Annotated in this window: 221 protein-coding genes, 1 tRNA gene and 2 pseudogenes (2 of these 224 only partly in view); 96 read left to right on the top strand and 128 right to left on the bottom strand. The window is 71.8% G+C overall.

Annotation, left to right across the window (positions count from 1 at the left end; genetic code table 11):
* A protein-coding gene (locus tag N7925_RS20255) for a M23 family metallopeptidase (RefSeq protein ID WP_265600940.1) crosses the window boundary here: on the bottom strand, window positions 1-503 show its 5' portion. It extends 199 nt beyond the left edge of the window; 503 of the gene's 702 nt are visible here — the first part of the coding sequence; its start codon is at window positions 501-503; its stop codon lies beyond the left edge, outside the window.
* Window positions 504-960: 457 nt separating this feature from the next.
* Here N7925_RS20255 and N7925_RS20250 point away from each other — a divergent pair, with 457 nt between their 5' ends.
* Together N7925_RS20250 and N7925_RS20245 are read left to right on the top strand one after the other, a co-directional pair.
* Window positions 961-1,392, top strand: a complete 432-nt coding sequence (locus N7925_RS20250) for a trypco2 family protein (RefSeq protein ID WP_274344699.1) — start codon at window positions 961-963, stop codon at window positions 1,390-1,392.
* Window positions 1,389-4,697 carry a serine protease gene (locus tag N7925_RS20245; protein ID WP_274344698.1) on the top strand — a complete coding sequence of 1,103 codons (3,309 nt, stop codon included), beginning with the start codon at window positions 1,389-1,391 and terminating at the stop codon, window positions 4,695-4,697. Before N7925_RS20250 ends, N7925_RS20245 begins: the two co-directional genes overlap by 4 nt.
* 91 nt (window positions 4,698-4,788) lie before the next feature.
* Here the strand turns inward: N7925_RS20245 and N7925_RS20240 are convergent, their stop codons facing one another.
* Window positions 4,789-7,317 (bottom strand): ATP-dependent Clp protease ATP-binding subunit, encoded by a 2,529-nt coding sequence (locus tag N7925_RS20240; protein WP_265600937.1) that lies wholly within the window; start codon window positions 7,315-7,317, stop codon window positions 4,789-4,791.
* A 450-nt stretch (window positions 7,318-7,767) separates the two neighbouring features.
* Between N7925_RS20240 and N7925_RS20235 the strand changes: the two genes are divergently transcribed.
* Window positions 7,768-8,370: an SCO3374 family protein gene (locus N7925_RS20235; RefSeq protein WP_265600936.1), complete on the top strand. Its 603-nt coding sequence runs from the start codon at window positions 7,768-7,770 to the stop codon at window positions 8,368-8,370.
* On the opposite strand, the gene N7925_RS20230 is transcribed toward N7925_RS20235, so the two are convergent.
* The 10 genes from N7925_RS20230 to N7925_RS20185 form a co-directional block, all read right to left on the bottom strand.
* Window positions 8,349-8,684 (bottom strand): histone-like nucleoid-structuring protein Lsr2, encoded by a 336-nt coding sequence (locus N7925_RS20230; RefSeq protein WP_097869371.1) that lies wholly within the window; start codon window positions 8,682-8,684, stop codon window positions 8,349-8,351. The two genes, N7925_RS20235 and N7925_RS20230, sit on opposite strands and share 22 nt — an antisense overlap.
* A 144-nt stretch (window positions 8,685-8,828) precedes the next feature.
* Entirely contained in the window at window positions 8,829-9,398 is a 570-nt protein-coding gene (locus N7925_RS20225) for an amino-acid N-acetyltransferase (protein ID WP_265600935.1), read from the bottom strand.
* Between the two features lie 9 nt (window positions 9,399-9,407).
* On the bottom strand, window positions 9,408-9,905 hold the full coding sequence (locus tag N7925_RS20220; RefSeq protein WP_274344697.1) for a BlaI/MecI/CopY family transcriptional regulator: 498 nt from the start codon (window positions 9,903-9,905) through the stop codon (window positions 9,408-9,410).
* 132 nt (window positions 9,906-10,037) lie between these two features.
* On the bottom strand, window positions 10,038-10,217 hold the full coding sequence (locus tag N7925_RS20215; RefSeq protein WP_265600933.1) for a hypothetical protein: 180 nt from the start codon (window positions 10,215-10,217) through the stop codon (window positions 10,038-10,040).
* Between the two features lie 82 nt (window positions 10,218-10,299).
* Complete coding sequence (locus N7925_RS20210) at window positions 10,300-10,884, bottom strand: hypothetical protein (RefSeq protein WP_265603940.1); 585 nt, start codon at window positions 10,882-10,884, stop codon at window positions 10,300-10,302.
* 161 nt (window positions 10,885-11,045) lie between these two features.
* Window positions 11,046-11,843, bottom strand: coding sequence for a type III pantothenate kinase (locus tag N7925_RS20205; RefSeq protein ID WP_097915092.1), 798 nt, complete (start codon window positions 11,841-11,843; stop codon window positions 11,046-11,048).
* The gene (gene nadC, locus N7925_RS20200) at window positions 11,843-12,889 is read right to left on the bottom strand and encodes a carboxylating nicotinate-nucleotide diphosphorylase (RefSeq protein WP_416222994.1); all 1,047 of its coding nucleotides are present in this window, start codon (window positions 12,887-12,889) and stop codon (window positions 11,843-11,845) included. Before nadC ends, N7925_RS20205 begins: the two co-directional genes overlap by 1 nt.
* A gap of 148 nt (window positions 12,890-13,037) precedes the next feature.
* Window positions 13,038-14,729, bottom strand: a complete 1,692-nt coding sequence (locus N7925_RS20195) for an L-aspartate oxidase (protein ID WP_274344694.1) — start codon at window positions 14,727-14,729, stop codon at window positions 13,038-13,040.
* A complete protein-coding gene (gene panC, locus N7925_RS20190; protein ID WP_274344693.1) occupies window positions 14,726-15,745 on the bottom strand; it encodes a pantoate--beta-alanine ligase in 1,020 nt (339 codons plus the stop codon). The genes N7925_RS20195 and panC overlap by 4 nt, the downstream gene beginning before the upstream one ends.
* A 37-nt stretch (window positions 15,746-15,782) precedes the next feature.
* Window positions 15,783-16,736, bottom strand: coding sequence for a Rossmann-like and DUF2520 domain-containing protein (locus N7925_RS20185; RefSeq protein WP_274344692.1), 954 nt, complete (start codon window positions 16,734-16,736; stop codon window positions 15,783-15,785).
* A 203-nt stretch (window positions 16,737-16,939) separates the two neighbouring features.
* On the opposite strand from N7925_RS20185, the gene N7925_RS20180 reads away from it, so the two are divergent.
* Window positions 16,940-18,103 carry a threonine aldolase family protein gene (locus tag N7925_RS20180; protein ID WP_274344691.1) on the top strand — a complete coding sequence of 388 codons (1,164 nt, stop codon included), beginning with the start codon at window positions 16,940-16,942 and terminating at the stop codon, window positions 18,101-18,103.
* Between the two features lie 65 nt (window positions 18,104-18,168).
* On the opposite strand, the gene N7925_RS20175 is transcribed toward N7925_RS20180, so the two are convergent.
* On the bottom strand, window positions 18,169-18,369 hold the full coding sequence (locus N7925_RS20175; RefSeq protein WP_443032216.1) for a hypothetical protein: 201 nt from the start codon (window positions 18,367-18,369) through the stop codon (window positions 18,169-18,171).
* A 95-nt stretch (window positions 18,370-18,464) separates the two neighbouring features.
* Here N7925_RS20175 and N7925_RS20170 point away from each other — a divergent pair, with 95 nt between their 5' ends.
* A complete protein-coding gene (locus tag N7925_RS20170; RefSeq protein ID WP_274346505.1) occupies window positions 18,465-19,577 on the top strand; it encodes a DUF5937 family protein in 1,113 nt (370 codons plus the stop codon).
* Between the two features lie 14 nt (window positions 19,578-19,591).
* Here the strand turns inward: N7925_RS20170 and N7925_RS20165 are convergent, their stop codons facing one another.
* Window positions 19,592-20,272 (bottom strand): response regulator transcription factor, encoded by a 681-nt coding sequence (locus N7925_RS20165; protein ID WP_274344689.1) that lies wholly within the window; start codon window positions 20,270-20,272, stop codon window positions 19,592-19,594.
* Between N7925_RS20165 and N7925_RS20160 the strand changes: the two genes are divergently transcribed.
* Window positions 20,259-20,408, top strand: a complete 150-nt coding sequence (locus tag N7925_RS20160) for a hypothetical protein (RefSeq protein WP_274344688.1) — start codon at window positions 20,259-20,261, stop codon at window positions 20,406-20,408. The genes N7925_RS20165 and N7925_RS20160 overlap by 14 nt on opposite strands.
* Here the strand turns inward: N7925_RS20160 and N7925_RS20155 are convergent.
* Entirely contained in the window at window positions 20,392-21,594 is a 1,203-nt protein-coding gene (locus tag N7925_RS20155; protein ID WP_274344687.1) for a sensor histidine kinase, read from the bottom strand. The two genes, N7925_RS20160 and N7925_RS20155, sit on opposite strands and share 17 nt — an antisense overlap.
* 96 nt (window positions 21,595-21,690) lie before the next feature.
* Between N7925_RS20155 and N7925_RS20150 the strand changes: the two genes are divergently transcribed.
* Together N7925_RS20150 and N7925_RS20145 are read left to right on the top strand one after the other, a co-directional pair.
* Window positions 21,691-22,713 carry an SAM-dependent methyltransferase gene (locus N7925_RS20150; protein ID WP_274344686.1) on the top strand — a complete coding sequence of 341 codons (1,023 nt, stop codon included), beginning with the start codon at window positions 21,691-21,693 and terminating at the stop codon, window positions 22,711-22,713.
* Window positions 22,714-22,750: 37 nt separating this feature from the next.
* Window positions 22,751-23,893 carry an NADH-quinone oxidoreductase subunit D gene (locus N7925_RS20145; RefSeq protein WP_265600922.1) on the top strand — a complete coding sequence of 381 codons (1,143 nt, stop codon included), beginning with the start codon at window positions 22,751-22,753 and terminating at the stop codon, window positions 23,891-23,893.
* A 30-nt stretch (window positions 23,894-23,923) separates the two neighbouring features.
* Here N7925_RS20145 and N7925_RS20140 read toward each other — a convergent pair whose 3' ends face one another.
* The 4 genes from N7925_RS20140 to N7925_RS20125 form a co-directional block, all read right to left on the bottom strand.
* Window positions 23,924-24,991, bottom strand: a complete 1,068-nt coding sequence (locus N7925_RS20140) for a hypothetical protein (RefSeq protein ID WP_265600921.1) — start codon at window positions 24,989-24,991, stop codon at window positions 23,924-23,926.
* 101 nt (window positions 24,992-25,092) lie between these two features.
* On the bottom strand, window positions 25,093-26,064 hold the full coding sequence (locus tag N7925_RS20135; RefSeq protein WP_265600920.1) for an ABC transporter substrate-binding protein: 972 nt from the start codon (window positions 26,062-26,064) through the stop codon (window positions 25,093-25,095).
* A 64-nt stretch (window positions 26,065-26,128) separates the two neighbouring features.
* On the bottom strand, window positions 26,129-26,803 hold the full coding sequence (locus N7925_RS20130) for an ABC transporter permease (protein WP_265600919.1): 675 nt from the start codon (window positions 26,801-26,803) through the stop codon (window positions 26,129-26,131).
* Window positions 26,804-26,806: 3 nt separating this feature from the next.
* On the bottom strand, window positions 26,807-27,622 hold the full coding sequence (locus N7925_RS20125; protein WP_274344685.1) for an ABC transporter permease: 816 nt from the start codon (window positions 27,620-27,622) through the stop codon (window positions 26,807-26,809).
* A 214-nt stretch (window positions 27,623-27,836) separates the two neighbouring features.
* On the opposite strand from N7925_RS20125, the gene N7925_RS20120 reads away from it, so the two are divergent.
* On the top strand, window positions 27,837-29,051 hold the full coding sequence (locus N7925_RS20120; protein WP_274344684.1) for an ABC transporter ATP-binding protein: 1,215 nt from the start codon (window positions 27,837-27,839) through the stop codon (window positions 29,049-29,051).
* Window positions 29,052-29,062: 11 nt separating this feature from the next.
* On the opposite strand, the gene N7925_RS20115 is transcribed toward N7925_RS20120, so the two are convergent.
* A complete protein-coding gene (locus N7925_RS20115; protein ID WP_265600916.1) occupies window positions 29,063-30,184 on the bottom strand; it encodes an alpha/beta hydrolase in 1,122 nt (373 codons plus the stop codon).
* A 160-nt stretch (window positions 30,185-30,344) separates the two neighbouring features.
* Between N7925_RS20115 and N7925_RS20110 the strand changes: the two genes are divergently transcribed.
* The 6 genes from N7925_RS20110 (at window position 30,345) to N7925_RS20085 (ending at window position 35,456) form a co-directional block, all read left to right on the top strand.
* Entirely contained in the window at window positions 30,345-32,174 is a 1,830-nt protein-coding gene (locus N7925_RS20110; RefSeq protein ID WP_274344683.1) for a phosphatidylglycerol lysyltransferase domain-containing protein, read from the top strand.
* Between the two features lie 29 nt (window positions 32,175-32,203).
* Window positions 32,204-33,064, top strand: coding sequence for a dihydropteroate synthase (gene folP, locus N7925_RS20105; protein ID WP_443032214.1), 861 nt, complete (start codon window positions 32,204-32,206; stop codon window positions 33,062-33,064).
* Window positions 33,061-33,534, top strand: a complete 474-nt coding sequence (locus N7925_RS20100) for a nuclear transport factor 2 family protein (protein WP_265600914.1) — start codon at window positions 33,061-33,063, stop codon at window positions 33,532-33,534. Before folP ends, N7925_RS20100 begins: the two co-directional genes overlap by 4 nt.
* Before the next feature lie 190 nt (window positions 33,535-33,724).
* Entirely contained in the window at window positions 33,725-34,084 is a 360-nt protein-coding gene (gene folB, locus N7925_RS20095) for a dihydroneopterin aldolase (RefSeq protein ID WP_018959729.1), read from the top strand.
* The gene (gene folK / locus N7925_RS20090) at window positions 34,081-34,692 is read left to right on the top strand and encodes a 2-amino-4-hydroxy-6-hydroxymethyldihydropteridine diphosphokinase (protein WP_265600913.1); all 612 of its coding nucleotides are present in this window, start codon (window positions 34,081-34,083) and stop codon (window positions 34,690-34,692) included. The genes folB and folK overlap by 4 nt, the downstream gene beginning before the upstream one ends.
* A 275-nt stretch (window positions 34,693-34,967) precedes the next feature.
* Window positions 34,968-35,456, top strand: a complete 489-nt coding sequence (locus N7925_RS20085) for a DUF3180 domain-containing protein (protein ID WP_274344682.1) — start codon at window positions 34,968-34,970, stop codon at window positions 35,454-35,456.
* 37 nt (window positions 35,457-35,493) lie between these two features.
* On the opposite strand, the gene folE is transcribed toward N7925_RS20085, so the two are convergent.
* The 6 genes from folE to dacB form a co-directional block, all read right to left on the bottom strand.
* Window positions 35,494-36,099 (bottom strand): GTP cyclohydrolase I FolE, encoded by a 606-nt coding sequence (gene folE, locus N7925_RS20080; RefSeq protein WP_265600911.1) that lies wholly within the window; start codon window positions 36,097-36,099, stop codon window positions 35,494-35,496.
* A 161-nt stretch (window positions 36,100-36,260) separates the two neighbouring features.
* Complete coding sequence (gene ftsH, locus N7925_RS20075; RefSeq protein WP_274344681.1) at window positions 36,261-38,321, bottom strand: ATP-dependent zinc metalloprotease FtsH; 2,061 nt, start codon at window positions 38,319-38,321, stop codon at window positions 36,261-36,263.
* A 182-nt stretch (window positions 38,322-38,503) separates the two neighbouring features.
* Window positions 38,504-39,043 (bottom strand): hypoxanthine phosphoribosyltransferase, encoded by a 540-nt coding sequence (hpt, locus tag N7925_RS20070; RefSeq protein ID WP_032752963.1) that lies wholly within the window; start codon window positions 39,041-39,043, stop codon window positions 38,504-38,506.
* A gap of 98 nt (window positions 39,044-39,141) precedes the next feature.
* Window positions 39,142-40,266: a tRNA lysidine(34) synthetase TilS gene (tilS, locus tag N7925_RS20065; RefSeq protein ID WP_274344680.1), complete on the bottom strand. Its 1,125-nt coding sequence runs from the start codon at window positions 40,264-40,266 to the stop codon at window positions 39,142-39,144.
* A gap of 186 nt (window positions 40,267-40,452) precedes the next feature.
* The gene (locus tag N7925_RS20060) at window positions 40,453-41,589 is read right to left on the bottom strand and encodes a zinc-dependent metalloprotease (RefSeq protein ID WP_274344679.1); all 1,137 of its coding nucleotides are present in this window, start codon (window positions 41,587-41,589) and stop codon (window positions 40,453-40,455) included.
* Between the two features lie 101 nt (window positions 41,590-41,690).
* The gene (gene dacB, locus N7925_RS20055; protein WP_274344678.1) at window positions 41,691-43,178 is read right to left on the bottom strand and encodes a D-alanyl-D-alanine carboxypeptidase/D-alanyl-D-alanine endopeptidase; all 1,488 of its coding nucleotides are present in this window, start codon (window positions 43,176-43,178) and stop codon (window positions 41,691-41,693) included.
* A gap of 113 nt (window positions 43,179-43,291) precedes the next feature.
* Between dacB and N7925_RS20050 the strand changes: the two genes are divergently transcribed.
* Both N7925_RS20050 and N7925_RS20045 read left to right on the top strand, forming a co-directional pair.
* The gene (locus N7925_RS20050; protein WP_018959738.1) at window positions 43,292-43,786 is read left to right on the top strand and encodes an inorganic diphosphatase; all 495 of its coding nucleotides are present in this window, start codon (window positions 43,292-43,294) and stop codon (window positions 43,784-43,786) included.
* Window positions 43,787-43,974: 188 nt separating this feature from the next.
* Window positions 43,975-45,678: a threonine/serine ThrE exporter family protein gene (locus tag N7925_RS20045; RefSeq protein ID WP_265600906.1), complete on the top strand. Its 1,704-nt coding sequence runs from the start codon at window positions 43,975-43,977 to the stop codon at window positions 45,676-45,678.
* Between the two features lie 187 nt (window positions 45,679-45,865).
* On the opposite strand, the gene N7925_RS20040 is transcribed toward N7925_RS20045, so the two are convergent.
* Window positions 45,866-46,591 carry a DedA family protein gene (locus N7925_RS20040; protein ID WP_265600905.1) on the bottom strand — a complete coding sequence of 242 codons (726 nt, stop codon included), beginning with the start codon at window positions 46,589-46,591 and terminating at the stop codon, window positions 45,866-45,868.
* A 150-nt stretch (window positions 46,592-46,741) separates the two neighbouring features.
* Here N7925_RS20040 and N7925_RS20035 point away from each other — a divergent pair, with 150 nt between their 5' ends.
* From N7925_RS20035 to N7925_RS20020, 4 genes are all read left to right on the top strand, one after another.
* A complete protein-coding gene (locus N7925_RS20035; RefSeq protein WP_265600904.1) occupies window positions 46,742-47,107 on the top strand; it encodes a YbjQ family protein in 366 nt (121 codons plus the stop codon).
* A 151-nt stretch (window positions 47,108-47,258) separates the two neighbouring features.
* Entirely contained in the window at window positions 47,259-48,569 is a 1,311-nt protein-coding gene (locus N7925_RS20030; RefSeq protein ID WP_274344677.1) for an ion channel protein, read from the top strand.
* A 127-nt stretch (window positions 48,570-48,696) separates the two neighbouring features.
* Window positions 48,697-49,320 (top strand): NAD(P)H:quinone oxidoreductase, encoded by a 624-nt coding sequence (gene wrbA, locus N7925_RS20025; protein WP_265600902.1) that lies wholly within the window; start codon window positions 48,697-48,699, stop codon window positions 49,318-49,320.
* A 60-nt stretch (window positions 49,321-49,380) separates the two neighbouring features.
* Window positions 49,381-50,808, top strand: coding sequence for a glutamate decarboxylase (locus tag N7925_RS20020; RefSeq protein ID WP_274344676.1), 1,428 nt, complete (start codon window positions 49,381-49,383; stop codon window positions 50,806-50,808).
* 30 nt (window positions 50,809-50,838) lie between these two features.
* Here N7925_RS20020 and N7925_RS20015 read toward each other — a convergent pair whose 3' ends face one another.
* The 4 genes from N7925_RS20015 to N7925_RS20000 all read right to left on the bottom strand — a co-directional run bounded on the left by N7925_RS20015 (window position 50,839) and on the right by N7925_RS20000 (window position 54,739).
* Window positions 50,839-51,666: an ABC transporter permease gene (locus N7925_RS20015; RefSeq protein WP_274344675.1), complete on the bottom strand. Its 828-nt coding sequence runs from the start codon at window positions 51,664-51,666 to the stop codon at window positions 50,839-50,841.
* Entirely contained in the window at window positions 51,663-52,670 is a 1,008-nt protein-coding gene (locus N7925_RS20010; protein ID WP_274344674.1) for an ATP-binding cassette domain-containing protein, read from the bottom strand. Before N7925_RS20010 ends, N7925_RS20015 begins: the two co-directional genes overlap by 4 nt.
* Window positions 52,671-52,747: 77 nt before the next feature.
* Window positions 52,748-53,389, bottom strand: coding sequence for a PadR family transcriptional regulator (locus tag N7925_RS20005; RefSeq protein ID WP_274344673.1), 642 nt, complete (start codon window positions 53,387-53,389; stop codon window positions 52,748-52,750).
* Window positions 53,390-53,413: 24 nt separating this feature from the next.
* The gene (locus tag N7925_RS20000) at window positions 53,414-54,739 is read right to left on the bottom strand and encodes an MFS transporter (RefSeq protein ID WP_274344672.1); all 1,326 of its coding nucleotides are present in this window, start codon (window positions 54,737-54,739) and stop codon (window positions 53,414-53,416) included.
* A 64-nt stretch (window positions 54,740-54,803) separates the two neighbouring features.
* Here N7925_RS20000 and N7925_RS19995 point away from each other — a divergent pair, with 64 nt between their 5' ends.
* Entirely contained in the window at window positions 54,804-55,805 is a 1,002-nt protein-coding gene (locus tag N7925_RS19995; protein ID WP_274344671.1) for a GlxA family transcriptional regulator, read from the top strand.
* A gap of 58 nt (window positions 55,806-55,863) precedes the next feature.
* On the opposite strand, the gene N7925_RS19990 is transcribed toward N7925_RS19995, so the two are convergent.
* Both N7925_RS19990 and N7925_RS19985 read right to left on the bottom strand, forming a co-directional pair.
* Window positions 55,864-57,321, bottom strand: coding sequence for an aldehyde dehydrogenase family protein (locus N7925_RS19990; protein WP_274344670.1), 1,458 nt, complete (start codon window positions 57,319-57,321; stop codon window positions 55,864-55,866).
* A 58-nt stretch (window positions 57,322-57,379) separates the two neighbouring features.
* Window positions 57,380-58,243 (bottom strand): helix-turn-helix domain-containing protein, encoded by an 864-nt coding sequence (locus N7925_RS19985; RefSeq protein ID WP_003968244.1) that lies wholly within the window; start codon window positions 58,241-58,243, stop codon window positions 57,380-57,382.
* Between the two features lie 357 nt (window positions 58,244-58,600).
* Between N7925_RS19985 and N7925_RS19980 the strand changes: the two genes are divergently transcribed.
* Window positions 58,601-59,113, top strand: coding sequence for an ATP-binding protein (locus N7925_RS19980; RefSeq protein ID WP_265600895.1), 513 nt, complete (start codon window positions 58,601-58,603; stop codon window positions 59,111-59,113).
* Between the two features lie 36 nt (window positions 59,114-59,149).
* Here N7925_RS19980 and N7925_RS19975 read toward each other — a convergent pair whose 3' ends face one another.
* Window positions 59,150-59,392 (bottom strand): DUF397 domain-containing protein, encoded by a 243-nt coding sequence (locus N7925_RS19975; protein ID WP_003968242.1) that lies wholly within the window; start codon window positions 59,390-59,392, stop codon window positions 59,150-59,152.
* Between the two features lie 255 nt (window positions 59,393-59,647).
* On the opposite strand from N7925_RS19975, the gene N7925_RS19970 reads away from it, so the two are divergent.
* Complete coding sequence (locus N7925_RS19970) at window positions 59,648-60,184, top strand: hypothetical protein (protein WP_274344669.1); 537 nt, start codon at window positions 59,648-59,650, stop codon at window positions 60,182-60,184.
* 46 nt (window positions 60,185-60,230) lie between these two features.
* Here N7925_RS19970 and N7925_RS19965 read toward each other — a convergent pair whose 3' ends face one another.
* Window positions 60,231-62,357: an FUSC family protein gene (locus tag N7925_RS19965; protein WP_274344668.1), complete on the bottom strand. Its 2,127-nt coding sequence runs from the start codon at window positions 62,355-62,357 to the stop codon at window positions 60,231-60,233.
* Window positions 62,358-62,395: 38 nt separating this feature from the next.
* On the bottom strand, window positions 62,396-63,568 hold the full coding sequence (locus N7925_RS19960) for a DUF2786 domain-containing protein (RefSeq protein WP_274344667.1): 1,173 nt from the start codon (window positions 63,566-63,568) through the stop codon (window positions 62,396-62,398).
* Window positions 63,569-63,744: 176 nt separating this feature from the next.
* Here N7925_RS19960 and N7925_RS19955 point away from each other — a divergent pair, with 176 nt between their 5' ends.
* Window positions 63,745-65,421, top strand: coding sequence for a bifunctional 3'-5' exonuclease/DNA polymerase (locus N7925_RS19955; RefSeq protein ID WP_274344666.1), 1,677 nt, complete (start codon window positions 63,745-63,747; stop codon window positions 65,419-65,421).
* A 58-nt stretch (window positions 65,422-65,479) separates the two neighbouring features.
* Here N7925_RS19955 and N7925_RS19950 read toward each other — a convergent pair whose 3' ends face one another.
* The 3 genes from N7925_RS19950 to N7925_RS19940 all read right to left on the bottom strand — a co-directional run bounded on the left by N7925_RS19950 (window position 65,480) and on the right by N7925_RS19940 (window position 68,196).
* A complete protein-coding gene (locus N7925_RS19950) occupies window positions 65,480-65,764 on the bottom strand; it encodes a hypothetical protein (protein WP_416222915.1) in 285 nt (94 codons plus the stop codon).
* Between the two features lie 54 nt (window positions 65,765-65,818).
* Window positions 65,819-66,682, bottom strand: coding sequence for a carbohydrate-binding protein (locus N7925_RS19945; protein WP_265603936.1), 864 nt, complete (start codon window positions 66,680-66,682; stop codon window positions 65,819-65,821).
* A gap of 134 nt (window positions 66,683-66,816) precedes the next feature.
* Window positions 66,817-68,196, bottom strand: a complete 1,380-nt coding sequence (locus tag N7925_RS19940) for an alpha-lytic protease prodomain-containing protein (protein ID WP_274344665.1) — start codon at window positions 68,194-68,196, stop codon at window positions 66,817-66,819.
* A gap of 252 nt (window positions 68,197-68,448) precedes the next feature.
* Here N7925_RS19940 and N7925_RS19935 point away from each other — a divergent pair, with 252 nt between their 5' ends.
* Window positions 68,449-69,132: a phosphotransferase gene (locus N7925_RS19935; protein WP_274344664.1), complete on the top strand. Its 684-nt coding sequence runs from the start codon at window positions 68,449-68,451 to the stop codon at window positions 69,130-69,132.
* A 109-nt stretch (window positions 69,133-69,241) separates the two neighbouring features.
* Here the strand turns inward: N7925_RS19935 and N7925_RS19930 are convergent, their stop codons facing one another.
* Together N7925_RS19930 and N7925_RS19925 are read right to left on the bottom strand one after the other, a co-directional pair.
* A complete protein-coding gene (locus tag N7925_RS19930; protein ID WP_265600888.1) occupies window positions 69,242-69,523 on the bottom strand; it encodes a DUF3263 domain-containing protein in 282 nt (93 codons plus the stop codon).
* A 44-nt stretch (window positions 69,524-69,567) separates the two neighbouring features.
* On the bottom strand, window positions 69,568-70,845 hold the full coding sequence (locus N7925_RS19925) for an extracellular solute-binding protein (protein WP_265600887.1): 1,278 nt from the start codon (window positions 70,843-70,845) through the stop codon (window positions 69,568-69,570).
* A gap of 433 nt (window positions 70,846-71,278) precedes the next feature.
* Between N7925_RS19925 and N7925_RS19920 the strand changes: the two genes are divergently transcribed.
* The 3 genes from N7925_RS19920 to N7925_RS19910 all read left to right on the top strand — a co-directional run bounded on the left by N7925_RS19920 (window position 71,279) and on the right by N7925_RS19910 (window position 74,401).
* Window positions 71,279-72,169 carry an ROK family protein gene (locus N7925_RS19920; protein WP_416222993.1) on the top strand — a complete coding sequence of 297 codons (891 nt, stop codon included), beginning with the start codon at window positions 71,279-71,281 and terminating at the stop codon, window positions 72,167-72,169.
* Window positions 72,169-73,326 carry an N-acetylglucosamine-6-phosphate deacetylase gene (gene nagA, locus N7925_RS19915; RefSeq protein ID WP_265600885.1) on the top strand — a complete coding sequence of 386 codons (1,158 nt, stop codon included), beginning with the start codon at window positions 72,169-72,171 and terminating at the stop codon, window positions 73,324-73,326. Before N7925_RS19920 ends, nagA begins: the two co-directional genes overlap by 1 nt.
* A 148-nt stretch (window positions 73,327-73,474) precedes the next feature.
* Window positions 73,475-74,401: a 1-phosphofructokinase family hexose kinase gene (locus N7925_RS19910; protein WP_274344663.1), complete on the top strand. Its 927-nt coding sequence runs from the start codon at window positions 73,475-73,477 to the stop codon at window positions 74,399-74,401.
* A gap of 41 nt (window positions 74,402-74,442) precedes the next feature.
* Here the strand turns inward: N7925_RS19910 and N7925_RS19905 are convergent, their stop codons facing one another.
* Together N7925_RS19905 and cdgB are read right to left on the bottom strand one after the other, a co-directional pair.
* Entirely contained in the window at window positions 74,443-75,435 is a 993-nt protein-coding gene (locus N7925_RS19905; RefSeq protein ID WP_274344662.1) for a carbohydrate-binding protein, read from the bottom strand.
* A 143-nt stretch (window positions 75,436-75,578) separates the two neighbouring features.
* Window positions 75,579-77,267 (bottom strand): diguanylate cyclase CdgB, encoded by a 1,689-nt coding sequence (gene cdgB / locus N7925_RS19900; protein WP_265600882.1) that lies wholly within the window; start codon window positions 77,265-77,267, stop codon window positions 75,579-75,581.
* 407 nt (window positions 77,268-77,674) lie between these two features.
* Here cdgB and N7925_RS19895 point away from each other — a divergent pair, with 407 nt between their 5' ends.
* Complete coding sequence (locus N7925_RS19895) at window positions 77,675-78,181, top strand: flavin reductase family protein (RefSeq protein ID WP_265600881.1); 507 nt, start codon at window positions 77,675-77,677, stop codon at window positions 78,179-78,181.
* A gap of 84 nt (window positions 78,182-78,265) precedes the next feature.
* Here the strand turns inward: N7925_RS19895 and arfB are convergent, their stop codons facing one another.
* Window positions 78,266-78,700, bottom strand: a complete 435-nt coding sequence (gene arfB / locus N7925_RS19890; RefSeq protein ID WP_274344661.1) for an alternative ribosome rescue aminoacyl-tRNA hydrolase ArfB — start codon at window positions 78,698-78,700, stop codon at window positions 78,266-78,268.
* A 260-nt stretch (window positions 78,701-78,960) separates the two neighbouring features.
* Here arfB and N7925_RS19885 point away from each other — a divergent pair, with 260 nt between their 5' ends.
* Window positions 78,961-79,536: a TerD family protein gene (locus N7925_RS19885; protein ID WP_018959769.1), complete on the top strand. Its 576-nt coding sequence runs from the start codon at window positions 78,961-78,963 to the stop codon at window positions 79,534-79,536.
* A 108-nt stretch (window positions 79,537-79,644) separates the two neighbouring features.
* Here N7925_RS19885 and N7925_RS19880 read toward each other — a convergent pair whose 3' ends face one another.
* The 4 genes from N7925_RS19880 to N7925_RS19865 all read right to left on the bottom strand — a co-directional run bounded on the left by N7925_RS19880 (window position 79,645) and on the right by N7925_RS19865 (window position 83,600).
* On the bottom strand, window positions 79,645-81,051 hold the full coding sequence (locus N7925_RS19880) for a M1 family metallopeptidase (protein WP_274344660.1): 1,407 nt from the start codon (window positions 81,049-81,051) through the stop codon (window positions 79,645-79,647).
* Window positions 81,052-81,127: 76 nt separating this feature from the next.
* Complete coding sequence (locus tag N7925_RS19875; protein WP_274344659.1) at window positions 81,128-82,393, bottom strand: YncE family protein; 1,266 nt, start codon at window positions 82,391-82,393, stop codon at window positions 81,128-81,130.
* Window positions 82,390-82,986, bottom strand: coding sequence for an ankyrin repeat domain-containing protein (locus tag N7925_RS19870; protein ID WP_274344658.1), 597 nt, complete (start codon window positions 82,984-82,986; stop codon window positions 82,390-82,392). Before N7925_RS19870 ends, N7925_RS19875 begins: the two co-directional genes overlap by 4 nt.
* Window positions 82,987-83,042: 56 nt before the next feature.
* Entirely contained in the window at window positions 83,043-83,600 is a 558-nt protein-coding gene (locus N7925_RS19865; RefSeq protein ID WP_274344657.1) for a GlcG/HbpS family heme-binding protein, read from the bottom strand.
* 303 nt (window positions 83,601-83,903) lie between these two features.
* Here N7925_RS19865 and N7925_RS19860 point away from each other — a divergent pair, with 303 nt between their 5' ends.
* The 4 genes from N7925_RS19860 (at window position 83,904) to N7925_RS19845 (ending at window position 88,016) form a co-directional block, all read left to right on the top strand.
* Window positions 83,904-85,301: a sensor histidine kinase gene (locus N7925_RS19860; RefSeq protein ID WP_274344656.1), complete on the top strand. Its 1,398-nt coding sequence runs from the start codon at window positions 83,904-83,906 to the stop codon at window positions 85,299-85,301.
* Entirely contained in the window at window positions 85,298-85,942 is a 645-nt protein-coding gene (locus tag N7925_RS19855; RefSeq protein ID WP_265600877.1) for a response regulator, read from the top strand. The genes N7925_RS19860 and N7925_RS19855 overlap by 4 nt, the downstream gene beginning before the upstream one ends.
* A 109-nt stretch (window positions 85,943-86,051) precedes the next feature.
* Window positions 86,052-86,879 (top strand): AraC family transcriptional regulator, encoded by an 828-nt coding sequence (locus N7925_RS19850; RefSeq protein ID WP_274344655.1) that lies wholly within the window; start codon window positions 86,052-86,054, stop codon window positions 86,877-86,879.
* Between the two features lie 57 nt (window positions 86,880-86,936).
* Entirely contained in the window at window positions 86,937-88,016 is a 1,080-nt protein-coding gene (locus N7925_RS19845; RefSeq protein WP_274344654.1) for a methyltransferase, read from the top strand.
* A gap of 87 nt (window positions 88,017-88,103) precedes the next feature.
* On the opposite strand, the gene N7925_RS19840 is transcribed toward N7925_RS19845, so the two are convergent.
* Window positions 88,104-88,508, bottom strand: coding sequence for a hypothetical protein (locus N7925_RS19840; protein WP_274344653.1), 405 nt, complete (start codon window positions 88,506-88,508; stop codon window positions 88,104-88,106).
* Window positions 88,509-88,626: 118 nt separating this feature from the next.
* On the opposite strand from N7925_RS19840, the gene N7925_RS19835 reads away from it, so the two are divergent.
* Window positions 88,627-89,124 (top strand): hypothetical protein, encoded by a 498-nt coding sequence (locus tag N7925_RS19835; protein ID WP_030590408.1) that lies wholly within the window; start codon window positions 88,627-88,629, stop codon window positions 89,122-89,124.
* Between the two features lie 54 nt (window positions 89,125-89,178).
* Here N7925_RS19835 and N7925_RS19830 read toward each other — a convergent pair whose 3' ends face one another.
* Window positions 89,179-89,916, bottom strand: coding sequence for a pentapeptide repeat-containing protein (locus N7925_RS19830; protein WP_274344652.1), 738 nt, complete (start codon window positions 89,914-89,916; stop codon window positions 89,179-89,181).
* A 103-nt stretch (window positions 89,917-90,019) separates the two neighbouring features.
* Between N7925_RS19830 and N7925_RS19825 the strand changes: the two genes are divergently transcribed.
* The gene (locus N7925_RS19825) at window positions 90,020-91,210 is read left to right on the top strand and encodes an NAD(P)-binding protein (protein WP_274344651.1); all 1,191 of its coding nucleotides are present in this window, start codon (window positions 90,020-90,022) and stop codon (window positions 91,208-91,210) included.
* A gap of 81 nt (window positions 91,211-91,291) precedes the next feature.
* Window positions 91,292-92,293, top strand: a complete 1,002-nt coding sequence (locus N7925_RS19820) for a zinc-binding dehydrogenase (protein WP_274344650.1) — start codon at window positions 91,292-91,294, stop codon at window positions 92,291-92,293.
* Here N7925_RS19820 and N7925_RS19815 read toward each other — a convergent pair whose 3' ends face one another.
* Together N7925_RS19815 and N7925_RS19810 are read right to left on the bottom strand one after the other, a co-directional pair.
* The gene (locus tag N7925_RS19815) at window positions 92,294-92,785 is read right to left on the bottom strand and encodes a GNAT family N-acetyltransferase (protein ID WP_274344649.1); all 492 of its coding nucleotides are present in this window, start codon (window positions 92,783-92,785) and stop codon (window positions 92,294-92,296) included. It lies immediately after the preceding gene.
* A 121-nt stretch (window positions 92,786-92,906) separates the two neighbouring features.
* A complete protein-coding gene (locus N7925_RS19810) occupies window positions 92,907-93,851 on the bottom strand; it encodes an aminoglycoside phosphotransferase family protein (RefSeq protein WP_443032209.1) in 945 nt (314 codons plus the stop codon).
* 84 nt (window positions 93,852-93,935) lie between these two features.
* Between N7925_RS19810 and N7925_RS19805 the strand changes: the two genes are divergently transcribed.
* The gene (locus N7925_RS19805; RefSeq protein ID WP_274344647.1) at window positions 93,936-95,336 is read left to right on the top strand and encodes an NAD(P)/FAD-dependent oxidoreductase; all 1,401 of its coding nucleotides are present in this window, start codon (window positions 93,936-93,938) and stop codon (window positions 95,334-95,336) included.
* Between the two features lie 28 nt (window positions 95,337-95,364).
* Here N7925_RS19805 and N7925_RS19800 read toward each other — a convergent pair whose 3' ends face one another.
* The gene (locus N7925_RS19800) at window positions 95,365-95,811 is read right to left on the bottom strand and encodes a MarR family winged helix-turn-helix transcriptional regulator (protein ID WP_265600867.1); all 447 of its coding nucleotides are present in this window, start codon (window positions 95,809-95,811) and stop codon (window positions 95,365-95,367) included.
* A gap of 198 nt (window positions 95,812-96,009) precedes the next feature.
* On the opposite strand from N7925_RS19800, the gene N7925_RS19795 reads away from it, so the two are divergent.
* On the top strand, window positions 96,010-97,479 hold the full coding sequence (locus N7925_RS19795) for an MFS transporter (RefSeq protein ID WP_274344646.1): 1,470 nt from the start codon (window positions 96,010-96,012) through the stop codon (window positions 97,477-97,479).
* A 140-nt stretch (window positions 97,480-97,619) separates the two neighbouring features.
* Here N7925_RS19795 and N7925_RS19790 read toward each other — a convergent pair whose 3' ends face one another.
* From N7925_RS19790 to N7925_RS19750, 9 genes are all read right to left on the bottom strand, one after another.
* Entirely contained in the window at window positions 97,620-99,296 is a 1,677-nt protein-coding gene (locus N7925_RS19790) for an FAD-dependent oxidoreductase (RefSeq protein WP_274344645.1), read from the bottom strand.
* Between the two features lie 9 nt (window positions 99,297-99,305).
* The gene (locus N7925_RS19785) at window positions 99,306-100,220 is read right to left on the bottom strand and encodes an AurF N-oxygenase family protein (protein ID WP_265600864.1); all 915 of its coding nucleotides are present in this window, start codon (window positions 100,218-100,220) and stop codon (window positions 99,306-99,308) included.
* Between the two features lie 311 nt (window positions 100,221-100,531).
* Window positions 100,532-101,857 carry a cytochrome P450 gene (locus N7925_RS19780; RefSeq protein WP_274344644.1) on the bottom strand — a complete coding sequence of 442 codons (1,326 nt, stop codon included), beginning with the start codon at window positions 101,855-101,857 and terminating at the stop codon, window positions 100,532-100,534.
* 116 nt (window positions 101,858-101,973) lie between these two features.
* The gene (locus tag N7925_RS19775) at window positions 101,974-102,759 is read right to left on the bottom strand and encodes an ABC transporter permease (RefSeq protein ID WP_274344643.1); all 786 of its coding nucleotides are present in this window, start codon (window positions 102,757-102,759) and stop codon (window positions 101,974-101,976) included.
* The gene (locus N7925_RS19770; RefSeq protein ID WP_274344642.1) at window positions 102,756-103,763 is read right to left on the bottom strand and encodes an ATP-binding cassette domain-containing protein; all 1,008 of its coding nucleotides are present in this window, start codon (window positions 103,761-103,763) and stop codon (window positions 102,756-102,758) included. Before N7925_RS19770 ends, N7925_RS19775 begins: the two co-directional genes overlap by 4 nt.
* A gap of 79 nt (window positions 103,764-103,842) precedes the next feature.
* Window positions 103,843-104,733 (bottom strand): DUF4097 family beta strand repeat-containing protein, encoded by an 891-nt coding sequence (locus tag N7925_RS19765; protein ID WP_265600860.1) that lies wholly within the window; start codon window positions 104,731-104,733, stop codon window positions 103,843-103,845.
* 135 nt (window positions 104,734-104,868) lie between these two features.
* Window positions 104,869-105,393 carry a toxin-antitoxin system HicB family antitoxin gene (locus N7925_RS19760; RefSeq protein WP_265600859.1) on the bottom strand — a complete coding sequence of 175 codons (525 nt, stop codon included), beginning with the start codon at window positions 105,391-105,393 and terminating at the stop codon, window positions 104,869-104,871.
* 338 nt (window positions 105,394-105,731) lie between these two features.
* The gene (locus tag N7925_RS19755) at window positions 105,732-106,757 is read right to left on the bottom strand and encodes a MarR family transcriptional regulator (RefSeq protein ID WP_274344641.1); all 1,026 of its coding nucleotides are present in this window, start codon (window positions 106,755-106,757) and stop codon (window positions 105,732-105,734) included.
* A gap of 141 nt (window positions 106,758-106,898) precedes the next feature.
* Window positions 106,899-106,972: transfer RNA gene (locus N7925_RS19750), tRNA-Thr, on the bottom strand.
* A gap of 178 nt (window positions 106,973-107,150) precedes the next feature.
* On the opposite strand from N7925_RS19750, the gene N7925_RS19745 reads away from it, so the two are divergent.
* The 3 genes from N7925_RS19745 to N7925_RS19735 all read left to right on the top strand — a co-directional run bounded on the left by N7925_RS19745 (window position 107,151) and on the right by N7925_RS19735 (window position 109,720).
* Window positions 107,151-108,287 (top strand): ABC transporter ATP-binding protein, encoded by a 1,137-nt coding sequence (locus N7925_RS19745; protein WP_265600856.1) that lies wholly within the window; start codon window positions 107,151-107,153, stop codon window positions 108,285-108,287.
* A gap of 238 nt (window positions 108,288-108,525) precedes the next feature.
* The gene (locus N7925_RS19740; protein WP_018959799.1) at window positions 108,526-108,939 is read left to right on the top strand and encodes a hypothetical protein; all 414 of its coding nucleotides are present in this window, start codon (window positions 108,526-108,528) and stop codon (window positions 108,937-108,939) included.
* A gap of 64 nt (window positions 108,940-109,003) precedes the next feature.
* On the top strand, window positions 109,004-109,720 hold the full coding sequence (locus N7925_RS19735) for a nucleotidyltransferase family protein (RefSeq protein WP_265600854.1): 717 nt from the start codon (window positions 109,004-109,006) through the stop codon (window positions 109,718-109,720).
* 182 nt (window positions 109,721-109,902) lie between these two features.
* On the opposite strand, the gene N7925_RS19730 is transcribed toward N7925_RS19735, so the two are convergent.
* From N7925_RS19730 to N7925_RS19680, 11 genes are all read right to left on the bottom strand, one after another.
* Window positions 109,903-111,561 carry a DoxX family membrane protein gene (locus N7925_RS19730; RefSeq protein WP_274344640.1) on the bottom strand — a complete coding sequence of 553 codons (1,659 nt, stop codon included), beginning with the start codon at window positions 111,559-111,561 and terminating at the stop codon, window positions 109,903-109,905.
* A 326-nt stretch (window positions 111,562-111,887) separates the two neighbouring features.
* Window positions 111,888-112,844, bottom strand: a complete 957-nt coding sequence (gene rlmB, locus N7925_RS19725) for a 23S rRNA (guanosine(2251)-2'-O)-methyltransferase RlmB (protein WP_097867448.1) — start codon at window positions 112,842-112,844, stop codon at window positions 111,888-111,890.
* Between the two features lie 98 nt (window positions 112,845-112,942).
* A complete protein-coding gene (gene cysS, locus N7925_RS19720; RefSeq protein WP_274344639.1) occupies window positions 112,943-114,343 on the bottom strand; it encodes a cysteine--tRNA ligase in 1,401 nt (466 codons plus the stop codon).
* Window positions 114,344-114,474: 131 nt separating this feature from the next.
* Window positions 114,475-114,879, bottom strand: a complete 405-nt coding sequence (locus tag N7925_RS19715; protein ID WP_265600851.1) for a PPOX class F420-dependent oxidoreductase — start codon at window positions 114,877-114,879, stop codon at window positions 114,475-114,477.
* 50 nt (window positions 114,880-114,929) lie between these two features.
* Complete coding sequence (locus N7925_RS19710; RefSeq protein ID WP_274344638.1) at window positions 114,930-116,309, bottom strand: MDR family MFS transporter; 1,380 nt, start codon at window positions 116,307-116,309, stop codon at window positions 114,930-114,932.
* Window positions 116,306-118,027: an ABC transporter permease subunit gene (locus N7925_RS19705; RefSeq protein WP_274344637.1), complete on the bottom strand. Its 1,722-nt coding sequence runs from the start codon at window positions 118,025-118,027 to the stop codon at window positions 116,306-116,308. Before N7925_RS19705 ends, N7925_RS19710 begins: the two co-directional genes overlap by 4 nt.
* Window positions 118,028-118,031: 4 nt before the next feature.
* On the bottom strand, window positions 118,032-119,570 hold the full coding sequence (locus tag N7925_RS19700) for an ABC transporter substrate-binding protein (protein WP_274344636.1): 1,539 nt from the start codon (window positions 119,568-119,570) through the stop codon (window positions 118,032-118,034).
* A gap of 31 nt (window positions 119,571-119,601) precedes the next feature.
* Window positions 119,602-120,246 carry a GNAT family N-acetyltransferase gene (locus N7925_RS19695; RefSeq protein WP_416222992.1) on the bottom strand — a complete coding sequence of 215 codons (645 nt, stop codon included), beginning with the start codon at window positions 120,244-120,246 and terminating at the stop codon, window positions 119,602-119,604.
* Window positions 120,247-120,363: 117 nt separating this feature from the next.
* On the bottom strand, window positions 120,364-120,939 hold the full coding sequence (gene ispF / locus N7925_RS19690) for a 2-C-methyl-D-erythritol 2,4-cyclodiphosphate synthase (RefSeq protein ID WP_274344635.1): 576 nt from the start codon (window positions 120,937-120,939) through the stop codon (window positions 120,364-120,366).
* The gene (gene ispD, locus N7925_RS19685; protein WP_274344634.1) at window positions 120,929-121,696 is read right to left on the bottom strand and encodes a 2-C-methyl-D-erythritol 4-phosphate cytidylyltransferase; all 768 of its coding nucleotides are present in this window, start codon (window positions 121,694-121,696) and stop codon (window positions 120,929-120,931) included. Before ispD ends, ispF begins: the two co-directional genes overlap by 11 nt.
* A 364-nt stretch (window positions 121,697-122,060) precedes the next feature.
* Entirely contained in the window at window positions 122,061-122,543 is a 483-nt protein-coding gene (locus N7925_RS19680; RefSeq protein WP_003953493.1) for a CarD family transcriptional regulator, read from the bottom strand.
* Window positions 122,544-123,351: 808 nt separating this feature from the next.
* Here N7925_RS19680 and N7925_RS19675 point away from each other — a divergent pair.
* A complete protein-coding gene (locus N7925_RS19675) occupies window positions 123,352-124,083 on the top strand; it encodes a DUF461 domain-containing protein (protein WP_274344633.1) in 732 nt (243 codons plus the stop codon).
* 117 nt (window positions 124,084-124,200) lie between these two features.
* Here the strand turns inward: N7925_RS19675 and N7925_RS19670 are convergent, their stop codons facing one another.
* Together N7925_RS19670 and N7925_RS19665 are read right to left on the bottom strand one after the other, a co-directional pair.
* A complete protein-coding gene (locus N7925_RS19670) occupies window positions 124,201-124,881 on the bottom strand; it encodes a response regulator transcription factor (RefSeq protein ID WP_003968183.1) in 681 nt (226 codons plus the stop codon).
* A complete protein-coding gene (locus N7925_RS19665; protein ID WP_265600843.1) occupies window positions 124,878-126,140 on the bottom strand; it encodes a sensor histidine kinase in 1,263 nt (420 codons plus the stop codon). The genes N7925_RS19670 and N7925_RS19665 overlap by 4 nt, the downstream gene beginning before the upstream one ends.
* A 195-nt stretch (window positions 126,141-126,335) precedes the next feature.
* On the opposite strand from N7925_RS19665, the gene phoU reads away from it, so the two are divergent.
* The gene (phoU, locus tag N7925_RS19660; RefSeq protein WP_265600842.1) at window positions 126,336-127,013 is read left to right on the top strand and encodes a phosphate signaling complex protein PhoU; all 678 of its coding nucleotides are present in this window, start codon (window positions 126,336-126,338) and stop codon (window positions 127,011-127,013) included.
* Window positions 127,014-127,270: 257 nt separating this feature from the next.
* Complete coding sequence (locus N7925_RS19655) at window positions 127,271-127,420, top strand: hypothetical protein (protein ID WP_274344632.1); 150 nt, start codon at window positions 127,271-127,273, stop codon at window positions 127,418-127,420.
* An 83-nt stretch (window positions 127,421-127,503) separates the two neighbouring features.
* Here N7925_RS19655 and N7925_RS19650 read toward each other — a convergent pair whose 3' ends face one another.
* A complete protein-coding gene (locus tag N7925_RS19650; RefSeq protein WP_265603935.1) occupies window positions 127,504-128,832 on the bottom strand; it encodes an MDR family MFS transporter in 1,329 nt (442 codons plus the stop codon).
* 206 nt (window positions 128,833-129,038) lie between these two features.
* Here N7925_RS19650 and N7925_RS19645 point away from each other — a divergent pair, with 206 nt between their 5' ends.
* Window positions 129,039-129,800, top strand: coding sequence for a phosphoglyceromutase (locus tag N7925_RS19645; protein WP_050356805.1), 762 nt, complete (start codon window positions 129,039-129,041; stop codon window positions 129,798-129,800).
* A 78-nt stretch (window positions 129,801-129,878) separates the two neighbouring features.
* Here N7925_RS19645 and N7925_RS19640 read toward each other — a convergent pair whose 3' ends face one another.
* A complete protein-coding gene (locus tag N7925_RS19640; RefSeq protein WP_274344631.1) occupies window positions 129,879-131,111 on the bottom strand; it encodes a tyrosine-type recombinase/integrase in 1,233 nt (410 codons plus the stop codon).
* Window positions 131,112-131,227: 116 nt separating this feature from the next.
* Window positions 131,228-131,584, bottom strand: a pseudogene (locus N7925_RS19635) (UTRA domain-containing protein); the annotation flags it as partial.
* Here N7925_RS19635 and N7925_RS19630 point away from each other — a divergent pair.
* On the top strand, window positions 131,535-132,104 hold the full coding sequence (locus N7925_RS19630) for a GNAT family N-acetyltransferase (protein WP_274344630.1): 570 nt from the start codon (window positions 131,535-131,537) through the stop codon (window positions 132,102-132,104). The pseudogene N7925_RS19635 and the gene N7925_RS19630 sit on opposite strands and share 50 nt — an antisense overlap.
* 377 nt (window positions 132,105-132,481) lie before the next feature.
* Here the strand turns inward: N7925_RS19630 and N7925_RS19625 are convergent, their stop codons facing one another.
* From N7925_RS19625 to N7925_RS19610, 4 genes are all read right to left on the bottom strand, one after another.
* Window positions 132,482-132,910 carry a hypothetical protein gene (locus tag N7925_RS19625; RefSeq protein WP_274344629.1) on the bottom strand — a complete coding sequence of 143 codons (429 nt, stop codon included), beginning with the start codon at window positions 132,908-132,910 and terminating at the stop codon, window positions 132,482-132,484.
* Window positions 132,897-133,808 carry a hypothetical protein gene (locus N7925_RS19620; RefSeq protein ID WP_274344628.1) on the bottom strand — a complete coding sequence of 304 codons (912 nt, stop codon included), beginning with the start codon at window positions 133,806-133,808 and terminating at the stop codon, window positions 132,897-132,899. The genes N7925_RS19625 and N7925_RS19620 overlap by 14 nt, the downstream gene beginning before the upstream one ends.
* 947 nt (window positions 133,809-134,755) lie before the next feature.
* Complete coding sequence (locus N7925_RS19615; protein WP_274344627.1) at window positions 134,756-135,496, bottom strand: class I SAM-dependent DNA methyltransferase; 741 nt, start codon at window positions 135,494-135,496, stop codon at window positions 134,756-134,758.
* A 190-nt stretch (window positions 135,497-135,686) separates the two neighbouring features.
* Window positions 135,687-136,106, bottom strand: coding sequence for a hypothetical protein (locus N7925_RS19610; protein WP_274344626.1), 420 nt, complete (start codon window positions 136,104-136,106; stop codon window positions 135,687-135,689).
* Between the two features lie 50 nt (window positions 136,107-136,156).
* On the opposite strand from N7925_RS19610, the gene N7925_RS19605 reads away from it, so the two are divergent.
* The 3 genes from N7925_RS19605 to N7925_RS19595 all read left to right on the top strand — a co-directional run bounded on the left by N7925_RS19605 (window position 136,157) and on the right by N7925_RS19595 (window position 137,352).
* Entirely contained in the window at window positions 136,157-136,546 is a 390-nt protein-coding gene (locus N7925_RS19605) for a YunG family protein (RefSeq protein WP_274344625.1), read from the top strand.
* Between the two features lie 318 nt (window positions 136,547-136,864).
* Window positions 136,865-137,113, top strand: coding sequence for a hypothetical protein (locus N7925_RS19600; protein ID WP_265600837.1), 249 nt, complete (start codon window positions 136,865-136,867; stop codon window positions 137,111-137,113).
* Window positions 137,110-137,352: a hypothetical protein gene (locus tag N7925_RS19595; protein ID WP_018959818.1), complete on the top strand. Its 243-nt coding sequence runs from the start codon at window positions 137,110-137,112 to the stop codon at window positions 137,350-137,352. The genes N7925_RS19600 and N7925_RS19595 overlap by 4 nt, the downstream gene beginning before the upstream one ends.
* A gap of 60 nt (window positions 137,353-137,412) precedes the next feature.
* Here the strand turns inward: N7925_RS19595 and N7925_RS19590 are convergent, their stop codons facing one another.
* Entirely contained in the window at window positions 137,413-138,222 is an 810-nt protein-coding gene (locus N7925_RS19590) for a hypothetical protein (protein WP_274344624.1), read from the bottom strand.
* A gap of 287 nt (window positions 138,223-138,509) precedes the next feature.
* On the opposite strand from N7925_RS19590, the gene N7925_RS19585 reads away from it, so the two are divergent.
* Window positions 138,510-138,698 (top strand): hypothetical protein, encoded by a 189-nt coding sequence (locus N7925_RS19585; RefSeq protein ID WP_274344623.1) that lies wholly within the window; start codon window positions 138,510-138,512, stop codon window positions 138,696-138,698.
* Between the two features lie 349 nt (window positions 138,699-139,047).
* Here the strand turns inward: N7925_RS19585 and N7925_RS19580 are convergent, their stop codons facing one another.
* Both N7925_RS19580 and mshA read right to left on the bottom strand, forming a co-directional pair.
* The gene (locus N7925_RS19580; protein ID WP_274344622.1) at window positions 139,048-139,560 is read right to left on the bottom strand and encodes a YbjN domain-containing protein; all 513 of its coding nucleotides are present in this window, start codon (window positions 139,558-139,560) and stop codon (window positions 139,048-139,050) included.
* 42 nt (window positions 139,561-139,602) lie between these two features.
* Window positions 139,603-140,994, bottom strand: coding sequence for a D-inositol-3-phosphate glycosyltransferase (gene mshA / locus N7925_RS19575; protein ID WP_274344621.1), 1,392 nt, complete (start codon window positions 140,992-140,994; stop codon window positions 139,603-139,605).
* A 223-nt stretch (window positions 140,995-141,217) separates the two neighbouring features.
* On the opposite strand from mshA, the gene N7925_RS19570 reads away from it, so the two are divergent.
* The 3 genes from N7925_RS19570 (at window position 141,218) to N7925_RS19560 (ending at window position 145,258) form a co-directional block, all read left to right on the top strand.
* A complete protein-coding gene (locus N7925_RS19570) occupies window positions 141,218-142,003 on the top strand; it encodes a class I SAM-dependent methyltransferase (RefSeq protein ID WP_265600833.1) in 786 nt (261 codons plus the stop codon).
* A 334-nt stretch (window positions 142,004-142,337) separates the two neighbouring features.
* Window positions 142,338-143,420 (top strand): C40 family peptidase, encoded by a 1,083-nt coding sequence (locus tag N7925_RS19565; protein ID WP_274344620.1) that lies wholly within the window; start codon window positions 142,338-142,340, stop codon window positions 143,418-143,420.
* 401 nt (window positions 143,421-143,821) lie between these two features.
* Complete coding sequence (locus N7925_RS19560; protein WP_274344619.1) at window positions 143,822-145,258, top strand: PP2C family protein-serine/threonine phosphatase; 1,437 nt, start codon at window positions 143,822-143,824, stop codon at window positions 145,256-145,258.
* Here the strand turns inward: N7925_RS19560 and N7925_RS19555 are convergent.
* From N7925_RS19555 to N7925_RS19545, 3 genes are all read right to left on the bottom strand, one after another.
* On the bottom strand, window positions 145,240-145,584 hold the full coding sequence (locus N7925_RS19555) for a DUF2516 family protein (RefSeq protein ID WP_265600830.1): 345 nt from the start codon (window positions 145,582-145,584) through the stop codon (window positions 145,240-145,242). The genes N7925_RS19560 and N7925_RS19555 overlap by 19 nt on opposite strands.
* A 148-nt stretch (window positions 145,585-145,732) precedes the next feature.
* The gene (locus N7925_RS19550; protein WP_274344618.1) at window positions 145,733-146,449 is read right to left on the bottom strand and encodes a hypothetical protein; all 717 of its coding nucleotides are present in this window, start codon (window positions 146,447-146,449) and stop codon (window positions 145,733-145,735) included.
* A gap of 35 nt (window positions 146,450-146,484) precedes the next feature.
* Complete coding sequence (locus N7925_RS19545) at window positions 146,485-146,958, bottom strand: helix-turn-helix domain-containing protein (protein WP_265600828.1); 474 nt, start codon at window positions 146,956-146,958, stop codon at window positions 146,485-146,487.
* Between the two features lie 154 nt (window positions 146,959-147,112).
* On the opposite strand from N7925_RS19545, the gene N7925_RS19540 reads away from it, so the two are divergent.
* The 4 genes from N7925_RS19540 to N7925_RS19525 all read left to right on the top strand — a co-directional run bounded on the left by N7925_RS19540 (window position 147,113) and on the right by N7925_RS19525 (window position 151,573).
* On the top strand, window positions 147,113-148,210 hold the full coding sequence (locus N7925_RS19540; protein WP_443032350.1) for a barstar family protein: 1,098 nt from the start codon (window positions 147,113-147,115) through the stop codon (window positions 148,208-148,210).
* A 548-nt stretch (window positions 148,211-148,758) separates the two neighbouring features.
* Window positions 148,759-149,613, top strand: coding sequence for an alpha/beta fold hydrolase (locus N7925_RS19535; RefSeq protein WP_274344616.1), 855 nt, complete (start codon window positions 148,759-148,761; stop codon window positions 149,611-149,613).
* 461 nt (window positions 149,614-150,074) lie between these two features.
* A complete protein-coding gene (locus N7925_RS19530; RefSeq protein ID WP_274344615.1) occupies window positions 150,075-150,773 on the top strand; it encodes an HAD family hydrolase in 699 nt (232 codons plus the stop codon).
* Window positions 150,770-151,573, top strand: coding sequence for a phosphotransferase (locus N7925_RS19525; RefSeq protein ID WP_265600824.1), 804 nt, complete (start codon window positions 150,770-150,772; stop codon window positions 151,571-151,573). The genes N7925_RS19530 and N7925_RS19525 overlap by 4 nt, the downstream gene beginning before the upstream one ends.
* A 67-nt stretch (window positions 151,574-151,640) precedes the next feature.
* Here the strand turns inward: N7925_RS19525 and N7925_RS19520 are convergent, their stop codons facing one another.
* Together N7925_RS19520 and N7925_RS19515 are read right to left on the bottom strand one after the other, a co-directional pair.
* The gene (locus N7925_RS19520) at window positions 151,641-152,345 is read right to left on the bottom strand and encodes a TetR family transcriptional regulator (RefSeq protein WP_274344614.1); all 705 of its coding nucleotides are present in this window, start codon (window positions 152,343-152,345) and stop codon (window positions 151,641-151,643) included.
* Between the two features lie 19 nt (window positions 152,346-152,364).
* Window positions 152,365-153,168 (bottom strand): TetR/AcrR family transcriptional regulator, encoded by an 804-nt coding sequence (locus N7925_RS19515; protein WP_274344613.1) that lies wholly within the window; start codon window positions 153,166-153,168, stop codon window positions 152,365-152,367.
* Window positions 153,169-153,362: 194 nt separating this feature from the next.
* On the opposite strand from N7925_RS19515, the gene N7925_RS19510 reads away from it, so the two are divergent.
* Together N7925_RS19510 and N7925_RS19505 are read left to right on the top strand one after the other, a co-directional pair.
* Complete coding sequence (locus tag N7925_RS19510; RefSeq protein WP_274344612.1) at window positions 153,363-154,424, top strand: ATP-binding cassette domain-containing protein; 1,062 nt, start codon at window positions 153,363-153,365, stop codon at window positions 154,422-154,424.
* Window positions 154,417-155,259 carry an ABC transporter permease gene (locus N7925_RS19505; protein ID WP_265600820.1) on the top strand — a complete coding sequence of 281 codons (843 nt, stop codon included), beginning with the start codon at window positions 154,417-154,419 and terminating at the stop codon, window positions 155,257-155,259. Before N7925_RS19510 ends, N7925_RS19505 begins: the two co-directional genes overlap by 8 nt.
* A gap of 126 nt (window positions 155,260-155,385) precedes the next feature.
* Here the strand turns inward: N7925_RS19505 and N7925_RS19500 are convergent, their stop codons facing one another.
* From N7925_RS19500 to N7925_RS19490, 3 genes are read right to left on the bottom strand one after another with little or no spacing between them, the layout of a single operon-like run.
* Window positions 155,386-156,639, bottom strand: coding sequence for a GNAT family N-acetyltransferase (locus N7925_RS19500; protein ID WP_274344611.1), 1,254 nt, complete (start codon window positions 156,637-156,639; stop codon window positions 155,386-155,388).
* A 24-nt stretch (window positions 156,640-156,663) separates the two neighbouring features.
* Window positions 156,664-157,650, bottom strand: a complete 987-nt coding sequence (locus tag N7925_RS19495) for an asparaginase (RefSeq protein WP_274344610.1) — start codon at window positions 157,648-157,650, stop codon at window positions 156,664-156,666.
* Window positions 157,651-157,700: 50 nt separating this feature from the next.
* A complete protein-coding gene (locus N7925_RS19490; protein ID WP_274344609.1) occupies window positions 157,701-158,357 on the bottom strand; it encodes an RsiG family protein in 657 nt (218 codons plus the stop codon).
* Window positions 158,358-158,472: 115 nt separating this feature from the next.
* Here N7925_RS19490 and dtd point away from each other — a divergent pair, with 115 nt between their 5' ends.
* On the top strand, window positions 158,473-158,922 hold the full coding sequence (gene dtd, locus N7925_RS19485) for a D-aminoacyl-tRNA deacylase (RefSeq protein ID WP_265600816.1): 450 nt from the start codon (window positions 158,473-158,475) through the stop codon (window positions 158,920-158,922).
* A gap of 27 nt (window positions 158,923-158,949) precedes the next feature.
* Here the strand turns inward: dtd and ygfZ are convergent, their stop codons facing one another.
* The 6 genes from ygfZ to N7925_RS19455 all read right to left on the bottom strand — a co-directional run bounded on the left by ygfZ (window position 158,950) and on the right by N7925_RS19455 (window position 164,004).
* Complete coding sequence (ygfZ, locus tag N7925_RS19480; RefSeq protein WP_265600815.1) at window positions 158,950-159,915, bottom strand: CAF17-like 4Fe-4S cluster assembly/insertion protein YgfZ; 966 nt, start codon at window positions 159,913-159,915, stop codon at window positions 158,950-158,952.
* A gap of 9 nt (window positions 159,916-159,924) precedes the next feature.
* Entirely contained in the window at window positions 159,925-160,473 is a 549-nt protein-coding gene (locus N7925_RS19475; RefSeq protein ID WP_274344608.1) for a Fur family transcriptional regulator, read from the bottom strand.
* A gap of 134 nt (window positions 160,474-160,607) precedes the next feature.
* Window positions 160,608-161,180 (bottom strand): FABP family protein, encoded by a 573-nt coding sequence (locus N7925_RS19470; protein WP_274344607.1) that lies wholly within the window; start codon window positions 161,178-161,180, stop codon window positions 160,608-160,610.
* Window positions 161,181-161,459: 279 nt separating this feature from the next.
* Window positions 161,460-162,353, bottom strand: a complete 894-nt coding sequence (locus N7925_RS19465) for a hypothetical protein (RefSeq protein ID WP_265600812.1) — start codon at window positions 162,351-162,353, stop codon at window positions 161,460-161,462.
* Complete coding sequence (locus N7925_RS19460; RefSeq protein ID WP_274344606.1) at window positions 162,350-163,201, bottom strand: hypothetical protein; 852 nt, start codon at window positions 163,199-163,201, stop codon at window positions 162,350-162,352. The genes N7925_RS19465 and N7925_RS19460 overlap by 4 nt, the downstream gene beginning before the upstream one ends.
* Window positions 163,198-164,004: a hypothetical protein gene (locus tag N7925_RS19455; protein ID WP_443032205.1), complete on the bottom strand. Its 807-nt coding sequence runs from the start codon at window positions 164,002-164,004 to the stop codon at window positions 163,198-163,200. The genes N7925_RS19460 and N7925_RS19455 overlap by 4 nt, the downstream gene beginning before the upstream one ends.
* Before the next feature lie 153 nt (window positions 164,005-164,157).
* Here N7925_RS19455 and N7925_RS19450 point away from each other — a divergent pair, with 153 nt between their 5' ends.
* Entirely contained in the window at window positions 164,158-164,520 is a 363-nt protein-coding gene (locus tag N7925_RS19450; protein WP_012380275.1) for a DsrE family protein, read from the top strand.
* 29 nt (window positions 164,521-164,549) lie between these two features.
* On the opposite strand, the gene N7925_RS19445 is transcribed toward N7925_RS19450, so the two are convergent.
* The 8 genes from N7925_RS19445 to N7925_RS19415 all read right to left on the bottom strand — a co-directional run bounded on the left by N7925_RS19445 (window position 164,550) and on the right by N7925_RS19415 (window position 170,170).
* The gene (locus N7925_RS19445; protein WP_274344605.1) at window positions 164,550-164,807 is read right to left on the bottom strand and encodes a DUF3099 domain-containing protein; all 258 of its coding nucleotides are present in this window, start codon (window positions 164,805-164,807) and stop codon (window positions 164,550-164,552) included.
* Window positions 164,808-165,026: 219 nt separating this feature from the next.
* Complete coding sequence (locus tag N7925_RS19440) at window positions 165,027-165,314, bottom strand: DUF1416 domain-containing protein (protein WP_003968135.1); 288 nt, start codon at window positions 165,312-165,314, stop codon at window positions 165,027-165,029.
* Between the two features lie 51 nt (window positions 165,315-165,365).
* Entirely contained in the window at window positions 165,366-166,205 is an 840-nt protein-coding gene (locus tag N7925_RS19435) for a sulfurtransferase (protein WP_274344604.1), read from the bottom strand.
* A gap of 156 nt (window positions 166,206-166,361) precedes the next feature.
* Window positions 166,362-166,442, bottom strand: coding sequence for a putative leader peptide (locus N7925_RS36190; RefSeq protein ID WP_350310325.1), 81 nt, complete (start codon window positions 166,440-166,442; stop codon window positions 166,362-166,364).
* Between the two features lie 249 nt (window positions 166,443-166,691).
* Complete coding sequence (locus tag N7925_RS19430) at window positions 166,692-167,381, bottom strand: LmeA family phospholipid-binding protein (protein ID WP_274344603.1); 690 nt, start codon at window positions 167,379-167,381, stop codon at window positions 166,692-166,694.
* Window positions 167,382-167,533: 152 nt separating this feature from the next.
* Window positions 167,534-168,985 carry a hypothetical protein gene (locus N7925_RS19425; protein ID WP_274344602.1) on the bottom strand — a complete coding sequence of 484 codons (1,452 nt, stop codon included), beginning with the start codon at window positions 168,983-168,985 and terminating at the stop codon, window positions 167,534-167,536.
* Window positions 168,986-168,995: 10 nt separating this feature from the next.
* The gene (locus tag N7925_RS19420) at window positions 168,996-169,250 is read right to left on the bottom strand and encodes a MoaD/ThiS family protein (RefSeq protein WP_265600806.1); all 255 of its coding nucleotides are present in this window, start codon (window positions 169,248-169,250) and stop codon (window positions 168,996-168,998) included.
* A gap of 59 nt (window positions 169,251-169,309) precedes the next feature.
* A complete protein-coding gene (locus N7925_RS19415; RefSeq protein WP_274344601.1) occupies window positions 169,310-170,170 on the bottom strand; it encodes an alpha/beta hydrolase family protein in 861 nt (286 codons plus the stop codon).
* A gap of 382 nt (window positions 170,171-170,552) precedes the next feature.
* On the opposite strand from N7925_RS19415, the gene N7925_RS19410 reads away from it, so the two are divergent.
* From N7925_RS19410 to N7925_RS19390, 5 genes are all read left to right on the top strand, one after another.
* Window positions 170,553-171,371, top strand: coding sequence for a response regulator transcription factor (locus N7925_RS19410; RefSeq protein WP_265600804.1), 819 nt, complete (start codon window positions 170,553-170,555; stop codon window positions 171,369-171,371).
* 24 nt (window positions 171,372-171,395) lie between these two features.
* The gene (locus tag N7925_RS19405) at window positions 171,396-172,436 is read left to right on the top strand and encodes a LacI family DNA-binding transcriptional regulator (protein WP_097868102.1); all 1,041 of its coding nucleotides are present in this window, start codon (window positions 171,396-171,398) and stop codon (window positions 172,434-172,436) included.
* 204 nt (window positions 172,437-172,640) lie between these two features.
* Entirely contained in the window at window positions 172,641-173,693 is a 1,053-nt protein-coding gene (locus N7925_RS19400) for a S1C family serine protease (protein ID WP_274344600.1), read from the top strand.
* Between the two features lie 74 nt (window positions 173,694-173,767).
* Window positions 173,768-174,502, top strand: a complete 735-nt coding sequence (locus N7925_RS19395) for a response regulator transcription factor (protein WP_265600802.1) — start codon at window positions 173,768-173,770, stop codon at window positions 174,500-174,502.
* Window positions 174,503-174,543: 41 nt separating this feature from the next.
* The gene (locus tag N7925_RS19390; protein WP_274346502.1) at window positions 174,544-175,968 is read left to right on the top strand and encodes a HAMP domain-containing sensor histidine kinase; all 1,425 of its coding nucleotides are present in this window, start codon (window positions 174,544-174,546) and stop codon (window positions 175,966-175,968) included.
* Window positions 175,969-175,989: 21 nt separating this feature from the next.
* Here N7925_RS19390 and N7925_RS19385 read toward each other — a convergent pair whose 3' ends face one another.
* The gene (locus N7925_RS19385) at window positions 175,990-176,964 is read right to left on the bottom strand and encodes a phosphatidylinositol-specific phospholipase C (RefSeq protein ID WP_274344599.1); all 975 of its coding nucleotides are present in this window, start codon (window positions 176,962-176,964) and stop codon (window positions 175,990-175,992) included.
* A gap of 147 nt (window positions 176,965-177,111) precedes the next feature.
* Window positions 177,112-178,188 carry an alkene reductase gene (locus N7925_RS19380; RefSeq protein WP_274344598.1) on the bottom strand — a complete coding sequence of 359 codons (1,077 nt, stop codon included), beginning with the start codon at window positions 178,186-178,188 and terminating at the stop codon, window positions 177,112-177,114.
* A gap of 133 nt (window positions 178,189-178,321) precedes the next feature.
* On the opposite strand from N7925_RS19380, the gene N7925_RS19375 reads away from it, so the two are divergent.
* Both N7925_RS19375 and N7925_RS19370 read left to right on the top strand, forming a co-directional pair.
* A complete protein-coding gene (locus N7925_RS19375; protein WP_274344597.1) occupies window positions 178,322-178,732 on the top strand; it encodes a MerR family transcriptional regulator in 411 nt (136 codons plus the stop codon).
* 222 nt (window positions 178,733-178,954) lie between these two features.
* Window positions 178,955-179,650 carry a fascin domain-containing protein gene (locus tag N7925_RS19370; RefSeq protein ID WP_274344596.1) on the top strand — a complete coding sequence of 232 codons (696 nt, stop codon included), beginning with the start codon at window positions 178,955-178,957 and terminating at the stop codon, window positions 179,648-179,650.
* A gap of 760 nt (window positions 179,651-180,410) precedes the next feature.
* Here N7925_RS19370 and N7925_RS19365 read toward each other — a convergent pair.
* A complete protein-coding gene (locus N7925_RS19365) occupies window positions 180,411-180,605 on the bottom strand; it encodes a DUF397 domain-containing protein (protein ID WP_265600797.1) in 195 nt (64 codons plus the stop codon).
* Between the two features lie 13 nt (window positions 180,606-180,618).
* Window positions 180,619-181,470: a DUF5753 domain-containing protein gene (locus N7925_RS19360; protein ID WP_274344595.1), complete on the bottom strand. Its 852-nt coding sequence runs from the start codon at window positions 181,468-181,470 to the stop codon at window positions 180,619-180,621.
* 250 nt (window positions 181,471-181,720) lie between these two features.
* Between N7925_RS19360 and N7925_RS19355 the strand changes: the two genes are divergently transcribed.
* Both N7925_RS19355 and N7925_RS19350 read left to right on the top strand, forming a co-directional pair.
* Window positions 181,721-182,173 (top strand): ATP-binding protein, encoded by a 453-nt coding sequence (locus tag N7925_RS19355; RefSeq protein WP_274344594.1) that lies wholly within the window; start codon window positions 181,721-181,723, stop codon window positions 182,171-182,173.
* Window positions 182,170-182,358, top strand: a complete 189-nt coding sequence (locus N7925_RS19350) for a hypothetical protein (protein ID WP_274344593.1) — start codon at window positions 182,170-182,172, stop codon at window positions 182,356-182,358. Before N7925_RS19355 ends, N7925_RS19350 begins: the two co-directional genes overlap by 4 nt.
* Before the next feature lie 170 nt (window positions 182,359-182,528).
* On the opposite strand, the gene N7925_RS19345 is transcribed toward N7925_RS19350, so the two are convergent.
* Window positions 182,529-182,840 carry a hypothetical protein gene (locus N7925_RS19345; RefSeq protein WP_274344592.1) on the bottom strand — a complete coding sequence of 104 codons (312 nt, stop codon included), beginning with the start codon at window positions 182,838-182,840 and terminating at the stop codon, window positions 182,529-182,531.
* Complete coding sequence (locus tag N7925_RS19340; RefSeq protein WP_265599385.1) at window positions 182,812-183,390, bottom strand: RNA polymerase sigma factor; 579 nt, start codon at window positions 183,388-183,390, stop codon at window positions 182,812-182,814. The genes N7925_RS19345 and N7925_RS19340 overlap by 29 nt, the downstream gene beginning before the upstream one ends.
* Window positions 183,391-183,818: 428 nt before the next feature.
* Here N7925_RS19340 and N7925_RS19335 point away from each other — a divergent pair, with 428 nt between their 5' ends.
* The 3 genes from N7925_RS19335 to N7925_RS19325 all read left to right on the top strand — a co-directional run bounded on the left by N7925_RS19335 (window position 183,819) and on the right by N7925_RS19325 (window position 187,683).
* A complete protein-coding gene (locus N7925_RS19335; protein WP_443032201.1) occupies window positions 183,819-184,295 on the top strand; it encodes a hypothetical protein in 477 nt (158 codons plus the stop codon).
* Window positions 184,296-185,019: 724 nt separating this feature from the next.
* Window positions 185,020-186,105 (top strand): hypothetical protein, encoded by a 1,086-nt coding sequence (locus tag N7925_RS19330; protein WP_274344590.1) that lies wholly within the window; start codon window positions 185,020-185,022, stop codon window positions 186,103-186,105.
* Between the two features lie 258 nt (window positions 186,106-186,363).
* The gene (locus N7925_RS19325) at window positions 186,364-187,683 is read left to right on the top strand and encodes an LPXTG cell wall anchor domain-containing protein (RefSeq protein ID WP_274344589.1); all 1,320 of its coding nucleotides are present in this window, start codon (window positions 186,364-186,366) and stop codon (window positions 187,681-187,683) included.
* A gap of 301 nt (window positions 187,684-187,984) precedes the next feature.
* Here the strand turns inward: N7925_RS19325 and N7925_RS19320 are convergent, their stop codons facing one another.
* Window positions 187,985-188,980 carry a GlxA family transcriptional regulator gene (locus N7925_RS19320; RefSeq protein ID WP_274344588.1) on the bottom strand — a complete coding sequence of 332 codons (996 nt, stop codon included), beginning with the start codon at window positions 188,978-188,980 and terminating at the stop codon, window positions 187,985-187,987.
* Window positions 188,981-189,197: 217 nt separating this feature from the next.
* On the opposite strand from N7925_RS19320, the gene N7925_RS19315 reads away from it, so the two are divergent.
* The 7 genes from N7925_RS19315 (at window position 189,198) to N7925_RS19285 (ending at window position 193,950) form a co-directional block, all read left to right on the top strand.
* On the top strand, window positions 189,198-189,782 hold the full coding sequence (locus N7925_RS19315; RefSeq protein ID WP_274344587.1) for an isochorismatase family protein: 585 nt from the start codon (window positions 189,198-189,200) through the stop codon (window positions 189,780-189,782).
* A 92-nt stretch (window positions 189,783-189,874) separates the two neighbouring features.
* Window positions 189,875-190,378, top strand: coding sequence for a GNAT family N-acetyltransferase (locus tag N7925_RS19310; RefSeq protein WP_265600787.1), 504 nt, complete (start codon window positions 189,875-189,877; stop codon window positions 190,376-190,378).
* 125 nt (window positions 190,379-190,503) lie between these two features.
* Window positions 190,504-191,022, top strand: coding sequence for a SigE family RNA polymerase sigma factor (locus tag N7925_RS19305; protein ID WP_265600786.1), 519 nt, complete (start codon window positions 190,504-190,506; stop codon window positions 191,020-191,022).
* A complete protein-coding gene (locus tag N7925_RS19300) occupies window positions 191,015-191,611 on the top strand; it encodes a hypothetical protein (protein WP_274344586.1) in 597 nt (198 codons plus the stop codon). Before N7925_RS19305 ends, N7925_RS19300 begins: the two co-directional genes overlap by 8 nt.
* 148 nt (window positions 191,612-191,759) lie before the next feature.
* Window positions 191,760-192,311 carry a hypothetical protein gene (locus N7925_RS19295; protein WP_274344585.1) on the top strand — a complete coding sequence of 184 codons (552 nt, stop codon included), beginning with the start codon at window positions 191,760-191,762 and terminating at the stop codon, window positions 192,309-192,311.
* A gap of 62 nt (window positions 192,312-192,373) precedes the next feature.
* Entirely contained in the window at window positions 192,374-192,970 is a 597-nt protein-coding gene (locus N7925_RS19290; RefSeq protein ID WP_274344584.1) for a hypothetical protein, read from the top strand.
* 254 nt (window positions 192,971-193,224) lie between these two features.
* Window positions 193,225-193,950 carry a hypothetical protein gene (locus N7925_RS19285; RefSeq protein ID WP_274344583.1) on the top strand — a complete coding sequence of 242 codons (726 nt, stop codon included), beginning with the start codon at window positions 193,225-193,227 and terminating at the stop codon, window positions 193,948-193,950.
* Between the two features lie 291 nt (window positions 193,951-194,241).
* Here N7925_RS19285 and N7925_RS19280 read toward each other — a convergent pair.
* From N7925_RS19280 to N7925_RS19265, 4 genes and pseudogenes are all read right to left on the bottom strand, one after another.
* Window positions 194,242-194,349: pseudogene (locus N7925_RS19280) on the bottom strand (TetR/AcrR family transcriptional regulator); the annotation flags it as partial.
* Window positions 194,350-194,370: 21 nt separating this feature from the next.
* Window positions 194,371-194,730 carry a hypothetical protein gene (locus tag N7925_RS19275; RefSeq protein WP_265600781.1) on the bottom strand — a complete coding sequence of 120 codons (360 nt, stop codon included), beginning with the start codon at window positions 194,728-194,730 and terminating at the stop codon, window positions 194,371-194,373.
* Window positions 194,731-194,773: 43 nt separating this feature from the next.
* The gene (locus tag N7925_RS19270; RefSeq protein ID WP_265600780.1) at window positions 194,774-195,454 is read right to left on the bottom strand and encodes a hypothetical protein; all 681 of its coding nucleotides are present in this window, start codon (window positions 195,452-195,454) and stop codon (window positions 194,774-194,776) included.
* A gap of 118 nt (window positions 195,455-195,572) precedes the next feature.
* Window positions 195,573-197,384, bottom strand: coding sequence for a bifunctional metallophosphatase/5'-nucleotidase (locus tag N7925_RS19265; protein ID WP_265600779.1), 1,812 nt, complete (start codon window positions 197,382-197,384; stop codon window positions 195,573-195,575).
* 256 nt (window positions 197,385-197,640) lie between these two features.
* Between N7925_RS19265 and N7925_RS19260 the strand changes: the two genes are divergently transcribed.
* From N7925_RS19260 to pstB, 12 genes are all read left to right on the top strand, one after another.
* Complete coding sequence (locus N7925_RS19260) at window positions 197,641-198,741, top strand: PDDEXK nuclease domain-containing protein (RefSeq protein WP_265600778.1); 1,101 nt, start codon at window positions 197,641-197,643, stop codon at window positions 198,739-198,741.
* Window positions 198,742-198,850: 109 nt separating this feature from the next.
* Complete coding sequence (gene mshD, locus N7925_RS19255; protein WP_265600777.1) at window positions 198,851-199,774, top strand: mycothiol synthase; 924 nt, start codon at window positions 198,851-198,853, stop codon at window positions 199,772-199,774.
* 96 nt (window positions 199,775-199,870) lie between these two features.
* A complete protein-coding gene (locus N7925_RS19250; RefSeq protein ID WP_265600776.1) occupies window positions 199,871-200,308 on the top strand; it encodes a GntR family transcriptional regulator in 438 nt (145 codons plus the stop codon).
* Window positions 200,305-201,222 carry an ABC transporter ATP-binding protein gene (locus tag N7925_RS19245; protein ID WP_265600775.1) on the top strand — a complete coding sequence of 306 codons (918 nt, stop codon included), beginning with the start codon at window positions 200,305-200,307 and terminating at the stop codon, window positions 201,220-201,222. Before N7925_RS19250 ends, N7925_RS19245 begins: the two co-directional genes overlap by 4 nt.
* Window positions 201,219-202,229 (top strand): ABC transporter permease, encoded by a 1,011-nt coding sequence (locus tag N7925_RS19240; RefSeq protein WP_274344582.1) that lies wholly within the window; start codon window positions 201,219-201,221, stop codon window positions 202,227-202,229. The genes N7925_RS19245 and N7925_RS19240 overlap by 4 nt, the downstream gene beginning before the upstream one ends.
* Window positions 202,230-202,620: 391 nt before the next feature.
* Complete coding sequence (locus N7925_RS19235; RefSeq protein ID WP_265600773.1) at window positions 202,621-204,870, top strand: RNA degradosome polyphosphate kinase; 2,250 nt, start codon at window positions 202,621-202,623, stop codon at window positions 204,868-204,870.
* A complete protein-coding gene (locus N7925_RS19230) occupies window positions 204,857-206,080 on the top strand; it encodes a CHAD domain-containing protein (protein ID WP_274344581.1) in 1,224 nt (407 codons plus the stop codon). Before N7925_RS19235 ends, N7925_RS19230 begins: the two co-directional genes overlap by 14 nt.
* Window positions 206,077-206,526, top strand: coding sequence for an NUDIX hydrolase (locus N7925_RS19225; RefSeq protein WP_274344580.1), 450 nt, complete (start codon window positions 206,077-206,079; stop codon window positions 206,524-206,526). The genes N7925_RS19230 and N7925_RS19225 overlap by 4 nt, the downstream gene beginning before the upstream one ends.
* A 267-nt stretch (window positions 206,527-206,793) precedes the next feature.
* Window positions 206,794-207,930 (top strand): phosphate ABC transporter substrate-binding protein PstS, encoded by a 1,137-nt coding sequence (gene pstS, locus N7925_RS19220; RefSeq protein ID WP_265600770.1) that lies wholly within the window; start codon window positions 206,794-206,796, stop codon window positions 207,928-207,930.
* A 201-nt stretch (window positions 207,931-208,131) separates the two neighbouring features.
* A complete protein-coding gene (pstC, locus tag N7925_RS19215) occupies window positions 208,132-209,124 on the top strand; it encodes a phosphate ABC transporter permease subunit PstC (RefSeq protein WP_265600769.1) in 993 nt (330 codons plus the stop codon).
* The gene (pstA, locus tag N7925_RS19210; RefSeq protein ID WP_265600768.1) at window positions 209,121-210,203 is read left to right on the top strand and encodes a phosphate ABC transporter permease PstA; all 1,083 of its coding nucleotides are present in this window, start codon (window positions 209,121-209,123) and stop codon (window positions 210,201-210,203) included. The genes pstC and pstA overlap by 4 nt, the downstream gene beginning before the upstream one ends.
* Window positions 210,204-210,242: 39 nt before the next feature.
* On the top strand, window positions 210,243-211,019 hold the full coding sequence (gene pstB / locus N7925_RS19205) for a phosphate ABC transporter ATP-binding protein PstB (protein WP_274344579.1): 777 nt from the start codon (window positions 210,243-210,245) through the stop codon (window positions 211,017-211,019).
* Between the two features lie 164 nt (window positions 211,020-211,183).
* Here the strand turns inward: pstB and N7925_RS19200 are convergent, their stop codons facing one another.
* Window positions 211,184-212,182, bottom strand: a complete 999-nt coding sequence (locus tag N7925_RS19200; RefSeq protein WP_265600766.1) for an inorganic phosphate transporter — start codon at window positions 212,180-212,182, stop codon at window positions 211,184-211,186.
* Window positions 212,183-212,187: 5 nt separating this feature from the next.
* Window positions 212,188-212,808 carry a DUF47 domain-containing protein gene (locus N7925_RS19195; RefSeq protein WP_026290881.1) on the bottom strand — a complete coding sequence of 207 codons (621 nt, stop codon included), beginning with the start codon at window positions 212,806-212,808 and terminating at the stop codon, window positions 212,188-212,190.
* A 331-nt stretch (window positions 212,809-213,139) separates the two neighbouring features.
* Here N7925_RS19195 and N7925_RS19190 point away from each other — a divergent pair, with 331 nt between their 5' ends.
* Window positions 213,140-213,523, top strand: coding sequence for a metal-sensitive transcriptional regulator (locus N7925_RS19190; RefSeq protein ID WP_274344578.1), 384 nt, complete (start codon window positions 213,140-213,142; stop codon window positions 213,521-213,523).
* A gap of 45 nt (window positions 213,524-213,568) precedes the next feature.
* On the opposite strand, the gene N7925_RS19185 is transcribed toward N7925_RS19190, so the two are convergent.
* Both N7925_RS19185 and N7925_RS19180 read right to left on the bottom strand, forming a co-directional pair.
* Complete coding sequence (locus N7925_RS19185; protein WP_215107999.1) at window positions 213,569-213,772, bottom strand: hypothetical protein; 204 nt, start codon at window positions 213,770-213,772, stop codon at window positions 213,569-213,571.
* 260 nt (window positions 213,773-214,032) lie between these two features.
* Entirely contained in the window at window positions 214,033-214,893 is an 861-nt protein-coding gene (locus N7925_RS19180) for a hypothetical protein (RefSeq protein WP_265600764.1), read from the bottom strand.
* A gap of 201 nt (window positions 214,894-215,094) precedes the next feature.
* Here N7925_RS19180 and N7925_RS19175 point away from each other — a divergent pair, with 201 nt between their 5' ends.
* Window positions 215,095-215,385, top strand: a complete 291-nt coding sequence (locus N7925_RS19175) for a hypothetical protein (RefSeq protein WP_274346610.1) — start codon at window positions 215,095-215,097, stop codon at window positions 215,383-215,385.
* Window positions 215,386-215,576: 191 nt separating this feature from the next.
* Here N7925_RS19175 and N7925_RS19170 read toward each other — a convergent pair whose 3' ends face one another.
* From N7925_RS19170 to N7925_RS19145, 6 genes are all read right to left on the bottom strand, one after another.
* Complete coding sequence (locus N7925_RS19170; protein ID WP_265600763.1) at window positions 215,577-216,308, bottom strand: phosphatase PAP2 family protein; 732 nt, start codon at window positions 216,306-216,308, stop codon at window positions 215,577-215,579.
* A gap of 432 nt (window positions 216,309-216,740) precedes the next feature.
* A complete protein-coding gene (locus N7925_RS19165) occupies window positions 216,741-217,736 on the bottom strand; it encodes a C40 family peptidase (RefSeq protein ID WP_443032349.1) in 996 nt (331 codons plus the stop codon).
* 149 nt (window positions 217,737-217,885) lie between these two features.
* A complete protein-coding gene (locus N7925_RS19160; protein ID WP_265600762.1) occupies window positions 217,886-218,470 on the bottom strand; it encodes a hypothetical protein in 585 nt (194 codons plus the stop codon).
* Window positions 218,467-220,905, bottom strand: a complete 2,439-nt coding sequence (locus N7925_RS19155) for an alpha/beta hydrolase (protein ID WP_274344576.1) — start codon at window positions 220,903-220,905, stop codon at window positions 218,467-218,469. The genes N7925_RS19160 and N7925_RS19155 overlap by 4 nt, the downstream gene beginning before the upstream one ends.
* Before the next feature lie 230 nt (window positions 220,906-221,135).
* Window positions 221,136-221,399, bottom strand: coding sequence for a hypothetical protein (locus N7925_RS19150; protein ID WP_274344575.1), 264 nt, complete (start codon window positions 221,397-221,399; stop codon window positions 221,136-221,138).
* A 293-nt stretch (window positions 221,400-221,692) separates the two neighbouring features.
* Window positions 221,693-222,514: the final stretch of an alpha/beta hydrolase gene (locus tag N7925_RS19145; RefSeq protein ID WP_274344574.1), read on the bottom strand. 999 nt of this gene lie beyond the right edge of the window; only the last 822 of its 1,821 coding nucleotides appear in the window; its start codon lies beyond the right edge, outside the window; the stop codon is at window positions 221,693-221,695.

Below are 222,514 nucleotides of genomic sequence, written 5' to 3'. Positions count from 1 at the left end.
TTGCCGTTGGAGTGCTTGATCACGACAGCGTTGCCGTACGCGGGGCCGTCGCCGGCGCCGTTCGGGCCGGCCTTCACGACGGTGCCCTTGTGGACGGCCGTGACCGTGGTGCCGATCGGCACGGCGAAGTCCTGGCCCGAGTGCTTGGAGGCCCAGCGGGCGCCGCCGGTGCCGTAGCTGGCGCTCAGCGTGTACTTCTTGACCGGGGTCTTCCAGGAGGCGGCGTTCTTCTTCGCGGCCTTCTTCTTGTCCTCGGCCTTCTTCTTCGCGTCGGAGGCCTTCTTCGCGGCGGCCTCGGCAGCCTTGCCCTGCGCGGTCGCCTGCGCGGCGACGGAGTTGGCGGTCGTGCCCGCGGCCAGGGGAGCGGCGGCCTCGGTGCCGCCGGAGGCGAACGCCGTTCCGGCACCCAGCACCACGGACGCTCCCAGGCCGGCGGCCAGGACGGCGCCACGGACGCGGAAGGCGGACGGGCGGACGGTGTGCTGGTTCGTTGCGCGCTTCATACGAGGAAGTCCTCCGAAGGTGAGTGGACCCGGCGTGCTGTCCGGGCTTGCTCCACCTTGGTAACCCGCACCCCCGCCGGTGCTCAAACACCCCATCTACGATGAAAAGCCGTAGAGAGGGTCGGGGGAATTCATCGCGCTTGTCCCCTTACGAGAAGATCGCGCGGCCACGAAATCCTGCACGCGGAAGTCGGTTTAACACCTGTTCCGTGGGGCCTTTTCCGGACATGGCACCGCGAAAGTGCTGTACCGGCCAGCCCCTCGGAAGGGCCCGTCGGCGCCGGGCCGAAGGTCCCGCGACCGATCACGGCCCTTTCTCCTAGCCCGGGTAGTAGGCCTGTTGGGGGCTGTGCGCCTTGTCACCGCCGGTGGGACCCAAGTCCTTCCGATTCGGGACCTTCGGCCCGCTGCTTCACTACGCTGACGGGAAAGCGGCACCGCACCCCCGGGGGACCCCATGACAGCCGAGAACACCCGCACACCGGACACCCGCACACCAGACGCCCGCCTCCCGGACACCCGCCTCCCGGACAGCCACGCGCTGGACAGCCACTCGCTGGACGGCATCGAGCTCGCCGATGCCGTCGCGTCCATCCGCAACCAGCTCATCGACGCGGCGACCCGGGCCACCGACCACCCGGTCTCCTTCGCCGTCGGCGACATCCAGATGGAGTTCACCCTCGAACTGCGCCGGGAGGCCAGGGCGGGCGGCAAGGTGAAGGCGTGGGTGGTCGAGGCGGGTGCGGACGCCGCACGCACCACGGGCCGCACGCACAAGGTGGCCTTCACCCTGACCCCGCGCAACGCCGCGACGGGCGAGGCCTGGGAGATCGGGACCGAGGACGACGGGTCGACGGCGGGGTTCGGTGACGGGGCCTCCCGTACATGAGCCCTCCCGTCGTCCACCCCGCCGACCGTACGGTGGTCGTCACCGCGATCCAGCAGGGCAGCGGCGTCCTGCTCACCGACCGGCTGGTCCTCACCTGCGCCCACGTGGTCAAGTCCGGGTCCGTCCTGATCGCCCACCCGGCCATCTCCGACCGCGTACGGGCCACCGTCGCCTGGATCGACTACCGGCTGGACGTGGCCCTGTTGGAGGCCGTCGAACCGGTGCGGCCGGTCCCGCCCGTACGGCTCGGCGTGGTCGACACCCGCCAGGCGATACCCGAGTGCGAGATCACCGGCTTCCCCCGCGTCCAGCGCTACGGCCGCGGCCAGCGCCTGGAGGCCGACCAGTACACGGCGACCGTCCTGCCCCTGGCGGGCCGGGTCCGGGACCTGCTGGTCTGCGACCTCGACGGCCCGCCCGCAGCCCGCCCGGACGACGAGCCGCCCCCCTTGGCCGGACTCTCCGGCGGCCCGGTCTTCATGGGGGACGTACTGCTGGGCATAGCCCGCCAGGTCCCGCAGCAGCGCGACGGCCGCCGGGTCGAGTGCGTCCCGCTCGCCCCGGTCCTGGCGGCGGCCCCGTTCCGCCTCGTCTACCGGCGGACCGGGGTCGACCTGCGCGAGGAACGCGTCCACGGCAGCTTCCCGCGCGACCTGCGGTACGAGGCGGAGTACGCCAAGGCGCTCGGCGTCGCCTACCGCCGCACCAAGATCTTCGGCCTGGACGAGCTGAGCCGGCACGACACCGAGTGGGACCTGGACACCGCCTACCTCAGCCTGGAGGCCGTGGCGCAGACAGAGACGCAGGACCGGGCCGCCCAGCACCCGGGGGTTGCCGCACAGCACCCCGGGGTCACGGAGGCCGCCCCGCCCCTCCCCAAGCGCATCGACGCCCTTCTCGCCGACCGCCCCCGGGCCCTGCTGCGCGGCGAGGCCGGCGCGGGCAAGACCACGCTGCTGTGGTGGCTGGCCGCCCACGCCTCGGCCCGCACCCTGGGCGACGCACTGACCCCGCTGAACGGCCTGATCCCCTTCGTGGTGCCCCTGCGCACGCTGCGGGCGCGTGGGGTGACGTTCCCGGCCCCGGCGGAGCTGCCGAGCGCCGCGGACCTGGTGGTGGACACGGCCCCGGAGGGCTGGGCGGGCCGGGTGCTGGAGTCCGGGCGGGCGTTACTGCTGGTGGACGGCCTGGACGAGGTACCGCCGGAGGACCGCGAGCAGACACACACCTGGCTCGCCCGGCTGCTGGCCCGCTACCCGGACACCCGGTGCGTCGCGACCGTACGGCCCCTCGCCGTCGATCCGGACTGGCTGCGGTCGGAAGGCTTCGCGGAATTACGTCTGCTGCCGATGCGGAGCGAGGACATCCAGGCGTTCGTTGCCTCCTGGCACCGGGCGGCCCTGCTGTCGGAGCCGGACGACGCCGAACGGCTGGACGAGCTGGAGCGCGACCTCTCGCACCAGTTCGACCAGAACCCCACGCTCCGTGACCTGGCGCGTACACCGCTGCTCTGCGCGGTCATCTGCGCCCTGCACCGCCGCCGCGACGGCTTCCTCCCGGAGACCCGCTGGAAGCTGTACCGCTCGGCCCTGGAGATGCTGCTGGGCCACCGCGACCACCGCCGCCGGATCGGAAGCCCCGAGGGCATCGACCTGGACGTCGAGGAATCCACCCAGCTCCTCCAGCGCATCGCGGTCTGGCTGGTCCGCGAGGGCCAGTCGGAGTTCACCCGGGACCAGGCGCTGCGCCAACTCGACCGGGCGCTGGCGGGGATGGAACGGGTCGGCGCCCAGGGCCCGCCGGAGAAGATCCTCACCCACCTCCTCAACCGCAGCGGCCTGCTCCAGGAACACACCGACGACACCTACCAGTTCATTCACCGCACCTTCCAGGACTACCTGGCCGCGAAGGAACTCATCGAGGACGACCACCTGGGCGAACTGCTCCGCCACGCGGTCGAGGAGCCCTGGCAGGACGTGGTCCTGCTGGCGTCGGGGCACTGCGGGCGGCGCGAACTGGGCCTGCTGGTCGAGGGCCTGCTGGACAGGGGACTGGCATGCGAGGAGGCGTCGTTGGAACGCATGGACCTCCATGTCCTCGCCGCCCTGTGCGCCCAGCACGCGGCATGGCTGGACGGAGCGCTGCGCGAACGGGTGCACCGGAGCACGGCGGAGACGTTCCCGCCGATGGACACCGACGAGGTGAACGCCCTGGTCCGGCTGGGCCGTGCGGCGCTGGAGTTCCTGCCGGACCCGGCGACGGTGAAGTCCGGCGATGGCACCGTCGAGTGCGCGGTGGACCTGATCGTCGAGATCGGGGGAGCCGCCGCGGTGCCGCACGCCCGGTCCTGGCTGTCCGCCCACCCCGGACTGGGCGTGCGGTTGGCGTACGCGTGGGAGAGCTTTCCGCCCGAGGAGTACGCCTCCGAGGTCCTGGCCCGATGCGACCTCTCGGGGTCCTATCCCCTCGTGAGCGACCGTCGGCGGCTGGCGGCCCTGCGGCACCTCGGAGACCTCCGGTATCTGCACCTGGAGGTGGACGCGCCCGATGCGGAAATCGCCGCGGCTCTGGAGGGCAAGCAGCTGCACCACCTCGTCATGGACGACAACGCCTCGCTGACCGGCTTCGCCTGTCTTCGGCCGGCCGCCTCGTCTCTGACGTACCTGAGAGTCAAAGGCTGTCCCGGGATCCGGGATCTTGCCGCTCTCGGCGAGCTGACCGCCCTGAGGACGCTGTGCCTGGAGGTCTCGGCCCTGCCGACCGCGCACATCGCCCTCTCCACGGTGCTGCCCGCCGCACTGGAATCCCTGGAGCTGACCGGACTCGCGGCGGATCGGCTCAGCGAGATCGCGCCCCACCCCCCGGTGGTGGATCTCGTCCTCGTCTCGCGACGGCCGCTCGTGCTGGACGCCCTGGGCGCCTGGCCGTCGCTGACCGCCCTGGAAGTATCCGAGCTGAGCGACGGGAACGCGGCGCTCACGGCGTTGGCGGCCCATCCGCGTATCACCGATCTGACGTTCAGAGCCTTTCCCTGGCAGCAACCGCCCACCGGCGCGCCGGCCCTGCCGACCGTCGAGGAACTGAGCGTCCAGCCCCCGCGGGGCGGCCGGGTCCCGGCATTCGTCCGGGCCCACTTCCCGGGGGTCGCCCACCTCACCCTGGACGTCTCGGATCACGCGGGCGGCCTGGACCTGACCGCGGTCGCCGACTGGCCCGGCCTCACCGTGACGGTCTCCGGCCGGGAGCAGATCAGCGTCGTCGGTGCGGAGGGCCTGGGCGACCGGCTCACCGTCACCCGGTACTGACCCACCGAAAAGGGGCTGCCCCGGACCGGTACGGATACCGGTTCCGGGGCAGCCCCTTCACACACGCTCGGGCTCACGCCCTAGGCGCGCGTCACGCGTCCTTCGTGAGGTTCGGGCCGGCGCCGCCTGCCGCCTGCTCGATCGGCGGGACGTCGGGCAGAGCCGACTTCTCCTCGCCGCGGAAGGTGAACGTCTTCTCGTCACCCTCGCCCTCGGTGCCCACGACCACGATGTGACCGGGACGCAGCTCGCCGAAGAGGATCTTCTCGGAGAGGATGTCCTCGATCTGCCGCTGGATCGTCCGGCGCAGCGGCCGGGCGCCCATCACGGGGTCGTAGCCCTTCTTCGCGAGCAGCATCTTGGCCTCGCCGCTGAGCTCGATGCCCATGTCGCGGTCCCGGAGGCGCTCGTCGACCTTGGCGAGCATGAGGTCGACGATCTGGATGATGTCTTCCTCGGTCAGCTGGTGGAAGACGACCGTGTCGTCGACACGGTTGAGGAATTCCGGCCGGAAGTGCTGCTTCAGCTCTTCGTTGACCTTGGTCTTCATCCGCTCGTAGTTCGTCTTGACGTCGCCCTGGGCCGCGAATCCCAGGTTGAAGCCCTTCGAGATGTCCCGGGTCCCGAGGTTGGTCGTCATGATGATGACCGTGTTCTTGAAGTCCACGACCCGACCCTGGGAGTCGGTCAGGCGACCGTCCTCCAGAATCTGGAGCAGGGAATTGAAGATATCGGGGTGGGCCTTCTCGACCTCGTCGAAGAGGACGACGGAGAACGGCTTGCGGCGCACCTTCTCGGTGAGCTGCCCGCCCTCCTCGTAGCCCACGTAGCCGGGGGGCGAACCGAAGAGACGGGAAACCGTGTGCTTCTCGCTGAACTCCGACATGTCGAGGGAGATCAGCGCGTCCTCGTCGCCGAAGAGGAATGCGGCGAGCGTCTTGGAGAGCTCGGTCTTACCGACACCGGACGGGCCGGCGAAGATGAACGAGCCACCGGGGCGCTTCGGGTCCTTCAGGCCGGCTCGCGTACGGCGGATCGCCTGCGAAAGGGCCTTGATGGCATCCTTCTGCCCGATGACGCGCTTGTGGAGCTCGTCCTCCATGCGCAGCAGACGGGAGGACTCCTCCTCCGTCAGCTTGAAGACCGGGATTCCGGTGGCCGTGGCCAGGACTTCGGCGATGAGCTCGCCGTCGACCTCGGCGACGACGTCCATGTCGCCGGCCTTCCACTCCTTCTCCCGCTTGGCCTTCGCCGCCAGCAGCTGCTTCTCCTTGTCGCGGAGGGAAGCCGCCTTCTCGAAGTCCTGGGAGTCGATGGCCGACTCCTTGTCGCGGCGGACGCCCGCGATCTTCTCGTCGAACTCGCGGAGGTCCGGCGGCGCGGTCATCCGGCGGATGCGCATGCGGGAACCGGCCTCGTCGATCAGGTCGATCGCCTTGTCCGGCAGGAAGCGGTCCGAGATGTACCGGTCGGCCAGGGTCGCGGCCTGGACCAGCGCCTCGTCCGTGATGGAGACCCGGTGGTGGGCCTCGTAACGGTCGCGCAGACCCTTGAGGATCTCGATGGTGTGCGGCAGCGACGGCTCCGCGACCTGGATGGGCTGGAAGCGGCGCTCGAGAGCGGCGTCCTTCTCCAGGTGCTTGCGGTACTCGTCGAGCGTGGTGGCGCCGATGGTCTGGAGCTCACCGCGCGCCAGCATGGGCTTCAGGATCGAAGCCGCGTCGATGGCGCCTTCCGCGGCACCCGCACCGACGAGCGTGTGGAGCTCGTCGATGAACAGGATGATGTCGCCGCGGGTGCGGATCTCCTTGAGGACCTTCTTCAGGCGCTCCTCGAAGTCACCTCGGTACCGGGAGCCGGCGACCAGGGCGCCGAGGTCCAGGGTGTAGAGGTGCTTGTCCTTGAGGGTCTCGGGCACCTCGCCCTTGACGATCGCCTGGGCCAGGCCCTCGACTACCGCCGTCTTGCCGACGCCGGGCTCGCCGATGAGGACCGGGTTGTTCTTGGTCCGGCGGGACAGCACCTGCATGACCCGCTCGATCTCCTTCTCGCGCCCGATGACCGGGTCGAGCTTGGACTCACGAGCGGCCTGGGTGAGATTCCGGCCGAACTGGTCGAGCACCAGGGACGTGGAGGGCGTGCCCTCGGCGGGACCGCCTGCGGTGGCCGCCTCCTTGCCGCCCGAATACCCGGAAAGCAGCTGGATGACCTGCTGCCGGACCCGGTTCAGGTCGGCGCCCAGCTTCACGAGGACCTGGGCGGCGACGCCCTCGCCCTCGCGGATCAGGCCGAGCAGGATGTGCTCGGTGCCGATGTAGTTGTGGCCCAGCTGAAGTGCCTCGCGGAGCGACAGCTCCAGGACCTTCTTGGCTCGCGGGGTGAAGGGGATGTGACCGGAAGGAGCCTGCTGCCCCTGCCCGATGATCTCCTCCACCTGCTGGCGGACCGCCTCGAGCGAAATCCCGAGGCTCTCCAGGGCCTTAGCGGCGACACCCTCACCCTCATGGATCAGGCCCAGGAGGATGTGCTCGGTGCCGATGTAGTTGTGGTTGAGCATCCGGGCTTCTTCCTGAGCCAGGACGACAACCCGCCGCGCGCGGTCGGTGAACCTCTCGAACATCGTTAATCGCTCCTCAGAGCGGTCGGTCAGTGAGGGGTCGGTCCCCTCCCAGTCCTTCCGCATGCTAGTCCCGCAGGACGGGACAGCTCATTCCAACTGCCGACATCCGTCCGGATCACCCCGCGCCGGGCGGGGATTCTTACTGCCGAACAGCTGACAACTGCTCCAACCCGATGGTGCGAGACGATGTTCCCGCAGGCCAGGCAGATACCCCTTTCGCCAGTACGCCGATGGCGAACGTGAGACGCCTCGGCCAGCGTGTCGCCCCTTCCCACTAGGAAAGTCTTACCCGCAATCACTGACAGTCCATGCGGCGCGCCCCGGTTCCCTCCGCTACGGGCGAACATCCTTGCGCTGCTGAATGCTCTCGCGCGCCCCCACAGCCAGGACTGAACGTGATGGCTCGGGGACCCTGCGTAACCCCGGAGGCGGTTCGACGGTTCATCGGACATGCCTCCCACCGTTCCCCAGCCCCGATCGTCACCCGACGCCGCTCCGGGTTCGGCCGATGCCGCACTCGCTCAGCGGTACGCGAGGGAGCTGGGCTGGGCCACCGCGGGGCGGACTCCGCTGCGACTGCTCACCGGGGCGCTCTTCGATGTGCTGGAGCTGCCCGCCGAGGCCGGTCACGCCGTGCTGCGGCGCGGGGTGCGCACCGGTCCCGTTCTGCTGTCCGGTACGCGGATGGGGCTGCTGGTCGCCGCGGGCGGCGCCGATGAGCTGCCGGGGCTGCTCGACTGGCTGGAGTGGGGCCCGGTCGCACTGGACCTGACCGCCGTGGGCGCGGGGGGCCGCGTCACGGCCCCGCCTCTCCCGGGCGCCCCGGGGGACTCGCCGGGGGCCGCTGTGTGGCTGCGGCCCCCAGAGCCGAGGCGTGCGCCCGAGAGCGTGCTGCCGGCCCTCGCGGGCTTCGGGAGCAGCGGTGGGGATGCCCCCGATCTCGTACGCCTGGTGGACGCCGCGGCAACCGAATGCCATCGGGTCCGGCTGTCACGCGCCCGTTGCGGGGCGCCGACAAGGGGTGGAACGGATCAGCCGTTGGCCTTCTCGTAAGCCTCGCGGATCTCGGCGGGAACGCGGCCGCGGTCATTCACATTGTGGCCGTTCTCCCGCGCCCACCGGCGGATTTCCGCGGTGTCCTTGTTACCGCCGGTCACGGCGCGGCCCTTGCCACGGCCCGTGGCGGCACGGCCACCGGTGCGACGTCCACCCTTGGTGTAGGGCTCGAGAAGGCCGCGAAGCTTGTCCGCGTTGGCCGTGGTGAGGTCGATCTCGTACGTCTTGCCGTCAAGGGCGAACGTGACGGTCTCATCGGCCTCGACGCCGTCGAGGTCATCGACAAGAAGGACCTGAACCTTCTGTGCCACGGGATTTCCTTTCATCGAAAATGGAGTACGCGGAAAGGAAACCGCTTTTCCCTCGAAAACACAAACCCCCTGCAGGGGTTCAGCGGCCCGAGAAGACGGGAAACGTGCGCGATTCGGACATAGGGTTGCAGGTCCTTCTGCAGATCACAGGTGCAGAAGCATCCGGCTGTTGCCCAAGGTGTTCGGCTTCACTCGTTCGAGACCGAGGAACTCCGCGACACCCTCGTCGTACGAACGCAGCAGCTCACTGTAGACATCGGTGTCCACAGGCGTCTCCCCGATCTCGACGAAGCCGTGCTTCGCGAAGAAGTCCACTTCGAAGGTGAGACAGAAAACCCTGCGGACACCGAGCCATCGCGCGGTCTGCAAGAGCTTGTCCAGTACGTGGTGGCCGACTCCCGCGCCCTTGATGCGGGGGTCGACGGCAAGGGTCCGCACTTCCGCCAGGTCTTCCCACATGACATGAAGTGCGCCGCAGCCGATGACCGTCGCGTCCTCGTCGCGTTCCGCGACCCAGAACTCCTGGATGTCCTCGTAAAGGGTGACGGTCGCTTTGTCGAGCAGGATGCCTCCGGACACGTACCCGTCGAGGAGCCGTCGTACGGACGCGACATCACTCGTCCTGGCCCGTCGGACGGTGATGGCGGGCTTATTTACCGACGGGTCGGTATGGAGTTCGGTATCCGGATCGTTTTGCGGCTGCTCTGAGGACATGCCCCGACGCTATCTCCCGCTCTCCGGCTCCACGTCATCGGCCGGGGCGTCATCTCCGGCGGCACCGGCGGTAGGTTCCGCGGGGCTGCCAGGGGTTTCGGTGGAGCTGTCGGGGGTTTCGGTGGGGCCGCCGGGGGTTTCGGCGGGGCTGGGGGAAACCATGCGAACAGCGTCCTGCAGTGCTTCGCGCTGTTCGGCGGACATCATGCCGAAGAACGCGACAAGAGCGGCGGCGGGGTTGTCACTGCGTGACCAGGCTTCGTTCATCAGTGCGGCCGAGTAGGCGGCCCTGGTGGAGACGGCCGTATATCGATAGGCCCGGCCGTCGACTTCCCTGCGGACCCAGCCCTTCTGATGGAGATTGTCCATTACCGTCATCACGGTCGTGTAGGCGATGGACCGTTCCTGCTGAAGGTCCTCGAGGACTTCCCGCACGGTGACCGGTCGGTTCCATTGCCAGACGCGTGTCATCACGGCGTCTTCGAGGTCTCCCAATGGGCGGGGCACAGGATCACTTTAGTGGCAGATGTCCTGAATGTTCTGGTATTTACACAGCGAAAGAGCGCACGGCTCCGATGAGCCGTGCGCTCCGGGGATGCGCGTCGGGAGGATTACGGGGCGGACGGGCCGCTCGCGCGATCAGACATTCTCCGGACGAGCGGTCTGCTTTACGGATTCCGCGCGGGCGAGCGCCGCGTCCACCACGGCGTCCTCCTTGGTCTTGTTCGGACCGCCCTGGCTCTTGACGATGATCACGATCACGGCGGTGAAGAAGACGGCCATCACCACGGGGGGCACGAGCGCGGATACGTAGTCCATGCCGTCCAGAGTAGCGAGCCCGGAACGGCCCGACGCGGCGACCTCCCGGTGGGAGGCCGCCGCGTCGGATACCGCGTGGAGGTCAGCCGGCCGCCCGCTCCTCGGACGGGGGCGGCGCGGGACGGCGGCGCGGCGGGAAGACCTCGGAGGGTTTGGGCATCGGGCGGTCGCCCGGCTTCTGCGGGCGGTCCGGGGCAGCTGGGGTCCCGGGCCGGTCCGGCTCCCGGTCGGCGGCGCGGCCGCCGGGCAGGGCGAGCAGCCGGCTGCGCGGCCCGGGGGCCGTGAGCCCGGCGGAGCGGCCGGCGAGCCGGGCCCGTACGGAACGCTCGGCGAGCACCTGGCAGCGCTCCAGGAGGGCCGCTGCGAGCCGCCCGCCGCGCAGGGCCCGCAGGGCCGCCAGATCGTCCGGGCGGGGGTCGTAGCCGGCGGCCAGGGCGTCCTGGAGCAGCTCCAGGTAGCCGGCGGCGGAGCCGGGGAGGGCGTTGCGGTAGCGGGCGAGGTCGGCGAGGAGGAACGCTCGCAGCCGACCCGCCTCGCCGGCCGCCTCGTCCACGGAGCCGGCGAGCCGCAGGCAGTCCTGGACGTCCTCGTCGGACAGGGGCATGGGGTGGAGGGCGATGGCAAGGGCACGTCGGAGCACCCGCAGCTCGTCCGCGCTGAACGCCATGCCGCCTCGTGAACCGTAGGGCGTGGGCATAACGCGACAATACGTGCTAAATGGACAAAATCCGTTTAACTGGTCGTCGGTGGCGCGGCGTACCCCGGCGGTCTCCCGGCTCCCGCCCCCGGCCGTTCCCGCAGGTACCGCCGGGCTCGGTCGGACGCCCCCTACGACCGGGAGACGTTCCGCTCGTACACCAGGCGCAGCCCGATGAGCGTCAGCCACGGCTCGTGCTCGTCGATGACCGAGGACTCCCCCAACACCATCGGAGCAAGGCCGCCCGTCGCGATGACGGTCACGTCGTCCGGGTCGGCGGCCAGCTCCTTCTTCATCCGGGCCACCACTCCGTCGACCTGGCCCGCGAAGCCGTAGACGATGCCGGACTGCATGGCCTCGACGGTGTTCTTGCCGATCACGCTGCGCGGCCGGGCCAGCTCGATCTTGCGGAGCTGGGCGCCCTTGACGCCGAGGGCCTCGACCGAGATCTCGATGCCGGGGGCGATCACCCCGCCGGTGTACTCGCCGCGCGGGGAGACCGCGTCGAAGGTGGTGGCGGTGCCGAAGTCGACGACGATCGCCGGCCCCCCGTACAGCTCGACGGCGGCGACCGCGTTGATGATGCGGTCCGCGCCGACCTCCTTGGGGTTGTCCATCAGGATCGGCACCCCCGTCTTGACGCCGGGCTCCACCAGGACGGCGGGGACGTCGCCGTAGTACCGGCGGGTGACCTCGCGCAGTTCGTGCAGGACCGAGGGGACGGTGGCGCAGATCGCGATGCCCTCGATGCCGTCGCCCAGCTCCATCCCGAGCAGCGGGTGCATGCCCATCAGGCCCTGGAGCAGGACGGCCAGCTCGTCGGCGGTGCGGCGGGCGTCCGTGGAGATCCGCCAGTGCTCGACGATCTCCTCGCCGTCGAAGAGGCCGAGGACCGTGTGCGTGTTGCCGACGTCGATGGTGAGCAGCATCAGGCCTCGGCCCCGTCGGTCACGGAGGCGTCGGTCACGGAAGCGTCGGCGTCGCGGAAGTCCAGGCCGATGTCCAGGATCGGCGAGGAGTGGGTGAGCGCCCCGACCGCCAGGTAGTCGACGCCCGCGTCGGCGTAGGCGCGGGCCGAGTCGAGGGTCAGCCGGCCGGAGGACTCCAGGATCGCGCGGCCGGCGACCAGGGCGACGGCCTCGGCGGTCTCGGCCGGGGTGAAGTTGTCCAGCAGGATCAGGTCGACGCCCGCGTCCAGCACCTCACGGACCTGGTCCATCGTGTCGACCTCGACCTCGATGGGCAGCTCGGGGAACTCGGCGCGGACCCGCTTGAAGGCCTCGGCGACGCCGCCCGCGGCGATCACGTGGTTGTCCTTGACCAGGGCCGCGTCGGAGAGCGACATCCGGTGGTTGACGCCGCCGCCGCAGCGCACCGCGTACTTCTCCAGCGCGCGCAGGCCCGCCGTCGTCTTGCGGGTGTCGCGGACCTTGGCCTTGCTGCCCTCCAGCACATCGGCCCAGGCGCGGGTGGCGGTCGCGATGCCCGAGAGGCGGCACAGCAGGTTCAGCGCGCTGCGCTCGCCGGTCAGCAGGTCGCGGGTGCGGGTGGTGACGGTCAGCAGCTTCTCGCCGGGGGCGATCCGGTCGCCGTCCTCGACGTGCCGCTCGACCTCGAACTCCTCGGTGCAGACGATCGACAGGACCGCCTCGGCGACCCGGAGCCCGGCGACCGTGCCCGCCTCGCGGGCGGTGAAGTCGCCGGTGATCACGGCGTCCTCGGGGACGGTCGCCACGGTCGTGACGTCCACCCCGCCGTCGAGGTCCTCCTCGATCGCCACATGGGCGACGTCCTCGACCTGGACGGGGTCGAGCCCCGCCCGGGCCAGCAGCAGGGCGAGCGCGGGATCCAGGCCGCACTCCAGCGCTTCGGGGTCGAATCCGTCGTCGCCGGCGCAGCCGCAGCCGTCGCCGCAGCCGCCTTCCGCCGGTACGGAGGAGGCGGGCGCGCCGACGCTGATCAGCGGTACGTCCACGGGTGTGGGGCGCGGATTCTCTTCGGGCGTGCTCACGGTGACGGCTCCTCGGGGGCGTGGCGGGTGGTGCGGGTAGGGCGGGTGATTCTCGTGTGCCGCCGGTGCCGCCCTGGGGTGTCCGGCGGTGCGGCTGCTTCCAGCAGTCTGCTCAATCGGACGGGCGTACGGGCGGGAACGCGGCGGTCTCCGTGCGGTGGACGACCGGGGTGCGGTCCGGCGCGATACGGACGACCAGGTGGCGGCGGCCGTGGGCGTCGTCGCGGTCGGGCCGGTCCTCGCGCCAGTGGCAGCCGCGGGTCTCCTCGCGGTCCCGGGCTGCGGCGACCAGGACCCGGGAGACCAGGAGCAGGTTGGTGACCTCCCAGGCGTCGACCCCGGGGACGACCGCCTTGGCGCCGCCCGGCCCCTCCGCGTCGGCGGCGGCCTCGCGGTGGAGGGCCTCCAGCTCCTCGGCGGCGGCGGCCAGGCTGTCGGCGGAACGCAGGACTCCGGCGCCCCGGGTCATGGCGCGCTGGATCGCCGCCCGGGCCTCGGGGGCCAGCAGCGGGACGGGGGCGCCGGCGTCCGGGCTCCCGGCCGGTTCGGTGCGGGGCGGGCGGGCCCCGGCGATGTCGGCGGCGATGCGCTCGGCGAAGACCAGGCCCTCCAGGAGGGAGTTGGACGCCAGGCGGTTGGCCCCGTGCACCCCGGTGCAGGCGACCTCGCCGCAGGCGTACAGGCCGGGGACGGTGGTGCGGCCCCGCAGGTCGGTGCGGACGCCGCCGGAGGCGTAGTGCGCGGCCGGGGCGACCGGGACCGGCTCGGTCACCGGGTCGATGCCGTGGGACCGGCAGGCGGCCAGGATGGTGGGGAAGCGCTGCTCCCACATCCGCGCCCCGAAGTGCCGGGCGTCGAGATACATGTGCTCGGCGCCGTGCTCGTGCATGCGGCGGGTGATGGCCTTGGCGACGATGTCGCGGGGGGCCAGCTCGGCCAGCTCGTGCTGTCCGAGCATGAAGCGGACGCCGTCGCCGTCGACGAGATGCGCGCCCTCGCCGCGTACGGCTTCGGAGACCAGCGGCTGCTGGCCCTCGGAGTCCGCGCCGAGGAACAGGACGGTCGGGTGGAACTGGACGAACTCCAGGTCGGAGACCTCCGCCCCGGCCCGCAGCGCGAGCGCCACCCCGTCGCCGGTCGAGACGGGGGGGTTGGTGGTGGCGGAGAAGACCTGGCCCATGCCGCCGGTGGCCAGGACGACCGAGGGGGCCCGGACCGCGCCGACGCCGTCGTGCTGGCCCTCGCCCATGACGTGCAGCGAGACGCCCGCCGTACGGCCTTCGGCGTCGGTGAGCAGGTCCAGGACCAGGGCGTTCTCGATGGTGTGGAGGGCCGCCTCGCGGACCGCGCCGACCAGGGCGCGGGAGATCTCCGCACCGGTCGCGTCGCCGCCCGCGTGGGCGATGCGGCGGCGGTGGTGGCCGCCCTCGCGGGTCAGCGCGATGTCGCCGCTGTCGGTGGTGTCGAAGTGCGCGCCGGTGGTGATCAGCCGGCGTACGGCGTCGGGGCCCTCGGTGACCAGGGTGCGCACGGCCTCCTCGTCGCAGAGGCCCGCGCCCGCGACGAGGGTGTCGTCGAGGTGCTGCTCGGGGGTGTCGCCCTCGCCGAGCGCGGCGGCGATGCCGCCCTGGGCCCAGCGGGTCGAGCCGTCGTCGAGGCGGGCCTTGGTGACGACGACGGTGTCCAGGCCGGCGGCGGCGCAGCGCAGTGCCGTGGTGAGCCCGGCGACGCCGGAGCCGACCACCACGACGTCCGCGTCGATGGCCCAACCGGGGGCGGGGGCGGTCAGCCGTATTCCGGTCACGTCAGGGCTCCGAAGGTGAGGGGGATGTTGTCGATGAGGCGGGTGTCCCCGACCCGGGCCGCGACGGCGAGGATCGCCTCCCCGCTCTCGCGGTCCTCCGGGATCTCGGTGAAGTCCGCCGGGTCCACCAGGGCCAGGTAGTCGAGGGCGAGCGGCGCCTTGTCCCGCGCGGCGGCCTGCTCCAGGATCGTCCGCGCGGCGGCCCGGACGGCGGCGGGCGCCCCGCCCGGCCGGACCAGCGCCACGGCCTGGGCGTCGGCGGCGGCGCGGGCCTCGCCGAGCCTGTTGAGCCCGGCGGCCCGGTCGCCGCCGGGCGCGGTGGCCCGGGCCCGCTCGTGCAGGGCCTGCTGGGCGGCGAGCCGGTCGCGGGCCGCGAACAGGGCGCGGGGCAGGGCGAGCGCGGTGTGCCGCTCCGCGGCGGTCAGGAAGCGGTTGCGGCTGGAGAGCGCGAGGCCGTCCGCGTCCCGGACGGTGGGCACGCCGGTGATCCGGACGCCGAAGTTCAGGTCGCGGACCATGCGGCGGATCAGGGCGAGCTGCTGGGCGTCCTTCTGCCCGTAGAACGCCTCGTCGGGGCGGGTGAGGTGGAGGAGCTTGGCGACGACGGTGAGCATTCCGTCGAAGTGCCCGGGGCGGGCCGCGCCTTCGAGGCGCTCGCCCATGGGGCCCGCGGTGATCCGGACCTGGGGCTCCCCGCCCGGATAGACCTCGTCCACGCCGGGGGCGAAGACCGCGTCGGCCCCCGCCGCCGCGGCGATCTCCAGGTCGGCGTCCAGGGTGCGCGGATAGCGGTCCAGGTCGGCGGCCTCGCCGAACTGGAGCGGGTTCACGAAGACGGTGACCACGACCTGGCCGTCCGGGCCGGCCCCCGCGCGGGCGGCCCGGATCAGGGCGGCGTGCCCCTCGTGGAGCGCGCCCATCGTCATGACGACGGCCCGCTCGGCCCCGGCGGGGCGGGACAGCGCGTCCAGCTCGGCGGCGGTGCGCAGGAGGGCGGGCCGGACCGTGCGCGTCATCGGGTCTCCCCCGGTCCGATACGGCGGGTGATCGGCGTCATCGGGTCTCCCCCGGTTTGGGGCCGCCGCCGGGGCGGCGTTCCTGATCGGCCAGGACGACGAGGAGGTCCTCGGCCAGCTCGGCCTTGAGCAGACCGTGGGCGAGCGCCCGGTCGGCCGTGGCGCGGGCCATCGCGATGTATCCGGCCACCGCCTGCGGGGCGTGCTCGCGCAGCTCGCCGATGTGGGCGGCGACCGTGCCCGCGTCACCCCGCGCGACCGGGCCGGTCAGCGCGGCGTCGCCGGAGCGCAGGGCGTTGTCCAGGGCCGCGCCGAGCAGCGGGCCGAGCATCCGGTCGGGGGCGGCGACCCCGGCCCTGGCCAGCAGCTCCATCGACTGGGCGACCAGGGTGACCAGGTGGTTCGCGCCGAGGGCGAGGGCCGCGTGGTAGAGCGGGCGGGACTCCTCGGCGATCCACTCCGGCTCGCCGCCCATCTCGATGACCAGGGCCTCGGCGGCGAGCCGCAGCTCCTCGGGGGCGGTGACGCCGAACGAGCAGCCCGCTAGCCGCTGGACGTCGACGGCGGTGCCGGTGAACGTCATCGCGGGGTGCAGCGCGAGCGGCAGGGCCCCGGCACGCCTCGCCGGGTCCAGCACCTTCGCCCCGTACCGCCCGGAGGTGTGGACGAGCAGCTGGCCCGGCCGTACGGCACCGGTCTCGGCGAGGCCCTCGACCAGCGTGGGCAGCACGTCGTCGGGGACGGTCAGCAGCACCAGCTCGGCGCGGGCCAGCACCTCGGCGGGCTCCACCAGGGGCACGTCGGGGAGCAGCTCGGCGGCGCGGCGCCGGGAGGCGTCGGAGACGCCGGACACGGCGACCGGGCGGTGCCCGGCGAGCCGGAGGGAGGCGGCGAGGGCGGGTCCGACCCGGCCCGCACCGACGACGCCGACCGTGAGTCGGGCGGGGCGGTCCCTCGCGTCGAGGGATTCCCTGGAAACTGGTGTGTTCACGCGGCGATGGCCTTCCGTTCCAGTCCGCGGGGGGTACCGGACGATTTCTCTGCATGCTACGCCAGCGTTTCGGCGAAGCCCTCCGGCCACCCACAGCCTGTGGATAACTTTCCCGGGCCGACCCCGGACCGACCCCGGGCCGGTCGGGACGCCGGGCGGAAATGGGCAGGCGCTCGGTGGGAGGCCCGAGTGATGATCGTCCCATGGTGACCATGGACGAGCAGGAGCGGCGGCGGCGCAGGCTGACCGCGTGGCGGGCGTCGCGGCGGACGCTGGCCCGGGTGGGCGCGGACGGCACATTGGGCGAGCGGCTGGCGTCGCTGGCCGCCGGCGCCGCCTCCGTACACGATCCGGAGGACTGGACCGATGTGTACGGGGGCGGGGTCGTCGCCGATCTGGAGCGGCGGGTGGCCGGGCTGCTGGGGAAGGAGGCGGCGGCGTTCTTCCCGACCGGGACGATGGCCCAGCAGATCGCGCTGCGGTGCTGGGCGGGGCGTACGGGCGACGCGACGGTGGCGCTGCACCCCCTGTCCCACCCGGAGCTGCACGAGGGCGGGGCGCTGGGCGCGGTGAGCGGGCTGCGCACGGTGCATCCGACGTCCGAGCCGAGGCTGCCGAGCGCCGAGGAGGTCCGGGAGCACCCCGAGCCGTTCGGGACGCTGATGCTGGAGCTGCCGTTGCGGGACGCCGGGTTCGTGCTGCCGTCCTGGGAGGAGCTGACGGCGGTGGTGGTGGCGGCCCGGGAGCGGGACGCGGTGGTCCACTTCGACGGGGCGCGGCTGTGGGAGTGCACGCCGCACTTCGGGCGGGAGCTGTCGGAGATCGCCGCCCTCGCGGACAGCGTGTACGTGTCGTTCTACAAGTCCCTGGACGGGCTCTCGGGCGCGGTGCTGGCGGGCCCCTCCACGCTGGTGGAGGAGGCCCGGGTCTGGCGCCACCGGTACGGGGGCCTGCTCTTCCAGCAGTACCCGGCGGCGCTGTCCGCGCTGCTGGGCCTGGAGCGGGAGCTGCCTCGCCTGCCGGCGTACGTGGCCCACGCGAAGGTGGTGGCCGGGGCGCTGGCGGAGGGGTTCGCGGCGTCGGGGGTGCCGTGGTTCCGGGTGCGTCCGGAGCCGCCGCACACGCATCAGTTCCAGGTCTGGCTGCCGTACGGGGCCGACGTGCTGGACGAGGCGTCGGTGCGGCAGGCCGAGGAGACGGGCGTGACGCTGTTCCGGCGCTGGTTCGCGGGGGCGGGCGGGGCGGGGCCGGCGCTGCCGCCCGGGGTCTCGTGCACCGAGGTGACGGTGGCGGGGGCGGGACTCGAGTGGTCGGCCGAGGACGTGCGGGACGCGGTGGCGGGGTTCGTGGGGTACCTGGCGCGGTAGGCCGGGGGCCGCCCGGCCTCGGGGCCCTGTCGAGTGACCCGCCCCCCAGCTCCGGGGTTCCGTCCTCAAACGCCGGACGGGCTGGGTGTGCCGGGCCCGCTGGGTGTGCCGGGCCCGCTGGAAGCGCCTGGTCTGCGGAGGCGCCGGTACAGGTCACGCAGGACCGAGCGGTCGTGGCGGCCCGGGGGCGGGGGCGCGGGCTGCGACAGGCCGGCCGCGCGGTGGAGGTCGAGCAGGTGCTGCTGGGTGGCGTTCACGCGGCCCATCCTGTGCGGGTCACGGCGGCACCTCGCATGGATTGACGGCCCCCGTCAACTGGCACGACGGCCCGCCCGCGTACCCCCACTATGGAGAGGTGAGCGTGCACATAGACATCGCGGGCCTGCCCGCCGACCGCGTCGTTTTCGCGACCTCTCCCCTGGCCGAACTGGGCCTCGCCCTGCACGCGCTCTCCGAGCCCGGACACCACCCGGGGCTGCACGGCTGGGCCACCGCGACCGCGACGGCCCTGGAGCCCGACCTCGCGGACCGGCTGCTGGAGGCGGAGTTCCTCTGGCGGAACACCTACTCCGACATCTTCATGCCGTTCTCCGGGATCCGGGGCGGCGACGGCAGGACCGGGGCGACGCTCGCCGAGGACCTGGACCTGCTGGACAAGCTGGACGACGAACGGTTCGTCGCCGCGGCCCTGGAGTTCACCTGCGCCAGCCATTACGGGGCCGGGTCTCCCTCACCGCTGAAAGACGCGGGGATGCGGGGCCGCGCCCTGGACCTGGCGGCGGCACGCGGCCCGCGGCAGATGGACTTCACCCGGCGGCTGCTGGCCGACCCCGCCTCCGTACGCGGCTGGGTCCGGCGGCTCTTCGAGGACTGCGACCAGGCGTTCTTCGCCGACACCTGGCGCCGGGTCTCCCTCCAGCTGGTCGCCGACGCCCGGCACAAGACGGAGCTGCTGCGGCGCAAGGGACTGGCCGACGCGGTCGGAGCGGTGTCGGCCGCCGTGACGCTGGACGAGGGCGCGCGCCGGATCAACGTCGACAAACTGTCCGAGGGCCGGACCACCGCCGTCGACCCGGGCGTGGGCCGGGGTCTGACGCTCATCCCGACCAGCTTCGGCTGGCCGCATCTGATGGTGCTGCACGCCCCGGGCTGGCGGCCGGTGATCCACTACCCGGTCCATCTGCCCGACCTGCCGGCGCCCGCCTCCGTGGAACTGCTCCAGCTGCGCCTGGAGGCCCTGGCCCACCCGATGCGGATGCGGCTCTGCCGCAACCTGGCCCGCTCCCCGTACACCACCGGCGAGCTGGCCGACTCCAACGGCATCACCTCCCCCGAGGTCTCCCGCCATCTCTCCATGCTCAAGAAGGCGGGCCTGGTCACGACGCGCCGCCGCGGCCGCTACGTCCTGCACCAGCTGGACCTGACGGTCGTCGCCCGGCTCGGCAGCGACTTCCTGGAGGGCGTCCTGCGCTGAGCCCGTCCAGGCTCTCAGCCCGCGCCGCCGCCGGCCCGGACCAGGCCGGTCTCGTAGGCGAGGACGACGACCTGGACCCGGTCGCGGAGGTTCAGCTTGGTGAGGATCCGGCCGACGTGCGTCTTGACCGTGGCCTCCGAGAGCACGAGCCGGGCCGCGATCTCCCCGTTCGACAGGCCCTGGGCGACCAGGAGCATGACTTCCCGTTCCCGCTCGGTGAGCTTGCCGATGTGCTTGTTCTTCGGCTCCTTGTCGCCACTGGGCAGCATCGGCGAGAAGCGGTCGAGCAGCCGGCGGGTGGTGGACGGGGCGACGACCGCGTCGCCGCTGTGCACCGAGCGGATCGCGGCGAGCAGCTCGGCGGGCGGCACGTCCTTGAGCATGAAGCCGCTGGCCCCCGCCTTCAGCCCGGAGAAGGCGTACTCGTCGAGGTCGAAGGTGGTCAGGATGAGCACCTTCGGCGGGTCCTGCTGCGCACAGATGCGGCGGGTCGCCTCGACGCCGTCCAGCCGGGGCATGCGGACGTCCATCAGCACCACGTCGACGGCGGTGGACCGCAGGATCTCGATCGCCTCCGCCCCGTCCCCGGCCTCGGCCACGACCTCCATGTCGGGCTGGGCCGCGAGCACCATCCGGAAACCGGTCCGCAGCAGCACCTGGTCGTCGACGAGCATCACGCGGATGGCCGTGGTCATGGGGATCGTGTCCTGTCCTGGGTCGGTCGTGGTGGTCGTGATGGTCGCCGTGGTCGTGAAGGTCGCCGTGGTCGTCGTAGTCGCCGTGGTCGTGAAAGGCAGGTCGACCGGGCGGCGGGTCAGCCCGGGGGCTTGAGCGGCAGCAGGGCACTGATCCGGAATCCGCCGCCGGGCCGGGGCCCCGCGTCCAGAGTGCCGCCGACCATGCCGATCCGCTCCCGCATCCCGATCATCCCGTGCCCGGCGCCGTCCGCGCCGCCGTCCTCGTACAGTTCGTGCGCCGCACCCCGGCCGTCGTCCTCGATCAGCAGCCCGAGGCCGTCGTCGAAGTAGACCAGCCGGACGCTGGCCCCGGCGTCGGGTCCGCCGTGCTTGCGGGTGTTCGTCAGGGCCTCCTGGACGACCCGGTACGCGGTCAGCTCCACGCCGCTGGGCAGCGGGCGGGGGGTGCCCTCCACCTTGAAGTCGACCACCAGGCCGGTCTGCCGCACCTGTGCGACCAGGTCCTCGATCTGCTCCACATCGGGCTGGGGGACGTACTCCCCGCTCTCCGGGGCGTCACCGGTCCGCAGCACCCCGAGCAGCCGCCGCATCTCCGCGAGTGCCTGGCGGCCGGTGCTGGAGATGGTCTCCAGGGCCTGCTTGGCCTGGTCGGGGGCGGCGTCCATGACGTAGGCGGCGCCGTCGGCCTGGACGACCATCACGGACACGTTGTGCGCGACGACGTCGTGCAGCTCGCGGGCGATCCGGGCCCGCTCGGCGGCGACCGCGACCTTGGACTGCGCCTCCCGTTCCCGCTCCAGGCGGGCGGCACGCTCCTCCAGCTGGTCGAAGTAGGCCCGCCGGGTCCGCAGGGAGTCCCCGAGCACCCAGGCCAGCACGAACGGCACGGTCATGATGACCGTGACGAAGACCACCTGGACCCAGGAACCCCCGGGCTCGGCCTCCCACCGCAGCTGCGACAGGGCCGCCGCGCTCAGGCTGCACACCAGGGCGAGCCGGGAAGCCCAGCGCTCGCCGACCGTGGCCACGGTGTACGTGATCACCAGCATCGCGAAGTTCCCGACGCCCGGCCGGACGTCGAACACCAACTGCAGGACGCCCACCAGGATGGCGAGCAGCAGCATCCTCTCCGGGGCCCTGCGGCGCAGCGCCACCACCGTGGAGAGCCCCAGCGCCACCGGAACGGCGACGATCTCCTCGCGCCCAGCGTCGTACATGCCCGACACCATCGACATGCCGGAGAGCCCGAGGAGGAAGACGGCCCAGAAGACGTCGACGCCCGTCGGGTGTCTGCGGATGAAATCGTAGAGGCGCTGCACGTAACCCAGCGTAGGGACAGCGGATCGGTGCCCGGGTCAACCGGAGGGTCGATCCGGGTCCTGGGACCGTACTCCCCAAGGTGGAGACTTGCCTACGTGACGGACGAGTGGCGCGGGTGGCGGGAGGCGGCTCAGGCCGCTCTGTACGGAGATGAGGGCTTCTATCGCAGCCCGCTGCGGAGCCCGGAGGGGCCGGCGGGCCATTTCCGTACGTCGGTCCACGCCTCGCCCCTCTTCGCGGCGGCGGTGGCCCGGCTGCTGACCGGAACGGCGTGGGAGCTGGGCACCGGCACGGTCGCGCTGGTCGACGTCGGGGCGGGCCGCGGCGAGCTGCTGACCGGAGTCCTGGCGGCGCTGGCCGCGCTGCCCGAGCGGCCGGACGTCACCGCGTACGCCGTCGAGGTCGCCGCCCGGCCGCCGGGCCTGGACCCCCGGATCGAGTGGTGCGCGGAGCCGCCCGCGGGGGTCACCGGGCTGCTGTTCGCCAACGAGTGGCTGGACAACGTGCCGGCCGAGGTGGCGGAGGCGGACGCGGACGGCGTCCCCCGGTACGTCCAGGTGCGGACCTCGGACGGCGCGGAGCGCCTCGGCGATGCGGTGAGCGGGGCGGACGCGGCGTGGCTGGAGCGCTGGTGGCCGCTGACCGCGCCGGGCGAGCGGGCGGAGATCGGCCGGACCCGGGACGCGGCCTGGGCGCGGGCGGTCGGCTCCCTCGCCGCCGGTCTCGCGGTGGCGGTGGACTACGCGCATGTGCGGGGCGCCCGGCCGCCCTTCGGGACGCTGACCGGCTTCCGGGGCGGGCGCGAGGTGCGCCCGGTGCCGGACGGCTCCTGCGACCTGACCTCGCACGTGGCGCTGGACGCCTGCGCGGCGGCGGCCGGGCACGCGGGCGCGGAGCTGACCGACCAGCGGACGGCGCTGCGCCGGCTGGGCGTCGGCGGCGACCGGCCGCCGATCGGCCTGGCAACGACCGATCCGGCGGGTTACGTCACCGCGCTGGCGGCCGCGGGCGAGGCGGCGGAGCTGACGGCCCGCGGCGGCCTCGGCGACTTCGCATGGCTGCTGCACCGGGTGGGGCCGGTGCGGCCGGTGCGGCCGGTGCTGCCTGATCGCGGGTGACCCCGTGGCGGGTCGGCGTCAGGGAATACTGTCCCGCATGACGGAGACGACGATCGGCATCGGCGGAGCGGCGGAGAGCACCGACATGGTGCTGAACATCGGCCCCCAGCACCCCTCGACGCACGGGGTCCTCCGGCTGCGGATCGTGCTGGACGGCGAGCGCGTACAGCACGCGGAGCCGGTCATCGGCTATATGCACCGAGGCGCGGAGAAGCTCTTCGAGGCGCGCGACTACCGGCAGATCATCATGCTCGCCAACCGCCACGACTGGCTCTCCGCGTTCTCGAACGAGCTGGGCGTGGTGATGGCCGTCGAGCGGATGCTCGGCATGGAGGTCCCCGAGCGCGCCGTGTGGACGCGGACGCTGCTCGCCGAGCTGAACCGGGTCCTCAACCACCTGATGTTCCTCGGCTCCTACCCCCTCGAACTCGGCGGCATCACCCCGGTCTTCCACGCCTTCCGGGAGCGCGAGGAGCTCCAGGCGGTGATGGAGGAGGTCTCCGGCGGGCGGATGCACTACATGTTCAACCGGGTCGGCGGACTCAAGGAGGACGTCCCGGCGGGCTGGGCCGGCCGCGTCCGCGACGCCGTCGCCTCCGTCCGCTCCCGCATGGACGTGTACGAGGACCTCGTCCTCGGCAACGAGATCTTCCGGGGCCGTACGCGCGACGTGGGCGTGCTGTCCGCCGCGGCGGTGCACGCGTACGGGGTGTCGGGGCCGATCGCCCGCGCCTCGGGCGTCGACTTCGACCTGCGGCGCGACGAGCCCTATCTCGCGTACGGGGAGCTCCAGGACACCCTGAGGGTCGTCACCCGGACCGAGGGCGACTGCCTGGCCCGCTTCGAGTGCCTGCTGGAGCAGACCCTGGGCTCCCTGGACCTGGCGGACGCCTGCCTGGACCGGATGGCCCACCTGGCGCCGGGGCCGATCAACCAGCGGCTGCCCAAGGTGCTCAAGGCGCCCGAGGGCCACACCTACGCCTGGACGGAGAATCCGCTCGGCGTCAACGGCTACTACCTGGTCTCCAAGGGCGAGAAGACGCCCTACCGGCTGAAGCTGCGCTCCGCCTCGTTCAACAACATCCAGGCGCTCACCGAGCTGCTGCCGGGCACTCTGGTCGCCGACATGGTGGCGATCCTGGGCTCGCTGTTCTTCGTCGTCGGCGACATCGACAAGTAGCGGGCGGGGAGGGGCGGCCGGGGCCGTCCCTCAGGAGGCCGCGCCGCGCAACTCCGCCACCTCGATCTGCTCGGTCTCGTCGTGCGCGGTGAGGTCGATGACCTTGCCGACGGCCCGGTTGTCGACGGCTCCCGTGCGGTGGGCGGCGAGCGCCTCCTCGCCGACGACGTCCGCGAGGTCCTCGTACTGCACGGACTCGATCGCGGCGTTCACCTTCTCGGCGCTCTGGGCGTGCTGGGCGCCGAAGAAGTCGAAGTTGCCCTGGGGCGCCAGGTTGCGGCGCGCGGCGTACGGGACGACGGCCGAGGCCGGGATCGCGCGCGGCACGGGCACCGGCGCGATGGGGGCCGGGGCCTTCATGCTCGGGAGCGCCGGGGCGGGCGGGGGGCTGGAGGGGCGGCGGTGCTGGTGGTCCCGGTGCTCGCCCGCCCCGGGGGCCGCCGCGTGCTTCCCCTGCGGGCCCTCCTCCTCCGTGTCCTGGTGCCGGTCGTCGGCGGCCGGCTGCCGCTGCCGGGCCGCCTCCACCGTCCGACGGGTCTCCTGGAGCGCCGCGTTGCGTGTGAGGTTCATCAGGGCCTCGTCCGCGCGCCGGTACGACTCGGGGGTCGGCGTGGACCGCGCGGGCGGCAGCTCCTTGGGGGCGGCGGCCTCGATGGCGAGCTGCCTGCGGCCCTCCAGCGCGCTGGCCCGCTCGGTCTCGGCGTTGGCGTAGCGGCGCAGCAGTCCGGCGTGCTCCCCGCGCAGCCCCGCGAGCTCGACGCGCTTGCGGCGGAGCTTGGTCTCCAGACGGCCGCGCAGCTCGCGCGACTCCTCCAGATCCTGCTCCAGCTCGGCTATCCGCTCCTCGGCCCGCCATTCGTCACTGGCGCGGGCCCGGGTCAGCTCGGCGACCCGCAGCCCCGCCGCCCGGTCCCAGCTGCGCATCAGGTACGCGCCGGTGACGGCGGCGGCCGCCACGGCGGCCACCAGGCCGCGCAGGACCAGGGGTTCGGCCAGGAGCCAGGCGCCGGCGGCACCGACGACCGACACTCCCGCGACCACGGAGGGGGGCAGGATTCTGTGAAGGGGTGGCGAATGGCGGTGGCGTCCACGTGGCATGGCCTGAAATTTACCGTGTGTACGCGCCACTTGGGGGCCGCTCGGCAATCTGTTCCCCGCCGGTTACCTCGCGGCCCCCGAAATGACCCGTAGCCCGAGCCCTACTTCTTGATCAGACCCTTCGACTCCAGATACTCCTTGGCCACATCGGCCGGCTTCGCGCGCTCGGCGTCGACCTTGCGGTTCAGCTCCGCGAGATCCTCCGTGGTGAGCGCGTCGGTGAGCTTTCCGAGCGCGTCGGCGATCTCCGGGGCGCCCGCGTCCTTGGCGTTGAGGACTGGCAGGACGTTGTCGGCGTTCTGCAGCTTCTTGTCGTCCTCCAGGAAGACCAGCCCGTCCAGCACCGCGTCCGTGGTGGTCGTCAGGACCAGCTCGACCTTGCCGTCGCGGACGGCCTGCTTGGACTGCGGGGTGCCGACGCCCTTGGGGTCGATACCGGTGACGTCGATGCCGTACGTCTTCTTCAGACCGGGTGCGCAGAAGGGCCGCACCTCGCACTCGTCGCCCGCCGCGATCTTCACCTTGAGCTTCGACTTTCCAAGATCGGAAAGGGTGGTGAGCTTGTTCTTCTCGGCGAATTCCTCCGAGACCGCGAAAGCGTTCTGGTCGACGGCCTTCCCCGCCGGGAGCACCTTGAGGCCCAGCGGGCCCGCGAGCTTCTCCAGCGCGGCGACCGTGGCGTCGGCGTCCGGGGAGGCGAGGGGGGTGTTCTGGGCCTTCTCCGCCCCGTTCACCTTGGCGTTGAGGAATTCGGTGATCGTCGCGGCGTATTCGGGGACGACGTCGATCTCACCCTTCTCCAGCGAGGGCTCGTACAGCTCGCGGTTCTTCACCGTGGTGATCGAGGTGTCGTACCCGGCGTCGCCGAGGATCTGCGCGTACAGCTCGGCGAGCACCTTGGACTCGGTGAAGGAGGCCGAGCCGACGACGAGGGAGCCCTTCTCGCTGTCGCCGCCCGAGGAGCCGGAGGAGGCCTTCTCCTTCTCCAGGCTGTCGCCGCCGCAGGCCGCCAGCGACCCTGCCAGCGCCACCATGCCGATGACCGCTCCGGCTATCCGCGAGGTTCTGCTCATGTCTGCTCTCCGTCCGAACTGAAAAAAGTGACAAAAGGGAAGTTGGGGAGGGCTGTCGGGCCCGTCACGCGGGCCGGCGGCGGCGCAGCGGTGACAGCAGCCGGTCCAGGCCCACGAGCACCCCTTCCACCAGCAGGGCGAGTCCGGCGACCAGGATCGCTCCCGCGAAGACCTGGGCCGTGTCGTAGGTGTTGAACCCGGCGGTGATGATCCGGCCGAGACCGCCGAGGCCGACCATCGCGGCGATCGACGCGGTGGCCACGACCTGGACGGCGGCGGACCGCAGCCCGGTCATGATCATCGGGTAGGCGAGCGGCAGCTCGACCCGGACGAAGAGCTGCCCGCCCGACATCCCCATGCCGCGCGCGGCCTCCACCACGGCCCGGTCCACCTCCCGCATCCCGACATAGGCGTTGGTCAGCAGCGGCGGCACCGCGAACAGCACCAGCGCGATGATCGTGGGCCAGTAGCCCGAGTTGCGCAGGGGCGTGACCATGAACAGGGCGAGCACCGCGAAGACCGGGACGGCCCGCCCCACGTTGGAGATGTTCACCGCGAGCCCACCGCCCCTGCCGATGTGGCCCAGATACAGGGCGAGCGGCAGGGCTATCGCGCAGGCCACCGCGAGGGCGACCCCGCTCACGTACAGATGCTCGCCGAGCCGGTGCGCGGCCCCTCCGTCGCCCGACCAGTTGGCCCCGGTCGTCAGCCAGGTCCAGGCATCGCCGATGACTCCCACGGGTCAGCCCGCCTCCACCTTCGCCGGGACGGGCAGGCCCGCCGGTCCGCCCGGTCCGTCTGGTCCGCCTGGTCCGCCTGGTCCGTCCCGCCCGTCCAGGCCAGTGCGCCTGGCCTTGTCCGCCCCGGCCGCCCCGGATATCCGGGGCACCCCGGATATCCGGGTCCAGGGCGTCAGCAGCCGCTGGAGGCCGAGCAGCAGCAGGTCCGCCGCCACCGCGAGCAGCACACACAGGACCGAGGCGGCGAGCACCTGGGCCTTGAAGAAGCTGGGCAGCGCGTCCTCGATGAGATTGCCGAGGCCGCCCTTGCCGACGAGCGAGCCGACCGTGGTCAGCGCGACCGTCGACACGGTGGCTATCCGCAGCCCTGCCATCACCGCGGGCAGCGCCAGCGGGAGCTCCACCTCCCACAGCAGCCGCCACGGCCCGTATCCCATGCCGCGGGCGGCGTCCCGGGCCTCCTCGGGCACCGCTTCGAGCCCGGCCAGGATGTTGCGTACGAGGATGGTCAGCGAATAGAGCACCAGGCCCGTGACGACGAGCGCGGCCGACAGCCCGAACAGGGGCAGCAGCAGCGAGAACATCGCCAGCGAGGGCACGGTGTAGAGCACGGTCGTCAGGCCGAGCACCGGCCCGGCGAAGCGCCGGCCCCGGCGGGCGAGCAGCGCCAGCGGAAAGGCGACCGCGAGCCCGATCAGCACCGAGACCACCGTGATCCCGATGTGCTGCACGGTCGCGTCGGTCAACTCCTGGCTGCGGGAGCGCAGGTACTCCCCGCAGATCCAGTCGTTCGTCACCAGGCAGTTCTGCTCGGCCATCCGCCCCCACCTCCTGCTTTCGCTCGTCGCCCGGATCACCCCGGGTTCTCGCCCGGATCACGCCGGGTTCCCTCCCGGATCACGCCGGGTCTCCCCCGGATCGCCCCGGATCGAACTGATGACTGGCGAGCCTATCCTCGACCACTGACAATCGCGGAGGCTGTCGCATTCCGGCAACACGCCCTTCACAGAACGCCCTCCACAATGGGGAACCATGATCCGTTTCGAGCACGTCACCAAGCGTTACGCAGACGGCACCACCGCCGTCGACGACCTTTCCTTCGAGGTCGCCGAGGGTGAACTGGTCACGCTCGTCGGACCTTCCGGTTGCGGCAAGACGACCACCATGAAGATGGTGAACCGGCTGATCGAACCGACCGAGGGCGGGATATTCCTCGACGGGGACGACATATCCACCATCGATCCCGTCCAACTGCGCCGCCGAATCGGCTATGTGATCCAGCAGGTGGGACTCTTCCCGCACAAGACGGTGCTGGAGAACACCGCGACCGTTCCCCATCTGCTGGGCTGGAAGCGCGGAAAGGGGCGCGAACGCGCCGCCGAACTCCTCGACCTCGTCGGACTCGACCCCTCCGTTTATGGCGACCGCTATCCGGAACAGCTCTCCGGCGGCCAGCGCCAACGCGTGGGCGTGGCCCGCGCATTGGCCGCCGATCCGCCCGTCCTCCTGATGGACGAGCCTTTCGGGGCAGTCGATCCGGTGGTCCGCGAACGGCTCCAGAACGAATTCCTGAAACTCCAGGCCCAGGTGCGCAAGACCGTGCTGTTCGTCACGCACGACATCGAGGAGGCCGTCCGCCTGGGCGACCGGATCGCCGTCTACGGCCAGGGCCGCATCGAGCAGTTCGACTCCCCCGCCACCGTGCTCGGAGCCCCCGCGACCCCGTACGTGGCCGACTTCGTCGGCGCGGACCGCGGGCTCAAGCGGCTCTCGGTGACGCCCATCGAGGAGAGCGACCTCGACCAGCCGCCGGTCGTCCACCTCGACGACCCGCTGGCCACGGCCACCGAACGGCTCAGGTCCCAGGGCGCGCGCTGGGCGGTCGTCCTGGACGGCCGGAACAACCTCCACGGCTGGATCCCCGCCGACGCGACCGCCGACGCCACGGCCGGCACGACGACCGGCGGCGCACCGGCCACCGCCAAGGGCACCGTCCGCGAACACGCCCGCCGGATGGAGGCCTGGCTCCCACTCGGGGCACCCCTCAAGCAGGCCTTCGCCACCATGCTCCAGCACGACGCGGGCTGGATCGCCGTCATCGACAAGGAGAGCGAGGGGCGCTTCCTCGGCGTGCTGACCCCCGCCCGGCTCCACGAGGCCCTGCGCCGCTCCATCGACGCGGACGCCCAGGACGTACCGCGCTCCGAGGTCGCCGTGGAGACGGTCGCGACGATCCCCGCCCCCTGAGGGCGCCCGCATCAGTCGGCGCTGAGCCGGGCGCTCAGCCACTCCAGGGCCGGCGGGATCTCCCGCCGCCAGGTCGTGAAGTTGTGCCCGCCGCTGTCGAGCACGATGGAGGACACCTTCGCGGGCGCCCTCACCTTCTCGATGAACTCCATCGTGCTCCCGAGGTTGTCCTCGCCCTCCCGGGAGGTCGTCACCAGGAAGGAACCGCCGGACGGCGGCCGGTTCTCCAGGGTCCACATCAGGTCGGCGCGGTCGCGCAGCGCCTCGTTCCCGTGGAACAGGTCGCCCGTCGTCGGGTCCTCGGCCGCCTTGTAGTACGCGGAGAGCCCGGCGCTCGCCGCGTACCGCTCCGGGTGGTGCAGCCCGATCTTCAGCGCGCAGTAGCCGCCGGTCGAGTTGCCGATGATGCCCCAGTTGCGGGCCTTCTCCCCCACCCGGTAGGTCCCCGAGATCGCCTCCGGGAGGTCCCGCGCGAAGAACGTCTCGGTCCGCGGGCCCCCGGGGACGTCCACGCACTCGGTGTCCCGGGGCGGCGCGACCGTCGGCCGCAGCATCACCAGGATCATCGGCCGGGCCTTCCCCGCCTTCACCCGGTCATGCGCCGTCTGCGGGTAGCGCAGCCCCTTCAGCAGGTTCTCCGCCGTGCCCGGGTAGCCGGTGAGGACCACGGCCGCCGGGAACGTCCGCCCGGCGTACGCCGCCCGGAAGTACTCCGGCGGCAGATAGACGTACGCCGGGGACTCGATGCCCGAGGTCCGCCCGGAGACGACCACCTGGTCGATCCGCCCGCCGACGGAGGGCACCCGGCCGCCCGGTACGTCCGGGTGCTGGGTGCCGATCCGTGTCATCTGCCGCGAACCGGCCCCGTTCCCCGCGTGGTCGGTGACCACACCGAGTTCCTGCTGCCGGCCGAAGAGGTCGGCCCAGGAACCGTAGAAGAGAAAGGCGTTGTTGGCGGCAAGACCCACCGCCGCGAACAGTGTCAACTGGGTCGCCAGCAACAGCCCGACCCGGCCCGACACCGCGGCGGCCCCGGGCCGGGCCAGCCGCGGCCAGAGGCCGACCGTGGCGGCGAACAGCGCGACGGCGACCGCCGCCACGACCGCCAGAACTGCGGAGCTGGTGAGACCCATGAGCGTGCTTTCTCCGTGATTCCTTACGCGGGCCGGATACGGGAAATTTTCGGAATGTGGGTGAACCCGCGCTCCACAACCCACGTCCTAGAGGGCGCACATCGTCCGTGGGGCTCCAGTCGGCGGACTCAACGAATCTCTCGCGAAGCCACGGGAAGCGATGTCTGTCACGCTAGATGGGGATAAGTCGGTCTCGGTTCCGCAGCGCGTACGCCGGCTGCTCCGCGGGCCCCGCCCCGAATCCGTACCGGCGCTCGTCGGCAGCGCCTGCACCGTCGTCGGGCTGATCGACGTCGCCGCCGGGGTCTTCCCCCGCTTCCGGCACAGCCGGATGCACACCCTCGCCGAGGTGCTCCCCGGGGCGCTCGGCCCGTTCGCCGCCGCACTCTCGCTCAGCGCGGGCATGCTCCTGCTCCTGCTCGCCCACGGGCTGAAGCGGCACAAGCGGCGGGCCTGGCGCGCGGCGGTGATCCTGCTGCCCGCGGGGGCCGCGGCCCAGTTCGCGTACCGCCACTCGATCGTCGGGGTGCTCGTGTCACTGGCGCTCTGCTGGCTGCTGGTGCGCCACCGGGACCAGTTCCGGGCGCTGCCCGACCCCCGGAGCCGCTGGCGTGCGCTCGCCAACTTCGTACTGCTCGGCGCCGGGTCGCTGGGGCTCGGGCTGATCATCGTCAGCGTCCACCCCGGCCGGGTCGTCGGCGACCCGTCCATCGCCGACCGTCTCCAGCACGTGCTGTACGGCCTGTTCGGCGTCGAGGGGCCCGTCGACTACGCCGGGCGCACCAGCTGGACCGTGGCCTACTCGCTGGGCGCGCTCGGCCTGCTCACCGCCGTCACCACCATCTACCTCGCCTTCCGCCCCGAACACCCGGCCGCCCGCCTCACCGAGGACGACGAGAGCCGGCTGCGGGCCCTCCTCGAGCGGCACGGCGGCCGGGACTCGCTCGGCCACTTCGCGCTCCGCCGCGACAAGGGCGTCGTCTTCTCCCCCAGCGGCAAGGCCGCCGTCTGCTACCGGGTCGTCTCCGGGGTGATGCTGGCCGGCGGCGACCCCATCGGCGATGTGGAGGCCTGGCCGGGCGCGATCGAACGCTTCATGGACGAGGCGCAGGCGCACTCCTGGACCCCCGCCGTGATGGGCTGCAGCGAGACCGGCGGCCAGGTCTGGACCCGCGAGACCGGACTCACCGCCCTGGAACTGGGCGACGAGGCGGTGGTGGACGTGGCGGATTTCTCCCTCGCCGGACGGGCCATGCGGAACGTGCGCCAGATGGTCAAACGCATCGAACGGAACGGCTACGAGACCCGGGTCCGGCGGGTACGTGACATCGGCGACACCGAGCTGGACCGGATCCGCCGCGCAGCCGCCGACTGGCGCGGCACCGACACCGAACGCGGCTTCTCCATGGCGCTGGGCCGGATCGGCGACCCGGCCGACGGCGACTGCGTCATCGCCACCGCCCACCTGACCGGCTCGGGTGCCCACTCCCCGGGCGGCGACCTGAAGGCCGTCCTCCACTTCGTGCCGTGGGGACCGGACGGCATGTCCCTGGAGCTGATGCGCCGCGACCGCTCGGCCGACCCCGGCATGAACGAGCTCCTGATCGTCGCCTCCCTCCAGGCCGCCGAGAGGCTCGGCGTCGCCCGGGTCTCGCTGAACTTCGCGATGTTCCGCTCCGCGCTGGCCCGCGGCGAGCGGCTCGGCGCGGGGCCGGTGCTGCGCTGCTGGCGGGCGCTGCTGATCTTCCTCTCCCGCTGGTTCCAGATCGAGTCGTTGTACAAGTTCAACGCCAAGTTCAAGCCCCGCTGGGAGCCCCGCTTCGTGGTCTTCCGCACCAGCCGCGACCTGCCCCGCATCGGGATCGCGGCCATGCGGGCCGAAGGCTTCGTGAACCTCTCGCTGCCCCGCCCGTTCCGCCCCCGCCGCCCGCGCCCGTGCGGCCACACCCGGCGCACGCACCCGGAGCAGCACGAGGTGAGCGCGGCGTAGCGACGTCGTACGGGGCCTAGGCTGGTGGTATGAGTACGACACGCACGCGGGGCACGGTCCGAGGACTGCCGGAGTGGGACCGCTGCGCGGTCATGGGCGTCGTCAACGTGACGCCCGACTCCTTCTCCGACGGCGGCCGCTGGTTCGACACCACGGCCGCGGTCAAGCACGGTCTGCACCTGGTGGCCGAGGGCGCGGACCTGGTGGACGTGGGCGGTGAGTCGACCCGTCCCGGCGCCAGCCGGGTGGACGAGGCCGAGGAGCTGCGCCGGGTCGTGCCCGTAGTGCGGGGGCTGGCCTCCGAGGGCGTCACCGTATCCGTGGACACCATGCGCGCCCGCGTCGCCGAGCAGGCCGTCGCCGCCGGGGCCGCCCTGGTCAACGACGTCAGCGGCGGCCTCGCCGACCCGGACATGATCCCGGCCGTCGCCGCCGCCGGGGTCCCGTTCGTCGTGATGCACTGGCGCGGCTTCAGCGAGTCGATGAACAGCCGCGCGGTGTACGAGGACGTGGTCGCCGAGGTCCTCGACGAGCTGCGGCAGCGGATGGACGCGGTGGTCGCGGGCGGCGTCGACCCCGAGCGCATCGTGATCGACCCCGGCCTCGGCTTCGCGAAGGACGCCGCCCACGACCTGTCGCTCGTCGCGCACCTGGCCGGCCTGCACACGCTGGGCCGCCCGCTGCTGGTGGCCGCCTCCCGCAAACGTTTCCTCGGACACGTCCTGGCCGGGCCCGGCTCGGCCCCGCCGCCCGCCCGCGAACGCGACGCGGCGACCGCGGCCGTCTCCGCGCTGTCCGCGTCGGCCGGAGCCTGGGCGGTCCGCGTCCACGAGGTACGGGCCACCGCCGACGCCGTCCGCGTCGCCCGCGCGGTCGAGGGCGCCGCGTGAACGAGGAACACGCACGGGCCGCCGCCGACATCGCGGAGGTCGAGGCCGCCAACACCGCCTTCTACGAGGCGCTGGAACGCGGCGACTACGACGAGCTCTCCGGCCGGTGGCTGCCGGGCGAGGACCTCACCGTCTCCTGCATCCACCCCGGCTGGCCGGTGCTCACGGGCCGCGGCGACGTACTGCGCAGCTACGCCCTGATCATGGCGAACACCGAGTACATCCAGTTCTTCCTCACCGACGTCAACATCGCAATGACCGAGGACACCGCCCTGGTCACCTGCACCGAGAACATCCTCAGCGGCGGCCCCGCCGAGGAGGGCAACGCGCTGGGCCCGCTCGTGGGCCAGCTGGTCGTCGCCACGAACGTGTTCCGGCGCACCGCCGACGGCTGGAAACTCTGGTCCCACCACGGATCGCCCGTCCTGACCGAATCCGATGAGGACGACGACGAGGAAACACCCTCCTGAGTGGGTACGGGACCCGTAGGGGTTGGAACCGATGACCACCGGGTATGGGCGGCTACCAGCCCGGTGAGGCGCTGTCCACGGCCCCCACGGGCGAGCACTGTCGGTGCTCGCAGGTAGATTCGAACGAAGGCATCTCGCCGCCCGCACGCGGCCGGGTGCCTCTCGACCAACGACAGCAGGAGTGATTCGCGTGGATCGTGTCGCGCTGCGCGGCCTCAAGGCCCGTGGGCACCACGGTGTCTTCCCCCGGGAACGGGAAGAGGGCCAGACCTTCATCGTCGACCTGGTGCTCGGCCTCGACACCCGCCCCGCGGCAGCCACCGACGACCTGGCCCGCACCGTGCACTACGGCGTGGTGGCCGAGGAGGTCGTCGACGTGGTGACCGGCGAACCGGTCGATCTGATCGAGACGCTCGCCGAGCGCATCGCCCAGCAGTGCCTGAAGCACGAAGGCGTCCAGGAGGTCGAGGTCGTGGTGCACAAGCCGGACGCACCGATCACCGTCCCCTTCGACGACGTGACCATCACCATCATCCGGAGCCGAGCATGACTGCATTTTCCACCGAAGGGCAGAGCGACCCGACCGTACAGCCGGTTCCGACCGCCGTCGTCCGGCAGGTGGACGCCGCCGACGTCACGCTCTCCAACCCCAAGATGGCCGTGATCTCCCTCGGCTCCAACCTGGGCAACCGGCTGGAGACCCTCCAGGGGGCCGTCGACGCCCTGGAGGACACCCCGGGCCTCCGGGTCAAGGCCGTCTCCCCGGTGTACGAGACGGAGCCCTGGGGCGTCGAGGCGGACTCCCAGCCCTCGTACTTCAACGCGGTCATCCTCGTGAAGACGACGCTGCCCCCCGCCTCCCTGCTGGAGCGCGGCCACGCCGTCGAGGAGGCCTTCGACCGGGTCCGCGAGGAGCGCTGGGGTCCGCGCACCATCGACGTCGACATCGTGGCGTACGCGGACGTCCTCTCCGACGACCCGGTGCTCACGCTCCCCCACCCGCGCGCCCACGAGCGGGCCTTCGTCCTCGCCCCCTGGCACGACATCGACCCCGAGGCCCAGCTGCCCGGCGCCGGCCCGGTGGCCCAGCTCCTCGCCGAGGTCGGCCGCGACAGCGTCCTGCCCCGCGCCGACCTGGAACTGCGCCTGCCGGAGTAATCGTTAGGGTCTGTCGTATGGATCAGGCCGGATCAGGGAGCGGGGTCCGGTGCGTGCAGCTGCAAGGCGGAGGAGGGAGTCACTGCGGAGCATTGGCGACTGACGACAACACGGGAGGGGGTCCCTCCCTGCTCGAGCGAAGCCGAGAGCTTGGGGGAGCGCGTGCCGGGGCCCGCGAGCCCGGCATGATCCAAACGACAGACCCTAAGCTCGACGGACGGTGGTCCGGCGCACGGCCGGACCGGGCACAGGCGGCGCGAAAGGCGGCTCACTCGGTGAAGCAACTACGGCTCGGGGTACTGGCGGGCCTCTTCGCCGCCGCCGGTGTCCTCTCCTGGGGCGGAGCCCGTCTCTGGGACTCCCTCGGCACCCTGCCGAGCGTCCCGCTGGCCGCGTCGATCGTGCTCGCCGTGATCGCGGTGATCCTCCTCGCGACCGCCCTCTCCACCCGCACCCGCCTGCGCGCCCAGCGCGAACGCCGCCCCGGGGCCAAGGGCGTCGAGCCGCTGTTCGCGGCCCGCGCGGTCGTCTTCGGCCAGGCGAGCGCCCTGGTCACCGCCCTCGTCGCCGGAATGTACGGCGGCACCGGCGTCTTCCTCCTGGGCTACCTCGACATCCCGCCCCGCCGCGACCAGGCCATCTACGCGGGCGCGGCGGTGGTGGCCGGCATCGCGGTCATCGCGGCCGCGCTCTTCCTGGAACGCGTCTGCCGCCTCCCGGAGGACGGCAACGACCACGACGGCACGGGCGCGGCACCCGCGTAGGGCGGTCGCCACGCCCGTATCGCGTGTTCGAGAGGCGTCAGCGCGCCATGATGAGGCTCATCGCCTCGGCGCGGGTGGCGGGGTCCCGGAGCTGGCCGCGGACCGCGGAGGTGAGGGTCTTCGCCCCGGGCTTGCGGATACCGCGCATGGACATGCACATGTGCTCGCACTCGACGACGACGACGACTCCGCGGGGCTCCAGGATCGACATGAGGGACTCGGCGATCTGCGTCGTCAGCCGCTCCTGGACCTGCGGGCGACGGGCGTAGACGTCGACCAGCCGCGCCAGCTTCGACAGTCCGGTGATCTTGCCGGTGGAGGCGGGGATGTAGCCGACGTGCGCGACGCCCCTGAACGGCACCAGGTGATGCTCGCAGGTCGAGAACACCTCGATGTCCTTGACCAGCACCATCTCGTCGTGACCCAGGTCGAACGTGGTCGTCAGGACGTCCTCGGGCTCCTGGTACAGACCCGCGAATATCTCCTTGTACGCGCGCGCCACCCGCCCCGGCGTCTCCCGCAGGCCCTCGCGGTCCGGGTCCTCGCCGACGGCGATCAGCAGTTCGCGTACGGCCGCCTCGGCCCGCTTCTCGTCGAATTCGCCGATCGAACCCTGGCCGTCCAGCGTCACCGGGTCGGTCATCTGTGCCTCGTTCCTCTGTGCTGTCCCGTGCGCGGGTTCGCGCTCAGACCTCGCAGGCATACGGAAAAGCCGCGCCCCCACAGGCTAAAACCTGGGGGGCGCGGCATCCATTCCGGTACCGGGTCGAACCCCGTGACGGGGGTCTCACCGGAGTCGGTCTGTCACTGGCTCTCGGGACGCTCCTCGGGGACCGCCTCGGTGGACGGGGCGATGTCCTTCGTCAGGTCCGTCGGGGCGATCTCCGGCGGGGTGGCCGAACCGTTGGCGACCGATGCGCCGTTGGTGAGGGCCAGCTCCTTGGGAGAGAGCACCGGGGGCCGCGTCGACGGGGTGCGTCGGGCGGATCCGGTCCATGCCGGTCGGGCGGGGCGCCGGACGAGCGGGGCGAAGATCTCCGCGATCTGGTCCTTGCCCAGCGTCTCCTTCTCCAGCAGTTCGAGCACCAGGGCGTCGAGGATGTCGCGGTTCTCGACGAGGATCTCCCACGCGTCGTTGTGGGCGGTCTCGATGAGCTTCTTGACCTCCTCGTCGACCAGTGCCGCGACCTCTTCCGAGTAGTCGCGCTGGTGGCCCATCTCGCGGCCCAGGAAGGGCTCCGAGTTGTCGCCGCCGAACTTGATCGCGCCGAGGCGCTCCGTCATGCCGTACTGCGTGACCATCGCGCGGGCCGTCGCCGTGGCCTTCTCGATGTCGTTCGCGGCACCGGTGGTCGGGTCGTGGAAGACCAGCTCCTCGGCCGCACGTCCGCCCAGCATGTACGCCAGCTGGTCGAGCATCTCGTTGCGGGTCGTGGAGTACTTGTCCTCCTCCGGGAGCACCATCGTGTAACCGAGGGCGCGACCGCGGGAGAGGATCGTGATCTTGTGGACCGGGTCCGACTGGGGGGAGGCCGCCGCGACCAGGGCGTGTCCGCCCTCGTGGTACGCGGTGATCTTCTTTTCCTTCTCGGACATGATCCGGGTCCGCTTCTGCGGGCCCGCCACGACGCGGTCGATGGCCTCGTCGAGGCTCTCGTTGTCGATGAGCTTCTTGTTGCCGCGCGCCGTCAGGAGCGCGGCCTCATTGAGTACGTTCGCCAGGTCGGCGCCGGTGAAGCCGGGCGTGCGTCGGGCGACGGCGCCGAGGTCGACGCCCTCCGCCACGGGCTTGCCCTTCTGGTGCACCTTGAGGATCTCCAGGCGGCCCTGCATGTCCGGGCGGTCGACCGCGATCTGCCGGTCGAAGCGTCCGGGGCGCAGCAGCGCCGGGTCGAGGATGTCCGGGCGGTTCGTGGCGGCGATCAGGATGACGCCGCCCTTCACGTCGAACCCGTCCATCTCGACGAGCAGCTGGTTGAGCGTCTGCTCGCGCTCGTCGTGACCGCCGCCCATGCCGGCGCCGCGGTGGCGGCCGACGGCGTCGATCTCGTCGACGAAGACGATCGCCGGGGCGTTCGCCTTGGCCTGCTCGAAGAGGTCGCGCACCCGGGAGGCGCCGACACCGACGAACATCTCGACGAAGTCGGACCCGGAGATCGAGTAGAACGGCACGCCCGCTTCGCCGGCGACGGCGCGTGCGAGCAGCGTCTTGCCCGTACCGGGCGGCCCGTAGAGCAGGACGCCCTTGGGGATCTTGGCGCCGACGGCCTGGAACTTGGCCGGCTCCTGGAGGAACTCCTTGATCTCGTGGAGTTCCTCGACCGCCTCGTCGGATCCCGCCACATCGGAGAAGGTCGTCTTGGGGGTGTCCTTGGTGATCAGCTTGGCCTTGGACTTGCCGAACTGCATGACCTTGGATCCGCCGCCCTGCATCTGATTCATCAGAAACAGGAAGACGACCACGATGAGGACGAAGGGCAGCAGCGAGAGGAGAATCGAGACGAACGGGGACTGCTTCGACGGCGAGACGGTGTAACCCTTCTCGATGTCACCGTCCTCGAACTTCTGCTGCAGCGTGTCGGCGAGCTCGACGCCCTGGTTGCCGATGTAGCTCGCCTGGAACTTGCTGCCGGACTCGCCTTCGAGCTTCTGGCCCTTCTTCAGCTCGATCTTGAGGATTTGTTCGTCACCGGTGGTCAGCTTGGCCTGCTCCACCTGGTTCTTGCTGATCGCCTGGACCACCTTGCCGGTGTCCACCGTCTTGTGGCCGCCGGACGAGCCGACGACCTGCATCAACACGACCACGGCGAGGACGGCCAGCACGATCCACATGACGGGCCCACGGAAGTATCGCTTCACGTCCATCCATACGGAGCGAAGATGCCCCGTCCCTCCTGCCCGTAGGTAAATGCTGCTGTTTGAAAAGACTGTTCTTCGGACGGTACCCCAGCATCGTCACCCGCGACTGCCGGGTACGACGGAGAAACCTGCTTTCGCAGCTTCAACGGCCCGAGGGCGGCGAGGGTTCCCCAGCGGGTCGGCCGGGGTCAGCCGCCGTAGACGTGCGGGGCGAGCGTGCCGACGAAGGGCAGGTTGCGGTACTTCTCCGCGTAGTCCAGCCCGTAGCCGACGACGAACTCGTTGGGGATGTCGAAACCGATCCACTTCACATCGATCGCGACCTTTGCGGCATCCGGCTTGCGCAGCAGGGTGCAGACCTCCAGCGAGGCCGGTTCCCGGGAGCCCAGGTTGGACAGCAGCCAGGACAGCGTCAGACCGGAGTCGATGATGTCCTCGACGATCAGGACGTGCTTGCCCTTGATGTCGGTGTCGAGGTCCTTGAGGATCCGGACGACGCCGGAGGACTGGGTGCCGGCCCCGTACGAGGAGACGGCCATCCAGTCCATCGTGACGGGGGTGGACAGCGCACGCGCGAGGTCCGCCATGACCATCACCGCGCCCTTGAGGACGCCGACGATGAGCAGGTCCTTGCCCGCGTACTCCGCGTCGATCTCCGCGGCCAGCTCGACGAGCTTCGCGTCGATCTCTTCCTTGGTGAGGAGCACCGACTGAAGGTCGGTACCCATGTCCTTCTCGTTCACCCACGTCTCTTTCTCTGCCTGCCGGCCCGGGAAAGCGCCCCGGGCCGGGCCGGCTGTTCGCCTGCACTTCAGCCGCTTGCGCGTCAGCTCTGCCGAATGACCAGTCTGCCACCCTGCCGCATCGCCTCGACGCGGCCGGGCAGGTTGATGGCCCGCTGGCCGCGCCAGCCGGTGATCAGGCGGTCGACTTCTTCGAGGTGCCGGGCGAAGAGGGAGCCGGCGGGCGCCCCGGCCTCGATCAGTGCGCGGCGCAGCACCCGGCGGCGTACCGCGGGCGGCAGGACGTAGAGCTTGGCGCACTCCAGGCGGCCGGTCTCGTCGCGTACGGACAGCTCGGCCTCGGCGGCCCAGGTGTCCAGGGCGTCGGCGTCGTCGCGGGAGAGCTGGGCGGTGCGGGCGAGGGCTTCGACGACGCCTTTGCCGAGCGCCTTCTCCAGCGCGGGCAGGCCTTCGTGGCGGAGCCGGGAGCGGGTGTAGGCGGGGTCGATGTTGTGCGGGTCGTCCCAGACGGGCAGCGACTGGACCAGGCAGGCCTTGCGGACGGCCTGCCGGTCGAGCTGGAGGAAGGGGCGGCGGTAGCGGTCGGCCGGCCCGGAGGCGGCCGCCATGCCGGAGAGCGAGCGGATGCCGGAGCCGCGGGCGAGGCCCAGGAGGACCGTCTCGGCCTGGTCGTCGCGGGTGTGGCCGAGCAGGACGGCGGCGGCGCCGTGGCGTTCGGCGGCGGCGTCCAGCGCGGCGTAGCGGGCGTCGCGGGCGGCGGCCTCGGGGCCGCCCTCGCGTCCGACGTGCACGGCGACGGCCTCGACGGGGTCGAGGTCCATGGCGGTGAGCCGGGTGACGACCTCGGCGGCGCGGAGGCCGGACCCGGACTGGAGGTTGTGGTCGACGGTGATGCCGCCGGCCCGGACCGCGAGCTTGCGGGCCTCGAACGCGAGGGCGGAGGCGAGCGCCATGGAGTCGGCGCCGCCGGAGCAGGCGACGAGGACGAGCGGGGTGTCGGGCCGGTCGGGGAGCGCGGGCCGGCCGGGGAGAGCGGTCCTGCCCGCGGCGCCGGCTTCGGCGTAGCGGGAGCGGACGGCGTGCGCGGGGCGCCTCGTCGCGTCGGCGGGCCGGTCGTGGTCGGCGTGCCGGTGGAATTCGGTGAGTACGTCGTGGAGTACGCGGCGGACCGCCAGGCGTATCGCCGCGACCGCAGGATGGGGACCCATGTCCGGTGCCCTTCATGGAGTTCGGGAGGAGCGTCGAGCGCCGGAACGCGTGAGTCCCGTCACTCAGAGTGCGTCGATGGTGACAGAGGCAAGCTGTTCATCGAGCATTGCACGCCTTCCCATGCCCCTACGGTCCCTCGGATGGGTGATTGGCGGGCCAATATCGGTCCCCGGGCCGCCCGTGGGTCAGGATTCGGCCTTGCGGTGCACCCGCGCGACCCAGTCGGCGGGCTTGGCGATCTCGGCCTTGGTCGGGAGGGTGTTCGGTGAGGTCCAGACGCGGTTGAAGCCGTCCATGCCGACCTCTTCGACGACCGATCGTACGAACTTCTCGCCGTCCTTGTACTGCCGGAGTTTGGCGTCCAGGCCGAGGAGCTTGCGCAGGGCCTGGTCGAGGCGGCCGGCGCCCTGGGCGCGGCGCTGCTGGAACTTCTCGCGGATCTCGGCGACGGAGCCGACGACGTCGGGGCCCACGCCGTCCATCACGAAGTCCGCGTGTCCTTCGAGGAGGGACATGACGGCGGTGAGGCGGCCGAGCACTTCGCGCTGGGCGGGGGTCTGGACGATGTCGACGAGGCTCCGGCTGTCGCTCTCGCCCCGTTCGCCCTCGGGGCGTCCGGCGCCGGAGAGGGACTGGGCGGCCTCGCGGAGGCGTTCCAGGAAGGTCATCGGGTCGACGTCGGTCTCGTCGAGGAACGTCTGGATCTCGCCCCGGAGGTGGTCGCGGAGCCAGGGCACGCCGGTGAACTGGGTGCGGTGGGTCTCCTCGTGGAGGGCGACCCAGAGCCGGAAGTCGTGCGGGTCGACGTCCAGCTCGCGTTCGACGTGGACGATGTTGGGGGCGACGAGGAGCAGCCGGCCGCCGCCGTCGGCGGAGGCGGGCAGGTCCCTGGTGGCGGGGGCGAACGTCTCGTACTGGCCGAGGACCCGGGAGGCGAGGAACGAGAGCAGCATGCCCAGCTCGACGCCGGTGACCTTGCCGCCGACCATGCCGACGACGGCGCCGCCGGGTCCGCCGGACCGGCGGCTCTCCATCTTGGCGAGCAGGGGGCGCAGCAGTTCGCGGAAGCCGGCGACGTTGGCCTTGATCCAGCCGGCCCGGTCGACGACGAGGACGGGGGTGTCCTCGGGTTCGGTCCCCTCGGGGATCATCCGGGTGAAGAGCCGGACGTGTTCCTCCGAGGCCTTGGCATGCCGCCGCAGCTCCGCGACGACGGCGCGGGCCTCCTCGCGGCTGATGTCGGGGCCGGGCCGGACCAGTCGGGTCGCGGTCGCCACCGCGAGATTCCAGTCGACCATCTGGGCACCACCGATGCTCGTCATGCGTCAACCGTACGTGAGCCCGTCGCCCGGTGGTGGGGTCTTGGCGGCGTCCTGCCGGTCGGGCCTGGTCCGCGGGGCGTGGTGGCGGCGCTTCGCGGGGGCTACTCGGCCACCGGGCGGGCGAGGGCGGTGGCCAGGGCGTCGAGGGCTGGTTCGGCCTCGGTCGCGGAGCGGCTGCCGGAGGCGAGGAAGGCGAAGGCCAGCAGGCGGCCCCGGGGGTCGACCACGGTTCCGGCGAGGGAGTTGACGCGGCTGAGGGTGCCGGTCTTGGCGCGGATCAGGCCGGTGCCGTCGGAGCCGTCCCGGTAGCGGTCGTCGAGGGTGCCGCTGAATCCGGCGATCGGGAGGCCGGTGAGGACCGGGCGCAGTCCGGGGCGGTCGGGGTCGGCGGCGCGGGCGAGGAGGGCGGTGAGGAGGGCGGGGGTGACCCGGCCCGCGCGGTCGAGGCCGCTGCCGTCGGCGAGGTGGGCCCCGGTCACCGGGACTCCCAGCTTCTTCAGTTCGTTGGTGACGGCGCGGCGGGCTCCGGCGAAGTCGGCGCTCTCGCCCTTGGCGATGGCGGTCTGCCGGGCGAGGGCCTCGGCGATGTCGTTGTCGCTGTTGGTGAGGGTGCGCTCGACGAGGGCGGCGAGCGGGGCCGAGTGGTGGGTGGCGACGGTGCGGGCCCCGTCGGCCGGGCGGGCCTCGCGGGGTGTACCGGTGACCTTGACACCGGCCTTCTTCAGCTGTGCGGCGAAGGCGCGGGCGGCGTCGCCTGCGGGGTCGTCGGTGCGCTTGGCGGGGCCGCGGTCCGTGTCGTTCAGGCGGCCCTCGTTGACCATGAGGGCGGTGACGGGGGCGATGTTCTCGTTGGGGCTGATCGGGTGGAGCACGGGGCCGGTGTAGCGGGAGGTGTCGTACGTGAGGCGTACCGATCCTGCTGGGTCCTCGCCGTCCTCGCCGTCCTCGCCGTCCTCGCCGTCCTCGCGGAGGGCCTTCGCGGCGTCGGCGGCCATCGAGCGCAGGGCCGCCTTGCTCAGCGTGGGGTCGCCGCCTCCGACGAGGGTGAGGGTGCGGGCGTCGGGGGAGAGCGCGGCGGTGGTGGCGATGCGGTGGTCGGGGCCCAGGACGGAGAGCGCGGCGGCGGTGGTGGCGATCTTGATGGTGGAGGCCGGGGTCATCGGGGCGGTGGCGCCGGTTCCGTACAGCTGCTTGCCGGTGGCGGTGTCGATGACGGACGCGGCGACCTTGTCGCCGAGTTCGGGCGCGCCGATGAGCGGGGCGAGGGTGTCGCGGAGCGCGGCGGCGTCCCTCGGGGCGTCGTGGGTGGTGGTCCCGAGGGCCGGGAGGACGGCCGGGGCGCTGGGGGCTGGGCGGGGGCCGTCGGGTGTCGGGCGGCCGTGATGTGCGCCACCTGTTCGGTCCGCGGTGACTGCCAGTGCCCGCTCGGCCTTACGCTGACCGTTGTCCCAGGGGCCGGCGGCGAGGACGGCGCCGGCGGCGACGACCAGGCCGAGCGTTGCGGAGCCTGCGATGACCTGCCAGGTGTACGACCCGTTGTGTCTGTTCTTCAGGACCTTCAGCCTGCCCCACGGGTCCGACGGGCGCATCGACGGTCTTTCCACCGGCTCGGCCACCGTTGACCAGCCCCTTTCGCGAGCACTCTTCTGCGTGGGGGACACTTAATCACCAGTCGTATGTGTTGATCATGGAGGAGCCACCCGTGGAGTTCGACGTCACCATCGAGATCCCGAAGGGTTCGCGGAACAAGTACGAGGTGGACCACGAGACCGGTCGGATCCGCCTGGACCGTCGACTCTTCACCTCGACCAGCTACCCGGCCGACTACGGCTTCGTCGAGAACACCCTCGGCGAGGACGGCGACCCGCTGGACGCGCTGGTCATTCTGGACGAGCCGACCTTCCCCGGTTGCCTCATCAAGTGCCGCGCCATCGGCATGTTCCGCATGACCGACGAGGCGGGCGGCGACGACAAGCTGCTCTGCGTCCCGGCGTCCGACCCGCGGGTGGAGCACCTGCGCGACATCCACCACGTGTCGGAGTTCGACCGCCTGGAGATCCAGCACTTCTTCGAGGTCTACAAGGACCTGGAGCCGGGCAAGTCCGTCGAGGGCGCCGACTGGGTCGGCCGTACCGAGGCGGAGGCCGAGATCGAGGCCTCGTACAAGCGTCTTGAGGCGCAGGGCGGCGCGCACTGACGTCCCTCTTCCGGTTCCGTTTGTGAGCCGGACGGCCGTCTCGGAACGGGCGGTGCACCTTCACGGGTGTGCCGCCCGTTTCGCTGTCCGCACTTCCGCGCGTGCGGGGCCCATGCCCGTGGCCATACTGGGCAGACGTGCGACGGGACAGACGCCCAGGTGGTGCGGTCGAGGAGGAACGAGGTCGAGTGGTGGCGGAATCGGGCGGTCCTGAGGACCAGAAGCCCCAGTCCGACGAGGCGCGGAGCGCTTTCGCCCCGCCCGCGGGGACGAGTCATCCGGCGTCGCCGCCCGAGGAGGACCATCCGACGTCGGAGTTCGCGCTGCCGACCGGTGTGCACCAGGACCAGGGCGGGCCGGCCGCGTCGGGCGGCGGCTCCGGGGGCGGTACGCACCCCGACGCGCAGAGTTCCGCTTTCACTCCGCCGAGCACGTACAAGGCCCAGCAGTCGCCGCCCGCGTTCACCCCGGCGCAGGGCATTCCGATGGTCAGGCTGACCAAGGAGGCACCCTGGCAGGACCGGATGCGCACGATGCTGCGGATGCCGGTGACCGAGCGTCCGGCCGCGGAGTCCATCCAGCGCACGGACGACGACACGGGCCCCGCGGTGCCGCGCGTGCTCGACCTGACGCTGCGTATCGGGGAGCTGCTGCTGGCGGGCGGCGAGGGCGCCGAGGACGTCGAGGCGGCGATGTTCGCGGTGACCCGGTCCTACGGTCTCGACCGCAGCGAGCCGACGGTCACGTTCACGCTGCTGTCCATCTCGCACCAGCCGTCGCTGGTCGACGACCCGGTGACGGCGAGCCGTACCGTACGCCGCCGGGGCACCGACTACACCCGTCTGGCGGCCGTGTTCCGGCTGGTCGACGACATCACCAGCACGGACACCGAGATCTCGCTCGAGGAGGCCTACCGGCGGCTCGCGGAGATCCGCCGTAACCGACACCCGTATCCGGGCTGGGTGCTGACGGCGGCCGCCGGGCTGCTGGCCGGTTCGGCCTCCGTGCTGGTCGGCGGTGGATTCCTGGTGTTCGTCGTGGCGGCGGCGGGCGCGATGCTCGGCGACCGTCTCGCGTGGCTGTGCGCCGGGCGCGGGCTGCCGGAGTTCTACCAGTTCACGGTGGCCGCGATGCCGCCCGCCGCGATGGGGGTGGCGCTGACGCTGACCCATTCGACGGACATCCGGCCGTCGGCGGTGATCACCGGTGGGCTGTTCGCGCTGCTGCCGGGGCGGGCGCTGGTGGCGGGGGTGCAGGACGGGCTGACCGGCTACTACATCACCGCATCGGCCCGGCTGCTGGAGGTCATGTACTTCTTCATCGGGATCGTCGCGGGCGTGCTGATCATTCTGTACCTGGGGGTGCAGCTGGGGGCCGAGCTCAATCCCGAGGCCGAGTTCATCCCCAACGACCGTCCGGCGCTGCAGATCCTGGTGTCGATGACGCTGAGCCTGGCCTTCGCGGTGCTGCTCCAGCAGGAGCGGTCGACCGTGCTGGCGGTCACCCTGAACGGGGGTGTGGCCTGGATCGTCTTCGGGGCGATGGCCCGGACCGGAGGCATCTCGCCGGTCGCCGCGACGGCGGTGGCCGCCGGTCTGGTGGGGCTGTTCGGCCAGTTGTTCTCGCGCTACCGGTTCACTTCCTCGCTGCCGTACATCACCGCGGCGATCGGGCCGCTGCTGCCCGGTTCGGCGACGTACTTCGGTCTGCTGGGCGTGGCGCAGAACGAGGTGAACCGGGGTCTGACCTCGCTGTCGACGGCGGTCGCGACGGCGCTGGCCATCGCGATCGGGGTGAACCTCGGGAGTGAGATCTCGCGGCTGTTCATGGGGGTGCCGGGCGCGGTCGGCGGGGCGAGCCGCAGGGCGGCGAAGCGGACCAGGGGGTTCTGAGCGCGCGGACGCGCCCGGCCCGTGCGGACCCGCGAGCGGCCGCGCTACCCGTACCTCATGCCTCGTAGCCGTGCCTGGTAGCCGTGCCTCGTACCCGCGCTCGGGGCCCGTGCCCCGTACGACGAAGGCGCCCCTCCCCCGACCTGCGGGGAGGGGCGCCTTCGGTGCGTGCGTACGCGGCGCGGGGTCAGCGCTTGGCGTGCCGGCCGCGCTGGCCGGTGGAGGGGCCGTTGCCGCCCGCCGGGGGGCGGCCGGAACCGCCGCCCTCCAGCGCCTCGGCCGCGGCGGCCTTCCTGCCCTGGCTGCGGGCCCGCAGCACCTCGACCACGATCGGCACCACGGAGACGAGCACGATCAGGATGAGGATCATCTCGATGTGCTGGTGCACGAAGTCGATCTTGCCTAGCTGTGCGCCCAGCACGGTGACGCCGACGCCCCAGAGGATCGCGCCGACGATGTTGTACGTGATGAAGGAGCGGTAGTTCATCCGGCTGACGCCCGCGATGATCGGCGTGAACGTGCGCACGATGGGCACGAAACGCGCCAGGACCAGGGACTTCGGGCCGTGCTTCTCGAAGAACTCGTGGGCCTTCTCCACGTTCTCCTGCTTGAAGAGGCGGGAGTCGGGGCGCTTGAAGAGGGCGGGGCCGACCTTGCGGCCGAAGAGATAGCCCACCTGGTCGCCGACGATCGCGGCGACGGCGACCAGCGTGCAGACCAGCCAGAGCGGGTACTTCAACTGCCCCGTGGTGACCAGCAGCCCCGTGGTGAACAGCAGCGAGTCGCCGGGCAGGAAGAACCCGATCAGGAGGCCGGACTCGGCGAAGACGATGAGGAGCAGGCCGGGCAGCCCGAACGTGTTGAGCAGATAGTCCGGGTCCAGCCAGCTCGGTCCGAGCGCAAGCGTATTCAAGGGTCCGGGCTCCAGGATGGTGTGCGATGGCGGCTCTGTGGCTGCCCCAAGCTATCAACGCCCCGCCGGTGCCCGTGGTTCCAGCGGCGCACAGCGGGAATGCGCATCTCGTGGAACGGTCCAAAACTGATCACAGGAGGTGCCACAAACATGGGCATTGAGGATTTCGGCGGCGGTCAGGACGCCCAGGCGGACGTGCTGGTCGTCACCACGAACGACGTCCCCGGCCATCAGGTGACACAGGTCATCGGCGAGGTCTTCGGGCTGACCGTGAGGTCGCGCCACCTCGGCAGCCAGATCGGCGCCGGGCTGAAGTCGATGATCGGCGGCGAGCTGAAAGGGCTGACGAAGACCCTGGTCGAGACCCGCAACCAGGCGATGGAACGGCTCGTGGAGCAGGCCAGGGCCCGGGGCGCGAACGCGGTCCTGATGATGCGCTTCGACGTCACGGAGGCGGCGGACGTCGGCACGGAGGTCTGCGCGTACGGGACGGCGGCGGTGATCAGCAAGGTGTGACGCGCCCGGGGTGCGGGCGCGGGCCCGGCGTGACGCGGGCCCGGCGTGACGCGGGCCCGGCGTGACGCGGACCGCTCGGGCCGCTAGGCCGCCCGGGCCGCTCGGCCGCCATTGAGGCGTTTTGTCTGCTTCGTCACCCTAGGGTGAGCCGGTGGCCCCCGAATCCTCCGCGCCCCCGCCGGCTCCCCCGCCCTCGCCGTCTCCCCCGCACCCTCCGGCCGCCCCGGCCCGGCGGCTGCTGCCGCTCGTGCTGCCCGCGATCGCCGTCGGTGTCGCCTGCGCGCTGATCCTGCTCGGGGTGAGCCTGCTGGCGGAGGGGCTCCAGGACGTGCTCTGGGAGAGGCTGCCCGACGCGCTCGGGGTGGGGCGGTTCTCCTCGCTGTGGATGATCGTGATGCTCACCGCGACCGGCCTCGCGGTGGGGCTCGTCCTGCGGGCCGTGCCCGGTCACGGCGGGCCCGACCCGGCCACCACCGGCCTGGTGGACGCGCCGATGAGGCCCGGCATCGTGCCCGGGCTGCTCCTGGTGACCACCCTGGCGCTGGCGGGCGGGGTGAGCCTCGGGCCGGAGAACCCGATCACCGCGGCCAACGTCGCACTGGCCTTCTGGCTCGGCCGGCGGTTCGCGCCCGGTGCGCCCGGCGAGCTGTGGGTGGCGCTCGCCGCGGCCGGGACCGTCGGGGCCCTCTTCGGGACCCCGGTCGCCGCCGCGCTGATCCTCTCCGAGACGCTGGCCTCGCAGCCGGGCCCCGGGGCGTTCTGGGACCGGCTGTTCGCCCCGCTCGCGGCCGGTACGGCGGGCGCGCTGACCATGTCGCTCATCGCGCATCCCAGCTTCGACCTGTCCCTCCCGGCGTACGCGGGACCGCACTGGGGCGATCTACTCTCCGCCCTGCTGATCGCCTCGGCGGGCGCGCTCCTCGGCCTGCTCGCGGTGTACGCCTTCCCCGTGGCCCACCGGGTCTTCACGGCGCTGCGGCACCCGGTGCTCGCCCTGACGCTGGGCGGGCTGGTGCTGGGGCTGCTCGGCGCGCTGGGCGGCCACCTCACCCTCTTCAAGGGGCTCGACGAGGTGAAGGCACTCGCCGGGGACCCGGACGGCTGGTCGGCCGGGGAGTTCGCGGGGATGGCGGTGGTGAAGACGGCCGCCCTCGTGATCGCGGCGGCCTGCGGCTTCCGGGGCGGGCGGATCTTCCCGGCGGTCTTCGCGGGGGTATCGCTGGGGCTCTGCGCCCACGCGCTGGTCGACGCGGTCCCGCCGTCGCTCGCGGTGTCCTGTGCGGTGCTGGGCGTGCTGCTGGCCGTCACCCGGCAGGGCTGGGTGAGCCTGTTCACCGCGGCGGTGCTGGTCAGCGACACGTCCGTGCTGCCACTGCTGTGCGCCGCCACCCTGCCCGCCTGGCTGCTGGTCACCGGGCGGGCCCAGATGCAGTTGGACGGGGACGGGAAGTCGCTGCGCTGAGGGGGCCGCCCCCACGATCACGGAGAAGGCCCCGTCCGGCGCGCCGGACGGACGGAACCTCCGTATCGTCTGATTCGTGCGCTTTTGCACCGTTCCGCAACGATCCCGCTCCGTCGGAGGCCCCCGCATGCCCACGCCCGTCAACGTCGCCGTCATCTACTACTCCTCCACCGGCACCGTCGCCGCGATCGCGAAGGCCATCGCCGGGGACGCGGAGCGGGCCGGGGCCCAGGTGCGGCTGCGCCGGGCGGCGGAGCTCGCCCCGCAGGCCGCCATCGACTCCAACCCGGCGTGGGCCGAGAACGTGACCGCGACCGCGGACATCCCCGAGGTCTCGCCGGACGACATGGCGTGGGCGGACGCGGTGATCTTCGGTTCGCCGACCCGGTACGGGAACGTCACCGCCCAGCTGAAGCAGTTCATCGACACGCTCGGCGGGATGTGGCAGGCGGGGCAGCTCGCCGACAAGGTCTACAGCGGCTTCACCTCCAGCTCCACCGCCCACGGCGGCCAGGAGTCCACGCTGCTCGCGCTCTACAACACGATCCACCACTTCGGCGGCATCCTCGTCGCCCCCGGGTACACCGACCCCACGAAGTTCGTGGACGGCAACCCGTACGGCACCTCCCACGTCTCCGGGCAGGGCGACATCCCGGTCGGCGAGCAGACCCTGACCGCCGCCCGGGTGCAGGCCGAGCGGGTCGTGAAGTTCACCCGGGCGATCAAGGCGGGCCTGGCCGCCGAGAGCTGACCCCGCCCCGAGAACCGACCCGCGCCCCGACCCGCTTCGGCCGAGAGAAGGGCCTCCACCATGCCGCTCCACCGCGGTGCCCACCCGGAACAGGACGAACCCTCGAAGGAGCGGCGCAGGCTCGCCCTGAACCCGTTCTTCGGCGAGGCCGACCCGACGGCCGCGATGAACACCGCGCCGCCCCGGCACCGGCTGCCCGACGGGCCGCTGCCGCCGTTGACGGCGTACCGGCTGGTCCACGACGAGCTGATGCTCGACGGGAACTCACGCCTCAACCTGGCCACGTTCGTCACCACGTGGATGGAGCCGCAGGCCGGCGTCCTGATGGGGGAGTGCCGGGACAAGAACATGATCGACAAGGACGAGTACCCGCGCACCGCCGAGTTGGAGCGGCGCTGTGTGGCGATGCTCGCCGACCTGTGGAACGCGCCCGATCCGAGGGCGACCGTGGGGTGTTCGACCACCGGATCGAGCGAGGCGTGCATGCTCGCGGGGCTCGCCCTGAAGCGGCGCTGGGCGAAGCGGAACGCGGACCGCTACCCGGCCACGGCGCGGCCCAATCTGGTGATGGGCGTCAACGTGCAGGTGTGCTGGGAGAAGTTCTGCACCTTCTGGGAGGTGGAGGCCCGGCTCGTCCCGATGGAGGGCGAGCGGTTCCACCTCGACCCGGCGGCCGCCGCCGAGCTGTGCGACGAGAACACCATCGGCGTCGTCGGCGTCCTCGGCTCCACCTTTGACGGGTCCTACGAGCCGATCGCCGACCTGTGCGCGGCCCTGGACGCCCTCCAGGAGCGGACCGGCCTCGACGTCCCGGTCCATGTGGACGGGGCGTCCGGCGCGATGGTGGCGCCCTTCCTCGACCCGGACCTGGTGTGGGACTTCCGGCTGCCGAGGGTGGCGTCGATCAACACCTCGGGCCACAAGTACGGCCTCGTCTACCCGGGGGTCGGCTGGGCGCTGTGGCGGACGGCGGACGCGCTGCCCGAGGAGCTCGTCTTCCGGGTCAACTACCTGGGCGGCGACATGCCGACGTTCGCGCTGAACTTCTCCCGGCCCGGGGCGCAGGTGGTCGCGCAGTACTACACGTTCCTGCGCCTCGGGCACGAGGGCTACCGCGCGGTCCAGCAGGCCTCCCGGGACGTGGCGTGCGGCCTGGCCCGGGCGGTGGAGGAGCTGGGTGACTTCCGGCTCCTCACCCGGGGCGACGAGCTGCCGGTGTTCGCCTTCACGACGGACGTGGACGTCCAGGCGTACGACGTGTTCGACGTCTCCCGCCGGCTGCGGGAGCACGGCTGGCTGGTGCCCGCGTACACCTTCCCCGCCAACCGGCAGGACCTCTCCGTGCTGCGGGTGGTGTGCCGCAACGGGTTCTCCTCGGACCTGGCCGAGCTGCTGATCGAGGACCTGAAGCTGCTGCTCCCCGAACTCCGTTCCCAGAGGCACCCGTTGAGTCATGACCGGGCGGCCCCGACTCCCTTCCACCACTGAGCACGGCTCCCGGATCCACCCGGAGCACGGCTACCGGCTGAGGCGCGCGAACCTGGCCACCGCCAGCGGGAAGAACACCGCGATGATGGCCACCGGCCAGAGCACCGCGAGCAGTTGGGCGTGCTCGGCCGCCCAGGAGCCGGTCGCGCCGCCCGGGTTGCCGAACAACTCCCGTACGGCGGTGGCGGTGGCGGACATCGGGTTCCACTCGACCACCGAGCCCAGCCAGCCCGGCATCGACGCGGGGGTGGCGAAGACGTTGGAGAGGAAGCCGACCGGCCAGACCAGGATCTGGACCGCCGCGACCATCTCCGGCCGCCCCGCCACCATGGCCAGCAGGATGCCGACCCAGAGCATCGCGAACCGCAGCAGGAGCAGCAGCCCGAACGCCCCCAGCGCGGCGGCGGCCCCGTGGTGCCAGCGCCAGCCGACCGCGTAACCGACCCCGGTCATCACCGCGAGCCCTGCCGTCGACTGGAGCATGTCCGCGGCGCTGCGGCCGACCAGGACGGCGCCGGGGACCATCGGCATCGAGCGGAAGCGGTCGATGACGCCCTTGCCCAGGTCCTGGGTGACCGCGAGCATCGTGCTCTCCAGGCCGAAGGCCATGGTCAGCGCGAGCATCCCGGGGACCAGGAACTCCGTGGGGTCGCCGTCCACGCCCCGGCCGCCGCCGACCAGATAGGTGAACATCAGCAGCAGCATCACCGGGAAGACCAGGTTGACGAGGACCGCGACGGGCTGCCGGGCCCAGTGCGCCAGTTCGCGGCGGGTCATCGTCCAGGAGTCGGCCAGGGCCCAGCCGAGCCGGGAGGTCGCGCCGCCCGGCCCGGGCGCCGTCGTCGTCGCCGCGCTCACGCCGCCACCTCCGTCTTCTCCGTCGTCTTCTCCGTCGTCTTCTGCGCCTTCGCCGTCTTCTCCGTACGCCGTTCGCCGGCGGGCTGTCCGGTCAGCGACAGGAACACCTCGTCCAGGGTGGGGCGGCGCACCGCGATGTCCTCCGCCTCGATGCCCGCCTCCTCCAGCACCCGCACCGTCCGCGCCAGGGCCGCCATCCGGTCCGGGGCGGGCGCGCCGATGCGCCGCCGGTCGGCGTCCAGCACCAGGTCCGCGCCGCCGAGCAGGGCGCCCGCCTCCACCAGCCGGGACGCGTCGCGCAGGACGATGTCGATCCGGTCGCCGCCGACGAGGGCCTTCAGCTCGTCGGGGGTGCCCTCGGCGACCGCCCGGCCGTCGTCGATGAGGGAGATCCGGTCGGCCAGCTGGTCCGCCTCGTCCAGATACTGCGTGGTCAGCAGCACCGTGGTGCCGCCGCCGACCAGGGACCGCACCGCGTCCCACACCTCGGTCCGGCCGCGCGGGTCGAGGCCGGTCGTCGGCTCGTCCAGGAACAGCACGTCCGGGTCGGTGATCAGCGACGCGGCCAGGTCGAGGCGCCTGCGCATGCCGCCGCTGTACTGCTTGACGGCCTTGCGCCCGGTGTCCGCGAGGCCGAACCGCTCCAGGAGCTCGTCCGCCCGGCTGCCCGCCCGGCGTGCGCCCAGGTGGTACAGCCGCCCGAACATCTCCAGGTTCTGCCGCCCGCCGAGCTGCTCGTCCACCGCCGCGTGCTGGCCGAGCAGCCCGATCCTGCGCCGCACCTCGCCCGCCCGCTCGCGGACGTCGAGGCCGGCCACGGTCACCCGGCCCACGTCGTGGCGCAGCAGCGTCGACATGATCCGTACGGCGGTGGTCTTGCCCGCCCCGTTGGGGCCGAGCACTCCGTGCACGGTGCCGCTGCCGACGGCCAGGTCCAGTCCGTCCAGGGCGCGCTTCTCCCCGTACCGCTTGTGCACGCCGTCCATGACGATCGCTTCGGTCACGTTTCCCGCACCCTCCTGTAGTCAAATTTGACTAAGAGGCCGAAGATAGACCCCGATCCGCCATTCGTCAAACTTGATTAGTCGTGGTCCCCAGGGTGAGGAACGCCGGTGGCGTACGGGTTCTCCTGGTCATCGGCGAGCAACCCGACGAAGGGGTCACCCTCGTCGGCGAAGGTGTACGCACCGCTTTCGATGCGGGCGATCAGACCCCGGGTCCACTCCGCGCCGGTGTCGGCGGAGTGCACCCAGAGATTCATGATCTCGCCGATGTGGCCGAGGGATTCGGGGCCGTCCTCGGGGGTGTAGTACTCGGTGACCGCCCTGCGCCACTCCTCGATTCCCTCGATCCGCTCCTTGAGCAGCGCGACCGCCTCCGCCCGGGGCAGGTCGACGATGAAACCGATGGCCGCCGAGAGGACGTCCACGTTCTGGTCGTAGGAGCGGATGGCGTCACGCAGCAGGCGGCGGCACTCCGCCAGCCCCTCGTCCGTGAGCTCGTACTCGGTGCGCGGCGGGCCGCCCGCCGTGGAGGGGGCCGTCTCGTGCGCGAGGAGCAGTCCCTGCTTCGCCATCTGCTTCAGGGCGTGGTAGATCGACCCGGGCTTGGCGTTGGACCACTCGTGCGCGCCCCAGTACTCCAGGTCGTTACGGACCTGATAGCCGTGCGCGCGGCCGTGCATGCGCACGGCGCCGAGGACCAGCAGTCGGATCGCGGACATGACACCCAACACCCATCTTCCTATTCAACTTTGACTAGGGTAGCCCGCCCGCTTGCGTTCGGCCGGTCGGTGTGCCCTCACGCTTACGGCCGGGGCCAGCAGTGCGGCGACGAGGCAGCCGGCCGCCAGCGCGGCCCACACCACGTCGTACGTGCCGAAGACGTCCCGCGCGGTGGCCCCGAGGAACGCCGAGGCGCCCGCCCCCAGCTGGTGGGCCGCGTTCGTCCAGCCGAAGACCACGGGGCCGTCGTCCCCGTACACCCGGCGGGCGAGCTCGATGACGGGCGGCACGGTCGCGACGTCGACGAGCCCGTAGACCGCCACGAACAGGAGCATCGGGGCCGTGACCGTGGAGGTGAACACCAGGGGCAGCGCGAGCAGGGTTAGCGCGCGGACGGCGAAGCAGACGGTCAGCAGCCGGCGCGGGTCGAACCGGTCGGTCAGCCACCCGGCCAGCAGCGCGCCGAGGGCGGAGAAGACCCCGACGAGGGACAGCAGCGAGGCCGCCGCCGTGGCCCGCATGCCGTGATCGTGCGCGGCGGGCGCCCAGTTGGACCACATGATGCCGTTGGTCGACGCTCCGCAGAGGGCGAACACCCCGGCCAGCAGCCAGAACGGACCGGTGCGCGCCGCACGCAGCAGCACCCTCAGCGCCCGCACGGCCGCCCCGGGGACCGGGGGCGGCCTGGGGACGAACTCCCGCGCCCCGTACGGCTTCACGCCCGCGTCCGCCGGGTGGTCGCGCAGCAGCAGGAACACCAGGGCGGCGACCACCAGGGCCACGAGCGCCAGCGTCACCACCGGCGGGCGCCAGCCGAAGCGGCCGACGGACCAGGCCAGCAGGGGCAGGAAGAGCAGCTGGCCCAGGTGGCTGGAGGAGCTGAGCGCGCCGGTCACCAGACCGCGCCGCCGGTCGAACCAGCGGGCGGTGATCCCGGCGGCGAACGTCATGGTCAGGCAGCCGCTGCCGAGGCCGATCAGCACGCCCCAGTACGCGACCAGCTGCCACGGCCGCGTCATGACACCGGTGAGCAGCGCCCCCGCCGCGACCAGGAGCAGCGCGCCCATCACGACGCGGCGGGCCCCGATCCGGTCCATCAGCGCCGCCGCGAACGGGGCGGTGAGACCGAACAGCACCATGTTCACCGAGGCGGCGAGCGCGATCTGCCCGCGCTCCCAGGCGTACTCCTCGTGGAGGGGCGTCACCAGCAGACCCGGCACGGTGGTGAACGCCCCGGCCGTCACGATGGCCGCGCCCGCGACGGCGGCCATCAGCCAGGCGCGGTGGATCCGGGAGGGCCGGCGGGAGGACGACGGGGAGTACGGGGATGCCGAGGTCGAAGAGGCCATGGATGCAGCGTCGCGAGCGGGGCCCGTCCCCGCGAGTGTCCAGATGGACCAGGTGCGCAAGGATATGGCCATGACGGTCTTCACCCACCCCGGGCGGCACCGCGTCGCCGTGCTCGCCCGCGAGGTCCTGCTCCCCATCGAGCTGGGCATCGTGCACCAGCTCTTCGGCCAGGCCAGGCAGGGGGCCTCGGCGGACGGCGAGCCGCTGTACGAGGTCGCCACCTGCTCCCTGTCCCCCGGGGACGTGCGCACGGACGGCGACTTCACCGTGGCCGTCCCGCACGGCCCCGAGGCGCTGGCCGAGGCCGACACCGTGATCGTCCTGTCCTCGTACGAGGACTACGTCCAGGAGACCCCGGCGGTCCCGGCCCCGCTGGCGGAGGCCCTCGCGCTGATCCGGCCCGGCGCCCGGACGGCCTCGATCTGCACCGGAGCCTTCGTGCTGGCCTCGGCCGGACTGCTCGACGGCCACACGGCGACCACGCACTGGCGGTACACGGAGCTGTTCGCCCGGCTCTTCCCCCGGGTCGAGCTGGACCCGGACGTGCTCTACACCGACGGGGGGACCGTGCTGACCTCGGCGGGCTGCGCCTCCGGGATCGACCTGTGCCTGCACATGATCCGCCGCGACCACGGGAGCGCCGTCGCGAACGACGTGGCCCGGCGCACGGTCGTGCCGCCCCACCGCGAGGGCGGGCAGGTCCAGTACATCCGCCGGCCGGTGCCCGAACGGTCGGCTCCGGGGACCTCGGCCGCCCGTGCGTGGGCGCTGCGGCGGCTCCAGGACCCGATCACGCTGGGGCAGCTGGCGGCCAGGGAGTCGATGAGCGTCCGGCACTTCACCCGGCGGTTCCGGGACGAGGTCGGCCTGACGCCCATGAACTGGCTGACCCGGCAACGCATCGAACTGGCCAGGGAGTTGCTGGAGGAGTCGGACGTGCCCGTCGAGCAGGTGGCCGCGCGCGCCGGGCTCGGCACGGCGGCCAATCTGCGCCACCACTTCCACGCGGCGCTGGGCGTCTCGCCGAGCGCCTACCGCACGACGTTCCGGGGGCCGGGGAGCTGAGGAAAGCGGCAGCCCCCAGCAGAAGGCGGCAGCCCCCGGCAGAAAGCGGCAGCCTCCGTCAGAACGGGAAGACCGAGCGGCCGTGCTGGATCGACATCCACCGCAGGGTGGTGAACGCCTCGACCACCGCCTCGCCGTTCAGCCGCCCCACGCCGGACGTCTTCTCGCCGCCGAACGCGACCAGCGGATCGTCCTGCACGGTGGAGTCGTTGACGTGGAACATCCCGCTGACGATCCGCTGCGCGAACTTCACGCCGCGCTCCGCGTCCCGGGTGTGCACCGCGCCGCTGAGTCCGTACGGGCTGTCGTTGACGAGCCGCACGGCCTCCTCCTCGCCGTCGAACGTCATCAGCAGGGCCACCGGGCCGAGGATCTCCTGCTGAAGCAGCGGGGAGTCGTCCGCAAGACCGGTCAGGACGGTCGGGCCGACGACGTTGCCGACGGTCCGGCCGCGCACGAGCGCCGTCGCGCCGTCCGCGACCGCCCGGTCCACCAGGGCGTCCAGCGCGTCGGCCTGGAAGGCGTTGATGACCGGTCCGATCCGGGTCTCCGGGTCCCTCGGGTCCCCGGTCTTCAGGGCGGCCACCTCGGCGGTGAACCGCTCGGTGAACTCCACCGCCACCGACCGGTCCACCAGGATCCGGTTGGCCGCCATGCTGACCTGCCCCTGGTGCAGGAAGCGGCTGAAGACGGCCGCCCGGACCGCGTAGTCGACGTCGGCGTCCTCCAGCACCACCAGGGCGCTGTTCCCGCTCAGTTCGAGGATGGTCCGCTTGAAGGCGCCGGCCGCGGTGGCGGCGATGTGCCGGCCGACCCGGTCGGAGCCGGTGAACGAGATCACCTTGGGCACGGGGTGCTCGATGAACGCGTCGCCGATCTCGGCGCTGTCGGTGATCACCACGTTGAGCAGCCCGGCCGGCAGCCCGGCGTCCTCGAATATCCTCGCGATCAGCCCACCGCCCACGACGGGCGCGTTCTGGTGGGGTTTCACGACGACCGCGTTGCCGAGCGCCAGAGCGGGGGCGACGGACTTCATCGTCACCAGGAAAGGGAAGTTGAAGGCGCTGATGACGCCCACGACGCCGACGGGCAGCCGGTAGAGCCGGTTCTCCCGGCCGTCCCCCACGGCGGGCAGCAGCCGCCCGGTGGGCCGCAGCGCCTGGCGGATCGCCTCGCGCAGGAACTCGGTCGCACCACGGACCTCGTACTGGGCCCGCAGCCGGGTACCGCCCAGTTCGTCGATGATCGCCTCGACGATCTCCTCCGTGCGTTCACCGGTGACGCGGAGAGCGCGTTCGAGGACGGCGCGACGCTCGTAGGGATTGACGGCGGCCCATTCCCGCTGGGCCCGCTCGGCGGCCCGGTAGGCCCGGTCGACCTCCAGCGCGGTGGCCACGGTGACGGCGGCGAGTTTCTCACCGTTGTAGGGATTGAAATCGATGATGTCCCACGAGCCGCTGCCGGTCAGCCACTCGCCGTCGATGTACTGGTGGGCCAGTTCATGGAAGAAGGACATGCAATCCCTTACTGCAGGCGTTCGCAGACTCCTGATGCGACGTCATCGTACTGATAAATTACGCCAGTTGGAGTAGACCGCGCAGAAGATCCCGGCTGTCTTCCGGCGTGGGGCTGTCCTGGGCGAGACCCGCCATGGCTTTTTCGTACTGCGCGACTTCCTCGGGCTTGTCCAGATAGAGCGCGCTCGTCAGCTGCTCCAAATAGACAATGTCCGACAGATCGGATTCCGGGAAACGCAGCATCGTGAACGATCCGCTCTCGCCGGCATGACCGCCGTGGCTGAAGGGCATGACCTGGAGCGTGATGTTCGGCTGCTCCGACATATCGATCAGATGCCGCAATTGGGCACGCATGACGTCGCGTTCGCCGTACGGGCGGCGCAGCGCCGCCTCGTCGAGAACGGCGTGGAACGTCGGGGCGCGCTCCGAGACGAGGGCCTTCTGGCGCTCCAGTCGCAGGGCCACCCGGCGGTCGACCTCGGCGGGCGAGGCTCCGCGCATCCCGCGCGAGACGACGGCGTGGGCGTACGCCTCGGTCTGCAACAGCCCGTGCACAAACTGCACTTCATAGATACGGATCAGGGAGGCAGCGCCTTCCAGGCCGATGTACGTCTGGAACCAGCCGGGCAGCACGTCACCGTAACTGTGCCACCAGCCCGCCACGTTGGCCTCACGGGCCAGGCCGAGGAGGGAGTCGCGCTCCGCCTCGTCCGCGACTCCGTAGAGCGTGAGCAGGTCCTCGACGTCCCTGGCCTTGAAGCTCACCCGTCCCAACTCCATGCGGCTGATCTTCGATTCGGAGGCCCGGATCGAGTAGCCGGCCGCCTCACGGGTGATTCCGCGCGACTCCCGCAGTCTCCTGAGCTGAGAGCCCAGGAGGATGCGCCGCACCACCGATCCACTCGACTCGCCTGCCGACACTGGTCCGACCCTCCCCATCGCTTCCCCTGGCACCCGGAGCCCCCCAACCCCGAGTGCCGGATTCTGCCACCAAAACGCTTCAGCCCGTACTCATTCGATTACGGAAATGGGAAGACGTTTAGGAAGCGCCCGAAACTGACCGCGGGAAGAAATACCCCGGAACCACCACGGTATCGGGCAGGTCCGGCGCGTGCACGTGCATCTGCCCTTGCATCTGCCCTGCGCATTCGGAAGCATGGTCCTCGCGCACCTGCGTGCTCGTGTTGTGCCGCTGTACCCCCCGCAGTACCGCTACAGGCAGTGCCGCTACAGCCGCGAATCCCGGGAGTGCCTCGTATGGGGACGAATGGATCGACGATGCTCGAGCCGTTACGGCAGGGGCTTCCCCCCACCGACCCCTCAGGGGTTGCCGGATCGGCGTCCTGCGCTCTGCCCGCACGCTACGAAGCGGTCGGCGGGGCACGGAAGTTCACCCGGTCGACGCTGGAGCGATGGGAGCTGGGCGACCGTTTCGACGATGTCGCCCTGGTGGTGTCCGAACTCGTCACCAACGCCCTGCGCCACGCGCTGCCCGGCGATCCGCCGCGGGAATTGACGGACCCGCCGGTGCGGCTGCATCTGATGCGCTGGACCTCGCGACTGGTGTGCGCCGTGCGCGACCCCAGCCGGGAGAGCCCGGCGGCGGGCCGGGCGGCGGATTCCGCCGAATCCGGCCGCGGACTGTTTCTGGTGGAATGCGTCAGCGACAGCTGGGGCTGGCACCCCTCTCCCGTACAGCTCGGAGAACTGCCTTCGGGCCCGCTGTACGGCAAGGTCGTCTGGGCCCTTTTCCGGCTCCAGGAGAAGGAGAACCCGAAGCCGGGTCCGTGAGCACCCGGGTCAGGCCCGTCACGGGCCCGACCCGGGTCAGGCGCCGGCGGCGAGGTGGTCGAACTCGCCGTCCTTGACGCCGAGCAGCAGCGCCTCTATCTCCGCGGGCGTATAGACGAGGGCGGGCCCGTCGGGGTGACGGGAGTTCCGCATCGCCACATTCCCTCCGGGCAGCCGCGCGAACTCCACACAGGATCCCTGGGAGTTGCTGTGCCTGCTCTTCTGCCAGACGACTCCGCGAAGCTCTGTGGCCGCCATGCCGTTGTACACGTGGTGCACAGGACGCTCCCCGAGTTGCAAGGTGCAAGTGTCAACTAGCTCGGATCATAGCTCTGTTCATATGCCAATGCATGAGCAGATGCACGTGCACGCGCGGTGTTCCTTTGATTACAGGCTTTTCCACACCGGGCGCGCCCTCCGGGAAGAGAGACGAACGGCACGCCTATTTCGCTCCCGCTCAAGGGAGTTGATCGTTGCGGACCTTGGTAACGTGGCGCGGTCTTTCGACCGGAAAACAGCAAGGGGGAACTCCACGTGACCAGCTCTCTACGCACCGGCGCCGTCGCGGTCGCCGCTCTGGCCGCCGCGCTGACGCTGACCGCTTGCGGCGGCGACGACGCGAGCAAGGATTCCGGCGCGGATTCCGCGGCGAGCGCGACGCCCGGGAGCGGCGGCGGGAACGGCTCCGGGGAGTCCGCCGGCAGCGGCACCGTGGACGCCGCGGCGCTGGAGGGCACCTGGGTGGGGCTGACGGACGGCAAGAACGTCACGGTGTCCGTCAGCGCCCGCAAGGTCGCCCTGGTCGCCGATCAGTCCGTGTGCCAGGGCGACGTCAAGGACATGGGCGGCGATCCGATGCTGGCGCTGAAGTGCACCGGCGGCTCCACCGACCGCACGATGGGCGCGATCGACTCCGTGGACGGCACGAAGCTGGTCCTCTCGTGGGACGGCGGCGTCAAGGACACCCTCGCCAAGGCCGACCCGGGCAAGCTGCCGAGCGGCATGCCCTCACTCCCCGGCCTGCCGGACCTCCCCGAGGCCCCGGACCTGCCCGGGATCCCCGCGCCCTGACGGCCGACGCGGCCTGACGCCCACCCTCCCGCCCGCCGGGAGCCGCTCAGCCCTCGGCCAGCGTGCTGCTGACCCGGGTGGAGCCGCCCCGCTCGTCCAGAGCCCGGGTGAACTCCTCCAACGCGTCCAGGAGCAGCGCCGCGCCCCGGCGCACAACCGGGTCGCCGACGGGGGTCGTGCCGTCGTCCGTCGGAGTGGGCATGTCCCAGTGGGCCACCGCGTCCACCACCGGCTGCCAGTCGGGCAGCCGCCGCTCCCGTACCGCCTTGGCGCCCTTCTCGGTGGCCCGGCGCAACGCCTCGGCCAGCTGGGCGGCGCCGGGCACCGGCTCGGCCGACCTGGCCGGCAGATGGGCCTCCAGGACCATCGCGGACCGGCCCAGCTGGGCCAGCGCGAGCTGGGCGTCGGTCGCGGCGGCCCGGGAGATGCCCCGGTGGCGTACGGGCTCGTGCTGGGCGGTCGCCAGCGCCTCCTGCCACGCCACACGGGCCTCCCGGGTGGCGATCAGGGCGTCCCGGACGTCCTCGGCGTCGCGGGAGGCGGGGTCCGCGTACCGGTCGACGACCGTGGCCGCGTACCGCCCGTCCGCCACCAGCCACTCGGCCAGCCGGTCGCGCAGCCGCGGGGTCTCCCAGGCCGGGTAGAGGGCGTACGAGATCATCGCGAGGAGTCCGCCGACGAGCGTCAGGACGATGCGCTCGGTGACGGTCTGGGACCAGTCGCCGCCGGCCATGCCGAGCAGGAAGACGACGTACGCGGCGACGCAGACCTGGCCGACCGCGTAGCCGGTGCGCATCAGCAGGTACATCAGCCAGGCGCAGACCACCGCGAGGAGCGCGGAGAGCCGGGCGTCGGGGCTCGCGGTCTGCACGACGGCGGTGGCGAGCCCGACGCCGACCAGGGTGCCGCCGAAGCGTCCCGCCGCGCGGGAGTACGTCTGGGAGAACTCGGGCCGCATCACCATGACGGCGGTCATCGGGGCCCAGTAGCCGTGGCCGAGCGGCACGGCCTCGCCGACGAAGTACCCGCAGACGGCGACCACCGCGACCCGGATGGCGTGGCGCAGGATCGGCGAGCCGTGGTGCAGCTCGCGGCGCATCGAGGCCAGCACCACCGGGATTAGTTTCAGCAGCGTGGGCCGGTGCCGGGTGTCCGGGGCGAGGCCGGAGGGGACCCCGCTGTCGGTCCCGGTGCCCTCGGCGATCTCCAGGACGTCGTCGAGCAGGGCCGAGAGCCGGTCGGCGGCGCGGCGGGCGGGGCCGACGAGGATCACATCGTTGTCGGGGGTCTTCAGGACGCCCAGGTCCGTGGCGGAGAGGTGGACGGGCTCGCCGTGCCGGACGGCGCGCGCGGCGGCGTCCAGGACCGATCCGGCCGCGCCCAGCAGCTCGTTCACCCAGAGCCGCTCGAGACCGTCGCCGGGCACCCCCATCGCCGGGTCCGCGAGCGAGGCGAGCACCGGGCGCAGCCGCTCGGCGATCCCCCGGGCCCCGTGCAGTTCGGCGGGGCGGCGGCGGGCCTCGCGCGGGGTGACGGCGGCGGCGCTGCGGGCGGTCATCAGGGGCAGCGGGTCGAAGGGGGCGACCGGGTCGTGGCGCAGCCGCCGGGCGTAGTCGGCCTCGGCGGCCAGGGCGTCGGCGAGCGCGTCGCGCTGGGCGCCCCATCTGCGGACCGGGAAGAGGACGATGAGCGCCGCCTGCACGACCCCGCCGACGACGATCATCACGGCGTGGGCGGCGGCGTCCACGACCGAGGTGGGCAGGGTGATCGTCACCAGCATGATCGCGACGTTGGACGCGGCGATGATGCCGCCCGTGGGGCCCGCCGCCCAGGCCAGTCCGGCGAGGAAGGTCCAGGCGCCGAGGAGGCACAGGAAGAGCACGACGTGCGCGCCGCTGACGTAGCCGACGAACGTCGAGACGGCGAGGCTCACGCCGGAGACGAGGGCGAGTACGGGGCGGGGCCGCCAACTGCGCTGGAAGGTGGCGAGGGCCGCCTGGAACGCGCCGAACGCGGAGCTGGCCGCGATCTCCGGCCCGAACAGCACGAGGCCGGCCCCGACGACGAGGGCGAGGCCGGCCGCACCGCGCAGGGCGATGAGGGGTTCCAGCCTCTGCCGCTCGATCTCCAGCCCCGAGCGGGCGGTCTCCTTCAGCGCCCGGAGCCAGCTCATGGGTCGAGCCTAGCCGTGCAATCTCGGACAAGCTCGACTTAGGACATGATTTCGCCATCGGGTCGGTGGGGCGTGCCGCCGGTGTGGGCCCGGTCGGCGGCCTCGGTGCCGTGCGTCCAGCCGTCCAGGTCGGTGACGCCGCGGACCCGTGACGTGGTGGTCCTCGGGAACATCCGCCCGGCGGCGTCGGTGACCGCGACGTCCCGGGCGGCCAGCACCGGCAGCAGCTCACCGGCCGGGGCCGCGTCCGCGCCGTCGGCCGCCGCCGTGGCCCGCTCGGCGCCGTCGGCGAGCCGGCGGCCGAGCCGCTGGGCGTACCCCATCCAGAACGCCTGCCGGAAGGTCTTGGTCCGCTTGCGTCCCCCGGCGCGCTGCCCGGCCTCCGCCCGGGTCATCGCGGCCGCCCCCTGGACGAGCAGCGAGGTGAACAGCAGCTCGACGGCCTCCAGGTCCGGCTCGAAGCCGACGACCGTGGTGAAGCCGAGATCGTCGTTCCACACGGCCCGGCAGCGGTTCGCGGAGGCGACGGCGTCGAGCAGGATCGCCTTGGCGCTCTCGTACGGGGGCTCCACCCCGATCCGGCAGGCGCCCGGGGTCTCGCGGCTCTGCGTCCGCGCGGCGAGGAGGGCCTCGTCGATGCTGTGCCGGGCCATCAGCTCCTGGGCCTTGGTGGTCAGCGCCTCGGCCTCCTCCGGGAAGCCTGTCGCCTCCGCCTTCGCCAGCAGCGCCCGGATCCGGGTGAGCATGCGGGGCTCGTCGGCGGCGGGCGGCCGGTGCAGATGGTCGGCGGCGGCGCCGGGCGGGGGTCCCACGGGTTCGATGGCGGGCAGCCGCAGCAGCAGCCGGTACAGCTCCAGCAGGTCACCCGCGTACCGGAACCGGTCGGGGCGGTTGCGCGGCACGGGGTCGGGCAGCTCGGCGAGCTGCCGGCGCCAGCGGGGCGGCAGCTCCGCGTACCGGGCGGTCTCGGCGGCGATCAGGGTCGCGGCCAGCGCCGCCCGCCGCTCGTCCAGCTCATGACGGACGAACCGGACCAGGTCGGCCGGGTGCCAGCCCCGGTCCCATGCCCGGCGCACGAACTCCTCGCCGCGCCGGTGCGCCTCCGCGTCCGCCTCCGGGGCGGCGGCGAGCAGGGAGGCCCCGGTGTCGAGGGCGGCGTCGCCCGCCACGTAGAGGGCCGCCGCACACGCCCGGTCGATCACCGATTCCATCCGGCCAAGGGTAGGCGCACCGCTCGCACGGCCCGCGCGCCCCTTCTGCGGAGCAACGGAAGCGGGAGCCGTCCCGGCCCACGGTGCGCACGTGCCACCGGCGGCCCGTGCCCGCCGGCGACCCGGCGCGCCCCGCCTCCGGGGCGCTGTCAGTGGCGGGTGCCAGACTCGCACCCATGACCGAACGGTGGGCGGTGGCGGCTGCGGACGGGGGCGGGGCGCTGCTCGCGCCGCTGGCCCGGGACGGCGTGCCCGCCGGGCCGGTCCTCGCCGAGGCCGACCTCGTCGAGGCGGTCCGCTCCCGGCCCGACGTGGTGCGCTGGGTGTGGCGGTCGACCGCCGAGATCTACCCCCGGCTGCTGGCCGCCGGGGTCCGGGTCGAGCGGTGCTACGACATCGAGTGCGCCGAGCTGCTGCTGCTCGGGCACGCCGGGCGGCTCGGCGAGCCCCGTTCCGCCGCCGCCGCTCTCGCCCGGCTCGACAACGCGCCGGTGCCGCCCGACCCGCCCGCCCGGTCCGCCGAACCGGGCGCGCAGTCCTCCCTCTTCGAGCCGCCGTCGGGCCCCGGGGTGCCGTTCGAGGGGCTCCTGCGGGTCTACGCGGACCAGGTGCGCCGTCACGACGCGGCGGAGCACCCGGACCGGATGCGCCTGCTGACCGCGTCGGAGTCGGCGGGGATGCTCGTGGCCGCCGAGATGCACCGGGCCGGGCTGCCCTGGCGCGCCGACGTCCACCGGGAGCTGCTGAACGGGCTGCTGGGCGAGCGGTACGCGGGCGGCGGCGAGCCCCGCAGGCTCGCCGAGCTGGCGGACGAGGTGTCGGCGGCGTTCGGCCGAAGGGTCCGCCCCGACCTGCCGGCCGATGTGGTGAAGGCGTTCGCGCAGGCGGGCATCGCGGTGAAGTCGACCCGGCGCTGGGAGCTGGAGGAGCTGGACCATCCGGCGGTCGAGCCGCTGATCGCGTACAAGAAGCTGTACCGGATCTGGACGGCGCACGGCTGGTCCTGGCTCCAGGACTGGGTGCGCGAGGGCCGCTTCCGCCCGGAGTACCAGCCGGGCGGCACGGTCAGCGGCCGCTGGACGACCAACGGCGGCGGGGCCCTCCAGATCCCCAAGGTGATCCGCCAGGCCGTCGTCGCCGACGAGGGGTGGCGGCTCGTCGTCGCGGACGCCGACCAGATGGAGCCCCGGGTGCTGGCGGCGATCTCCCGCGACCGGGGCCTGATGGAGGTGGCCGGTCATGACGGCGACCTCTACAAGGCCCTGTCCGACCGGGCGTTCTCCGGCGACCGCGACCACGCCAAGCTGGCGCTGCTCGGGGCGATCTACGGCCAGACGTCCGGGGACGGACTGAAGAACCTGGCCGCCCTGCGCCGCCGCTTCCCGCTCGCCGTCGCCTATGTCGACGACGCGGCGCGGGCGGGCGAGGAGGGGCGGGTGGTGCGGACCTGGCTGGGCCGGACCAGCCCGCCGGTCGCGCTGGCGGGGCAGGACGAGGAGGCGGGCCTTCCCCAGGAGGGTCCCGAGGGCTCCGGGGCCGCGCCGGACGGCGGTCCGGCGCGGGCCCGGGGGCGCTTCACCCGTAATTTCGTGGTGCAGGGCAGCGCGGCCGACTGGGCGCTGCTGCTGCTGGCCGCGCTCCGCCGGGCGCTCCATGAGCAGGGGCTGCGGGCGCAGTTGGTGTTCTTCCAGCACGACGAGGTGATCGTGCACTGCCCGGCCGGGGAGACCGGGGCCGTCGCCGAGGCGATCCGCGCGGCGGGCGAGCTGGCCGGGCGGACCGCCTTCGGTCGGACGCCGGTGCGGTTCCCCTTCACGACGGCGGTGGTGGAGCGGTACGCGGACTCCAAATGACGCCCGTGGCGTGGCTGAGGCATGCCGGGCGCCGCGGGTCCGGTCCGCGGGACGCGCCCTACCGCTGCTGGAGCCTCGGCCATTGCGGGCTGATGGCCAGGGCGGTGAGCTGGTCCATCGTGAGCGCGGGCGTGGGCGTGGGCCGGGTGGCGGGACTCGACTGCTCGCCGGAGGTGAAGGCCGAGACGACGACCCGCACACCGTCGGGGCGCATCGTGTCGGCCGTCCACATGACCACTCCCTGGCCGCCCTTCTCGCCGGGCTTCTTCGAGGTGGCGAGCAGGGTGCCGTCCGGGCCCGGGAGCGGGGCCTCGCGGGGGAACGCGAGAAGCGCCCCGTTCACGCGCCGGACGGCGTGAACGGGGCGCGGGCGGTGGTGCGCTCGCTGTGTCCTCGTCTACCCGCGTTCCCACAACGCGGGGACGTTCGGCGGCTCCCAGCCCGACATGGCCCGGTGTGCCTGCAGACAGCGGTAGGCGACCCCGCCGTACGTCACGCGGTCACCCGCGCGGTAGGAGGTGCCGGACGACCAGGTGCCGCCCGGCGGATCGGTAGGCGGATCGGTGGGCGGATCGGTCGGGCCGGGCGTCTGGGCGACGTCCAGCACGAAGTCGAAGGTGCCCTGGCGCCCGTTCCCGACGGTGCGGACGTTCATCAGCAGCTCGGGGTCGAACAGCGCGTCGGTGTTGTTGCGCGGCTCGTTCGGGAAGTACAGCTGGGTGGTGAGGATGCGCCCGCCGGGCGCCTGCGCCTTCACATGGATGTGCCGGGTACGGCCCGGGTAGAGGCCCGCCACGATGGTGGTGAGGCTGAACGACCCGTCCGTGCCGGTGAACTGATGTCCCCGGAAGGCGAACTGGGCCATGTCGTAGGACCCGTTGGCGTCGGCCTGCCAGAAGTCGAGCAGAGCCCCGGAGATGGGGCGGCAGGCCCGGCCGAAGACGTAGCCGCTCACGGTGAGCGGTACGCCGGGGGTGCTCGGGGTCACCAGGCTGGTGCGGCGGGGCGAGTTGGGCTTGAAGTACGGCCCCTCCATCTGCGGAGGCGTCGTGTCGTCGCCGTCGTCGCACTCCGGGGTCGGGGCCAGCGGCCCGTTCCCGGACGAGGCGGCGTCCCGGGCGAGCGCGACGCCCCCTCCGGCGAGCAGGGGCGCGGCGCTCGCGACGAACGCGGCCTTCAGGAGACCTTTGCGGCTGATCCGCCGCCGGTCCCCCGACGCCCCGTCGGACGCGTTGGGTTCATGGGGGGTTGTGTTGTCCATCTGTGGGGTCATGACGGTTTCCTCGGAGTCCTCGGGGTTCCTCGACGCGGGGAGGCGGGAGGCGGGAGGTTCAGGAGGTTCGGTGGTGCCGGACCGGTCCCGGGGTGGTCAGACCCGGGACCGGTCCCGGGTGGTCAGACCCGCTGCCAGAGCGCCGGGACGGCCGCGGGGGTCCAGCCGGGCTGGGCCGTGTGTCCCTGGAGGCAGCGGTAGGTCGCTCCGCCGTACGTCACCGTGGCGCCGGCGGCGTACGTGGTGCCGGCCGCCCAGGTGCCGCCCGGCGGGTCGGTGGGCGGGTCGGTCGGCGGGTCGGTGGGCGGGTCGGTGGGCCCGCCGCTGGTGACCAGGGTCAGCCCGTACGTCTGGAGCAGCGGGTTGATCGGCTGGAAGTACGTCGTACCGCCGGAGGAGCAGTTGCCCGAGCCGCCGGAGGTGACGCCCTGCGCCTGGCTGCCGGAGATGTAGGAGCCGCCGGAGTCGCCCGGTTCGGCGCAGACGCTGGTGCGGGTCACGCCGGAGATGGTGCCCTCCGGGTAGGTGACGCTGGTGTTCAGCTGCTGGATGGTGCCGCAGTGCCAGCCCGTGGTGGAGCCGGAGCGGCAGACCGAGGCGCCGACGACGGAGGCGGTGGAGCCGGCGACGGTGACGTCGCCCCGCCCGTATCCGTTCACCAGCGGACGCGGGGTCCAGTTGGCGTTGGTGGCGACCCAGGCCATGTCCCGGCCCGGGAAGGTCGAGCCCTGGAAGGAGCCCTGGGCCTGCTGGTTGACGCCGTTGGTGGTGGTGCCGACGCGGCCGCAGTGGCCCGCGGTGGCGAAGCCGTTCTGGGTGCCGCGCTTCACCGAGAAGCCGACGGAACAGCGGCCGGAGCCGTTCATGTAGTACGCGTCGCCACCCCGGATGTCGGCGAGGGCGCGGGGCTGCTCGGCGGACCTGGCGACGGTGACGAGGCCGCTGTCGACCCCGGCCGCCTTCAGGAACGCCTGTCCGGCGGCGGTGCTGCCGGCGTTGACGACGACCCGGTTGGTCTCGACGTCGACGTACCAGACGGGCACGTTCCTGGGCGCCTTGTTCAGCGCGGCCTTGTCGAGGGTCTTCTTGACGCCTTCGAGCCGGTCCAGGCTGTGGCCGACGACCTCGGCGCGCGCTCCGGCGTCGGTGATCCGGGCGGCCTCGGAGGCGTCGGTGGTGGCGACGGTCAGGACCGCCTTCGCACCGCTGACCCGGGCTCCGGCGAAGCTGGCGCCGAGGGACTTCTCCAGCCCCGCGGCGACGGCGGCGGCGCGGTACTCGTTGGCTATCCGGCTGCGAGCGTCGTCCGCGTCGAGGCCGAGGTCGCGCTCCAGGGCGGCCAGCATGCCGGGCGACAGGCTGTCGGCGGAGACCGGCGGGGCGGCGGTGGCCGCGGGGTCGGCGGACGCCACGCCGGTCAGCCCGGCGAGGGCGAGCGCACCCACGGCCACCGTGGCGGTGCCGGCGGCGAGGGCGCGTCTGCGGAGCGTGGTTCTCTCCACGTCACTCTCCTTGGTTCTGGGGGTGTCCAGGTCCGGCTGGGGTTGGTCCGGACCAGGGAATTGCCGAAACCGTAGCGGCGGCGACACCCGGCGCAGGAGATCCCGTTCACCCCCCTCCCTCCGCGTTATGGGGCCGCGCGGCACGTGCTTCGGTCAGCCCCGCGGGCGAGTACGGAGCCGTTTTCGGGGCCCTGCCGGGCGAAGCTGGATCGCGTCTCCCTTTCGGCGGGGTGCCCGGGTAGGTTCGGCCTCATGCACACAGGGCAACTTCTGGGCTCGGGACGCACCGCCGACGTGTACGCACTCGACGGCTCCTGGGTCCTTCGCCGTTACCGGGACCGCACCGACACCACGGAGGAGCTGGCCGTGATGAGTTACGTCGGCGCCTTCGGCTTCCCGGTGCCGCGCATCGGTCCGCCCGCCGAAGGGGTCCGCCGTCCCACGGACCTGGTGCTCCAGCGGCTGACCGGCCCGACCCTGGCCGAGGCCCTGCTGGCGGGGCGGCTGGGGGCGGCCGAGGCGGGCGCGCTGCTCGCCCGGCTGCTGCGCGAGCTCCACGCCATACCGCCCCGGGTCTCGGCGAACCCGGAGGACTGCGTGCTCCACCTGGATCTGCATCCGGAGAACGTGGTGCTGACGGCGGAGGGCGCGGTGGTGGTCGACTGGTCCAGCGCGGCGGAGGGTCCGCCCGGTCTCGACCGGGCGATGTCGGCGCTGACCCTGGCCCGGACCGCGCTCGGCCGGGAGTTCCCGGCCGGGGCGGACGTCCGGCCCCTGCTGACGGCGCTCCTGGCGGAACTCTCCGACGAGGGCGGCGCGTCGACCGCCGATCTGTCCCTCGCCCGCGCCCGCCAGCGGGCGAACCCGCATCTGACCGACCACGAACGGGCCTGCCTGGACCGGGCGGTGGACCTGGTGCTGGGCTGCGCGCCGTAAGGTTCGGGTGCCTCCGGCGGGGGGATCAAGCCCCTCCGGCGATTGAGGAGCGGGGGCCCGGGGGCGGAGCCCCCGATCAGCCCGGGCTGGAGCCCCGATCAGCCCGCGCTCAGCGCCGCCTACGCTTCGCGTCGCGCACGCGCCGCAGCCGGTTCACCGTGACCGGGTCCTCGCGCAGCGCCCGCTCGTCGTCGATCAGCGCGTTCAGCAGCTGGTAGTAGCGGACCGGCGAGATCCGGAGCTCCTCGCGGATCGCCCGCTCCTTCGCCCCGGGCCCCGCCCAGGGCCGCCGCTCCAGGGCCAGCAGCGCCCGGTCCCGTACGGACAGTCCGCCGGTGTCGGGGGCTGGCTCGGCCCGGGGGGCGCGGTGCTCGTGGTCGGGGGCGGTCATATCGACCAACCTAACGCCCACCCCCGACACCGCGCCCGCGGCCGCTACTCGGCGGCCTCCGCCTGTGACGCCTCGGTGGCGAGCTCGCCGAGGATGCTCTCGGGGTTGCTGCCCGGCGCGACCGCGCTGCCGATCTTCTTCTTGATCCCGTCGCTGACCGTGGCCCAGGACGTCTTGCTGTAGGGGATGAGCGTCGAGTTCGGCAGGGCCGCCAGGAACGGGCGCAGCTTCTTGTGCTTCTTGTCGGTCTCCATCGCGGCGGAGGCGCTGCCGGTCACCGGGAGCAGGTCGTAGCTCTCGGCGAACTCCAGCACGTTCTCGTCGGAGTAGGCGTAGTCGAGGAACGTGCCTATCTCCTTGCGGTGGCCGTTCTCCTTGAAGCCCATCATCCAGTCGGCCACGCCCATGGAGCCCTTGGTCGGGCCGTCGAAGCCGGGCAGCGGCACCATGCCGACCTTGACGCCCTTGGCCTCGGCCTCGTCCATCAGGGTGGGGTGGCCGTTGAGCATGCCGACATCGCCGTCGGCGAACGCCTCGAAGGCCTTCGCCCGGTCCAGCTTGCCCGGCTCGACCGGTCCGGTGAGGCCCTCGCCGACGAGGTTGTCCCGCAGCCAGCGGAACGTGGCGACGTTCTGGGCCGAGTCGAGGTCGTACGCGCCGACGTCGTCCGTGTAGCCGCCGCCACCGCTGAGGAGCCACATCAGGGTCTCGGCCTGGGCCTCCTCCTGGCCGAGCGGCAGGGCGAAGGGGTAGTCGACGCCCTTGGCCTTGAGCGCGGCGGCGTCGCTCCGGATGTCGTCCCAGGTCTCGGGGGCGCCCAGGCCCGCCTTTTCGAAGAGCTTCTCGTTGTAGAAGAGCAGTCGGGTGCTGGCGACGAAGGGCAGGCCGTACAGCGTGCCGTCGATCTTGCCCGCGTCGGCGAGCCTCGGCAGGAAGTTCGCCGTGGTGCGGATCGCGAGCGTCTCGTCGGCGGTGTAGAGCTTGCCCGCCTTGGCGTAGTCCGCGTACGCGCCGATCTGGGCGATGTCCGGGGCGTCGCCGGCCTTGACCATCGCGGCGACCTCGCGGTCGACGTCCTTCCAGTGGAGGACGGTGACGTCGACCTTGATGCCGGGGTGCTCCTTCTCGAAGCCCGCCGCGACTCCGCTCCAGTACTTCTCGGAGCTGTTCTCCGGACTGGTGCCGTAGTCGGCGGCGACCAGCTTGAGCGTGACGTCGCCCGAGCCGCCGTCACCGCCGCAGCCCGACAACGTCGCTGTCATTCCCAGCGCGGCCACCACCGCGGTCAGACCCAAAAAGCGCCGCTGCACAGCCTCGCCCATCCTCGTTGATCACTTGGCTCACGGACGGCGCGCACGGCGTCGGCCCCCGGCCTCCGTTCGGCCGCGGCAGCGCCGCCCTGTCCTGGGCACCGTCCGGATGAACTGCGATTTTCCCCCATTGGCGACGCGGAGGTCTACACCACCGGCGTATCGCTTCGGCAACGTATACGGGCCCCGAGGGCCACAACTGGCTTACGCGCACTGGCAGTCGGGGGCCCCTGCCCGTATCTTGGTCCAGACCTTTGGACCGATTCCCCCCGGTCCGTGGGTCCCCATGAGTGACTTTCCGGTAGATAACGACCGGCCTTCACTCCTTCATCATTTTGTATGGGTGCACAACAAACCTCGCTAGTGGACTAGACCTTTTGGGGGTCGGCGGGCGAAACTGTCTCCCGTGAGACATGTCATCGCCCTCGATGTGGGCGGCACAGGAATGAAGGCCGCACTGGTCGGGACCGACGGCACCCTCCTCCACGAGGCGCGGCGGGCCACCGGCCGGGAGCGCGGCGCCGACGCGGTCGTCGAGACCATCCTCGCGTTCGCGGCGGATCTGCGGGCCCACGGCGAGGAGCACCTCGGCGAGAGCGCCGTCGCCGCCGGGGTCGCCGTGCCCGGCATCGTCGACGCCGAGAAGGGCATCGCGGTGTACGCCGCGAACCTGGGCTGGCGCGACGTACCGCTGCGCGCCCTGCTGGGCGAGCGCCTCGGCGTCCCCGTAGCCCTCGGCCACGACGTGCGCACCGGCGGGCTCGCCGAGGGCCGGATCGGGGCCGGGCGGGGCACGGACCGCTTCCTGTTCGTCCCGCTGGGCACCGGGATCGCCGGGGCCATCGGCATCGCGGGGGCCATCGAGGCGGGCGCCCACGGGGACGCGGGCGAGATCGGCCACATCGTGGTCCGCCCGGACGGCCCCGACTGCAGCTGCGGCCAGCGCGGCTGTCTGGAGACGCTGGCCTCGGCCGCCGCGGTGACCCGGGCCTGGGCCGCCGCTTCCGGGGACCCCGCGGCGGACGCCGCGGACTGCGCGAAGGCCGTCGAGTCCGGCGACCCGGCGGCGGTCCGGGTCTGGCAGGACGCGATCGACGCGCTCGCCGCCGGCCTCGTCACCGCGCTCACCCTCCTCGACCCGGGCACGCTCATCATCGGTGGCGGTCTCGCCGAAGCCGGGGAAACCTTGTTCACACCACTGCGTGCGGCCGTCGAGGAACGCGTCACGTTCCAGAAACTGCCCCACATCGTCCCGGCGGCCCTCGGGGACACCGCCGGATGCCTGGGCGCGGGGCTGCTCGCCTGGGATCTACTCTCCACGGAGGTTTCCGCCTGATGGCCGGACGCGCAGCAGACAGCACCGTTCTCGCCGGCGCCCGGGTGGTGCTCCCCACCGGCACCGTCGAGGACGGCCGGGTGACCGTCGAGGGCTCCCGGATCTCCGGTTCGGCACCGGAGGGCGCCCGGATCATCGACCTCGCCGGCCACTGGGTGGTCCCCGGCTTCGTGGACATGCACAACCACGGCGGCGGCGGGGCCTCCTTCACCTCCGGCACCGTCGACGAGGTCCTCACCGGCATCCGTACGCACCGTGAGCACGGCACGACCACCATGGTCGCCTCCACGGTCACCGGCGAGATGGACTTCCTCGCCCGCCGCGCGGGCGTCCTGTCCGAGCTGGTCGAGCAGGGCGACCTGGCCGGGATCCACTTCGAGGGCCCCTTCATCTCGCCGTGCCGCAAGGGCGCCCACAGCGAGGAGCTGCTGCGCGACCCGGACCCGGCCGACGTCCGCAAGCTGCTGGACGCCGCGCGCGGCACCGCCCGCATGTTCACCCTCGCCACCGAGCTGCCCGGCGGCATCGACTCCGTACGGCTGCTCGCCGAGCACGGGGTCATCGCCGCGATCGGCCACACGGACGCGACGTACGAACAGACCGTCGAGGCCATCGAGGCGGGCGCGACCGTCGCCACGCACCTGTTCAACGCGATGCCGCCGCTCGCCCACCGCGACCCCGGCCCGATCGCGGCCCTCCTGGAGGACGACCGGATCACCGTCGAGCTGATCAACGACGGCACACATCTGCACCCGGCCGTCCTGGAGCTGGCCTACCGCCACAAGGGCGCCGGCCGCGTCGCACTGATCACCGACGCGATGGACGCCGCCGGCTTCGGCGACGGGGAGTACCAGCTCGGCCCGCTCGCGGTCGAGGTCACCGACGGGGTGGCCCGGCTGGTGGAGGGCGGCTCGATCGCCGGCTCCACGCTCACCCTGGACACCGCGTTCCGGCGGGCCGTCACCCTCGACGCCATCCCCGTCGAGGACGTCGTCCGGTCCATCTCCGCCAACCCCGCCCGGCTCCTCGGCGTCCACGACCGGGTCGGCTCGCTGGAGGCGGGCAAGGACGCCGACCTGGTCGTCCTCGACGAGGACTTCGTCCTCAAGGGCGTCATGCGCCGCGGCGAGTGGATCATCGAGCCGAAGACTGCGTAGGCGGCACGCCGAGCACGTAACGAAGCGATGGCGGTCGGCCCGCGGGACTGGGCCGACCGCCATCGCTTTGACATGATCATCAGATGGGCGCGCCGCGGACGGGTGCGCGCGCCATGGGGGCCATGCACCGAGGGAGGGACCGGCAGAGGTGATCCTGACCGTCACTCTGAACACCGCGCTCGACGTGACGTACACCGTCGACGCGCTCGTCCCGCACCGCAGCCACCGGGTCGGCGAGGTCACCGAACGCCCCGGCGGCAAGGGCCTCAACGTCGCCCGGGTCCTCGGCGCGCTGGGCCACGACTGCGTCGTCACCGGCTTCGCGGGAGGCCCGACCGGGGACGTCCTGCGCTCCCTGCTCGCCCCGCTCCCACCGCGCGACGCCCTCGTGCCCGTCGCCGGGAACACCCGCCGCACGCTCGCGATCACCGACCGCTCGACCGGCGACACCACCCAGCTCAACGAACCCGGACCGCAGGTGAGCCCCGCCGAATGGGCCGCCCTCCTGCGGACGTACGAGGAGCTGCTCGCCGGAGCCGACGCCGTCGCGCTCTGCGGCAGCCTGCCGCCCGGCATCCATGTCGGGGCCTACGCGGAGCTGGTCCGGATCGCCCGCGCCGCCGCCGTGCCCGTGCTCCTGGACACCAGCGGAGAACCGCTGCGCCGGGGCATCGCCGCCCGCCCCGACCTGGTCAAGCCGAACGCCGAGGAGCTGGCCCAGCTGACCGGCTCCCGCGAACCGCTGCGCGCCGCCCGCGACGCCCGCCGCCGCGGGGCCCACTCCGTGATCGCGTCCCTGGGCCCGGAGGGCGTGCTCGCGCTCACCCCGGACGGCGTCTGGCGGGCCGCCCCGCCCGCCCCCGTGCGCGGCAACCCGACCGGTGCGGGCGACTCCGCCGTGGCCGGGCTGCTGTCCGCCCTGGCCGAGGGCCTCGACTGGCCGGATCGCCTCGCCCGGGCGGTGGCCCTGTCGACGGCGACCGTGCTGGCCCCGACGGCCGGCGATTTCGACGCCGCGGCCTACGCGGAGCTGCTGCCGCGCGTCACGGTGGAGCCGCACACGCCGACGCCCTGACCACCTCGGGGGCGGTCAGGGCGTCGTCGCGCACGGTGTGACTAGCTCTTGATGTGGCCGGACTTCAGCTCCAGCTGGTCGAGATTGGCGTCGCACTGATCGCCCGTCTCGCACGACAGCTTGAGGGTGTTGGAGCCCTTGTCGAGCTGGACGTACGCGTACGTGTTCGTCCAGCCCTTCTCCAGATCGCCCTCGGCGGCCTGCGCGAAGTTCTCCATGTTGATGGAGCGCGGCTCCTGCGCGTTGACCGTCAGGGTCGTCTTCGCGTCCTTGCCGGGCACGCCGTAGGTCACGTACAGGGTGTACGCGCCGGCCTCGGGGACCTCGACCGTCCAGGTGGCCGACCGGCCGACCTCGTTCAGGTTGATGTAGTTGCCGTTGGCGCCCTTGGCGCCCTTGACCGAGGAGTCCAGGGCCGCCGTGCCGCCCAGCGTCAGCGTCGCCGCGTCCTGCTTCGGCAGCTCGACCGGCTTCGGGGACTCCTTGGGCTTCTTCTCCGGCTTCTTCGACTGCTCGACCTCGCCGGCGGGGCCCTGCGAGGAGGACGCCTCGTCCTTGTTGTCGTTCTTGTCGCCGTCGTCGTCCGTGAGCAGGGCGGCGCCGATGCCGACGACGACGACCGCGACCACGGCGACGGCCGCGATCAGGAGCGCCTTGGTGTTCGGGCCGCCCCGGCCCGGACCGCCGCCGTGGCCGCCGTGCGCCGGAGGCTGCCCGTTGGACGCGCCGCCCGGGTAGGTCTCGGGGGCCGCGTACTGCGGGTTCGGCCGGTTGTGCTGCTGCGGGGGCTGCTGGCCGTAGCTCTGCTGGGGCGGGTAGCCGTACCCGCCCTGCTGCTGGCCGTACTGGCGCTCGCCGACGGTCCGCACCTGGTTGTAGGACGTTCTGGGCACGCCCGGCTGCGCGGCCGGCCCCGGGTAGCCGTAGCCGCCCTGGCCGGGCGGCTGGGCGCCTGCCGCTTGTCCGTCCGCGTACAGATAGCCGAACGGATCGTCGTCCTCGGGCTTGCTCGCGCCGTTGTTTCCGGCCGTCATCCCTGGGTCACTCCTCACCATGTCGCCAGCCGTCGCCGACCGGCCGAGCCTACCTCGAACGGAGCAAGCCCCGAATTGTGCTCAGTGACCCGGACGGCCGTGGGGAACGGATACGGGGTAGGGGGAGAAACGGGCCGTGAACGTCATCCGGCCCTGCGGTGAACCTTCGACCGGGACCGCTTTTCCACGTACATCCGCTGGTCGGCGGAGCGCAGGACCTCTTCGACCGTCATTCCGCACTCGGCCCAGCCGATGCCGAAACTCGCCCCGACCCGGACCGCGCGACCATCGACCCTTATGGGCGGAATGATGGCATTTCTCAGGCGAACGGCCAGGTCAGCGGCGTCCGCCGCCCCGAGGCCGTCGGCGAGAACGACGAATTCGTCACCCCCGAGCCGGGCGACGGTGTCACCGTCCCGCACGCAGGTGCTCAGCCGCCGGGAGACCTCGATGAGCACGGCGTCACCGGTGTGGTGCCCGAAGCGGTCGTTGATGGACTTGAAGCCGTCGAGGTCGCAGAAGAGGACCGCGAGGCCCTTCGTCCCGTCGTCGTGGTCCGGATCCGGGGCCACCGTATGCACATGGTGGTCGAAGGGACCGCCGCCGGGGACCGCCTCGCCCTCGTAGCCGTCGGGCTGGTAGCCGTGGGTCCCCTCGTACCGGTCGGCCTGGTAGCCGTGGGTCAGGGACGACTCGACGTCCCCGTACGCCGCGTCCAGCGCCTCGATCGCGGTCGCGGCCGGGGAGTGCGGCCGCTCGCAGATCCGGGCGCTGAGCCGCGACTTCAGCTCGGCGCTGTTGGGCAGCCCCGTCAGCGCGTCGTGCGAGGCGCGGTGGGCGAGGTTCAGCTCGTGCCGCTTGCGCTCCTCTATGTCCTCGACATGCGTGAGCAGGAAGCGCGGCCCGTCGGCGGTGTCGGCGACGACCGAATTGCGCAGCGAGACCCAGAGATAGGTGCCGTCCCGGCGGCTCAGCCGCAGCTCGGCCCGGCCGCCCTCGGCGGAGGTGCGCAGCAGGGTGCCGATGTCCTCGGGGTGGACGAGGTCGGCGAAGGAGTAGCGGCGCATGACGGAGGCCGGGCGGCCGAGCAGCCGGCACAGGGCGTCGTTGGTGCGCAGCAGCCTGCCCTGCTGGTCGCCGCCCATCTCCGCGATGGCCATGCCGCTGGGCGCGTACTCGAAGGCCTGCCGGAAGGACTCCTCGCTGGCCCGCAGCGCCTGCTGCTCCCGCTCCAGGCGGACCAGGGCGCGCTGCATGTTGGCCCGCAGGCGGGCGTTGCTGATCGCGATGGCGGCCTGGGAGGCGTACATCTGGAGCGCCTCGCGGCCCCAGGCTCCGGGGCGGCGCCCGTTGCGCGGCCGGTCGACGGATATGACCCCGAGGAGATCCCGGCCGCCCCCGGAGGCGTACATCGGGGCGTAGAGCCGGTCCAGCGGGTGCCACTCGTCCTCGAACCGGGGTTCGGGCCCCTCGGTGTGCCACTGGGGTACGTCGTCGTCGAGGAGGACCCAGCCCTCGGTGTGCGGGATGAAGCGGAGGTTGTCCCAGGCCTCGCCCATGGAGAGCCTGCGCTCCCAGGAGGCGCGGGAGCCGACGCGTCCGGTGATCAGGGCCTCGGCCGCGGCGTTGCCCGCGAAGGCGGCGATGACGAGGTCGCCGTCCGGCCTGACCAGGTTCACGCAGCCCAGCTCGTAGCCGAGGCCCGCGACGATTCCGTCGGCCACGGTCTGCAGCGTGTCCGCCAGACTCCGTGCCGTATTGAGATCAGCGACGGCCTGATGCAGCTGCCGCATGGTCGCAAGGCGGACGTACGGTTCCGACTCGGCCTCCATCGCTCGCACTCCCCGAGACCTCGACAGCAACTCCAGGTTTCATATCGACGTACTTGTTGCAGTGTCACGGCCACTGAATCACAGTGAGCTGTGCACCCGGTACACAGGGTCAGCAGAAAATGGACTCTGTGACTCAAGTCACAACAGATGACCGGGAGATGTCGGTGACTCAGGGCGACGACGCTCGTTCGGTGCGTGCCCGGAAGGGCGGGTTCCCCTTGTGCGCGCCCACTCGTCGCGCCGCTCGCACGCGCGAACCTTCCCGCGCACGCGGCCCTTCCGGAGTCCTAGGACCGGCCTGGTCCCCTGGCCCGATGCGACTGCCCGGCCCCCGCGGTTAGCGTCGGAGTGTGCTCCAGACGAAACCCCCCACCCCGCGCCCCGAGACCGTCCCGCATGCTGAGGGAGTGAGCAACGACGAGTTCCGTGCCGCCCTCGCGCGGCTGGCCGCCGGGGTGGTGCTGGTCACCGCCCAGGAGCCGCCCCTCGACGAGGACGGCCGGGGCGAGGACGTGGGCATGACGGCGACCGCCTTCATGTCCGTGTCCCTGGACCCGCCCCTGGTGACGGTGAGCCTGCGCAACGGCTCCCGGATGGACGACCTGCTGGACGAGCAGCCGCTGTGGGCGGTCTCCGTCCTGGCCGCGAGCCAGCGGCACATCGCGGGGCGGTTCGCCATGAAGGGCCGGATCAGCGACCGGCTGCTGTTCGAGGACGTCCCGTACGTACGGGGTGAGGTCACGCACGCGCCGCTGATCGGCGGGGCGCTGGCGACGCTGGAGTGCCGCACCGAGCAGCGCGTGGTGGCCGGGGACCACACCCTGGTGATCGGGCGGGTGCTCACGGCAGTGCTGCCGAGCCCGGAGGGCGACCCGCTGGCGTACTTCAAGGGCCGCTACCGCCAGCTGGGCTGACGGCGCGGGGCCCCGGAGTCACCGGGCGCGGCTTGGGCGTCACCCGTCGCGGGCCCGACCGTCACCCGTCGCGGGCCCGACCCGTCACCAGTCGCGGCCCGAGCGCCCGCGCTTGGTGTCGCCGCGCTGCTTCTTCTCCCGCAGCCTGCGCTCGTTGATCCCGCGCGGGATCTTCCGCTTGATCCGGGGCTTGGGCGGCGGCGCCGTGGCCTCGGCGAGGAGCGCGGCGAGCCGGACGCCGGCCGTCTCGCGGTTGCGCCACTGGGAGCGGTGCTCGGAGGCCCGTACGGAGATCACGCCGCCCACCAGCCTGCCCGCGAGCCGCTCCAGCGCCCGGGCCTTCCACACCTCGGGGAGCGCGTCGGTCGCCGCCAGGTCGAAGCGCAGCTCCACCTGGGAGTCGCTGGTGTTGACGTGCTGCCCGCCGGGCCCGGAGGACCGCGAGAAACGCCACATGAGCTCGGCCTCCGGGAGGGAGACCGAGCCGCGGATGACATAGGGCCCGGACATGACACCCATGGTCCCTTCCCCGCGCCCTGTTCGTCACCTTCTTTTGCCCAAGGGATCGCGCACGGGGGCGCCCGGGATCGCACGCCGGGCCCGCCCGGGGTCGGGCACCGGGCCGCACGGGGTCCCCTGACCGGCTCCACTTCGGGACGAAGTTCGGCAAAGAAAGTAAAGCGACCAGGAACCTCGTGGTCTGCTGCTTGCGTTATGACGGGTGACGGTAGCTTTCGTGATGGCACGAAGCCCGCACACGACGAGGAAAGGGACTTCCCATGGCAGTAAGCCTGTCCAAGGGCGGCAACGTCTCGCTCACCAAGGAGGCACCGGGCCTTACCGCCGTCACGGTCGGCCTCGGCTGGGACGTCCGCACCACCACCGGCACCGACTTCGACCTCGACGCCTCGGCGATCGCGGTCAACCCGGCGGGGAAGGTCGTCTCGGACGGCCACTTCGTCTTCTTCAACAACAAGTCGACGCCGGACCAGACCATCGTGCACACCGGTGACAACGTCACGGGTGAGGGCGAGGGCGACGACGAGCAGATCAACGTCAACCTGGCGGGTCTGCCGGCCGACGTGGACAAGATCGTCTTCCCGGTCTCCATCTACGACGCCGAGAACCGCAGCCAGAACTTCGGCCAGGTCCGGAACGCGTTCATCCGCATCCTCAACCAGGCCGGCGGCGCGGAGATCGCCCGCTACGACCTGAGCGAGGACGCCGCCACCGAGACCGCCATGGTCTTCGGCGAGCTCTACCGCAACGGCGCCGAGTGGAAGTTCCGCGCGGTCGGCCAGGGGTACGCCTCCGGCCTGCGCGGCATCGCCCAGGACTTCGGCGTCAACCTCTGACCCGAGCGCACAGCTGCTCCACCCGCTTCACCGGAGCCCCCGGCCGCCTTTGCGGCCGGGGGCTCCGGCGTGCGTGAAGGGCCGTCACGTCCCCCGTCCGGGAGCCGGTCAGCCCTCCACGGGCGGCCGGCCCCTGCCGTACAGCCAGGTGTCCCACAGCTCGGTGAGGTCCCGCCCCGTCTCCTCCTCCACGTACGCGGTGAAGTCGTCGGTCGAGGCGTTGGCGTGCTGGTGGGCCTTCGTCCACCCCTGGACCAGGGCGAAGAAGGCCCGGTCGTCGTCCAGGGCGAGCCGGACGCGGTGCACGGCCATCGCCCCGCGCCCGTAGACCGGCGGCTCGGACAGCTCGGCGGCGCTCGGCGGATCGGCGGGCGGGAACGCCCAGTTCGCGTCGTCCGCGTACGCCGCCTCGAAGCTCTCCTCGACCGGTACGTCCTCGTGGTCGGCGGCCCAGAGCCACTCCGCGTACGTCGCGAAGCCCTCGTTCAGCCACATGTCCCGCCAGGTGGCAGGGGTGACGGAGTTCCCGAACCACTGGTGGGCCAGTTCGTGCACGAGGAGCGCGGTGTCCGGCGGGCCGGGGAAGACGGGCCGGTTCTGGGTCTCCAGGGCGTAGGCCGAGTCGCCCGTCCGCTCGACGATCGCCCCGGCGGAGGAGAAGGGATACGGGCCGAACTTCCCCGCCGACCACGTCAGCACCGCCGGAATCCGCGCCAGCACGTCCGCGCTCGCCGCCGCCGACTCCGGGTCCGCGGCGGTGAACAGCCGGATGCCGTCGGGGGTCACCGACTCCTCGGTGGCGAACCGCCCCACAGCGACGGTCGCCAGATAGCTCGCCATCGGTTCGGCGGTCCGCCAGCGGTAGATGGTGCGCCCGTTCGCCGTACGCCGGGACACCAGCTCCCCGTTGGAGATCCCCGCGAGCCCTTCGGGCACGGTGATCGCGAGGTCGTAGGCGGCCTTGTCGCTCGGGTGGTGGTTGCCGGGGAACCAGGCCATGGACCCGGCCGGTTCGCCGAGGGCGACCGCGCCGTCGGCCGTCCGCAGCCAGCCCTCCTTCGACCCGTCCGGGCCGGTGATCGTCTCCGGGGAGCCGGAGTAGCGCACGACGGCGGTGAACGTACGCCCCTTGCCCAGCCGGCCCTCCACGTCGGCCGCCGGACGCAGCGTCAGCTCCTTGCCCGCCCGGTTCACGGCGGCCGGGCGGCCCTCGACGGTGGCGCCGTCCACGTCGAGCCCGGCGAGGTCGAGGTGGAAGGCGCTCAGGTCCTGGGTGGCGCGGGCGGTGATCGTGGCGGTGCCGCGCAGCCGGTCTCCGGCCGGGTCGACGTCGAGCTCCAGGCCGTAGTGGGTGACGTCGTAGCCGCCGTTGCCGAGCCCCGGGAAGTACGGGTCGCGCAGTCCGGCCGCGCCCGGGGTGCCTTCGACCCCGCCCGTGCAGCCGCTCCCGAGGAGGGCCAGGGCCAGCGTCAGAACCGGCAGGAGCGGGGCGGGGGCCGGGGGGCGGTGGTTCACCGGTCGATCCTAGGTCGCCCGGCGGCCCGGACCGGGAGGAGCCGCCCGCCTCGGGGGAAGAACGGGCGGCTCCCGTTCAGAGGATGGCGATGCCGAGCGGCCGGTTGCCTGCCTCCAGGCGGACCGGCTCGCTGCTCTCGTCGTCCAGGTCGACGACCGTGATCCCGTTCCAGTACCCGTCGCGGGTGAAGCCGCCGGTCACGTACGCCGTGCGGCCGTCCTTCGACACCGCCACGTCCTCGTGCGGTCCGTCCAGCGGAACGACCCGCTCCGTGCCGTCGGTGGCACGGACGGTGAGCGAGGGCTCCTCGTCGTCCGAGCCGATCGGGCCCGTGCCCACCACCAGGAGCGTGCCGTCGGGAGCGAGGGCCGCGCCGTGCTGGTGGGTGTTGGCGGTCATCGGCTCGATGGTCACCTCTCCGGTGCGCGGGTCGAGGACCGCGAGCCGCTCCCCCTCGAACGGCAGCAGCAGCTTGCCGTCCTCGGGGCGCACGACGGCGTAGTGCGGCTTCAGCCAGGAGCCGAGCCCGCCCTCCGTGCCGTACGGGGCGACCTCCATGCGCCGGGTCTCCAGCGAGTCGGCGTCCACCGCCGTCACGTCGAAGGAGTCGTGATCGGTGGCGTACACCTCGCGGCCGTCCGGGGACACGTCCACGTCGAAGGGGCGCATGCCGACGGGCGCGACGCCGGTGACCTCGCGGGTCGCGGTGTCGATGACCTCGACCGCGCCGTCGCCGCCGGGCACGTTGACCCCGACGTAGACGTGCTTCCCGTCCGGGGCCAGGACGATGCCCATGCCGCCGCCCCGGTACTCGCCGGTGGTGACCGGGCCGGACTCCGTCTCGTACGGGACGAGCGCGAGCCGGGTCCGCTCCCGGGTGTCGACGACCGCGACGCCCTCGGCGGTGGCGACCCAGGCCCGCCCGTCCTCGCCCACGACGAGGCCGTAGGGCGCGGTGCCGACCTCGACGGAGGCGATGGGGCCCCCGACCTTCCCGGAGCCGTCCTTCCCGGAGCCGTCCTTCCCGGAGCCGTCTTTGCCGGGGTCGACGAAGGTCACGGTGTCGCCGCCGAAGTCGGCGACGAGGAGGGTGCCGTCGGGGGTGCGGCCGGCGGGGGCGCGGGAGGGGTCGGGGGGCGCGACGGTGCCGGCCGCGGCGGACGGGCCACCGGTGCCCGGGGCGTCCGGGGCCGCCTCCGTCGTGCCGGTCGAGCACCCGGCGAGCAGGGTGGCGGCGGCGAGTCCGAGGGCGAGGCGACGGGCGCGGGGGCCGGGAGCCGGGGGGCCGTCGCCACGGCCCGCGGCGCGGGGGGCGGCGCGGGGGCCGTGGTCCCCGGTCACGCGGCGTCCCGCAGCAGGGCGGCCAGCTCGGCGAAGCCGCGCCGCTCGGCGTGGGCCAGGGGTGTCACCCCGTCGCCGTCGGCCAGGTCCCGCGTCGCCCCGGCCCCGAGCAGCAGCTCCACGACCTGCTGGTGCGGGAGCCCGCCCTCGCCGAGGATCACCGCCTCCAGGAGGGCGGTCCAGCCGAGCCGGTTGACGTGGTCGACGTCGATGTCGGTGACCCGCAGCACCTCCCGTACGTACGCGACATGGCCGCGTTCGCTCGCCGGGATGAGGGAGACGCCGCCGAACCGGTTGCGCAGAGTCAGGTCCGGACCGGCCGGCAGCAGCGTGTGCAGCATCGCGACGCTGCCGGTGACGCCGGTGGCCAGCCAGGGGCTCTCCTCGCGCCGGTCCTGGGCGTCCGGGTCCGCCCCGGCGGCCACGAGCAGGCGGGCCGCCTCGACGTGGTCGCCGTGGACGGCGAGGAGGAGAGGGGTGCGCAGCTCCTCGTCACGGACGTCGACCCGGGCGCCGCCCTCGATCGCGGTGCGCACACCTGCGGTGTCGCCGGTGCGTGCGCCGGTGAGCAGGTCGTGATCGAGGGCGTTCATGGGTACTCCGTTCCCGTCTGTGCCTGTGCCTGTGCGTGTGCCTGTGCGGGTCGTGACTACCGGGCGAGGGCCGCGACGCCCGCCTGGGCGAACTTCTCGTCGAGGTCGCCGCTGGGCGCGCCGGCCACGCCGATGCCCGCCACCGGGGCGCCCTTGACCTGCACCGGAGCGCCGCCCCCGAGGAACAGGGTGCCAGGGATGTCCTTCAGGTTCGGGGCCTGCTCCAGGCGCTTGACCAACTCGGAGGTGGGGGCGTTCCAGGAGACGGCGGTGTACGCCTTCTTCACCGCGGACTCGGGGGACTGCGGGCCCGCGCCGTCGCCGCGCAGGGAGACGATGGTGTTGCCGTTGCGGTCGACGACCGCGACGGAGATCCGCTGGTTCTCCTTCTTCGCCGCGTCCAGCGTGGCCTGCGCGGCCTTGGTGGCGGCGGCCACGGTCAGGTGCGTCGTCTGCTGGAGGTTCCGGTTGCTCGTGTCGGCCTTGACCGCGGCGGCGGGGGCGGCGGCCGGGGAGGAGGCGCTCGCGGACATCGCGCCGAACGTGCCGGCCCCGAGGGCGGCGACGACGACGGAGCCGGTGACGACACGGGTGCGCAGCGACAGCTTCTTCATGGTGGCTCCTTGGTGATCCGGGGGCGGCCCGGTGGTTCGGTGTGCGGGGCGGCCCGGAAGTGGTCCGGGCGTTTCGCTCTGGTATCGATCCTCCCGGCGGATCCGGCCCCGTACGGTCGACGAACCGGCTGGAAGCGGCGCGCGGGTCGGCCGACGCCCCCGTCAGCCGATCGGTTGATGCGGGAGTGGCCGGATCGGGTCACCATGGAGGATCCGCGCAGGTCAGCAGGTCAGCACGGTCAGCAGGTCAGCAGGTCAGCACGGTCTCAGCGCGTTCGGGCGAGAGGGAACACGAGGTACGAGGTGGAGCACCGGAGCGATCCGCAGGCCCCGGTGGGGGGCGGATCCGCCGACGCCTGCCCCGGCCCGGGGCAGGGGGCCGATCCTGCTGCGGACACCGGCTCGGGCAGGAACGCTGCCCTCGGCCCGGATTCCGGCTCGGGCCCGGACGCCGATCCTGCTGCGGGTCACGGCGCCGACCCCGACGCCCGCTGGCTCGCGCTCCTCATGCACGCCGCGTTCTTCCTGCTGCTCGGCGCCTCGCTGACCCGGTTCCTGATGCGGCACCCCGGCGAGGCCCGCACCCCCTGGATCATCGCCCTGTCGATCACCCTGGCGGTGCTGTACCTCCTGGGCCCCGTCCTGGGTTCGCGTCCCACTCCGCGCCGGCTCGCCTGGCTCGGCGTGCTCGTCCTCGTCTGGATGGTGCTGGTCGTCCTCGCGCCGAGCTTCGCGTGGTGCGCGGTGCCGTTGTTCTACACCGGGCTGCGCATCCTGCCGCCGCGCGCGGCCCTCGCCCTGGTCGCCCTGCTCACCGCGTTCGTCGTGGCCGCGCAACTGCGCCTGGCCGAGGGGTTCGACCCGAACCTGGTCCTCGCCCCGCCCGCGGTCGCCGCCGTGGCGACCGCCGTCTTCGTCCATATGCAGCGCCAGGCGGTACGCCAGCGGGAACTGGCCGGACGCCAGCGCGAGCTGATCGACGACCTGCTGCGCACCCGGCGCGAACTGGCCGCCACCGAGCGGCGCGAGGGGACCCTCGCCGAGCGCCAGCGGCTCTCCATGGAGATCCACGACACCCTGGCCCAGGGCCTGTCCAGCCAGCAGATGCTGCTCCAGGCGGCCGACCGCACCTGGAGCGCCGACCCGGACGCGGCCCGCCGCCACGTCCGTACGGCCACCGGTATCGCGGAACGCAACCTCGCCGAGGCCCGCCGCTTCGTCCACGACCTGGCCCCGGCCGACCTGGCGCAGGGCGGCGGCCTGGAGGCGGCCCTGCGTACGCTGGCGGCCCGAGAGAGCGCCCAGGCGGAGGGCGCGCTCACCGTCCACTGCCATGTGGAGGGCACCCCGCACGCCCCGCTGCCGGACCGGGTGCAGTCGGCCCTGCTGCGCATCGCCCAGGGGGCCCTGGCCAATGTGCGGGAGCACTCCGGGGCCACCGCCGCCGGGCTGACCCTGACTCACCTCGACGACCGGGTGGTCCTCGATGTCGGCGACAACGGCCGGGGGTTCACCGTGGAGCCCGCGCCCGTCCGCAGCCCCGACACCGTGCGCGGCCACGGGCTCCCCGCGATCCGGGCCCGCGTGCACCAGCTCGGCGGAACGCTCACCATCGAGTCGGCCCCGGGCGAGGGCACGGTCCTCTCGGCCGCGATCCCGCTCGCTCCCGCCTCCCTCACCGCCCCGGAGGACCCCGCATGACCGGCCAAGGCCCGCAGACGCCCCCCGTACGCATCCTGCTCTGCGACGACCACGCGGTCGTCCGCGCCGGGCTGCTCGCCCTCCTCGGCAGCGAACCGGACATCGAGGTCGTCGGCGAGGCCGGCAGCGGCGAGGAGGCCGTGGTCCTGGCCGCCCGGCTCACCCCGGACGTCGTCCTCATGGACCTCCAGCTCGGCGAGGGCATCGACGGCGTCGAGGCGACCCGCCGCATCGCGGCCGACGGCACGGTCCACGTCCTCGTGCTGACCACGTACGACACCGATGCCGACATCACCCGGGCCATCGAGGCGGGGGCGACCGGCTATCTGCTGAAAGCGGAGCGCCCCGAGGAGCTGTTCGCCGCGATCCGGTCCGCCGCCCAGGGCCGCACCACGCTCTCCGCTCCCGTCGCCAGCCGGGTCATGGCCCGGATGCGCAGCCCCCGCCCCAGCCTCACCGACCGTGAACGCGACATCCTGGCCCAGCTCTCCCAGGGTCTCGGCAACCGCGACATCGCCCGGGCCCTGTTCATCAGCGAGGCCACGGTCAAGACCCACCTGGGCCGGATCTACGACAAGCTCGGCGTCGACACCCGTGCGGGCGCGGTGTCGGTGGCGAAGGAGCAGCGCCTGCTGCCGTGAGCCGGGGCGCGGAGCCCGCGAGCCTGGCCCCCTGGACGGAATCGCGGGACTCGGGATCCGGGGAACTTTCGTCCAAGACAAGCGCGCCGGAGTCGGCAACGGTAGGCGCATGCGCAGAAATCACGTGGGTCCCGCGCCTCGGGAGCATGATTCCGAGCACGGCTGGGAGGTCGCCCACTTCCTCGGCGGCACGGCGCTCGACGGGGCCCGGCTGGCCGGTTTCCGTGACCGCGCCTCCGTCGGGCTGGACATGCAGGTGCTCCCCCAGCCCGTCGTGGTCGTCGTCATCGGGCTCGGGGACGCCTCCCTCACGGTGGAGAGTGCCACGGCGCGCCGGCCGCTGAGGAGCTTCGTCGCCTCGTTGTCGCCCGGCCCGGCCCGGGTCCGGGGCGAGCACGTCGAGTGCGTCGAGGTCGGTCTGCCACCCCTGGCCGCCCATGCGGTGCTGGGCGTCTCCCCGCGCGAGCTGGACGGGTCGGTCAACGGTCTGGAAGACCTGTGGGGTCGGACCGCCCGCTCCCTCCGCGAGCAGTTGACCGACGCCACGACCTGGCAGGAACGCCTGGCGCTGACGGACGCGTTCCTCGCGAGGCGTGCTGTCGGCACACCGCCGGTGTCACCCGAGGTCGCCGCCGCCTGGAACACCATCGTGGCCCGCCGGGGCCGGGTACGGGTCGCCGGTCTGGCCGCGTCCTTCGGATGGAGCCGCAAGCGGCTGTGGTCCCGGTTCACCGACCAGATCGGCCTCACCCCCAAACGCGCCGCCATGCTGGTCCGCTTCGACCACGCCGCCCGGGCCCTCTGCGCGGGCGAGAGTGCCGACACCGTCGCCCTCGCGTGTGGATACGCCGACCAGTCCCACCTCCACCGCGACGTCACGGCCCTGGCAGGGTGCACGCCGCGCGCCCTGGCCGGCAGGTCCACGTCCGCCGGCTGACCTTCGCGCACGTACCCACCGCACGTACCCACCGCACACAGTCGAGAGGCAACACCCATGACGAACACGAACACGACCACGAACACCGAGGGGGTCACGGCAGCGGAGACGGCCGACCGCGATCTGATCACCCGGCTGGCGTTCGGGAGCATGGCGGCGCAGACCCTGCGCGCGGCGGCCCGGTTGAGGGTGGTGGAACTGCTGGGCGATGCGACACGCCGGGCTGTCGAGGTGGCCGCCGACGCCGGAGCCGAACCCCAGCCCATGGAGCGGCTGCTGCGCGCCCTGACCGGACTCGGCCTGCTGCGGGAGCCCGTCCCGGGATCCTTCTCGGTGACCCCCGCGGGCGCACTGCTGCACCCCGGCCGCCCCGACTCGCTCGCCTCGTTCGTCAGGATGTTCACCGAGCCGACGATCGTGCGTGCCTGGGAGCACCTGGACGACAGCGTCCGCACCGGCGAGGTCGCGTTCGACGGCGTGTTCGGCACCGACTTCTTCAGCCACCTCGCCCGGCACCCCGAGCTGTCCGCGGAGTTCAACGCGGCGATGGGCCAAGCCTCCTCGGAGACCGCCGCCGCCCTGCCGCACGCCTTCGACTTCGGCCGGTTCACCTCGGTCACGGATGTCGGCGGGGGCGACGGGACTCTCCTGGCCGGTGTGCTCGCCGCGCATCCCGGCCTCACCGGTGTCGTCCTCGACACTGCGGAGGGCCTGGCCGGGACGCCGGACACGATGGCGCGCCACGGGCTGGAGAACCGGTGCTCCCTGATCGCCGGAGACTTCTTCCACTCGGTCCCCGGGGGCTCGGATCTCTACCTGCTGAAGAGCGTCCTGCACGACTGGACGGACGACCAGGTGGTCACGATCCTGAGCCACTGCCGCGGGGTGCTGCCGCCCGGCGGCCTCGTCCTGATCGTGGAGCCCGTGCTTCCCGACGCGGTCGACGTCCAAGCCGACGTCACCAACGGCGGGATCACCTACCTCAGCGACCTCAACATGCTGGTGAACGTGGGCGGCCGGGAGCGCACCCGCGATGACTTCGCGGAGGTGTGCCGCCGCGCGGGCCTGGCCCTCACGACGGTCACCCCGCTCGCGGAGGCCGCGCCGTTCGCCGTCATCGAGGCCGTGGCCGACTGATCCGCACCGGCCGGGCCCGCACCCCGGACGTCCGGACGTCGTGGAAGGGCCCACGAGGACAGGACCTCGGGAGCGAACCCGGCGATCTCAGCTCCCCGCGAGCACCGCGTCGGCGGTCGTCGCCGTGACGGCGCGCTCGAACCACACATCGAGCACCGCAAGGTCCTTGCAGGCGGTGATCCGCTGCCGTGCCTCATCCGGCACCGTGACACCGCGCACCGCGAGAATCCGCAGAATGTCCTCGGCCCGGCCTTCGACGCGGCCCTCGTCGCGGCCTTCCTCGCGGCCTTCCTCGCGGCCTTCCTCGCGGAAACTCTCGGCGACGAAGCCGCGGAAGTGACTGAGACCAGTGCCCATCAGGTTCCTCCAGATCTCACGGGCCGGGGTGGCGCCCAGACCCGCCTCGGTGAATTCGGCGAAAACCGCTGCGGCATCGGCGTCAGTGACCCGGATGGCCCGGATTCCCCCGGAAGATCCGATGATGAGCCTCATGAGGCGAACTGACCATATGCCGGAGGCTAGAGAGCGATCCGCATATGCGTCCGGCATACCCGCATCGCTTCACCCGATCGTGTCGGTCCACCCCGGACGGGCATGACACCATCGATCCGTGCTCGACATCGGCTACTCCCTCTCCCGCCGCTTCCCCGACCCCCCGCAGACCGACTACCGCCGCGCGGACGTCCGCGCGCTGCGGCACGATCTGTTCTCCGGCGACGTCTACCTCGCGGACACCAAGGCGGACCGCGAGGTGTCCACAGCCTGGGGATGGGTGCCGGTACTGGACTTCGCGTGGGCGCTGTGCGACATCGTCGAGCAGATCGACCAGGATCCGCGCGGCAACCGCTCGCACCGGCAGCAGTACGCGGAGCTGGACTTCACCGAGTCCTCGGACCGGATGCTGTTCGAGCGGCGCTTCGGCTGGGTCGACGTCGAGGCGGACTGGATGCCCGGCGACGAGCCGCCGCTCACCTTCAGCCACTCCCTCCTGCGCCGCGAGGCCCGTGACTTCCTGCACGACCTGATCGCCGACCTGGCCGACATGCACGAGGGCCTCGCCGACAACCCCGTGATCTGGGACCTCCAGGCCCGCTTTCCCCGTTTGTGAGGCCCCGGGCCCGTCTTCCGCGTCCCGTGCGGCCCCGGGGGCCGGCCGAGGGCCTCACGCCTCCACTCGCACCCCGATCTGCGCCGCGAACGCCGGAGCCAGCTCCATCAGCTGCGACGGGCTGATCACCGCGCCCGCCAGCCGGTCCACACCCCGCGCGATGTTCAACTCGGCCACCGCGCGCAGGTCCACGGACTCCATCCGGGCCCCGCTGAAGTCCGCCCGCTTCAGCACGCAGTCACGGAACTCGACGCGGACCAGATGCGCGTTCCCGAAGTCCGGCTCGGAGAGCACGCACCCCTCGAAGACGACGTCCTTCAGCCGTGCCTTGCGCAGATTCAGGTAGTCGATCTTGCCGCCGCGCACCACCACCCGCTCCAGCACCGCACCATGCAACTGCACCCCGCCCAGGCGCGCGTCCACCACCTCCACGTCCCGCAGCGACGCCTCCGCGAGATCGGTGCCCACACCCCGTACGCCCGTCAGCACGGCGTCAATGAAGCGGGCCCGCGCCAGCTCCGCGCGGTCCAGGGTGCAGCCGTCCAGGGCGCAGTCCATGAAGCGCGCGCCCCGGCCCGACGCGTCCGTCAGGTCCACCCCGTCGAACCGCACCCCGTCGTAGTCCCCGTCCGGCTCCAGGCCCTCGCCGTCGTAGGGGACGAGCGGTGGCAGCCGCACCTCCGGACGCCGCGCCGCCGCGATGGTGTCCTTCTTGCCCTTGACCTCCCTGGCCCCCCTGGCCCCCCTGGTCGCCCCGGTCGCTCTGGTCGTCCTGCCCTCACTCGCTGCCATGCCCCCCATCGTGACGCACCCCACTGACAACCCTCCGGCGACCGTGTCACGAGCCGCCGCCCCCGATCCGTCGCATCATCAAAGACGCGAAGGAGATCCAGTTATGGAAAACATCCATGTCATCGGCGGCGGCCTCGCCGGCCTCACCGCCGCCATCACCGCGGCCGAGTCCGGTGCGCGCGTCACCCTGCACGAGGGCCACCGGACCCTCGGCGGCCGGGCCAGGACCGCGGACGGGCCGTACCGCGCCAACGAAGGCCCGCACGCCCTGTACCGGCGCGGGCCGCACTGGACCTGGCTGGCCCGGCGCGGTCTACTCGGCGCCGTCGTCTCCGTACCGCCCCGCGAAGGCCTCCGCTTCCGTTTCCGCCGCGCGGGAGCCGCCCGCCGGACCCCGCCCGTGGCTCTGCTGCGGCTGGCCCGCCGGGCACCCCGCACGGCTCCGGTCGACGACGCCTTCCTGGAGTGGGCCGCCGGGCAGGTCGGCGAGGAGGGAGCCCGGGCCGCCGCGAACTTCGCCGCCACCGCGCTGTTCCACCACGACCCCGGGGCACTCTCGGCCCGTTTCGTCCAGGAGCGCCTGCACCGCCTGGCCTCGTTCCCGCCCGAGGCCCACTATCCGGTCGGCGGCTGGGCGCCGCTCGTCGAGCGGATGGCCGGCCACGCCCGGAGCCTCGGGGTCACCATCGAGACCGCCGCCCGCGTCGACGCCCGGACCCTCGGCGAGCTGGCCCGTACCGGACCGGTCGTCGTCGCCACCTCCCTCGACTCCGCCCGCCTCCTCCTCGACGACGCGTCCCTCACCTGGGAGAGCGGCCGCACCGTCCTGCTGGACCTGGCGGTACGCACCCGGCGCGGCGACGCGTTCGTCGTGTCGGACCTGGACGCGCCCGGCTGGCTGGAGCGGTTCACCGCCCAGGATCCCGGCCTCGCCCCGGCCGGCGAACAACTGCTCCAGGGCCAGTTCCCGATCGGCCCCGACGCGCGCAGGGCGGAAGGGACCGCGCGGGCCGAGGAGCTTCTCGACCTCGGCTTCCCGGGCTGGCGGGAGCGCACCACCTGGCGCGTCGAAGCCCTTGCCGACGGCCGCACCGGGGCCGTCGACCGCCCGGGCACCACCTGGCGGGACCGGCCCTCCGTGGTCCGGGGCGACGGGATCTTCCTGGCGGGCGACCAGGTCGCCGCCCCGGGGCTCCTCAGCGAGGTCTCCTTCACCAGCGGCATCGAAGCCGCCCTGCTCGCCGTGAAGGCCACCGGACAGCGCTCCAGCACGGGAGCCCGGGACCGGGGTTGACCTCAAGCGCACTTGACGTACGAGGGTGGAGGCACAGCCCGCAGCGGGCACACCCCGCAGCGCGATCCCAGGGAGCCCGCCATGCACGCCGTACGCCTTCACGCCTTCGGCCCCGCCGAGAACCTCGTGTACGAGAGCACCGAGGACCCCGTTCCCGGCCCCGGCCAGGTCCGTATCGCCGTGGCCGCGGCCGGGGTGCACCTCCTGGACACCGCGCTGCGGGAAGGGGAGCGCGGCCCCTACCCGGAGCCCACACCCCTCCCCACCGTCCCCGGCCGCGAGGTCGCCGGAACCGTCGAGACGGTGGGCGAAGGCGTCGACGCCGACTGGCTCGGCAAGCGCGTCGTCGCCCACATCGGCATGGCGCCGGGCGGGTACGCCGAACTCACCGTCACCGAGGCCGACCGGCTCCACGAGGTCCCCGAGGGGCTCGACGCCGCCGGGGCCGTCGCCATGATCGGCACCGGCCGCACTGCGCTCGGCATCCTCGGGTCCACCCCGCTCGGCCCGGATTCCGTGGTCGTCGTCACCGCGGCGGCGGGCGGGATCGGCACCCTCGTCGTCCAGTACGCGAGGAACGCGGGGGCCTCCGTGATCGCGCTGGCCGGCGGCCCGGCGAAGGTGGCCCGGGCGGAGGCCGAAGGCGCCGGCCTCGCCCTCGACTACACCCGCCCCGACTGGCCGCGCCGGGCACGCGAACACCTCGAAGCCGCGGGACTGCGGGCGACCGTCGTCTACGACTCCGTCGGCGGGGCCACCGCCCGCGCCGCCGTGGACCTTCTCGGCCCCGGCGGGCGGCACGTGGTCTACGGCTGGTCGGGCGAGGGGCTCCCCGACGGGGGGCCGCTCACCTTCACCGACGAGGAGCTGGCCGAACGCGGCATCACGTCCGGGTCCGTCCTCGGGCCGGGGATGTACGAGAGGGCCGGCGGTCTGCGCGCACTGGAGACCCGCGCCCTCGCCGAGGCCGCGGCCGGCCGGCTGCGGCCCGCCGTGCAGCGCTTCCCGCTCGCCGAGGCCGCCGCCGCACACCGCGCGCTGGAGACCCGGGGCACGATGGGCAAGGTGGTGCTGGAGCCGTAGTCAGGCCTCGCGCTCGTCCGACCCCAGCCGGGCCAGGGCCTCGTCCGTCAGCCGGTACACCGTCCACTCGTCCTGCGGGCGCGCGCCGAGCGACTCGTAGAACGCGATGGACGGGGCGTTCCAGTCGAGGACGGACCACTCCAGCCGCTGGTAGCCGCGCTCCACGCAGATCCGCGCCAGCTCCGTCAGCAGCGCCCTGCCGTGGCCGCCGCCGCGCCGGTCGGGGCGGACATACAGGTCCTCCAGGTAGATGCCGTGCACTCCGCGCCAGGTGGAGAAGTTCAGGAACCACAGGGCGAAGCCGATCGCCTCGCCACCGCCGTCGTCGGCCGTCGCCACGTGCGCGTAGGCGGCGGGCCGGTCACCGAACAGCGCCTCGTGCAGCTGCTCCTGGGTGACGACGACCTCGTCGAGCGCCTTCTCGTACGCGGCGAGATCCCGCACCAGGGCGTGCAGGACGGGGACGTCTTCAGGTGTGGCGGTACGAATCATGGGCGCAGCGTAAGCAACCCGCGGCCCGGGCCACACCCTGGTTTTCGCGACCTCCGCCCCGGCCCCGGCCCGACTCCGCCCCTGCCCCCGGCCCCCGACCGGCACACGGGAGGCGGGCCCCTCACCGCCCCAGCAGCCGGCGCCCGATCTCCGCGTGGTCGGGGGAGATCCGGCCCTCCCCGTCCGCCGCCGCCCAGAGCCCGTTCTGGAGCACCCGCCCCAGCGTCCAGGCCCGCGCCCGCTCCCGGTCCAGGCACAGCGCCTCCGTCAGCGCGTCGAACCGCCACACCACCTCGTCGGCGTCGAAGAGGTTGTCCAACGCCGGGAACAGCTCGAATCCCGGGTCCCCCGCGAGCGGCTTCGGGTCGAGCGCCACCCACTCCCCGGCCCGCCCCGCGTCCGCGCGCCCGGCCAGGATGTTGTCGTAGTGCAGGTCCCAGTGCAGCAGCCGGTCCCCCGGCTCCCCCGCGACCTCCCGCACCGCCGCCGCGCAGTCCGCGATGAGCCGCCGGTCCTCGGCGTCGGCCAGCAGGCCCACCCTCTCCGGCACCGCCGCGAGCATCCGCTCCACCGCCCCGCCCAACGTGCGCAGCCCCTCCGGCGCGGGCACCGCCACCAGCCGGGCCAGCACCGCGCCGAGAACCGTCACCGCCCCCCGCACATCGGCCTGGCCGGACAACGGCCGCCGCTCGTCGAGCCGTTCCAGCAGCATCGCACCGGTCTCCGGGTCATGGCCGAGCAGCTCCACCGCCCCGGCCCCGGCGTCGGTCCACGCCCGCAGCGCGACCGGTTCGCCCGCCGTCTCCTCGTCCACCGACTGGAGTTTCAGCGCGGCGGGCCGCCCGTCGGCCTCCCGCACCACCGGCAGGATCAGCGCGCATATCCCGTACATCGACGGGCCGTCCGGCCGCAGCCCCCACCGCTCCAGGCACCGCTCGGCGAGGCCGGGCAGGGCGGCGACGAAGGCCCGGCCGGCCGCTCCGTTGTAGTGGGACTGTGTGGCGATCAGTTCGTCAGGAATGTCGATCACCCCACCGATCCTAGGGACCCGCCTCGACCGGGCCATGACGGAACAGCCCCGCGCGCAGTAACGTCCCGCCACACGTACGCTCGGCATCTCACCGGACCGGACAGGGACACCAGGGGCATCATGAGCACCGTCAGTACCGTCGTCGGCGGCATATCGTTCTGGTACGCGCGGGAGGGCACCCCCGCCCCGCGCGAACCCCTCCCCGGCGACACGAACGTCGACGTCTGCATCGTCGGAGGCGGCTACACCGGGCTCTGGACGGCGTACTACCTGAAGAAGGCCGTCCCCTTCCTCAACATCACCGTCCTGGAAGCCAAGTTCTGCGGCTACGGGGCCTCCGGCCGCAACGGCGGCTGGCTGTACAACGGCATCGCGGGCCGTGACCGGTACGCCAAACTGCACGGCCACGACGCCGCCGTACGGCTCCAGAAGGCGATGAACGACACCGTCGGCGAGGTCGTCAGGACCGCCGCCGAGGAGAAGATCGACGCCGACATCCACCGGGGCGGCGTCCTGGAAGTGGCCCACACCCCCTCCCAGCTCGCCCGGCTCAAGGACTTCCACAGCGTCGAGATCGCCTTCGGGGAGAGCGACCGGGTCCTGCGCGGCGCCCGCGAGACCGCCGAGCGCGTCCATGTGACGGGGGCCGTCGGCTCGTCCTGGACGCCGCACGGCGCCCGGCTGCACCCGGCCAAGCTGGTCAAGGGCCTCGCGGACGTGGTGGAGGCGCTCGGCGTGACCATCCACGAGTCGACGCCGGTCACCGAGATCAAGCCCAAGCACGCCGTGACGCCGTACGGCACGGTCCGCGCCCCGTACGTCCTGCGCTGCACCGAGGGCTTCACCGCGAGCCTCAAGGGGCAGAAGCGCACCTGGCTCCCGATGAACTCCTCCATGATCGTCACCGAGCCGCTGCCCGCCCGTATCTGGGACACGATCGGATGGGAGGGCCGCGAGACCCTCGGCGACCTGGCCCACGCCTACTTCTACGCCCAGCGCACCGCCGACGACCGCATCGCGCTCGGCGGCCGCGGCTACCCGTACCGCTTCGGCTCGGCCACCGACAACGACGGCCGCACCCGGCCCGAGACGGTCGCGGCCCTACGCGAGCTGATGGTCCGGCTCTTCCCCACCACGGCGGGCGTCCACGTCGACCACGCCTGGTCCGGCGTCCTCGGCGTCCCGCGCGACTGGTGCGCCACGGTCACCCTGGACCGCTCGACGGGTCTGGGCTGGGCGGGCGGTTACGTCGGCTCCGGCGTCGCCACCGCCAACCTCGCCGCCCGCACCCTGCGCGACCTGATCCAGCAGGACTCCGGGCAGGCGGGCCCGACGGAGCTGACCACCCTGCCGTGGGTGAACCACAAGGTCCGCCGCTGGGAGCCGGAGCCCTTCCGCTGGCTCGGCGTCCACGGCATGTACGCGGCCTACCGCGCCGCCGACCGCCGCGAGAGCACCTCGCCGCGCCCCGGCACGGACCCCGTCGCCAGGATGGCCGACCGCATCGCAGGCCGCCACTGAGCCACCAGTCCCGCGGCCCCGGCCCCGCTCAGTCGCGCGGCCAGGGCCGTCCGTCGAGACGCTCGATGGAGAGGTTCAGGCGGCTGAGGGAGTCGGCGAGCTGCTGGGCCTCCTCGGGTGTCCAGTCGTTAAGGACCTTCGCGAGGCCCGCCGTGTTCCTCGCCCGGTCGCTCTCCAGGCGGCGTCCGCCCTCCTCGGTGATGGCGAACTTGCGGGCGATGCCGCCGTCGGGGTCCGGGATGCGCTCGACGACCCCGGCCCGCAGCATCGCGGCGGTCTGCCGGTTGAGCGTGGAGGCGTCCAGACGGAAGGCGTCGCCGAGCTGGCCGATGGACATGGGCCCCTCCACCTGGATCCGGCTGAGCAGGATGTAGGCGGACCGGTCGAGCTGCCAGTCCACGCGCGGGGTGACCATGTGCATGTACCGGCCGAGCAGCATCGTCTCGCGTTCGATCCGGTCGATGGGCTTGTCCACGCGCTGCTTCCTTCGTCGAACAGGTCTCTCACGATAGATGTGCATGATGCACATGCTATGCATGATGCACGATCCATGTATCTTGCATAGTCGAACCCGAGAACGCGGCCCGAGAGCACGTACGCGAGAACGACCGATCCGAACAATCGAACGAACAGACGACCGACCGGCCCGGAAGGGCAAGAGGGAGCAGTACCCGTGGAGAGTTCACCCCCCGCAGCCCGCCCGGGAGGCGTGGTCGGCATCCTGGCCTTCGCCGGCATCGTGGCGGCGCTCACCCAGACCCTGGTGGTGCCGCTGATCGCGGAGCTGCCGAAGATCTTCGACACCTCCGCGTCGAACGCCTCCTGGGTGATCACCGCCACCCTGCTGGCCGCCGCCGTGGCCACGCCCGTCGCCGGCCGGCTCGGCGACATGTACGGCAAGCGGCGCATGCTGCTCGTCTCGCTCGTCCCGCTGGTCCTCGGCTCGGTGGTCTGCGCCCTGTCCTCGTCGGTGGTCCCGATGATCGCCGGGCGCGGGCTCCAGGGCCTGGGCATGGGCGTGGTCCCGCTCGGCATCAGCCTGCTGCGCGACGTGGTGCCGGCCGAGAAGCTCGGCCCGTCCATCGCGATCATGAGCGCCTCGATGGGCGTGGGCGGCGCGCTGGGCCTGCCGTTCGCCGCCGCCATCGCGGAGAACACCAGCTGGCGGGTGCTGTTCTGGGTGGTCGCCGTACTGGCCCTCGCGGTCGGCGCGCTGATCCTGGCCCTGGTCCCGGGGGACCGCCCGGCCACCAGCTCCAAAAGCTTCGACCTGCTCGGGGCCGTCGGCCTCGGCACCGCCCTGATCTGTCTGCTGCTCGCCGTCTCCAAGGGCGCCGACTGGGGCTGGGGCAGCGCCACCACGCTCGCCCTCTTCGCCGCCGTGCTGGTGCTGCTGCCCGCCTGGGGCTGGTGGGAACTGCGCCTCAGCGAACCGCTGGTCGACCTGCGCGTCACCGCCCGTCCCCAGGTCCTGATGACGAACACGGCCTCGGTCCTGGTCGGCTTCGCGATGTACGCGCAGTCCCTCGTCGTGCCCCAGCTGCTCCAGCTGCCCGAGGCCACCGGCTACGGCCTGGGCCAGTCGATGCTGGCGATGGGCCTGTGGATGGCTCCGGCCGGCCTGATGATGATGGCGATGTCCCCGGTCGGCGCGAAGCTGTCCGCCGCCAAGGGCCCGAAGGTCACCCTGGCCGTCGGCAGCCTCCTCATCGCCGCCGGCTACGGCCTGTCCGTCCCGCTGATCGGCGCTGACTCCCCGTGGAGCCTGCTGATCGTCACCCTCGTCTGCAACTCGGGCGTCGGCTTCGCGTACGGGGCGATGCCCGCGCTCATCATGAGTGCGGTGCCCCAGTCCGAGACCGCGTCGGCGAACAGCTTCAACGCCCTGATGCGCTCGATCGGCACGTCCTTCGCGGCGGCGGTCATCGGCGTGGTCCTGGCTCAGATGACCACGGACTTCGGCGGCTTCCCGCTGGCCTCCCAGAACGGCTTCCGCGTCGCGATGCTCCTCGGCTGCGGCGTGGGCCTCGCGGCGGCGGTCGTCGCCGCTCTCATCCCCGTACGCCCGGCGGCCGCGCCCCTGCGGCCGTCCGCCGCGAACGGTCCCGCGGGGGTGCCGGAGGCCTCGGAGTCCAAGGCCTGACCGTCGCCCGCACGGAGCGTGGCCCGTGGCCCGTGGCTCGACGGCTGAACCGCCGGGCCACGGGCCGGACTTCGTCCGGCGGCCCGGAACCGAGGTCGCGGCGACGGGTCAGCGGGCCAACGGGCCAGCAGGTCAACAGGTCAACGGGTCAGTCTCAGCAGCCGCCCGGCTCTCGCCGTCGCGACCAGCTCCTCGACGGTGGCGAGCTTCACCCGGGAGCGCCCGTCGCGCCGCCCCCGGTCCCGTTCGGCACGGTCGATCGCGGCCAGGCCCCGGGCGTCCACGACCCGGCGGTTACGCCGTCGGGCCAGACGCCGGAACGCCTTGGCATCGCCCGTCGGGGCAGGCAGGGACCCGGCGACCGCGTCGGCCAGGAGCGTGCCGACCGTCTCGGCCGCGCAGGTGCGGTTCGCGCCGATCCCGCCGGAGGGCCCCCGCTTGATCCAGCCGACCACATAGCCGCCGGGCAGCCCGGCGATCCGGCCACCCTCGTGCGGGACGGTGCCCGAGGCCTCGTCGAACGGCAGCCCGGGGACCGGCAACCCCCGGTACCCAATGGCCCGCAGCAGCATTCCGGCGGCCAGATCCACCGCACCCCCGCCGCCGCCGCCGCCGTCGGTGACCCGCACGGAACGCGCGCCCGCGTCACCCAGGACCTCCACCGGCTCGGAGTGGAAGCGGAGCACGATGCGCCGGTCCGCCCCGCGACCGGGCCGGGGGGACCCGGCGGCCGTCCGCGCCCGGGCCAGCCCCCGCAGCAGCCCGGCCCGGTCGCCCGCCCCGGCCGCGTCGATCGCCGCCCCCGTACGCGCATCGTGGTCGTCCACCACCAGCTCCACGCCCGGCAGATGCTTCAGCGCGCGAAGTTCGGAACGGGTGTACGCGGCGTCATCGGGCCCCCGCCGCCCCAGCACCACCACCTCGCGGACCCGGCTCGCCCGCAGGGCCTCCAGCGCGTGGGCGGCGATGTCCGTGCCCGCGAGCGCCTCCGGGTCGGCGACCAGGATCCGGGCGACGTCGAGAGCGACGTTGCCGTTGCCCACCACGACGATCCGCTCGGCCGACAGGTCGACACCCTGCGCGACGGCCTCCGGGTGGGCGTTGTACCAGGCGACGAACGAGGTCGCCGACAGGCATCCGGGCCCTTCCTCGCCGGGGATGCCGAGCCGCCGGTCCGTGGAGGCGCCGACCGCGTAGATCACCGCGTCGTGGTGGGCGGCCAGCTCCTCCGCCGTGACGTCCCGGCCCACCTCGATGCCCAGGTGCATCCGGACCCGGGGGTGTGAGTGGAAGCGGGAGAAGGTGTCGCCGACCTTCTTCGTCGCCGGGTGGTCGGGGGCCACGCCGTACCGGACGAGCCCGCCGGCCACCGGCAGCCGGTCGATCAGGGTCACCTCGGCGGCGGTGTGCAGCAGCAGGTCCTGCGCCGCGTACATCCCGGCTGGCCCCGTGCCGACGACGGCCACCCGCAGCGGCCCGAAGTCGGACGGCAGGCTGCGCCCGAAGACCGGCTCCCCCCAGACGTGGAAGTTCGGCCCCTCCGTCGTCCCGGCGGCCGGCTCCCCACCCTCGTAATAGGCGGCGTTGATGTCGGCGTACTCCCGCTGCGCGGGGGACAGCGAGTCCACCGGGAAGATCGCGTCCACCGGGCAGGCGTCCGCGCAGGCCCCGCAGTCGATGCACGCCCGGGGGTCGATGTGGAGCATCTCCGTACTGCCGAAGGCGCGCTCCTCCGGCGTCGGGTGGATGCAGTTGACCGGGCAGACGGCCACACAGGTGGCGTCGTTGCAGCAGGTCTGGGTGATGGCGTAGGTCATGGCCCCGGCTCAGATCAGGTTCGCGCGCTTGTAGAACGCGAGGGCGGGCTTGGTGAGGAGGCGGGCGGAGGCCAGGAAGTCCATCAGCCCCGAACAGCTGGACCGCATCATCGACTTGTGGTGCTCGTTGCCCTTGGCGGCGGCCAGCGCGCGCCGCTTGTCCAGCCCGGCCTTCCGGTAGACCGCCGGGTTCACCATGCTGGTCACGATGAAGTACGAGGCGACGGCGACGACGAACGCGTTGAGCTGCCGCCGCGCCCACCCGGCGCCCGCCAGACGCTTGAGGGTCTCGTCCCGGGCGAACTTCATGTGCCGGGACTCCTCCACCACGTGGATGTTGTTGATGGTGCGGACGAACGGCACGACCCGCTCGTCGCGCATCCAGTCCCGCTGCATCACGTCGAGCACTTCCTCGGCGACCAGGATCGCCGCGTAGGCCGCCTCGCCGAACGCCAGCGTCTTGAAGGCCCTGCCCAGCTCCATCACCGCGCGGCGGGGCCGGTAATGCGGGGCCCCGAGCTTCTGCGCACCGCGCGCGAACATGATCGAGTGGCGGCACTCCTCGGCTATCTCGGTGAGCGCCCACTGGAACTCCGCGCCCGCCGGGTTCTTCATGTAGATGTCGCGCAGCACCATCTGCTGGAGGATCATCTCGAACCAGATCCCGGTGCTGGCGACCGAGGCCGCCTCCTGCCGGGTGAGCTCCTTGCGCTGCCCCTCGGTCAACTCGCCCCAGTACGCGGTGCCGTAGAGACTGCACCACTCCGGGCTCGCGCCGTGGAACTCCTTGTCCAGCGGCGTCTCCCAGTCCACCTCGGTGGCCGGGTCGTACGCCAGCTGCGCGGCCGAGTCGAGCAGCCGTCGCGCGACGTCGTCGCCCTCGGGGCTCTCCTGGACCTTCGACGGAACGGTGCTGCCGGCCATGCTGCGGCTCCTTGGGTCGCGTGCGGTGATCCTCGATCGTGGTGAGGTGCGTACGTCGACCGGCCTCCGCGTACGGAGTCGACTCGCGCTGTACGAATCGGCTCGCGCTGTACGGGGCCGGGTCGTGCTGTGTGCCGTGTGCTGTACGGGATCACCGGGGCCGGGGGCGGCGGCCCGCGCCGGACCGGACACCGGCCGACCCGGGATCCTTGTTAGACGCAAGGTATAACAAGGATCCCGGGTCGCCTACCCCCCGGTAGAAATCGGTACGGACGCTCACCACATCTCCTTGCCCCGAGGGCAGTTCGGCGCTATTCCTCCCCCCAGGCGACCGGCAGGGAGACCACTCCGTAGATGCTGGAGCGTTCGCGCAGCGGCACTTCCTCCGGCGGGACCGCGAGGCGCAGGGAGGGAAAGCGTGCGAGGAGCGCCGGGAGCGCGACGGTCATCTCAACCCGCGCGAGCTGCTGACCGAGGCACTGGTGGGGACCGTGACCGAAGGAGAGATGCCCGGTGGCCCGGCGACGGATGTCGAGCCGGTCGGGCCCGGGGAACCTGCGCGGGTCACGGTTGGCGGCCTGCACGGAGACGGTCACCGTCTCCCCCGCCCTGATCAGTTCGCCCGCCACCTCGACGTCCTCTAGCGCGGACCGCAGCAGCGGGTCGGCCACGCTGAGGTAGCGCAGCAGCTCCTCCGCGGCCGGCCCGGCGAGATCCGGGTCGGCGCGCAGGGCGTCCAGCTGACCGGGGTTGGCCAGCAGGGCGAAGGCACCGAGGCCCAGCATGTTCGCGGTGGTGTCGAGCCCGGCGGCGAGGAGCAGCCCGCCGATCCCGGCCAGCTCCTCGTCGGTGAGGCCGGAGACGACGCGGTCTCCGGACCCGGGTTCGGGTGCGGGGCCGGACGCGGAGCCGGATGCCGAGCCGGGTGCGGAACCGGACGCGGAGCCGCGTGCGGCGAGGTCGCTGAGCAGGTCATCGGTGGGATCGGCCCGCTTGGCGAGGACGAGTTCACCGACGTAACGGAGCAGCCCCGCGTAGGCCTCGTCCCTGACCCCGGCGTCGGCCGCCTGGTCGAAGATGACCTCGACCAGCCCCAGAAAGCGCCCCCGGTCGGCGTAGGGCACGCCGAGCAGCTCGCAGATCACCAGCGTGGGCACGGGCCGCGCGAAGGCCTCCACCAGGTCGGCCGTGGGCCCGGCCTGCTCCATGGCGTCCAGGCAGTCGGCGGTGAACCGCTCGATACGGCCCGCCAGTTGGCGCATGCGCCGCACGGTGAACCGGCCGGCGAGCAGTCGGCGGTAGCGGGTGTGCTCCGGGGCGTCGAGGCCGATGATGTCCCCGACGGGCGCCTGCGGCAGCTTTCCCCGCGCGCCCTCCATCGCCATCGGCAGGTGCAGGAGCTCGTAGCGGGAGCTGAAGCGCGGATCAGCCAGCACCGCGCGGGCCGCCGCGTGCCCGGTGACCAGCCGGCCCACGTGCCCGTCGGCGTAGCGCAGGAGGCGGACCGGCCGGTCGCTCAGCGCGGTGAGCGCGGCGGGCGGATCGAAGGGGCAGCCGGTGTGCCGGTCGGTGGGCAGGACGGGCAGGCCGGGCGCCTCGTCGGCGGTCGCGGAGCCGGTGGCCGGGTCGTACACCATCAGGTTCTCCCCAGGTCGTCGGATCGAGACATCGGATCGAGACATCGGATCGAGGTGCCCGAGCTATCGAGACACCGGAGCTGAGGCCATCGGGGCCACGCCACCGGGGAGGAAACTCACCGGGGGTCCTGGCCGAACTTCGAGGTCGCCCAGAAGTAGCCGAGCACCACGAGCCCGAGGCTCCAGCCGACGGCCAGCCAGCCGTTGTGGCCGATCTCGCTGCCGAGCAGCAGGCCGCGCAAGGTCTCGATGGCCGGGGTGAAGGGCTGGTACTCGGCGATCGGCCGGAACCAGCCCGGCATCGTCTCCACCGGGATGAAGGCGCTGGACAGCATCGGGAGCAGCACCATCGGCAGGGCGTTGTTGCTGGCCGCCTCGGCGTTCGGGCTGATGAGGCCCATGCCGACCGCGACCCAGGTGAGGGCGGCGGAGAAGAGCACGAGCAGCCCGAACGCGGCCAGCCACTCCACGAGCGTGGCGTCCGTGGAGCGGAAGCCGATGGCCACGGCGACCGCGCCGACCAGGACGACGCTCAGCACGCTCTGCAGCACACTGCCGACGACGTGTCCGATGATCACGGAGCCGCGGTGGACCGCCATCGTCCGGAAGCGGGCGATGATGCCCTCGGACATGTCGGTGGAGACGGACACCGCGGTCCCGACCACGGTGGAGCCGACGGTCAGCAGCAGGATGCCCGGGACGATGTAGGCGATGTAGTCGGAGCGGTCCCCGCCGCCGATGCCCGCGCTCATCACGTCGCCGAAGATATAGACGAAAAGCAGCAGGAGCATGACAGGCGTGAGGAGCAGGTTCAGGGTGAGCGAGGGATAGCGCCGGGCGTGCAGGAGATTGCGGCGCAGCATGGTGTTCGAGTCGCGTACGGCGAGAGAGAGGGAAGTCATCGGACAGCCTCCTTCGGCTGGTTGTTCCGGGCGGACACGCCGGAGCCGGTGAGGGCGAAGAACACGTCGTCGAGGTCGGGCGTGTGCACGGTCAGTTCGTCGGCCTCGATGCCGGCCGAGTCCAGCCAGTCGAGGATGGAGCGCAGTTCGCGCTGGCTGCCGTCGCTGGGGATCTGGAGCGACAGGGTCTCGTCGTCGCGGGTGACTTCGCGCAGCGCGGAGGCGGCGGACCGGTAGGCGTCCGGGCCGGTGAAGCGGAGCTTCACGTGACCGCCGGGGACGATCCGCTTGAGCTCATCGGCACTGCCCTCCGCGGCGATCCTCCCGTCGTTGAGGACGGCGATGCGGTCGGCCAGCTCGTCGGCCTCCTCCAGATACTGCGTGGTGAGGAAGACGGTGACGCCGCCGGAGACCAGCTCGCGGATGATTCCCCACATGGTGTGGCGGGAACGCGGGTCGAGGCCGGTGGTCGGTTCGTCGAGGAAGATGATGCGCGGGGAGCCGACCAGCGTCATGGCGATGTCGAGGCGGCGCTTCATGCCACCGGAGTAGCCCGCGGCGGGCTTCCTCGCCGCCTCCACCAGGTCGAACCGCTCCAGGAGTTCGGCGGCGACCCGCCGCCCCTCACGCCGGGGCAGGTGATGGAGGTCCGCCATCAGCAGCATGTTCTCCTCACCGGTGATCAGCCCGTCGACGGCGGAGAACTGGCCGGTGACGCCGATCGTGGCGCGGATCGCCTGGGCGTCGGTGGCGAGGTCGTGCCCGCCGACGCGGATCTCGCCGGAGCCGGCACCGGGGGAGATGAGGGTGGAGAGAATCTTGACGACGGTGGTCTTGCCGGCGCCGTTGGGGCCGAGCAGCGCGAAGACCGTCCCGGCCGGGACGGCCAGGTCGATACCGTCCAGGACGGCCTTGTCGCCGTAGGACTTGCGCAGTCCGGTTGCGGTGATCGCCTGAGCGGCGGCCTGATCGGCGAGCGGCGCGGAGGCCCGGGTGACAGTCATGCTGGTTCCCTTCATGCTGGTTCCGCTCTCGCGAGCGGCGAGTCGGGCGTGGACGGGACGAGAAGCGGTCACGACGGACTCAGGCACGGCGGACGACGATGTCGCCGGCCCCGCTCCGGGCGTGCACTTCGACGGTCTCGTCGGAGTCCTCGGGCCCGGCGGCGGCGCCGAGCGAGTTCCGTACGGTGCCGAACTTGGGGTTCAGGTCGAGCCAGGCGGCGGTGCCCTCGTGGATGCCCACTTCGAGGTCGCCGACGGAGGTACGCAGGGCGATGCGGCCGCGAGTCACGTCGCCGACGCGGATGCGCCCGTTGGAGGAGGTCGCGTCGACCCCGGCTCGGGCGACACCGATCTCGATGCGCCCGTTGGCGGACTTGGCGACGACGTCGCCGTGCGCCACACCCACGGAGACGTCGCCGTTGGCCGCGTTGACCTTCAGCACACCGCCGACCTCGTCGATCACGGTCGCGCCGTTGCCGTTCTTGACGACCGCCGCCCCGGCGACGGCGCCGACCTCGACCCGGCCCGAGCCGATGACCTCGGCGTCCCCGGTGGAACGGACCAGCCGGATGTCGCCGTGGTCGGTCCTGAGCTCGGCGTGGGCCGCCTCCTCCACCTGGAGGTCGCCGAGCGAGGTCCTGAGCCGCACCTCGCCGAGCGGCCCTTCTCCGAAGAAGCCGCCCAGTGCGGAGGTGCCGCGCACATCGGAGCCCGCGGGCAGTTCGATGCTCACCACGACGGCGCCCGGCTTGCCGAACAGGGAGCGCTTCTTGGGGGTCCTGACGGTGAGACGGCCGCCCGAGCAGGAGACCTGGGTCTGCTGCACGGCGCGTACGTCGTCCTCGTCGGATCCGTTGCCCGGCAGCACCTCGACGACCGTGTCGGTGCGCTTGCCGGCGGTGATGCGGGCGGTGCCGGCGTCCAGCTCGATGACGGCGGAGACCGGCTCGGGGGTGTCGAAAGAAGGCATGGCTGTCCCGTCCTCTTGGCTCGGTGAGTGATGAGTGATCAGTGACGTCGGCCGGATCGGCGATCCGCCGGTGAAGTGGCGCGACTACGAACAGGCGGCCCAGGAGACCCAGCGGACCCAGAAGACCCAGCGGGCCTAGCGGACCCAGCCGGTGAAGCCGCGACCGCCCGAGTCCTTGCCCCGACCCGGTGCGCTCGCGCGCCCCCCGCCGTCGAGGGACACGGACACGGCCCGAACGAGCCAGGCGTTGACCGACAGCCCCTCCGCCGCGGCGGCGCTCTCGGCGCGGCCCTTGAGGTGGGCGGGGAGACGGAGGTTGATCCGCACCATGGTGCCGTCGTCGGCCTCCCCGGCCGAAGGCGCCACCACCACGGGAGCAACGACCGCCTCCCGCTCCTCCCGCACCGGCTCAGGCACCGGCGGCGGCGTCACCACGAACTCGGGATCGAGCCCGCGCAGCCGTACGTCGACCGAACCGGGAGCCAGCTCCCGGGTGACGTCGCCCATGGCCGCGGAGAGCACGTTGAGCAGGGTCAGCCGGACGGCGGACTCCAGGGGAGCACTGAGCCGCTCGGCCAGGGCGCGGGCTTCGTCGCCGCTGGCATCCGCGGCGACGGCGAGTTCCCGCCGGAGATTGTCGACGTAGGGGGTGAGGTCCATGACCCCACCATGGCACACGAGTGGCACCACGTCGAGCCATCGTGGCTCACTCCCGCTGAAGAAGCCCCTGACCTGCAACATCACAACTAGAGATTCCGATACAACACCGCAGGGGTGACCAGGACGACTCAGGATGGCGCCACGAAAACACCACTTGGCACCACCTGGCGCCAACCGGGGTCATCTGGCACCACCTGGTGCCACGAGGACAGCTGGTTCAAAACCGTCGGCAGGCCCGGTCCTGCCGGAGCGACGGCGCCGGAGATCGCGGGCGAGCCCGGGCCGAGGGCGCCACCCGAAGAACGGTGTCCGTCCCGGGCGACACCACGCCCGCCCGCTCAGCGCGGCGCCTCCGCGGTCTCCTCGCCCTCCCCGGCCCGGGCGGCACGCAGGACGGACGCGCCGGTGGGGGTGAGGGTGTGCAGAACGGCGGGGCCGTTGCGGGCGGTCGTGATGAGCCCCGCGTCGCGCAGCACGGTGGCATGCCTGCTGGCGGCGGACGCCGAGACGCCCGCGGCACGGGCGATCTCCCCCGTGGTGGCACCGCCGGCCACCGCCCGCAGCGCGAGCGCCCGGGCCCGCCCGAGCAGATTGGCCAGCGAACGCTCCGGGTCCTCCTCCCGCAGAGGACGGGCCGGAGGCTCGTGCAGCAACGAATACCAGAGCACGGGCGGCAGCCCCGGATCGGCGAACGCGACCGGCTCACCCCAGTTGAAGTACGAGGGGACCAGAGTGAGCCCACGGCCGTTCAGATGCAGGTCCCGGTCCTCCGTCTGCCGGGGATACGCGACCTCCAGGACGGGCGCACGCCACCGCAGCATGGGCCCGAGCCCGGCGAGCATCCCCTCCACCCCACCGCACAGAAGACCACGCCCACGCACCGCCCGCTCGGCCTCGATGCGAGCCTGGATGCGCTCCTGCTGGGGCACGACGGCGACGGCGTAGTACGCGCGCAGTACCCCGACGAACTCCTGACGCGCTCCGCGCTCGGCCAGTCGCCCGGCCCATTCGGGCGCCCCGATGAGCCGGTCGAAGAGGGTGATCTCTTCCGCGACCCGCCGCGCGGGAGTGGCCAGGAGCGTCTCAAGCCCCGCTTCCAGCCCGTCCACCCCGGTGGACGGCGTGAGAAAGTCCGGGAAGTACGCGGCCCTGGGATACAGGGGCAGCAGCACGCTCCGCAGGGCCCGTTCCAGACCCTTCTCCCGCAGATCCCGCCGCGCCGTCCGATACCACCCGGCATGCGCCCAGCGGCCTCGACTGGACTGCAGCCGGTGCATGCTCGCGGCGATCTCGAAGAGGGGGTCGGGGGCTGGGGCGAGCCGCGTCCTGGCCAGATCCACGTCGGTGAAGTGGATGCGGAGCATGTGGTCCCCCAGGGGTTCGGCTCCTTGCGAGCCTGGGGAAACGCGATAAAGGTCCGATAAACAAGGACTAAACGGGCATGCCCGCCGCCTGCAAACGGAAGAAGTCCAGGTCAGAGGAGATCTGACCTGGACTTTCCACCGAGCCCCCTGTCGGATTCGAACCGACGACCTACGCATTACAAGTGCGTTGCTCTGGCCAGCTGAGCTAAGGAGGCGCGCCGGGAGCAGTCTAACCAATCGCGCGCCCCGCCCGTCCGCGCTTTCCGTGTGCTCCGGACTACTGACAGATCGAGAAACGCCAGGTAGCGTCACGGCAGGTTCGCGTCTGTGGACCAGACCACTCCCTACTCGGATCGTCCGGCACGTTCCTGCCGGTTGAGGAGAAGATTCAGCATGGCCAGTGTCACGTTCGACAAGGCGTCCCGCGTCTACCCCGGCTCCACGAAGCCGGCCGTGGACCAGCTCGAGATCGACATCGAGGACGGTGAGTTCCTCGTCCTCGTCGGTCCCTCCGGTTGTGGCAAGTCGACCTCCCTGCGCATGCTCGCGGGTCTTGAGGACGTCAACGGCGGTGCGATCCGCATCGGTGACCGTGACGTCACGCACCTGCCGCCGAAGGACCGGGACATCGCCATGGTGTTCCAGAACTACGCGCTCTACCCGCACATGTCCGTCGCGGACAACATGGGCTTCGCGCTGAAGATCGCCGGTATCAACAAGACCGAGATCCGGGCGAAGGTCGAAGAGGCCGCCAAGATGCTGGACCTCACCGACTACCTGGACCGCAAGCCGAAGGCGCTCTCCGGTGGTCAGCGTCAGCGTGTGGCGATGGGCCGGGCCATCGTGCGTGAGCCGCAGGTCTTCCTCATGGACGAGCCGCTGTCGAACCTCGACGCGAAGCTCCGTGTCTCGACCCGTACGCAGATCGCCTCGCTGCAGCGCCGTCTCGGCATCACCACCGTGTACGTCACCCACGACCAGGTCGAGGCCCTCACCATGGGCGACCGGGTCGCGGTGCTGAAGGACGGGCTGCTCCAGCAGGTCGACTCGCCGCGCAACATGTACGACCGCCCCGCGAACCTCTTCGTCGCCGGCTTCATCGGCTCCCCCGCGATGAACCTCGTCGAGGTCCCGATCACCGACGGCGGCGTGAAGTTCGGCAACAGCGTCGTCCCGGTCTCCCGTGAGGCGCTCTCCGCCGCCGCGGACCGCGGCGACACCACGGTGACGGTCGGCATCCGTCCCGAGCACTTCGACATCGTCGAGCACGGCGGCGCCGCCGCGAAGTCGCTGACCAAGGACTCCTCGGACGCGCCGGCCGGTCTCGCCGTCTCCGTCAACGTCGTCGAGGAGCTCGGCGCCGACGGCTTCGTCTACGGTGGCGCGCAGCTCGACGGTGAGCACAAGGACCTGGTCGTCCGCGTCGGCGGCCGGGCTGTCCCGGAGAAGGGCACGGAGCTGCACGTCGTCCCGCGCCCGGACGAGCTGCACGTCTTCGCGACCTCCACCGGCGAGCGTCTCACCAACTGACGCCCCACCCGTCGTACGCCCGGCCCCGCACTTCCCGCAAGGGGGTGCGGGGCCGTTTGCGTGGTCCCGGCGGGTTTGCGTTTCGGTGCCGGGCGGCAGCAAATACCCCGGCAGACAGGGCATTTCACGGGCATTTCCCCCTGGTTCGTCAAGCCCGTATTCGAAAGGGCGCGTCGAACCATCCCCCGCAAGGGTGACGAATTGTCTCCAAGTCATCACTGGCCGCTACGCTCGCTGCGTGACCCACACCGCGCGCCGCATCGGCCGATCCCTCGCTCTCGTCCTGCCCGTCGTCATGGTTCTGTCCGGGACCCTCGCGGTCACCAGCGTCCAGTGGGCGGAGTCGGACAACGACTCCCAGCTGCTGGCCGCCTCGTCGGAGACCGTGTCCAAGCCCGCGAAGCCGCACGCCCCGCAGGACGTCCTGCGCGAGAAGCTGCTCGTGGAGCTGGCGGAGAAGGACCCGGGCGCCGCGCTCACCGGCCTCCAGCGCGCCGTCGAGCAGCGTCCCTCGCTCGCCCGCCACTGCATGTCGATCGCGAAGGCCCTCGGCAAGGCGGCCGTCGAGCAGTACGGCCCGACCCGGGCGCACCGTTTCTCCCGGCCCGTCTGTGACACCTCGTTCGCCTCCGGCGTCGCGCAGTTCAGCTGAGTCCCGGGAGGCGGTCGCCTGGAGCGCCGCCTTCCGTCGGCGGGCACCGCATATCGTGCCTGCCATGCATACGTATCCGACGCAGGCCGTGATCCTTGCCGGTGGCCAGGGGTCGCGGCTGCGGCCGTACACCGACGACCGCCCCAAGCCGATGGTCGAGATCCCCGGGACCGGGACTCCGATCATCGGCCATCAGCTGTCCTGGCTGGCCGCCGAGGGAGTCACCGACGCCGTGGTCTCCTGCGGGCACCTCGCCGAGGTGCTCCAGGAGTGGCTGGACGCCGCCGTACTGCCGCTCCGGGTCACCACCGTCGTGGAGACCGAGCCGCTGGGTCGCGGCGGCGGCCTGAAGTACGCGGCCGGGCGGCTGCCCGATCCGGAGCAGCCCTGGTACGCCACCAACGGCGACATCTGGACCCGCTTCTCCCTGCGGGAGATGGCCGCCTTCCACGCGGAGCGCGACGCGACCGCCACCCTGGCCCTCGCCCGGCCCCGGATTCCGTGGGGCGCCGTGGAGACGGACGCGTTCGGGCACATCACCGACTTCATCGAGTCGCCGCCGTCCCCGTATCTGATCAACGCCGGGGTGTACGTGTTCTCGCCCGCGTTCACAAAGCTGTTGCCGGACCGCGGCGACCATGAGCGGACCACGTTCCCGCGTCTCGCCCGCGAGCGCCGGCTGGCCGGGTATCCGTTGCCGAACGGGGCTTACTGGCGGGCCATCGACACGGCGAAGGACCTGACGGAGGCGGCCCGCGAGCTCGGCTCCCGCGACGGCTGACAGCCGCCGGCTCCGCACCTCGGCCTCGCGTTCCCACGATCGGGCCTCGCGTTCCCACGATCGGACCTCGCGTACGTACGAAGGGGCGGCCCCCACCCGGTTGTTCCGTCCGGGTGGGGGCCGCCCCTCACTGCTGTCGTACCGGTCGTACCGGTCGTGCGGGTCGTGCGGGTCGTGCGGGGTCAGCCGAGGAGGCCGCCGATCGGGTTCCGGCCGCCGCCGCCCGAGGTCGATCCCTCGCCGCCGGAGGAGGTCGAGCCGCCGGTGGGCGCCGGTTCGCCGCCGCCGCCGGACGAGGCGTCGCCGGTGGAGCCGGAGGAGGTGGGTCCGGCGCTGGTGGCGGCCGGGGGTTCCTGCGGGGTGGACTGCTGCGGGGGTGCCTGGTCGGTGCCCTGGGTCTGGCTGGGCTGGGTGTCCGTACCGGTGTTCTGGCCGCCGGAGTCGCGCGTCGCGCCCGGTGTGGCCCGGCCGCCCTCGGGGGTGGTGGCCGCGCCGGAGCGGCTGGGCTCCGGCTGGCGCCGCTGGTCCGGCGTACGGGAGGCCTGGCGCTCGCCGGTGGACTCCTGGGGCAGCGGCATGCCGGGAAGGCGGTTGGTGGGGTTGTCGTTGCGGCCGGGGACGGTGACGACCTCGCTGGAGCGGACCGCGCCGCCGAGGATGGAGCCGATGAGCAGGGTGCAGCCGACGACGACCGTCGCGACGACGGTGCCCCGGCGCAGGACCCGGCGGCGCAGGTCCCAGATCTCCGAGCGCGGGCCGAGCTTGCGCCAGGCCTCTCCGGCCAGTCGGCCGTCCACGGAGTAGACCGGCGCGCCCGCGATGATGAGCGGGCTCCAGGCTGCCAGCAGGATGATGTCGGGGGCGTCGTACACGGCGACCGAGCGCCAGCTCACCGTCACCAGCAGCGCGGCGGAGAGCAGCGCGCCGAACGCGGCGGCGACCCGCTGCCAGAGGCCGAGGACGGTGAGCACCCCGACCACGACCTGGAGGAAGGCGACGGTCAGGCCGGCGCCGACCGGGTGGGAGAGCGCGAGGTCGCGCAGCGGTTCGGCCATCGCCCATGGGTGCAGGGAGGTCAGCCACTTGACCATCGAGCCGCGCTCGCCGCCGTCGAAGTAGACGGGGTCGCTCAGCTTGCCCATGCCGGCGTAGATGGAGATGAAGCCGAGGAGCACCCGCATGGGGAGCAGGACGACGCCCAGGTTCATCCGGTGGCCGGGGTAGTAGGCGTGCCGGACGGGGTCGCCCGCGCCCCGCCGGTCGCGGGAGTCGGCGGTCTCGTCGGCCACCTCGTCGGCCTCGTGGGCCTCGTCGTAGGCGTCGTCGCCGGGGGTGCCGGTCCTGCCGAGGTCGTCGGGCCCCTCGACCGGGTCGTACGCGCCGACGGCCTGCCGCATGGGCGGCAGCAGCGGGCCGGTGTGTCCCGGCTGGTGGGGGGCGGTCAGTACGGGGTTGGGCTGCGTCTCCTCCAGGAGCGGGATGACCTGCGTCGCGCCCGCCCCGTGTCCGCCCCCGGACGCCCCGCCGAGTCCGGCGTCGAGGTGTCCCGCGGCGGAGTTGCGCACGGCCTGGAGGAGGCCTGTCGCGCCGGGGTCGCCGGGAGCGGACTTGCCGCTCCAGACGACCGGTGCCCGCCTGCGGCCTCCGCCGGCACCGCTCATGGCAGGGATGCGGGCCGTTTCCGCGGGGGCACCGCGCAGCCGTGCGCGCTGGCCCGGGGCGAGCTGCACCCGGAAGCTGGCGTGGTTGACGATGACCTGCGCGGGGTCGCTGTCCACCTTGGTCATGCTCAGGGCGGCGGGTTGCTCGTCGAACCGAGGCGTTCTGGTGTCCACACTCATCTAACCGAGTGATGTGTGTTTAGGACACTGCCTCGACCGCACCGAATGTGTCCGAGACCCGTCAAGATCAGGCCAAACTCGGGCAACCTGGAACTGTGTTCGGCGTTCGCGCGTCAACTCGCCGGGCGAGCGAGCCGGTTGCCGCGCACGGTACACGCGTTGCCACGCACGCACGCCGGTTGCCACGCACGCACGCCGGTTGCCACGCACGCACGCCGGTTGCCACGCACGCACGCGCGCTGCCGCGCGAACGCACCGTGGCGCACCGGCGGGCCCGCGGTCCGAGTCGGCCCGCGGCCCGAGCCGGCCCGCGGCCCGCCGGGCGGCTATCCGCGGCGGCGCGCCACCTCGTACAGCACGATGCCCGCCGCGACACCGGCGTTGAGCGACTCCGCGCCGCCCGGCATCGAGATCCGCACCCGGTAGTCGCAGGTCTCGCCGACGAGACGGCCGAGCCCCTTGCCCTCGCTGCCGATGACGATGACGACCGGGCCCGCCAGCTGCTCCAGGTCCTCCACCGTGTGCTCGCCGTCGGCGGCCAGGCCGACGACCGTGAGGCCCGCCTTCTGGTAGCCCTCCAGCGCGCGGGTGAGGTTGGTGACCCGGGAGACGGGCGTGCGGGCCGCCGTGCCGGCGGAGGACTTCCACGCACCGGCGGTCATGCCGGCCGCGCGGCGCTCGGGGACGACCACGCCGTGGCCGCCGAACGCGGAGACCGAGCGGACGATGGCGCCGAGGTTGCGCGGGTCGGTCACCCCGTCGAGGGCGACGATCAGCGGGTCCTCGTTGTTGTCGTACGCGGCGGCGGTGAGGTCCTCCGGGTGCGCGTACTCGTACGGCGGGACCTGGAGGACGAGGCCCTGGTGGTTCAGGCCGTTCGTCATCCGGTCCAGCTCGGGGCGCGGGGCCTCCATCAGGTTGATGTTGCCGCGCTCGCTCGCGAGCTTGAGGGCGTCGCGGACGCGCTCGTCGTTGTCGATGTACTGCTGGACGTAGAGGGTGACGGCGGGCACGCCGTCGCGCAGGGCCTCGTAGACCGGGTTACGGCCGACGACCATCTCCGAGGTGCCCTTGACGCCGCCGCGCCGGGGGGCGGGGCGGCGGGCGGCGGCCTGCTTGGCCTGGGCGCCGGCGATCCGGTTCTTCTTGTGTCCCTTACGGGCGGAGGCCGGCGGCGTCGGTCCCTTGCCTTCGAGACCACGGCGTCGCTGGCCACCGCTGCCGACCTGCATGCCCTTCTTGTTGGACGTGCGGCGGTTCCTGCGTTGGCTGTTCCCGGCCATGATCTACCTGTTTCGTTGCTTTCAGACGTACGTATGTATAAGGAAAGTGTGCCGCCCGGATCGCCGGGCGGCACAATCTCACTGCTCGGAGCGGGTGCTCAGCGCGGTCCCAGCGTCCACCGGGGGCCGGTGGGGCTGTCCTCGATGACGAGGCCGGACTGGTTGAGCTGGTCGCGGATGGCGTCGGCGGCGGCCCAGTCCTTGCGGGCGCGGGCCGACTGCCGCTGGTCGAGGACGAGGCGCACGAGGGTGTCGACGACGCCGTGCAGGTCCTCGCTCCGGTCGCTCTCGCCCGCCCAGTGCGGGTCGAGCGGGTCCAGGCCGAGGACGCCGAGCATGGCCCGGACCTCGGCGAGGCGGTCGGCGGCGGCTTCCTTGTCGTCGGCGGCCAGTGCGCTGTTGCCCTGGCGGACGGTGGTGTGGATGATCGCGAGCGCCTGCGGCACGCCCAGGTCCTCGTCCATCGCCTCGGCGAAGGCGGGCGGCACCTCGGCGGCGGGGGCGACGACCTCGCCGGCCTTCTCGGTGACGCGCTGGACGAAGCCCTCGATCCGCGCGAACGCGGACTCGGCCTCGCGCAGGGCCTCCTCGCTGTACTCGATCATGGACCGGTAGTGCGGGGTGCCGAGGTAGTAGCGCAGGACGATCGGGCGCCACTGCTTGACCATCTCGCTGACGAGGACGGAGTTGCCGAGCGACTTGGACATCTTCTCGCCGGACAGGGTGACCCAGCCGTTGTGCACCCAGTACTTCGCGAACTGGTCGCCGTAGGCCTTGGCCTGGGCGATCTCGTTCTCGTGGTGGGGGAAGATCAGGTCGATGCCGCCGCCGTGGATGTCGAAGGCGGAGCCCAGGTACTTGTGGGCCATCGCGGAGCACTCCAGGTGCCAGCCGGGGCGGCCGCGGCCCCAGGGCGTCTCCCAGCTGGGCTCGCCCGGCTTGGTGGCCTTCCACATGGCGAAGTCGCGCTGGTCGCGCTTGCCGGTCTCGCCGTCGCCGGAGGGCTGGCGCAGATCGTCCAGCTCCTGGTTGGAGAGTTCCAGATAGCTGGGCAGGGAACGCACGTCGAAGTAGACGTTACCGTCGGCCTCGTAGGCGTGACCGCTCTCGATGAGGCCGCGCATCATCTCGATCATCTCGGGAACGTGGCCGGTGGCGCGGGGCTCGTAGGTGGGCGGCAGGCAGCCCAGCGCGTCGTAGCCGTCGTTGAACGCGCGCTCGTTCTCGTAGCCGATCGACCACCAGGGGCGGCCCTGGTCGGCGGACTTCGCGATGATCTTGTCGTCGATGTCGGTGACGTTCCGGATGAACGTGACGTCGTAGCCGCGGTACGTGAACCAGCGGCGCATGATGTCGAAGTTCAGGCCCGAGCGGATGTGGCCGATGTGCGGTGCTGCCTGGACAGTGGCGCCACAGAGGTAGATCGAGACGCAGCCCGCTGTGAGCGGGACGAAGTCACGGATCTGCCGGGCGTTGGTGTCGTGCAGGCGAATAGTCACGCCTCAAGGGTAGTAGGCCCGCACCAGTGCCCCGCGACCCTTGGGGATCGCGGGGACAACTTTCTGGTACCGGGATGCCCCGAAACGGCCTTGGAAGGGCCCGGAGAGCGTTCTCACACCCTCCGTGGGGCCTACAGGCGGCCGACGATCTTGCGCGGGGAGATGCGGACGACGACGCGGGGGTCGTCGTCGGCGGAGTCCGGGTTGAACTCCGCGTACGGCTTGCCGGTGTACTTCACCGACAGCTCGTCGATCAGTTCCTGCCCGCCGTCCGTCGTCAGCGTCGCCTCGCCGCGGATCTCGGCGTAGGTGTACGGGTTGTCGAAGGGCTGGACGACCACGGTGACGCGCGGGTCGCGGCGGAGGTTCTTCTCCTTGCGGCGGCCGAGGGTGGTGGAGATCAGGACGTCGTCGCCGTCGCGCTTGACCCAGACCGGGGAGACCTGGGGGCTGCCGTCGGGCTGGATGGTGGCGATGTTGACGAACACGGGGCTGTCGAGCAGGTTCTTGAGCTCGGCGGAGAGTGCGGCGGTCATGCGTACGTCCTCCTGGGTGCTGCGCGGCGGTCCTTCGTCCAGTGCTGCTCCTACCCGGCAACCGCGCGCGTTCCCCGTTCCTTCCCGCCCCGGCCCGCCGGAAGAGTGAACGCCAGCGCCGCCCCGGCCAGCGGGACCGCCGCGAGCACAGTCCACCGCACGGGCGCGGGCGCGTCGAGCAGCGCGCCGGTCGCCGCGCTTCCCGCGAGGACGGCGATCCCGGAGACGGAGGACAGGGCCCCGGTGGCCAGCCCGAGCTGCCGGTCCTCGACCAGGTCGGGCACCAGGCCCCGGGCGGCGGGGACCAGCAGCATCTGGCCCAGGGTCAGCAGGACGACGAGCGCCGTGCCGGGCAGCAGACCTCCGGGGCCCGCCGGCGTGAGGGGTACGGCGGCGAACCCGGCGGCGACGATGACGAGGCCGGTGACCAGCGCGGTGCGCGGGGCGATCCGGTGGGCGGACCAGCGGGTCAGCGGCAACTGGGCGACGACGACGAGCAGCGAGGACAGCGCGAAGAGCCAGCCGAGCGCGGCCCCCGATCCGGTGGCCCGCTCCACCTCGACGGGCAGCGAGAGGTAGAGCTGGTTGTAGGCGACGAGGTAGCTGCTGTACGCGAGGCAGAGCAGCAGGAACGCCCGGTTGGTGAAGACCGCCCGCCACGGCGACCGGCCAGGTTGGGCCGTACGGGTGATGGCGTCCGGTGCCTGTGCGTCGTCCTGTTCTCGTTCGCGTACGGGGTCGGCTGCCCGGTTCCGTACGGGGTGGGCTGCCCGGTCCCGTACGGGGTCGGCGCGCGGCATCAGGCGGGCGTGCCCGGCCAGTACGCCGACGAAGACGGCGGCCCCGGCGAGGCAGGCGGCCCGGAAGCCGCCGCCGAGCAGCAGGAGCAGGGAGCCGAGCAGCGGCCCGATGAACGCCCCGGCCTGTCCGGCGGCGGAGAACAGGGCGAGGACGTGGGCGCGCGGGGCACCGGTGTCCCGTTCGTGCCGGACGGCCTCGCGGGCGGCCTCGGACTCGACGGCGGGGGAGAACAGCGCGGCGGCGAAGCCGATGAGGAGGACGGCAGCGATGACGGTGGCCGTGGATCCGGCGAACGCGAGCCAGCCGAATCCGGCGATGCGCAGGGCGCAGCCCGCCAGCACGACGGGGCGCGGGCCGTAGCGGTCGGTGAGGGCGCCGCCGACGACGAACAGGCCCTGCTGGCTGAAGGTGCGCAGCCCGAGGACGAGGCCGATGAGCCAGCCCGCCATGCCGAGGCCGCTGCCGAGGTGGGTGGCCAGGTAGGGCAGGACGGCGTAGAAGCCGGTGTTGAAGGCGAACTGGGTGGCGGTGAGGAGCCGGAGGTAGGGGGTGGGCGCGCTCGCGAGCCGGGGTCGGCGGCGCTTCTCCTTGGCGGGCGTGCCGGCGTGCGCGGGTGCGGGCCGGGTCACTTCAGGCCCGTGGGGGTGCGCCCGCTTACCGCGGCCGAGGTGAGGACGGCCAGGGCGCCGAGGGCGGCGAGCGCGGTGGCGGGGGCGAGGACGGCCCACGGGGCCCGTTCGGCGTACGGCATGTTCTCCGACAGCATCCGGCCCCACTCCGGTGCCGGGGCCTGCGTGCCGAGGCCGAGGAAGCCGAGGGAGGCGAGGGCGAGCGCGATGGCCGGGATGCGGAGCAGGGCGTGGCGCACCACCGGGGGCAGGACCCCGGGCAGGAGGTGGCGGCGCAGCAGGTGGGCCCGGTCCGCGCCGAGGGCTGCTGCGGCGGCGAGGTGCGGGGCCGCCTTCTCCTGGGCGTACAGGGCGGCGGTGTGGGCGGCGAGCGGGGCCCAGGCGACGGCGGCCACGGCCGCTGCGGCGCCCCAGGGGCCCGGCCCGGCGATGCCCGCGACGACGAGGACGGCGAGGACGGCGGGGAGCGCGTTCGCGGTCTCGGTGAGCGCCCCGGCGCGGGTGGCTCCGAGGAGCAGCCCGAGCATCAGGGTGACGGCTCCGACCGCGACGGCGGCCAGCGCGGTGCGGGCCGCGCCGTGGCCGAGGCGGGCGAGGACGTCGCGGCCGAGGTTGTCGGTGCCGAAGGGGTGCGCGGCGGAGGGGCCGGCGAGGCGGGCGGCCGTGTCGACGTGGAGGGGGTCGCGCAGGAGGCCCGCGATGGTGACGGCGATCAGGAGGCCGCCGAGGACGAGGGCGGCGAGGGCGAGCGCGCGGCGGCCGGGCAGCCGGGGCGGGGCGAGGGCGGGGAGCGCGCGGTCGGTGAGGGCGGGGCCGAGCAGCGCGCGGGCGGCGAGGCGGGAGAGCAGTCCTGCGGCGACTCCGAGGAGCAGCAGGACCAGGACGGTCGCCTGGAGGACGGGCAGGTCCTGGGCGAGGGCGGCGGCCAGGGCCGTACGACCGAGGCCGGGGATGGCGTACAGCGTCTCGACGGCGACCGCCCCGCCGGTCAGCCCGACGGCGACCAGGCCGAGCTGGGGCAGCAGGCCCGGCAGCGCACGGCGCAGGGCGTGCCGGGCGACGGTGCGGCCGGGCAGGCCGTTCGCGGCGGCGGCGCGGGCCCAGGGTTCGGCGAACGCGCCGGGCAGGGCGTCGTCCAGCAGCCGGCCGAGCAGCGCCCCGGCGGGGACGCCCATGGCGAGGGCGGGCAGCACGATCTGGTCGGGGGCGCCCCAGCCGAGCGCCGGGACCCACCCGAGGTGCACGGCGAACACGGTGGCCAGTACGGCGGCGAGCAGGAACTCCGGCAGCGCGGCGAGCACCGCCGCGCCCGCTCCGGCGCGCACGCGGACGATCCGGCGCGCGGCCCCGCGCCGCAGGGTGGCGGCGCTCAGCGCGAGGGCGAGGAGCACGGCGACGGCGAGCGAGGCGCCCATCAGGGTGAGGGAGTTGCCGAGGGCGGCGGTCACGTCGGGTCCGACGGGCTGCCCGGAGACCCAGGACTCCCCCGGGTCGCCCCGGAGCAGTCCGCCGAGCCAGCCGCCCAGGACGTGCCAGGGGCCGCCGTCGAGCCCGGTCTCGGCGCGGATCGCGGCGAGGGTCTCGGGTGTCGGGGCCCGGTCGGCGTACCGGGCGTGCAGGATCGTGCGGGCCGGGTCGGTCCGGGTCAGCCAGGGCAGCAGTCCGATCACCGCGACGACGGCGAGCAGCGCGCCGAGCCGTCCGGCGAGGTACTTCACGCGGTCACCCGATGCGGGTGTCGGCGGTGATGAGGGTGCGCTCCATCGGGTCGAGGGCGACGCCCTGGACGCGGGTGTCGTCGTAGCCCTGCACGAACCGTTCGTGGACGAGCGGGACGAGGGCGTCGGAGCCGAGGATCGCGGCCTCGGCGGTCATCTCGGCCCGGTGGCGGGCGTCGGTGTCGGCGAGGGCGGCGGCCTTGTCGACGGCGGCGTCGACGGGGTTCGCGCAGAGCTGGGTGATGTTGAAGCTGCCGTCGCAGGTGAAGTCGGAGGCGAGGTAGGAGACCGGGTCGGCGGTGTCCAGGAGGGTGTTGCGGGCCTGGATGAACGCGTCGTACTTCCCGGCGAGCGCGTCGGCCTCCAGCTGCGCGTAGTCGCGGACGACCTGCTTGACGGTGAAGCCGCGCTTCTCGAGCTGTTGCTGGACGACGGTGGCGGCCTCGGGCAGCTCGGGCCGGTTGGTGTAGGTGGCCAGCACGATCTCGGGCGTCTTGCTCACCTCGGCCGGGGCGGCGGCCTTCGCGCGGCCGGTGGGGGCGGTGCGCAGGTCGGCGGCCCACGGGACGCCGGGGCCGAGCAGCCCCTGGGCGGTGTCGGCGCGCCCCTCGTAGACGCCGTCGACCAGCGCCTCGGGGTCGATGGCCTCGCGGGCGGCGGCGCGCATCGACGGGTCGGCGAAGACGCCGCGTCCGGTGTTGAGGGAGAGGCCGTTGGTGCGGGCCGAGGGGAACTCGTGGACGAGGCCGTCGCCGAGCAGCGAGGCCTGGGAGATCGGTACGTACTCGGCGACGTCCACGTCCTTGGTCCGCAGGGCGTTGGCGCGGGCGGTGCCGTCGGCGACGAACTTCACGTCGACGCCGGGGGTCTTCGCCTTGCCGCCCCAGTAGGTGTCGTTGCGCTCCAGGGTGGCGCTGATCGCGCCGTTGACCTCGGCGAGGGTGAAGGGTCCGGTGGCGTGTCCGGCGGGGTTCACCTGGGAGCCGTCCTCGTACGCGGCGGCGGACAGGATGCTCAGGGAGGGGTTGGCCAGCCGCTGGGGCAGCAGGGGGTCGGCGTCCTTCGTGGTGATCCGTACGGTGTCCGCGCCCGCGCCCGCTGCCGTGGCGGTGAGTGTGGTGTCGGACAGCACCCGGGGCTTGGGGGACGCCTTCTGCGCGGCCGTCAGCGAGCGGACCACGGCGGCGGCGTCGAGCTTCGTCCCGTCCTGGAAGACGGCGTCCTCGCGGACCGTGAACTCCCAGGCCCTCTCGCCGTCGCGCTTCCAGGAGGCGGCGAGCGCGGGCTGGGCCTCCCCGTTCCGGTCGAGCCGGGTGAGCCCTTCGACGACGGCGAGCCGGCTCAGGGTGACGGCGTCGTCGCCGTACGGGGACATGGCCTGGGCGGGTGGGAAGGCCATGGCCACCTTCAGCCGCTGGTCCCCGCCGGAGCCGCCGGAATCCGCGGACGAGGTGCAGGCGGTGGCGACGGGCACGAGGAGCGTGGCGGCGGCCAGGGGCAGCGCGACGCGGCGGCGGGGAAGGCGGGGGCGGGAGGTGGGCATGGCGACGACCTTATATGAAAACGATTGTCATCTAATGGGCGGGTGCGGTCCGGCGGGAGCCGTCGGCGGCGACGGGGACGGCCCCGGGCATCGGCAGCTCGAAGTGGACGATCCCCTGCCCGCCCCCGGGCAGCGTCCGCTCGTCGCACACCTCGCGGGCCAGCGAACGCCAGAAGGGCTCGGCGCCCGGCACGGCGGGGTCGGTGTGCAGGTACAGCGCCTCGTAGCCCCCGGCCCGGGCGGCGAACTGCGCCAGCTCGCGCACCAGTCGCCGGGCCAGTCCGTGCCTGCGGTGCTCGGGGCGCACATAGATCCGGCAGAGCTGCGCGGTGGTCCCGGAGGGGAAGCGCTCGGCGACCCACGGCGGATTGGGCGGCGCCTGCGGCCCCCGGTCGCGCACGGCCCCGGTGGCGACGATCCCGCCGCGGTGCTCGACGACGAGCAGGGTGCAGCGCTCCGGGCGCAGATAGGCGGCCTGGGGATCGATGATGTCGGCGTGCCAGCGGGGTACGTAGCCGGACTTCAGGTCGCGGTAGACGGTGTCGAGCATCACGGCCCGCGCTCCGCCGAGGTCCTCGGCGGTGGCGGTGCGCAGGACGTATCCGGCGTCCCGGTGGCCGTCGTGGGCGGTCGGGTCGTCGGTCCGGTCTCCCGCCGTCGCCGCAGCCCTCGCCATCACCGTGGTCGCGCTGGTCACCGGTACCACTTCCGCCTCCTCCTGCACATTGCTCGCATCTTCAGCGTACGTGCAAGTGATGTGCAGGAGGAGGGGGGCCCGGGTGCCGCCCGGGCGTCAGGCGGTGCGGTAGACCAGGGCGGTCGCGATGCCGGCGATGCCCTCGCCGCGGCCGGTGAAGCCGAGCCCGTCGGAGGTGGCGGCGGAGAGCGAGACCGGGGCGCCCACGGCGTCGGACAGCACCTTCTGCGCCTCCTCGCGCCGCTTGCCGATCTTCGGGCGGGCGCCGACGACCTGGACGGCGACGTTCCCGATCTCGAAGCCCCCGGCGCGGACGATCCGGGCGGCCTCGGTGAGCAGCGTGACGCCCGCGGCCCCGGACCACTCGGGGCGGCCGGTGCCGAAGTGCTGCCCGAGGTCGCCGAGGCCGGCGGCGGAGAAGAGCGCGTTGCAGGCGGCGTGCGCGACGACGTCGGCGTCCGAGTGACCGGCCAGACCGGGCCCCTCGCCCTCCCACTTCAGGCCCGCGCACCACAGCTCGCGGCCCTCCTCGAAGGCGTGGATGTCGGTGCCGATGCCGACGAGCGGGATGACGGGGGCGGGGGCTCCCACCCCGGGGCTTCCCACCCCGGGGCTTCCCACCCCGGGGCTTTCCGCGCCGGGGCTTCCCGCGCCGGGGTTCTCAGAAACCATCGTTGGCCCTCCTGCGGGCGAGTACCGCCTCGGCCAGCACCAGATCGAGCGGCCGGGTCACCTTGAACGCCTCCTCGTGGCCGGGGACGACGACCACGGGCGCCCCGAGCCGTTCCACCATGCCCGCGTCGTCCGTGGCGCCCTCGCCGTCGACCGCGACCTCGGCGTGGGCCCGGACCAGCGTGGCCCGGTCGAAGCCCTGCGGCGTCTGCACCGCGCGGAGCCTGGCCCGTACGGGGGTGGCGAGCACCGGCTCCGGCTCCCCGGGCGTCGCGGCGGGCTCGACCTCCTTGACGGTGTCGGCGAGGGGCAGCGCGGGAACGACGGCGGGCGCTCCGTCCCGTACGGCCGAGGCGACGGCGTCGACCGTGTCGACCGGCACCAGCGGGCGGGCGGCGTCGTGGACCAGGACGACGGAGATGTCCTCGGGCAGCGCGTCGAGGCCCAGCCGGACGGACTCCTGGCGGGTCTCACCGCCCGGCACCACCAGATAGTCGGTGCGCTCGGGCAGCGCGTGCTCGTCGAGGAGGTGCTTCACCTCGGGCGCGCCGTCCGGTGGGGCGACGACCACGACGAGGGAGACGGCCCGGGACGCGGCCATGGCGCGAATGGCGTGGATCAGCATGGGCGTCCCGCCGAGCACCCGAAGGGCCTTGGGCGCGCCCGGTCCGAGCCGCACGCCCCGTCCGGCCGCGGGGATCACCGCGGCGGTACGGGGAGGGCGCGGCCGGTCGGTCGGGGGTGGCGTCGATGACATCGGTTGCACTCCGAAGGTCCGAGAAGGTCCGAAGGTTCGGCAGGTTTGTTTCCACGACCGACATGGGTAGGGGCCCAGCGAGCCGGGCGTGACGCCCCGGGCTCGCACCGGGCCCCTTCCGTGACACCCGGTCGAGCGCGGGTCGCGTCGGGTGCTCACGCAGCACGGAGGCCGTCCCTCACCGACGGCCGCCGCATACGCGGATCACACCGCGGGCACGGGGCTACCGGCAGTCGGGCACCGGGTGAGTCCGAACATGCCTCAGCGCCCGACGACACAGCGTGAAAACGGCTGGTCAGCGGGCACCGCGGCACATTCATACAACCGGTGCGCTCCGGCCGTACGAGCCGGAGTAATCCAGTTTTCAGGACGCGAGGACCTCGTCGAGCAGAGCCTCGGCCTTGTCCTCGTTCGTGTTCTCCGCGAGAGCGAGCTCGCTCACCAGGATCTGGCGGGCCTTGGCGAGCATGCGCTTCTCTCCGGCGGAGAGACCGCGCTCGCGCTCCCGACGCCACAGGTCACGCACTACTTCGGCGACCTTGATGACATCGCCGGAGGCGAGCTTTTCGAGATTTGCCTTGTAGCGCCGGGACCAGTTCGTCGGCTCTTCGGCATACGGTGCGCGCAGCACCTCGAAGACCCGGTCCAGCCCGTCCTGCCCGACCACGTCGCGCACGCCCACGAACTCCGCATTGTCCGCCGGCACACGAACCGTCAAGTCGCCCTGGGCGACCTTGAGCACCAAGTAGGTCTTGTCCACGCCTTTGATCTGGCGAGTTTCGATAGCCTCGATCAGCGCGGCCCCGTGATGGGGATAGACCACGGTGTCGCCAACCTTGAACGTCATGTGACAGGTACCCCTTCCGTGGCTATCCAGAGTAACACGAGAACCGCATCTCCTGAATGGCGTTTTCGCAGGTCAGGGCATATCTCGGGGCTTGACAACAGCAACACGAACGTGCTGCGGAAGGCTTCCGGAAGACGGTATTCGCAGGTCGGAGCCGCTGTGCGCCCGGAGCGAAACATCCGCGTCGCGCGACCCGGAAGCCCTACAGAAGAGGGCGAAAGTCCCGGTTTGTCGGGTTCGAGATGGCCATCATTCCGTACTCCGTTCGATGGTCGCTCACCCGTACGGACGTAACTGTCCGACCGCAATGAAATTGATCAAGCCACATGGCGCCCGGCCCCTTTCCGCCGCGAGCCGGGAATGGCGAAGAAACGACCACGACGCCACGACGAGGCCAGAAGAATTGATCACGCGGATTACGTGGACGGCACATGGCGTACCCGCCGGTAGAACACCTCGGGCCCCTTCGGAGGACGTACCGGCGAAGCCTCTCGGCCCCTCCCTCACCACCTCTTGCGGAACATCCCTCGCCATCCCCCGGGGAACGCCCCGCACCATCCCCGGCGCACGCCCCACACCATCCCCGGGCGAACATCCCTCACCATCCCCGGCGAACATCCGTCACCGCCCCCCGGGAAGAGCAGGAGCGCGTAGGGGCGGGTCGGGTGCAGGGCGGGCGCGGCGGCTCGGTAGCCTAAGGCCGCTGACACACCCTTAGGGCGGCTTTACACCACCGCTCGACACACCACCGCTCGACGACTGACGTCCGAAGTCCGCAGTCCGACTCGTTCAAGGAGTTGCCGCCGCCGTGAGCCGCAGCCTTCGACACGGCGCCCTCGCCGCCGCCGCCACCGTGATCTCGATCGTTTCGCTGTCCGCCTGCGCGGCGGGCAACAACGCCGAGACGCTCAAGGTCAGGCCGGACAACCCGGCCACCACGGTGGGCGACATCAAGATCCAGAACGTGAACGTGCTCACGCAGCCCGAGGGCGGCGCGGACGGCCCCGCTGTCGTCGCCGCGACGCTGTTCAACGAAGGCACCGAGCGCGAGGTGCTGGAGTCGGTCACGCTGCCCGGCAGCGACGTCGAGGTGAAGCTCCAGGCCGCCAAGGGCGACGGCCCCGTCGTGGTCCCGGCCGGCGGCCAGGTCACGCTCGGCGGCGAGGGCAACGCCGCCGCCGTGATCGAGAACAGCGGCGAGGCGGCGCGCAACGGCGACGTCCAGCAGGTCGTCTTCAAGCTCAGCAGGACCGGCGACGTCGGCCTCGGCGCCAGCGTCTTCCCGGCCGAGGGCTTCTTCAAGGACTTCGGCCCCAGCCCCAAGGCGGAGGAGCCCGCGCCGAAGCCGACCCCGTCGGGCAGCGCGTCCGGCGAGGCGTCCGGCGAGGCGGAGACCCCCGGCGCGACCGAGGGCGAGGCGCCCGGCGCACCGGCGAACGGCACGGGCACCGAGGGCGCCCAGGGCGAGACCGGCACGCAGGGCGAGACGGGCAGCACCCCGGGCACGGGCGACGCCGCCTCGGTACCCGCGGCCGACTGACGCGGGCCCCCGCCCCGTAACGCAGACGGGCGTACAGCCATGCCGAAGGGGCGCTTCCCAACCGGGAAGCGCCCCTTCGGCATGGCTGGGGCGGTGTCGCCCTCGGCGTCCTTCGGTTTACGGCTCGAACTTGTACCCCAGGCCCCGCACGGTGACGAGGTAGCGCGGGGCGCCCGGGTCGGGCTCGATCTTGGCGCGCAGGCGCTTCACGTGGACGTCGAGGGTCTTGGTGTCGCCGACGTAGTCCGCGCCCCAGACCCGGTCGATGAGCTGCATCCGGGTCAGCACCCGGCCCGCGTTGCGCAGGAGCATCTCCAGCAGGTCGAACTCCTTGAGCGGGAGGTCGACCTTGCCGCCGGAGACGGTGACCACGTGCCGGTCCACGTCCATCCGGACGGGCCCCGCCTCCAGGGCGGCCGGGGTGACCTCCTCCGGCTCCCCGCGGCGGCGCAGGACGGCCCGGATGCGGGCGACGAGCTCCCGGGAGGAGAACGGCTTGGTGACGTAGTCGTCGGCTCCTATTTCCAGCCCGACGACCTTGTCGATCTCGCTGTCCTTGGCGGTGACCATGATCACCGGAACGTTGGAGCGGCTGCGGAGCTGGCGGCACACCTCGGTGCCGGGCAGGCCGGGCAGCATCAGGTCGAGCAGGACCAGGTCGGCGCCGTTGCGCTCGAACTCGTCCAGCCCGTCGGGGCCGGTCGCCGCGATGGCGACCTCGAAACCTTCCTTGCGCAGCATGTAGGACAGGGCGTCGCTGAAGGATTCCTCATCCTCGACGACAAGCACTCGGGTCACGGAAGAGCCTCCGGGGCAGGGAAGGGGTCAAAGGTGTCGGTCTCGTACGGCCCCTCGTCGTCGCCGTTGACGATAAGCGGTCCGCCGGTGGTGCGCTCCCTCACGGCGCCCGATTCGGGCAGCCGGAGGGTGAAGGTGGAGCCCTGTCCCTCGGAGCTCCAGACGGTGACCTCCCCGCCGTGCGAGGCGGCCACGTGTTTGACGATGGCGAGGCCGAGACCGGTGCCACCGGTGGCCCGTGAGCGGGCCGGGTCGACGCGGTAGAACCGCTCGAAGACCCGTTCGCGGTCCTTCTCGGAGATGCCGATCCCCTGGTCGGTGACGGCTATCTCGATGAGGTCCCCGCCCGGTGAGGCCATGCGGCGTGCGGCGATGCCGACGCGGGTGTGGGCGGGGCTGTAGTTGACGGCGTTCTCGACGAGATTGCCGAGCGCGCCGACGAGCTGGCCGCGGTTGCCCCAGACCGTGAGGCCTTCGGCGCCCGCGGAGGCCATGGTGATCTGCTTGGAGCCGGCCTGCTGGCGGCAGCGGTCGATCGCCTCGGCGACCAGCGTCTCCACCTTGACCGGCTCGGCGTCCTCCAGCGGGTCGTCGTTCTGCACCCGGGAGAGGTCGATGAGCTCCTGGACGAGGTTGGTCAGCCGGGTCGCCTCGATCTGCATCCGCCCGGCGAACCGCTCCACCGCCTCCGGGTCGTCGGAGGCGTCCATGACCGCTTCGGAGAGCAGGGAGAGCGCTCCCGTCGGCGTCTTCAGCTCGTGGCTGACGTTGGCGACGAAGTCGCGCCGTACCGCTTCTATCCGGCGGGCCTCGGTGAGGTCCTCGACCAGCAGCAGGACCAGCCGCGAGCCCAGCGGGGCGACCCGGGCGGAGACCGCGAGGGTGTCCCCCCGGCCCGTGCCGCGCCGGGGCAGGTCCAGCTCGCCCTGGCGTATCTCTCCGTCCCGCCGGGTGTCCCTGGCCATGTTGAGCATGGGTTCGACGGCCAGCCGGCCGCCTCTGACCAGGCCCAGGGCGTACGCCGCCGAGCTGGCCTTCACCACGCCGTCGCTCTCATCGAGGACGACGGCGGAGGAGCTGAGAACGGAGAGGACTGTGTCCACCCCGGGGGGCAGGGCCGCGTTGTTGTCCGGCCGCAGCGACGTACGCGTGGGCCGTTTCAGGTCGCGTTCGCTCCAGCGGAACGCCAGCATGGCGATCACACCGGTCAACAGCCCGGCGATCGCTGCAGCTGCGGCGACCGCCGCGTTCACGTCCATGCTTCAAGGTTATGCGGGTGCGACGACTCCCTCCCAGCCGTCCGAGTGCCATCTCGAACACTCGTCGCCCAGAGTTCACCGAGGGGTAGGAGCCGGTTCACTTAGGGGGACGGATACGGACGCGTTACGGCCCCACCGTGTAACCGTGGGGGTCGGTCCGAGACCCCGGCCTCAGGAACTGGAGAGGGACTTCCCATGCGCGACGCTTACCACGAGGAACTCGATTCGATCGGAGAAGGCCTGGTCGAGATGGCCCGGCTGGTCGGTTCGGCGATCGGGCGGGCGACCACGTCCATGCTCGACGCCGACCTGGCGCTGGCGGAGACCGTGATCGCCGGCGACCAGAAGGTCGACGACCTCCAGCACGATCTGGAGGCCCGCGCCATCGCGCTCCTCGCCCGCCAGCAGCCGGTGGCGACCGACCTGCGGATCGTGGTCACCTCGCTGCGGATGAGCGCCGACCTGGAGCGCTCGGGCGACCTCGCCCAGCACGTGGCGAAGCTGGCGCGGCTGCGCTTTCCGCAGACCGTGGTCCCGCACGACCTGCACGCCACCATTCTGGAGATGGGCCAGCTCGCCCAGCGCCTGATGGCCAAGGCGGCCGAGGTCATCATCACCAAGGACGTCGATCTGGCACTCCAGCTGGAGCAGGACGACGACGAGATGGACCTGCTGCACCGCACGCTGTTCCAGCACCTGATGGACGACCGCTGGAAGCACGGCATCGAGACGGCCGTCGACGTGACGCTGCTGGGCCGCTACTACGAGCGCTTCGCCGACCACGCGGTGTCGGTCGCCAAGCGCGTCGTCTACCTGGTGACGGGCGAGCACGCGGACGAGATCCAGGCGGCGGCCCCGGTCGAGGGCGCGTAACGGCCGCTGCGTCGGTTCGCACAGCTCCGGCAGCTCGGGTACGCCCGCGGCGGCCACTGGCGTACCGGAGTATCCACGGCGCACGCGGGTCGCACTCATGTTCCTGCACGCGTGCGCCGTTGATGCGCCCGTGGGGATGGGCATGCAATGGGGCGGGGACGGACGACGCCATGGCCGTGAGCGGTGGGTCGGGCCGTGCGTTCCCGGCGGCGGCGCAGCGGCGTCCGCCGCCCAGCCGTATGCCCTGAGGAGGAACCATGGCCGATTCCCCCACGACCGGATCCCAGCAGGAGACCCCGACCGAAGTGGTGCGCCGACCCGTGCTCGGCGCCTGCGGCTGCGGGTCGGGCTGCGGGTGCGGCTGCCAGTCCGGTGCCCCGTGCCAGTGCGGCGGCTGCTCCGGCTGAGCCGCGCCGCGCCGCGTACGAACGCACGTGCCCGCCCGGCTTCTGTTCCGGGCGGGCACCGTGCGCGTCACCGGTCGCCCGGATCAGCCCGCCCGCTCCACCGCGGCGGCGGGCGCGGCCTCCGGCTCGGCCAGGTCCGGCCGGGCCTCGGCCGGTACGGGCGCGGGTTCGGGCAGGGCGTCCGCCACCGCGTGCTCCTCGCGCGGCAGGTTGCGCATCAGCAGCCAGTAGCCGAGGCCGGCGACCGTGCCGATCACGGCGCAGGCGGCCCAGAGCCAGGCGGCGCCGTAGTTGTCGATCACGAAGCCGGACATCAGCGGTGCGACGAGCGCGGCCACCGACCAGGACATCGTGTACATGCCCTGGTAGCGGCCCCGGCCCTTGGCGGGCGACAACTGCACGACCAGGCCCGTCTGGGTGGGCGCGTTCACGATTTCGGCCAGGGTCCAGACGCACACCGTCAGGGCGTACGCGGCGACCGACCCGGCGAAGGCCGTCAGCCCGAAGCCGTACCCGGCGAGCACCGAGGAGATGATCAGCAGCCTGCGCGGGTCGCGGTGCTGGATGAACCGGGTGACGGGGATCTGGAGCACGACGATCAGCACGCCGTTGACGAAGATGGCGGTACCGAAGTCGGAGCTGGACAGCCCGTCCTGCACCATGGCCACCGGCAGTCCCACGTACCCCTGCTGGAAGATCAGCGACACCAGGAACGACAGCCCCACTACCCCCATGTAGCGCCCGTCGCGCAGGACGGTGGTCAGCCGCACCTCGTCCTTGGGCCGTTTGCCGCCGACGGTCTTCACGGCCGCTTCCTCGGGCCGCGACTCCGGCACCTTCATGAAGACGAGCACGGCGCACACGAGCGTCATCAGGGCCTCGCCGATGAAGCAGGCGAGGTAGCTGTACTCGGCGATGAAGCCGGCGCCGGCGGAGGAGATCGCGAAGCCGAGGTTGACGGCCCAGTAGTTGAGCGAGAAGGCCCGTACCCGGTCCTTCGGGGGCACGATGTCCGCCATCATCGCCTGGACGGCGGGGCGCGAGGCGTTGCTCGCCATGCCGACGAAGAACGCCACGGCGCCGATGGCGAACGGGTGCACCATGAAGCCGAGCACCAGAACGGACACCGCGGTCGAGAGCTGGGCGATCAGCATGGTGGGCCGCCGCCCGAGCCGGTCGGTCATCACGCCGGCGCCGAGCGACGAGACGACCCCGCCGAGCCCGTGGAGGGCGGCGACGAGCCCGGCGTACGAGGCGGAGTAGCCCCGGTCCAGGGTCAGGTACAGGGCCATGAAGGTCGCGACGAACGCCCCGAGGCGGTTGACCAGGGTGCTGGTCCACAGCCACCAGAACTCGCGGGGCAGCCCGGAGACGGTCTCGCGGGCGGCTCTGCGCAGACCGGCGACGGACATAAGGATTCCCCCCACGGGACGTACGGAACGAGGCCTCGGGTAACACCCCCGACGACGACCGAGACATTACGAAGCCCGGCTCCCCACCCGCCACTGGATTGACGGCCCCCGTCAATCGTCCGCCCGGTGAGCGCTCCCGGCCGGGGCCCTGTCCGCGTTACGGGCGGGCGCGCGGAGCCCGCACGGGTTCGATTACGCTCGGACTCATGGCCGACGCACCGTACAAGCTGATCCTCCTCCGCCACGGCGAGAGCGAATGGAACGCGAAGAACCTGTTCACCGGTTGGGTGGACGTCAACCTCACCGAAAAGGGCGAGAAGGAAGCAGTCCGCGGCGGTGAGCTGCTCAAGGACGCCGGTCTGCTCCCCGACGTCCTGCACACCTCCCTCCAGCGCCGCGCGATCCGGACCGCCCAGCTGGCCCTGGAGTCCGCCGACCGCCTCTGGATCCCGGTCCGCCGCTCCTGGCGCCTGAACGAGCGCCACTACGGCGCGCTCCAGGGCAAGGACAAGGCGCAGACGCTCGCCGAGTTCGGCGAGGAGCAGTTCATGCTGTGGCGCCGCTCGTACGACACCCCGCCGCCGCCGCTGGCCCGTGACGCCGAGTACTCCCAGTTCGACGACCCGCGTTACGCGACGCTCCCGCCGGAGCTGCGCCCGGACACGGAGTGCCTGAAGGACGTCGTCGTCCGCATGCTCCCGTACTGGTTCGACAGCATCGTCCCGGACCTCCTCACGGGCCGCACGGTCCTGGTCGCCGCCCACGGCAACAGCCTGCGCGGTCTGGTGAAGCACCTGGACGGCATCTCGGACGAGGAGATCTCGGGCCTCAACATCCCGACCGGCATCCCGCTCTCCTACGAGCTGGACGCCGACTTCAAGCCGCTGAAGCCGGGCGGCACGTACCTGGACCCGGACGCGGCGAAGGCCGCCATCGAGGCCGTGAAGAACCAGGGCAAGAAGAAGTAGGTTCGCTGATCATGCCCCCGAACTGCGCATACAGCGCGGGGCGGGGGCATTTTCACGGCCTGGGCCCACTGTGGGACCTCAACGCGGCGAATCCTCCGGCGGCCGGAGTGCCTCCCCGAGTGCCTTCCGGGCCCGGTCCCGGCTGCTCGGCATGAGGTGTGCGTACACCTTCAGCGTCAGTCCGGGGTCGGAGTGCCCGAGGTATTCGCTGACGGCCTTGATGCTCTCCCTCGCGTCCAGCAGAACGGACGCGTAGAAGTGCCTCAGCGCGTGCATGCCGTGCTCCCGGGCAGCCGTGTGCTCCCGACTCTTGGCCTTCGGGATGACACCGACGGACGCCAGGGCGGGCTTCCAGTGGTCCTCATTGAGTGAGGTGCGCCAGACGTGCCCACCGTTGGGCCCGGTGAAGGACAGACGCTTGGTCACCGGCCAGCCGTTCGCGCGCATCCACGGCAGCGTGATCTCAACGGGCGGGAATCGCTTGATGTGCTCCTTGAGGGCTTCGGCTACGGGATCGGGAAGCGGGACGTCGCGGAGCTTGCCGCCCTTCGGCGGTGCGAACACGGGCTTGCTCAGACTGAGTTTGAGCTGCTGGACCACGTGCAGGATGCCGCTTTCGAGATCCAGCTCATCCACGGACAGTCCGAGGATCTCGCCCTGTCGGAGGCCGCATCCGGCGCCCATGTCGACCATGGGCCGGAAGCGCTCGACCATGGCACCCCGCATGGCGAAGACGCGGTCCGGCTGCCACGGGACAACCCGGCGCTTCCCCATTTCCGGAAGTGTCACCGTGCGCGAATGGCACGGGTTGCGGCGAGGGTAGCCGTCTTCGACGGCGGCGGAGAGGATGGCGCGGACGTTGGAGAAGATCACACGGGCGTAAGCACCGGACATGCCGGCCTCTTCGAGCTGCGTCACGAACTCCCGCATGTGGCTGGGCTGGAAGGATCCCAAGGGCCGGGCCCCAATGCGCGGGAAGGCGTGCAACGTGAGCTGAGACTGCATCGATGCCCGGGTGTTCGGATCCCTGCTCTGGCCCGCAAGACACCCTTCGGCAAACTCCTGGAACGACTTCCGGGACGCGTTTGGGTCGATGTAGTCGCCGCGGGCCACCGTGACCTTGCTCAGCCACTGCTCGGCGAGCCGCTTCTGCCCGTCGGGGAAGGACTTTCCCTTGCGCTTTCCGTCGGGCGCGAAGTAGCGGGCCCGGTAGCGCAGGCCGGACCCGTAGCGCTCGGTCTTAACGCGGACGGTCTTGCGGTCGGCGTTGGTCTCGGTCTTGAACCAGCGGTCTTGGATGCTGCCTGCCATCGGAGGCGAGTCCCGTCCTCGTTCAGATCTTCGCGCTGTCGCTCGTACGAGATCACGTGCCTGTCGCCAGGGAGCACAGTCACTGCGACTCTCACAGGCTTCCCCTCGACTGTGTGGCCGGTGACAACATGAATCCCGGGGCCCAGGTCAAGTCGATGCACCTGCTCAGGGGTGGGCATCCGGACGTACAACTCATCTAGGGCTCGCTCCTGCCGGTACCCGAGTTCGGCCAGAACCTGATTGGCGCCGCGAGCGATGTCCTCCGGGCGCATGATCTCCGAGTCTCGTACGAGTGCGAGCGGGAAGTAGCTGTCGTTGATGTTGAACGGCTCCCCGTCGAGGTAGCGCACGCGCTTCCGCACTGCGACCAGCTCGCCCGGTTCCAGCCGGAGCCTCTTGGCTACCTCCTCCGGTGGCTCCACGATGGCCACTTCAATCTCCTGCCGTGGCTCGCGTCCCTCGGCCGCGTACATGAAAGACGTGCTCGTCCGCGCCGGCCGTCCTGACGAATTGGACGTGGTCGAAGCCCTGTTGCGCGAGGCATCAGCCTGGCTTGCCTCGCGCAACATCGACCAATGGCAGTACCCGCCGCACCGTGACCGCATCACGGAAGCTCTTGAGCGGGGAGTGTGCTTCCTCGCGTTCGAGGACGGTAAGCCGATCGCGACTATCCAGGTTGATAACTTTGCGGACCCTGAGTTCTGGACCCCGGAGGATCGGCCAGAAGCGGCCCTCTACGTTCACCGCATGGCCGTAACGCGCGCGGCTTCCGGCGCGGGCATCGGCAGCCTGCTGCTCGACTGGGCGTCGGAGCGTGCCTCAGCACAGGGCAAGCGATGGTTGCGGCTGGACGCATGGAAGGACAACAAGGGGTCGCACAGGTTCTACAAGGGCGCGGGCTTCACGCTTCTCCGCGTCGTCGATCTCCCACACCGCAGGTCAGGTGCACTGTTTCAGCGGCCGACCGAGTCGGTGGCTGACAACAGCATCTGAGCGGGGCCCAGTTGCAGGTTTCTCTACCTCATCAAGGCGCCGCGCAAGCGCGGCGCGCGCCGCAGTCTCCGGCCGCGGGCTGCCTCTGTCTCCACCCCGGCTGCCCGAGGCCGCGCACCGGGCGCGACACCAGCCCGAGAGAAACGGCCGGCACGAGGGTGGGAAACCCGCTGTAGCTGGGACGGTCGGCTCCACTGCTCTAGCCACCTCCCCGATTCGGGTCCCGCGCCGAGCAAGACCAAGGGGCCCCTCGTTCAAATTCCGGGCAGGAACACAGCCTGCCCGAGTTGCCAGCCAGCGTACGGCCCCCTGATCATGCTCGACCCCAAACCGAGAAGGGCACCGGCCCAACCTGCTCCACCGACCTCGTTGGCAGGTTACTCATTGTATTGGCATCCACGCTCAACGGCCTTATCGCGGAGCTTTGCGCCCAGTTTCTTCCGCTGGTTCTTCGACGCGATACTGCGATAATCGACGTAGGTGTGCCCCGGAGTTGGAGGCTTCTGTTCCTGAATTGCAGAATCGTCAACCGCGCGGAGACCAGCATCGATTATCTCTCCTACAGTGACCGCATAGGAGCCAATAGACCCGAGCTGGAGAACAACGGTATGGTGTTCGAAGGCGGCCTGGGCGGTGACGGATTTGCTCCGCGCAGTGGAAAGCTGCCCTTTATCATTCTCCCCTGGCACGAACGCAAGCTTTGATATGACGCCATTCTCGATGTGGCTGGGATTTATCTGCCGCCAGAGAAGCTCAAGGGGCGTGTCTAGCTCATGCTCACCGGAACGCAGCTCATGAGGTTCCACGGACATATTTATCGATCCCCCTGGCGATAAAGTCGACAGCCAACTCAAGTTCTGTCCAGCCGACTACGCTTTCTTCCTCGTCGGCGTCGTCAATCTTCGAGAAGGCGTAAAGCTCGATTTCTCGGCTCGCTACAATTTCAACGGAAACCTCACCCTGGCCTGATAGCCATTCCAATTGGACCCCACCAGTGTCAACTGGGTAAATGTTTGGCCTAGGGATTCCGCCATCCAGGCATTCCAACAGAAGCGACTCGGTTGCCCTCAGGACCTGCAATGCGATGGCATCGCCGCCACCGTCGAGCCATCTGTTTTCTAGCTTATTCAGCTCGGCTAGCCGGGAGGACCATTCTGCGGGAAGGGCGGGTTCGATCGATAGAATATCTTGGAACTCAATCGTTCCGGCGTCCGATGATTGCAGAGCCACTGCACTCATAGCCACACTGGGAGCCATTGTGGAATGCCCGAGATACTGAGTCAGCTCTGGGACAAGTTCGGCTGAAGAAAATCTGCCCATAATCGACCTGGTTGTACCAACTGGCAGAAATTCGAAGGTTGATTTATCCGCAAGAACGCCGATGATTTGTCCAAGCGTCTGCACTTCGACTTCGAATTCATCAATTGAAGCGCGTTCCTGTAGAATCCTTCGAATTTCCTGCGAGAAAATGGCTTCGTGGCGGGAGCCTTCATCGAAAAGGATTGTCTCGTCACCCTGGAGGCTTCGCCCAAAACTGGAGAACTCCTTAAGCGCCGCATGCGGAAACCTCTGCGGGATGGCACCGCCGCCTGCGACTGACCTCAATGTGTCCTGAATCAAGAAGCGGGCTTCATCGAAAATCCCTTCACCTTCTCGTTCGAAGAGTTCACTCTCTGTATTCTGTGAAATCTCCAGCACGGGCATGACGCTGCCACGGTTGACAGCCGTTAGCCGGAGGCCGAAATCGGATGTGAAGCCCCGCGGGACCCGCTGTCGTCGCCAGTTTCGCTGCTTATATAGCCCCTTAGCCACATTGATCACGAGTCGCTCATACCTTGCAAACTCGGAGAGCATCTCCACGGGTAGGCCGTGTTGCTCGTAGCGCCCCCCGCGCAAGTGCCACTGGCCAAACGAGCGCCTATCTGTCCCCATGCCAGTAGCTTACTGGCCTTGGGGCTATTTTGGTCTACTCTTTGACCGTCTCACCCCTCATTTGCTACCGGCATGATCGAATCCGTCCGGTGCTGCGGGGCGGGGGCGTCAGCTCCCGACAAGGTCGTGAGTGCGACGAGACGCCGAGCGAAGCGAATGGGTCGCAGATCCCGATGCCCCGATATCGGACGCCTTGTCGATCAGGCCGTCCACAGGCTACGGCGGCGCGAGGGTGGCCAGCGCTGCCAGACAGCGATGAGAGTGCCGGGCGCAGCAGGCCAAGGGCAGCGAGCGTCCCAGTCGCTTCGAGGCGAAGAGGCTGGCTGTCAGCTCGGCGCCGGGCCCAGGTCCGTACGCTTGTATGCCGAGGGCACCGTAGACGCAGCCTGAACTGAGGCTTGGGAGACATGCCAGCCGAACGGTGCGGTCGGTGGCTCGGTGACTACTCCTCTTCGCGACTCGGCAGCCGGGGCAACCCCGCCGGGCCCTCTCTGGGCCCTCCGAGGGTGACAAGCAACGCCCAACAACGACCAACGACGACCGCCCGACCTCAGCTCAGATACAGCGCGCATCCTGCTGATCAGGGCCGGAAAGCGGGCCCGCAAGACCCAGGGCAAGAAGAAGTAGCCCACGTCTTCTCCGGCTCACCGAGCCCCCTGTTTCGCGGACAGCGAGGCAGGGGGCTCGTCGGTGCTCGGGCCAGTGGGGCGCAGTGGGCCTCAGGTCGGCTTGCGCCAGACGGAGATGTGTTTGCCGGAGTCCTCGGTGAACGGCGCTCCGTCCCAGTCCCCCACGCGCCGTTCCGGCTCCAGCCCGGCGATGCGGGCCATCAGGTCGAGCTCCGCCGGCCAGGCGTACCGGTGCCGGGAGCTTCCTCGACGGTAGTGGCCGTCCTCGCCGTCGCGGGTGAAGTGGTGCGAGACGAGGATCTGCTCGACCAGGTCGAAGGTGTCGAAGCCGAGATGCCGGTCGGACACGTCGAACGGCACCGCGACCTGGCCCGGTGGCAGGAACCGCAGGGGCGGGACGCCGAGTTCGATGACGAACCGGCCGCCGGGCGCGAGGTGGCGGGCCGCGTTGCGGAAGCACTCGACCTGCTCGTCCTGGGTGAGGAGGTTCGAGATGGTGTTGTAGACGAGGTAGACCAGGGCGAACTCGCCGGGGACGGCCGTGGTGGCCATGTCCCCGATGGTCACCGGGAGGGTGTGTGCGTCGACCTTGCGGCGGAGTACCGCCGCCATCGGTTCGGACAGTTCGATACCCGCCACCGGCACGCCGCGCTCCCGGAGCGGCACGCCCACGCGCCCGGTCCCGATGGCGAATTCCAGGGCGCGTCCGCCTCCGGCGAGTTCGGCGAGGAAGGCGAGGGTCGGTTCGAGGGCGGCGGCCGAGGAGTTCTCGGCCTCCTCGTCGTCGTAGCGGTCGGCGGTCTCTCGGCTCCACAGTTCGCTGCTCGTCACGGGCGACCACTCTGCCGGGAGGCCGGGGTGCTGTCGACGCAATTGATGGCGGCCGGCTCCCGCGCTCCGTGTACGGGTGCCGGTGCGGGTGTTCGCCGCCTTCGCCGTGGCCACCTCGGCGTTCTCCTGGTCGAGCGGTGCCGAACGCGCCGTACGGCCGCGAACGCCGCCGACCTGGTACGCGCGGCCCTCACTGCCAGGCGTAGAAGCCGATCACCACCGCCACGAAGAACGTCAGCGATGCCGCCCCGGCCAGCCTGCGGTTCCGACCCGGACGAGCGGGCCGCAGCGCCTCCCAGGCCCCGTAGCCGAGGAACAGGACGACAGCTCCCCCGACACCCCCGGCGAGCACCGGGCTGCGCTGCCGGCCCCAGATGAACGCGGAGGCCAGTACGGCAACGACACAGAGGCTGACCAGCGTCAGCAGCATCTCCAGGACGGTCTCGCCCACAAGATCGACGACGAACGACCTGATAGCGCGCACCACGCGCCGGACCCGCGGCAGAATCCCGGCCATTGCCCCCGCCCGCTCCCTCTCGGTGTTCCCGCCGAAGGAGATCACACCGATCACACTGATCAGACCGCTCAGACCGCTCAGACCGTACGACATCGCGAGCCGGCGGGGAAGCGCTGTCAGTGCCCCCTGCCACCATGGTCGTCATGGCGACCTACCTGCTCTCCGACATCGAACAGGCCCTCCGCAGCAGTTGGAGCGCCGAGACCTGCACCCCGGATTACCGGGACCGCTGGACTCCGGACAATCCGGCGCGGGACCAGTGCGGGGTGACCGCCATGGTGCTCAACGACCTGCTCGGCGGGGAGCTGATCCGGGGCGAGGTCCATGTCGACGGCGTGCGCACCGACTTCCACTGGTGGAACCGCCTGGGCCCGGGTGTCGAGATCGATCTGACCCGGGAGCAGTTCGGGCCGGAGGAGACCGTCGTCGGCGGTGATGTCATCGTCAGGCCGCCCGTCAGCGAGTGGCGGCGGCTCCAGGAGGAGTACGCGATCCTCCGCGACCGGGTCGCGGAGCGGCTCGGTCGGGACTGAGGGCCCGGTGGCCGGCCGAGTCACCCTGCCGTCGGGTGGCGCGCGCCCCGCCGCGCGGCCGTAGGACCGCGCGGCGGTCGTGCCGCGCCACGTTCGGACGGTGCGGGCCGACTCGCGGCGCGGCCAGGGAGCAGCCGCGGCGCAGTGACGGCGCAGCCGCGGTGCAGCGATGGCGCAGCGATGATGCAGCCGCTGCACCAGCCCGGGCCGTGCCCGATCCGTGACCCTCTCGGACCGGCCGAAGTCCCCCTCGTACGCACTACGGTGGGCCCATGCCGTCCGTGTTCTTCCAGGGCAAGGAGATCGAGGAGAGCGATCATGGGTGAGTCTCTGAAGACCTTCGTCGGCGGTGCTGAGGTCGAGGTGCCCAACAGCATCCCGGACATCCGGGCCGCGCTGCCCGACGAGAGACGCGAGGAGTTCGATCTCGCGATCAACGGGGCCGGGGTGCACGAGATCCAGGCCGTCATGCGGCACTGGATGCTGGAGGCCGTCCCCGATCCCGAGGCCGAGAAGATCCTGGACCGGCTGGCGCAGGACGAGGCCGAGAGGCGGAGCGTCGCTTGAGCTTCCGTATCTCCTACGCACCGCCCGCCGACGACACCCTGGCCAAGATGCGCGGCGGCGAGGCCTTCCGGGACGAGATGGCCCGCACCCTCGGTGAGGAGCCGTACGGCCACGCGTCCTCCGCCGTCAAGAGCGAACGGGACCGGCGGGAGGCGACCGTCTCCGGGGCCATCGTCCTCTACTACGTCTCCCGGTCCGTCCTGACCGTCACCGTCGTACGCCTCGTTCCCCTGCCCTGACCACCCGGGGGGCGGGCGGGGAGGGCAGGGGCGCGGGGCGGGGGCCGTACGTCAGACGAGTCAGGCGAGCTTCTTGTCCTGCGCCGCCACGACCTCCGCCGGCACCTCGAACTTCACGTCGCCGCCCGCCGCGGCCAGGTTGAAGGAGAAGAACGTCGCCACGGTGGCCTCCTTGCGCAGCGCCACCAGCTTGAACGGGGCGGTGTCGCCCTCGTCCTCGGAGGTGACCGTCCAGGCCGCGGACTCGTCGCCGCCGGTGACCTTCTCCTCGGTGATCGAGGCGACCTTCGTCGGCGTGCCCGCGACCGTGGCGGTGAAGCCGCCGGCACAGTCCGCGGCGGCCTTCTTCAGTGCGGCGTACGCGTCCGGGCCCGTCGTCCCCTCGTACGAGTGCAGCGCGACGAAGGTGGACGTCAGGTTGAAGGCGTCCTTGAACGCCTCCCCGGCTTCGCCTTCCGCCATGTCCTCCAGCGACTTCTTCTTGCCGTCGGTCTTCGGCTCGTCGATCACCTTGCGCTTCGTGGTGGCCACCGAACCCTTCTGTGCCACACCGAACATGGCGTGGGCGACCGGCAGGCAGCCTTCCTTGTCGACCGTGACGCCGTCCGCCGGGACCTCGTCGGCCGGGCCGGCCTTGGTGATCTTGCGGCCCTGCACGTCTCCCTGGGCGAGGGTGGCCTTCTCCAGCTCGGCGGCGGTGAGCGCCTTGGCCGGGGTCTTCGGGGCCGAACTGCTGCCGCTCGCCGCGCCCTTGTCGTCCTTCCCGTCCTTCTTGTCGGCGTCCGACGTGGAGCCGCAGGCGGTGGCCAGCAGGGTGAGGGCGGCCGCGGAGGCGGCGAGGGCGGTACGGCGTACGGCAGTGGCGGGCATGGTTCTACTTCCTGCAATCTCCGGCTCGGAAGCAACCGCCCTGTTCCCGTACGGCACTTCGGCTCCGTCTGGGACGGGCCGTCGCAGTGATCCACACTTTACGATCGAACCTGTGCGCGATGACCGGTTCAGTGGCACCCTTCGGCGATCGTGATTCCGCTGTGATCATCCTGTGAACGCACTGTGTGGTGCCTCCGTACAACCCCGCCGTGCTGCCGCGCCGTCCTCCCCCGCCGTGCGCCCCGTCGTACGACCCCGCTCCCGCCCCACGAAAGGGCGTCACCCGTTTGTCCGGCCACGTCCCCGTCCCGCCGCTCGCCCGCGTCCTCGACGCCCTCGGGGTCGGTGAACGCGACATCGCCTCGCGCGCCACCCTCACCGGCGGCACGTACAACACCGTCACCCGGGTCACGCTCCATGACGGCCGCGACTGGGTGGTCAAGACGCCCCCGCCGCACACTGCCGCCCTGCGGTAGGAACGTGACCTCCTCGTCAACGAGGTCGCGTTCTGCACCGCCGGCGCGCCGGCCGGCGGCCCCGCTGTCCCCCGCGTCGTCCGCAGCGAACCGGACCCGGCCTCGCCGACCGGCGCGTACCTGGTCATGACCGCGCGCCCCGGCCGCCCCTGGGACGAGGTCAGCGGCGTGCCGAGCGCCGGGGACGAGGCACGGCTGCGCCCGCGGAGGAGACCTGGGAGTCGGTCGCGCCTCATCTCGTCCGCGCCCTGGACGCCGTCCGTCGCGGCGGCTGACAGGCGCGTCCGTCGCGGCGGCGTCCGGCAGGCCTCAAGGCGCCGGAGAAGACGGAAGATGAGGGATGGGCCCGTCAGCTGCTGGACGGACGCCGGGTCAGATGGCTGAACGCGTCCAGATTCCTGGTGGACTCGCCGCGTGACACCCGCCACGCGTACTCCTTGCGGATCGAGCTCGCGAAACCGAGCTCCAGGAGGGTGTTGAACGCCCCGTCCGCCGCTTCGAGCACCACGCCGAGCAGCCGGTCCAGCTCCTCGGGGGTGACCACCGACAGCGGCAGCTTGCCGACCAGGTAGACGTCGCCGAGCGAGTCGATCGCGTAACCCACCCCGAACAGGCGGAGGTTGCGCTCCAGCAGCCAGCGGTGCACCTCGGCGTCGTTCTCGTCGGGGTGCCGTACGACGAACGCGTTGAGGGAGAGGGAGTGCTTGCCGACGATCAGCGAACAGGTCGTCGACAGCTTGCGGGTGCCGGGCAGCGTCACGACGTAGTTGCCACGCCCCGGGCTCTCCCATGCGAGCCCGGCATCGTTCAGCGTCGCCTCGATGACCTGGGCCGCTGCGGTTTCGTCCGGTACGTCAGCCATGCTGCGAGCCTACGACAGGGCGCCGGGTCGCACGGGACGGGCTCAGCCGTGGTGCGCCCGGGCCCGGCGGCGGTGGTCGCAGAGCGCGGCCGTGTACACGTCGGCGGTCGCCGAGGCGGCCGTGTCCCAGCCGAAGGACTGGGCGTGCGCCGCGGCGGCCGCTCCCATCCGCTCGACCAGCTCCGGCGCGTCCGCGAACCGCTCGAGCGCGCGGGCGTACGCCTCCGGCTCGTGCCCCTGCACCAAAAAGCCGCCGACCCCGTCGCGCACCGCCACCGGCAGCCCGCCCACGGCCGCGGCGACCACGGGGGTGCCGGTCGCCTGCGCCTCTATCGCGACCAGTCCGAAGGACTCGCTGTACGACGGCATGACCAGCACCGACGCGGCGCGGAACCAGTCGGCGAGCCGGTCCTGGCCCACCGGCGGATGGAACCGTACGACGTCGGCGATGCCGAGACGGGCGGCCAGCTTCTGGAGCCCCTCGGGCTTGGCGAGTCCGCTGCCGCTCGGACCGCCGACCACCGGCACGAGGATGCGGGACCGCAGGGACGGGTCCCGGTCCAGGAGCACCGCCACGGCGCGCAGCAGCACGTCCGGGGCCTTCAGCGGCTGGATCCGGCCCGCGAAGAGCGGGATCAGCGCGTCCTGCGGCAGCCCGAGCCGGGCCCGCGCGGCGGCGCGGGCGGATGGGGCATCCCTCGGACGGAGCTCTTCGGAGCCCTTGGGGAAGGGGCGGAAGCGGTCCAGATTGACGCCGGGGTGCACGACGGCGACCGCGGACGGGTCAGCGTCGTAGAAGCGGACGAGCTCGTCGGCCTCCTCGGCGGTGTTGGCGATCAGCCGGTCGGAGGCGTTCACGATCTGGGTCTCGCCGATGACCCGGGCGGCCGGCTCGGGGGTGTCCCCCTCGGCGAGCGCGGCGTTCTTGACCTTGGCCATGGTGTGCATGGCGTGCACGAGCGGGACGCCCCAGCGCTGGGCGGCGAGCCAGCCGACCTGGCCGGAGAGCCAGTAGTGGGAGTGCACGAGGTCGTAGTAGCCGGGGCGCTGACCGGCCCAGGCCTGCATCACGCCGTGCGTGAAGGCGCAGAGCTGGGCGGGCAGCTCCTCCTTGGCGAGACCCTCGTACGGGCCGGCGTCGACGTGCCGGACCAGGACGCCGGGCGCCAGCTCGACCGCGGGGGGCAGCGAGCCGGTGGTGGCCCGGGTGAATATCTCGACCTCGATGTTGATCGCGGCGAGGCGCTTGGCCAGTTCGACGATGTAGACGTTCATCCCGCCCGCGTCGCCCGTGCCGGGCTGGTGGAGCGGGGACGTGTGCACGGAGAGCATCGCGATGCGACGGGGCTTGCGGGAGGCCCCGGAGAAGCCTCCGGGAAACCTGAGGCGCGCGGCCGTGCGCGTGGAGCCGAGCCGGGAGACGTACTGGCTCACCTCGTCGGTCCTCCTCGATCGGGGCATGCTGACCGGAGGGCACGGGGGTCCTCCGAAGGTCGAGAACAGTGGAATCCCGTCTTTCATTTCCACTTTGCCAAATCATTGCCTTGCCGGACGGCGCGTCGCGCGGCGACGGCGGGACGTCCGGGCAGCCACCGCGCCCCGGCCCGTCGCACACGCTCGACCCATGCGCCGGCGCCCCGTCGCATACGCTCGACCCATGCGTCAGCGCCCCATCGGCACCGCCACCCGCGGGACCACCAACCCGAACCGGCTGCGCCGCATGGACCGCTGGATCGCCGACGCACACGGCCCCGCCCTGCGCCGCGCCGGGACGCCGGTCGCCGTCGACCTCGGTTACGGGGCGGCCCCCTGGACCGCGGTCGAGCTGCTGGACCGGCTGCGCACCGCCGAGCCGCGCACCGTGGTGGCGGGCATCGAGATCGACCCGGAGCGGGTCGCCGCCGCGCAGCCGTACGCCCGCGAGGGCCTCACCTTCGTGCACGGCGGCTTCGAGGTCCCGCTCGACGCCCGGCCGCTGCTCATCCGGGCGGCGAACGTGCTGCGCCAGTACGACGAGGACCAGGTCGCCGAGGTCTGGGGGCGGCTGCGCTCCCGCCTCGCGCCCGACGGGCTCCTGGTGGAGGGGACCTGCGACGAGATCGGGCGCCGGCACGTCTGGGTGGCGCTGGGGCCCGAGGGGCCGCGCACGGTCACCTTCGCGACCCGGCTCGGCTCGCTGGAGCGCCCCTCGGACCTCGCGGAACGCCTGCCGAAGGCACTGATCCACCGCAACGTTCCGGGGGAGCCGGTCCACGCGTTCCTGCGGGACTTCGACCGGGCCTGGGCGACGGCCTCCCCGTACGCCTCGCTCGGCGCTCGGCAGCGCTGGATCGCGGCGGTGCGGACGGTGTCGGCCGACTGGCCGGTGACGGACGGGGTACGGCGGTGGCGGCAGGGCGAGATCACCGTGCCGTGGGACGCGCTGCGGCCCAACAGCCACTGACGCCTTGCCCCGCCTTGCCCGGAAGGGCAAACATCCTCCGCTCCGGGAACGCCGCAGGGGCATCGTTCGTCCCAGTGAGGGGAGAGGGCGCAGGTCGCAGTGGAGCGCGCGGGGGGCAGGCCGAGCGGGCGGGGCAGGCGGGCCGGGGGCCATCGTGACGAAGTAGCCCTGTGGGGGCGGTAGGTGCCGCGTCAGGTACCGTCGGCCCCTGTTGCTTTACGGGACGACATGGCACGATCGCGACGTTGCCGAGAAGTTACTGACGGTAAATCAGATGCACGTTGTCGCCTTCGCCCGGAGGCGGGCCCGGAGTAACAACCCGGAGGGGGAGCTCGTGAACCGACGCCACCGCGCCACTGCCGCCATCACGCTGGTCTGTGCGCTGGCCCTGCTGACGTCCACGGGCCAGGCCATGGCCGCCCCGGTCCCGGAGCCCTCGCCCTCCCCGTCCGCCTCCGCCGGCTCGCCGCCCCGCTACTCCAACGCCGACCTCGAAAAGGTCCGCGAGCAGATCGACACGCTGTACCGGAAGGCGGGCGCGGCGACGGACGCGTACAACCTCGCCGAGGAGCAGACGGAGAAGCAGTCCGGCGAGATCGTGAAGCTGGCCAAGGCGATCGTCGACGGCCAGGCGCGCATCGCCGCCCTGAAGGACCGGGCCGGGGCCCAGGCCCGCGAGCAGTACCGCAACGGCGGCCTGCCGCCCGGCGCGCAGCTGGCCCTGAGCAGCAACCCGAAGCTGTTCCTGGACGGGCTCAACCAGGTCCGCCAGAGTCAGCAGGCGTCCAAGTCGCTCCTGACCGATCTGACCCAGACCCAGCAGGACCTGGAGACGTACACCCAGGACGCCAGCACCAACTGGGAAAAGCTGGAGACGACCCGGGTCAAGCAGGCCAAGGCCAAGAAGAAGATCAACGCCCAGATCAAGGCCGCGGAGAAGCTCGAATCGCAGCTGGAGAAGAAGGAGCGCGACCGGCTCCGCCAACTGGAGCGGGACGCCGCGGACAGGGCGCAGACCGCCTGGCTCTCCTCCGGCCCCGTCATGGACGTCAGCGGCGAGGCGAGCGAGGGCGGAGCGGCCGCGGTGGCCTTCGCGACGGCGCAGATAGGCAAGCCGTACGTCTGGGGAGCCGAGGGCCCCGGTTCGTACGACTGCTCGGGGCTGACCTCGCAGGCGTGGCTGGCGGCGAAGCGCACGATCCCGCGCACCTCGCAGGAGCAGTGGCGGCTGCTGCCGCGTATCGACATCCAGGACATGCGCCCCGGCGACCTGATCATCTACCACGCCGACGCCAGCCACGTCGGGATGTACGTCGGCGACGGCTCGATCGTCCACGCCCCGCGCCCCGGCCGCAACGTCACGCTGGCCGGCGCCGGCTCGATGAAGATCCTCGGCGTGGTCCGCCCGGACAAGTAGGACCGACCGGACAGATACGCCGAGGCCGACGGCGACCGGACGGATACGCGGGACCGGCCCCCCTGCGCAGGACCGCAGGACCGGCCCCCTGCGCACGACCGCAGGACCGGGGCGCCCCGGTCGGAGACGCGGCCCTCCCGAGACCGGGAGCCGGGCCACGTGAGCGGGGCCACGCCGCCGCCCGCGGGCGCGTGATGTTTGTCATGCGCGCTTCTCCGCCGTCAGGGCGGCCCATCGCGCCGGATCCGTGTCGGGACGCGGCTTATGACGGCGCGTCCGGCGGGGGCCGGCCCCGGTGCGCCATTCCGTTACCCCACCGCGGACCGCTATCGTCCCCGACTGGCGGATCGTCGATCGTCGACCCGCCGCGCCCTCGGGGGGAGGGAAGGAAACTCGAACCGATGCCCGTACCCGTACCGCAGCAGCGCTCCGTTCCCGCTGCGGAGACCTCACACGGCGACCTCACCCTGCTGGTGATCGAGGACGACCCGGCGGGCACCACCATCACGGTCCCCGAACTCTCGGCAGCGGCCGGGACCCGCGTCCGTATCCGTACCGCCCGCAACCTCACCGAGGCCGCGCGGCTGCTCACCGACGACGTCGACTGCATCCTGCTGGACCTGGCGCTGCCCCTCACGGGCGGCGGATCCGGCCCCGGCTCGCCCGTCACGGACGCCGGGACGGCAGGCACCGGCACGTCCGGCGGATCGCAGCCCGAGCTGCCCGAGCTGCCCGAGCCCGTCTCCGCGCGGGCCGACGAGCTGGCGGCCCTCACCCACGTACTCCGCATCGCGCCGCTGCACGCGGTCCTCGCGCTGACCGCGCAGGACGACACGGAGCTGGCGGCCGAGGCGGTCCGGGTCGGGGCACAGGACTACCTCTTCCGGGGCGAGCTGGACGCGCGCGTCCTGAGCCGCGCCATCCGCTACGCCGTGGAGCGCAAGCGCGCCGACATCGCCCAGCACCAGCTGACCGAGTCCCGGCTGCACGCCCAGGAGAACGCCCGCCTGGAACGCGGCCTGCTCCCCACCCCGCTGCTGGACGGCTCCGGCCTGAGCTTCGCCGCCCGCTACCGCCCCGGCCGCAGCCGCGCCCTCCTCGGCGGCGACTTCTACGACGTCGTCCGCACCCCGGACGGCACGGTGCACGCGATGATCGGCGACGTCTGCGGACACGGCCCGGACGAGGCGGCGCTCGGCGTCGAGCTGCGGATCGCCTGGCGGGCGCTGACCCTGGCCGGGCTGTGCGGGGACGAGCTGCTCTCCACGCTCCAGCAGGTGCTGGAGCACGAGCGGCAGAGCGAGGAGATCTTCGCGACGCTCTGCACCGTGGACATCGCACCCGACGGGCGACGGGCCGGACTCTGCCTGGCCGGGCATCCCGCACCGCTGCTCGCCCGCCACGGCCTGCCCGCCCGGCTGCTCCCGTACGAGGACGGCGGCCCGGCCCTGGGGCTGCTGCCGCGGGCCCGCTGGCCGCGCCGTCAGGTCGAGCTGGGCGGCGCCTGGAGCCTGATGATGTACACGGACGGGCTCATCGAGGGGCGCGTGGGCAACGGCGGCAGCGAGCGGCTCGGCCAGGACGGCATGGTCGCCATGGTCAACAGCCGGCTGGAACAGGGGCTGGCGGGCGAGGAGCTGCTGGAGGCGGCGGTCGCCGAGGTGCGGGAGCGACACGGCGGCGAGCTGACCGACGACGTGGCGGTCCTGCTGCTGGGCCGCGACCCGGAGCAGATACGACGATGGGGCGGCAGCGCACCGCGCTCCCACCCCGCGTCCGTCGACCGGCCGCCGTCCCCGTCCGTGAGGGCGGCGAGGGCTCAGCGCCCGCCGTTGTAAGGACCGTACGGACCGTCGCTGCTGGAGCCACCGCTGCGGCCACCACCGCCGCCGCCGCCCGAGACCGCCTTGAGCGCGGGGCGCACGTCGACCATGAACACGATCGACGCGACCACACCCGCGAGCTGCAGGAAGAGCATCGGGATCAGCAGGTTCACGGCGACGGCGACACCGAGGATCACCAGCCAGAAAGACTTCTTCTTCTTGTCCGCGGCACGGTAGGCGTCCTCACGGGCGGTCGCCGCGAAGACGAACGCGACCACGGCCAGCACCAGCATCGCCAGATAGAGCAGCTGGAGGAGCGAGCCGAACGCTGAGAGCAACATGGGGTGTACCGCCTAGTGAGTGGATGAACGCCCTGCGGCCGGAAAGGCCAAGGTACCGGGACAACGAGCCGGCCACCGGTAAAGGTGCCCGCCCCGCGCCCCGGTCACGCGTACCGCTCCCCGCCGCACCCCGGAAGGACCCGTGGGGTCACTCTCCGGCGGTCGGCGGGGTCTTCCTGGCCGCGGGCTTGCGCGGCGCGGGCGCCTTCTTGGCGGGCGCGGCCTTGGCCTCGGCGGACTGCACCGGGGCGACGGGCTTGGCAGCGGCGGGCGCGGCCTTCGTCGCGGAGGGCGCGGCCTTGGTCGCGGAAGGCTTCACGGCCGGCTTCACCGGGGCGGCGGGCTTGGTCGCGGCGGGCGCGGGCTTGGTCGCGGCCGGCCTCGCGGCGGGCGCGGCCTTCGGCTGGGGCTCGGCCTCGACGACGGCGGCGATCTCGACGATCTCCTCGGCCGTCTCCCCGCGCCAGGTCCGTACGGTCTGCTCGCCGTGCTCGGCGACCTTCTCGTACGTCTCCCGGGCCTTGATCGCGTACTCGGCGGCCACGCCCACACTGCGGAGCGCCAGGTCCTGAGCGCTCTCGCCCAGCTTCTTCAGGTCGGCGGCGTCGAGCGAACCGAACACCTCGGTGACCTTCGCCTGCACGGTGGCCTGGGCCTCCTTGGCCTGCGTGGTCACCTTCTCCTGCACGGCCTTGGGGTCGGTGTTGCGCACCGCGTCGATCCGCTCGGGCGCCTCGGCCCGCAGCTGCTCGATCAGCGCCGGAACCTTGCGCGCCTGCTGCACGGCCAGGTCGGCCGTGCCGGCGGCGAAGTAGAGGGGGGTGGGGTCGGTGAGGGTCTTGCGCAGGTCATCGGTGATGGCCATGACTGTGGTCCTCCCGGATCATCAGAACCAGCTGTTCAGCTGTGAGGGTCTTGGTCTTCGGTGGCGTCCGCACCGGCGCCGTCGCCGTTACGGGGCCCGGCGTCGCCGCCCGCGGCGTCGTCGGCGTCGGCGTCCGCTCTCCCGTCCGCGCCGGGGCCTGGGACGAATCCGTTCTCGCGGCGGAAGGAGTCGTAGATCTGCAGCAGCACGTTCTTCTGCCGCTCGTTGATCGACGGATCGGCCAGAATGACCGCCCGCGTCTCCAGCTCCTCCCGCTCCCGCTCGTCGAGGATCCCCGCACGTACGTACAGGGTCTCGGCCGAGATCCGCAGCGCCTTGGCGACCTGCTGGAGCACGTCCGCGCTGGGCTTGCGCAGACCGCGCTCGATCTGGCTGAGATACGGGTTCGACACCCCGGTCGCATCGGCGAGCTGCCGCAGCGAGAGCTGCGCTGCACGGCGCTGCTCCCGCAGGTACTCACCGAGATTGCCGACGTTGAGTGATGCCATGACCCGATAGTGCACACCCTTGCTAACTTTTGCAAGCACATGCTTGCAAAAGTGTCGCGCGCCACCTGCGCTGGGCGCCTGAGCCGCCGACTGACACCGAGCACGTGCGCAGCCGGCCGGCGACGGCCCGACTCCGTCGTCGGAATGTCGGGGCATCATTGCCGCTGTGCATGAGAACGGGGACGAGCGCGTCAGCGCCCGGTACACGCTGACCGAGACCGAGCACGGCCATGTCTGGGGCGTCTGCGCCGAGGCGGAGGGGCTGTTCGGGGAACCTCAGCGTGGGACGTACGAGCTGTTCGGTTGGGTGCCGGAGGTGTCCGGCGTACGCGCTTGGCTCGGCAGCCGGGTGTGGCTGGTGCCGGACGACGAGCCACTCGACGCCTGGCTACTGGAGGACGCAGAGCGCTTGGGGGAACTGCGCGGGACGGACAATCTGTCGCTCACCGGCATGGACGACTGCGAAGGTCCGCCCGAGGGCTACAGAGGGCGCGTCCGCCTGCACGACGGGCACCGCTGGCTGGGCTCCTGCCGGGAGTTCACCCGTATCCTGCCGTCCAACGAGGCGCCACCCCCGCTGGTCCTGCGGGGGCTCGCCCCGAGTGATCAGCTGAGAGCGGCGCTGATGAAGGGGACCCGGCGGGCGCTGGATCTGGAGGAGGCCGCTCTGGAGATACGGGATGGCGAAGGCGAGCTGCTTGCTGATCGACCGCTGTGGGCCACAGTCAGTGGCTGGCGTCCGTCCGCATGCGGAGCAGACCTGATCGACCTGGAGCTCGACGCGGGCCGCTTCACACCCGTTCCCGAATACGCCCGGCCCGTCTGGGAGCGGTGGCTCTCCGGGCCGCCGGACGCCGTGAACGCCTGGGCCGGCCTCGATACCCGCCGCCGCGGGGCCTGGCATGACCTCGTCCAGGAGCGGGCCTGCCTGCGTACCCACCGTGACCGGCCGGCCGGTCACCCCTACGAACTCGACGGCCGGCACATCACCGACCAACCAGCCCTCTACCTGGCACTCGGCGAGGCGGTCAACGGGCCGGGCGGCTACTTCGGCGGCTGTCTCGCCGCCCTTGACGACTGCCTGCGCGGCACCTTCGGCTACACCGCCCCCGCCACCCTGCTCTGGCGAGACGCAGCGACCGCACGCGGGTACCTGTCCCACGCCCTGACACCGGATGGCCAGCCCTACGACCTGTTCTCCGAAGTCCTTGAGTCCCTGGCCGAGGGTGGCATGGATGTCACCCTGGCATGAACCGGCGCCGGCGGGATCTGCGGGGCGAAGACCGCGCTGGACATACTGACTTCCGACCTCGCGGTCCGTCGGGTTGGATGGCGCCGTGGCGAGACGGCACAGGACGAGGAAGAAGCGACCTCCCTTCGGTATACCGCGGGAGATCATCCTGCTGGCGGGGCAGGACGGGTGGCCCTACACGTTCATCGCCGACGACAAGGGTGGTGGATGCGGCAGGTCGCGATGCCCACCGACACAGCCCTCGAGGACGTGCAGACGGCGGTCCTCACGCCACTGGCGGACCTCACCCGCACCTTCCACGGTGTCGAGATCGGCATCGTCTGGCCCCCCTCACGCCAGACTCGTGGGTCGGGCGTATCAGTTCCATCACCGCTGACGGGGTCGGACTCTCACCAGATCCAGCGCCTACTGCGTGGCCGACCAGCTCTGAACCGCCCAAGAGCGGCTCAAGGTTCGCGAACCGCCCAGGAGCGGCCCAGGGTTCGCGGCAAGCGCGCCTTCCCGCCGTCGGATCTTGTTCCGAAGATCGTTCTGTTGGAGGCTGAAGCATGCATACTCAACCGACGTTCATCCTGGTCCACGGGGCCTTCGCAAACTCGTTCTCGTTCGCGCCGCTCCAGGCCGAACTCGCCCTGCTCGGGCACCGATCGGTCGCGGTCGACCTCCCGGGGCACGGATTCGAGGCGACTTCGCCGACGTCCTACCAGGCTCCCCAGGATCTCGCCGCCCTCGCCACGGAGCCGGGAGGCATCAAGGGAGTCACGCTCGCGGACAACGCCGCCCGCGTGATCGACGTCCTCGAACGGGCCAAGCGGAACGGCCCCACCGTCCTCGTCGCCCACAGCAGGGGCGGCATCACGGCCACCGCCGTCGCCAACGCCCGGCCCGACCTGATCGACCGGATCGTCTACGTCTCCGCCTGGTGCCCCGTCGAGCTGGAGGTGGGCGACTACTACGCCCAGCCGGAGATGGCCGACGTCGACGCGGGAGCCCTCACCGCCGCACTCGTCGGGAACCCGGCCGAACTCGGGCTGCTGCGCTTCAACTTCCGCACGGCCGACCCGACAGCGCTCACTGCGCTCAAGCAGGCCTTCGCCGCCGACCTCACCGATGACGAGTTCCGGACCTTCCTCAGCACCTTCCAGTGCGACGAGAACCTCGACGCCGGTACGGCCGCCGACCGGGCACAGGCCACGACCTGGGGCCGGATACCCAGGACCTACGTCCGCCTGGCCGCCGACGCCAGCGTTCCGCCCGCCGTGCAGGACCGCATGATCCGCGAGGCCGACACGCTCACGCCCGACAACCCCTTCGACGTCCGGACGCTCGCCGGCAGTCACCTGCGCTGGCTCGTCCACCCGAAGCCCGCCGCCGAGCTGCTCGCCGACCTCGCGGCGCTCTGACCGCCGGCCCGGCCGAGGAAAGCGGACGCCCCGGGTCCCCGGCCGGGCGCAGGAGCCGCCGGGGACCGAGCGGTAGGCGGGGCCGGTACGGAACTCCGTCCACTCATACGCGTGTTGGGCCCGCCAATAGGCCCGTGGGCCCCTGACCGGGCGACCGCCCGGCCCTATCGTCCATGCGGGTAGGCCCTCGTATCCACCGTCACCACGAGCGCCGTACGCGGCTACCGCAGCGGCAACCGCCCGGTGGCCGACGGCGAGGCGGGCCCGGTGACCTGGCCGGCGCGCTGACCGGCTGACCGCCGCCGAGTGTGGGACACACGGTGACGCGTGACGTCCCGCGGGCCGCCCGCAAGGGCGGCAGTGGTCGGCCATGAACGGTCCGGCGGCCGTTTATGGCCGACCACGTCCCTCCGCCCCCGGCGCACCACGCCGAAAGCCACCGCAGGAGTCCGGTACCGAGCATGTGTACGCGATCCACCACCCGCGACAACGACGCTCCGGCAGCACCTCCCGTGGCCCCTCCGGCCCCTGGGGGGCGCGCCTTCGACGCCGTGCTCTGCGATCTCGACAACGTCGTCCGCTTCTACGACACCGCCCCGCTCGCCGCCCTGGAGCGGGCCGCCGGACTGCCGGAGGGCACCACGACCGGCATCGCCTACGCACCCGAGGTCGACCTCCCGCTGCTCCTGGGCCGGATCACCCCGGACGCCTGGGTGGCGGCCATCGCCGCCGGGCTCGTGGAGCGGGTGGGCGCGGACCGGGCCCGCGCACTGGGCCGGGCACTCGCGGACGCGCCGTTCTGGGCCGACGAGGAGGTGGTGGCACTGCTGCGCCGGGCCAGGACCCACGTCCCCCTGGTGATCGTCACCAACGCGACCCCCCAACTGAGCGCTGATCTAGCCCTGTTGGGCCTGTCCGACCTGGCCGACGCGGTCGTGAGCAGCGCGGTGGAGCAGGTGGCCAAGCCCGACCCGGCGATCTACCGCATCGCGGCCGGGCGGGCGGGCGTACCGCCGGCCCGGTGCCTGTTCGTGGACGACCGACAGGAGAACGTCGACGCCGCCACCGCCCTCGGCATGACCGGCGCCCTCTACCGTGAACCGGCCGATCTGCGCAGGGCGTTGGGGCCGTGCGCAGAGTACGCCGGGGAGCGTGGGTGACGGGCGCCGCGGGCCGGGACCCGGAGGTGCTGTCCGGCGGGCTGGCCAACGCCGGAACCGTCGTCCGTCACGGCGACGCCGTCGAACGCCCCGCCCCACCGCATGCCGCCGCCCTGCACGCCCACCTCCGGGCCCTCCGGGACCAGGGGTTCGACGGGGTGCCGGTACCCCTGGGGGTCTCCTCCTCCGGGCTCCGCGAGCGGCTCACGTACGTGCCCGGCGAGGTCGCCATCGCCCCGCATCCGCCCTGGGCCTGGACGGATGAGGCCCTGCGCTCCGTGGGCGTGCTGCTTCGGCGGATGCACGACGCGGCGGCGGGCGTTCCGTTCGACCGCGCGGCCCACTGGCCCTCCGACCTGGCCGACCCGGAGGGGGTGACGGCTCCCGGCGCGGTGGTCTGCCACAACGACGCGTGCCTGGAGAACGTGGTGTTCCGGGACGGCCGCGCCGCCGCGCTCATCGACTTCGACCTGGCCGCGCCCGGCCGCCCGGTGTGGGACGTGGCCATGGTGGCGCGCTACTGGGCGCCGATGCGGGGCCGCGCCGGCCTCGACCCGTCGCACCGGCTGCGCGTCCTGGCCGATGGTTACGTGCTCGGGCGCGCGGACCGGGCCGCCCTGCCCCGGGTGATCGAGCAGGCCACCGCGGTGTGCCGGGCGTTCGTCGAGCGGCGGGTGGAGCGGGGCGACGCGGCGTACACGGCGGCGTACGAGGAGAGCGGGCGTGCGGTGTGGGACCGGCACCAGACCTGGCTGGCGGACCACCGCCGCGCGCTGACCGCGGCCCTGCTCGCCGCCTGACCACCGTGAAGCGGCCAGGGTCTGCCGCCCGGGCGCACCAGTGAAGGGCGCCCGCCCCCGTACGCCTTCAGCTACGCGGCTGAGGCTCCAGCCCCGTCCGCAACTGGACGAACGCCTGCTCGGCCGCCCGTACCGCCGACGCGTGGACGCCCTCCGCGCTCTCCCCCGCGTCGATCCGCCGCCAGTTCTCCAGGGCCAGGATGCGCAGGACGGCGACGATCTGCCCGGCCGCGAGCCGTGCGGGCAACCCGCCGCCGAGGGCGCGGGCGAGTGCCGCCTCGGAGCGGCCCTGGTAGGCGTACATGCGGGCGACCAGGGACGGCGTTCCGTACAACAGGCGGAGGAACGCGAGCACTTCCGGTACGTCACAGAGCCCGGTCACCGGGTCGCGCCGGTCGAGGCCGTCGAGGAAGTGGCGGCGCAGGGCGTCCAGCGGGCTCTCGCCGGGGGGCCGTTCGGCGACCACCCGGGCGGACTCCTCCTCGTGGTCGGCGAACCGGTGCAGGACCAGGTCCTCCTTGGCGGGGAAGTACCGGAAGAGCGTCGGCTTGGAGATGTCCGCCGCGGCCGCCACCTCCGCCACGGACACCTTGTCGAAGCCGCGCTCCAGAAACATCGTGATGGCCGCGTCGGAGACCGCCTGATAGGTCAGCCGCTTCTTGCGCTCCCGCAGACCGACCGGTGCCGGGGGACGCTCCGACGTCCGGCCGGGGACCCGCACATCGGCCCCGCTCCCGGGCCCGCTCCCGGTTTCCTCTCCGCTCATGACCATGAAGCGTACGCCCCCGCCCTCAAGGGGACTCGACATCGCCGCCGGAGGCGCCGGAGCCGCCGGTCGCCCTACGGACCAGCGCCTCCACCCCGTCCAGCAGCACGCCCATGCCGAAGCCGAACTCGTAGTCCGCCTCGTCCGGCTCGCTCATGACCCCGGTCTCCAGCTGCCGGGTGATCCCCGGGTGCCGCTCGGGGTCGACGAGCCGCTTGAGGGTGCGTTCGTGGGAAGCCATCAACTCCTCGGGCGTGATCCCGCGCGCGGCGACGGCTGCCGCCAGGTCGCTCATCATCAGCGCCTCGCTGCGCACGAAGTTCGAGACCAGCAGGATCACCGAGGTTTTGTCACCTTCGCCGAGACGGCTGCCCCCCAGCGCCTGGAGCCCCTGCTCCCACCACGCGATCGAATTCGGGGTCGCGGGCGGGCCGCCGATGGGGATCCGGAGCGCCCAGAGGTGGGCGTGGTAGCGCTCGCGCTGCGCGGAGGCCCATTCGGTGAGCGCCGCCCGCCAGCCCGCACCGGCCTCCACTGAGGAGAGGGGCTCCGGCGGGCCGATGGCCGCCTCGTGCATCAGGACGTACAGCTCGTCCTTGGCGGAGACGTACCGGTACAGGGACATCGTGGACGCGCCGAGCTCCTGGGCGACCCGGCCCATGGACACGGCCGCGAGCCCGTCCGCCGCCGCGACGCCCACCGCCGCGGCCACGATCCGCTCCAGGCTCAGGCCGGGCTTCGGGCCCTTGGCCGGGCGGCCCCGCAGCCCCCAGGCCGCCTCCAGGCTGGCCGGCAGGTCGCCGCCGCCCGCGCCGTTCTTCTCCGCCACCGCATCCCCTTCGCCCGACAACCCGGCATCCCGACAACGGGACATCCCGGCATCCCGACAACTCGGCCCTGCCGCCGCCCTGCCGCCGCCCTGCCGCCGTCACGCCCCGCGCCCCCGTGCGCCTTGACCCCATCCTAGAGATGCGTAATGCTTACGCAGTAACGCGTATGACATACGCAGAAGGAGGCCCGACCGTGACCGGTCCGACCGGAACCACCGACAGCGGCAGCGACGGCAACGCCGTCGGCACCGACGCCATCGAGGCGTACGGCCTCACCAAGTCCTACGGAAAGCCCGCCGTCCGGGTCCTCGACGGCATCGACCTCCAGGTCGGGCGCGGCACCGTCTTCGCCCTCCTCGGGCCGAACGGGGCCGGCAAGACCACCACCGTGCGGATCCTCGCGACGCTGACCGAGGCCGATTCCGGCTCCGCCCGCGTCGCGGGGTACGACGTCGTCGCCGAGCGGAGCGCGGTACGCAGGTCGATCAGCCTCACCGGGCAGTTCGCCGCCGTCGACGAGACCCAGACCGGCGAGGAGAACCTGCGGATGATGGCCCGGCTCACCGGGCTCTCCCGGGCCGACGCCCGGCGTCGGGCCGGGGAGCTGCTGGAACGCTTCGACCTCACCGCGGCGGCCCGCCGCCCCGCCCGGACCTACTCCGGAGGCATGCGCCGCCGCCTCGACCTGGCGGCCGGGCTCGTCGGCTCACCGGAGCCCGGGGTGTTCTTCCTGGACGAGCCGACCACCGGCCTCGACCCGCGCAGCCGCCAGGAACTCTGGGAGTTCGTACGGGGGTTGGCCGCGAGCGGGGCGACCGTCCTGCTCACCACCCAGTACCTGGAGGAGGCCGACCGCCTCGCCGACCGGATCGCCCTGCTGAACCGGGGCCGGATCGTCGCCGAGGGCACCGCCGCCGACCTCAAGTCCCGCGTCGGCGGCCACCGTCTCGACCTGGTCCTCACCAGCAACGAGGCCTACCTCCGGCTGGCCGGCCGGGCCGTCCACCACTCCCCCGAGACCCTGACGCTCGGTCTCCCCACCGACGGCTCGGCGGCCCAGGTGCGCGCCCTGCTCGACGAGATCGACCCGACGGGCCACGCGATCGAACGCTTCAGCCTGCACAGCGCGACCCTCGACGACGTCTTCCTGGACCTGACCTCGAAGGCCTCGAAGGCCTCGAACGTCGCGAACGTCGCGAACGTCGCGAACGTCTCGAAGGCGCCCACGACTCCGGAGGCATCCACCCATGTCTGACACCGCCGTTCGGCGCGGAACCCCGGCCCGGCACACCGGCGGGGCCGCGCTGCGCCCCGACCCCGGCCCCGGGCCCGGTCCGCTTACCCACACCGCCGTCATGGCCGCACGCGCCCTGCGCATCAGCAGCCGCAACACCGACGCGCTGATCACGTCCCTGGCTCTGCCGATCATGCTGATGCTGATCTTCGTCTACTTCTTCGGCGGCGCGATCGACACTGGAACGGACTACGACTCGTACGTCATGTACGTCGTGCCGGGCGTCCTGCTCCTGTCCGCGGGGTTCGGCGCCGCGACCACCGCCACCGCCGTCAGCGAGGACATGAAGGGCGGCATCATCGACCGGTTCCGCTCCCTGGACGTGGGCGGTACGCCGGTACTGGCCGGGCACGTGGCGGCCAGCACCGTCCGCAACCTCTGCGCCACCGCCCTGGTCTTCGGCGTCGCGCTGCTGATCGGGTTCCGCCCCGCCGCCTCCTGGGGCGGCTGGCTCGTGGTGGGCGTCGTGCTGGTGGCCTACATCGTGGCCCTGTCCTGGATCTCGGCGGCGATCGGCCTGCTGGCCCGGACCCCGGAGGCGGCGAGCGGCTTCACGTTCTTCATGTCGTTCCTGCCCTACCCGAGCAGCGCGTTCGTCCCGACCGAGAACATGCCGGACTGGCTGCACGGCTTCGCCGACCACCAGCCGATCACCCCGGCGATCGAGTCCCTGCGCGGGCTGCTGCTCGGCCAGGAAGTGGGCAACACCCCCTGGATCGCGCTCGCCTGGGCCGCGGGGATGCTCGCCGTGGCGATCGGCGTCTCGGGGACGCTGTTCCGGATCCGGACCCGCTGACCGCCGGCTCCGGACCCGCTGCCCACCGGCTCCGGGACGGCTGACCACCGGCTCCGGGCCGGCTGACCACCGGCTCCGGGCCAGCGGTACCTGTCCCGGTCCGGTCCCGGCGGCAGCGGACCGGACTCAGAACACGTCCGGGCACCACGGCCGCCGGCCCGTACGGAACACGGCGTCCACCGTCGTCGCCGCACCCGCCCGCAGCTCCTCGGCCCGGTCCAGGTCCACCAGCCGCCGCGCGGACTCGTCGCCCAGATACAGCGTCGCCAACTCGGCCACGTCCAGGGCCAGATCGGCGCTCCGGGTGGTCGGGACGCACCGGGCGCCGGAGGCCGAGGCGTCCAGCAGGAAGCGGCCCCCGGCCAGCCCCGCGTCGTCCCGGACGTCCAGGACGAGCGACGCCTCGGTGCCGTAGGTCCGGGCCTCCAGGGCGCGCGGCACGTCCAGCATCCGCAGCCACAGCCAGTCCGTGTCCGTGATCATCCGGGCCGCGCGCGGGTCGGGCAGCAGCAGCGGAAGCAGATCGTCGGGGGCGCGGTGGCCCGAGCGGACCGTGGTGACCCAGTCGACCGAGCAGAGGTAGTGCCACAGGGCCCGCTCGGCCGCCGGGTTCAGCGCGATCATGTCCCGTACGGTGGCGGTGTTCCGGGGCTGCATGGCGTCGCCCCACTCGTCGTCCACGCCGTACGTCATCAGGCCGTCGATCTCACCGTCCGCGGCGCGGTGCACGACGTAGAACGGCTCGGTCCACTTGTCGTGCGCCGGGCGGGGCGCGACCCCCGTGCGCAGCCGCCACCAGCGCTCGTCCCGGGTGACGACGCCGGGCTGCCGGGCCGCGAACGCCGCATGCACCTCGGGGCCTATCTTGCGGATGTCCGCGCCGTCCACCATCTCGATCCGGCCGCCGCCCGCCGGCTGTCCCGAGCGGCGCGGATCGAGGCCGGCCCGGTGCACGGAGACCTCCCACACGGCGTTGCGGGCGGCGGGGCCGAAGCCGTACCGCCCGTAGATCGGGTACTCGGCGGCGATCAGCGAGGCGACCAGGTCGCCGCGCTCCTTGGCCGCCGCCAGGTCCGTCGCCATCATCCGGCTGAGCAGTCCGCGCCGGCGGTGCGTGGGCGTCACCGTGACCGCGGTGATCGCGTCGGCCGCCACGGTGGCTCCGCCGACGACGGTCAGTTCCTGGGCGAACGAGCGGAACGTCGCGACGCAGCGCCCGGCGTCGAAGACGCCCTGCGCGCGGGAGAGGTCGACATCGGCGAGCCGGTCCGCGACGAGTTCCTCGCCGGGCCCCTTGCCGGCGGTCAGGAAGCCGGTGCCCACCGCCCTCATCCACTCGGGGAACTCGGACGCGGTGACGTTACGGACATCGAGGCTCATCCCTTCACGCTAGACAGGCTCCCCTCAGAATGTCGCGCGAATTTCCCCGACCTCCGCCGCCCCGCCCAGCAACGGCGCACGCCCGATCCGGGCGACCACGGGGGCGTCCACGCCCAGCAGCTCCAGGGCGCGGGCCAGCACCGGGCCGAGCGCCCGGGTGGCGCCGTCGTCGATCTTGAAGGCGAGGGCCCGGCCGTCGGCCAGCGCCACCGCCTGGACCGCCTCGGCGCCCATCTTGGAGAGCGTCCCCGGCACCTCGCGCATCAGCCAGGTGTCCGGACGCCGGGTGCCCGCGACGTACTCCGGGTGGGCGCGCATCGCGTCCGCGACCCGGCGCTCGGCGCTCCCGGGCTCCGCCAGCACGAAGGACCGGAAGGCGCGGGCCAGGCCGGTCAGCCCGATCGCCATCAGCGGGGCCCCGCAGCCGTCCGTACCGAGCGCCGCGACGGGCTCGCCCGCCGCCTCGGCGACGACCTGCCCCACGAGCCGCTGGAGCGGGTGGGCGGGGTCGAGGTAGGTGGCGGTTTCCCAGCCGTTGCGGACGCAGACGGCCAGCATGGCCGCGTGCTTGCCGGAGCAGTTCATCGTGATCCGCTCGCGCACGTTCCCGTTCGCGAGGTAGGCCTCCGCCTCCACCGGGTCCAGCGGCAGGTCAGGCGGGGTCTGGAGGTCGGCGGTGCTCAGCCCGTGCTCGGCGAGCATCTCCCGTACGAGGTCGAGGTGGAAGGGCTCCCCGGAGTGGCTCGCGGCGGCCAGCGCCAGCCGTTCGCCCGAGAGGTCGAGGCCGGCCCGCAGGATCGCGGCGGCCTGCATCGGCTTGTTGGAGGACCGGGGGAAGACCGGTGCCGCCGGATCGCCGATCGCCCGCTCCACGCTGCCGTCGGCGGCCAGCAGGACCAGCGAGCCCCGGTGGTGCCCCTCCGTGAAGCCGGAGCGCACGACCTCGGCCAGGACGGGCGGGGCGGGGGCCGGGGCGGAGGATATGGCGGGCGGGGCGTCGGTGGACGTCATGGTGGCCTTCCGGGGACGGGGGTGCGGGACCCGCGCCCGGAAGGGTCGCTTCAGGCGAGCAGGTCGTCTACTTGTGCTTCCCCGTCACGGTACCTGCGGGCGATCTCCGCGCCGCAATCGTCGGCGGTGCGCTGGAGCTGGTGACGGCGGCGGGAGACCTGCTGTTCGTAGCGGACGAGCCGCCCCATCGCCGTGTGCAGCTCCTCGTCCGTCCGGGCCTCCAGGTCGGACAGCTCGACCTCGGCGAGGTTCTCGGCGGCGAGCTGCCGGAACTCGTCGCCGCGCGGGGTCGTCAGCGTGACGTGCCGCGCGGAGGTGCGGTGCCGGGACGGCGCGTCGGCCAGGATCTCCGAGAGCCGGCTCACCACCGCCGCGTCCTCCACCGGGGCTTCCGAACCCCGGCGGCGGGCCAGTTCGGCGCGGAGGATGTCGATCCGGCCCTGCACCAGCCGGCGTACGTAACTGAGATCGGCCTCGTCGCGCTGGGCGTCCCTGCGCAGCGCCCGCAGCTCCGGCAGCCGCAGCCCGCCGAAGCCCGCGTCGCCGCCGGCCTGCTCGGGCACGGCGGCGGCTGCCGCGGGCGTCGCGGGTGGCGGTACGGGACCCTGCCCCGGCAGACTGCGCTGTACGGGCGACCGCAGGGTGCTGGTGCGGTGACGTTCGCCCGGTACGGCACCGGGAGATTGTCCGGCTCCATAGGTACTCATGCTGTTCCGTCCCCTCGACCGGTGCGTCGGCACACCGACATCGTGCATCGTGCCACTCCGCACGGTGCCGATGCAGGTGCTCTGTACCCGTTCAGCCCAAGATAGGTTGGTCTGTATGCGTGCAGTGGTACAGAGAGTGGACGGTGCGAGCGTCTCCGTCGCGGGTGCGACGGACGGCTCCTCGGCCCCCGGAGTCGTCGGGGAGATCGTCGGCGAGGGCCTGTGTGTGCTGGTCGGGGTCGCTCATGACGACACCCCGGAGAAGGCCGCGCAGCTGGCCCGCAAGCTCTGGTCGGTGCGCGTCCTGGAGGGCGAGAAGTCCTGTTCGGATGTGAACGCCCCCCTCCTGGTGATTTCTCAGTTCACTCTCTACGGGGACGCCCGCAAGGGCCGCCGGCCCACGTGGAACGCCGCCGCTCCCGGCGAGGTGGCCGAACCCCTGGTGGACGAGGTGGTGGCGCGGCTGCGGGCGCTGGGGGCGCAGGTGGAGACGGGCCGGTTCGGAGCGGACATGCGGGTCTCGCTCACGAATCACGGCCCGTTCACGGTGATCATCGAGGTGTAGCCGTACGCGGAGTGTCCGGGACAGCCCTCAGGGCTCGACCACCGTCTCCTGGGCGGCCGCCGTGTCGCCGGCGAGCAGCTCCGCGTCGACGGCCACGTTCCGCTTGACCAGGGCGAGGGCGATCGGGCCCAGCTCGTGGTGGCGGGCCGAGGTGGTGATGAAGCCGAGCTGGCGGCCCTCCTGGCCGTCGGCGGCCAGCCGCACCGGCGTCCCGTGTCCGGGGAGGTGCACCTCGCTGCCGTCCAGGTGCAGGAAGACGAGCCGGCGCGGCGGCTTCCCCAGGTTGTGGACGCGGGCGACGGTCTCCTGGCCCCGGTAGCAGCCCTTCTGGAGGTGGACGGCGCCGCCGATCCAGCCCAGCTCGTGCGGGATGGTGCGGTGGTCGGTCTCGAAGCCGACGCGCGGCCGGTGGCCCTCCACGCGCAGCGCCTCGTACGCCAGGATCCCGGCGGCGGGGCCGTGGGCGGCGGCGTACGCCTCCAGGCCGGCGCGGGGCAGGAACAGGTCCCGGCCCTGCGGGGTCTCCCGTACGGCCGCCCCGTCCGGGACCTCGGCGATGGAACCGGCCGGGAGGTGGACGACGGCGGTGTCGCCGGTGCGGTCGGCGACCTCGACCCGGTAGAAGAACTTCATCGACTCCAGGTACGCGATCAGCTCGCCCTGGGTGTCCGGCTCGACGTGCATCCACACCGTCGTGCCGTCGTCGACCAGATACATCGCGTGCTCGATGTGCCCGTTGGCGGTCAGGATGAGCGCCTCGGTGGCCTGGTGCGGGGCGAGGTCGCTGACGTGCTGGGTGATCAGCAGGTGCAGCCAGCTCAGCCGGTCGTCGCCGGTGACGGCGACGACGCCCCGGTGGGAGAGGTCGACGAAGCCGTTGCCGTCGGCCAGCGCGCGTTGCTCGCGGAACAGGTCGCCGTAGTGCGCGGCGACGCCTTCGTCGCGGCCTTCGGCGGGAACGGCACCGGGCAGGGACAGCAGGGGGCTCTTCATGCGCCCAGCCTACGACTTGGCGGGGGCGCCCTTCGCTGGCGTGTTCGCACCCGCGTCGGCGGTCCGGCCGCCGGTCCCGCCGGAGGCACTGTCCACGACCCCGCCCGCGGCCTCGTCCGCCACGCCGTCCACCGCCGCTTTCGCGGCCGCGCACCCCGCGCAGCGGCCGAAGATGGCGAAGTGCTTCATGTCCGTCTCGAAGCCGAAATCGGCGCGCAGCTTCTCGGTGAAGTCGGCGACGACGGAGAGATCCGCCTCGATGACGTCCGCACAGTCCCGGCAGACCAGGTGAATGTGGTGGTGCCGGTCGGCCAGGTGGTACGTGGGGGCGCCGTGCCCCAGATGGGCGTGGCTGACCAGACCGAGCTCCTCCAGGAGCTCCAGGGTCCGGTATACCGTCGAGATGTTCACGCCGGACGCGGTCCTGCGCACCTCGCACAGGATGTCGTCCGGGGTCGCGTGCTCCAGGGCGTCGACCGCCTCCAGGACGAGCTGACGCTGGGGCGTCAGCCGGTAGCCGCGCTGCCGAAGATCGGTCTTCCAGTCGGTGCTCACCACACGCCCAGTGTAGGGCGGGGCGAGCACCGGGCAGCAGCCCCGGCCCCGGGCGGGCTTCCGACGGGGGAGATTCCCTGCCCGAGGAGTCCCTGCCCGGGGAATCCCTGCCCCGGGAATTCCTGCCCGCGGAATCCCTACTTGAAGAACGCGATGCCGTCGTCGGGCATGTCCTCGAGGTTCCGCGCCATCTCGGCGACCTCCTCGGGGGTGACGACCTTCTTCAGGTGCGCCGACATGTACGGACGCAGCTCGACCTCGGGGGTGGCCTTCTCGCCGACCCACATGAGGTCGCTCTTGACGTACCCGTAGAGCCGCTTGCCGCCGCTGTACGGGCCGGAGGCCGCCGTGCGGGCCACCGCGTCGGTGACCAGGTCGATCTGCGGCTTCTGGTGGGCCAGCTCGCCGTACCAGATCTCGATGACGCCCTGGTCGCGGGCCATGACGACCTCGACCTTGCGGTCCTTGTCGATGCGCCAGTAACCGGTCTCGGTCTCCAGCGGCCGGACCTGCTGTCCCTCGTCGTCCAGGACCCAGGTGTGGGAGACGTACTCCAGGAAGTCACGTCCGTCGTGGCTGAAAGTGACTTCCTGGCCGAAGTTGCACTTCTCGGCGCCGGGGAAGTCGGACACGCCCGCGCCCGCCCAGTTGCCGAGGAGGAAGGCCAGCGGGACGAGGTCCGGGTGGAGGTCGGACGGAATCTCGATCATGAGCGGCTCAGACGATCTGTGAGGGTGCGAAGGGTGGGCGGGAACCGTGGGGACGGCGAAGGTCAGCGCTGGCCCTGGTACAGCTTCTTCACGGTGATCGCGGCGAAGGCGGTGACGCCCACGCAGACCAGGATCAGCAGGGCGGAGAAGAATGCCTCAAGCACAGGGGGCTCCTCGTGACGAGCGGGTGGCGGCGGCGACAGGACCGGGCCCCCAGCCTAATGGGTGGGGGCCCGGCCTTCTCGTCCAGGTGTCGGCCGCAGGCCGCCGCGGCGGCCCTCAGGCGAGCAGCTGGTTCTGGAGGATCAGCGTCTGCTGGAAGGGAACCCCGTCCGTCTCCCGCTTCCCGGAGCGCTCGTGCACGACGAGGGCGAGCGTGTCCCCCGCCAGGGTGTACGCCTGCCGGACGTGCTCGGCCCCGAAGGGCGCCTGCTCGGTGAAGACGAACGACGAGGTGTTCTCGAAGTCGTTCTGCGAACTCCAGGAGCCGTCGATCTCGGTGGTGTCCGTGCGGTCCAGCGGCGTACCGGCCGAGGAGCCCACGTTCAGGTCGTCGAGCATGCCGCTCGCGAACGCCGTCGAGGTGAACCGCACCAGGTAGATCCGGGACGTCGTGCCGTCCGGCATCGTCCAGCCGCGGGCCGCGATGTGGCGCGGCGCCGCGTCCTCGATGAGCTGGGCCACCGACTGCCGGTCCTGCTGCCGGTAGGCGTCCAGGAACGTCTCCGTGGAGATCCAGCCGCCGGGCAGCTTCTTGTCCGGCACCGCTCCGGCGGGGGCCGGCAGCAACAGGTCGCGCAGGTCGGCGTGGTGGATCTCGGCCGGGTTGCCGGCCCCGAACGGCCGGGGCGAACCGGCCGGGAGCGCGGGCAGGGACAGCTTCGGGTAGTCCCAGCGGCCGTCGTCCTCGGTGGCGAGCCCGGGGACGTCGGTCCGCTCCAGTGAGGCGATCCCGAAGGCCGTACCGGTGCCGAGCACCCCGAACGCCAGCGCGGCGGCGGTCCACCGGCCCACGGCGCGCAGGACCCGCCGGGGCGGCTTCGGCGACGCGCCGGGCGCCTCGGGTGCCTCGGGCGGGAGGACGGGCGGCGCGAACACGTTGACGGAAGGCGGTGCTTCGGGCATCGCGGGCGTCCCGGTGGTGGTCCCAGAGGTCACCGTCTGCTCGCTCATATGTACTCCCCCGGGGACGCGATGTGGTCGAGCTGGTCCTTCACCAGGTCCGCGACGTCCGACGGGCTGAACGGCTTGCTGCCGTTCGCGTCGACGGTGACCGAGACCTCTCCCTCGTACGCGATGCAGGTCATGCCGTCGAGGGTGCCCTTGTCGCCCTTGGGCAGCCGGTAGCAGGTGGCCTTCTTGTGGCCGTCGATCGACGGCCCCTTGCGGAAGACGTCGAAGGAGTCCATCAGCTCCTTGCGGTTCACGTACGACGTGCGGACCGCCCGCTTGTCCCGCATCTTCATGACGTGGACGTTCACGACGAGGTCGTGGGCGTCCGAGGTGTACGAGCGCTGCGCGATACCCCGGATACGGAGCTTCTCGACGTACTTGTTCAGTTCGCGGCGGTCCTTCCCGGCCAGGCCGCGCCCCATCTCCTTCATCGCGGCGGCGGCCTTGGCCCCGCTCGTCTCGCTGTCGTTGCCGAGTTCGCCGATGTCCGGGCCGAGCCGGTAGCCCTTGGGCACCGGAAGCAGGAGCTTGGTCAGCTCGGTGTCGTGGCGGCCCCGGGCCGGACCGCCCGCCGAGTCCTCGCCGGAGGGCGCGTGGTCCACGTCCAGGACGGTCGTGGTGACCGTCCGGTCCGCGGTGTCCACGGTGTTCTTCGTGTAGGCGGCCGCGCCGCCGACCGCCCCGAGCACCAGGACGACGGGCAGCGCGGTCAGCACCACCTGGCGCACCCGGCGGGCGGGGGCGGGCACGGGCGCGAGGTCCTCGGCCGACCCGGTCGGGGCTGTCGGGCCGGTCGGGGCTGTCGGGCCGGTCGGGCCGGTGACGGGGTTCGTGTCGTCGTTGTTCACAGCCGCTCCAGCTGTCGCTCGGCCAGCGTCCGGATGTCCTTCTTGCCGATCGGGACGGTGTCGAAGATGTTGATGTCGAGGACGAGGTCACCGCGTACGGCCAGGGCCCTGGCCCGGTAGGACGGGAGGTATCCCGCCTTCCGCTCGACCGGGTAGAGGAAGTAGCGGCCCTCGCGGCTGCCCTTGACCGGGTCCCCCGGGTTGCCCGCGCCGTCCTTGTCCCACGGCATGTACATCAGCTGGTCGCCGAAGTGCTCCGCCGCGCCGTGCCGGTCACCCGACCGGAACTGGAGCAGCTGGACACCGGTTTCCCGGTACTTCCCCTGCCGCCACGCGACCGAGGCAACCCGACGCAGATCGAGCTCGGAAAGCGACTCGAACATGAAGTGCGGGTCCTCGTAGTACGCCTCGGCGTACTGGTCGATCGGCAGCCAGCCGTTGTCGAGGCCCAACTCGTCGGTGAGCGTCTTCTTCGCCCCCTTGGGCCGGTCGACGAGCAGCTTGCGCAGGTCGCCGTCCGTCCTGACCTGATGGTCCTGGGCCGCGGGCAGCGGGGCCGGAGCCCGGTCGGCGGACAGCGGCTTCGCCGGGTAGCCGAGGCCGGGCTGCGACAGGGCGGCCAGTGGCGTCGGCGCCCGTTCGGCCTGGATGCCGTAGCCCACGGCGGCCCCGCCCGAGATCCCGAGCAGCGCGGCCGCCGCGATGATCAGCGTCGTACGTCCGCGCGGCCGGCGGCGTACGGGCTCGTCGCCCGCGGCAGCCGGCTCCGTCGGCACGGCCGGCGCGAGTGGCACGGCCGGCACGGGCGCGGGCCCTTCCGGCGCGGCAGGAATGGTGTCGTTCGGTTCCAAAAGGGTCCCCCCAAGAGACCTGAAGCGCGGGTTCCCTTACCTGCGCGCACAAGTGACCCCCAGGTCAGCAAGGAGGTTGTGTCCTGGACGATTACAGTTCGGCATATGCCGAAGAAGCTTGTGATCAAGGTGACCGCCGGGCCCGAGGCCGCCGAGCGCTGCTCCCAGGCCTTCACCGTGGCGGCGGTGGGCGTCGCCAGCGGTGTGGAGGTCTCGCTCTGGCTGACCGGCGAGTCCTCGTGGTTCGCCCTGCCGGGCCGGGCCGCCGAGTTCGAACTGCCGCACGCGGCCCCGCTGCCGGACCTGCTGGACTCGATCCTGGCGGGCGGCCGGATCACCCTGTGCACCCAGTGCGCGGCCCGGCGCGACATCGGCGAGAAGGACGTGCTGGAGGGCGTGCGGATCGCGGGCGCGCAGGTCTTCGTCCAGGAGGCCATGGCGGACGGCGCCCAGGCGCTCGTCTACTGATCGGACGACCGGGCGGGGGCTCCCCCGGCTCAGTGGCGCTTCCTGCCGTCCAGTTCGTCCCACCACGCGTCGGACTCCGGGTCGCCGGACGGGTCGTCCCACCAACGGTCCTCCGGGCCCCGCCGGTTGGCGACCACCGCGGCGACGGGCGGGATCACCATGGCGACCACGCACATGCCGACGGCGACCGGCATGGACCACAGGCGCACCACGGCCCAGGCGGACACGAAGAGCGCGACGCATCCGCCCATCATGAGGAAGTAGTTCCGCCTGCGTCGGGCGTACATGCCTCCAGCGTAGGACTCCCCCGGCCGCCCGCCCACCCGGCGGGAGCCCCCGGACGGCACGAAGGGCCGCACCCCGCGTCAGGTGGCGTCCAACCCCCTGGGGTGCGGCCCTTCGGCCGTTCTGCGCGCCGTACGGAACGGCGTGCCGCGGACCGTTACGGATCAGCGGCGTGCCGCGGATCGTTACGGATCAGACGGCGTGCCGCGGATCGTTACGGATCAGACGGCGATGGCTACCTCGGAGAGCCCGCCGGTCTGCGCGACGACCGTGCGGTCGGCGCTGCCGCCGGGAACCAGGGCGCGGAGCGTCCAGGTGCCTTCGGCGGCGTAGAACCGGAACTGTCCGGTCGCCGAGGTCGGGACCTCGGCGGTGAACTCGCCGGTCGAGTCCAGCAGCCGCACGTAGCCGGTGACGGGCTCGCCGTCGCGGGTCACGCTGCCCTGGATGGTGGTCTCACCGGGCTTGATCGTCGAAGCGTCGGGGCCACCGGCCTGTGCTCCACACATGGTTCTGTCCTTCTGGTCGGGTCGTGCGGGTCGGACGGTCGGACGGACGGACTACTTGGCGGGGCCGAGCTCGATCGGCACGCCGACGAGGGAGCCGTACTCGGTCCAGGAACCGTCGTAGTTCTTGACGTTCTCCTGGCCGAGCAGCTCGTGGAGCACGAACCAGGTGAGCGCGGAGCGCTCACCGATGCGGCAGTAGGCGATGGTGTCCTTCGCCAGGTCGACCTGCTCGTTCTCGTAGAGCGCCTTGAGCTCGTCGTCCGACTTGAAGGTGCCGTCGTCGTTGGCGTTCTTCGACCACGGGATGTTGCGGGCGCTCGGCACGTGGCCGGGGCGCTGCGACTGCTCCTGCGGGAGGTGGGCCGGGGCGAGCAGCTTGCCGCTGAACTCGTCGGGCGAGCGCACGTCGACCAGGTTCTGGCTGCCGATGGCCTTGACGACGTCGTCGCGGTAGGCGCGGATCGACTCGTCCTGCGGCTTGGCCGTGTACTGCGTCGCCGGGCGCGTCGGGACGGCGTCGGTCAGGTCGCGGGAGTCGAGCTCCCACTTCTTGCGGCCGCCGTCGAGGAGCTTCACGTTCTCGTGGCCGTACAGCTTGAAGTACCAGTAGGCGTAGGAGGCGAACCAGTTGTTGTTGCCGCCGTAGAGGACGACCAGGGTGTCGTTGCCGATGCCCTTCTCGCTGAGCAGCTTCTCGAAGCCGGCCTGGTCGACGAAGTCCCTGCGGACCGGGTCCTGGAGGTCCTTGGTCCAGTCGATCCGGATCGCGTTCCTGATGTGGTTCTTCTCGTACGCCGAGGTGTCCTCGTCCACCTCGACGATGGCGACCTGCGGGTCGTCGATGTGGGCCTCGACCCAGTCGGCGTCTACCAGGACATCGCTGCGGCTCATGTTGTTCTCCTCCGGGGCAGTCTGCGGCGGGGTGGTGCGAGATGCGGGGTGCGGGTGTAGGCGCGAAGGCACGGAACGCGGCGCGTACGGGGCACGGGGCCGGCCCTGACGACGGTCGAAGGGCCGGGGAGAAACGGGACGATGCGAACGCCCCGCTCAGAAGGTGCGACAGAGCATGGCGGCGACGCGGCACAGGTCTACTGCCCGCCGCTTCGTGAGATCCGCCTGTCGCTTCATGGGTCCGATCGTAGGGAGGTACGGACGGAGATGTCACCGTCGTGTCGCATGATGAGACACGATCGTCCGTGGAGTGAGACCGAGGAGGGGTGGGCGGGCCCGGGATCCAGCGCGGGGACCCCCGGGCCTGCTCCGTATCTGCGGACCGGACGCGGGCGTCTCACTATCCGGATCAGTCGTGCCGTCAGCCGGATCGGTCCTGCCGTCAGCGGGGCGGGAGGGGCCGTCGGGGAGCGCGGGGCGGCCGGGTCAGCCTGTCAGGGAGACCTCCGAGCCGGTCACCGAGATCTCCAGGCCCTTCTCGGTCACCTTGACCTCCCGCAGCTCCAGGCCCTTCGGCAGTCCGTCGACGTCGCCCTGGAAGTCGGTCTTCTCGCGGACCAGTCGCTCGACGCCGGGCAGCCCCTCGCCCGGCACCTTGTCCGCGCGCACCTTGATCGTGTGGCCGTCGACGCGGGTCACGGTGGACAGCACGCTGCGCGAGATCGGCCGGCCGAGGAGCTCGACGGTGCCGGTGACCTTCGCCTTGCCGTTGCCGCCGTACTCCACGACGACGCCGTCGCTGGCCGCCGCCGTCAGGTCCGCGTAGCTGACGAGCGCGGTGCCGGTGGCGCGGGCGGCCGTGGCGCTCCGGTAGCCGGAGCCGAGCTTCACGTCGTGCAGCTCGGCCCGGACCTCGCTGACCCGTATCGCACGGCCGGCGGCGCTGGTCTCCATGCCGGTGAGGTTGACGTCGACCCGGTCGAGCCGCGAGGCGGCGAGCTGGGTGAGGAAGGGGAAGCCCTTGATCGAGATCTCCGTGGTGGCGGGCCCGCCCCCGCTGATCGTGACCCGGTCCTCGGCCTCGGACTCGGCGAAATAGACAGCCGCACGGTCGACGGCGAGGAAGAGGCCGCCGAGCACCACCACCAGGACCAGCAGTATTCGCAGCGCGCGCATGTCTCGTTCCCCCACCTGAGCCGATCGGTCCCCCTGGCGCCCGTGAGCCTACTGCCGCAGAAGCGGGACGCCCTGAATGATCGACGACCGACGGCCCCGGATCGGTTCCCGGGGGCCGTCGGCGACGGTGGGGCGGTGGGGCGGTGGGGCGGTCAGAGGATGGCGCGGCCGACCAGGTAGACGGCCGGGGCCGCCACGGTCAGCGGCAGCGCCACTCCGGCGGTCATGTGCACGAACCGGGACGGGTAGTCGTAGCTCGCCACCCGCAGCCCGATGAGCACGCACCCGCCGACCGCGAGGCCGAGCAGCACGCCCTTCGCCCCGACGTCGGCCGTATTGCCGAAGATGAGGCCCGCACCCGCACCCGCACCCGCGAGCAGGGTCACCGCGATGGAGGCGATGCCGGGCAGCGGAAGGGCACGGACGAGCGTGGCCGCCGCGACGGCCGCACCGCCCACCGTCACCGCGTCCGGGACCGCCGCGAGGAATCCGCCCGCGAGCACCGCGAGCGACGCCGAGACGACCGTGGCCATCAGGCCGTGCATCCGCTCGTCGGCCCCCGCGTGGCTGCGGAGCTGGAGGACCACGGTGAGCAGCACCCAGACGCCCAGGGTGCCCAGCAGCGCGGCGGGTCCGTGCTCCCGGCCCGCGACGAGCAGCGCGAGGTCGGCGACCAGCCCCCCGGCGAAGGCGAGCGCGATGCCCTGACGGGCGGGCCACATGCCGTTGAGCCGGAACCATCCGGCGGCCGTCACCGCCTGGAGGAGCACCACCGGAACGAGCAGCGCGTACGGCCCGATCGCCGCGCCCCCCGCGAGCAGCAGGCCGAGCACGGCGGTGAGCACCGCGGGCTGCATCCCCGGCGCGATGATCGGCGAGCGCCCTTCGGCGCGGGCCCGCTGGGCGTCGGTGAGCCGGGCGTTGCCCAGCGTCGTGGGCGCGCTGTACCCCGTGTCGCCGGCCTCCGGCCGCACGGTCATGGGCTCGGGGGCGGGCACGGGTGCGGCGGGGGCGGGGGGAGCGGCGGGCGTGGCCGGGACCTCGGGCGGCAGCGGGTAGGACCCCGAAGCCCCCTGGGGCGGCAGATAAGCGGTGTCGGCCGCCGAGGCCGCCGAGCGCCGGTACGGCTGGTGCTGCTGCGGATCCTGGTACTGCTGGTGCGGATCCTGGTACTGCTGCTGGTACTGCGGATCCTGCTGTTGCTGTTGCTGTTGGTGTTGGTGTTGGTGTTGGTGCTGGTGCTGGTACTGCGGATCCTGGTACTGCTGCCCGTACGGAGGGTGCGGCTCCGGCGCCGCGTACGGGCCGGGCTGCTGCTGTCCGTACGGATCGGGCTGCTGCGGCTGCCCGTAACCCTGTCCCGGCCCCTGCCCCTGCCCCAGATCCCCCGCCCGGTGCTGTTCCCCGTCCGGGCGAATCGTCGGCTGGTACTGCGTGTCCCAGGTCGGCGCCTGCCACGTCTGCGTCCCGCCCTGGTCGAAGCCGGCCGGGTCCTGGGGCGCGGCGGACTGCCCGGCCGTCCCGTCGGGCCAGTGCGGCGACGCCGGCTGCTGCTGCCGCTCGGGGTCGTACGGATACGGGTACTGCTGATCGTTGCTGCTCATGGCCTGCGGTTCACCCTCCTGCGAACGGCGGGAGCACCTCGACCGTGCCGCCCTCGGCAAGGCGTACGGTCTCATGCCCACGGGTGCCGACGGGGTTCCCGTCGATGAGGAACGAGCACCGCCGGAGCACCTGGCTCAGTTCGCCGGGGTGCCTCTCGCGCACCGCGTCGAGCGCCTCGGCGAGGGTCTCCGCCGCGTACGGTTCCTCCGCGGTGCCCGCCGCGGCCTTGGCCGCGGCCCAGTAGCGGATCGTCCCCGCTGCCATGGCGCCACTCCTTCGGGTCGGTTCGTCGGACGCCTCGTGCGTCAGCTCTCCATGATGGGTCACGCGCGCGGTGCGGCCGTCGCCCAGTCGGCGATACGGGCCAGCAGGGCGTCGTCCGCCGCGTTCTCGGCGTGGCCCATCCCCCGCTCCAGCCACAGCTCCGCGCCGCCGGGCCCGGCCGCCTCGGCCAGCATCCTCGGATGGTCCAGCGGGAAGTAGGGGTCCAGGTCGCCGTGCACGAGCAGCAGCGGGGCCGGGGCGATGAGCGGGACCGCGGCGACCGGGGAGAGCGGGACGGGGTCCCAGTCCGCGGTCGCGATGCGGGTACGGAGTCCGTAGCGCCCGACGAGGCGGCCCGAGGGGCGGGTGACCACCCAGTGCAGCCGGCGCATCGGGGCCGTCCCCCGGTAGTACCAGCGAGCGGGAGCGCTGACGGAGACCACCGCGTCCGAGTGCGCCCCCGCGCTCCCCGCGCTCCCCGTACGCCCCGCGCGCGCCGGTACCCGAACGGCCGTATGCCCCGTCAGGGATTCCGCGGGTCCCGCCGCGTACAGGGCGCCGTGCCGGAGCACCACCGAGCCGCCCATCGAGAACCCGACCGTCACCACCCGGGAGTGCCCCAGCTCCCGCGCCCAGGCCACCGCGGCGGCCAGGTCCAGCACCTCGCGGTCGCCCACCGTGGAGCGTCCGCCGGACCGCCCGTGGCCCCGGAACGAGAACGTGACCACGCCCGCACGCCGGGCGAAGACCCGTGCGGCGCGCCGCACGGCGGGGCGGTCGGCCGAGCCCGTGAACCCGTGCGCGACGACGATCGCGGGGGTCGCCGCAGGTCCCTCGCCCGCTTCGCCCCCCGGTGTCCCGGCACCCGCCGTACACGGTTCGTACACCGCCTCGACCGGTACGCCGTCATCCGTCCGCAACGTGGCGAAGCGTGGAGGTCGCGTGAGCAAGGGAACAGAAGAACTCGGGAATCGACCCTCGGGCGCGGAACTCATGTGGGCTATTCTGCTGCGAAGAGGATCCGGGCAATGCAGCCCCCGGGTCCTTTTGTGCTTTACCGGCGTTGTTACGACGACGTTTCAACAAGCTCAGCGGTCCCAGGGCGCGGGACCGCACCGTGAAACCCGCATGACGCGGACCGCACGACCGCATGACCGCATGACCGCATGACGTACGAAGCAGTGCCGCATACTCCCCCGGGTCCGACCCGGGAGTGCCCCTCTCGCAGGGAACGAGGAGGACCGACGTAATGGGCGAGCGAACCGTGCAACACGATCGACCGAACCAGGCAGGTGGCCGGCGATGAGTTCACTGCTGCTTCTGACGAACGCACTCCAGCCGTCGACGGAGGTGCTCCCCGCTCTCGGGCTCCTGCTCCACAGCGTGCGGGTGGCCCCCGCCGAGGGCCCGGCCCTCGTGGACACCCCGGGCGCCGACGTGATACTCGTCGACGGGCGGCGCGACCTTCCGCAGGTCCGCTCGCTCTGTCAGCTGCTGCGGTCCACGGGGCCCGGCTGTCCGCTGATACTCGTCGTCACCGAGGGCGGTCTCGCGGCCGTCACCGCCGACTGGGGCATCGACGACGTCCTGCTGGACACGGCGGGACCGGCCGAGGTCGAGGCCCGGCTGCGGCTGGCCATGGGCCGCCGACAGATCACCTCCGACGACTCCCCGATGGAGATCCGCAACGGTGATCTCTCCGTCGACGAGGCGACGTACAGCGCGAAACTCAAGGGCCGGGTCCTGGACCTGACCTTCAAGGAATTCGAACTGCTGAAGTACCTCGCCCAGCACCCGGGCCGGGTGTTCACCCGTGCGCAGCTCCTCCAGGAGGTCTGGGGCTACGACTACTTCGGCGGTACGCGGACGGTCGACGTCCACGTACGGCGGCTGCGCGCCAAGCTCGGCCCCGAGCACGAGTCGCTGATCGGCACCGTGCGCAACGTCGGTTACCGCTTCGTCACGCCGGAGAAGGTCGAGCGCGCGGCGGAGGAGGCGAAGGACCGGGCCGCCGCCCAGCGGCAGCGCCAGTCGAGGGAAACCGGGGCCGTCGCCCGTTCGGAGCAGTCCCCGGCCGCCGAGGTGACGGAAGAAGCCCCGGTGGAGGCTGCCAAGAGGTAGGTCCATCCGCGTAGACTGCGGCGCGTGGCCAAGGTGACGCGGGACGATGTGGCGAGACTGGCGGGGACGTCGACCGCGGTCGTCAGCTACGTCATCAACAACGGACCCCGGCCGGTCGCCCCGGCCACGCGCGAGCGGGTGCTCGCCGCGATCAAGCAGTTGGGCTACCGGCCCGACCGGGTCGCCCAGGCCATGGCCTCGCGCCGCACGGACCTCATAGGAATGATCGTGCCGGACGCCCGGCAGCCGTTCTTCGCGGAGATGGCGCACGCGGTCGAACAGGCCGCCGCCGAGCGCGGGAAAATGGTGCTCGTCGGCAACTCCGACTACCGCGACGAGCGCGAGGTCCACTATCTGCGGGCCTTCCTCGGTATGCGCGTCTCCGGGCTGATCCTGGTCAGCCAGGGCCCCAGCGAGCGCGCCGCCGCCGAGATCGAGGCCTGGGACGCCCGGGTCGTCCTGCTGCACGAGCGCCCCGAGGCGATCGACGACGTCGCCGTCGTCACCGACGACGTGGGCGGCGCCCAGCTCGCCACCCGGCATCTGCTGGAGCACGGCAACGCGTACGTGGCCTGCCTCGGCGGCACGGAGGAGACCCCGGTGGTCGGCGACCCGGTCGCCGACCACGTCGAGGGCTGGCGACGGGCGATGCACGAGTCGGGCCGCTCCACGGAGGGCCGGCTCTTCCAGGCCCCGTACAACCGTTACGACGCCTATCAGGTGGCCCTCGGGCTGCTGGCGGGCCCGGACAGGCCCCCGGCGATCTTCTGCGCCACGGACGACCAGGCCTTCGGCGTGCTGCGGGCCGCCCGTGAGCTGCGCATCGACGTGCCGGGCGAGCTGGCGGTGGCGGGCTTCGACGACGTGAAGGAAGCCGGCCTCACCGATCCGCCGCTGACCACGGTCCACTCCGACCGCCCGGCGATGGCGCGGGCGGCGGTGGACCTGGTGCTGGACGACTCGCTGCGGGTCTCGGGATCGCGGCGCGAGCGGCTGAAGCAGTTCCCCTCCGCACTGGTGGTCCGGCGCTCGTGCGGCTGCGGGGAGCCCCCGGCGTCCGCCTGACCGCCCGCTCTTCGGATCCTCGGCCCTCCTTCGGGTCTTCTTCGGGCCTCCTTCGGGTCTTCTTCGGGCCTCCTTCGGCCCTCCTTCGGGTCTTCTTCGGGTCTTCTTCGGCCCTTCGGTCCTTACAGCGGGCATACGCGGTTCTTCCGGGCTTCTCAGGACGTACTCAGGCCCTTCTCATCTTCGTTGACCAGCCTGGTGGACATGACGGAGAGCCTTCGCCCCAGCGGCGCGTACACCACGGACCAGGACCCGACCCCGTACGGCTACGGCACGTCGTACGACGGCACGGCGCACACCGGTGCGGCCGGCGGCTACCCGCCGCCGCCCCCGTACGCCCCCACCACCAGGCGCCGGGCGAAGCGGCCGGTCGCGCTGCTGGCGGCGGTGGCGCTCGCGGCGGGCGTGATCGGCGGCGGCACCGCGACCCTCGTCGGCCAGCTGAACGACGGTGGCTCCGGAGCCACCGGCTCGGGCGGCGCGGTCAACGGCACCACCGTCTCGCAGAGCAGCAAGGGCACCGTCTCGGGCGTCGCGGAGGCGGTCTCGCCCGCGATCGTGGAGATCGGCGCGGCCTCGTCGGCGGGCAACTCCACCGGGTCGGGCGTGGTGATCACCGAGGACGGCGAGATCGTCACCAACAACCACGTCATCTCGGGCGCGCAGCAGATCCAGGTCACGCTCTCCACCGGCAAGACCTATACGGCCGACGTCGTGGGCACCGACCCCGACAAGGACCTCGCGCTCATCAAGCTCCGGGGCGCGAGCGGCATGAAGACGGCGACGCTCGGCGATTCCTCGCAGGTCAAGGTCGGCGACCAGGTCGTGGCGATCGGCTCGCCCGAGGGCTTGACCGGCACCGTCACCAGCGGCATCGTCTCCGCGCTCGACCGGGACGTCACCGTCGCCAAGGACGACTCCGGCAGCTCCGGACAGGGGCAGGGCCAGGGCCGGCAGGGTGGGGGCCAGCAGTGGCCGTTCGAGTTCGGGGGACAGCAGTTCAACGGCGACACGGGCGAGGAGACGACCACGTACAAGGCGCTCCAGACCGACGCGTCGCTCAACCCCGGCAACTCCGGCGGTGCGCTGATCAACATGGACGGTGAGATCATCGGCATCAACTCCGCGATGTACGCGCCGAGTTCCTCGGCGGCGGGCAGTGGTTCCGCGGCGGGCAGCGTCGGGCTCGGCTTCGCGATCCCGGTGGACACCCTCAAGGCCGACCTGGACACCCTGCGCGCGGGCGGCGGCTCCTGATCCCGTACACCACCCCGGCCGTGCAAGGCTGAGTGCGCCCCCGTCGGCCGGAACGAGAAGAGGACGAGACAGCGATGAGCCCCGCCGAAGACGATCCCCAGCGCATCCTGATCGTCGACGACGAGCCGGCCGTGCGCGAGGCGCTCCAGCGCAGCCTCGCCTTCGAGGGATACGGGACACGGGTCGCGGTCGACGGGTACGACGCCCTGGCCATGGCCGAGGCCTACGCCCCCGACCTCATCGTCCTGGACATCCAGATGCCCCGGATGGACGGCCTCACCGCCGCCCGCCGCATCCGGGCCACCGGCTCGACCACGCCCATCCTCATGCTCACCGCACGCGACACCGTCGGCGACCGGGTCACCGGCCTCGACGCGGGCGCGGACGACTACCTGGTCAAGCCGTTCGAGCTGGACGAACTGTTCGCCCGCATCCGGGCCCTGCTGCGCCGCAGCTCCTACGCCTCGGCGGCGGGCACGGACGCCCCCGACGACGACGTCCTGTCCTTCGCCGACCTGCGGATGGACCTGGCGACCCGCGAGGTCACCCGGGGCGAGCGGCGGGTCGAGCTGACCCGTACCGAGTTCACGCTGCTGGAGATGTTCCTGTCCCACCCGCGCCAGGTGCTGACCCGGGAACAGATCCTCAAGGCCGTCTGGGGCTTCGACTTCGAGCCGAGCTCCAACTCCCTGGACGTGTACGTGATGTATCTGCGCCGCAAGACGGAGGCGGGCGGCGAGCCGCGCCTCGTCCACACCGTGCGCGGGGTGGGGTACGCGCTGCGCACGGGCGGGAGCGGGGAGGCGTGAGCGGTCCGGCGCCCACCGCGCACGGGCGGGAGCGGGCCGGTATGAGCCCGGTGCGCCGGTTCCGGGCGCTGCCGCTGCGCTCCCGGCTCGCGATGCTGGTCGCGACGGCGGTCGCGGTGGCGGTCGCCGCGGTGGCGGCGGCCTGCTGGTTCGTGACCCGGGAGCAGTTGGAGGGCCAGCTCGACGACTCGCTGCGCAACGCGAAGATGGACAACGCGCCGATGCGCGATCTGCTGAGCTCGTGCCTGAGCGGCGGGCAGTTGCCCGCGCAGGAGTTCCCCGGCCAGTACACCGTGCAGATCGTCGCGGCGAACGGCGACTACTGCACGGCCCCGAACACCACGCCCGTCCCCGCCCAGCCCAGCGACATCGCCGTGGCGGCGGGGCGGGAGACCGATGCCCTGCACACGACGGAGAACGACGCCGGACAGGACATGCGGGTCTACACCCGCAAGCTGCCGCCGGTAGTCGGCTCCGGCCAGGCCAACAATCAGCTCGCGGTCTCGGTGGCCCGACCCCTCAGCGAGATCGACGCGCCGCTGTCCACGCTCGCCTGGGTGCTGGCCCTCGTCGGCGGCATCGGCGCCCTCGGCGCGGGCGCGGCCGGGCTGTGGATCGCGCGCGCCGGGCTCCGGCCGGTCGACGAACTCACCGAGGCCGTCGAGCACGTGGCCCGCACCGAGGACCTGACCGTACGCATCCCGGTGGACGGCGAGGACGAGATCGCCCGGCTCTCCAGCTCCTTCAACTCGATGACGGCCCAGCTCGCCTCCTCCCGCGACCGCCAGGCCCAGCTGATCGCGGACGCGGGCCACGAGCTGCGCACCCCGCTGACCTCGCTCCGGACGAACGTGGAGCTACTGGCCCGCAGCGACGAGACGGGCCGGATGATCCCGCCGGAGGACCGCAAGGCGCTGATGGCCTCGGTGAAGGCCCAGATGACGGAGTTGGCCGCGCTGATCGGCGACCTCCAGGAACTGGCCCGCCCCGACGCGGCCGAGCCCGGCCCGCTCCAGGTGGTGGCCCTGCACGAGACCACCCGCACCGCCCTGCGCCGCGCCCGCCTGCGCGGCCCGGAGCTGACGATCACGGAAGACCTGGCCCCCTGGTACGTACGCGCGGAGCCGGCCGCCCTGGAGCGGGCGATCGTCAACGTCCTGGACAACGCGGTGAAGTTCAGCCCGCCGCGCGGCACGGTCGACGTGCGGCTGCACCGGGGCGAGCTGACCGTCCGGGACCGGGGCCCCGGCATCCCCGCCGAGGACCTCCCGCACGTCTTCGAACGCTTCTGGCGCTCACCGACCGCCCGTCAGCTCCCCGGCTCGGGCCTGGGCCTGTCCATCGTGGCCCGTACGGTGCACCAGGCGGGCGGCTCGATCGCCCTGCGCCCGGCCCCGGACGCCGGCCCCGGCACCGTGGCGGCGCTCACCCTGCCGGGGGCGCCGACGCCGCCGCCGGGGCTGTGAGGCCGGGGCGGAGGGCGCCGCTCACCCCGTCGGGTTGTGCCGGATCAGCGACTCGACCAGGCCGGACCGCTGGTTCGGGTAGTCCAGCGGGACGATGCCGAGCCCCGTCCACCCGGCGGTCTCCGCGCGCTCCAGGAAGGAGTGCACCTGCGGGTTGAGCCGGTCGGCGTTCCAGCGGGGCGGCATCAGGGCGGCGGTGGAGACGTAGTTCATGAAGAACTTGCCCGGCTGCTGGGCCGCCTTGCGGAACTGGGCTTCGATCTTGGGGTACTTGGCGAACGGCTCCGCCATGTAGTCGTCCTGGATGTCGAAGAGGGCCTGGTCCCCGTACCGCACCCCGGGCAGCCCTCCGTTGTCCGCGAGCAGCACCACCTTGCCCCGGGCCGCGCCGAGGTCGGGCAGGGTGGCGTCGAGGTGGAACAGCGACCGCCAGCCGCGTACGTCCAGGTAGTCGTCGAAGACCGCCCGGAACGCGGCGTCGCTCTCCGAGGAGTGCTCCTGCTTGACCCGCATCAGCACGGTCTCGGTCGGCCGCGTGGCGAGGAAGTCCCGGCAGGCGACGAGGACGTCGCCGAACATCATGTTCTGGAACGCAGCCCCGTGGTGGATCGCGAACGAGCCGTCGATGAGCCGGCACCGTACGTCGAGGAAACGGATGCCGCCGGCCAACTGCTGCGCGATCGTGGTGTTCTGGCACTCCGCCCAGGGGCCGCCGAACCGGGCCCCCGAGTCGTGCGTGCCCGGGATCGTGAGCCGCCGGAGTGCGGTGCCGTCGGGCAGGGCGGCCATCCAGTCCCACGTCCCCCGGACCGCCCGGCCGGCCTCCCGCGTGGCGGCGACGGCGGGCGCCGCGCCGACGATCGCGGTGGCGGAGACGGCGAGGGCGCCGGCCAGGAAGCCTCTGCGGGAGGGCCGGGACAGGGGCTCGGGCAGCAGAGGCCCGGACGCGCGGGCGGGACGGGGAGTGGGGCTGGGAGTGGGGCTGGGACTGGACATGCGGGGTGCCTCCAAGGGCCGTGGGGGGGGAGCAGGGGGTGTGTCCGGCCCCCTGGGCCCTTGGATTCTGACGGGCGCACGTCACCTCTGGAAGAGGGCCGGGGCCCCGGCCTCCTCCGGAGGTGACCCCCGGCCGCGCTCGCCGGTTCAGCCCGCGTGCTGGTACGAGGCGTAGGTGACGTACCCCGTGTCGCCCCCCTGGAAGTACGTCGCCTCGTCCTCCGGGGCGATCGGCAGCCCGGCGCGCATCCGCTCGACCAGGTCCGGGTTGGCGATGAAGGCCCGGCCGAAGCTGATGAGATCGGCGCCCAGTCCGAGCCAGCGGTCGGCGTCCGAACGCTCGGCGCGCTTGGGCCCCATCGGCAGCACCGGGTTCATGATCAGAGTTCCGGGCCACGCCCGGCGCAGGGCGACCAGCACCTCCTCGTCGGCCGTCGCCTCCAGGTGCACATAGGCCGGCTCCAGACACGCCAACTCCCGGAGCAGTGCGGTGTAGAGCTCGAGTACGTTCCGCTCCTCGACGCCCCAGAACGCCCCGCCCGGCGAGAGCCGGATGCCGGTCCTGGCCGCACCCACGGCGTCGACGGTCGCCGCCATCGCGTCGACGGCGAACCGCACCCGGTTGGCGAGGGACCCGCCGTAGCGGTCGGTGCGGAGGTTGGCGTTCGAGGAGAGGAACTGGGAGATCAAGTAGCCGTTCGCGCCGTGGAGTTCCACGCCGTCGAACCCGGCGTCGACGGCCCGGCGGGCAGCCGACGCGTAGGACTCGGCGTGCTCGGGCACCTCCGCCGTCTCCAAGGCGCGCGGCACCGGCACGGGCTGCGGGCCCGTCGGGGTGAACACCTCGCCGGTCGCCGCGACGGCGGAGGGCCCGACCGGCCGCAGTCCGTTGGTGTCCGGGTGCGAGACCCGGCCGCCGTGCATGATCTGGGCGAAGATTCGGCCGCCGTTGGCGTGGACCGCGGCGGTCACCGGCCGCCACGAGGCGACCTGCTCGTCGGTGTGGAGTCCCGGCGTACCGGGGTTGGACTGCCCGACCAGGCTCGGCTGCACCCCCTCGCTCACGATGAGCCCGGCGGACGCCCGCTGCGCGTAGTACGTGGCCATCGACGGTGTCGCCAGCCCTCCGGCGGCCGCCCGGACGCGGCTCATCGGCGCCATCACCACCCGGTTGGGCAACCGCAGGTCACCGAGGCGGTAGCTGTCGAAAAGGCTCTGGTTCATGGCGCGAATCTCCTGGTTCCATCAGCTCCGAAGCACCCGTGAACCGGGTACGGCGCTACGCTAAAACCTGACATCAATGTGAGGGGCAAGCCCGTACGGTGACCCTCTCGGCGGGAAGCGGAGGGGCCACACCATGCGCATCGGAGAACTCGCGGCCCTCACGGGGGCCAGCGTCCGGTCCCTGCGCTACTACGAGGAGCAGCGGCTCCTGACGAGCAGCCGCAGCCCGAGCGGCCAGCGGCACTACACCCACGCGGAGGTCGAGCGGGTCCACTTCATCCAGCGGCTCTACGCCGCCGGCCTGTCCAGCCGCACCATCATGAAGCTGCTGCCCTGCGTCGACGCGCCCAGCGAGGAGACCTCCGACGCGGCGATGGAGCGGATGGAGCAGGAGCGGGAGCGGCTCTCCGCGCACATCGAGGACCTTCGCGCCACCCGGGACGCCCTGGACGCCCTGATGGCCGTCAACCGGGCCCACCGCAGCACGCTGCGCCCGGAGACGCGAAGTGTCCGTGACAAAGACGGAGCAGGTCATCTTTCTTAACGGATAGCAGCGGAAGAACATATTCAGCTCGACCTTTTCCGGAATTTCCGGGACGCCCTGAAAACCTTTGCCGGGAATCTCGAACTGCCCTTACGCTGAGGTCACTTCGGGGTTCCCGGCGCGCGAGCGAGCGACGACGCCCGGACCCTTTCTCTCCACCCTCCGCGTATTCCGGATTCCGGAATACGCGGCAATGAAAAGCGAGGAAGACCTGTGCGACGCATGACCTCCACCCTCCTTTCCCTGAGCGCCCTGCTGACCGCCTCCGTCCTGGCGGCCCCGGCGGCCGGAGCCGCCCCGCACAACGACCGCGCGGCCGGCGCCTCCGCGAGCGAAGTCTCCGCAGGCGGCGTCCCCGCGGGCTGGGAGAAGGTGGACGGGGCCGACCTGGCGCGCATCACCGACGCCTCCGACAGACAGCAGGCCCTCTCCGCCTCCGGCAGAAGCGCCGCCGCCCCGGCCGACGAGTCCGGCCCCATGGCCATCAAGTCGATGCGCAACGGGAAGTTCACGACCACCGAGGTGAATTACGTCGCGCCCAACACCGGTGCATTGCGCGCCCGTTCCACCCATGTCTTCGGCGCGTGGGAGAGTTTCGCGTTCGAGTGGGACGAGGTCGGCGAGACCTTCGCCCTCAAGTCCCTCGCGAACAACCGCTACGTGGCGGTCGAGAAGAACTTCACCGGCCAGGCGCAGAACGTACTGCGGGCCCGTTCGACGACCGCCGGCGGCTGGGAGCGGTTCGTGATGTACCACAACGAGGACCTGAACCTCTACGCGCTCCGGTCCACCCTGAACAACCTCTTCGTCGCGATGGAGAACAGCTACACGGGTTCGCTCCAGTACACGCTGCGCGCCCGCTCCGCCGACGTCACCGGCTCCTGGGAGCAGTTCGACCTGTACAACATCGTCGGCTGACACCGCCCGTGGCCCGGCTCTCTCCAGCACCCGGACAGGGGCCGGGCCATGGCTCGGACAATCCACCGCCACCCCCGCACGGGCAGCCCTCCGGGGACAGGACGGGCAACAGATGCCGGGGCGCCACGGGAAACGCGAGGTACGGGCGTACCGTCCATTCCGTCCACCGATCGCCGTGCCCGAGTGAGAACCCGCAGGTACGCCCCCGGTGCAGCGCGGCGATCGTGCGCACGCGGCCGCCCCCGTCGATCAGCTCCAGGGCCCTGCGGCGCGCGTCGGGGCCCATGGTCGCCGTGAGAGCCCGCGCTTCCGACTGGAACCGCCGGATCGCCTCGACGGCGGTGGGCGCGGAGGACCGGGTGAAGCAGTCGGGGGCACTGCCGCGCAGCAGGGGGTACGTGGTGCGTTCACACCAGTACGCGCGGAGGGCGGAGCCCTCGGGGCGCGTCGGATCAGGGTCGGGGTCGCACATGGCAAGGGCCTCCTGACGTGACACCAGTAACGCCCCCCGCCCACGGCCGGCGTGACGAGCCGCGGGGAGGGGGCGCACTGCTCTCGACTCCCCCAAAGGGCGCAGACAGAGGAGGAGTTGGCCGCCACGTGACGGGACGGCACATCCGGAAGCTAGCGCGTGATGCGGGCGCGTATCAAGTGTTTGACGTCTAACGAGTGAATCTGGCTGGACAAACAAGTGATACAAACGACGAGAAGCGGTCCCCATCTGCGCCGATGGGGACCGCTCACTACCGATCAGGGCTGCTCAGGCCAGGTCGTCGAACTCGCCCTCCTTCGCACCGCCCAGGAACGCCCGAAGCTTGGTGCGCGTCGTGCGGACGATCACATCGGGGTTGTCACTCTCGCGCAGCAGGATCTCACCGCCGTGCTCGGCAAGCTCCAGGCAGGCGTTGCCCTCGGCCCCCGACGACTTCGAGGACTTGCGCCACTGAATATCCACGTACCTCACGCCTTCACACTTGTTGTGCAACCTCACGAATGAAGTCTCTCGACTTCCGCGGGTCGAGGGACAGCTCCTCGACCCGGTCCATCGCCGCTCGATAGTTCCTCAGAGGCGTTTCGGCGTCCAGGAACGCGGGTCCGGCTGCCGTGTCCGTCAGCAGAGTATCCAGCTGCGGAACAGGGCCGTAGACATACTGCGTCGAGCTTCCCGTCTCCGGGAAACCGCCGGCGGCGAAGGGAACCACCCGGATGGTCACGTTGTCCCGCTCCGATTCGCGCAGCAGGTGCTCCAACTGACCGCGCGCGACGCCCGAGTCGCCGTACGTCATCCGTAGCGCCGCCTCGTGAATGAGGAACGTACAGGTCGGCGGGTTCTCCCGGTCGAGAACATCTCGGCGCTTGAGCCGGTGGGAGAGCAGCCGTCGCCTGCGCGCCGGGGGCAGCTCCGGGACCGCCTCCGCGAAGACGGCGCGCGCGTAGTCCTCGTTCTGGAGCAGACCCGGCATGTACATAATCAGCACCGCCCGGATGCCGACGGCATGGTGCTCAAGCTCCGCCAGGTCGAGCGTTCCGCTGGTCAGGTCGCCGCGATACTCCTCCCACCAGCCCCGCCCCCGCTCGTCGGCCATCGCGGCGAGCGCATCCACGTAGGCCTCGTCAGGACACGCATAGCCACCGGCCCAGGCACGCACCCGTTCGCCGCTCACGCCAAAGCGCCCGGACTCCGTGTTGCTGATGGCGGTGCGATCCGTACTGAGCAGGGCGGCGGCCTCGGCCAGCGCCAGGCCCGCGTGTTGCCGCATCTTGCGCAGCTCCGCACCAACGCGACACTGCCGCGCCGTGGGTGCCTTCCTCGGTGGCATCGACGATCTCCTCTGATCGGCTCACAGTCTGGCTGGCACGCCCACGGTAATCCATTCGGTCTCTTAATTTTCCAGATGCGTAGCACAAATGAGACTTACCGCTATGGTCGACCACACACCGCGCTTCACCCCGGGTCCTCCCGAAGTGCAGTCGCATCGCCGTGCGTTGACACGTGCGGCGAGGCGGCCATCGCCACGGGCCGGGCGCAGCGCACCCGTTCACCGAACCGGACCGCATGGGGAGACCGACATGACCGCTGCATTGCCAACTCCCGTACAGCCGAACCCGATCGGCGGCGAGACCTACCGGCTCACCCTGCCGAACACCGCGAGCGCACCGCGCGTCGCGCGGGACTTCGTCACCTCACTGCTGGAGGTCAGCCGGCACCTCGGGCTGGTCGACGACGCCCGGATCTGCGTGACCGAGCTGGTCACCAACGCCCACCGCCACACCGGTACGCCACTGATCCGGGTCCACGCGACCGTCAACCGGAAGCGGGTCACCGTCACCGTCACGGATGAGGGCAGCCCGCTCACCGGCACGCTCGGCGCACCGGGGGCAGGCCTGGAGGCGGAGGGCGGGCGGGGGCTCGTCCTGGTGGAGAGCCTGGCACTGGCCTGGGGGACGCGCGGCGGCGATCGCCGACACCCCGGGCGCAAGGCCGTCTGGTTCACGCTCGGGCGGCCGGAGCCGACCCCGTGATCGTCACCCCGTGGGGCTTCGCGGTGGCAGCCCTGGCTCTCGGCGCGCTCGCCGCCGGGATCGCCCTGGCGCCGGGGCCCACCGCGAGGGAAGCGCCGCCGATGGACTCCGACCCGTCCGACCGGCGGCGCCACGAAGAAGCCGCGGACCTCCTCGGCCCCGGACACCCGATGTACGACACTTAGCCCATGTCCTACATGGTCAGTTTGAGGAACCGTTTGGAGCAGCAGAGAGTCGCAAACACCCGGCATGTTGCCGGTGCCCGCCTTCGTGGGGGTCCCTGCCGGCCGGTGGCCGGTGCAGTGTCCTCGGCGGACGCGGTGTCCCGGACGCAGGCACCGAATCCACGGCTCTGCTATAGCGAGACCGATGCGGTCGGGCGCTCCTCGTGGTCCCGGTCCACGACGGTCAGCTTGCACTGGCCGTCCTCGCAAGCGCGCTGCAGGCGGCCCCGCGAGATGGTCTGGATCAGGCCGATGGTCCAGCACATCGGGCAGCCGCGCAGTGCCAGTACGCCGACCGGCAGGAGCAGCAGGCCGGCCGGGCCGACGGTCGGGATGCACGCGACCGAGCCGATCAGGCTGCCGAATCCGATCACGCCCCGGACCAGGTGGCGGGGCAGGGACGAACTCGCGAAGTCAGGGCCGTCGGCTTTGGTTGTCGTCATGGGTGTCTCCAGGCGCGGGTTCGGGTGGGACACGGAGGGACTGCTGAACCGCAGTGCGGGCGCGGTGCAGACGGGATTTCATCGCGGCGGTACTGAGGCCGAGCGCCTCGGCGACCGTTCGTCCGCTGTAGCCCTGAATGTCCCGCATGATCAACACGCGGCGCTGCTCGGCCGGCAGAGCGGCGATGGCCGCCGCCACCTTGCCCGCCTCGATGCGTTGCAGAACCACTTCCTCGGCCGAGCGCACGGCGGCATCCGGCAGGGGTGCGTGGGCCCGCATCGTCCGCGCACGGCGCAGGCACTCGTTGCGGACGATGCGGAACATCCACGACGCCAGTGCGCCGGACGCCCGTAGCATCCCGATCTTCCGATAGAGGATGATCAAGGCTTCTTGCGTCGCGTCCTCGGCATCCTCAGGAGTGGCGCAGAGCGAGCGGGCGAATCGCCGCACGTTCGGGTGCGCATCCGACACCAACGCGGTGATCGAATCGGCGTCGCCGCGCTGGGCGGCGACAATCAGCTGCTCACCGGGCCAGGACGAGTCAGCCACGGGCTTGCTTTCGCTTGCGCATGACGAAGTAGCTGCACGTGCAGAGCAGCACGGCTCCGGCGGCGATGGCGATACCTATGATCATGACGACCTCCTGATCCCGTCCCGACGTTTGTCGGCCCATGTATAGGAGGCGCGGGCCCGCCGAAAGGATTCGGCCTGCGCCCGGAAAAGTTGGAGGCCATCGTCTGCGGCGCGCTGCCGGTCCGTACCCGTGAGGCGTCCTCTCCGAACGTCACATCCCGCACATCGTGCTCTCGATTCTCCATGGCCCAGCGCCCGCGATTCGACAGCACCCCCAAGCGGGCGGTCCGGGCGGGTACCGAGCCCTGGCGTACGTTCGAACCCATGATGTGCACCCTGAGATCCCGGCTGGTGGCCCAGTGAGTGGGTGGTGGGCCTACCTGGAGGAACGAACCCGCCGTGAGGTGGATGCCGACGTGCTGCGCGACCGTCGGTTGTCGGCGGTCGTGTCCGTCTGGGAGGCGCTGCGCCCTCTGGGGGTCGGCCTGCACGAGGCCGAGCTGGTGGTCCACGCGCGATACGAGGCTCTGGGCGACCGTGTACAGCGCACGCCGCCCGATCCGCTGGACCTCCCCTCGCTCGCAGCTCGGGTCGCAGCTCTTCCCGGCCGAGTGGCAGCGGTTGAGGCGGTGTGGGACGGCGACACCGTGCACGGCTGGTTCGTGGACCTGGTCGCGGTCCTGGATTCTCCGGAGGGAGAGAGTCACCTGGCGACCGTCTACCACCGATCTGGCCGCCCTCGTCCTGGCGTTGCTGCTGCCGAGGCCGGCCGGGCGCTGGCCTGCCACCTTCAGGTGCCCTTCCACTTCGCGTCTCTGGATGTCCCGGATCTCGACGCCCCGCGCTGGAGGACGAGCCAACGGTTGGCGGAAGGACCGTGACCGGAGCATGACCGGAGCGCGGCGCTGTCGAAGCTCGGTTCTGGCCGCAGGTGCCGGGCACCTCAGAAAGTCACTCGCTTCTCGCTTCCTCTTGCGGTGAGACTGCCGACGTGACGCTTCACGAGGATGAGATCCCAGTCGACGAGACGCTGATCCGGTCGCTGCTGACGGCACAGCGCCCGCGCGGCCCGGGCACCCTCGTGCCGCCTTTCCCTGCGCAGGTTGGCCGAGGTGGCCGGTGAGGTAGCGAACGCGGGCGTCGGCGGCCTCGCGTCTGGCTCCGCGGTGCCCCCGGCTCGTGAACTGTCAAACCTTCTGACAGCAACAGCGGTTTGTGGGTCCGTTCGTCCTCGGACTTCATGTAGTCCCGGCCGCTTGAGCACGCTCGCTGGGGGGTTGCTCCGACCGGGTCGGGCGCCGCCGCGACCCGGTGCGTCCCGATGGACCCCCGACCGGATCGTTCTCGACCGCGACCCGGTGAAGCGCGACATCAACTACCTAAAGAAACAAGAGAAAGAACCCCACCCGACCCACCCCGGCGACCACCTGACGCATCCCAGGGCTCGTCACCCACACGGGTGAGATTTCCCAACTCAGCTCGCTTTCGGGCAGGTTGTCCGGCATATGCTCACGCCAGCAACACCCCACCCGACATACGTCGGCCCCCGACCGGGACTGCAATCCCAACCGAGGGCCTGACCACCAAGGAAGAGACAGCTTCCCGATGGATACCCAGCAGAATACTGCGCTCACGCGCGCCCTGGCAGAGGTTCCCGGACCACTGCCCACCTCCGGCGTGATCCACATCGTCATCCCGCACACCGACCGCTTCACCGTCGTCGGCAACCACCTCGCCCAGCACCCCGGCCTCAGCTGCACCGCGATCGGCATCGCCGTACGCATCCAGTCACTGCCCCAGGGGACGGAAGTCAGCATCAAGGCACTCGCCGCCCACTGCCACGAAGGCGAGAAACGCATCGCGGCCGCCCTGCGCGAACTGGAAGCCCTCGGCTACCTGCAACGCGTCCGGGAACGGCTGCCCAACGGCCGGGTCATCACCCGCACGGTGTTCTGCAACCACCCCACAGCGCTGTTACGCCCCCGTCAGACGTCGGGCCCCCGACGACCCGCCGTAACAGCCACACCCCAGGCACCGGCACCAGCACCGGCACCGGCACCGGCCGAAGTGCCCACGCCCGCCCCGGCCCCGACTCCCGCTCCGGCCCCGGCCCCGGCAACCTCGCAGGGCATGCCCGATCCCCCGCCCGTACCGCCGCCGCCCTCCCTCGCAACGCCCCCGCCCCCGTCCACGCCCCCGCCCCCACTCTTCGTACCGCTGCTCCCGCCCCCGACCGCACCCAAGCCACCACCCCCGCCTCTCCCCCAGCCGGACGAACTGACCCCGGAACTCGACCGCGCCGCCACCGCGCTCCTCAGCGACCTACGCCGTCACACACCGGAGTTGGCACTCTCCGAAGCCGACATCCGTCAACTGGCGCCCGGCGTCGCGGCCTGGCTCGAACGGGCCGCCCATCCCGACGCCGTCCGCCGCGCCCTCACCACCGACCTGCCCCACCCCCTCAGGCGTCCCGCCCTGCTCCTCAAACACCGACTCACCGCCCTCCTTCCCCCGCCGCTCCCCGGCGTCCGCGACCTCACCGCCCCCACCCGCCCGCGCATCACCGTCACGCCCTTCCAGACCTGCGGCGACTGCGACCGGGCCTTCCGATCCCCCACCCCCGGCCACTGCCGCGACTGCCGCGAACACCGCACGCACCGGAGCCACGACACACGAACTGCCGCCGCCTGACCGGGCGGAGCCCACCGGCACGGACGGCACGGCCGCATGGCTTTCGTCACAGCGAAAAGACGGAATCCGGGAGCAACTGCGCGCTTTGGTGACGTCTGTCCGCTCCCGGGGATGCCTTCCCGCCCCCGGGCCCGGAATAATGCCCCGCCCCCCTCACAGGATCCCCATACGATCGGCACAGGTCGCCCGCGTGATCACTCCGCCGTGGCAGCCGCCCCACAGCGTTTTCCGCCGTTCGGACCCGACCCAAGGGATCATGTGAAGATTCGCCGCGCTCTCGCCACCGCCGTCGCCGCCGCCGTGACCGCCCCCGTCGTCCTGCTCTCCGTCACTCCCGCGTTCGCCGACACCAAGCCGGTGACGCAGACGCAGAACAAGCAGAGCAAGCCGACCATCAAGGAGCTGGAGGCGGCCGCCGCCGCAGCGCAGAAGGCGTACGAAGAGGCCGTCAAGGCTCGCGACGAGGCCCAGATCACGGTGCGGAAGGCCCTCGATGAACTGTCCAAGGACAGCCACCCTCTCGTGGCCGCCGCCAACGCCGCCAAGCAGGCCGCGAAGGACGCCGGAGCCGCGAAGGACGCCGCCGACCAGGCCGTGACCGACGCCAAGGCCGCCCTCGACGCCCTCCCCGCCGACGACACCGAGGAGCGGAAGACCGCCGAGACCGCGCTCTCCGAGGCCGAGGCGACCGCGGCGACGGCTGCCACCGCCAAGACCACCGCCGACACCAAGGCCGCGGAGGCCGAAAAGGCGGTACAGGACGCACGGGTCGCGGCTGTCCGCGCGGCCGGCGTGGCCGACAAGGCCAAGGACGACGCGCTCGCCGCGAAGATCGCCGCCGACGCGGCGCTGGCCCAGGCCAAGAAGGAGGCCGAGGAGGAGGGCGAGGACTGCGAGCCCGAGGAGGACGACCTCACCGCCGTGGTGACCGGCCTGCCGACCAAGCTCGTCGCCGGGACGACCACCGCCTTCTCCCTCCGGCTGACCAACGGCTCCGACCGGCACATGGACGAGATCATCACGTACGTCGGAGTCCACGCGACCGACAAGTCCGGTCTCAAGGACACGGGCAAGTTCTTCCGCCTCCAGTGGTCCTCCGAGTCGTCCCCGAAGTGGAAGAACGTCAAGGACGACTACATCGACGCCGTCGGCGCGCTGAAGCCCGGCGCCCGGACCGACCTGAAGATGCGCCTCACCCTCGACAAGGCCACCCCGGCCGGCAACGGTGTCGCCTTCATCGCGGCCGGCTTCTACAACGAGGACGGCTCCTGCGGCGGGACGCCCGGCGCGGACATGTACGAGTTCGACGTCAAGGCCGCGGGCAGCGAGCCCGGCAAGACCGAGGACGCCAAGCCCAAGCCCGCCAAGACCACGAAGCCCGGCGACAAGGGCTCCGGCCACCAGCCGCAGGGCTCGGCGACGGGCACCCCGGCGAAGACGGGCACGGACGGCAGCCTCGCCGCCACCGGTTCGTCCTCCGCCACCACCTCGATCGCTCTCGCGGGCGGTGCGGCCGTGGTGCTCGGCGCGGCGGCGGTGTTCGTCGTCCGTCGCCGGAAGGCCGGTTCCGACGCCTGACGGCGAAGCGAAAGTCGCTGAGGCACCGAAGCGGTGAAACGCTGAAGCGCTGAAGCGGTGAGAGGGCGGAGACCTGTACGGGTCTCCGCCCTCTCCCGTCGGAACCGGTCGACCTGGCGGAGATGACGGAGGAGCCCTGCGAGGAACTGGCCCCCGCGCCGGGGCGGCCGGGATCGCCCTGGAGACCGACCTCAAGACCGTACGGGCGGACTTCCTCGGGGGCGCCTGAGCCGGACGTCGCCCACCGGCCCCGGCGCTCCCCGCCCACGGCCCCGGCCCCCGGCGCTCCCGCCCCCGGCCATCAGCCGGTGCGGGAGGTCCGGAACCTGCGCCGGTACTCCGTCGGCGTCGCGTTCAGCCGCCGCCGGAAGGCGCGTACCAGGGTGTCCACCGTGCCGAACCCGCAGACGGACGCGATGCGTTCGAGAGTGGCGTCGGAGGACTCCAGTTCGTTGCGCGCCTTCTCCACCCGGACGGACTCGATGTACGCGTGCGGGGTCGTGTTCAGCTCGGTCCTGAAGATCCGGGTGAGGTGGCGGTCGCTGACGTGCGCGTGGGCGGCGAGGTCCTCGACGGTGAGCCGGCGGCCGATGTTGCGCAGGATGTGGTGGCGGAGGTCCTCGATGCGCCTGGTGGGCGAGATCTGCTCCAGCGGGACGCTGAACTGGCTCTGCCCGCTCGGCCGCTTCAGGTACATCACGAGCTGACGGGCGACCCGCAGGGCGAGGGCCTCGCCGAGATCGTCGGCGACGAGGGCGAGGGACAGGTCGAGGCAGGCGCTGATCCCGGCCCCGGTCCAGACGTCGCCCTCGCGAATGAAGATCGGGTCGGCGTCGACCTCGACCTCCGGGTGTGCGGCGGCGAGTTGGGGTGCGGTCGACCAGTGGGTGGTGGCGCGCCTGCCGTCGAGCAGCCCGGCGGCGGCCAGCAGATGCGCCCCGACACAGACGGAGGCGGTCCGCCGGCTCCGCCCGGCGAGTTCCTTCACCCGCTCCACCAGGGCGGGGTCGACGAGGGCGTGCACCCGCCGCTCGCTGTCGATCTCCACCGAGCCGGGCACGATGAGGGTGTCGATGCTCCGCCCGGCCACCTCGTCGAAGGTGAGATCGGGGAGGATGCGGACCCCGGCTCCGGTGGTGACGGGGTCCATGGACTCGGCGGCCAGAACGACCTCGTAGCCGTCGGCGTCCTCGGCTTCGCGCCGGGCGAGCGAGAACACCTCCGGCGGGCCGGTGACGTCGAGCAGGTCGACGCCCTCGAAGAGGACGATGACGACGAGTCGTCCGACGGTGTCCATGCCCGATCTCCCTGTTCAGCCGTACGTCCGGTGGCGGCGGCCACCCAACGCGCATGTCGGTATCTGCATGTTAGACGTCATTGCGGACATCCCTGCCGGGTCCTAGCGTGGGAAGCGGCTCGCCGACCGAGCCCATCCCTCCCCCATCCCTCGCCGATCCCTTCCCGATCCCTCCCTGATCCCTCCCTGACGTACGACACCCCGAGGCGGTACACCCATGTCCCGAACCACCCTGCGCGAACTCAACGGCTTCGACGCGACCCCGGCCGCGCTCGCCGGCTCCACCCTGATCCTGGTCGACTACCAGAACACCTACACCCGCGGCGTGATGGAACTCGACGGCTGGCAGGACTCGCTGGACGCCGCCGCGCACCTGCTGGCCCGGGCCCGCGAGGCGGGGACCAAGGTCGTCCACGTCATCAACGACGGCGGCGAGGGGACTCCGTACGACATCCGGGCCGAGATCGGGCAGATCTGCCCGGCCGTCGCCCCGGCCGACGGCGAGACCGTCGTCGTCAAGGAGGCTCCGGACTCCTTCCACGGCACCGACCTGGGCGAGCACGTCCCGGCGGGCGGGGACGTGATCATCGCGGGCTGGATGACCCATATGTGCGTGGCGTTCACGGCCCAGGGCGCGTTCCTGCGCGGCAACCGCCCCACGGTCGTCGCCGACGCCTGCGCGACCCGGTCACTGCCGGTCGCCGGGACCGACCTCGACGCCCAGCAGGTGCACCACGCCGCGCTGGCCACCATCGGCGACCTGTACGGGGTGGTCGTCCCGACGCAGGAGTCCCTGAGGTAACCGGGGAGGGGCGGCCCCGGGCCGGAAAATCCACGCGCGCCCCCTCCGTACCGCGTGATACACCTCCCTGCCATGACCGACCTGGTGACGCCATGACCGACCTGGTGACCGAGCGGCTCGTCCTGCACCCGATATCCGTGGCCGAGGCCGAACGGATGGTGGCGGGCGAGCCGGACGCCGGCACGGCCTGGGCGCCCGGGTTCCCGACCGAGGACGACGTGTCCGTGGCCAAGCGCTTCCTGGCACGCTGCTCGGCCACGGGCGATCCCCGGCCGTTCGGCCCGTACGCGATCCGCCGCCGCTCCGACCACCGGGTGATCGGCGGCGTGGACTTCCACACCCCTCCGGACGAACACGGTCACGTCACGATCGGCTACGGCGTCGTCCCGTCCGCCCAGGGCCGGGGCTACGCATCCGAAGCCCTCCGCGCCCTGCTGTCGTTCGCCCGGGCGGGCGGCGTCGTCTCGGTGAAGGGAGACGCCGACCACGACAACGTCGCGTCCCACCACGTGATGACGGCGGCGGGAATGCTTCCGGTCGGGGAGGACGAACGCGTCAGGTACTTCGCCGTCTCCTGGGCCTCCGCCGCGATGTGAACCACCGCGGCCCGGGCTCCGGCGGGTGCACATTCCTCTCCGCGGATCCTTGCGCCGTGCGACGGCCGAATGGCAGTGTTCGCACGACCGAACAGGTAGGCGATCTTCCCAAAGACCAGGTGGGGATGGACGAGCAGGCGTTCGACGCCTTTTACGCCGGGAGCGTGGGTCGGCTCATCGGTCAGCTGTACGCCATGATCGGTGACCGCGCCGAAGCGCAGGACGTGGTTCAGGAAGCCTTCGTGCGGGCCTGGGAGCGCCGGACCGCGCTGGACAAGGACGGGGCGCCGGAGGCGTGGGTGCGCACCGTGGCCTACCGGCTGGCCGTCAGCCGGTGGCGGCGCGTGCGTACCTCTCTCACCTTCGCGAAACGGCAGGGTCCGCCTCCGAACGTACCGCCGCCGGACGATCACCATGTGCTGCTGGTCGCGGCGTTGAAGCAGATCCCCGCGGCGCAGCGGCGGGTCGTCGTGCTCCACCACCTGTGCGACCTGGAAGTGAAACAGGTCGCCGAGGAGACCAACTCCCCCGTGGGCACGGTCAAGGCGCAGCTGAGCCGGGGGCGGGCTGCGCTGGCGAGGATTCTGGCCGATACTGAGCTGGATCCGCGGGCGGACCGGGTGTCGGAGGTGGAACGTGGCTGACGGGACCAGCCTGGACGAGCGGCTCGCCGGCCTTGCCACCGACGGCCGCCAGGGGGCCGCGCCGATGGCCGCCGAGCTGATCCGGGCGCGCGGGGACCGGCGTCGGCGGCGCAAGCGGGCCGCCCGGGCGTCGGGCGGTGTGCTGCTGGCCGCCGCGGTGGTCGTGGGGGGTCTGTCGTTGCTTCGGCCCGCGTCCGAGCCGGCTCCGACCGCCGCGGATCCGAGCCCGTCCGTGAGCGCTCCCCGGTTCGTGGCCCCGACGCCCGCGCCGGGCGAGGAGTACGCCAGCGAACTCGGCTACGTGTACGACGCGGTGGACGTGGGCGGGGGCAGGGTCCGGGTCACCGTCCAGCAGCTCCGTGACGAGAAGGGGAGGGCCGTGCCCACCGGCGTGGTGCACGATCTGACCCTGCCGGCGGTGACCCCGGTCGAGGTGGAGCGCCTGGCCGGAGGGGAACCGGGGGACAAGCGGCTGGAGGACGTCGTGGGCCGGCTGCGGGCCGGGCCGCAGTGGGCGTTCGCCCTCGACTACGACGGTGAGGGCCGGGTCCAGTCGCTGCGGGAAGCCCACTGGCTGACCGTGGGGTGACGGCCGGGAGGTCCGGCCGGGAGGTCCGGCCGGTACGGCGTCCGGACCCGCTCGAAAGATTGGTCCGGCCCGGATGCAACCCGGCGGGCGGTGTGGGGCGTAGAGACCGTGTAACCCGTCCACACCGGCTTCCAGGAGTACGTTGATCATGCACGCCGCACGCCGTCGGGCCACGTTGCGCCTGCTCGCCGTCGTCGCCTCCGGCACCCTTGCCCTGACCGGTTGCGGCGGGACGACCGAGGACACCGCGGCCCCCTCCCCCGCCGGGACGGCGGCCGCCGCACCGGCCGCCGAGGACACCGCACCGGCCGCCGACGCCACCGCCGACGTCCCCTTCGCCGGTACCAAGCAGTTCGTGACGATCGACAAGGCCTGGGCCGAGGGCGGACTGACCAAACTGTCGGTGCGGCTCGCCGAGAAGACGGTGAACACCCAGTTCGACACCTGGGAGATCGCCCCCGGCGCGGGGAAGTACACCACGGTGACCCTGGCGGAGGACGCCCGGGTGCTGCTGACCGTGCCGGTGCGCGGCGATGACACCCCGGGGGCCGGGGGCGGGGAGCCCCTGCCGGCCTCACAGGCCGAGTTCATCACCCTGCTGACGCGGTTGGACCCCCGGACCCGCGAAGGCGCCGGATTCGACCTGAGCTTCGACGGTGAGGGCCGGGCCACCAAGGTGCAGTCCCTGTACAAGCCGTGAGCCGAGCACACCGGGTGCCCTGGCCCACCGGAATCCGCCGGGGACAGCAGCGGAGGTGAGGCATGGACGATGAAACCGATCTGAAGGGCCGGCTTGCCGGCCTCGCCGCCTCGGGCCGGAAACACGCCGCCCCACAGACCGCGGAGCAGGTCCGCGTGCGCGGCGATCGGCGCCGTCGGCGCAAACGGGCGGCCCGGGCGTCGGGCGGCGTGATGATGGCGGCGGCTCTGGCCGTGGGAGTCCTGTCGGTCGCCCGGCTCGGACCGGAGGCGGCACGGTCCGCCGCGAAGCCGACAGCAGCGGCAAGCGCCTCCCCGTTCGTGGCCCCGACGCCCGCACAAGGAGAGGAATACGCGAGTGAACTCGGTTTCGTCTACGACGCGGTGGCAGGGGAGGGAAAAACGGTTCGGGTCACCGTGGCGCAGGTGCGTACCGGAAAGGACGCCGTCATACGCACCGGAGTGGTGCACAGAATAACGCTGCGACCGGAAACTCAGGTCGAAGTCAAACATGTGACGGACGGAGAAGCAGGAGACATACGGATAGGCGCCTTGGTGGGCCGGCTGAGCGCCCGACCGCAGTGGGTGTTCGCCCTCGACTACGACGGTGAGGGCCGCGTGCAGTCGCTGCGGGAAGCCTACTGGCTGACGGTGAAATGAGCTTCTGACCTGGCAGGACGGGCATCCCACTGCACATCGACGACACCTCTCCGACGCGCCCGGTCCGCACTGTGCGCACTGTTCGCCGAGATCCCACCAGTCTTCTTGACGATGGGATCTCTCTTTTTTCCGGGGCAGCCAAGGGCTGTCCGACTCGAGAGAAAAAATAGTCTGATCCGGATGCAACCCGGCGGAGGAGCTGAGGCGTAGAGAGTGTGTAACCCCAACGCACCGAACAATAGGAGCAGTTGACCATGAACGCTTTCCTCCGTCACTCCGCCAAGGGCTGGATCACCGCTATCGCTCTCAGCGCCCTCGTCCTGACCGGCTGCGGTCAGAACCCCTCCGAAGACCTGGGGCCCGCCACGGCCGCCGAGTCCTCCTCGTCCTCCTCGTCCGCCACGTCCGCCAAGCCGGCCGAGGCCTCTCCTTCTGCGCGGGACGACCGGACGGACACCGGCGGGAAGCCCAGCGCCGCTGCCCCGTCCTCCGCGCCGTCTCCCGAGCCGTCTTCCGAGCCGACCCGCAGGACGGCCGCGCCGGCAGACCCCAAGGCCACCTCGGCACCGACGGCCAACGCCTCCGAGGACACTGCGGCACCGGCCCTCAACGCCCCCTTCGCCGGCACCGAGCAGTTCGTGACCATCAGCAAGGCCTGGAGCAGCAACGGCCGCACCTACCTGTCCGTGCGGTCCGCCCAGAAGAAGATCAACACCCGGTTCGACACGTGGGAGATCACTCCGGGCACGGGCTCCTACACCACGGTGCCCATGGCCGAGAACGGCCAGGTACTGCTGGCGGTCCCGGTGCGCGGCGAGGTGCCCGGTACCAGCCGCGCCGAGCTGCTCGGGCACTCCCCGGCCCAGCTCGTCACCCTGATCAACCGGCTGGACCCCGCGCTCTCCGGCGGCATCGGGTACGACCTGATCTTCGACGGCACGGGCCGGGTGACCGGCCTGACGTCGCTGTACCGGCCCTGAGCCACCTCGCGTACACGGCAGAGGCCTGACAGGCTGTGAGGTCAGGTCACCGGGCGTCCGCCGCGCGGTCACCGGGCGGAAGATCGGATTCACCCGTGCCGCGACGATGAACTCCAGCAGCACGATCGACTCGACGCGCCGTTCGCCGTCGAGCGGCAGCGACTCCTCGACGAGGGCCTGCAACGCGTCCACGGCAGGCTCGCCGTCGAGTCCGACGAGGGTGTCGGTCGAATAGCGGGTGAGCCTCTTCCCCATGCGGTCGCCGACTTCGGTCACGGCCGCGACGAGAAGGTTGCGGTGATCGTCGAAATAATGCCGCACCGACCCGATGTCCAGCCCCGACTCGGCGGCGACCTTTCGCAGCGAAAGACCGGTGATGCCTTCGGCGACCAAGAGGCGAAAAGCCGCCTCAGGGGCCCGTCACCCGTTCCCCGTCCAGTTCTGCTGCCGCACCCGACGCCTCATGTCCCGGGCGGAGACCGTGACCGCGATCAGGACCGGGACCCCCGCGGCGATCCCGACCCAGAGAACGAGCGCGAGGTAGCCGTAGGCGGCGTTGCGCGTGTCCTGGTCCGCCCATACGAGGAAGACGATGCTCATCACGAGCGCGAACGCCATGAGGGCGGCGACGACGACGGCGGCCCAGGTGAGAACGACCGTCCACCGCCGGTAGGAAGCGGTCACCTCACGAGCCCGCGGTGGCGCGTACACCCCGGGCGGCGCGACGGGCGGCGCAACGTGCGGCGGGCCCCAGTGCGGGGGAGGCTGTTGGTCGGACATGGAGCCCAATTCTCCTGTGCCCGGACCCGGAACACCACCACCCTCACGTCTTCAGGCCGTCCCACTTGTCGGCGCTGAAGCTGCGCACCAGGGCGACCAGCGCCGCCCCGAGCCGCCAGTCCGTCTCCGGCGCGTGCAGATGCAGCTTGCTGCCGCGGGACCTGAACTCCAGGGGCATCCTGCCGCCCGCACGCCATCGGATGCGCCGGGGGGCGCGCGCGGCGCCGCCCTCGTTGCCGGGGATGCCGTCGAGGACGGAGAAGATGACGACCACCACCATCAGGGGCAGACACAGCCACCACACGAACCACCACACGATCCGGCCCTTGTAGCCCACCGCCTCGGGGCCGCCGGCCGGGGTCACGGTCCAGCGCGTGCGAAGGCCCCTGCCGCGGAACGCCTTCTCGCGCACGATCGTGCCGAGGTGCTCGCCGTGCGCGCCGAGGACGTGGAAGGTGGCGACGCCACCGGCGGCGGACCGGGTCACCACCGTGGCCACCCGCTCCCGGCGGTGCTCATCGGCCCAGAGCACGAAGGAGCGGGCGCCGCTCTTGCGGGCCGCGAGATAGGCGGGCAGGCCGCCCGGCGGCAGCTCGCGCTCCGGGTACGCGACCGTGCGGGCCGGTTCCGGTCCGTCGGAGAAGTCGATCGCGTCCGCGACCGTGGTGGACGTGAGTTTCCGGCGCCTTCGCCGGTCGCCGTTCATCCTCAGTACGTTGCTCACCCGGCGGGCTCCTCAGGAACGGGGAAATGGTGTGTCCGGCGACCGGATCCCCACCTTAGGGAAAAGCAGGAAGGGGCGGCAGGCCCGAAGACCCACCGCCCCTCCATCCACCAACGGGTTACTGAATGACCGTGATCCGGTCCGTCGCCGGCGGGGCCAGCGGGACGGTGGCCGTGGAGTGGGCCGCCAGATAGGCGTTGAACAGATCCAGGTCGGAGGCGCCGACCAGCTTGTTCGTGCCCTCACCGAGGGCCGCGAAGCCGTCGCCGCCGCCCGCGAGGAACTCGTTCATCGCGACGCGGTAGGTCCTGGCCGGGTCGATCGCCGCGCCGTTCAGCTTGATGGTGCCGGCGACCACGCGGTCCGCGCCGCTCTTCGTCAGGTCGAGGGTGTAGGTGAGGCCCTCGGAGACCTGGAGGATCTTCGGGCTGGCCGCGTTGGAGCCGCTGACCTGCTGCTGGAGCGCGGTGACCAACTGGGCGCCGGTCAGGTCGACGACGTTCATCATGTTGGTGAACGGCTGCACGGTGAACGCCTCGCCGTAGGTGACGACGCCGTCGCCCTCACCGCCGGACGCCTTGTGCACCAGGTCCGCGCGGATGCCGCCCGGGTTCATGAACGCGACTTCCGCGCCGCCCTTGTCGGCCGGGGCGAGGCCTTCGAGCTGGGCGTCGGCGATGACGTTGCCGAGCGGCTTCTCGGGGGCCGTGGAGCCGCGGCCGTTGATGTCGGCGCTGATCCAGCCCTGCGGCTTGCTCGCGATCGGGGCGGCGAGCTTGTTCCAGCGGTCGATCAGGCGCGTCATGTCGGTGGCCCTGGCCTGGTCCCGGGTCACGACGTGGTTCGCGGACTTCACCGACGTACGGACGATGTCCTTGGTGCGGCGGTCGTAGGTGAGCGTGGTGTCCGTGTACACCTTGCCGAACGAGGAGGCCGAGGTGACCATGCGCGGCTTGCCCGCCGGGTCCGGGACGGTGCACACGTACGCCTGGTGGGTGTGGCCCGTGACCAGGGCGTCCACCTTCGGCGTGATGCCCTTCGCGATGTCGACGATCGGGCCGGAGATGCCGTCGCCCGCGCCGGGGCTGTCGCAGTCGTAGTTGTACGAGGTGGAGGCCGGGGCCCCACCCTCGTGGATCAGCGCGACGATGGACTTGACGCCCTTGCGGTCCAGCTCGCGGGCGTACTTGTTGATCGTCTCGACCTCGTCGTGGAACGCGAGGCCCTTGACGCCGTTCGCCGTGACGATGTCCGGGGTGCCCTCCAGCGTCACACCGATGAAGCCGATCTTGACGCCGTTCTTCTTCCAGACGGTGTACGGCTTCAGCAGCGGCTTGCCGGTCTTCTCCTCGGTCACGTTGGCCGCGAGGTAGGGGAAGTCGGCTCCCTCGAACTCCTTGCCCTTCTCGTAGCAGCCCTCGACCGGGTGGCAGCCGCCGTTCTGGAGGCGGGCCAGCTCGGCCGCGCCCTCGTCGAACTCGTGGTTGCCGACCGCCGTGACGTCCAGGTCCAGGCCGTTGAGCGCCTCGATCGTCGGTTCGTCGTGGAAGAGGCCCGACAGCAGCGGGCTCGCGCCGACCATGTCGCCGCCGGCCGCCGTGACGGAGTACGGGTTGCCCTTGCGCGCGGTGCGCAGCGAGGTCGCCAGGTACTCGACGCCACCGGCCGGGATCGCCTTCACCGTGCCGTCGGGCTGCGTCTCGGAGACGTTGCCCGCCGAACCGGCCGGCGGCTCCAGGTTGCCGTGCAGGTCGTTGAACGACAGCAACTGCACGTCGACGGTACGGGGCTTGTGGCCGTGACCGTGCCCGGGGCCCCGGTCGTGGGCACCGGCCGGCATCGCGGCGACGAGCGCGCCCACGGTGGCCAGACCGGCCGCGGCGGCGAGCACCCGCCGTGTCGCCCGGTTCTTCTGCGGAGTCGCTGACATCGGTCCCCTTGTGTGTCAGTGCTGTCGGTGGTGTCGGTGGTGGCAGTCGTGTCGCTGGTGTCACGTCTGGGATCCTGCGTGCCGCAGCCTAGAGTCAACGCGCGTAGCGCAACAGGTGTTCGGGGTTACGGACTGGTTGCCATCCGGCCAAATGGCTCGTCAGGAACGCCCCCACAAGCCGCTCGCATCACCCGTATGGCTCACATATCCGGGCAGAAACGTCACGGCACGCATCACCACCGGAAACCTGTACGCCATGGAGAACGAACTCACGGCCACGGCGAAGGTGCCGGGCCAACAGCAGCAGCAGCCGTCAGCAGAACACTCCGCCGGACTTCCCGACGGCTTCCTCGACATGGTCGACGACCTCAAGACGATCGTCCGCGGCGCCCATGTCCGGGCACAGCTCAAGGTCAACACCGAGATGCTCCGGATGTACTGGGAGATCGGACGGACGATCCTGGAGCGCCAGCGCGGGGAGAGGTGGGGCACGAAGGTCATCGAGCGGATCGCCACGGAGCTGCGGACGGAGTTCCCGCAGCAGCGGGGATTCAGCCGGTCCAACCTTCACTACATGCAGCAGATGGCCCGGATCTGGCCCGACACAATTGTCCAACAGCCTGTTGGACAATTGCCCTGGGGCCACGTCGTCCTCATCATGGGCAAGTGCGCGACCCGCTTCGAGCGGGACTTCTACGCCCAGCACGCCGTCCACCACGGCTGGTCGCGTACGCATCTGGAGTCGGTGATCCACCGGCAGCTGCACCTCGCCGAAGGCGCCGCCGCGAACAACTTCGACGTCAGCCTGCCCGGGAAGTCCGACGCCGTGCGGCAGATCCTCAAGGACCCCTACCGTCTCGACTTCACCGAACTCACGGGCCGGCCGGCGGAGCGCGATCTGGAGGACGCGCTGGTCGACAACCTCGTGCGGTTCCTGACCGAACTGGGCGTCGGGTTCGCCTTCGTCGGGCGTCAGTACCCGATCGTGGTCGGCGACTCGGAGTACCGCATCGATCTTCTCTTCTACCACTGCAAGTTGCACTGCTACGTCGTGCTGGAGCTGAAGACCCGTAAGGCACGGGCCGAGCACTTCGGGCAGCTCGGGTTCTACGTCTCGGTGGTGGACGACCTGGTCAGGGACAAGGAGCGGGACGAGCCCACACTCGGCATCCTGATCGCCGAGAGCCGGGACCGGGCCATGGTGGAGTACGCCCTGCGCGGGTACAACACCCCGCTGGCCGTCAGCACGTACGCCGGGCTCCCCGAAGGGGTGCGAGAGCTGCTGCCCAGTGCGGAGGACCTCTCCCGCATCGCGGACCACGTCCTCAACGCCACGCCTCCGTCCGAGGACAGCTGACCGCCCCTCCGTCCGAGGCCGCACACCGACCCGGTTTCCCCCACGGTCCGCGGCACCGCCGCCCCGCCGCGCCGCCGCCCGGCGCGCCCGTCGCCGTACGCTCGGAGGCATGACGACTGACGCACCCCTCCCCGCTCCCGGACGCGAGGTCCACACCCTCGACGCACTCGACTCCGCGCAGGCCGACGCCGTCCTCGCCCTGCTCGCCGAGGCCGCCCGGTCGGACGGCCGGCAGGCGGTCTCCGAGCAGGGCAGGCTACGCATCCGGGGCGGTCACCGCGACGGCGTACGGCACTTCCTCCTCACCATCGACGGGACGCTCGCCGGCTACGCCCAGCTGGAGGACACCGACCCGGTCGAGGCCCCGGCCGCCGAACTGGTCGTCCACCCCGACCGGCGCGGCACCGGGCACGGCCGGGCGCTGGGCGCGGCCCTCCTCGCCGCGACCGGCAAGCGGCTGCGGGTCTGGGCGCACGGCGGCAGCTCCGCCGCCCGCCACCTGGCCCAGGTCCTCGGCCTCTCCCTCTTCCGCGAGCTGCGCCAGCTCCGGCGGAGCCTGGTCCCGCTCGACCTCGCGGAGCCGGTGCTGCCGGAGGGCGTCACCGTACGGACCTTCGAGCCGGGCCGTGACGACGCCGCCTGGCTGGCGGTGAACCGGGCCGCGTTCGCCCACCACCCCGAGCAGGGGTCCCTGACCCAGCAGGACCTGGACGACCGCAAGGCGGAGCCCTGGTTCGACCCGAAGGGCTTCTTCCTGGCCGAGCGGGACGGGGAGATCGTCGGCTTCCACTGGACGAAGGTCCACGCCGAGGAACGGATCGGCGAGGTCTACGTGGTCGGCGTCCTGCCCGAGGCCCAGGGCGGCGGCCTCGGCAAGGCGCTGACCTCGATCGGGCTGCGCCACCTGGCCGCCGAGACGCTGCCCACCGCGATGCTCTACGTGGACGCGGACAACACGGCGGCCGTGACGGTGTACGAGCGCATGGGCTTCACCACGCACGAGGTGGACCTGATGTACCGCACGGAGTCCTGACACCCCGGCAGACCGGCGAGGGGCGGCGTCACTTGACGCCGCCCCTTCTTTGCACCACCCTTTCACTACTCAATTAGTGAAAGGGTGGTGCAGCACATGACACCCGGATCCGCAGCGGTCGAGTTCCGCATCGACCGGCGCAGCGGCGTCGCCACCTACCTCCAGATCGTCCAGCAGACGAAGCAGGCCCTGCGCCTGGGCGTGCTCGAACCGGGCGATCGGCTGCCGACCGCCCGTGAGGTCGTGGAAGCCACCGCGATCAACCCGAACACGGTCCTCAAGGCCTACCGCGAGCTGGAGCGCGAAGGCCTCGTCGAGGCCCGCCGCGGGCTCGGCACCTTCGTCCGCAGGACGCTCGGCACGCTCGGCACGCTGGGCGGCGCGGCCGACGCGACCGCCGCCGACGCACCGCTGCGCACCGAACTCGCCGACTGGGCCCGCCGGGCCCGGGCGGCCGGCCTGGAGAAGGACGACGTCGGCGCGCTCTTCACCGCCGTACTCGACAGCACGTACAAGGGGGACGAGGAACGATGACCGGCGTCGCGATCGAGGCACACGGCCTCGGAAGGACCTACGGGCGCGGGGGCCGCGGCCACCGCGCCCTGCACGACTGCTCGTTCCGGCTGCCCGCCGGCCGCGTCTGCGCCCTCGTCGGGCCCAACGGCGCCGGCAAGTCGACCCTGTTGCACCTGGCGGCCGGGCTGGACCGCCCCAGCGCCGGGTCCCTCACCGTCCTCGGCTCCACCACCCGCGGCGACGTACGCGACCGCGTCGCCTTCGTCTCCCAGGACAAGCCCCTGTACCCGCAGCTCACCGTCGCCGACACGCTGTGGGCCGGGGCCGAGCTGAACCCGGGGCGCTGGGACCGCGCCACCGCCGACCGGATCGCCGGACCGCTGCCGCGCAAGGCCCGTGTCCGCACCCTCTCCGGCGGGCAGCGCACCCGCCTCGCGCTGGCCCTCGCACTCGGCAAGCGGCCCGAACTGATGCTGCTGGACGAGCCGATGGCCGACCTCGACCCCCTCGCCCGGCACGAGCTGATGGGCGTCCTGATGGCGGAGACCGCCGAGCACGGCACCAGCATCGTGATGTCCTCGCACATCCTCACCGAGCTGGAGGGCGCCTGCGACTACCTCCTGTTCGTCGACGGCGGACGCGTCCGGCTCGGCGGCGAGGCCGAGGACATCGTCTCCGCCCACGCCCTCCTCACCGGCCGGACGCAGGACCTTTCCCCGCACACCGTCGTCGAATCTCGCACGACGGGCCGTCAGCTCACCGCACTCGTCAGGAAGGAGGGCCCCGTGGACACCGCCGCCTGGGCCGTCACGGAACCGTCCCTGGAGGAGCTACTGCTGGCCCACCTCCGCTCCCCGGACGCCCCGCCGCTGCTGACACCGAGCGCGAGCGTCGTCGCGGACGCGGCCCGTGCGGAGGTGGCAGCCGCATGAGCACGCTGACGCCCCCGAAACCCGACGCGGCCACCGCCCCCACGCCCGCCCGCGCCACCTTGCGGGGGCCCGTGCGGGTGCTGCTGCGGGTGCACCGCAAGGCCCTCTGGGCCGGAGCCGCCCTGCTGGTCCTCGGCATCGGCATCGTCGTCGCGCACCGCGTCTGGATGGCCTCCTCGAAGGTGTTGTGCGCCGACGGCGACACGACTCCGTGCGGCGATGACGTCTTCGTCTCCAGCAACGCCCATACGTCCACCGAGACGTATCTGGCTGACGGCGGCACGGCGCTGGTGCTGTTGGCCGCGCTCATCGGCATCTTCGTGGCGGGCCCGATGATCGCCCGCGAACTGGAGAGCGGCACCTTCCGGCCGGCCTGGACGCAGTCGGTCTCCCCCGCCCACTGGCTGGCCGCCCGGCTGGCCGTACCCGCCGCGCTCACGGTCACCGGCCTGACGGTCCTGGTCCTCGCCTACCGCTGGGGGCTGTGGGCTCTGCGGGCGGGCCCGTACAGCCCTGGGCTCAGATGGCACGCCGACGGAGTGTTCCCCGGCACCGGGCCCGCGATCCTCGGTTACGCGCTGCTGGCCGTGGCGGTCGGGGCGTTGTGCGCGGTGCTCGTCCGCCGCACCCTGCTGTCCATGTCCCTGAGCGCGCTCGTGCTCGCGGCGGTGGGCATCGGGCTCAGCACGCGGCGGTACCTGCTGTGGCCCGCCGTCCTCCGTCAGGGCGAGGGCCCCAAGTTGCTGCGTGACAGCGACTGGCACCTGGAAGGCGGCATGCTCACGGCGTCGGGCAGCAAGGTGTACTGGCGGGACTGCTACCACGCCGGCTCGGTGGACGGCTACGAAGCCTGTATGCGCGACCGGGGCGGGGTGACCCCGTTCGCCGAGGTGCACCCCGCCTCCCACTACTGGCCCCTCCAGCTCGTCGAGACCGGCATCCTGCTCGCCCTCGCCGCCCTCGCCGTGTTCGCCGCCTTCCGGGTCCTGCGCCGCCTGCACGGCTGAGCGCACCCGCCCGCGGAAGGACCGCCGTCCGGGCCCCACGAGGGTGGGCCCGGACGGCGAGCACGTACGGCCGCCCCCGGAGGCCCAGCGCGCCGAACACGCACGCCCGCCCCCGCTCGGCAACCCGGCGCGCTGAACACGTACAGTGACGACGAGGCCCACCCGCAGGCACACCGCTTCCTGTACGTCATGTCGCCGTTACCGGCCATTCAGACGCCCTTGCGACGCTCGCGGGATGCAGCCAGCTGTGCCCGCCCCCCGCCGCAACGGGAGAGCCCGGGGAAACGCCACTCAGGGCTCCCCCGGCCGTGACCCGGGGTTTCCCGGGCCTTCCGCGATCTTTCCGGGCTCCGACGCGCCTGAGGAGCGCTCAGCGCGGAACAATAGGTCCATGAGCCAGCAGCCCAGCTCCGAGGTCCCGGTCCAGCCCGCCGCCCAGCCGTCCGTCGGTTCACTCGCCGCACACCGGCCGCACGCCACCCCCGCCTCCCACGGGGTCGGCTTCTCCACCGCCGCCGATCTGGATCCCGATCTGGACGCCGACGCGGACGCCTACGAGCCCGACCGGGACGGCGACGAGCTGCCCCAGGGCCGCTTCCTGGACCGCGAACGCAGCTGGCTCGCGTTCAACGAACGGGTCCTGGAGCTGGCCGAGGACCCGAACACGCCCATCCTGGAGCGGGCCAACTTCCTCGCCATCTTCGCGTCGAACCTGGACGAGTTCTTCATGGTCCGGGTGGCCGGCCTCAAGCGCCGCATCGCCACCGGCGTCGCCACCCGCTCCGCCTCCGGCCTCCAGCCCCGCGAGGTCCTGGACCTCATCTGGACCCGGTCGCGCGAACTCATGGCCCGGCACGCCGCCTGCTACCAGCAGGACATCGCCCCGGACCTGTCCGACGAGGGCATCCAGCTGATCCGCTGGCCGGACCTGACCGAGAAGGAGCAGGCCCGCCTGTTCACCTTCTTCCGGCAGCGCGTCTTCCCGGTCCTGACCCCGCTGGCCGTCGACCCCGCGCACCCCTTCCCGTACATCTCCGGGCTCTCCCTCAACCTCGCCGTCGTCGTCCGCAACCCGGTCAGCGGCCACCGCCACTTCGCCCGGGTCAAGGTCCCGCCGCTGCTGACCCGCTTCCTGGAGGCCTCGCCCCAGCGGTACGTCCCCATCGAGGACGTCATCGCGGCCCACCTGGAGGAGCTGTTCCCGGGCATGGAGGTGCTGGCGCACCACATGTTCCGGGTCACCAGGAACGAGGACCTGGAGGTCGAGGAGGACGACACGGAGAATCTTCTCCAGGCCCTGGAGAAGGAGCTCATGCGCCGCCGGTTCGGCCCGCCGGTGCGCCTGGAGGTCGAGGAGGCCATCGACCCGTACGTCCTTGACCTGCTGGTCCGCGAGCTGAAGGTGTCCGACGCGGAGGTCTATCCGCTGCCCGGACCGCTCGACCTGACCGGGCTGTTCGCCATCGCCTCGCTGGACCGGCCGGAGCTGAAGTTCCCCAAGTTCATCGCGGGCACCCACCGGGACCTGGCCGAGGTGGAGTCCGCCTCCGCGCCCGACATATTCGCCGCCCTGCGCGAGCGCGACGTCCTGCTCCACCACCCGTACGACTCGTTCTCCACCTCCGTCCAGGCGTTCCTGGAGCAGGCGGCGGGCGACCCGGACGTGCTGGCCATCAAGCAGACGCTGTACCGCACCTCCGGCGACTCCCCGATAGTGGACGCCCTCATCGACGCCGCCGAGTCCGGCAAGCAGGTCCTCGTCCTCGTCGAGATCAAGGCCCGCTTCGACGAGCAGGCCAACATCAAGTGGGCGCGCAAGCTGGAGGAGTCCGGCTGCCACGTCGTGTACGGCCTCGTCGGGCTGAAGACCCACTGCAAGCTCTCCCTCGTCGTCCGCCAGGAGGGCGACACGCTGCGCCGCTACTCCCACGTCGGCACCGGCAACTACCACCCCAAGACGGCCCGGCTGTACGAGGACCTCGGCCTGCTCACGGCCGACCCGCAGGTCGGGGCGGACCTCTCCGACCTGTTCAACCGGCTCTCGGGCTACTCCCGCCGCGAGACCTACCGCCGCCTCCTGGTCGCCCCGAAGTCCCTGCGCGACGGGCTGATCGCCCGGATCAACAAGGAGATCGCCCACCACCGCGCCGGCCGCCCCGCCTACGTGCGGATCAAGGTCAACTCGATGGTCGACGAGGCGATCATCGACGCCTGCTACCGGGCCGCCCAGGCGGGCGTCCCCGTCGACATCTGGGTGCGCGGGATCTGCGCGATCCGCCCCGGCGTCGCCGGGCTCTCCGAGAACATCCGGGTCCGCTCCATACTCGGCCGCTTCCTCGAACACTCCCGGGTCTTCTCCTTCGGCAACGGCGGCGAGCCCGAGGTGTGGTTCGGCAGCGCCGACATGATGCACCGCAACCTCGACCGCCGGATCGAAGCCCTGGTCCGGGTCACCGACCCCGCCCACCGCGCCGCACTCAGCCGACTCCTGGAGACCGGTATGGCCGACACCACCGCCTCCTGGCACCTGGGCCCCGACGGGAACTGGACCCGGCACGCCACGGACGCGGACGGCCAGCCGCTGCGGCACGTCCAGGAAATGCTCATCGACGCCCGGAGGCGCAGGCGTGCGACGCCCTGACCAGCAGACGACGACCCGGCCGACGCCGGACGCGGCCCCCGGCACCCCACCGGACGCGCCGCCCGCCGAGGCCACGGGAGTGGGGGCACACCCCCCGGAACCGGGGACACAGGGCCTCGCCGAGGCCACCGGACCGGGGGCACAGCGCCTCGCCGACGCCACGGGACCGCGGACACGGAGCCTCGCCGACGCCACCGGTGCGGCTCGCCCCCCGGACCCCACCGGCTCCCGCCCCACCGGGGACCTGACCACGGAGGCGGTCCTCGCGCCCTACCTCCGGGGGCAGGCCGCCGAGTTTCTGCGGAGCCTGCGCCTGCACCACGAGCACAGCGCCCCCGCGGAGTCCGGCGGCCGCGACGCCGCGGCCGCCACCCGCGCACTGCGCCGCTCGGCCCGCCGGATCAGCGGCTGCCTGCACACCTTCCGGGCCGCGCTCGACCCGCTCTGGGCCGATCAGCTCCGCGCCGAACTGGCCTGGCTCTCCGGCATCCTCGCCCGCGAACACGCCTACGCGGGCCGCCTCACCCGGCTCGTCGAGGCCCTGCACCAGCTCTCCGGCCCCGCTCTCCCCGCAGCCCGGGGCGTCCGGGCCGCCGGGGACAGCGCCGCCTCCGACCTCCAGGGCCGCGCCGCCCTCGGGGTCGGCGCCGCACGGGCGGGGGCCCTGCTGGAACGCCGCCTCACCCTCGCCCGGACCCGGTCCCACTCCGCGGCCCTCCAGGCGCTCGGCTCCTCCCGCTTCCACGCGGTCGCCGACGCCGTGGCGCTCCTGGCCTCCGACGTCCCCCTGGCTCCCGGCCCCGCGGGCCGGACCGCCGAGGCCCTCATGGAGCCCGCCGAACACGCCGAGCAACGCCTCCTCACCGCCGTGGCCGCCCTGCCGCCCGACGACACGGAGCCGTACAACGAGGCACAGGACGCGGCGTGGCACCAGACCCGCCTGCTGCTGCGGCTGCACCGGTACGCCCACGAGGTCGTCCTCGGCGCCGCCGACCCGGCCCTGACCGGCGCGGGCCACGCCCTCGACCTGCACCGGGACGCCGTGGAGGCGGCCGGGGCGGCGGCAGCGGCGGCCCGCACCCCCCGGATCGCCCCGGCCACGGCGTACGCGCTGGGCGTGCTCCACGCGGACCAGCGCCACGAGGTGGAGGCGGCACGGGCCGTCTTCCGGGAGACCTGGCCGTACGCCGCGGCCCTGAGCACCCCATGAGCGGGGACCCGGGGGCCACCGGGCCCGTGAAGGACCGCATGGGCCCCGTCCGGGCCGCGGGCTGCGTGCTGTGGCGCCGCGCCCCGGACGGGGCCGGGGTCGAGGTCTGCCTGGTCCACCGGCCCCGTTACGACGACTGGTCCTTCCCCAAGGGCAAGCTGAAGCGCGGCGAGGACCCGCTGGCCGCCGCCGTACGGGAAGTGCTGGAGGAGACCGGCCACCACTGCGCCCCGGGGGACCGGCTGCCGACCTCCCGCTACCCGGTGGACGGCCGGCCCAAGGAGGTCGCCTACTGGGCGGCCGAGGCGACCGGCGGCTCCTTCACGGCCAACGACGAGGTGGACCGCATCCTGTGGCTGACCCCCGACGCCGCCCGGGTCCGGCTCACCCAGCCCCGCGACGTCCGGCAGCTGACCGCCCTGCTGGACACCCTCGCCGCGCCCTGACCTGCGCTCCGGCCCGCCCTGCACCACCTTCCGCAGCCGCGCCCCGATCGCGCTCGGCACCGCGCCCCGGCCACCGCCCCGGACCGGCCCGCACCCACCTGCCCGACACGGTTCACCTGCCGTTCACCCGCCCCCGTCGGCGGCTTCACCTGTTCTGCCTAATTTCGGACGTACACGGTGCGCGGCGGCAAGCCACAGCACCGCTCCTCATCGCACGCCGTCGTAGAACGAACTGACCACGGCGGCTCCTGGAAGGAACACCCGAAAGTGAAGCTTCAGCGCAAGAACCGGCTTCGTGCCACCGCGCTCGGTGCCCTCGCCGTCTCCGGCGCCCTGGTCCTCACGGCGTGCGGTTCGGACGACAACACCGGCGGCGGAACGGCCGGGGCGGGCGAGAAGACGACCGCCGCCTCGGACGTCGACTGCGGCAAGGCCAAGGGCCAGCTCCGCGCCTCCGGCTCCAGCGCTCAGAAGAACGCCATGGACCTCTGGGTCAAGAACTACATGGCCGCCTGTGACGGTGTGCAGATCAACTACAACTCCTCCTCCTCCGGCGAGGGCATCGTCGCCTTCAACCAGGGCACCGTCGGCTTCGCCGGCTCCGACTCGGCGCTGAAGCCCGACGAGGTCGCCCAGTCGAAGAAGATGTGCAAGACCGGCCAGGGCATCAACCTCCCGATGGTCGGCGGCCCGGTCGCGGTCGGCTTCCACCTGGAGGGCGTCGACACCCTCGTCCTGGACGCCCCGACCCTCGCCAAGATCTTCGACAGCAAGATCAAGAAGTGGAACGACCCGGCGATCGCCAAGCTGAACGACGGCGTCGAGCTGCCGGACAAGGCGATCCAGGCCTTCCACCGCTCCGAGGACTCCGGCACCACGCAGAACCTCGGCAAGTACCTCGGCGCCGCCGCCCCGAGCGACTGGAAGTACGAGGCCGAGAAGAAGTGGCCGGCCCCCGGTGGCCAGGCCGCGTCCGGTTCCTCCGGCGTCGCCGCCCAGGTCAAGCAGGTCGACGGCGCGATCGGCTACTTCGAGCTCTCCTACGCCAAGTCCCAGGGCATCACCACGGTGGACATCAACACCGGTGGCGCCACCCCGGTGAAGGCCACCTCGGAGAACGCCTCCAAGGCCATCGCCGCCGCCAAGGTCAAGGGCACCGGCAAGGACCTGGCGCTCGAACTCGACTACACCACCAAGGCCGAGGGCGCCTACCCGCTGGTCCTGGTGACGTACGAGGTCGTCTGCGACACCGGCAACAAGGCCGAGACCCTCGACACGCTCAAGTCCTTCCTCTCCTACACCGCCTCCGACGACGGCCAGAAGATCCTGACCGACGCCGGCTACGCCCCGATCCCGGCCGAGATCAACGCCAAGGTCCGCGAGACCATCGGCTCCCTCTCGTAACACCCGGGCGGCCGGGCCCCCACCGGGCCCGCCCGCCCACCGGCGCAACCCGTCACCGGCGCCCCGCGCCACCGACGTGACGCGCCACCGGCAGGCCGGCCCGGCGCACCCCTCCGGACCGGCCCGCCTCCCGCCCCACTCTCCATCCGGTGCACCGCCGCCAGGGGAGCTCACCGCTCCCCCACACAGACCGGAAAGACCATGGCTTCCACCACACCGATAGACACGCCACCGGCGCCGCCGGCCCACCGGCCCAGCCCCCGGCCCACCGGGCGCATGGGCGACAAGATCTTCCTGGGCCTCTCCCGCGGCTCCGGCATCCTGCTGCTCGTGATCATGGCGTCGATCGCCGTGTTCCTCAGCTACCGCTCCGCCATCGCCCTCTCGGAGAACGAGGGCAACTTCCTCACCACCTTCGACTGGAACCCGGCCGGCGACCCGCCGGTCTTCGGCATCGCGGTCCTGCTCTTCGGCACCGTCGTCAGCTCGATCATCGCGATGGTCATCGCGGTTCCGATCGCTGTCGGCATCGCCCTGTTCATCTCGCACTACGCGCCGCGCAGGCTGGCCGCGCCCCTCGCCTACGTGATCGACCTGCTCGCCGCGGTGCCCAGCATCGTCTACGGCATCTGGGGCGCCCTGGTCCTCGTCCCGTATCTGGAGGGCCTGAACCTCTGGCTCGACCAGTTCTTCGGCTGGACCTACATCTTCGAGAAGACCGAGGTCGGCGTAGCCCGCTCGCTCTTCACCGTCGGCATCCTGCTCGCGATCATGATTCTGCCGATCGTGACCAGCGTCAGCCGCGAGGTGTTCCTCCAGGTCCCGAAGATGAACGAGGAGGCCGCGCTCGCCCTCGGCGCCACGCGCTGGGAGGTCATCCGCCTCTCCGTCCTGCCCTTCGGACGTTCCGGCGTGATCTCCGCCTCCATGCTGGGGCTGGGCCGCGCACTCGGCGAGACGATGGCCGTCGCCACGGTCCTGTCGCCGAGCTTCATCATCTCCCTGCACGTGCTCAACCCGGGCGGCGGAACCTTCGCCCAGAACATCGCGGCGAAATTCGGAGAGGCCAACGAGGTCGGGCGCGACGCCCTGATCGCCTCCGGCCTCGTCCTGTTCGTCCTCACCCTGCTGGTCAACGGCGCGGCCCGGCTCATCATCGCCCGCCGCAAGGAGTACTCGGGGGCCAACGCATGAGCCACGCACCCACCGCCCTGCAGGACCGGAAGACGCCCCCCTCGGCGCCCCGGGGGACCAGCCTCTCCAGCCGGACGCTGCCCCGCTGGGCCCCCCTCGGCTTCGCCGCCGTCGCCATCGCGCTCGGCGTCGGCACGGGTCTGGCCGCCGGTCTGCACAGCCGCATCCAGTGGGGGCTGCTCTCGGCTCTCCTCTTCGTGGTCATCTCGTACATCGCGACGACGGTCGTCGAGAACCAGCGCCAGGCCAAGGACCGCCTCGCCACCAGCGTCGTCTGGGTCTGCTTCCTCATCGCGGTCGTCCCGCTCGTCTCCCTGATCTGGACGACCGCCAGTCGGGGCATGGAGCGTCTGGACCTCCACTTCCTCACCCACTCCATGAACGGTGTGCTCGGCGCCGAGCACACCGGGGGCGTCTACCACGCGCTGATCGGCACCCTGGAGCAGGTGGGAATCGCCACGGTGATCTCCGCGCCGATCGGCCTGCTGACCGCCGTCTACCTCGTGGAGTACGGCAAGGGCGCGCTCGCACGGGCCGTCACCTTCTTCGTGGACGTGATGACGGGCATCCCGTCCATCGTCGCCGGTCTCTTCATCCTGTCGATCATGCTGATCGTCGGCATCGAGTCGTCGGGCCTGATGGGCTCCCTGGCCCTGACCATCCTGATGGTGCCGGTCGTGGTCCGCTCCACCGAGGAGATGCTCAAGCTCGTCCCCAACGAGCTCCGCGAGGCCTCCCTCGCCCTCGGCATCCCGAAGTGGCGCACCATCCTGAAGGTGGTCCTGCCCACCGCGATCGGCGGCATCACCACCGGCGTCATGCTGGCCATCGCCCGCGTCGCCGGGGAGACCGCACCGATCATCCTGGTGGTCTTCGGCAGCCAGCAGATCAACGCGAACCCCTTCGAAGGCGACCAGTCCTCGCTGCCGTTCTACATCTACGAGCAGTACAAGGTCGGCGAGGTCGCGTCCTACGACCGCGCCTGGGCCGCGGCCCTGGTCCTGATCGCCTTCGTCATGATCCTCAATCTGGTGGCTCGCGGCATCGCCCGCTGGAAGGCCCCGAAGACCGGTCGCTGACGCGGCCAACAGCGACCCCCGAAAGAAGCAGTGATTTCCATGGCCAAGCGCATCGACATCGGCGGTCTGAACGCCTACTACGGCAGCCACAAGGCCATCGAGGACATCTCGATGACCGTGGAGCCCCGCTCCGTGACGGCCTTCATCGGCCCCTCCGGCTGCGGCAAGTCCACGTTCCTGCGCACCCTGAACCGGATGCACGAGGTCACCCCCGGCGGCCGCGTCGAGGGCAAGGTGCTGCTGGACGACGAAGACCTGTACGGCCAGGGCGTCGACCCGGTCACCGTGCGCCGCACGATCGGCATGGTCTTCCAGCGCCCCAACCCCTTCCCCACCATGTCGATCTTCGACAACGTGGCGGCCGGGCTGCGGCTCAACGGCAGCTACCGCAAGAGCGAGCTCAACGACGTCGTGGAGAGGTCCCTGCGCGGCGCGAACCTCTGGAACGAGGTCAAGGACCGCCTCAACAAGCCCGGCTCCGGACTCTCCGGCGGCCAGCAGCAGCGCCTGTGCATCGCCCGCGCCATTGCGGTCGAGCCGCAGGTCCTGCTGATGGACGAGCCGTGCTCGGCGCTGGACCCGATCTCGACGCTCGCCATCGAGGACCTGATCGGCGAGCTGAAGGAGCGCTTCACGATCGTCATCGTGACGCACAACATGCAGCAGGCGGCCCGCGTCTCGGACCGCACCGCGTTCTTCAACCTCTCGGCGGTCGGCAAGCCCGGCCGGCTCATCGAGATCGACGAGACGGAGCGGATCTTCTCCAACCCGTCGGTCCAGGCCACGGAGGACTACATCTCCGGCCGCTTCGGCTGAGCCACCCCGGCCACCACGCCTCTCCGTCCCACCCCACAGACAGCCTTGCGGTGCTGCATGGCGGTGCCACCACAAGGCGAAAGGGTCCGCCCCCGTTCTCGTACGAGAACGGGGGCGGACCCACACGTGTAACCAACCCGGTCGGATCACCGGGCACCGGCGGCTCAGCCGAAGAGCAGGAGAACCGCTCCGTAGCTCAGCGCGGCGACCAGCGCCGCGGCCGGCATGGTGATGAACCAGCCCAGGATGATGTTCTTCGCGACGCCCCAGCGCACCGCGTTCACCCGCTTGGTGGCCCCGACGCCCATGATCGCGGAGGTGATGACGTGCGTCGTCGAGATCGGCGCGTGGAACAGGAACGCCGAACCGAACATGATCGAGGCGCCGGTCGTCTCCGCCGCGAAGCCCTGCGGCGGGTCCAGCTCGATGATCTTGCGGCCGAGGGTCCGCATGATGCGCCAGCCGCCCGCGTACGTACCGAGCGAGAGCATCAGCGCACAGGCGATCTTGACCCAGACGGGGATCTCGTCGTTGGGGCCCTCGATGTCCGCGATGACCAGGGCCATCACGACGATGCCCATCGTCTTCTGCGCGTCCTGGAGGCCGTGGCCGAGCGCCATGCCCGCCGCCGAGACCGTCTGCGCGATCCGGAAGCCGCGCTTGGCCTTGTGCGGGTTGGACTTCCGGAACATCCACATGATCCCGACCATCACCAGATAGCCGGCGATCAGACCGACGAACGGGGAGATGAACATCGGGATGACGACCTTCTCCAGCACCCCGGACCAGATGACGTCCGTGCCGCCGGCCAGCGCCGCCCCGACCATGCCGCCGAACAGGGCGTGCGAGGACGAGGAGGGGAGGCCGTAGTACCAGGTGATGAGGTTCCAGATGATCGCGCCGACCAGCGCCGCGAACAGGATCCCCATCCCCTTCTGCCCCACGGGCGTCGCGATCAGGCCCTCGCTGACGGTCTTGGCGACCCCCTGGCCCAGGAAGGCGCCGGCGAGGTTCATCACCGCCGCCATCGCCAGAGCCGCACGCGGGGTCAGCGCCCGGGTGGAGACCGAGGTGGCGATGGCGTTCGCGGAGTCGTGGAAGCCGTTCGTATACGTGAAGCCGAGCGCGACCCCGATGGTCACGATCAGCGCAAAGGTGTCCACGAGGTTCAGGACTCCTTGACCGCGATGGTCTCCACGGTGTTCGCGACGTGCTCGAACGCGTCAGCCGCCTCTTCCAGCACATCCACGATCTGCTTGAGCTTCAGCACCTCCATGGCGTCGTACTTGCCGTTGAAGAGCTGGGCCAGCAGCTTGCGGTGGACCTGATCGGCCTGGTTCTCCAGGCGGTTGATCTCGATCCAGTACTCGGTGAGGTTGTCCATGGTCCGCAGCCCCGGCATGGCCTCGGCGGTCAGCTCCGCCGCCCGGGCCAGCACCTCGATCTGCTTCTCGACGCCCTTGGGGAGCTCCTGGACCTGGTAGAGGACGACCAGGTCGACGGCCTCCTCCATGAAGTCCATGATGTCGTCGAGCGAGGACGCCAGCTTGTAGATGTCCTCGCGGTCGAACGGCGTGATGAAGGAGGAGTTCAGCTGGTGGAAGATCGCGTGGGTGGCATCGTCCCCCGCGTGCTCCGCTGCCCGCATACGCTCCGCGATCTCGACTCGGGAGGCAGAATCCGCCCCGAGCAGTTCCATCAGGAGTTTCGAGCCCGTGACAATGTTGTCCGCGGACGCGGAGAACATGTCGTAGAAGCTCGTCTCCCTGGGGGTCAGACGAAAGCGCACGTGGGGTCCTCGGGGTGCTTTGGATTCGGTCAGGCTGATGCTAGGCGCATCATCCGGCCACGGCTAACCGGCGTTCTTCAGTGTCGCCCATCGGACACGTCGATCAGCACGGACCCCCGGTCACGGTTCGGCGGGATTCGTTACCATATACCCGGCAGGGGTATCAACTCGGCACGGTGCGGTGCGGGCGTGGCAGGGCGGGGCAGGGCGGCGGAACCGTCCGGCACGGCCCCCACGGCACAACAGCGGGCCCGAGGGTTCCGCATTTCCCCCTTCCGGCAGGGACACTTACCGGCAGGGACACTCAGAGGACAGCAACGGGAGGACGCAGATGACCACGACCGGGACCACGGGGACGGAATCAACGGGCGTGGCGGCCCCGGACGCGGGGGCGGCCGCCCCCGTGGACATCGTCACCGACCACGACCGCGGCATTCACGGCTACCACCACCAGAAGGACGAGCACCTCAAACGGCTCCGCCGCATCGAGGGCCAGATCCGCGGCCTCCAGCGCATGGTCGACGAGGACGTCTACTGCATCGACATACTCACCCAGGTATCGGCGTCCACCAAGGCGCTCCAGTCCTTCGCCCTCCAGCTCCTGGAGGAGCACCTGCGCCACTGTGTCGCCGACGCGGCCGTCAAGGGCGGCGAGGAGGTCGACGCGAAGGTCGAGGAGGCCACGAAGGCCATCGCCCGCCTGCTCCGCACCTGAGACGCGCGACCCCGTGAGCGGTGGCGGTGCGGAGGAAAGCGGGCGTCACCCCCGGCGAGCGGCCTGCCGGGGGACCGTCGCCCAGGACTCCGCACCGCGTACGTCGAGCACTTCGTCGATCCGGTCGGGACTGAGGCGTTCCTCGCCCGCCGCCGACGCGGCGATCATCAGCTCGCCGCACAGTTCGATCTCGGCGAGGGCCACACAGTCCTGAGCGTTCGGAGCGCTGAGCGTCACCACCTGCGTCACCTCTCTCTGCCGTCTCCCGGCCGTCACCTGCCCCTGGCACACCGGCTTCCCAGCCTAGGGAGCGCGATAGGCACCGCGCATGGCACGGACGGGCCATTTGCGCCCCCTCCCAACCGGCCCCACCACCCGGCCCGTCCCGGCCGCCCCGCCCCGCCCCGGCCCGGTCCGCCCCGGCCGCCAACACGCGACGCCGCCCGCCCCGTAACACCGACGCCGCCCGGTCCCGTCGCCCGGCCGCCCCGTCGTCGCCCCCGCCACCGTCACCCCTGCCGGATCTCGCCGGTGTAGATGGCGTCCTCGTCCGGCAGGGTCACCGTGACCGGCAGCCCGAACCCGTACAGCAGCAGTGTCGAGACCACCGACACCTCCGGGCCCTCGGCGGAGAACGTGAACCGGTGCCGCACCTTCCGCAGCCGGCCGTCCTCGTCCAGGTAGGCGTCGAACGGGACGGCGTCCTTGCTGAACCCTTTCGCCGCCGCGCTCAGCGCCCCGCGCGACTGCGGTGACGCGGCCCGGGCCGCCCGGCCCAGATCGGCGACCCCCCGGTAGTGATGCACCGTCACCCCGGCCAGCTCGGACTTCCCCGCATAGGTCACATCGGCCGCGCCGCGCAGCAGTTCGGCCGCCGCCATCGGGTCGGTGGCCCCGCCGGTGAGGAGGTTGCCGTCCTTCAGCGTGGTCGTGTCGATCCTGACCCACTTGTCGTCGGGCACCCCGGCACCGCGGTTCTTCATGTACAACGTCCCCGGGGCCAGCAGCTCGGTGATCGGCCGGTGTCCGTCCGCACCCGCGGCTTCCTCGGGCAGCACCACCTTGAGCCGCCCCAGCTGCCGGCGGAAGTCGTACGAGCCCTGCCCCCGGATCGTCACCCGCGTCCCGCCCGCCGCCGTCTCCATCGACGTACGGGTCTCCGCGCCGCCCGCCTCGACGAGTACGTCCGCCGCCTGCCCGAGCAGATCGAGCGGACGATCGGCGGCCACGGAGCGCCGCCCGGAACCGTCGCTCGCGCCGCTCCCCGCGTCCCCGCCGAAACACCCGGCGCTGACCGCGATCACTCCGGCCGCGGCGAGGGCGCGCACAGCACGGGCCCTGCCTCCGTCCCTGTACTGCTGCACCGCCATCGCCTGCCAACCCCCAACGACTACCGCCCGGCCGAGCCCTCACCCGCCCCGCATAACGACCGCCGACGCCCCTCGTCACGCGCCCCCGGCGCGTTGTGGCCCGGCGGGGGAGCGTGGGTCCCGTCACCGGGTGCGGTGCCCGGTGGGCAGCAGCCCGTACGCGGCCCCCCGTTCGCCGGCTGTGGCCAGTACCGTGGTCGGGTGCATGAGGATCTCCCCGCCCCGGCCCGCACCACCGTCCCCCGCACCCGCACCCGGACAGCCCCGGCTCCCTCGGCGGCCCCCGTCGTGGTCCTGGCCCCCACCGCCCCGGGGCCCCCGTCCGGCTCCGCCTCCGCTCCCCCGCCCGGCCCGCCTGCCGGGCACAGCGCCACGACGATCGAACGCGGCTCGTTCTGCCTGGCCCGCTGCACCTGCGGCTGGTCGGGCCCGGCGCGCAGGTCCCGGGACCTGGCCCGTACCGACGCGGCGAAACACCTCGCCACCCCCTGACCCGCCCGCTCGCGGCGCGGGGCCTGAGCACGATCCCCCGGACGCGCGGGGGCGTCCGGGGGATCGTAAGAACCGTTCGATCAGTTGAAGAGGGGGCGGGCGGGGAGAGAGAGGGAAGACGGACGGAGACAGAACCAGGCCGACCGAGATCCAGAGGACTGACGGGGGCTGACGGAGACCGACGGAGACCGTCAGGCGGCCAGGTCCTTCTCCCCCGGGTCTGCCCGTCCGGAACCGGGCCGCGGCTCGGGGATGCCCATCGCCTCGCCGTGCTCGTCCGCGTACGCGACGGGCGCGCTCTTCGACCGGACGAACCAGCCCACCCGCGGCGAGCGGGCGATCGCCGCCATCAGGGGGGTCAGCAACGCCATGGCGAGCGGGGCCAGCAGCAGGGCGACCGCCGTACCGAGGGCGAATCCGCCGATCACGTCGGTCGGGTAGTGGACGCCCATGTAGACCCGGCTGAAACCGGCGAAGAGCGCGAGGCCGATCGCGACGAAGCCGAACTTCCGGTTCGCCACGAAGATGCCGACGGCGATGCCCATCGCCAGGGTGGAGTGGTCGCTGACGAACGAGAAGTCGGTCTTGCCGTGGATCAGGACCTCAAGGCCCTCGTGGTCGTTGAACGGGCGCGGCCGTTCGACAAAACCGCGGATCGGGACGTTGACGAGGATCGCGATGGCGGCGGCGAGCGGCGCCCAGACGATGGCGGCGGCAGCCGTCACCGAGTCCTCGGCCGTCCCACGCTTGCGCATGCTCCACCAGCACCACAGGCCCACCAGCACCAGGCCGAACATGATCCCGTACTCGCCGACGAACTCCATGACCCGGTCGAACCAGGTCGGAGCGGCCTTCGCAAGGCCGTTGATGTCGTAGAGCAGACTGACGTCCGGGTTCGACCCGTCGAGTTCGAGTCCAGCCATCTGCTGCGGCCCCTTGCCTTGTCTGCTTCTTCTGCTGCGACGCGCGTCCTTGCACGCCGCCGTGGTCGAACCCCCGTGTCCGGTGCTGACCGCTAACGCACTGCACACCATCGCCGTACTGCATCACTGCTGCGACGCGTGGTCAGTGCGGACGCATGGTCGGTGCGCTGCCGTTCCCGTCCCCTGTCCAGGGAACGGCCCGGTCGTCGTGTGCGTTCCGCTCTCCACCGAATGATCACCATGACGTTATCGAAGAGTGACTCGTCATCGCAGCTCAGGGCCCAGGCTTCACAGAGAGTTCCGACCACGGCCGACTGCCCGTCAGCACCCTGGGCCGCTCCGGAAGCCCCGGACGGTACACCCTTACGGAAGGACACCGGGAACCGCCGGGCACCGCCAGGGGATGCGCGGGAGACATCCGGGAGACATCCGTCACCCCGTGGGCAGATCCGTCGGAAGGGCGGCGGCGCCGTCCTTCGTGACCCGTGTCGCACCGAAGTAGTCCGGCGTATCGATCTTGTCGAACCGGATGACCGAGCCGGTGAACGGCGCGTTGATCATATAGCCGCCCCCGACGTACATCCCGACGTGCCGGATCGCACGCGAGTTGGTGAGGTCGTCGGAGAAGAACACCAGATCCCCCGGCAGCAGCTCGTCCCGCGAGGGATGCGGGCCCGCGTTGTACTGGTCGTTGGCGACGCGCGGCAGCTCGATGCCGACGGTCCGGTACGCCGCCTGGGTCAGTCCCGAACAGTCGAACCGGCCCTGCTGCTCCGGCGTCCCGTTACCGCCCCACAGATACGGCGTGCCGAGCTTCTTCTGTGCGAAGTAGAGGGCCCCGGCGGCCTGCCGGGAGGGCGTGACGCGGCCGACGGGCCGGGCGAAGCTCTTCTCCAGCGAGCGGATGATCCTGACGTAGTTCTGCGTCTCCTTGTACGGCGGGACGCCGCCGTACTTGATCACCGCGTACGCGCCGGCGTTGTACGCGGCGAGCATGTTGCTCGTCGGGTCGCCCGGCACCTTCTTCACGTACCCGGCGAGCTCACAGTCGTACGAGGCGGCCGAGGGGATCGCGTCGGCGGGGTCCCACACGTCCCGCTTGCCGTCGCCGTTGCCGTCGATCCCGTGCGTGGCCCACGTACCGGGGATGAACTGGGCGATGCCCTGCGCGGCGGCGTGACTCTGCGCCTGCGGGTTCCAGCCGCTCTCCTGGTACAACTGCGCGGCCAGCAGCGCCGGGTTGATGGCGGGGCAGAGGTTGCCCCACTTCTGCACCAGCGGCTGGAACCGCGCCGGGACCGCCCCCTTGGCCAGCGCGACTGCACCGCCGCCCCCCGGCCCGGCGAGCCCGGCGGCGGCGGAGTACGTACCGACGACGAGCAGCGCCAGGAAGCACATGACCATGCCGACGCCGATGCCACCGAACACCCAGAATTTCCGCACCCCTCAACCATCCCCCATCGGGGCGCGCTTCAGAGCCGTTTTCGACGGTGTGTACGAGTCATCCGCGGCACACCCGGCGCACCCGAAGCACACGGGGGCGCCGACGGCTCACCGGCACCATGGGTGACGCGGCCTCAGCCGCCGTCCCCCGACCAGAAGTCGGAGCGCACGTTGGGACGGGGCAGCGGATAGACGTCCTTGTACGCCGGACCGTTCGGCTCGGCGGTGGGAGCGGCGACATCGGACTCCTTCACGCACGGGCTGTCGGCCTCCAGGAAGGCCTGTCCCTTCCCCCGGAAGGAGACGCTGACACCGAAACCGCTCTTCGTGACCGCGTAGACCGCCGGGAACTTCTCATCCTTGTTGACCGCCTTGATCCGGTAGTCGTTCTTCCGCCAGAACGTCTCCGCACGGTCCAGGAACGTCTGACGGAGTTCGGGGGAGACGACGGTCATGACGGCCCGCCGACGGGTCACACCGCAGGCGCGGGTGGTGGTCGGCCCGTGCGCCCACCGCACATCGGGGTCGATGCCCTTCAGGACGGCGTCCAGCATCGCGTCGGACTGCTCGGCAGCCTCCTGCATGTCCATCCCGCGCTCCTTCCCGGTGCTCACGCCGCCGTCGCGCGCGCTTCCGTCCTCACTGCCGCACCCGGACAGCACCACCCCCAGGGCAAGGACGACCGCGCCGAGGGGCAGAGCCCGCTTCGCTCGACTCACTTCGGTTCCTCCATCTTGAGCCGGTCGGCGTTGCCCGACACGATCAGGGCGATGCTGTCCGCGGACACGGCATCGCGTTCCGGGCTGAAGTAGTTCGAGTGCGAGTCCAGACTGACACCGCTCCCACTGACGAGCGGCGGTCCGTCGGCCACCGGGAAGCGCCGCGCCCCGAACGCCTTGCTCGCCGGATCCTTCCCGAACCACAGGTCGTCGTCGCCCGGATCGGCCAGATCGCCGCCCAGATAGGCCCCACCGGGGCCGCCCAGGGCCAGCCCGATGCCGCCCACCACCACCTGGGTCTTCGAGGGCAGCTTGGTCACCGGGTCGTTGGCGGCGGCCCCCACGAAGACGTGCTCACTGCCGACACCGAGGTCCACGGCGTGGTCGACGCCGACCCCCGGACTGCCGACCAGGATGATGTCGTCGACCCCGGGGATCCCGCCGGGCCGGGCCGCGGCGGCGCCCACGGTCCGGGACCCGTAGGAGTGTCCGATGGCCGTCATGTGCGGGTCCTTGTTCTGGTTGGTCACGGAGATCCCGCCCATGAAGTCGCGGTAGGCCGCCCCGCCCTTCTCGGCGCGCCCCGTGCCCATGACGGCGAAGTAGCCCGCCGCCCCGTCCTTGTCCGGCAGCTGCGGCGCGTCGTACCCGAGCCAGACGATGGACGCAGTCGAGTCGTCGTACCCCTGCGCCCCGATCGCGGTGTCCCGGGCCCGCCCGAGGTCGTTCTTGGCGAACTCCTCGTCGAGCGAGGTGTTGAGCCCCGGTACGTATGCCGACACGTGCTGGGAGGCGTCCGGATTGCCGAACGAGACGATGGCCCGCCCGTTGCCCTCGTCACCGATCCCGATGAGATACATGGGCGGCTTCCCGTCCTCCTCGAGCTGCCGCTCGATCTCCCGCAGCCCGGCCAGCTGGTCACGGGCCTTGTCGGTGTCGACGCCCTCCAGCTTGTCGATGAGCGCGGGGAGATTCCTGCGGTTGGCGGCGTCGCGCGCGAGGACCGGGATGCCGTCGAGATTGCCGATCCGCTCCGGGACAAGCTCGATGTACCGATCGCGCTCCTCGGGCGAGAGCCCGTCCCACCAGGCCTTGTTCCCGGCGGGCGTGGCGTTCTGCGGGATCCGCCCGCTCAGGTGCGCGCGCTCGGCGTCCCGCACCTCGGCGTCGACCCGCGCCCCGGAGCCGGGTATCGCCAGCCCGGCGCCGGCGCCGCCGACCGCCTTGTTCCAGTCCCAGACAGCGCCGACGTAGTCGCCCCGCCCCCATTTCTCACCCGCGCCCTGGGTGTCGCGCCCCCACTGGTCGACGATGCGCTGACCGCTCTCGCCCGGCCGCAGCACCGCGTCGACGACCCCTTGCACGTCGCCGCCCAGCCCGTCCCTGAGGAACCCGTCGAGGAACCCGCCGCCATGGGGGTCCGCGGGTCTACCCGCGTCGACCGGCACAAGGGAATCGCTCGGGGGAAAGGCACCGCCGCCTTGGTCACCCCCTTGGGCACCTGAAGCGTTCCCGGAGCCGACGGCGTCACCGGAGCCGCTGCCGCCGCTGCTGGCGCTCCCGGCGGTACTGCCGCGGTCTCCCCCAGTTCCACCAGCGCCGCCGGTACCGCCAGTGCCGCCAGTGCTTCCGGTGGTCGCGGTCCCTCCGGTGTCACGCGTGCCACCGCTGGTATCGGCACCGCCGACACCCCCGGTAAGACTGGACTCGTCACCACCGCCGCCGTCGGCACCAGCACCCCCGTCCGTACCGGCACCCGAAGCATCATCGTCACCGCTGCCGACACCGCTGCCGTCACCGCCGCCGCTGCCGTTGCCGCTCCCGCCGGCGCTTCCGCCGCCGGCCACGACGTCCTGCCCCGACGCCGGGCACGAGCCACCGGTGAGTTCGCAGATCGCGCTACGGATCTCTGCGGTGAGCTGCCTGCCGGTTCCGGTGGCCGTCAGCCCGCCGACGAGCGCGACGACCACGAGGACGAGGCCCAGATACTCCAGCGCGGTCTGCCCGGCGTCGCGGCGGAGCTTCATCATCCGGCCGAGGCTGAACAGCCGTTGCTCGGCCCGCTGCTCCAGACCGCTCCGGAACCATCGACGGCTCCCCGGCCGGCACAGCAGCACGATGCCGGCCGTCGGTATCACCAGCCGGGCGACACCCCCCGCCCCGGCCCCGCCGCTCAGCTCGGCGAGGGCGCCGAGGACGATCCACGCCTGAACGGCGAGAAGCCCGTACCAGACCCGGACGCCGCCCTTACGGACGTACAGCGACAGCACGAAGGCGCCGATGCCGGGTAACGACGCGTAGAGCAACAGCCCGAGGAGGTACCCGTCGACAGCGTCCACCGAGGCCGCCGTCGACAGGGCCCTGACCGCGCCCACCAGGGTGGCCACGAAGAGAACGTGAAGAAGGATCAGCACCGCCTGCAACGGCCGGGGCATCAACCGCCCCGAATCCGCTACGGCAGCGCTTACATCGACGCCAACAGGGACCGCGCTTCTTCGTATGCCGGACAAGAGCAGTCCCCTACCTCGTGAGTGGGCGGAACGGGCGACAGATCAGTCACTCCGCGTATGCGACCACACGGGCAGGGGACACGACATGGGCCCCAGGGCCCAATACAGGGCTCAAAACCCTTACCTACCGACCCAGTTGAGCCAGCTTGCCCCGATCACGACCCTGATGCCGCCACCCCGGGGGCTCCTGCCGACCAGAATTCGGAGTGAATGTTGGGGCGGGGGATGAGCCGCGCTTCCGGATCGAGAAACGCTGTGGCACGGCTGGTGGAGTCGGCGACTTCGGAACGGCGGACGCAGGGGCTGTCCACATCGAAATGCACTTGACCCTTGTCAGCGACAGTCAGGCTCACTTGGAACCCCTCCTGCGTCTTCACGAAGATCGCGGGAGCATCGAAATGGCTATTGATGGCCGTCACGCGATAGCCGCTCCTCCGCCAGAACCGATCCACTACACCCAGGAGACTTCCTCTTCGCTGAGCAGAGACGACTGTCATGACCGTCCGCCTCCGAGTAACCGTGCAACTTCCCGTCGTCGTCGGACCGTGCACCCAAAGTACACTCGGCTCGATCTCGGCTAGAACGCTGTCGAGCAAGCCATCGGCGCGCTCAGCCGCATCCTGCATATCCATGTCTCCACCCCGATCCCCTGCACACCCTGCCAGCAATGTCCCCAAAAGAGTGATAACGATAATCAATCGGGCTCTATCCATTAGCGAGGCTCTTCTCTTTGGATCCTGTTCGCGTGCCCTGCGGCGATCAAGGCCATATTTTCGACCGACGTCCTATCGAGCTCGGGGTCGAAGTATTCCGAGTGGGCATCGATCGTGACCCTCCCCTCACCGACCAGGGGCGGCCCAGCTCCTACCTCGAATCGTTGGGCCCCGAATGCTTCACTGGCCGGATCCTTGCCGAACCAGACATCGTCGTCCCCTCTGTCGGCTAGTCCACCGAAGACATAAGCTGCGACTGGCCCGCCGACCAGCATCTCGGACGCTCCTACCGCGAACTCGCCCTTGGATGGAAGTTTGGTCACAACATCATTGGCAGCTGCTCCGACGAACACATGATCCCGACCCACTCCGAGTGCGTCCGCACTATCGACCCCCACTCCCGGACTCCCGACGAACACAATGTCATCAACACCGGGAATTCCGCCTGGATACTGCGCAGCGGACCCAACGGTCCGCGAGCCGTATGAGTGACCAATGGCCGTCATGTGAGGATCTTGATTCTCGTTAGCTACCTCGATTCCGCCCATAAATTCACGGAAGGCCAAGCCACCATCTTCCGCTCTGCCATCCGCAGCGACAGAAAGAGACCCGAGCCCATCCGGTGACTGCGGTGCGTCATATCCGAGCCACGTGATTGCAGCGGCAGGTTCACCATGACGATTCGATACGATGGACAGGTCACGAGCTCGCTTCAGGTCGTTCGTGGCAAACTCCTCATCCAACGAGGTATTCAACCCCGGAACATAAGCCGCCACATTCCGCGCCGTATCAGGATTCCCGTACGAGACGATCGCCCGACC

The sequence above is a fragment of the Streptomyces sp. CA-278952 genome (assembly GCF_028747205.1).
Taxonomy (GTDB): domain Bacteria; phylum Actinomycetota; class Actinomycetes; order Streptomycetales; family Streptomycetaceae; genus Streptomyces.
The sequence above is the reverse complement of the archived record's forward strand: the minus strand, read 5'-3'. Positions and strand labels throughout refer to the sequence as shown.

Bases quoted from the DNA above. Each gene is read 5' to 3' on its own strand.
- N7925_RS20250 (WP_274344699.1), top strand. From the start codon at position 961: ATGACAGCCGAGAACACCCGCACACCGGACACCCGCACACCAGACGCC.
- N7925_RS20245 (WP_274344698.1), top strand. From the start codon at position 1,389: ATGAGCCCTCCCGTCGTCCACCCCGCCGACCGTACGGTGGTCGTCACC.
- N7925_RS20240 (WP_265600937.1), bottom strand. From the start codon at position 7,317: ATGTTCGAGAGGTTCACCGACCGCGCGCGGCGGGTTGTCGTCCTGGCT.
- N7925_RS20235 (WP_265600936.1), top strand. From the start codon at position 7,768: ATGCCTCCCACCGTTCCCCAGCCCCGATCGTCACCCGACGCCGCTCCG.
- N7925_RS20225 (WP_265600935.1), bottom strand. From the start codon at position 9,398: ATGTCCTCAGAGCAGCCGCAAAACGATCCGGATACCGAACTCCATACC.
- N7925_RS20215 (WP_265600933.1), bottom strand. From the start codon at position 10,217: ATGGACTACGTATCCGCGCTCGTGCCCCCCGTGGTGATGGCCGTCTTC.
- N7925_RS20210 (WP_265603940.1), bottom strand. From the start codon at position 10,884: ATGGCGTTCAGCGCGGACGAGCTGCGGGTGCTCCGACGTGCCCTTGCC.
- N7925_RS20205 (WP_097915092.1), bottom strand. From the start codon at position 11,843: ATGCTGCTCACCATCGACGTCGGCAACACGCACACGGTCCTCGGCCTC.
- panC (WP_274344693.1), bottom strand. From the start codon at position 15,745: ATGACGCGCACGGTCCGGCCCGCCCTCCTGCGCACCGCCGCCGAGCTG.
- N7925_RS20180 (WP_274344691.1), top strand. From the start codon at position 16,940: ATGGTGACCATGGACGAGCAGGAGCGGCGGCGGCGCAGGCTGACCGCG.
- N7925_RS20175 (WP_443032216.1), bottom strand. From the start codon at position 18,369: ATGGGCCGCGTGAACGCCACCCAGCAGCACCTGCTCGACCTCCACCGC.
- N7925_RS20160 (WP_274344688.1), top strand. From the start codon at position 20,259: ATGGCCGTGGTCATGGGGATCGTGTCCTGTCCTGGGTCGGTCGTGGTG.
- N7925_RS20165 (WP_274344689.1), bottom strand. From the start codon at position 20,272: ATGACCACGGCCATCCGCGTGATGCTCGTCGACGACCAGGTGCTGCTG.
- N7925_RS20145 (WP_265600922.1), top strand. From the start codon at position 22,751: ATGACGGAGACGACGATCGGCATCGGCGGAGCGGCGGAGAGCACCGAC.
- N7925_RS20140 (WP_265600921.1), bottom strand. From the start codon at position 24,991: ATGCCACGTGGACGCCACCGCCATTCGCCACCCCTTCACAGAATCCTG.
- N7925_RS20135 (WP_265600920.1), bottom strand. From the start codon at position 26,064: ATGAGCAGAACCTCGCGGATAGCCGGAGCGGTCATCGGCATGGTGGCG.
- N7925_RS20125 (WP_274344685.1), bottom strand. From the start codon at position 27,622: ATGGCCGAGCAGAACTGCCTGGTGACGAACGACTGGATCTGCGGGGAG.
- N7925_RS20120 (WP_274344684.1), top strand. From the start codon at position 27,837: ATGATCCGTTTCGAGCACGTCACCAAGCGTTACGCAGACGGCACCACC.
- N7925_RS20115 (WP_265600916.1), bottom strand. From the start codon at position 30,184: ATGGGTCTCACCAGCTCCGCAGTTCTGGCGGTCGTGGCGGCGGTCGCC.
- N7925_RS20110 (WP_274344683.1), top strand. From the start codon at position 30,345: ATGTCTGTCACGCTAGATGGGGATAAGTCGGTCTCGGTTCCGCAGCGC.
- folP (WP_443032214.1), top strand. From the start codon at position 32,204: ATGAGTACGACACGCACGCGGGGCACGGTCCGAGGACTGCCGGAGTGG.
- folK (WP_265600913.1), top strand. From the start codon at position 34,081: ATGACTGCATTTTCCACCGAAGGGCAGAGCGACCCGACCGTACAGCCG.
- folE (WP_265600911.1), bottom strand. From the start codon at position 36,099: ATGACCGACCCGGTGACGCTGGACGGCCAGGGTTCGATCGGCGAATTC.
- ftsH (WP_274344681.1), bottom strand. From the start codon at position 38,321: ATGGACGTGAAGCGATACTTCCGTGGGCCCGTCATGTGGATCGTGCTG.
- hpt (WP_032752963.1), bottom strand. From the start codon at position 39,043: ATGGGTACCGACCTTCAGTCGGTGCTCCTCACCAAGGAAGAGATCGAC.
- tilS (WP_274344680.1), bottom strand. From the start codon at position 40,266: ATGGGTCCCCATCCTGCGGTCGCGGCGATACGCCTGGCGGTCCGCCGC.
- N7925_RS20060 (WP_274344679.1), bottom strand. From the start codon at position 41,589: ATGACGAGCATCGGTGGTGCCCAGATGGTCGACTGGAATCTCGCGGTG.
- dacB (WP_274344678.1), bottom strand. From the start codon at position 43,178: ATGCGCCCGTCGGACCCGTGGGGCAGGCTGAAGGTCCTGAAGAACAGA.
- N7925_RS20035 (WP_265600904.1), top strand. From the start codon at position 46,742: ATGGGCATTGAGGATTTCGGCGGCGGTCAGGACGCCCAGGCGGACGTG.
- wrbA (WP_265600902.1), top strand. From the start codon at position 48,697: ATGCCCACGCCCGTCAACGTCGCCGTCATCTACTACTCCTCCACCGGC.
- N7925_RS20020 (WP_274344676.1), top strand. From the start codon at position 49,381: ATGCCGCTCCACCGCGGTGCCCACCCGGAACAGGACGAACCCTCGAAG.
- N7925_RS20005 (WP_274344673.1), bottom strand. From the start codon at position 53,389: ATGTCCGCGATCCGACTGCTGGTCCTCGGCGCCGTGCGCATGCACGGC.
- N7925_RS20000 (WP_274344672.1), bottom strand. From the start codon at position 54,739: ATGGCCTCTTCGACCTCGGCATCCCCGTACTCCCCGTCGTCCTCCCGC.
- N7925_RS19995 (WP_274344671.1), top strand. From the start codon at position 54,804: ATGGCCATGACGGTCTTCACCCACCCCGGGCGGCACCGCGTCGCCGTG.
- N7925_RS19990 (WP_274344670.1), bottom strand. From the start codon at position 57,321: ATGTCCTTCTTCCATGAACTGGCCCACCAGTACATCGACGGCGAGTGG.
- N7925_RS19980 (WP_265600895.1), top strand. From the start codon at position 58,601: ATGCTCGAGCCGTTACGGCAGGGGCTTCCCCCCACCGACCCCTCAGGG.
- N7925_RS19965 (WP_274344668.1), bottom strand. From the start codon at position 62,357: ATGAGCTGGCTCCGGGCGCTGAAGGAGACCGCCCGCTCGGGGCTGGAG.
- N7925_RS19960 (WP_274344667.1), bottom strand. From the start codon at position 63,568: ATGGAATCGGTGATCGACCGGGCGTGTGCGGCGGCCCTCTACGTGGCG.
- N7925_RS19955 (WP_274344666.1), top strand. From the start codon at position 63,745: ATGACCGAACGGTGGGCGGTGGCGGCTGCGGACGGGGGCGGGGCGCTG.
- N7925_RS19945 (WP_265603936.1), bottom strand. From the start codon at position 66,682: ATGGACAACACAACCCCCCATGAACCCAACGCGTCCGACGGGGCGTCG.
- N7925_RS19935 (WP_274344664.1), top strand. From the start codon at position 68,449: ATGCACACAGGGCAACTTCTGGGCTCGGGACGCACCGCCGACGTGTAC.
- N7925_RS19930 (WP_265600888.1), bottom strand. From the start codon at position 69,523: ATGACCGCCCCCGACCACGAGCACCGCGCCCCCCGGGCCGAGCCAGCC.
- N7925_RS19925 (WP_265600887.1), bottom strand. From the start codon at position 70,845: ATGGGCGAGGCTGTGCAGCGGCGCTTTTTGGGTCTGACCGCGGTGGTG.
- N7925_RS19920 (WP_416222993.1), top strand. From the start codon at position 71,279: ATGAAGGCCGCACTGGTCGGGACCGACGGCACCCTCCTCCACGAGGCG.
- nagA (WP_265600885.1), top strand. From the start codon at position 72,169: ATGGCCGGACGCGCAGCAGACAGCACCGTTCTCGCCGGCGCCCGGGTG.
- N7925_RS19905 (WP_274344662.1), bottom strand. From the start codon at position 75,435: ATGACGGCCGGAAACAACGGCGCGAGCAAGCCCGAGGACGACGATCCG.
- cdgB (WP_265600882.1), bottom strand. From the start codon at position 77,267: ATGGAGGCCGAGTCGGAACCGTACGTCCGCCTTGCGACCATGCGGCAG.
- arfB (WP_274344661.1), bottom strand. From the start codon at position 78,700: ATGGGTGTCATGTCCGGGCCCTATGTCATCCGCGGCTCGGTCTCCCTC.
- N7925_RS19885 (WP_018959769.1), top strand. From the start codon at position 78,961: ATGGCAGTAAGCCTGTCCAAGGGCGGCAACGTCTCGCTCACCAAGGAG.
- N7925_RS19870 (WP_274344658.1), bottom strand. From the start codon at position 82,986: ATGAACGCCCTCGATCACGACCTGCTCACCGGCGCACGCACCGGCGAC.
- N7925_RS19865 (WP_274344657.1), bottom strand. From the start codon at position 83,600: ATGAAGAAGCTGTCGCTGCGCACCCGTGTCGTCACCGGCTCCGTCGTC.
- N7925_RS19855 (WP_265600877.1), top strand. From the start codon at position 85,298: ATGACCGGCCAAGGCCCGCAGACGCCCCCCGTACGCATCCTGCTCTGC.
- N7925_RS19850 (WP_274344655.1), top strand. From the start codon at position 86,052: ATGCGCAGAAATCACGTGGGTCCCGCGCCTCGGGAGCATGATTCCGAG.
- N7925_RS19845 (WP_274344654.1), top strand. From the start codon at position 86,937: ATGACGAACACGAACACGACCACGAACACCGAGGGGGTCACGGCAGCG.
- N7925_RS19840 (WP_274344653.1), bottom strand. From the start codon at position 88,508: ATGAGGCTCATCATCGGATCTTCCGGGGGAATCCGGGCCATCCGGGTC.
- N7925_RS19830 (WP_274344652.1), bottom strand. From the start codon at position 89,916: ATGGCAGCGAGTGAGGGCAGGACGACCAGAGCGACCGGGGCGACCAGG.
- N7925_RS19825 (WP_274344651.1), top strand. From the start codon at position 90,020: ATGGAAAACATCCATGTCATCGGCGGCGGCCTCGCCGGCCTCACCGCC.
- N7925_RS19820 (WP_274344650.1), top strand. From the start codon at position 91,292: ATGCACGCCGTACGCCTTCACGCCTTCGGCCCCGCCGAGAACCTCGTG.
- N7925_RS19815 (WP_274344649.1), bottom strand. From the start codon at position 92,785: ATGATTCGTACCGCCACACCTGAAGACGTCCCCGTCCTGCACGCCCTG.
- N7925_RS19810 (WP_443032209.1), bottom strand. From the start codon at position 93,851: ATGGCCCGGTCGAGGCGGGTCCCTAGGATCGGTGGGGTGATCGACATT.
- N7925_RS19805 (WP_274344647.1), top strand. From the start codon at position 93,936: ATGAGCACCGTCAGTACCGTCGTCGGCGGCATATCGTTCTGGTACGCG.
- N7925_RS19790 (WP_274344645.1), bottom strand. From the start codon at position 99,296: ATGACCTACGCCATCACCCAGACCTGCTGCAACGACGCCACCTGTGTG.
- N7925_RS19785 (WP_265600864.1), bottom strand. From the start codon at position 100,220: ATGGCCGGCAGCACCGTTCCGTCGAAGGTCCAGGAGAGCCCCGAGGGC.
- N7925_RS19780 (WP_274344644.1), bottom strand. From the start codon at position 101,857: ATGGTGTACGACCCGGCCACCGGCTCCGCGACCGCCGACGAGGCGCCC.
- N7925_RS19775 (WP_274344643.1), bottom strand. From the start codon at position 102,759: ATGACTTCCCTCTCTCTCGCCGTACGCGACTCGAACACCATGCTGCGC.
- N7925_RS19770 (WP_274344642.1), bottom strand. From the start codon at position 103,763: ATGACTGTCACCCGGGCCTCCGCGCCGCTCGCCGATCAGGCCGCCGCT.
- N7925_RS19765 (WP_265600860.1), bottom strand. From the start codon at position 104,733: ATGCCTTCTTTCGACACCCCCGAGCCGGTCTCCGCCGTCATCGAGCTG.
- N7925_RS19760 (WP_265600859.1), bottom strand. From the start codon at position 105,393: ATGGACCTCACCCCCTACGTCGACAATCTCCGGCGGGAACTCGCCGTC.
- N7925_RS19755 (WP_274344641.1), bottom strand. From the start codon at position 106,757: ATGCTCCGCATCCACTTCACCGACGTGGATCTGGCCAGGACGCGGCTC.
- N7925_RS19745 (WP_265600856.1), top strand. From the start codon at position 107,151: ATGGCCAGTGTCACGTTCGACAAGGCGTCCCGCGTCTACCCCGGCTCC.
- N7925_RS19735 (WP_265600854.1), top strand. From the start codon at position 109,004: ATGCATACGTATCCGACGCAGGCCGTGATCCTTGCCGGTGGCCAGGGG.
- N7925_RS19730 (WP_274344640.1), bottom strand. From the start codon at position 111,561: ATGAGTGTGGACACCAGAACGCCTCGGTTCGACGAGCAACCCGCCGCC.
- rlmB (WP_097867448.1), bottom strand. From the start codon at position 112,844: ATGGCCGGGAACAGCCAACGCAGGAACCGCCGCACGTCCAACAAGAAG.
- N7925_RS19715 (WP_265600851.1), bottom strand. From the start codon at position 114,879: ATGACCGCCGCACTCTCCGCCGAGCTCAAGAACCTGCTCGACAGCCCC.
- N7925_RS19700 (WP_274344636.1), bottom strand. From the start codon at position 119,570: ATGCCCACCTCCCGCCCCCGCCTTCCCCGCCGCCGCGTCGCGCTGCCC.
- N7925_RS19695 (WP_416222992.1), bottom strand. From the start codon at position 120,246: ATGGCGAGGGCTGCGGCGACGGCGGGAGACCGGACCGACGACCCGACC.
- ispF (WP_274344635.1), bottom strand. From the start codon at position 120,939: ATGGTTTCTGAGAACCCCGGCGCGGGAAGCCCCGGCGCGGAAAGCCCC.
- ispD (WP_274344634.1), bottom strand. From the start codon at position 121,696: ATGTCATCGACGCCACCCCCGACCGACCGGCCGCGCCCTCCCCGTACC.
- N7925_RS19680 (WP_003953493.1), bottom strand. From the start codon at position 122,543: ATGACGTTCAAGGTTGGCGACACCGTGGTCTATCCCCATCACGGGGCC.
- N7925_RS19665 (WP_265600843.1), bottom strand. From the start codon at position 126,140: ATGGACGTGAACGCGGCGGTCGCCGCAGCTGCAGCGATCGCCGGGCTG.
- phoU (WP_265600842.1), top strand. From the start codon at position 126,336: ATGCGCGACGCTTACCACGAGGAACTCGATTCGATCGGAGAAGGCCTG.
- N7925_RS19655 (WP_274344632.1), top strand. From the start codon at position 127,271: ATGGCCGATTCCCCCACGACCGGATCCCAGCAGGAGACCCCGACCGAA.
- N7925_RS19650 (WP_265603935.1), bottom strand. From the start codon at position 128,832: ATGTCCGTCGCCGGTCTGCGCAGAGCCGCCCGCGAGACCGTCTCCGGG.
- N7925_RS19645 (WP_050356805.1), top strand. From the start codon at position 129,039: ATGGCCGACGCACCGTACAAGCTGATCCTCCTCCGCCACGGCGAGAGC.
- N7925_RS19640 (WP_274344631.1), bottom strand. From the start codon at position 131,111: ATGGCAGGCAGCATCCAAGACCGCTGGTTCAAGACCGAGACCAACGCC.
- N7925_RS19630 (WP_274344630.1), top strand. From the start codon at position 131,535: ATGGCCACTTCAATCTCCTGCCGTGGCTCGCGTCCCTCGGCCGCGTAC.
- N7925_RS19620 (WP_274344628.1), bottom strand. From the start codon at position 133,808: ATGCCCGTGCTGGAGATTTCACAGAATACAGAGAGTGAACTCTTCGAA.
- N7925_RS19610 (WP_274344626.1), bottom strand. From the start codon at position 136,106: ATGTCGTACGGTCTGAGCGGTCTGAGCGGTCTGATCAGTGTGATCGGT.
- N7925_RS19605 (WP_274344625.1), top strand. From the start codon at position 136,157: ATGGCGACCTACCTGCTCTCCGACATCGAACAGGCCCTCCGCAGCAGT.
- N7925_RS19600 (WP_265600837.1), top strand. From the start codon at position 136,865: ATGGGTGAGTCTCTGAAGACCTTCGTCGGCGGTGCTGAGGTCGAGGTG.
- N7925_RS19590 (WP_274344624.1), bottom strand. From the start codon at position 138,222: ATGCCCGCCACTGCCGTACGCCGTACCGCCCTCGCCGCCTCCGCGGCC.
- N7925_RS19580 (WP_274344622.1), bottom strand. From the start codon at position 139,560: ATGGCTGACGTACCGGACGAAACCGCAGCGGCCCAGGTCATCGAGGCG.
- N7925_RS19570 (WP_265600833.1), top strand. From the start codon at position 141,218: ATGCGTCAGCGCCCCATCGGCACCGCCACCCGCGGGACCACCAACCCG.
- N7925_RS19560 (WP_274344619.1), top strand. From the start codon at position 143,822: ATGCCCGTACCCGTACCGCAGCAGCGCTCCGTTCCCGCTGCGGAGACC.
- N7925_RS19555 (WP_265600830.1), bottom strand. From the start codon at position 145,584: ATGTTGCTCTCAGCGTTCGGCTCGCTCCTCCAGCTGCTCTATCTGGCG.
- N7925_RS19550 (WP_274344618.1), bottom strand. From the start codon at position 146,449: ATGGCCATCACCGATGACCTGCGCAAGACCCTCACCGACCCCACCCCC.
- N7925_RS19545 (WP_265600828.1), bottom strand. From the start codon at position 146,958: ATGGCATCACTCAACGTCGGCAATCTCGGTGAGTACCTGCGGGAGCAG.
- N7925_RS19535 (WP_274344616.1), top strand. From the start codon at position 148,759: ATGCATACTCAACCGACGTTCATCCTGGTCCACGGGGCCTTCGCAAAC.
- N7925_RS19530 (WP_274344615.1), top strand. From the start codon at position 150,075: ATGTGTACGCGATCCACCACCCGCGACAACGACGCTCCGGCAGCACCT.
- N7925_RS19520 (WP_274344614.1), bottom strand. From the start codon at position 152,345: ATGGTCATGAGCGGAGAGGAAACCGGGAGCGGGCCCGGGAGCGGGGCC.
- N7925_RS19505 (WP_265600820.1), top strand. From the start codon at position 154,417: ATGTCTGACACCGCCGTTCGGCGCGGAACCCCGGCCCGGCACACCGGC.
- N7925_RS19500 (WP_274344611.1), bottom strand. From the start codon at position 156,639: ATGAGCCTCGATGTCCGTAACGTCACCGCGTCCGAGTTCCCCGAGTGG.
- N7925_RS19495 (WP_274344610.1), bottom strand. From the start codon at position 157,650: ATGACGTCCACCGACGCCCCGCCCGCCATATCCTCCGCCCCGGCCCCC.
- N7925_RS19490 (WP_274344609.1), bottom strand. From the start codon at position 158,357: ATGAGTACCTATGGAGCCGGACAATCTCCCGGTGCCGTACCGGGCGAA.
- dtd (WP_265600816.1), top strand. From the start codon at position 158,473: ATGCGTGCAGTGGTACAGAGAGTGGACGGTGCGAGCGTCTCCGTCGCG.
- ygfZ (WP_265600815.1), bottom strand. From the start codon at position 159,915: ATGAAGAGCCCCCTGCTGTCCCTGCCCGGTGCCGTTCCCGCCGAAGGC.
- N7925_RS19470 (WP_274344607.1), bottom strand. From the start codon at position 161,180: ATGATCGAGATTCCGTCCGACCTCCACCCGGACCTCGTCCCGCTGGCC.
- N7925_RS19465 (WP_265600812.1), bottom strand. From the start codon at position 162,353: ATGAGCGAGCAGACGGTGACCTCTGGGACCACCACCGGGACGCCCGCG.
- N7925_RS19450 (WP_012380275.1), top strand. From the start codon at position 164,158: ATGCCGAAGAAGCTTGTGATCAAGGTGACCGCCGGGCCCGAGGCCGCC.
- N7925_RS19445 (WP_274344605.1), bottom strand. From the start codon at position 164,807: ATGTACGCCCGACGCAGGCGGAACTACTTCCTCATGATGGGCGGATGC.
- N7925_RS19440 (WP_003968135.1), bottom strand. From the start codon at position 165,314: ATGTGTGGAGCACAGGCCGGTGGCCCCGACGCTTCGACGATCAAGCCC.
- N7925_RS19435 (WP_274344604.1), bottom strand. From the start codon at position 166,205: ATGAGCCGCAGCGATGTCCTGGTAGACGCCGACTGGGTCGAGGCCCAC.
- N7925_RS36190 (WP_350310325.1), bottom strand. From the start codon at position 166,442: ATGAAGCGACAGGCGGATCTCACGAAGCGGCGGGCAGTAGACCTGTGC.
- N7925_RS19430 (WP_274344603.1), bottom strand. From the start codon at position 167,381: ATGCGCGCGCTGCGAATACTGCTGGTCCTGGTGGTGGTGCTCGGCGGC.
- N7925_RS19425 (WP_274344602.1), bottom strand. From the start codon at position 168,985: ATGAGCAGCAACGATCAGCAGTACCCGTATCCGTACGACCCCGAGCGG.
- N7925_RS19420 (WP_265600806.1), bottom strand. From the start codon at position 169,250: ATGGCAGCGGGGACGATCCGCTACTGGGCCGCGGCCAAGGCCGCGGCG.
- N7925_RS19410 (WP_265600804.1), top strand. From the start codon at position 170,553: ATGAGTTCACTGCTGCTTCTGACGAACGCACTCCAGCCGTCGACGGAG.
- N7925_RS19400 (WP_274344600.1), top strand. From the start codon at position 172,641: ATGACGGAGAGCCTTCGCCCCAGCGGCGCGTACACCACGGACCAGGAC.
- N7925_RS19395 (WP_265600802.1), top strand. From the start codon at position 173,768: ATGAGCCCCGCCGAAGACGATCCCCAGCGCATCCTGATCGTCGACGAC.
- N7925_RS19390 (WP_274346502.1), top strand. From the start codon at position 174,544: ATGAGCCCGGTGCGCCGGTTCCGGGCGCTGCCGCTGCGCTCCCGGCTC.
- N7925_RS19385 (WP_274344599.1), bottom strand. From the start codon at position 176,964: ATGTCCAGTCCCAGCCCCACTCCCAGCCCCACTCCCCGTCCCGCCCGC.
- N7925_RS19380 (WP_274344598.1), bottom strand. From the start codon at position 178,188: ATGAACCAGAGCCTTTTCGACAGCTACCGCCTCGGTGACCTGCGGTTG.
- N7925_RS19375 (WP_274344597.1), top strand. From the start codon at position 178,322: ATGCGCATCGGAGAACTCGCGGCCCTCACGGGGGCCAGCGTCCGGTCC.
- N7925_RS19370 (WP_274344596.1), top strand. From the start codon at position 178,955: ATGACCTCCACCCTCCTTTCCCTGAGCGCCCTGCTGACCGCCTCCGTC.
- N7925_RS19360 (WP_274344595.1), bottom strand. From the start codon at position 181,470: ATGCCACCGAGGAAGGCACCCACGGCGCGGCAGTGTCGCGTTGGTGCG.
- N7925_RS19355 (WP_274344594.1), top strand. From the start codon at position 181,721: ATGACCGCTGCATTGCCAACTCCCGTACAGCCGAACCCGATCGGCGGC.
- N7925_RS19345 (WP_274344592.1), bottom strand. From the start codon at position 182,840: ATGACGACAACCAAAGCCGACGGCCCTGACTTCGCGAGTTCGTCCCTG.
- N7925_RS19330 (WP_274344590.1), top strand. From the start codon at position 185,020: ATGGATACCCAGCAGAATACTGCGCTCACGCGCGCCCTGGCAGAGGTT.
- N7925_RS19320 (WP_274344588.1), bottom strand. From the start codon at position 188,980: ATGGACACCGTCGGACGACTCGTCGTCATCGTCCTCTTCGAGGGCGTC.
- N7925_RS19315 (WP_274344587.1), top strand. From the start codon at position 189,198: ATGTCCCGAACCACCCTGCGCGAACTCAACGGCTTCGACGCGACCCCG.
- N7925_RS19310 (WP_265600787.1), top strand. From the start codon at position 189,875: ATGACCGACCTGGTGACCGAGCGGCTCGTCCTGCACCCGATATCCGTG.
- N7925_RS19305 (WP_265600786.1), top strand. From the start codon at position 190,504: ATGGACGAGCAGGCGTTCGACGCCTTTTACGCCGGGAGCGTGGGTCGG.
- N7925_RS19295 (WP_274344585.1), top strand. From the start codon at position 191,760: ATGCACGCCGCACGCCGTCGGGCCACGTTGCGCCTGCTCGCCGTCGTC.
- N7925_RS19290 (WP_274344584.1), top strand. From the start codon at position 192,374: ATGGACGATGAAACCGATCTGAAGGGCCGGCTTGCCGGCCTCGCCGCC.
- N7925_RS19285 (WP_274344583.1), top strand. From the start codon at position 193,225: ATGAACGCTTTCCTCCGTCACTCCGCCAAGGGCTGGATCACCGCTATC.
- N7925_RS19275 (WP_265600781.1), bottom strand. From the start codon at position 194,730: ATGTCCGACCAACAGCCTCCCCCGCACTGGGGCCCGCCGCACGTTGCG.
- N7925_RS19265 (WP_265600779.1), bottom strand. From the start codon at position 197,384: ATGTCAGCGACTCCGCAGAAGAACCGGGCGACACGGCGGGTGCTCGCC.
- N7925_RS19260 (WP_265600778.1), top strand. From the start codon at position 197,641: ATGGAGAACGAACTCACGGCCACGGCGAAGGTGCCGGGCCAACAGCAG.
- mshD (WP_265600777.1), top strand. From the start codon at position 198,851: ATGACGACTGACGCACCCCTCCCCGCTCCCGGACGCGAGGTCCACACC.
- N7925_RS19250 (WP_265600776.1), top strand. From the start codon at position 199,871: ATGACACCCGGATCCGCAGCGGTCGAGTTCCGCATCGACCGGCGCAGC.
- N7925_RS19245 (WP_265600775.1), top strand. From the start codon at position 200,305: ATGACCGGCGTCGCGATCGAGGCACACGGCCTCGGAAGGACCTACGGG.
- N7925_RS19240 (WP_274344582.1), top strand. From the start codon at position 201,219: ATGAGCACGCTGACGCCCCCGAAACCCGACGCGGCCACCGCCCCCACG.
- N7925_RS19235 (WP_265600773.1), top strand. From the start codon at position 202,621: ATGAGCCAGCAGCCCAGCTCCGAGGTCCCGGTCCAGCCCGCCGCCCAG.
- N7925_RS19225 (WP_274344580.1), top strand. From the start codon at position 206,077: ATGAGCGGGGACCCGGGGGCCACCGGGCCCGTGAAGGACCGCATGGGC.
- pstC (WP_265600769.1), top strand. From the start codon at position 208,132: ATGGCTTCCACCACACCGATAGACACGCCACCGGCGCCGCCGGCCCAC.
- pstA (WP_265600768.1), top strand. From the start codon at position 209,121: ATGAGCCACGCACCCACCGCCCTGCAGGACCGGAAGACGCCCCCCTCG.
- pstB (WP_274344579.1), top strand. From the start codon at position 210,243: ATGGCCAAGCGCATCGACATCGGCGGTCTGAACGCCTACTACGGCAGC.
- N7925_RS19190 (WP_274344578.1), top strand. From the start codon at position 213,140: ATGACCACGACCGGGACCACGGGGACGGAATCAACGGGCGTGGCGGCC.
- N7925_RS19180 (WP_265600764.1), bottom strand. From the start codon at position 214,893: ATGGCGGTGCAGCAGTACAGGGACGGAGGCAGGGCCCGTGCTGTGCGC.
- N7925_RS19170 (WP_265600763.1), bottom strand. From the start codon at position 216,308: ATGGCTGGACTCGAACTCGACGGGTCGAACCCGGACGTCAGTCTGCTC.
- N7925_RS19155 (WP_274344576.1), bottom strand. From the start codon at position 220,905: ATGCCCCGGCCGTTGCAGGCGGTGCTGATCCTTCTTCACGTTCTCTTC.